Annotated in this window: 162 protein-coding genes, 1 tRNA gene and 1 pseudogene (1 of these 164 cut by a window edge); 111 read left to right on the top strand and 53 right to left on the bottom strand. The window is 58.9% G+C overall.

The annotated features are described in order from the left end of the window. Positions 1–1187 carry the 5' portion of a helix-turn-helix transcriptional regulator gene (locus MWL89_RS15415; protein WP_244387227.1) on the bottom strand. It extends 283 nt beyond the left edge of the window, so the window shows 1187 of its 1470 coding nt (coding positions 1–1187); its start codon is at positions 1185–1187; its stop codon lies beyond the left edge, outside the window. Between the two features lie 229 nt (positions 1188–1416). Here MWL89_RS15415 and MWL89_RS15410 point away from each other — a divergent pair, with 229 nt between their 5' ends. The 4 genes from MWL89_RS15410 to MWL89_RS15395 all read left to right on the top strand — a co-directional run bounded on the left by MWL89_RS15410 (position 1417) and on the right by MWL89_RS15395 (position 7834). After that, positions 1417–3213, top strand: coding sequence for an FAD-dependent oxidoreductase (locus MWL89_RS15410; protein WP_102380202.1), 1797 nt, complete (start codon positions 1417–1419; stop codon positions 3211–3213). Positions 3214–3301: 88 nt separating this feature from the next. Continuing rightward, positions 3302–3772 carry a hypothetical protein gene (locus MWL89_RS15405; protein ID WP_146040704.1) on the top strand — a complete coding sequence of 157 codons (471 nt, stop codon included), beginning with the start codon at positions 3302–3304 and terminating at the stop codon, positions 3770–3772. Between the two features lie 214 nt (positions 3773–3986). Further along, positions 3987–5366, top strand: a complete 1380-nt coding sequence (locus MWL89_RS15400) for a response regulator transcription factor (RefSeq protein WP_102380200.1) — start codon at positions 3987–3989, stop codon at positions 5364–5366. 218 nt (positions 5367–5584) lie between these two features. Next, positions 5585–7834 (top strand): oxidoreductase, encoded by a 2250-nt coding sequence (locus tag MWL89_RS15395; protein WP_244387225.1) that lies wholly within the window; start codon positions 5585–5587, stop codon positions 7832–7834. A 190-nt stretch (positions 7835–8024) separates the two neighbouring features. Here MWL89_RS15395 and MWL89_RS15390 read toward each other — a convergent pair whose 3' ends face one another. The 3 genes from MWL89_RS15390 to MWL89_RS15380 all read right to left on the bottom strand — a co-directional run bounded on the left by MWL89_RS15390 (position 8025) and on the right by MWL89_RS15380 (position 11285). Next, complete coding sequence (locus MWL89_RS15390; protein WP_244387223.1) at positions 8025–8627, bottom strand: putative ABC transporter permease; 603 nt, start codon at positions 8625–8627, stop codon at positions 8025–8027. A 22-nt stretch (positions 8628–8649) separates the two neighbouring features. Beyond that, positions 8650–9741: a putative ABC transporter permease gene (locus MWL89_RS15385; RefSeq protein WP_244387221.1), complete on the bottom strand. Its 1092-nt coding sequence runs from the start codon at positions 9739–9741 to the stop codon at positions 8650–8652. A 161-nt stretch (positions 9742–9902) separates the two neighbouring features. After that, complete coding sequence (locus MWL89_RS15380; RefSeq protein ID WP_244387219.1) at positions 9903–11285, bottom strand: sodium:proton antiporter; 1383 nt, start codon at positions 11283–11285, stop codon at positions 9903–9905. Between the two features lie 387 nt (positions 11286–11672). Between MWL89_RS15380 and nrdD the strand changes: the two genes are divergently transcribed. Next, a complete protein-coding gene (nrdD, locus tag MWL89_RS15375) occupies positions 11673–12023 on the top strand; it encodes an anaerobic ribonucleoside-triphosphate reductase (RefSeq protein WP_146040703.1) in 351 nt (116 codons plus the stop codon). Between the two features lie 128 nt (positions 12024–12151). Here the strand turns inward: nrdD and MWL89_RS15370 are convergent, their stop codons facing one another. Continuing rightward, entirely contained in the window at positions 12152–14131 is a 1980-nt protein-coding gene (locus MWL89_RS15370; RefSeq protein ID WP_244387217.1) for an FAD-binding protein, read from the bottom strand. A gap of 244 nt (positions 14132–14375) precedes the next feature. On the opposite strand from MWL89_RS15370, the gene MWL89_RS15365 reads away from it, so the two are divergent. Next, positions 14376–15977: a response regulator transcription factor gene (locus tag MWL89_RS15365; RefSeq protein ID WP_244387215.1), complete on the top strand. Its 1602-nt coding sequence runs from the start codon at positions 14376–14378 to the stop codon at positions 15975–15977. A gap of 103 nt (positions 15978–16080) precedes the next feature. Then, positions 16081–17493 carry a Na+/H+ antiporter NhaA gene (gene nhaA / locus MWL89_RS15360; protein WP_244387212.1) on the top strand — a complete coding sequence of 471 codons (1413 nt, stop codon included), beginning with the start codon at positions 16081–16083 and terminating at the stop codon, positions 17491–17493. Positions 17494–18151: 658 nt separating this feature from the next. Here nhaA and mscL read toward each other — a convergent pair. Next, the gene (gene mscL / locus MWL89_RS15355; RefSeq protein ID WP_102380193.1) at positions 18152–18601 is read right to left on the bottom strand and encodes a large conductance mechanosensitive channel protein MscL; all 450 of its coding nucleotides are present in this window, start codon (positions 18599–18601) and stop codon (positions 18152–18154) included. Positions 18602–18751: 150 nt separating this feature from the next. Here mscL and MWL89_RS15350 point away from each other — a divergent pair, with 150 nt between their 5' ends. The 9 genes from MWL89_RS15350 (at position 18752) to MWL89_RS15310 (ending at position 32636) form a co-directional block, all read left to right on the top strand. Next, entirely contained in the window at positions 18752–20014 is a 1263-nt protein-coding gene (locus MWL89_RS15350; protein WP_244387208.1) for an isochorismate synthase, read from the top strand. Further along, positions 20004–21806 (top strand): 2-succinyl-5-enolpyruvyl-6-hydroxy-3-cyclohexene-1-carboxylic-acid synthase, encoded by a 1803-nt coding sequence (gene menD / locus MWL89_RS15345; protein WP_244387206.1) that lies wholly within the window; start codon positions 20004–20006, stop codon positions 21804–21806. Before MWL89_RS15350 ends, menD begins: the two co-directional genes overlap by 11 nt. A gap of 1 nt (position 21807) precedes the next feature. Further along, entirely contained in the window at positions 21808–22653 is an 846-nt protein-coding gene (gene menH, locus MWL89_RS15340) for a 2-succinyl-6-hydroxy-2,4-cyclohexadiene-1-carboxylate synthase (protein WP_244387204.1), read from the top strand. Between the two features lie 50 nt (positions 22654–22703). After that, the gene (menB, locus tag MWL89_RS15335; RefSeq protein ID WP_244387202.1) at positions 22704–23543 is read left to right on the top strand and encodes a 1,4-dihydroxy-2-naphthoyl-CoA synthase; all 840 of its coding nucleotides are present in this window, start codon (positions 22704–22706) and stop codon (positions 23541–23543) included. A gap of 64 nt (positions 23544–23607) precedes the next feature. Beyond that, entirely contained in the window at positions 23608–26505 is a 2898-nt protein-coding gene (gene menC, locus MWL89_RS15330) for an o-succinylbenzoate synthase (protein ID WP_244387200.1), read from the top strand. A 120-nt stretch (positions 26506–26625) separates the two neighbouring features. After that, entirely contained in the window at positions 26626–28119 is a 1494-nt protein-coding gene (locus tag MWL89_RS15325; RefSeq protein ID WP_244387199.1) for a basic amino acid/polyamine antiporter, read from the top strand. Positions 28120–28213: 94 nt separating this feature from the next. Continuing rightward, positions 28214–29641, top strand: coding sequence for a helix-turn-helix domain-containing protein (locus MWL89_RS15320; protein ID WP_244387198.1), 1428 nt, complete (start codon positions 28214–28216; stop codon positions 29639–29641). A 179-nt stretch (positions 29642–29820) separates the two neighbouring features. Continuing rightward, positions 29821–31683, top strand: coding sequence for an FAD-binding protein (locus MWL89_RS15315; protein ID WP_244387197.1), 1863 nt, complete (start codon positions 29821–29823; stop codon positions 31681–31683). Between the two features lie 176 nt (positions 31684–31859). Continuing rightward, positions 31860–32636, top strand: coding sequence for an arginine deiminase family protein (locus MWL89_RS15310; RefSeq protein WP_102380433.1), 777 nt, complete (start codon positions 31860–31862; stop codon positions 32634–32636). A gap of 188 nt (positions 32637–32824) precedes the next feature. Here MWL89_RS15310 and MWL89_RS15305 read toward each other — a convergent pair whose 3' ends face one another. Continuing rightward, positions 32825–34264 (bottom strand): response regulator transcription factor, encoded by a 1440-nt coding sequence (locus MWL89_RS15305; protein ID WP_244387196.1) that lies wholly within the window; start codon positions 34262–34264, stop codon positions 32825–32827. A gap of 267 nt (positions 34265–34531) precedes the next feature. Between MWL89_RS15305 and MWL89_RS15300 the strand changes: the two genes are divergently transcribed. The 3 genes from MWL89_RS15300 (at position 34532) to MWL89_RS15290 (ending at position 38998) form a co-directional block, all read left to right on the top strand. Next, entirely contained in the window at positions 34532–35143 is a 612-nt protein-coding gene (locus tag MWL89_RS15300) for a hypothetical protein (protein ID WP_244387195.1), read from the top strand. A 146-nt stretch (positions 35144–35289) separates the two neighbouring features. Then, entirely contained in the window at positions 35290–36888 is a 1599-nt protein-coding gene (locus tag MWL89_RS15295) for an FAD-dependent oxidoreductase (protein ID WP_180995332.1), read from the top strand. Between the two features lie 781 nt (positions 36889–37669). Continuing rightward, positions 37670–38998, top strand: a complete 1329-nt coding sequence (locus MWL89_RS15290; RefSeq protein ID WP_102380181.1) for a hemolysin family protein — start codon at positions 37670–37672, stop codon at positions 38996–38998. A 76-nt stretch (positions 38999–39074) separates the two neighbouring features. Here MWL89_RS15290 and MWL89_RS15285 read toward each other — a convergent pair whose 3' ends face one another. Continuing rightward, positions 39075–39866: an amidohydrolase family protein gene (locus MWL89_RS15285; RefSeq protein ID WP_102380180.1), complete on the bottom strand. Its 792-nt coding sequence runs from the start codon at positions 39864–39866 to the stop codon at positions 39075–39077. A 288-nt stretch (positions 39867–40154) separates the two neighbouring features. On the opposite strand from MWL89_RS15285, the gene MWL89_RS15280 reads away from it, so the two are divergent. Further along, a tRNA-Met gene (locus tag MWL89_RS15280) sits at positions 40155–40231 on the top strand. Positions 40232–40491: 260 nt separating this feature from the next. Here MWL89_RS15280 and MWL89_RS15275 read toward each other — a convergent pair. Then, entirely contained in the window at positions 40492–40704 is a 213-nt protein-coding gene (locus MWL89_RS15275) for a helix-turn-helix domain-containing protein (RefSeq protein WP_180995299.1), read from the bottom strand. Positions 40705–40879: 175 nt separating this feature from the next. Between MWL89_RS15275 and MWL89_RS15270 the strand changes: the two genes are divergently transcribed. The 9 genes from MWL89_RS15270 (at position 40880) to MWL89_RS15230 (ending at position 55857) form a co-directional block, all read left to right on the top strand. Beyond that, positions 40880–42412 (top strand): helix-turn-helix transcriptional regulator, encoded by a 1533-nt coding sequence (locus tag MWL89_RS15270; protein WP_146040700.1) that lies wholly within the window; start codon positions 40880–40882, stop codon positions 42410–42412. A 273-nt stretch (positions 42413–42685) separates the two neighbouring features. Next, entirely contained in the window at positions 42686–44011 is a 1326-nt protein-coding gene (locus MWL89_RS15265; protein ID WP_180995298.1) for an MFS transporter, read from the top strand. Positions 44012–44115: 104 nt separating this feature from the next. Further along, positions 44116–46332: a molybdopterin-containing oxidoreductase family protein gene (locus tag MWL89_RS15260; RefSeq protein ID WP_244387193.1), complete on the top strand. Its 2217-nt coding sequence runs from the start codon at positions 44116–44118 to the stop codon at positions 46330–46332. Then, positions 46332–46667 (top strand): 4Fe-4S dicluster domain-containing protein, encoded by a 336-nt coding sequence (locus MWL89_RS15255; RefSeq protein ID WP_102380175.1) that lies wholly within the window; start codon positions 46332–46334, stop codon positions 46665–46667. The genes MWL89_RS15260 and MWL89_RS15255 overlap by 1 nt, the downstream gene beginning before the upstream one ends. 148 nt (positions 46668–46815) lie before the next feature. Then, the gene (locus tag MWL89_RS15250; protein WP_244387192.1) at positions 46816–48123 is read left to right on the top strand and encodes an MFS transporter; all 1308 of its coding nucleotides are present in this window, start codon (positions 46816–46818) and stop codon (positions 48121–48123) included. A 969-nt stretch (positions 48124–49092) separates the two neighbouring features. Further along, positions 49093–49650, top strand: coding sequence for a heavy metal-binding domain-containing protein (locus tag MWL89_RS15245; RefSeq protein ID WP_102380172.1), 558 nt, complete (start codon positions 49093–49095; stop codon positions 49648–49650). 12 nt (positions 49651–49662) lie between these two features. Next, positions 49663–50859 carry an SHOCT domain-containing protein gene (locus MWL89_RS15240; protein ID WP_102380171.1) on the top strand — a complete coding sequence of 399 codons (1197 nt, stop codon included), beginning with the start codon at positions 49663–49665 and terminating at the stop codon, positions 50857–50859. Positions 50860–51298: 439 nt separating this feature from the next. Then, positions 51299–54988 (top strand): hypothetical protein, encoded by a 3690-nt coding sequence (locus MWL89_RS15235; RefSeq protein WP_244387191.1) that lies wholly within the window; start codon positions 51299–51301, stop codon positions 54986–54988. A 149-nt stretch (positions 54989–55137) separates the two neighbouring features. Continuing rightward, positions 55138–55857 carry a signal peptidase II gene (locus tag MWL89_RS15230; protein ID WP_244387190.1) on the top strand — a complete coding sequence of 240 codons (720 nt, stop codon included), beginning with the start codon at positions 55138–55140 and terminating at the stop codon, positions 55855–55857. Between the two features lie 31 nt (positions 55858–55888). Here the strand turns inward: MWL89_RS15230 and MWL89_RS15225 are convergent, their stop codons facing one another. After that, positions 55889–57355, bottom strand: coding sequence for an MATE family efflux transporter (locus MWL89_RS15225; protein ID WP_279611934.1), 1467 nt, complete (start codon positions 57353–57355; stop codon positions 55889–55891). A 291-nt stretch (positions 57356–57646) separates the two neighbouring features. On the opposite strand from MWL89_RS15225, the gene MWL89_RS15220 reads away from it, so the two are divergent. The 6 genes from MWL89_RS15220 to MWL89_RS15200 all read left to right on the top strand — a co-directional run bounded on the left by MWL89_RS15220 (position 57647) and on the right by MWL89_RS15200 (position 64649). Further along, on the top strand, positions 57647–58984 hold the full coding sequence (locus MWL89_RS15220; protein ID WP_244387188.1) for a Y-family DNA polymerase: 1338 nt from the start codon (positions 57647–57649) through the stop codon (positions 58982–58984). Continuing rightward, positions 58977–59324, top strand: coding sequence for a YolD-like family protein (locus MWL89_RS15215; protein WP_244387187.1), 348 nt, complete (start codon positions 58977–58979; stop codon positions 59322–59324). Before MWL89_RS15220 ends, MWL89_RS15215 begins: the two co-directional genes overlap by 8 nt. Positions 59325–59466: 142 nt before the next feature. Next, entirely contained in the window at positions 59467–60705 is a 1239-nt protein-coding gene (locus MWL89_RS15210) for an MFS transporter (protein WP_244387185.1), read from the top strand. 137 nt (positions 60706–60842) lie between these two features. Beyond that, positions 60843–63338 (top strand): molybdopterin-dependent oxidoreductase, encoded by a 2496-nt coding sequence (locus tag MWL89_RS15205; RefSeq protein WP_102380164.1) that lies wholly within the window; start codon positions 60843–60845, stop codon positions 63336–63338. Between the two features lie 9 nt (positions 63339–63347). Next, the gene (locus tag MWL89_RS16435) at positions 63348–63914 is read left to right on the top strand and encodes a 4Fe-4S dicluster domain-containing protein (RefSeq protein ID WP_102380163.1); all 567 of its coding nucleotides are present in this window, start codon (positions 63348–63350) and stop codon (positions 63912–63914) included. A gap of 60 nt (positions 63915–63974) precedes the next feature. Then, positions 63975–64649 carry a Crp/Fnr family transcriptional regulator gene (locus MWL89_RS15200; protein WP_180995294.1) on the top strand — a complete coding sequence of 225 codons (675 nt, stop codon included), beginning with the start codon at positions 63975–63977 and terminating at the stop codon, positions 64647–64649. A 77-nt stretch (positions 64650–64726) separates the two neighbouring features. Here MWL89_RS15200 and bfr read toward each other — a convergent pair whose 3' ends face one another. Further along, positions 64727–65191: a bacterioferritin gene (gene bfr / locus MWL89_RS15195; protein ID WP_102380161.1), complete on the bottom strand. Its 465-nt coding sequence runs from the start codon at positions 65189–65191 to the stop codon at positions 64727–64729. Between the two features lie 363 nt (positions 65192–65554). Between bfr and MWL89_RS15190 the strand changes: the two genes are divergently transcribed. Continuing rightward, positions 65555–66967 carry an MFS transporter gene (locus MWL89_RS15190; protein ID WP_244387183.1) on the top strand — a complete coding sequence of 471 codons (1413 nt, stop codon included), beginning with the start codon at positions 65555–65557 and terminating at the stop codon, positions 66965–66967. Between the two features lie 74 nt (positions 66968–67041). Here the strand turns inward: MWL89_RS15190 and MWL89_RS15185 are convergent, their stop codons facing one another. Together MWL89_RS15185 and MWL89_RS15180 are read right to left on the bottom strand one after the other, a co-directional pair. Further along, positions 67042–68154 carry a beta-ketoacyl-ACP synthase 3 gene (locus MWL89_RS15185; RefSeq protein WP_244387180.1) on the bottom strand — a complete coding sequence of 371 codons (1113 nt, stop codon included), beginning with the start codon at positions 68152–68154 and terminating at the stop codon, positions 67042–67044. Positions 68155–68375: 221 nt separating this feature from the next. After that, on the bottom strand, positions 68376–68852 hold the full coding sequence (locus tag MWL89_RS15180) for an NYN domain-containing protein (RefSeq protein WP_244387178.1): 477 nt from the start codon (positions 68850–68852) through the stop codon (positions 68376–68378). A gap of 56 nt (positions 68853–68908) precedes the next feature. Here MWL89_RS15180 and MWL89_RS15175 point away from each other — a divergent pair, with 56 nt between their 5' ends. The 9 genes from MWL89_RS15175 (at position 68909) to MWL89_RS15135 (ending at position 78497) form a co-directional block, all read left to right on the top strand. Beyond that, positions 68909–69391 carry a metallopeptidase family protein gene (locus MWL89_RS15175; protein ID WP_244387176.1) on the top strand — a complete coding sequence of 161 codons (483 nt, stop codon included), beginning with the start codon at positions 68909–68911 and terminating at the stop codon, positions 69389–69391. A gap of 338 nt (positions 69392–69729) precedes the next feature. Further along, complete coding sequence (cas3, locus tag MWL89_RS15170) at positions 69730–71958, top strand: CRISPR-associated helicase Cas3' (RefSeq protein ID WP_244387174.1); 2229 nt, start codon at positions 69730–69732, stop codon at positions 71956–71958. A 212-nt stretch (positions 71959–72170) separates the two neighbouring features. After that, positions 72171–72836, top strand: coding sequence for a type I-C CRISPR-associated protein Cas5c (gene cas5c / locus MWL89_RS15165; protein ID WP_244387172.1), 666 nt, complete (start codon positions 72171–72173; stop codon positions 72834–72836). Then, on the top strand, positions 72833–74584 hold the full coding sequence (gene cas8c / locus MWL89_RS15160) for a type I-C CRISPR-associated protein Cas8c/Csd1 (RefSeq protein WP_244387170.1): 1752 nt from the start codon (positions 72833–72835) through the stop codon (positions 74582–74584). Before cas5c ends, cas8c begins: the two co-directional genes overlap by 4 nt. A 3-nt stretch (positions 74585–74587) precedes the next feature. Beyond that, complete coding sequence (gene cas7c / locus MWL89_RS15155) at positions 74588–75481, top strand: type I-C CRISPR-associated protein Cas7/Csd2 (RefSeq protein ID WP_244387168.1); 894 nt, start codon at positions 74588–74590, stop codon at positions 75479–75481. Between the two features lie 3 nt (positions 75482–75484). Next, positions 75485–76147, top strand: a complete 663-nt coding sequence (gene cas4, locus MWL89_RS15150; protein WP_244387166.1) for a CRISPR-associated protein Cas4 — start codon at positions 75485–75487, stop codon at positions 76145–76147. Continuing rightward, on the top strand, positions 76144–77175 hold the full coding sequence (gene cas1c / locus MWL89_RS15145; RefSeq protein ID WP_244387165.1) for a type I-C CRISPR-associated endonuclease Cas1c: 1032 nt from the start codon (positions 76144–76146) through the stop codon (positions 77173–77175). The genes cas4 and cas1c overlap by 4 nt, the downstream gene beginning before the upstream one ends. Positions 77176–77184: 9 nt before the next feature. Further along, the gene (gene cas2 / locus MWL89_RS15140; RefSeq protein ID WP_244387164.1) at positions 77185–77475 is read left to right on the top strand and encodes a CRISPR-associated endonuclease Cas2; all 291 of its coding nucleotides are present in this window, start codon (positions 77185–77187) and stop codon (positions 77473–77475) included. A gap of 500 nt (positions 77476–77975) precedes the next feature. Then, on the top strand, positions 77976–78497 hold the full coding sequence (locus MWL89_RS15135) for a DUF6933 domain-containing protein (protein ID WP_244387162.1): 522 nt from the start codon (positions 77976–77978) through the stop codon (positions 78495–78497). A 34-nt stretch (positions 78498–78531) separates the two neighbouring features. On the opposite strand, the gene MWL89_RS15130 is transcribed toward MWL89_RS15135, so the two are convergent. Beyond that, positions 78532–78975 (bottom strand): MarR family winged helix-turn-helix transcriptional regulator, encoded by a 444-nt coding sequence (locus MWL89_RS15130; protein ID WP_244387161.1) that lies wholly within the window; start codon positions 78973–78975, stop codon positions 78532–78534. Positions 78976–79213: 238 nt separating this feature from the next. On the opposite strand from MWL89_RS15130, the gene MWL89_RS15125 reads away from it, so the two are divergent. From MWL89_RS15125 to MWL89_RS15105, 5 genes are all read left to right on the top strand, one after another. Continuing rightward, positions 79214–79642 (top strand): universal stress protein, encoded by a 429-nt coding sequence (locus MWL89_RS15125; RefSeq protein WP_244387160.1) that lies wholly within the window; start codon positions 79214–79216, stop codon positions 79640–79642. A 233-nt stretch (positions 79643–79875) separates the two neighbouring features. Further along, on the top strand, positions 79876–80196 hold the full coding sequence (locus MWL89_RS15120) for a DMT family transporter (RefSeq protein ID WP_102380431.1): 321 nt from the start codon (positions 79876–79878) through the stop codon (positions 80194–80196). A gap of 184 nt (positions 80197–80380) precedes the next feature. Next, a complete protein-coding gene (locus MWL89_RS15115; RefSeq protein WP_244387158.1) occupies positions 80381–82042 on the top strand; it encodes a bifunctional metallophosphatase/5'-nucleotidase in 1662 nt (553 codons plus the stop codon). Positions 82043–82148: 106 nt separating this feature from the next. Continuing rightward, entirely contained in the window at positions 82149–83714 is a 1566-nt protein-coding gene (locus MWL89_RS15110; RefSeq protein ID WP_244387157.1) for an MDR family MFS transporter, read from the top strand. 154 nt (positions 83715–83868) lie between these two features. Next, on the top strand, positions 83869–85731 hold the full coding sequence (locus tag MWL89_RS15105) for an FAD-binding protein (RefSeq protein ID WP_244387156.1): 1863 nt from the start codon (positions 83869–83871) through the stop codon (positions 85729–85731). Between the two features lie 34 nt (positions 85732–85765). On the opposite strand, the gene MWL89_RS15100 is transcribed toward MWL89_RS15105, so the two are convergent. Continuing rightward, entirely contained in the window at positions 85766–87223 is a 1458-nt protein-coding gene (locus MWL89_RS15100) for a helix-turn-helix transcriptional regulator (protein WP_244387153.1), read from the bottom strand. Between the two features lie 94 nt (positions 87224–87317). Here MWL89_RS15100 and MWL89_RS15095 point away from each other — a divergent pair, with 94 nt between their 5' ends. After that, positions 87318–88643: a glycoside hydrolase family 30 protein gene (locus MWL89_RS15095; protein WP_244387147.1), complete on the top strand. Its 1326-nt coding sequence runs from the start codon at positions 87318–87320 to the stop codon at positions 88641–88643. 110 nt (positions 88644–88753) lie between these two features. On the opposite strand, the gene MWL89_RS15090 is transcribed toward MWL89_RS15095, so the two are convergent. Next, positions 88754–90802 (bottom strand): DUF2207 domain-containing protein, encoded by a 2049-nt coding sequence (locus tag MWL89_RS15090; RefSeq protein ID WP_244387144.1) that lies wholly within the window; start codon positions 90800–90802, stop codon positions 88754–88756. A 76-nt stretch (positions 90803–90878) separates the two neighbouring features. Between MWL89_RS15090 and MWL89_RS15085 the strand changes: the two genes are divergently transcribed. Then, a complete protein-coding gene (locus tag MWL89_RS15085; RefSeq protein WP_244387141.1) occupies positions 90879–91730 on the top strand; it encodes a TIGR04282 family arsenosugar biosynthesis glycosyltransferase in 852 nt (283 codons plus the stop codon). Here MWL89_RS15085 and MWL89_RS15080 read toward each other — a convergent pair. Together MWL89_RS15080 and MWL89_RS15075 are read right to left on the bottom strand one after the other, a co-directional pair. Beyond that, positions 91727–92368, bottom strand: a complete 642-nt coding sequence (locus tag MWL89_RS15080) for a cysteine hydrolase family protein (protein ID WP_102380148.1) — start codon at positions 92366–92368, stop codon at positions 91727–91729. The genes MWL89_RS15085 and MWL89_RS15080 overlap by 4 nt on opposite strands. 54 nt (positions 92369–92422) lie before the next feature. Further along, positions 92423–93094, bottom strand: a complete 672-nt coding sequence (locus MWL89_RS15075) for a Crp/Fnr family transcriptional regulator (RefSeq protein WP_244387134.1) — start codon at positions 93092–93094, stop codon at positions 92423–92425. Positions 93095–93220: 126 nt separating this feature from the next. On the opposite strand from MWL89_RS15075, the gene hcp reads away from it, so the two are divergent. The 7 genes from hcp (at position 93221) to MWL89_RS15040 (ending at position 102510) form a co-directional block, all read left to right on the top strand. Then, complete coding sequence (gene hcp / locus MWL89_RS15070; protein ID WP_244387132.1) at positions 93221–94801, top strand: hydroxylamine reductase; 1581 nt, start codon at positions 93221–93223, stop codon at positions 94799–94801. 464 nt (positions 94802–95265) lie between these two features. Next, complete coding sequence (locus MWL89_RS15065) at positions 95266–96948, top strand: ATP-binding protein (protein WP_244387129.1); 1683 nt, start codon at positions 95266–95268, stop codon at positions 96946–96948. Further along, complete coding sequence (locus MWL89_RS15060) at positions 96941–97645, top strand: response regulator transcription factor (protein ID WP_102380145.1); 705 nt, start codon at positions 96941–96943, stop codon at positions 97643–97645. Before MWL89_RS15065 ends, MWL89_RS15060 begins: the two co-directional genes overlap by 8 nt. Before the next feature lie 215 nt (positions 97646–97860). After that, the gene (locus tag MWL89_RS15055; RefSeq protein WP_244387125.1) at positions 97861–100338 is read left to right on the top strand and encodes a molybdopterin-dependent oxidoreductase; all 2478 of its coding nucleotides are present in this window, start codon (positions 97861–97863) and stop codon (positions 100336–100338) included. A gap of 15 nt (positions 100339–100353) precedes the next feature. Continuing rightward, entirely contained in the window at positions 100354–101016 is a 663-nt protein-coding gene (locus tag MWL89_RS15050) for a 4Fe-4S dicluster domain-containing protein (RefSeq protein ID WP_102380143.1), read from the top strand. Positions 101017–101100: 84 nt separating this feature from the next. Beyond that, positions 101101–101778 carry a TorD/DmsD family molecular chaperone gene (locus tag MWL89_RS15045; RefSeq protein WP_244387122.1) on the top strand — a complete coding sequence of 226 codons (678 nt, stop codon included), beginning with the start codon at positions 101101–101103 and terminating at the stop codon, positions 101776–101778. 9 nt (positions 101779–101787) lie between these two features. Beyond that, on the top strand, positions 101788–102510 hold the full coding sequence (locus MWL89_RS15040) for a ferric reductase-like transmembrane domain-containing protein (protein ID WP_102380141.1): 723 nt from the start codon (positions 101788–101790) through the stop codon (positions 102508–102510). On the opposite strand, the gene MWL89_RS15035 is transcribed toward MWL89_RS15040, so the two are convergent. Continuing rightward, the gene (locus MWL89_RS15035; protein WP_102380140.1) at positions 102507–103409 is read right to left on the bottom strand and encodes a VIT1/CCC1 transporter family protein; all 903 of its coding nucleotides are present in this window, start codon (positions 103407–103409) and stop codon (positions 102507–102509) included. The two genes, MWL89_RS15040 and MWL89_RS15035, sit on opposite strands and share 4 nt — an antisense overlap. A gap of 471 nt (positions 103410–103880) precedes the next feature. Further along, the gene (locus MWL89_RS15030; RefSeq protein ID WP_244387117.1) at positions 103881–105527 is read right to left on the bottom strand and encodes an FAD-dependent oxidoreductase; all 1647 of its coding nucleotides are present in this window, start codon (positions 105525–105527) and stop codon (positions 103881–103883) included. Between the two features lie 224 nt (positions 105528–105751). Here MWL89_RS15030 and MWL89_RS15025 point away from each other — a divergent pair, with 224 nt between their 5' ends. From MWL89_RS15025 to gad, 16 genes are all read left to right on the top strand, one after another. Beyond that, positions 105752–107224 (top strand): response regulator transcription factor, encoded by a 1473-nt coding sequence (locus MWL89_RS15025; protein ID WP_244387112.1) that lies wholly within the window; start codon positions 105752–105754, stop codon positions 107222–107224. A 59-nt stretch (positions 107225–107283) separates the two neighbouring features. After that, the gene (gene mazG, locus MWL89_RS15020; protein ID WP_244387109.1) at positions 107284–108126 is read left to right on the top strand and encodes a nucleoside triphosphate pyrophosphohydrolase; all 843 of its coding nucleotides are present in this window, start codon (positions 107284–107286) and stop codon (positions 108124–108126) included. Positions 108127–108336: 210 nt separating this feature from the next. Then, positions 108337–112545 carry an EAL domain-containing protein gene (locus MWL89_RS15015; protein WP_244387106.1) on the top strand — a complete coding sequence of 1403 codons (4209 nt, stop codon included), beginning with the start codon at positions 108337–108339 and terminating at the stop codon, positions 112543–112545. A 165-nt stretch (positions 112546–112710) separates the two neighbouring features. After that, a complete protein-coding gene (locus MWL89_RS15010) occupies positions 112711–113448 on the top strand; it encodes a GTP pyrophosphokinase (RefSeq protein ID WP_102380135.1) in 738 nt (245 codons plus the stop codon). Positions 113449–113588: 140 nt separating this feature from the next. Continuing rightward, a complete protein-coding gene (locus tag MWL89_RS15005) occupies positions 113589–114296 on the top strand; it encodes a 4Fe-4S dicluster domain-containing protein (protein WP_244387104.1) in 708 nt (235 codons plus the stop codon). Between the two features lie 173 nt (positions 114297–114469). Then, positions 114470–116824, top strand: coding sequence for an ROK family protein (locus MWL89_RS15000; protein ID WP_244387102.1), 2355 nt, complete (start codon positions 114470–114472; stop codon positions 116822–116824). A gap of 465 nt (positions 116825–117289) precedes the next feature. Continuing rightward, positions 117290–118438, top strand: coding sequence for a serine/threonine protein kinase (locus tag MWL89_RS14995; RefSeq protein ID WP_102380120.1), 1149 nt, complete (start codon positions 117290–117292; stop codon positions 118436–118438). A gap of 260 nt (positions 118439–118698) precedes the next feature. Further along, the gene (locus MWL89_RS14990; RefSeq protein ID WP_244387100.1) at positions 118699–120474 is read left to right on the top strand and encodes a DMT family transporter; all 1776 of its coding nucleotides are present in this window, start codon (positions 118699–118701) and stop codon (positions 120472–120474) included. A 190-nt stretch (positions 120475–120664) separates the two neighbouring features. After that, positions 120665–122014 (top strand): MFS transporter, encoded by a 1350-nt coding sequence (locus MWL89_RS14985; protein ID WP_102380121.1) that lies wholly within the window; start codon positions 120665–120667, stop codon positions 122012–122014. 188 nt (positions 122015–122202) lie between these two features. Continuing rightward, a complete protein-coding gene (locus tag MWL89_RS14980) occupies positions 122203–122796 on the top strand; it encodes a TetR/AcrR family transcriptional regulator (protein WP_102380122.1) in 594 nt (197 codons plus the stop codon). A 172-nt stretch (positions 122797–122968) separates the two neighbouring features. Continuing rightward, positions 122969–123625, top strand: coding sequence for a response regulator transcription factor (locus MWL89_RS14975; RefSeq protein WP_102380123.1), 657 nt, complete (start codon positions 122969–122971; stop codon positions 123623–123625). Between the two features lie 19 nt (positions 123626–123644). Next, entirely contained in the window at positions 123645–125054 is a 1410-nt protein-coding gene (locus MWL89_RS14970; RefSeq protein ID WP_244387098.1) for a sensor histidine kinase, read from the top strand. 4 nt (positions 125055–125058) lie between these two features. Continuing rightward, positions 125059–125934 carry a hypothetical protein gene (locus MWL89_RS14965; protein WP_244387096.1) on the top strand — a complete coding sequence of 292 codons (876 nt, stop codon included), beginning with the start codon at positions 125059–125061 and terminating at the stop codon, positions 125932–125934. An 81-nt stretch (positions 125935–126015) separates the two neighbouring features. Beyond that, positions 126016–126951: a M15 family metallopeptidase gene (locus tag MWL89_RS14960; RefSeq protein ID WP_244387094.1), complete on the top strand. Its 936-nt coding sequence runs from the start codon at positions 126016–126018 to the stop codon at positions 126949–126951. Between the two features lie 276 nt (positions 126952–127227). Then, positions 127228–128763 (top strand): amino acid permease, encoded by a 1536-nt coding sequence (locus MWL89_RS14955; RefSeq protein ID WP_180995289.1) that lies wholly within the window; start codon positions 127228–127230, stop codon positions 128761–128763. Between the two features lie 35 nt (positions 128764–128798). Then, complete coding sequence (gene gad / locus MWL89_RS14950) at positions 128799–130280, top strand: glutamate decarboxylase (RefSeq protein WP_102380128.1); 1482 nt, start codon at positions 128799–128801, stop codon at positions 130278–130280. A 127-nt stretch (positions 130281–130407) separates the two neighbouring features. On the opposite strand, the gene MWL89_RS14945 is transcribed toward gad, so the two are convergent. The 5 genes from MWL89_RS14945 to MWL89_RS14925 form a co-directional block, all read right to left on the bottom strand. Further along, complete coding sequence (locus MWL89_RS14945; protein WP_244387092.1) at positions 130408–131001, bottom strand: helix-turn-helix transcriptional regulator; 594 nt, start codon at positions 130999–131001, stop codon at positions 130408–130410. 336 nt (positions 131002–131337) lie between these two features. Further along, positions 131338–132966 (bottom strand): BCCT family transporter, encoded by a 1629-nt coding sequence (locus MWL89_RS14940; RefSeq protein ID WP_244387090.1) that lies wholly within the window; start codon positions 132964–132966, stop codon positions 131338–131340. Continuing rightward, complete coding sequence (locus MWL89_RS14935) at positions 132953–133726, bottom strand: creatininase (RefSeq protein ID WP_102380131.1); 774 nt, start codon at positions 133724–133726, stop codon at positions 132953–132955. Before MWL89_RS14935 ends, MWL89_RS14940 begins: the two co-directional genes overlap by 14 nt. Before the next feature lie 2 nt (positions 133727–133728). Beyond that, positions 133729–134922, bottom strand: coding sequence for a DMT family transporter (locus MWL89_RS14930; protein ID WP_244387088.1), 1194 nt, complete (start codon positions 134920–134922; stop codon positions 133729–133731). A 215-nt stretch (positions 134923–135137) separates the two neighbouring features. After that, positions 135138–136286 carry a serine/threonine protein kinase gene (locus tag MWL89_RS14925; RefSeq protein ID WP_102380120.1) on the bottom strand — a complete coding sequence of 383 codons (1149 nt, stop codon included), beginning with the start codon at positions 136284–136286 and terminating at the stop codon, positions 135138–135140. A 355-nt stretch (positions 136287–136641) separates the two neighbouring features. Here MWL89_RS14925 and MWL89_RS14920 point away from each other — a divergent pair, with 355 nt between their 5' ends. Further along, positions 136642–137253: a TetR/AcrR family transcriptional regulator gene (locus MWL89_RS14920; protein WP_244387086.1), complete on the top strand. Its 612-nt coding sequence runs from the start codon at positions 136642–136644 to the stop codon at positions 137251–137253. A 110-nt stretch (positions 137254–137363) separates the two neighbouring features. On the opposite strand, the gene MWL89_RS14915 is transcribed toward MWL89_RS14920, so the two are convergent. The 3 genes from MWL89_RS14915 to MWL89_RS14905 form a co-directional block, all read right to left on the bottom strand. Beyond that, positions 137364–137930, bottom strand: coding sequence for a helix-turn-helix domain-containing protein (locus tag MWL89_RS14915; protein ID WP_102380118.1), 567 nt, complete (start codon positions 137928–137930; stop codon positions 137364–137366). Between the two features lie 199 nt (positions 137931–138129). Next, on the bottom strand, positions 138130–138330 hold the full coding sequence (locus MWL89_RS14910) for a DUF6440 family protein (RefSeq protein WP_102380117.1): 201 nt from the start codon (positions 138328–138330) through the stop codon (positions 138130–138132). Between the two features lie 230 nt (positions 138331–138560). Further along, positions 138561–139811 (bottom strand): Nramp family divalent metal transporter, encoded by a 1251-nt coding sequence (locus MWL89_RS14905; RefSeq protein WP_244387084.1) that lies wholly within the window; start codon positions 139809–139811, stop codon positions 138561–138563. Between the two features lie 297 nt (positions 139812–140108). Between MWL89_RS14905 and recQ the strand changes: the two genes are divergently transcribed. After that, complete coding sequence (gene recQ / locus MWL89_RS14900; protein WP_244387082.1) at positions 140109–141998, top strand: DNA helicase RecQ; 1890 nt, start codon at positions 140109–140111, stop codon at positions 141996–141998. Positions 141999–142097: 99 nt separating this feature from the next. Here recQ and MWL89_RS14895 read toward each other — a convergent pair whose 3' ends face one another. From MWL89_RS14895 to MWL89_RS14865, 7 genes are all read right to left on the bottom strand, one after another. Then, positions 142098–142856 carry a LamB/YcsF family protein gene (locus tag MWL89_RS14895; RefSeq protein ID WP_244387080.1) on the bottom strand — a complete coding sequence of 253 codons (759 nt, stop codon included), beginning with the start codon at positions 142854–142856 and terminating at the stop codon, positions 142098–142100. Positions 142857–142927: 71 nt separating this feature from the next. Then, entirely contained in the window at positions 142928–143761 is an 834-nt protein-coding gene (locus MWL89_RS14890; RefSeq protein ID WP_244387078.1) for a putative hydro-lyase, read from the bottom strand. A gap of 59 nt (positions 143762–143820) precedes the next feature. Next, positions 143821–145170 (bottom strand): acetyl-CoA carboxylase biotin carboxylase subunit, encoded by a 1350-nt coding sequence (gene accC / locus MWL89_RS14885; protein ID WP_244387076.1) that lies wholly within the window; start codon positions 145168–145170, stop codon positions 143821–143823. Between the two features lie 22 nt (positions 145171–145192). Then, positions 145193–145666, bottom strand: coding sequence for an acetyl-CoA carboxylase biotin carboxyl carrier protein (gene accB / locus MWL89_RS14880; protein WP_102380112.1), 474 nt, complete (start codon positions 145664–145666; stop codon positions 145193–145195). Between the two features lie 38 nt (positions 145667–145704). Further along, entirely contained in the window at positions 145705–146772 is a 1068-nt protein-coding gene (locus MWL89_RS14875; RefSeq protein ID WP_244387075.1) for a 5-oxoprolinase subunit C family protein, read from the bottom strand. A gap of 1 nt (position 146773) precedes the next feature. Next, on the bottom strand, positions 146774–147502 hold the full coding sequence (gene pxpB / locus MWL89_RS14870) for a 5-oxoprolinase subunit PxpB (RefSeq protein WP_244387074.1): 729 nt from the start codon (positions 147500–147502) through the stop codon (positions 146774–146776). 204 nt (positions 147503–147706) lie between these two features. Further along, entirely contained in the window at positions 147707–149170 is a 1464-nt protein-coding gene (locus MWL89_RS14865; protein ID WP_244387073.1) for a response regulator transcription factor, read from the bottom strand. A 211-nt stretch (positions 149171–149381) separates the two neighbouring features. On the opposite strand from MWL89_RS14865, the gene MWL89_RS14860 reads away from it, so the two are divergent. Next, positions 149382–151055: an FAD-dependent oxidoreductase gene (locus MWL89_RS14860; RefSeq protein ID WP_244387072.1), complete on the top strand. Its 1674-nt coding sequence runs from the start codon at positions 149382–149384 to the stop codon at positions 151053–151055. Positions 151056–151137: 82 nt separating this feature from the next. On the opposite strand, the gene MWL89_RS14855 is transcribed toward MWL89_RS14860, so the two are convergent. After that, on the bottom strand, positions 151138–152553 hold the full coding sequence (locus MWL89_RS14855) for a response regulator transcription factor (RefSeq protein ID WP_180995288.1): 1416 nt from the start codon (positions 152551–152553) through the stop codon (positions 151138–151140). A gap of 268 nt (positions 152554–152821) precedes the next feature. Here MWL89_RS14855 and MWL89_RS14850 point away from each other — a divergent pair, with 268 nt between their 5' ends. Together MWL89_RS14850 and MWL89_RS14845 are read left to right on the top strand one after the other, a co-directional pair. After that, positions 152822–154504 (top strand): FAD-dependent oxidoreductase, encoded by a 1683-nt coding sequence (locus tag MWL89_RS14850; RefSeq protein ID WP_244387071.1) that lies wholly within the window; start codon positions 152822–152824, stop codon positions 154502–154504. 197 nt (positions 154505–154701) lie between these two features. Continuing rightward, positions 154702–155415 carry a sulfite exporter TauE/SafE family protein gene (locus MWL89_RS14845; RefSeq protein ID WP_102380105.1) on the top strand — a complete coding sequence of 238 codons (714 nt, stop codon included), beginning with the start codon at positions 154702–154704 and terminating at the stop codon, positions 155413–155415. Between the two features lie 184 nt (positions 155416–155599). On the opposite strand, the gene MWL89_RS14840 is transcribed toward MWL89_RS14845, so the two are convergent. Next, positions 155600–157051 carry a response regulator transcription factor gene (locus tag MWL89_RS14840; RefSeq protein WP_244387070.1) on the bottom strand — a complete coding sequence of 484 codons (1452 nt, stop codon included), beginning with the start codon at positions 157049–157051 and terminating at the stop codon, positions 155600–155602. Between the two features lie 219 nt (positions 157052–157270). Here MWL89_RS14840 and MWL89_RS14835 point away from each other — a divergent pair, with 219 nt between their 5' ends. Both MWL89_RS14835 and MWL89_RS14830 read left to right on the top strand, forming a co-directional pair. Beyond that, the gene (locus MWL89_RS14835) at positions 157271–159025 is read left to right on the top strand and encodes an FAD-dependent oxidoreductase (protein WP_244387068.1); all 1755 of its coding nucleotides are present in this window, start codon (positions 157271–157273) and stop codon (positions 159023–159025) included. 30 nt (positions 159026–159055) lie between these two features. After that, complete coding sequence (locus MWL89_RS14830) at positions 159056–159577, top strand: cytochrome c3 family protein (RefSeq protein WP_244387066.1); 522 nt, start codon at positions 159056–159058, stop codon at positions 159575–159577. A 193-nt stretch (positions 159578–159770) separates the two neighbouring features. Here the strand turns inward: MWL89_RS14830 and MWL89_RS14825 are convergent, their stop codons facing one another. Further along, complete coding sequence (locus MWL89_RS14825) at positions 159771–161543, bottom strand: FAD-dependent oxidoreductase (protein ID WP_244387064.1); 1773 nt, start codon at positions 161541–161543, stop codon at positions 159771–159773. A 227-nt stretch (positions 161544–161770) separates the two neighbouring features. On the opposite strand from MWL89_RS14825, the gene MWL89_RS14820 reads away from it, so the two are divergent. After that, positions 161771–163318 (top strand): helix-turn-helix transcriptional regulator, encoded by a 1548-nt coding sequence (locus MWL89_RS14820; RefSeq protein ID WP_244387062.1) that lies wholly within the window; start codon positions 161771–161773, stop codon positions 163316–163318. Positions 163319–163457: 139 nt separating this feature from the next. On the opposite strand, the gene MWL89_RS14815 is transcribed toward MWL89_RS14820, so the two are convergent. From MWL89_RS14815 to MWL89_RS14805, 3 genes are all read right to left on the bottom strand, one after another. Then, on the bottom strand, positions 163458–163901 hold the full coding sequence (locus MWL89_RS14815; RefSeq protein ID WP_244387060.1) for a universal stress protein: 444 nt from the start codon (positions 163899–163901) through the stop codon (positions 163458–163460). A 91-nt stretch (positions 163902–163992) separates the two neighbouring features. Then, the gene (locus tag MWL89_RS14810) at positions 163993–165540 is read right to left on the bottom strand and encodes a helix-turn-helix transcriptional regulator (RefSeq protein ID WP_244387058.1); all 1548 of its coding nucleotides are present in this window, start codon (positions 165538–165540) and stop codon (positions 163993–163995) included. Next, positions 165537–167084: a helix-turn-helix transcriptional regulator gene (locus MWL89_RS14805; RefSeq protein WP_244387055.1), complete on the bottom strand. Its 1548-nt coding sequence runs from the start codon at positions 167082–167084 to the stop codon at positions 165537–165539. Before MWL89_RS14805 ends, MWL89_RS14810 begins: the two co-directional genes overlap by 4 nt. A 233-nt stretch (positions 167085–167317) precedes the next feature. Here MWL89_RS14805 and MWL89_RS14800 point away from each other — a divergent pair, with 233 nt between their 5' ends. The 5 genes from MWL89_RS14800 to MWL89_RS14780 all read left to right on the top strand — a co-directional run bounded on the left by MWL89_RS14800 (position 167318) and on the right by MWL89_RS14780 (position 174393). Next, positions 167318–169072 carry an FAD-dependent oxidoreductase gene (locus MWL89_RS14800; RefSeq protein ID WP_244387052.1) on the top strand — a complete coding sequence of 585 codons (1755 nt, stop codon included), beginning with the start codon at positions 167318–167320 and terminating at the stop codon, positions 169070–169072. A gap of 205 nt (positions 169073–169277) precedes the next feature. Further along, the gene (locus tag MWL89_RS14795) at positions 169278–170180 is read left to right on the top strand and encodes an acetamidase/formamidase family protein (protein WP_102380099.1); all 903 of its coding nucleotides are present in this window, start codon (positions 169278–169280) and stop codon (positions 170178–170180) included. A 33-nt stretch (positions 170181–170213) separates the two neighbouring features. Further along, positions 170214–171617: an APC family permease gene (locus tag MWL89_RS14790; RefSeq protein ID WP_102380098.1), complete on the top strand. Its 1404-nt coding sequence runs from the start codon at positions 170214–170216 to the stop codon at positions 171615–171617. A 522-nt stretch (positions 171618–172139) separates the two neighbouring features. Then, a complete protein-coding gene (locus MWL89_RS14785) occupies positions 172140–173159 on the top strand; it encodes an endonuclease domain-containing protein (protein WP_244387049.1) in 1020 nt (339 codons plus the stop codon). Positions 173160–173211: 52 nt separating this feature from the next. Further along, positions 173212–174393, top strand: coding sequence for a pyridoxal phosphate-dependent aminotransferase (locus MWL89_RS14780; RefSeq protein ID WP_244387047.1), 1182 nt, complete (start codon positions 173212–173214; stop codon positions 174391–174393). Positions 174394–174536: 143 nt separating this feature from the next. On the opposite strand, the gene MWL89_RS14775 is transcribed toward MWL89_RS14780, so the two are convergent. Next, a complete protein-coding gene (locus MWL89_RS14775; RefSeq protein ID WP_180995285.1) occupies positions 174537–175424 on the bottom strand; it encodes a LysR family transcriptional regulator in 888 nt (295 codons plus the stop codon). Positions 175425–175672: 248 nt separating this feature from the next. Between MWL89_RS14775 and MWL89_RS14770 the strand changes: the two genes are divergently transcribed. Then, positions 175673–177907, top strand: a complete 2235-nt coding sequence (locus tag MWL89_RS14770) for an oxidoreductase (RefSeq protein WP_244387045.1) — start codon at positions 175673–175675, stop codon at positions 177905–177907. 158 nt (positions 177908–178065) lie between these two features. Here the strand turns inward: MWL89_RS14770 and MWL89_RS14765 are convergent, their stop codons facing one another. The 3 genes and pseudogenes from MWL89_RS14765 to MWL89_RS14755 form a co-directional block, all read right to left on the bottom strand. Next, positions 178066–179091: a threonine aldolase family protein gene (locus MWL89_RS14765; RefSeq protein ID WP_102380093.1), complete on the bottom strand. Its 1026-nt coding sequence runs from the start codon at positions 179089–179091 to the stop codon at positions 178066–178068. Between the two features lie 26 nt (positions 179092–179117). Continuing rightward, positions 179118–179501, bottom strand: a pseudogene (locus MWL89_RS14760) (peptide chain release factor-like protein); the annotation flags it as partial. Between the two features lie 148 nt (positions 179502–179649). Next, complete coding sequence (locus MWL89_RS14755; RefSeq protein ID WP_244387043.1) at positions 179650–181194, bottom strand: helix-turn-helix transcriptional regulator; 1545 nt, start codon at positions 181192–181194, stop codon at positions 179650–179652. 245 nt (positions 181195–181439) lie between these two features. Between MWL89_RS14755 and MWL89_RS14750 the strand changes: the two genes are divergently transcribed. The 3 genes from MWL89_RS14750 (at position 181440) to MWL89_RS14740 (ending at position 184175) form a co-directional block, all read left to right on the top strand. Then, on the top strand, positions 181440–182033 hold the full coding sequence (locus MWL89_RS14750) for an iron-sulfur cluster assembly scaffold protein (protein WP_244387041.1): 594 nt from the start codon (positions 181440–181442) through the stop codon (positions 182031–182033). A 6-nt stretch (positions 182034–182039) separates the two neighbouring features. Next, positions 182040–183116, top strand: coding sequence for a hypothetical protein (locus tag MWL89_RS14745; protein WP_102380090.1), 1077 nt, complete (start codon positions 182040–182042; stop codon positions 183114–183116). 219 nt (positions 183117–183335) lie between these two features. After that, on the top strand, positions 183336–184175 hold the full coding sequence (locus tag MWL89_RS14740) for an ADP-ribosylglycohydrolase family protein (protein ID WP_244387039.1): 840 nt from the start codon (positions 183336–183338) through the stop codon (positions 184173–184175). 391 nt (positions 184176–184566) lie between these two features. On the opposite strand, the gene MWL89_RS14735 is transcribed toward MWL89_RS14740, so the two are convergent. Next, positions 184567–186696 (bottom strand): aldehyde ferredoxin oxidoreductase, encoded by a 2130-nt coding sequence (locus tag MWL89_RS14735; RefSeq protein ID WP_102380088.1) that lies wholly within the window; start codon positions 186694–186696, stop codon positions 184567–184569. Between the two features lie 309 nt (positions 186697–187005). On the opposite strand from MWL89_RS14735, the gene MWL89_RS14730 reads away from it, so the two are divergent. The 6 genes from MWL89_RS14730 to MWL89_RS14705 all read left to right on the top strand — a co-directional run bounded on the left by MWL89_RS14730 (position 187006) and on the right by MWL89_RS14705 (position 194326). Beyond that, on the top strand, positions 187006–187743 hold the full coding sequence (locus MWL89_RS14730; RefSeq protein WP_102380087.1) for a ferredoxin-like protein: 738 nt from the start codon (positions 187006–187008) through the stop codon (positions 187741–187743). Between the two features lie 92 nt (positions 187744–187835). Beyond that, entirely contained in the window at positions 187836–188555 is a 720-nt protein-coding gene (locus MWL89_RS14725) for a molecular chaperone TorD family protein (protein ID WP_102380086.1), read from the top strand. 13 nt (positions 188556–188568) lie between these two features. After that, positions 188569–190770: a molybdopterin-containing oxidoreductase family protein gene (locus MWL89_RS14720; protein ID WP_244387036.1), complete on the top strand. Its 2202-nt coding sequence runs from the start codon at positions 188569–188571 to the stop codon at positions 190768–190770. Then, positions 190770–191312: a 4Fe-4S dicluster domain-containing protein gene (locus MWL89_RS14715; protein WP_244412615.1), complete on the top strand. Its 543-nt coding sequence runs from the start codon at positions 190770–190772 to the stop codon at positions 191310–191312. The genes MWL89_RS14720 and MWL89_RS14715 overlap by 1 nt, the downstream gene beginning before the upstream one ends. 6 nt (positions 191313–191318) lie before the next feature. Continuing rightward, positions 191319–192212, top strand: a complete 894-nt coding sequence (gene nrfD, locus MWL89_RS14710; RefSeq protein WP_102380084.1) for an NrfD/PsrC family molybdoenzyme membrane anchor subunit — start codon at positions 191319–191321, stop codon at positions 192210–192212. A gap of 335 nt (positions 192213–192547) precedes the next feature. Then, positions 192548–194326 carry a bifunctional diguanylate cyclase/phosphodiesterase gene (locus MWL89_RS14705; protein WP_244387035.1) on the top strand — a complete coding sequence of 593 codons (1779 nt, stop codon included), beginning with the start codon at positions 192548–192550 and terminating at the stop codon, positions 194324–194326. Positions 194327–194803: 477 nt separating this feature from the next. On the opposite strand, the gene MWL89_RS14700 is transcribed toward MWL89_RS14705, so the two are convergent. Beyond that, positions 194804–196855 (bottom strand): alkyl/aryl-sulfatase, encoded by a 2052-nt coding sequence (locus MWL89_RS14700; RefSeq protein WP_244387031.1) that lies wholly within the window; start codon positions 196853–196855, stop codon positions 194804–194806. 168 nt (positions 196856–197023) lie between these two features. Continuing rightward, positions 197024–198523: a hypothetical protein gene (locus tag MWL89_RS14695; protein WP_244387029.1), complete on the bottom strand. Its 1500-nt coding sequence runs from the start codon at positions 198521–198523 to the stop codon at positions 197024–197026. A 328-nt stretch (positions 198524–198851) separates the two neighbouring features. Between MWL89_RS14695 and MWL89_RS14690 the strand changes: the two genes are divergently transcribed. Beyond that, a complete protein-coding gene (locus MWL89_RS14690) occupies positions 198852–201446 on the top strand; it encodes a winged helix-turn-helix domain-containing protein (RefSeq protein ID WP_244387027.1) in 2595 nt (864 codons plus the stop codon). Between the two features lie 221 nt (positions 201447–201667). Here MWL89_RS14690 and MWL89_RS14685 read toward each other — a convergent pair whose 3' ends face one another. Together MWL89_RS14685 and MWL89_RS14680 are read right to left on the bottom strand one after the other, a co-directional pair. Next, entirely contained in the window at positions 201668–203164 is a 1497-nt protein-coding gene (locus MWL89_RS14685; protein WP_244387025.1) for an MBG domain-containing protein, read from the bottom strand. Positions 203165–203752: 588 nt separating this feature from the next. Beyond that, positions 203753–208585 (bottom strand): InlB B-repeat-containing protein, encoded by a 4833-nt coding sequence (locus MWL89_RS14680; protein ID WP_244387023.1) that lies wholly within the window; start codon positions 208583–208585, stop codon positions 203753–203755. A 186-nt stretch (positions 208586–208771) separates the two neighbouring features. Here MWL89_RS14680 and MWL89_RS14675 point away from each other — a divergent pair, with 186 nt between their 5' ends. The 3 genes from MWL89_RS14675 (at position 208772) to MWL89_RS14665 (ending at position 212151) form a co-directional block, all read left to right on the top strand. After that, positions 208772–210391, top strand: a complete 1620-nt coding sequence (locus tag MWL89_RS14675; protein WP_244387021.1) for a winged helix-turn-helix domain-containing protein — start codon at positions 208772–208774, stop codon at positions 210389–210391. A gap of 75 nt (positions 210392–210466) precedes the next feature. Beyond that, positions 210467–211363, top strand: a complete 897-nt coding sequence (locus MWL89_RS14670; protein WP_244387019.1) for a helix-turn-helix transcriptional regulator — start codon at positions 210467–210469, stop codon at positions 211361–211363. A 269-nt stretch (positions 211364–211632) separates the two neighbouring features. Next, positions 211633–212151 carry a ferritin gene (locus MWL89_RS14665; RefSeq protein WP_102380077.1) on the top strand — a complete coding sequence of 173 codons (519 nt, stop codon included), beginning with the start codon at positions 211633–211635 and terminating at the stop codon, positions 212149–212151. Positions 212152–212305: 154 nt separating this feature from the next. Here the strand turns inward: MWL89_RS14665 and MWL89_RS14660 are convergent, their stop codons facing one another. Next, entirely contained in the window at positions 212306–213721 is a 1416-nt protein-coding gene (locus MWL89_RS14660) for a helix-turn-helix domain-containing protein (RefSeq protein ID WP_244387016.1), read from the bottom strand. A 205-nt stretch (positions 213722–213926) separates the two neighbouring features. Here MWL89_RS14660 and MWL89_RS14655 point away from each other — a divergent pair, with 205 nt between their 5' ends. Beyond that, the gene (locus tag MWL89_RS14655) at positions 213927–215690 is read left to right on the top strand and encodes an FAD-dependent oxidoreductase (RefSeq protein WP_244387014.1); all 1764 of its coding nucleotides are present in this window, start codon (positions 213927–213929) and stop codon (positions 215688–215690) included. 179 nt (positions 215691–215869) lie between these two features. Here the strand turns inward: MWL89_RS14655 and MWL89_RS14650 are convergent, their stop codons facing one another. Beyond that, complete coding sequence (locus tag MWL89_RS14650) at positions 215870–219016, bottom strand: ABC transporter ATP-binding protein/permease (RefSeq protein WP_244387012.1); 3147 nt, start codon at positions 219014–219016, stop codon at positions 215870–215872. A 622-nt stretch (positions 219017–219638) separates the two neighbouring features. Here MWL89_RS14650 and MWL89_RS14645 point away from each other — a divergent pair. From MWL89_RS14645 to MWL89_RS14630, 4 genes are all read left to right on the top strand, one after another. Next, a complete protein-coding gene (locus tag MWL89_RS14645) occupies positions 219639–220424 on the top strand; it encodes a tyrosine-protein phosphatase (RefSeq protein ID WP_244387010.1) in 786 nt (261 codons plus the stop codon). A gap of 214 nt (positions 220425–220638) precedes the next feature. Further along, on the top strand, positions 220639–221433 hold the full coding sequence (locus tag MWL89_RS14640) for a ZIP family metal transporter (RefSeq protein ID WP_102380071.1): 795 nt from the start codon (positions 220639–220641) through the stop codon (positions 221431–221433). A gap of 34 nt (positions 221434–221467) precedes the next feature. After that, positions 221468–222640, top strand: coding sequence for an iron-containing alcohol dehydrogenase (locus MWL89_RS14635; RefSeq protein ID WP_244387008.1), 1173 nt, complete (start codon positions 221468–221470; stop codon positions 222638–222640). Positions 222641–222649: 9 nt separating this feature from the next. Next, a complete protein-coding gene (locus MWL89_RS14630; protein ID WP_102380069.1) occupies positions 222650–223264 on the top strand; it encodes a DivIVA domain-containing protein in 615 nt (204 codons plus the stop codon). Between the two features lie 156 nt (positions 223265–223420). Here MWL89_RS14630 and MWL89_RS14625 read toward each other — a convergent pair whose 3' ends face one another. Beyond that, on the bottom strand, positions 223421–223795 hold the full coding sequence (locus MWL89_RS14625; protein WP_244387007.1) for a phage holin family protein: 375 nt from the start codon (positions 223793–223795) through the stop codon (positions 223421–223423). Positions 223796–224397: 602 nt separating this feature from the next. Between MWL89_RS14625 and rlmD the strand changes: the two genes are divergently transcribed. From rlmD to tilS, 4 genes are all read left to right on the top strand, one after another. Next, entirely contained in the window at positions 224398–225861 is a 1464-nt protein-coding gene (rlmD, locus tag MWL89_RS14620) for a 23S rRNA (uracil(1939)-C(5))-methyltransferase RlmD (protein WP_244387006.1), read from the top strand. Then, positions 225779–228379: a bifunctional diguanylate cyclase/phosphodiesterase gene (locus MWL89_RS14615; RefSeq protein WP_244387005.1), complete on the top strand. Its 2601-nt coding sequence runs from the start codon at positions 225779–225781 to the stop codon at positions 228377–228379. The genes rlmD and MWL89_RS14615 overlap by 83 nt, the downstream gene beginning before the upstream one ends. Before the next feature lie 58 nt (positions 228380–228437). Next, complete coding sequence (cysK, locus tag MWL89_RS14610; RefSeq protein WP_102380065.1) at positions 228438–229382, top strand: cysteine synthase A; 945 nt, start codon at positions 228438–228440, stop codon at positions 229380–229382. 153 nt (positions 229383–229535) lie between these two features. Then, entirely contained in the window at positions 229536–230654 is a 1119-nt protein-coding gene (tilS, locus tag MWL89_RS14605; RefSeq protein WP_244387004.1) for a tRNA lysidine(34) synthetase TilS, read from the top strand. Positions 230655–230686 lie beyond the last annotated feature (32 nt).

Below are 230686 nucleotides of genomic sequence, written 5' to 3'. Positions count from 1 at the left end.
TCATTCGCAGCCGCTTTCTCGGCTCTCTCTGTTCTTTTGAGCAGGGGGTAGAACTCGGCAACCGTGGCGACAACGAATATGAGCATAAAAACAAACGAGAACGCCATAAAGGAAAACTTATCGAGGGCGAGGTTCTCGAAGAAGAAGAGACCGATCACGTTTCCGATTGCAAGCATGACTAAGGCGATACCTTGGTAGGCCCCCAAGCCGATTGCTCGATCGACGTTCGTTTTTCCGAACGAGCGGCACGAAACATAGAGCATCGATTGGAAGGTGACAAGCCAAATACTCGAAAAACTCCGAATGAGATCAGTAGCCTCGTTCCAAAAAAATGCAGTGAGAATGAGCACTCCCAGAAAAGCAGCGAGGGTTCCAATCGAAAAGGAACGTATAGAAACCTTTCCATCGGTAACGGCCATCACTGCAAGGAAGACGGCAAGCGCGAATATGCACCAAGAGCCAATCTGGGGACTCAGGAGCCAGAGGGATCCTTCGATATTCGCTCCGATCCTGAACCAAACTCCTATCAGGATGAGGAACAGCGCTATCGCTCCAAGAAAAAAGAACGATGGGGAGCTTTCGGAATGCTGTCGAAACCACGCTTTCGATCTTGCGATGAAGTTGTCTGCTCCAACGTGCGTTGACGGTGTCATGCGCGACAAGAAGCCCTTTTGCCGCATCGGGAAGTAGATGATGAGCGGAACAGCAATTCCTGTAAGTGCGTTTACTACCGGCTGGGCATCTGCGGCGACGATAAGCATGCCGTAGGCATACGAGATGATGAAACCGATAGGCACGATGCAGTAGATCGATTTATGCGAAGAGAAGGAGTACAGGCAATATGCCGAGCAGACGATAAGAAATCCCGAGTAAAGGCTATAGGAGATGCTTGCCGCAAGGGGCAACATGACGCCTTGCGATACGATGCCGGTCGTTTTTACCGTGATTGCAAAAACCTGAAGCACGAGCATTGCAATGAAAAGGGGGAGCGGAACCCTTTTCATTTTGTTCAGCACCAGAGCAAAGAGAATGCAGGAAATCCCTCGAGCCAAAACTTCGACAAATGCGGTTAACCGCAGATCGAGCAAAGCATTTGAGAAGCCGACGTAGCTTGTGCCCCAGTACAAACCGAATGCGATGCAGCATGCGATCAGGATAGCGGTGTTCGCTCGTTTTGAAACCGCCATGTCTCCCCCCTGGCTTTGACGTTCGTTCACCGAGGTTGAATTGTACCGCATCTTTGGTTTCAGAAAATATCTATTGCCGTTTTGATGGCATATACCCTTTTTCGGGTGACGAAAAAAACCTCGTGAAACGCGAATGACGAAATACGGGGGACGCATCGATCCTGCTGCGTTTCTATCCTTCACGGTACGTGCAAAAGCATGAACGCAGTATACGTTTCAGGAGGAAAACATGGGAGAAGTAACACGTCGTAACTTCCTTAAGGGAGCATTAGCGGTGGGTGCAGTGGGTATTGCGGGTACGGCGCTTACAGGCTGTTCGAACGCAGAGGCATCTGCGTCGAGCGATATGCCGAAAAGCTGGGACAAAGAAGTCGACGTTCTGATCGTCGGGGCCGGCAGTGGGCTGGCTGCCGGAGTCAAGGCCGCCGAAGCGGGCGCAGACGTGCTGATTGTGGAGAAGTCGGATCATCCGGGCGGCTTCTGGATGGCTTCTGGCGGTGGCTGCACTATGGGCGGTAACAACATCGTTCAGCAACGTGCTGGCGAGACCGATGATAACGAGACGTGGTTTGAGGACGAAATGTTCTCTTGCAGCTATCGTGGCGATGCCGACATCATGCGCACGCTTGTCGAGCGCGGCGCTGAAACCGTCCAGTGGATGGAGGATTTGGGTCTGAAATGGGGGGATCTGTCTCAGGGGTTCCTCCGCGGGAAGACCAAGCGCGGTTTATGGCCGGTCGAGAATCCCGGTGTGTACGTTGGCGGTTGGGGCACGGGTAAAAATGCAGGTATTTGCTGGACGCAGGTTTGGGAGAACCGCTTGAACGAGCTCGGAGTCCCCATTCTCCTTGAGCACAGGATGACGAAGCTTTACCGAGAGGTCGATGGTCCCGTCGTGGGAGCTGAAATCGAAACGAAAGACGGGATCACCAACATCAAAGCGAAAAAAGGCGTTGTTGTGGCTACCGGCTCTTGGACCGACAACGATCACATGGTGAAAATGTACGACCCTCGGGCAGCAGGGGAGTTCTGCTATGGCGATGGCGGCATTCCGGCTGACGGCACCATGTTCAACGAAGAAACCGGCGACGGCCAAATTGCCATTGATGCTATCGGCGGTATTCTTACCGACATGTCCTATGTTTCCTATCTCTGGATTTGGTTCGGTCAAAAATCATTTTGGAGCTGGGGAGAGGAGCCGCTTGACTGGCGCGACAACAAAGGCTGGGAGCGCGGAAAAACTTTGGGAACGGATGCTTTTTTCGAAAACGGCATTGTGGTGCAAAGCGAAGGAAAGCGCTACTTCAATGAGAACCTCGCTAAAAGCGGGGCATGCTTTGCCGGTGGGAGCGAAGAGGGTGCTGAAGCTGCCGTGTTCGATCCCGATGCTGCCGTTGCGGCTATGGAAGCGCTTGCAGGTAAGGGCGATCATTGCGAAAATCCCGAAATATCCGAGTTTACAACGAAGTACCTTGAGCTTCCTCAGCCTCGCAATGTTTGGGCAATTGCGGATGCGTCGATGGCTGAGGCCATCAAATGGCCCATCGAGGAGATGGCGAATCCCAATCCACGCACCGGTTCTCTGCTCGATCCCGATTGCGTTGCCATAGCGGACACTTTGGACGAATTGGCCGAAAAGACGGGTCTGCCGGCCGATGAGCTGAAGAAGACAATCGAAACGTACAATGGGTACGTCGAATCGGGTGTTGACGAGGAGTTCGGTCGAAAGCTGCTACCCGCTAAGATTGAAACAGGTCCGTTCTATGCCGCTCGCGCAAGCCTCATTCGCCATACGGGGCGTAACGGCGCACGGGTGAACAGCAAATCGCAGGTTATCGATGGTACCGCACGGCTGGACTCCAAGGTTGTTTCGTGCAACGACGAGCCCGTTATTCCCCACCTCTACGCCTGCGGCGAATGCGGGAACTCTCTCGGTTATCGCCGTACGCACAACAGCCTCGGTCATTATGCTACGGCTGCCATGATCGCCGGGGAAAACGTTGCCCAGGAGGAGCCTCTGCAATAGCGGATTGGATTATTGGTCTCGGCGGGCGAGTGCCGATGCTTGTTCCTGCTCGCTTTCCCGATTTGTATTATGAATATCGAGGTTGAAAATGAAGAGAAAACTAACCATTGTTCTTGTAGCCTGCGTTCTTGCGTGCGGCGTTATGGGAGGATGCACGCCTTCTGATGCTGATAAGGGTGACGGTGCGGGCCAAGCTGAGAGCGCAGGACAGGCGAACGCAGCGGCTCCTGAAAAGAAGGTAGAGGCAAAAGAAGTTGTTACCGACGAGTGCATCTCGTGCCATTCCCTGGATGAGGTATCCGCTGCGTCGGCTGACTACGTAGCCGAATCGGGAGAAGTGGCAAACCCCCATCGGACCGTCGATGAGGATGCGCCCAATCCGCATGAGGCGACCGGCAACGAAAAAGTCATTGATTGCGGAAAGTGCCATACGGCGCACGAGAGCGATACTCCCTCAGCCGATGACGTGAAGCTTCCTGAAAACGTGAACTATTGCTATACGAAATGCCATCATCAAAGAACATTCGAAGATTGTTCCGATTGCCACAACGACAAGTAGTATCGTACTGAACGCATGGAGCGAGTCGATGGCCGCGTCTGCCGGGCGTCGACTCGCTCACCTTGAAAGCATCGTGGGGCGATCGACGCTGCGTTGACGTGGGCAGAAGGAGGCATACGGAGCGTTTGAGACCATAATCTGGCCAGGGGGATGGTTTTGTAGGATAGAATAACCAGTACTGTGTACGCTTCGCGAGCGTGTGGGAGGAGCCAGGATGGGAGCGAGCACTGGTCGAACATATGCTTGGACCCCGTTTGGCTTCGTGGTTCTCATACTGGTATTCCAGCGGGCGTACAGCTTCTATTCGCCGCTTTCCATGGACTATCAGGTTTTGCTGGGCCTTGCTTCGGTTGCCACGTGGGCAATCGTGTTCTTCGTTACGGCTGCGCAGAAGGATTCGTCGAAGCTCTTCTTTGTCGTTTCGCTTGCTTTGCTCGGGGCTGCGTTTTTCGTGCAGGAAGCGTTTCTCGTTCTTGCGGCGCAAGGGGTTCACGATAGAGGCATCCTTTCCGCCTCATGCGTCCTCTTCGCGTCGGGCTACGCGCTGTATTGCCGTCTTTGGATGCGCGCTTATGAAAAGAAAACGCTGGTAAAAACCCTTATCTGCATTTCTGCCACATCGGGGATATCGACGATTATCGCGTGCCTTCCCCCGTTGGTGGTGGGCTTCGATCTGTTCGGCAACGTGTGCGCGTTCATCGTGCGCATGATTGTGTTGGGAGTCTCGTTTTGGTGCCTTCGGATTGAGCTTGCCCGGCCTTACGAGTGGGTTGCCGAAGAAGAAACCGAATCGTCGCTCGGCGAGGCGTGGGATGCGGTGAAGCTTGTCATCATCGCGGTTTTGGCAGCGCGGTTGGTGCAGGGGCTTCTTTTCATGGACGAGGCGGCATACCGCGAATACGGTGCGCAGGCCCTCCTCGTCGCTTCGCCGCTTATTTCCGGAATCGTTATTCTGCTGGCAAGGAGATTCGGGTCGTACTCGGGATTCGTATCCGCTTTCTACTGGCTTCTCTCCACGTGCGCACTCGTTGTCCTCCTCGTTGCGGCATCGGTCGTCGAGAGCTCGATCGGGTTTCTCTGGGTGTTGCTGTTTGCTGTCTACTCGCAGGTTGACGTTGCGTTTTTCGGCATCCTCACCTCGATGAAGAAAGCACTCGGCTCGTCGTTTTCAAAGCTCGTCTGCATTCTGTTCTGCGCGAAGGATCTCGTATTCGTATGCGGCAGGGTCATGCGATCGCTGGTCGATGTTCAGACGGGCACCTTCGTCTGCGTAGTCGTACTCCTTGTAACGGTGATTGCGGGGATTGTCGTGTACCTGCTTCAATCGGTGAAAAGCGCCCATGGGAAAGACGGATCCCCCTCCATACCGGAAGCGCTCTCTAAGTCGATGGCGAAACGCTACGAACTGACGCCAAGGGAGACCGAGGTACTTCTTGCGCTGTTACAGGGGCGCAGCTATACGAACATCGGATACAAGCTGTTCATTTCGAAATCGACCGTGAAGACCCACGCGAACCATATTTACGCGAAAATCGGCGTAGGATCACGCGACGAGCTGATCGAGCTCCTCAATCCCGACAGCACGCTGCGATAACCGATTCGTTTGGCTTTTCATAGTCGTTTTCCCCGATGAGCGCAGCATCAACCCTTTGAGCGATTCCCCGAAAACCAAAATCGGCCTTTTGAGCAATGGTCTGCACGTTGCTTGCGGCATATCGTTTTCGGCGTTGGGGCTCGGCAGACGAGCATTGCCGGGCCCCTCGAGGAAGCAGGCACTGCGCCTGACGTACGACCAAGGAAGGGGATATGCACATGAGCAATCAGAAAACGGGACTATCGAGGAGGAGCTTCCTCAAGGGGGCGGCGTTTACCGCTGCGGGCGGCGCACTGGTGGGAAGCGGTCTTGTCGGCTGCGCTCCCAAGGCGGATACCGCTCCGGCTGCATCTTCGGCGAGCGCTCCTGCTGCCGACGATGCGACGGCGATTCGGCAGGCACCCTCGAAGCTCAACCCGCAGGATGCGGATCTCGCCAAAGGAGCCTCGGATTTCGCAACGCTGTTCTCGGGTGTGAAAATCGGTTCGCTTGAACTGTCGAATCGCATGGTCAAATCGGCTGCCGGTTCCGATACCCAGAGCAACGAAGATGAAATCGTCGATTACTACACAAGCTTCGCTCGAGGCGGCATCGATCTCGTGTGGATGGAAGACTGCGCCGACAAGTACGAGCACTTCCCGAATGCAAGAGCCCAGGCGATGGACAAGATACCCTTCAAGAGGATTGCCGACGGCATCCACGAAGAGGGGGCCTATGTGGGATACCAGCTTTCTTGCATGGGTATCGTGTTCAGCGGAACCAAGCAAGATGCATCGGGGGCGTTCGCCTCTGCGGTTGCCGGCGATATGACTCCCGAGGAAATCGCCCTGATCCAAGCCGATACCGTTGCAGCGGCTCAAAAGCTCAAAGACTACGGATTCGATGCGGTTGAGATCAATGCGGCGGGCAACAATATCGGGCAGTCGTTCTTCTCCCGCATGCGCAACCATCGCGAAGACGAGTACGGCCCCCAGTCGTTCGAGAACCGCTCGCGTTTCGTGTGCGAGATCATCGAGGGAATCAAGAAGGAATGCGGCGAAGATTTTGTCGTGCAGGTTCTTATCAACGGCATCGAAGAAAACGATCTCAACCTTGGCGATAGCTCGCTCATGACAACCGTCGAGGAGAATCTGGAAATAGCGAAACTGCTCGAGGCGGCGGGCGCCGACAGCCTTCATGTTCGACTGGGACCCCTGGGCATGCACGTATGCCAGTTTGCTTCGGACTTGTACTTTACCGGGTACGGCATAGACGGTACGACTGCGTACGGCACCCAATTCGACTTCACGCGCCATTGGGAAGGAAAGCTGATCAGCGAATACTCCGGATGCGGAATGATGCTCGATGTGGCAAAGGAGTTCAAGGATGCTGTATCGATTCCCGTAGGAACGGTTACCTACATGGACCCCGCGCACGCGCCCGAGTATTTCGAGACGGCGCTGACCGACGGCAAGGTCGACTTCCTGCTTATGAATCGACCCCTTACGGTAGATCCCGAGTACGCCAACAAGCTTAAGGACGGCAAGCTCGACGAGATCGCCCCCTGCACCCGTTGCCTGCATTGCCACTTCGATTACAACGAAGAGGGCAAGGTGTACGAGCACTGCCGCGTAAACGCCTGCACGCAGCGCGCGTACCGCGAACCGATGCCCGAAGGCTTCGATCTTCCTGAAGCCTCTGCGGTGAAAAACGTCATGGTTGTTGGAGCAGGCCCGGCAGGCATGGAGGCGGCCCGCATCGCCGCGCTGCGCGGACACAGCGTTACGATATACGAAAAGAAGGAATCGGTCGGCGGCCTGCTCGATTTCGCGCATGCCGTCAAAGGATCGCACGAGAACCTCGATGCTCTCCGTGCTTATCTCGCGCGGCAGCTGGAAGTGACGGGGGTGTCTGTTGTTACGGGGCAGGAGGTCGACGCCGATTTCGTCAAGGAAAAGAGCCCCGATGTTGTGGTTGTCGCAACGGGCGGTCTCCGCGACACCCTGGGGCTGTCGGAGACGGCGGGAACGAAAATCGTGCCCCTTGCCGACTTCTTGACGGCCGACATCGGAGACAAGGTCGTCATTGCGGGTTCGAACGCCCAGGCGGTCGATACCGCGCTGTACCTGATGGCTCAGGGCAAGCAGGTTACCATGGTGACGCCCGACTCGATGGACGATGTGGACAAGGGCCAATCGAACTGGGTCAAGACCTTCGTCATGCCGACGCTCTATGCTCGGGGCATGAGGGTTTGGCCCCATGCGGAGATAAAGGCAGTGGAAGACGGAAGCGTTGTTGTCAGCGGTGAAACCGGCGTCGACATTACCGTTGCATGCGATACGGTGATCGAGGCCATGGATATGCTTCCCGATTCCAGCATCGCCGATGCCGTGTCGGGAATCGAAACCCATGTGATCGGCGATTGCAAAAAGCCGTGGAACATTGCCGAGGCCATTGCTGCCGGCAACCTTACCGCGCGGGCTTTGTAGGCTATATCGTTAAGCTCCGATGTGCCGAGGGCGGCGTTGCGGCCTTCGGCACACGAGCGGCTCTGCGGATGGTGGTGCGATGATGCCGAGGGCGATCCTTCAGGAGCCCTGGCGTTGCGCTTCGCGAGGTCCGGTGCCAAGCTCCGCAAAGCGAGTCGGGTTCCGACCATCGTTGGGAAAATCGCCGCGATCAGCCGAATTTGACAATGCAGAGCACAATGAATGAGGAGACGACGATCGCTGCCATTACATTCATGGCGATGGGCGGGAGCTTGGCTAGCAGCTTCTCGCATAGCGGATAGATGCCCCAGGTGTACAGCATGGCGAGGGCTCCGAGCGCTATATCGTTTACCAGCCACGCCTGGCTCAGGATGTTGAGCGGAAGCTGCGAGTTGTCCCAGAGGGGGTAAACGCCCGCAGCGTTCGGCTGGTTCAGCATAAACCCCATCGCAAGCTCCATGAGCATGCAGACGATCACCGTGACGATAAAGAACTGCGCACTAGCGGCCGCCATGGTTTTGCGGCGTTCGATAAGCTTCAGCTTAAGCGGCACAAGCGCGATCGTGCAAACGGCCGTGCCAATGCCGTAGACGAGGAACGGATACATCGGATCGTCCCACACGAGCGAATCGGCATCGACGATGCCGAATAAGTTCATAAAGGTGCAATATGCTATCTCGAGCCAATGTCCGATTACGCTGAACGCGCAAAAGTAGACGGCGAGGTTTCTCCAAAACGCCCATGAGTCGGGTGCGTAACCAGCAAGCTCGTCATCTTTGGAAAGCATGGGCATGGTGCATGCTCCGATCGGTTCCCTATGATTGCGTGTCGGCTTCGGGTTCTTGGATCGCTTCTGCGGCGTATTGCTCATCGTCTTCGATAGCCCAATCGGGTACGACAACGTTGACGCAGTAGAAGAAGAACAAGATGCAGAAGCCGATGACGACAACGATGAAGCCGATGTTCATGAGATCCTTCGGAATTTTCCGTATGAGCGATTCCAGCCCTGGATAGATAACCCATGTCATCAAGGTGGCGACGATGCCGAAGGCGATTGCGTTTTGCAGGCAGACCTGCCCCATGAAGTTGCAGAACATGTCGCTGTAATCCCACAGGGGCAGCGTGCCGTCGGGGAGGGGCTGGTTGAGCATCAGACCCATGGCGAGCTCGATGAGCGTGCAAACGAGGGCGTTGATGGCGAAGCTGATGAGAAGCGGAACGATGCGGCTGCCGATCTTCTTCTCAAGGAAGTTTTTGATGGGGAAGAGCAAAAGAACGCACGCGACGGCGCCGAATCCGTACACGCAGAAAGGATAGAGCCAGTCGGACCATATCTGGGAGGCCGGGTCGTAGATTCCGGGGAGCAGCCCGAAGCGGATGAGGGTGCAGTATCCCGCTTCCATCCAGTGGCCTACCACGCTGAACACGCAGAAGTAGATGATGAGGTTGCGCCAGAACGCCCAGGTTTTCGGCTGGTAGTAGTTGATGTGCTTCTCGAGATCGCGCTGCTTGACCTCGGCGGTGAAGGGCTGGGTCAGAACCGCTTTCGCCCTCCGTGACGTGAGGAAGTATGCGAGCAGAACGATATCGGAGGACGAAGCGATCAGCTGCCCGACAACATCGAAACTGCCCGTTGCGACGTTGTAGATGGAGCCGATGACGATGTTGAAGAGGCTAAAGGAGATGATGAACGCCCGCGTGTACTTCTTCCGTTGCCAGATGAGCCAGAAGCTGATTCCGTCGAACAGCAGGTTGACCAGATCGAGGGCATCCGAGAACCCGAGGGTATAGCTGCCTTTGACGTAGAAGACCAGCATCGAGATGGTGAGCACGATGTTGATGGCGAAGAATACCTGAAGCACCCGCATGAAACCGAGTTTGCGGGGATTGCTGAAGTCTTTCGACATGGATGGTTTCCGATCGCCGAGCCGCACACATCACGTTTCTTACCGCCAGAAAAAGCGGTGCTTATCAGCATAAAGGAGAAACCGTAGTCCCTTATATAAATTCCAATCAGCTTAAACGAAAAGTTGTATCAAAAAGCGCCGCATGAAGCCGAGTCTTTGTCCTATAGGAAGAATAGTACTGTATCGAGCAGGAACAGGGGCACGAGTATGGCGCATGACCATCCCATGTAGCCGAAGAAGCTCGGCATCTTCACCCCCGAGCGCTCTGCTATCGATTTCACCATGAAGTTCGGGGCGTTGCCGATGTAGGTGATCGCACCCATGAACACGGCGCCGGCGGATACGGCCAGAAGCAGCGCAGGCGCGATGGCCCCGGCGGTTGTAATCACGGCATCCATGCCGCCGTAGTCGATGGCCCCGGCGGCGGTGAGGAACACCACGTAGGTCGGCGAGTTGTCGAGGAAGCTCGAGAGCAGGCCTGTCGACCAGAACAGCTGGATCGGCGTATCGAGGCCGAGGCTCGCGCCGTTGGCGCGCAGGATCGCCAGAGCGGGGATCATCGTGATGAATATGCCGATGAACAGCTTGGCCACTTCGGCTATCGGAGCCCATTCGAAGTCGTTGCTTTCGCGGATCGCCTTCTTCGTGGTGCGCATCGAGAGGAATGCGGCCAGCAGGATGAGGATGATCTGGAGGAAGTAGTTGAATCCCAGATGGATGTGCTCGTGGATGCTGATTCCGAACACGAGGCCCGTGGCGGGATCGAGGAACGCGTCTGTCTGGGGAATCGCGCCGTTGAGGATGACCGCGACGATGATCATTGCCAAGAAGACGAGGTTATGGGCGCCTTCGATGCGGATCGGAACGCGCTCCGTCGCTTCCTCCTCGAGATCGAGCGCCTCCTTTCCCTCTTTGCCCTCTTTCTTGACGAAGTGGCGATCGATGAGAGCGAATACGACCAGTAGGACGGCGGTGTTCAATAAAAGAATCGGCCAGATGTGCTGGAGCGTCCAGAAGAACGGTACGCCGCGCAGATAGCCAAGGAACAGCGGGGGATCGCCGATGGGGGTCAAGCAGCCGCCGATGTTCGCTACGAGGAAAATGAAGAACACGACGATGTGGGTCTTGTTGCGTCGCCAGGAATTCGCGCGCAGGACGGGACGGATGAGCAGCATCGCCGCGCCCGTCGTGCCGACCCAGCTTGCGAGGAACGTGCCGATGGCGAGCAGGATGACGTTGTTCCTCGTCGTGCCGGCTATCGTGCCTTTGATGTGGATGCCTCCCGCGACGACGAACAGTCCGAAAAGCAAGATGATGAACGGGACGTAATCGAGGACGATGATCTCGAGGAACTGGTAGGTGGCTTCGCCGATGCCGTAGAATATCGTGAAGGGCACGAGGAAGATCACCGACCAGAACAGGGCGACATGCAGCTGGTGCTTCTCCCACCACTCGCCTTTTACCAGCGGAAATATTGCAATTGAAAGCAGCATGCCGGCGAACGGTATGATGCTCCAAAGCGGAAGCGTGTTCCCGATATCCATGACAACCCCCTGTGCGCAGCCGGCGGGTTATTGTGCCCGATCGGCGGTAAGTCTCTCCCAAGACCTTTGATTCCCCAGTTCCCCAAAGAATGTACTGTCCATGGTAGCGCACGATGCCGCGCCTGGTTTTAAGCTGGTGATATCAATATCAGATGGCCCATCGGGTTTTTCGATTTCAGGGGATGAATGGCTGACGGGCAGTCTTGGGCGAACGAAGAGCGTATGCGGCGACGAGGGTCGTTTTGGTTCAAGCAACGCGAGCGTATCTACCAGATCTGGCTTCGTTTGCCGGATTGTTAACAAAATCTGGTGGATCGGAGCACGGTGCTGTGATAGGATTGCTCCAGTCAAAAATTGTTACTATAAACATAGCAAAAGGAGCTCGCCATGACGCAGACGGTAAAGCAGCAGGTATCCGGCATCGATGTGACCATCGAATACGCGAATGAGGGAGATGCCCCTGTTTCCGAGAAGGAGATCGGCGCCTATATCTCACGTGCTCGCGAGCTGTACCCTACCGACACGCTCGAGTGGCTCAAGCTTGAAGTGGACGGCGAGGACGTCGGCATCAGCTACGGCTTAGCTCCCGTGCCGTTCGATCGCATTCGTCGCATCACCGGGTATTTGGTGGGAACGATGGATCGCTGGAACAATGCGAAGAGCTCCGAAGAGCATGATCGCGTGAAGCACGGAACCAATCGTCCCGAAGCAGCGTTCGCCTGCTCGAACGGGTGTTAACGGCACGCGCGGCGCATGCAGCGAGGTAAAAAGAGGTCGCGTTCGATGACGCGACCTCTTTTGTCGTATTGGCATCCGATGACGGGATGAGCTCGGATGCCTGCTTTGGCCGCGAGGGCTGCAGTCTGCTACGAAGCCGCTTGCTCGCAGCATTTCTGTACGGCGGTGCGGAACGCGTCGGAGGTGCGCGTCGCTCCAGCCACCGTATCGACGGCGGGAGTCTGCTTTTCGAGAACCTCGGGAATGAGCGTGTTCTCCATGGCCGCTACGCCGACGTAGGTTGTCTCAAGCTCGTTTTCCTGCACGATATCGGTAATCTTGCCACCCGATACGATCACGGTTACGGTGATGTCGCTGAACATGCCGAACTCGGTATCGGAGTACGTGCCGTCCTTCAACGTTCCTTCGGGCATTGCCCAAGAGGTGTCGGGAACCGATTCGCTCGTGTCGCCTTCGGATGAGACCGAGCCGGCTTTGTTCGATCCGATGTACTCTGCGGCGAATTTGGAGGCGAACCTGCCGGAGTTGATGTTGTTCGCGTTGGTGCCGCCCGGTACGTTGATGGTGTAGATGTTCGGCCAGAGATCCGCTGAGTCCACGCCCGCCGAGTAGAGTCCGGGAACCGGCTTGCCGTTCTTGTCGACGACCTCCATCTTGCGATTCGTTCGGATGCCACCGAACGTGACCATGCAGGATTGGGGCATGTAGCAGAAGTAGAAAGGCGGGTTGTCGAGCTTCTGCATGTACTCGCCCGGTTTGCCGAAGTACGCATCGTGGCCGGCGTCGCACATCTCGTTGTAGGTATTGATGGAGTCGATCACGGTATCGTAATCGAGTTCGAGCGCATCGCAGGCCTTCTTGGCGAGTTCTTCGAGCGTATCGGCGCTGAAGAAATCGCCGTATGGGTTCTCGGTGATGCGTTCTTCGAGTTCGGCCTGTGTTGCTTCCCAATCGATGCGGGGAGCGATCATCCCGTCATAGGCATCTTTGAATGTCTTGGAATCGTAGATCGAGTAGAGCTTCTGATGGACGAGCGAAGGGATCATGTCGGCCATCCAGTTTTCGATGCCGGCAGACTCCGCGCAGAAGCGCTCGCCGTCTTCGTTGATCCACAGAGAGCACGCGTTATGACCTGCAACGACCAGGCCGTCTCCGCGGCCGAACGTGCCGTACTCGCCACCGGGGGCACCCGATACCGTCAGCTGCATAAGGCCTGACATCCGGGGTATGTTGCTTGCGCCGCCCGCCTCGATCGCCATGCGCACACCGTCCCCATCGTAACCGTACAGAAAACGCTTTACATTCGAGGTGTCGGAGAAGCCGCCTTCTTGCAGGTACTCGTCGTTGTTGGCGAAGCCGCCGGTGCTCAATACGACGGCCTTCGCATTCACCTGTACGTAATCGCCATTGAGCTTGCGCCCGTACACGCCGGTAACCGTGCCGTCGGAGTCTTGAATCAGATCGGTGGCGGGACAGTTCATGAGGAATTGCACACCGAGGTCTTTTGCCGTAGCGGTCATGGCGGGAGAGAAATCGTCATGAGCGCGATTTTCGCCGAACCAATGGAACGTTTCGAACTTGCCGCCATGGTAATCGTCGACGACCCCGGTGAAGTTGACGCCGCACTCCTTGAGCCAGCTGATGTTGTCTCCTGATGCTTCGATGAGGTCAAGCCATTTTAGCCCGTTTGCGCGATTGTGCGAGTATTCCATCTCGGTGGAGATCACTTCAGCAGGTTCGATGGTTATCCCCGCTTCTTGCTGCATCTTCGAGTTGACGGCGAATACGCCTTCGGTGCCGATGCCGCCACCGCCGGTCCCCCCGTGCTTTTCGAGAACGACAACGCCGAGCCCCTGCTGGGCAGCTTCTACAGCAGCCGAAAGACCGGAGTTGCCAGCGCCGCATATGCAGACGTCGCAGGTATAGGTTGCTACGGCATTGCGGGTTGCACCGCTGCTTTTCTTGTCTTCGTCTGAGGCTCCGTCGGTTTTGCTCTGCGACGCCCCGTCGTTTGCGGGGGCTGTCGCGCATCCCGCCAATCCAGCGCCCGCCGCCGCGATTCCCGCCATACCGGCGATTCCGAGAAAACTCCTTCTGGTGAGTTCCATCCTGTCTCCTTTGTTCGAACCCTTCCCTTGAGCCGTTCAAGCGGCTTCCTCTACCGATTCTGCAACCGCTTCACACCGGGCACAATTACCCGCAGAAGGTAGAATTCTTCGCAGGGTCTGTCGTAATTACCCGTTACGGGTAAGGGTGCGAGAAGAAAAAGGGAGTATCATCGACAAATCGACTTTTGCATTTCGGGGAATGCTGGCGAAGCCGATGCGTTTGTCGGGTGGGATGGTGACGCACATGGGAAGACAAAGAGGCCGGGCGGTCGAAGGCAAAAAGCGGGCATCGTCGGTTTCTCTTTCAGGCGATAGCGCCGGGGTGGACGATACGACGATATACAGCACAGAGCGTGCTGCGGGTATTTTGCTCGTACTGACGGGTATGGCTCTTCAATGGGCATCGCTCCATTCGATAACGTTTTTCGATACAGTGGTTCGCGTGGGTTCTGCTTCGGGGTCGAGCAGCGCATGGGTGGTCAATTCGACCTGTACGTTCGCGGTCTTTCTGGTGCTGTTTTTCGTATCGCGACGAATGCCCTCGCTCTTGGAAAAGAAGTATTCGATTCCCTTTATGTCGATATGCCTGATCGTGGGCATGGCGTGCCTTGCCCTGGGGAGCTTTGTCGTTTCGTCCGTCGTCATGATCTACGCGGGAAACGCGCTTATCGCCTGCGGTACAACGCCGCTCATCATCGTGTGGGGTGAGATGTACAAGTACCTCAACCCAAAGGGCGAGCAGCTGTTCGTTACGCTTGTCGCCATCGTGCTATCGGTTGCCGTGTATCTGGTTGAAATTCATCTGCCGCAGGCTATCGCGGTCTTGGTTTTTGCGGTATTGCCTTTCGGTTCGCTCGTTGCGCTCGTGAAGGCGCGCACGCTGCTCGAGGGCACGTCGGGGACATGGGGTGCCAAGTCGAAGTCAGCCATGGAGAAATCGCCGGCGCTCTTCTTCGTGTGCATCGTCGTGTTCTCGATTCCGTACAACTATCTGCGTGGGGGAGACGAGATGCAGGCAGTCTTGGCGAACGCGGCCGATTGGTCGAACGTTTTGGCCATTGCGATCGTTGTGATGATCGCCGCCGCCTTGGCTGAATACGCGGCCGAACGCAACGGGCTCTTGCTCGTGCCGAGTTTCGTTCTGTTCCTCTTGAGCGCCGCTATGGTCGTGCATCTTTTCTTTAGGGATGTGTCGATACTCACGGTACCGAGCTTTCTGTACGCGGGATACTACCTTTTCTTAGCGATGGTGTATTTGGCGCTCGGACCTCTCGTCGCCACAACCGATGCGAATCCGACGAGGCTGTTCTCAAGCGCCATGCTCGCCAACGTCGGAGGCCTGCTGCTTGGCTCGCTGCTCGGCAGCATCGAGTTGTGGGTAGGGGAACAAGCGGCGGCCATGGCCGTTATGGTGATAACGTATGTGATCTTTTTTGCGGGCTGCATGCTGCTCTACAACCGCTCGTACAGTATTTTTCGAGTGAATTTCTACGACGAGAGCAAGTACTCCTTCGAGTATCTCGTTCCGATTGCTCCCATTGAGTTGCTTTCGAAGGGCGGCGGGGGCGAGGCGGTTGCCGACGAAGCGACGAAATCTTTGCTCGACGCCATCACGGCGCAGTGCGATGCCGCGCGGGAGCTCTATGGTCTGAGCGCCCGCGAGCACGAGGTTCTCATCGCTTTGGTGCGGGGGCGGACGATCGCCTCGATAGCCGAAGAGCTGTTTGTGTCAGAGAACACTGCCAAGGCCCATACGAAGGCAATCTATCGCAAACTCGAGGTGCATACGCGCGAGGAGCTCCTGAATCGCGTGCAGGATGTGCCGCGGAGCGAAAGGGGCTTGTAGGCAAAGCGTCGGTGTTGGGACATGGGCTTCAGCGGTCGTGTTGTTCTCAAGGCGTTACCTGGTTGAGTCCGTAGCCCCATGTCGGTCGCCTATAATCTCCGTCATGGAAAAAGAAAATAAGAACGTACATACCACCGAGTCGATCTTCGAACCCGAGGTGCGCAAACACCATCGTCGCAAGAAGAAGCTTCTCGAATTCACGCATTCTTCCACCCGTGCGACGATGATCATGCTGGGCGCGGCGGTGCTTGCGCTCATCATCGAGAACACGCCGCTGCTCCCCACCTTCGGGGAGTTTTGGAACTCGTTTTATTTGGGGATCTCCATCGGATCGTTCGAGCCCCATATCTCAATCGGGCACTTTATCAACGATTTTCTCATGGCGCTGTTCTTCCTTGTGGTCGGCCTCGAAATCAAGTACGAGTTTACCGCCGGCGAGCTCACCAATCCGCGCAAGGCGCTTCTGCCGATCATCGCGGCGGTCGGCGGTGCCGTGCTGCCTGCGCTCGTCTACCTGGCTTTCAACATGGGGAGCGGCTTCGAGCACGGCTGGGGCGTGCCCATGGCGAACGACATCGCGTTCTGCCTCGGCATCCTCGCGTTGCTTGGCAGCAGGGTGCCGGCGGGATTGCGCGCGTTTCTCTCGACGCTCACTATCGTCGACGACATGATCGCCATTCTCGTAATCGCCGTATTCTACACGGCGAACCTCAACGTTATATGGCTTGCGGCGGGTCTTGCCCTGTTCGCCGTGCTCATCGTGCTCAATCGTATGCACGTGTACGGGCTCGCCCCCTATCTGCTCATCGGCCTTGCTCTATGGGTCTGCATTCTTTTGTCGGGCGTCCATGCAACGGTTGCCGGCGTGCTCGTTGCGCTGACCATCCCCGCACAGTCGCAGGTGAAGCTCGGCCGTGTGAACACGTGGTTCGAGGCCAAGGCGCAAAACGCCGACGAGCGTTACGATCCGGGCCAGCCCGATATCGCGCAGAAGGAGTACCTTGAAGAGGTCGCTCAGATCGGCCGCGTATCGCGCATGACCATCCCGCCGATCACGCAGCTCGACTACTTTCTTCATACGCCGGTGTACTTCGTCATCCTGCCCCTGTTCGCCTTTGCGAACGCGGGCGTGCTTCTGGCGGGTACCGATATACTGGCCCTTATCATGAGCCCCGTTACCATCGGCGTGTTCTTCGGCCTGCTCGTCGGTAAACCGATCGGCATCTTTGTGGCCACGTGGTTGACGGTGAAGCTCAAGATCAGCGAACTGCCCGACGGCGTATGCTGGGGCCATATCCTCGGCGTATCGATTCTGGGCGGTGTGGGATTCACGATGGCCATCTTCGTGACCAATCTTGCGTTCACCGATCCGACCACCATCGCTTCGGCGAAGATAGCCATCTTGGCGGCGTCGCTCGTAGCGGGTCTCATCGGCTTCTTCATCCTCAGGCGCGAAGCGCTCTGTGCCGATTGCGCAGATGACGAACCGGAGCAGCTCGAAGCTGTTGCCGACTAGGGCAAGTCGCGCGGTACCGAGAAGGCTGCGGTGTGCGTCGATCGCGAAGTGCTTCGGGCGCCATGGTGCGAGCCGGGGCTCCGCGGGCTCGCGTGCACGCATTCCCGCGAATCATGCCGTGCGCAGCTCTCGAGTTGTTCGGCTGACGTTTCTGGCGGTAGGCCGCCGACCGTGTGCCGAGGCCGGAGCAACGCCGATGGCGGCAGAACGGTGGAACCGCCCGAAAAATGCACGATGCTGCGGATCGTGTTGCACCTGAGGGGTTTGCGGGACTGTTTTTACGGGTTTTTGCCGATTGTGTTGCGTTCGGAGCTCGCCTGCAAGCCGGTTGATTTCTTGCTCGCAGCATATTGCCTGGTCGCAGTGCTGTCCCGGTTTGACCTCTTTCAAGGCTCTCCCCAAGGGGGTCGAAAGCCGCCACCAAAGGGTCTTGAACGCAACATAATCGGCAAAAACCCGTAAACAAGGGCGATCCGGCCTGTAAGCCGCAACCTCAAAAGCTCGGACCCGGGTTGCGCGGTGCAGGAAAGTCGCGCGGTGCAAAAAGGCCTTGCCTTACAGCCTGCCAGCCCGAGGTGCCCTTTCTCGCAACACCCGTCCGCAACCGAGACTGCACAGAGCGGCAGCTCTTTTACGAGGAGACGCAGCGTACGGTTGCTTAGTGCTTGACGGTCGCCTTTGCGGGTGCGGGAAGCTCGGCGGTGCAGTGCGGGCAGCGGGTTGCGCCTTCGGCTACCTCTTCGAGGCAGTAGGGGCACTTCGGCGCTTCCTTCTCTTCGGCTTTCTTGCCCTTGGAGGTCATATCCTTCGCCTTGTTGAGCGCCTTCACGATGAGGAACACGACGAATGCGATGATGAGGAACTGGATGACCGCGTTGATGAAGTTGCCGTAGGTAATGGCTGATTGGCCAGCTCCTACGGGGATGGTCCATTTCATATCGGCGAAGTCGATGCCGCCGGTTACCACTCCGACGATGGGCATGATGAGATCGGAGACAACCGAATTGACGATGGCCGTGAACGCAGCACCGATGACGACGGCGACCGCGAGATCCATCACGTTGCCTCGGTTGATGAACTCCTTGAACTCTTCGAAAAACTTCTTCATTGCTGCCCTTTCTGCGTCTTATCTGCGGTGTCGGCCGCAGGCGGCTGACGGGCCACAGTATAGGATATGCAATGGTAGAATGGTAAAACGTTTAGCGAACCGATACTTTTGCTTGAAACAGACCGATATCCGAGTGAGTGCGGTGATCCAGTGACCAAAATCTATACCTATACGCAGCCGGTCGATGCCGATATCGTCGATGCGTTCTGCGTGCTGCAGAAGGGCTTTACCGATCAGTTCGTGTTCTACGACAAGTCGCGCAAGGCGCGCTTTATGGGCTTGGGGCGCTGCATCGCGCTGCCGAGCCTTCGCGAGGTCGAGTACGTCGTGCAGGGCGAAACCGAGCAGCCGCCGATCCTCTTTTCGTTCAACCGCTTCGACGCCGAGAACCCCAAGCCCGCAGACGAGCTGCTCGCCTCGTTCCCTCGGCTGCACCTCATGCTTCCCGAAGTGGTGCTGATCGAGAACGAACAGGGAAGGTTTCTGCAGGTTAACAGCCTGGGTCCCGTGTATGCGGGCCGCGTCGCGCGGTTTTCGCGGCACATCGCCGAGGCCAAGCCTCGCACGCGCATAACGATTCCCTTTGAGCTTGAGAGGGATTCGCGCGAAGCGTGGGGCGAAGCGGTCGGGGCGGGGCTTGCCGCCATATCCGAGGGCCGCGTCGACAAGGTGGTGCTGTCGCGCAGGCAGAAGCTTACGGCGGCCCATCCGTTCTCGTCGAAGGACCTGCTCGTGAACCTCATCGACGGGCCGGCTCGTGGCACCGTGCTTTTGTATCGCTACGGCGATGTGTTCTTCTGCGGCTGCACGCCCGAGCTGCTTGTGCGCAAAGACGGCGCATCGGTTGAGAGCATGTGCCTGGCGGGAACCACTGCCGCCGGTGCCGACGAAGCCGAACGCGAGCAGTTGGCCTCAGAGCTTTTGCGCGACGGGAAGAACCTGCAGGAGCATGCCTACGTAGTCGATTTCATCAGGGAGGTGTTTCGGCGCAACTGCCATGACGTGGCGATTCCCGATCATCCGGGCATCCTTGCGCTCCAGCACGTGCAGCACCTGTACACGCCCGCGTCGGCGCAGGTGCTCGAGGGGAAAACGCTCATGGGACTCATGGGCGAACTGCATCCCACGCCCGCGCTCTCGGGCGCGCCGGTAGGCGAGGCGCTCATGCTCATCCGCCAGATCGAGGCATACAACCGCGGCTTCTTCGGCGGGGCGGCCGGCTACATCGACGGCGACGGCAACGGCGAGTTCACCGTTGCTTTGCGCACGGGCGTATTCGATGGCGAAATCGGCTGGGTGTACGCCGGGTGCGGCATCGTCGAGGGTAGCGTGGCGGACGACGAATACGACGAGATCGATATGAAGCTCAAGACGATCCTCTCCGCGTTCGACGGGGGCGAAGATGGCCGCTAGCATCGAAGCGCCCCAGGCATCGGCGCTCTTCCTCTCGGCGTTCTTCGACGAGCTTATCGCGTGCGGGGTGCGCGATGTGGTGGTGAGCCCCGGCTCTCGCTCGACGCCCCTTGCGATGGTGGCGCATGCGAGCAGCCTGAACCTGTACGTCGATATCGACGAGCGCGGGGCGGCGTTCTTCGCGCTGGGGTTGGCGAAGGCATCGGGCAGGCCGGTGTGCATGATCTGCACCTCGGGAACCGCGGTGGCGAACTACTATCCGGCGGTGCTCGAAGCTGAAACCTCGCGCGTGCCGCTTATCGTGTTGACGGGCGACCGCCCCCCGCGCTTGCAGAACCTCGGTGCGCCGCAGACGTGCGATCAGCTCAAGGCGTACGGCGATCACGTACGCCATTTCCAGCAGATGCCGCTTGCTGCTGCGGAAGAGCGCGACATCGCGTTTGCGCGCCAGATGGGAAAGACCGCGTTTGCCAAGGCGGTTGGCTCGCCTCCGGCGTTCGGCGATCGGGGCGAACCGTTTTACGGCTGCGCGGGAGATGCGGGCCCCGTTCATTTCAACTTCCCCCTCGACGAGCCGCTCAAACCCGACTTGTCGGTTGAGGGCTTGTTCCGAGCCGGCCGAAGCGAAACCGGGTTCGAGGAACCTTTCGTCGCGGCGGCGTCTTCGCTGGACGCGCGGCAGGTGCAGCCCATTCTGGCAGCGCTTTGCAACAAGCGCACCGTCGCCCTCGTGGGCGAGGGAACATGCTTCAGCTTCGCCGAACGTACGGCGCTCATCGAATGGGCGCACCGCTTCTCGATCCCTCTTCTTGCCGATCCTTTGAGCGGCCTGCGCTCGTCGGACGACGAGCTGGTGATCGATGCCTACGACAGCATATTCGCACGGGGCGAGCAGCCCCCTGTCGAGTGCGTTGTCCGATTCGGACGCTACCCTGTTTCGAAAAGCTGCTTTACCTCGATCTGCGCGTGCGGCGCCGTGGGCGAGGGTGCTCGGCCGGTCCAGATCGTCGTGGATGCAGTGGATACGCGCGATTTCAACGCGGCAACCGACCTGTTCGTACGCTGCGAGCCCCGCGCCTTCGTGGAAGCGCTGCTTGCGGCTGCGGACGGTGCGTGCGACGGGGCAAGCCGGGCGAGTGCGGCCGAGTGGATGGCGGCGAACGAGGCGGCGCATGCGCGCATCGAGCGGATCGGCGAGGCTGCCGACGACGTAGAGGCCTCCTATGTAGCCAAGGCGCTCGAGCTCGCCCCCGACGGATCGCTCGTGTTCGTGGCCAACTCTATGTCGATTCGCCTGATCGACGCCATGTACCTTAAATCGGAAAAGCAGCTTTCCGTGCTGTGCAACCGAGGCCTCAACGGTATAGACGGCACGGTGTCTTCGGCGCTTGGGGCTGCGCAGGCGTATCGCCAAACCACGTTCGTCACCGGCGATTTGACGATGCTGCACGACCTCAATGCGCTCGCGCTTCAGCGCGAGCTGCTCGAGCATCACGGCGGCAGCGAGGCGGCGAGCATTGTGATCGTGCTCCTCAACAACTGCGGGGGCGGCATATTCGAAACGCTTCCCCAAAAGTCGGACGATGCGTATTTCGAGCGGCTGTTCCTCACGCCCCAGCGCGTCGATTTCGGGCAGGCAGCGCGCGCGTTCGGCGTACCGCATACGGCGGTCGAAGGTGTCGACGGCTTTGCCCGTGCCTACGAGAAGGCCCTCGGCGTACCGGGCATCAGTATGATCGAGGTTCCCCTTGCCCTCGATGGGGTGGGCGAGCGGTTCGGGCGGTATCGGTAGCATGGCACCTGCGCGGGAAAGCTGGTTTGAGCATCACGGCATCCGCTATCGTGTGTGCGAATGGGGGGATGTCGGCAATCTGCCGGTCGTGCTTCTGCATGGTTTCGCGCAGAGCGCAGAATCGTGGTGCGACGTCGCGCCGTCTCTCGCGAAAAACCGCTTTGTGGTTGCGTTCGATTTCATCGGTCACGGGAAAAGCGATAGGCCCGATGATCCCCTCTCGTACGAAATGAGCGCGGTGCTCGATGCGCTTTCGGCATTTTTGGCCGAGCGCTTCAGCCGTAAGATCGCGCTTGTCGGCTATTCCATGGGAGGTCGCATCGCGCTCGCCTTCGCGTGCGGCGAGCCGAACAGGGTCTCGGCGCTTGTGCTCGAGAGTGCAGGCCTCGGGCCCAAGACCGGCCAGCAGCATGCCGCCATGCGGCACCGCGATGCGGATATGATCGAGCGGCTCTTGTCGGTGGACATCGAGACGTTCATGGACGAGTGGGAGCAGCTGCCGATCTTCGAGACGCAGAAGCGCTTGCCAAGCGAGCTGCGCGATCGCGTGCGGCGGGAGCGCATTGCGAACGATCCGCGGGCGCTTGCCTACACCGTTCGGGGAACCGGGCAGCACAGCATGATCGATTACTCCTTGCATATCAAGCATCTGCCCATGCCGATTTTGTACATTGCGGGGATTCTTGATAGAAAGTATCTCAAAATAGCGGAAAATCTAGCACACGAAGAAAATGTCTCTTGCGTGCTGCTCAATACGGGGCACAACACCCATCTTGAAGATCCGGAAGCGTTCGCCAGGCAGGTAGGCGGGTTTCTGGACAAGCAGGCGAAGCGTGCCGGCCGATGAGGGCGGAACGCGGATTGCCGGAGGCAGGCGCGATACAGGGAAGGACGGCTATGGGCGACATCGCGTGGAAGAGGGGCAAATCCTACAAGGAGATCATCTACGAGACGTGCGACGGGATCGCCAAGATCTCGATCAACAGGCCGGAACGCCGCAATGCGTTCACGCCGTTGACGGTGAACGAGCTCTACGATGCCTTCACTGAAGCGCGCGAAGATGCCGCGATCGGCGTCATCATCCTCACGGGAGCGAATCATGGCGGACGCCATGAGGACGAGGCGTTCTGCTCGGGCGGCGATCAGAAGGTACGCGGCAACGGCGGCTACGTGGGCGATGATAACATCCCGCGCCTGAACGTACTCGACCTGCAGCGCCTTATTCGCGTGGTGCCCAAACCGGTCATCGCCATGGTGAACGGCTACGCCATCGGCGGTGGACACGTGCTCCACATCCTGTGCGATCTTTCAATTGCAGCTGAGACGGCTAAGTTCGGGCAGACCGGCCCTAAGGTCGGCAGTTTCGATGCCGGATACGGTGCGGGCTATCTCGCCGCCATCGTCGGGCAGAAGAAGGCGCGCGAGATATGGTATCTGTGCCGCCAGTACACGGCAGCGGAGGCGCTCGAGATGGGCTTGGTGAACAAGGTCGTTCCCTTCGAAGAGCTCGAGGAAGAAACCGTTAGCTGGGCGCGCGAGATGATGCAGTTCTCTCCGACGGCCTTAAGATTTCTTAAGGCTTCTTTCAATGCTGCAACCGATGGTTTAGCCGGCTTGCAGCAATTCGCAGGAGATGCCACTCTTCTGTACTATACGACTGATGAAGCGAAAGAGGGACGCGACGCTTTCAAAGAGAAGCGCCAGCCCGATTTCGACCAATTCCCGAAGTTCCCCTAGGTTCGGCGAGCGGTACCGAATCTGCGGAAGCGCGTATCCATGAAACGAGGTTGGGGACGGACGCGTGATACAGCGGTTCGAACAGACGATGCGGAGGCGGCCGCACGACGTATTCTTCCAATACGTCGACGGTGCGGGTAATCGACGCGCCTTTACCTACGAGGAAACGAAATTCTCGGCTGCTGGCTTGGCGATGCGTCTGCGCGATCTCGGCATTTCGCGCGGTACCGGCGTTGCGGTCGATATGCCCAACTGCCCTGCGTTCGTATTCATGGCGCTTGCCGCGGCATACGGGGGCTTTACGCTTGTAGCCCTCAACCATCGCCTGACCGACGAGGAGAAGGCTTCGCGCCTTGCCGATTTGCGCATGTCGAGCGGCATCGAGGTGCCGAGAACGCTTACCGAACGCGATGTTGCCAGGCTTCTCGACGGAGTTCCCGGCGGCTATGACGTTGCCTACCGTATCGAGCATGCGATGGGGACGTCTGCCGGAGCGCAAGCCGTTGCCGACGCCATGGCGCGCGACGAGATTCAGCACGGCGCGCGCGGACGTGCAGCGGACAACCATAAGCCGGCTTTGCTCTCCCGGCTGTTCGGGAAAGACGACACCGGGCGCGAACAGGCGGCGCGGTCGCGCCGGCAGGACGGGACGGCTGCGGCTGGACGAGGGGGCGAAATCGATTCGCGGGCCATCGTGAACTTCGCAGAGCGCGCCCGCGCCGGGTTCGACCACGGGGTTTGCGCGCTCGTCATGTTTACGAGCGGAACGACGGGCAGGCCGAAAGCCGTTGCCCTCACCTGGGATAATCTTATGGGCTCGGCGGAATCATCGAATGCGGTGCTCAACCGCCATGGCGAGGGCCTCTGGCAGTCGGCGCTTCCGATGTTTCATATCGGCGGTTTTCAGATACTCGTGAGAAGCGTTCTCAACGAAACGCCGTTCATTCTGTACCGCCGCGCCGATGCGCAGCGGATACTTGCCGACGCCCGCGAATACGGAGCGACGCATATCTCGGTGGTCGATAAGATGCTCCAGGATCTGCTTGCGGCAAACGACGACGATACGCTTTCGCACTACCGGTGCCTGCTGCTGGGCGGCGCTGCCCCGAATCCGGCTACCCTCAGCCGCGCCGTTGCGGCCGAGGCGCGCGTCTATGCGAGCTACGGCATGACCGAAACGGCAAGCCAGATCGCCTCGGCTCGGGTGACCTCGTCCTCGGCTGGTCCGCTGACGCTTTTGCCCGGCTACGAGGCTCGCGTGGTGAATCCCGACGAGAGCGGTGCAGGCCAGCTTGCCGTGCGCGGACCGGGCGTGTTTCCGGGCTACCTCAACGCGCGGACCCCCTCCACGGCCGACGGGTTTTTCCTCACGGGCGATACGGCGACATGCGAGAGGGGCAAGCTCACCGTATTCGAGCGGACGGGCGATATGTTCGTTTCGGGTGGCGAGAACGTGTACCCAGCCGAAATCGAGCGCAAGATCATGCGCGTGCCCCAGGTGAGCGATGCCTACGTGTTCGGTGCCGAAGATGCTACTTGGGGGCGCAGACCCATCGCCTTCGTGGAGCGTGAGGTTTCCTCGCCATCGGCCGGCGTTGCTGCCCCGCGGGCGTTCGCCGAAACCGTTCGCACGAGCTTGCAGCGACGTGTATCGAAGCTCTATCAGCCTAAACAGATTTTCGTGCTCGACGATTTCCCCCGTACCGGTGTCGGCAAGACCGATCGGGTCGCGCTGCGGCAGGCTTACGACGAGCGGATAGAGATCAAGCGCGTGACGCTCTACCGGATCGACCAGGGGCTCGTAACGCCGTTCGCCACGGCGAAGACCACCATGAACTCGCGCGAGTCGATCATCGTCGAAATAGAGGACCATGCGGGGAGAACGGGTATCGGCGAGTGCGTGGCGTTTGCGACCGATTGGTATCTGCCCGAAACGCTTGGTGACGACCTGATCGTTCTCGAGCACCATCTGATTCCCTTGGTTCTCTCCCAGGTGTACCTGCATCCGGGTGAAGCTTCAGCTGCATTCGCCGAATGCGATGCAGCGAGAGCGTACCCGCTCGCCCGTGGAGCGCTCGAGCCTGCTCTGTGGGACCTGTACGGCAAGATCGTCGGCAGGCCTCTGTGGCAGCTTATCGGCGGCGCACGCGCCAAGCGCGACACCGAGGCGGGCGCAACTGTTCCCTCGTTGCAGACGCTTGCGACGGCCGAGGTCCGCGCCGGCGTGGTGCTCGGCATGATGCCGGTTGATAAAACGCTCTCCGAGGTAAAACGCTATGTCGAGGCGGGCTACGCTCGCGTGAAACTCAAGATCAAACCCGGGGACGATTATTCTCGCGTTCGCGCCGTGCGGGTGGCGTATCCTCACCTCACCATCATGCTCGATGCGAACCAGAGCTATACCGAACGCGATCTCCCAGCACTCAAATCGCTCGACACCCTGGGAATCCGTTGCATCGAGGAGCCGCTCGATCCGAAGCGCGCGCCTTCGGTCGGTCCGACCGATCTGTTCGCCCGGCTCGCCCGATTGCAGCGCGATCTTACGATGCGCGTCTGCCTCGACGAATCGGTGGTAACCGAAGGCGATTTGTCGCGGGCGCTCGAATATCCTGAGCTGACGTGCTATGCCGTGAAGATCGGCAAATTCGGCGGCGTGCAGCCGACGCTTGATTTCTATCGCGAGGCTCGAAAACGCGGCATCGAACTGTGGATGGCGGGCATGTACGAAACAGGGGTGTCGAAACGCCTTCATGCGGCCTTCGAGACGCTGCTCGGCGTGAACATCCCCGGCGATATCAGCGAAACGTCGCGTTATTTCGAGCAGGACATCACCGATCCGCCGTTTACGGTGCAGCAGGGCGTTGTCGTGCTCAATCAGAAGGGGCACGAGGCGGGACTCGGATGCGAGCTCGACTATCAAGCGCTCGATACCGTACTCATGGAGCGGCGCGATTACCGGTAGCCGCATGTGCGCACCGAGCGTCGCATATCCGAATTATTACAACGCGGTGTAAGCTGGTCAGTTTTTCAGGAGTATCGAGTATTATGTATCCGTCCATCATACAAGACGGGGTGATACAACATGAGCGAACCATCAGCGTCACCGGCCGTGCAAACGGAAAGCGCGTCCGGCATCGCCAAACCCGAAGGCGGACTTGGCATTTTTCGTTTGGTCACCACGGTCATCACGCTTATCGTGGGCGGCGGCGTGTTCACGCTGGCGGGCGATCAGGCGGCGGGGGGCGCAAGCGGCGCCGCCGTGCTGACCGCATGGGGCATCTCGGCGGTCGGCGTGCTGTGCCTCGTCATGACGTTCTTCGCTCTTTCTCGCGTGAAGCCCAAGCTCAAGGGCGGCATCTACAGCTACGCGAACGCGGGGTTCGGCGATTTCCTCGGGTTCAACAGCGCATGGGGCTACTGGATCAGCGCGCTTCTGTGCACGGTGAGCTTTTCAGCGCTTCTGTTCGGGGCTCTCTCGTACTTCTTCCCGATATTCGGCGGTGGCACGAACCTGCCGTCGATCATCGGTGCGAGCATTCTCATCTGGTTCTACGTGTTCCTTGTCTCGCGCGGCATCAAAGAGGCGACGGGTGTGAACGCCGTCATCACCATCTCGAAGTTCGTTCCCATCTTCGTGGCCATCACGGCTATCGTCTTCCTGCAGAAGTTCGATCCCGCCATCTTCATGGAGAACTTCACGACGGGTGCGGTGCCCGGTATGCCGTTCTTCGATCAGGTGAGCAGCACCATGATGGTGACCATCTGGGTGTTCGTCGGTATCGAGGGCGCGGTGGCCATTTCGGGCCGTGCGAAGAAGGAGCGCGATGTGGGCAAGGCCACCATCATCGCGTTCGTGTGCGTACTTTCGATCTATCTGATGGTGAGCGTGCTTTCCATGGGCGTTATGCCGATGTCCGAACTGGCCCAGCTTGAGAATCCCGCGCTTGCGGGCGTCATGGAGCACGCAGTGGGGCAGTGGGGCGCCATCCTCATTAACGGCGGCGTAGTGCTTTCACTTGTGGGCGCGATGCTCGGCTATACGGTGCTTTCGAGCGAATCGCCGTACGAAGCGGCCGAGCAGGGCGTGTTCATCAAGGCGTTCGCCAAGACGAACAAAAAGGGCGCACCCATCGTTACGCTTGTGGTCACGAACATCATCGTCGAGGCCTTCTACGTCATCATGCTGTTCTCCGACAGCACCTACCAGTTCTTCTACACGCTTTCGGCGGGCATGATTCTTTTGCCGTATTTGCTTTCCGCCGCGTACTTCGCCAAGATCACGTTCACCGAACCGGGAGCGTTCAAGGGCAAACTCGGCGGCAGCATCGTTTTGTGGCGCATCTTCGGTATCTTCGGCGTACTCTACAGCTTCTTTCTCGCGTGGGCGTCGGGCGCGGTGGGGCTTACCCTCATGTCGCTCTTGTACGCGCCGGGTATTCTCATGTACATCAAGGGGAAGAAGGAACGCGGGGAGCCCTACCTCAAGAGCACGGTCGACCGTGTGGTGGTGGCGATCATTCTTCTGGCGGCCGTCATCTCGATCGTTCTGTTGGTGACCGGCCAGGTGGTTTTGTAACTCGCGCCGTTTGGGGCAAAAAGATACAATAGACATGTTCGCAAGAAACCGCTTCGAGCGGTTTCTTGGCTATACCCGACGATAGGTTGGACTTATGGGCTCATCGGGCGAGGCGCGTTCATATTCCAAAGAAAACGAGAAGCGGCCGAGGCTGAGTTTGCTTACCGTCGGCTTGGCGGCGCTGTTTTCCACGCTCTTGATTTTTTCAGGTGCCATGACTTCGTTTCTTGCTCATGAGGGGGTAAGCGATTTCATCAGCCTATACGCTCGTTCAGCTTTGGTTTCGGTGCTGGTTGTTGCCGCATCGGTTGCCGGGTTCTCCTTGGCGGGGAAAAGCATCCCCCTCAAAGCGATTTCCGGGGTGGGCGGCGTCGTCCATCTCGTAGCGAGCGCGTTTTTCTGCTATCTGGTTTTGGCGGGCGACCAAGGTGCGTCGCTAACATGCTTCGGCGGTGCTGCAAGCGGCGTGGGCTGCGGGCTTTTGTGCTTGGTTTGGGGCAAGCTGTTCAGCCGATTTCCTTTGAGCGGCGCCCTGCTCAATGTAGCTGCGGCGAGCTGCGTTGCGGCGATAGTCTATGCATGCATCATGCTCGCTCCCACGCTTGCAGGCGTTGGCGTGTTCATGGTTTGCGCTGCGGTTTGCGCGGTTACGCCGTCCCTGTTCGATCATCGCGCGTTGTTGGAGCATGAGAGTACGAAGGGCCGAGGTTCGGAAAAGGCCTCTTCGCTTCCCTCGTTTTTCGGGGTGGTTGCCGAGCCTGCGCTGGGACTGCTGGTCTTCGCCTTCATCATGGGGATTACCTGTTATACCTATACGGAGTGGTATTCCGATTATCTGCTCGCCTCGTTCGTGGCATCCGCCATCTTGGTGGTTCTGGCGTTTCTGAGGCTTAAGAAGCCAATCGTGCAGCCGTTGTATCGAAACATCATTCCGCTGCTTGCCATTATCATGCTGGCCGTATCGAGCATGAGCACGGCTCTGTCCGGCGAATCGGCAACCGAAATGTTCTGCATGTTTTTGCTCTGCTCGTTCGCGGCAACGCTGACGGTGGCAACCCTGTGCGCCATAGCGCACGCATCCGAATTCAGCTCGGATTTCATCTATTCGATCGCTTTGGTGCTGTTTGCGGCCGCTTCTTTGGTTGGATTGAGCTGCTCGGAGATTCTCTCCGAAGAAACCATCAGCGTGGTGGTTACCGCCGTGACAACGCTGTACGCTGCCGTCATGCTCGTTGCTCGAAGCGTACGGCAAAGCGGTGATGCGCTTATCGACGAGGATGGGCTCGGGGAGGACGGCTCGCAAACGCTGGGCGAGCGGTGCGCCGATCTCGCCCGTGCGTATTCCCTCACCGACCGGGAACACGAGATCCTCGAGCTTTTGGCGCGCGGATATGCGAGTGCCGAGCTCTCGGAGACACTGTTCATTTCTCCCAATACGGTAAGGACTCATATTCACAACATGTACCGCAAGCTCGGGGTGGCTTCGCGCGAAGATCTATCCCAGCTTGTTCGAGATCGCTGAGTTTTCTCAATTGGGATAATTAAGACTCTGAACGGGTATGATAAAAACTAGAATCCATCCGTTGACCTTGTTTCGCAAGAATTCAACGCCCCTACGTATTGTCTAAACGCTTCTCGCCTTCGGAAAATGCAAGCGCTTCAACGTGAAGCGGCATGCAAACAGATACAAGGAGGGAATGCATGAGCGTATCAAGACGCAGTTTTCTGAAGGGCATGGCAGGGGCCGGTCTTGTGGGAGCCACTGCGGGGCTGATCGGCTGCTCGCCGCAAAAGGAAACGCAGGGCGCAGCGACTCCCGAAACGGGTGCGGCCAGCGAGCCGATTACCGTGCCGAAGGGCTATATTTGCAGCGAAGACTGGCTCGGCGAGGCTCCGGCTGTCGGCGAAAGCGATATCGCCGAGACACGGAGCTTCGATGTGGTCGTTGTGGGCGGCGGGCATGCGGGAACGCAGGCGGCGCTTGCGGCCGCTCAGCTTGGCGCATCGGTTGCGGTTATCGAGAAGCACAAGGACGGCGAGATCGTGTACCGCGGCGACGACATCTGCTCGTACAATTCCAAGTTGCTTGAAGGCTGGGGTTTTGGTCCGTACAACCTCGAGGACATTACGAACGAATACATCCGCCGTGCTGCGGGCAGGTGCAACAGCGAGGCGATCAGGACATTCGTGTACAACTCCGGCGAGATGATGGACAACCTGGTTTCACTTGTTCCGGAAACCTCGACAGTGTTCGATTACGAGGGCAAGCAGTGTACGGTGCAGATTGCCTTCGAGAAGCCCAACGGGTCCGATTATCCGATCCTCAACGGCGGCTTGCATCAGTGGGCTTCGACGCTGCAGACGCTGAACTCGATGAACGAAGCGCCGATCGGCCGCAATGGACTTACGGGCATTACACGCCTGGCCGAGCTCGAAGTGTACTCTCGAGAAGCTGCGGAGGATCTCGGCGCGACGTGGTACTGCAACGAGAGCGCGGTTGTCTGCACGAAGGCCGACGACGGAGCTGTCACGGGCGTCATCACCCAGGACGGAGAAAGGAAGTACATCAAGTACGAGGCCGCCAAAGGCGTTATCCTCGCAACAGGAGACTTCGGCGCGAATACCGACATGGTGTATCAGCTGTGCGACGAATGCGGCGAGTACGCCGAGCGTCATGGCGTGGATCGCGAAATGCTCACCGGCATGACCGACTGCGACGGCTCCGGTCACAAGATCGGCTGCTGGGCGGGCGGCGCTATCGAGGGGCATCCGCGTCCTGTTGCAGGCAGCGCCCCTGTCATCGGTTTCGGACCGTGGGGTTCGACGCCGTGCTTGTGGATGAACTGCCAGGGCAGGCGCTTCATGAACGAGGAGTGCAGCGCCCTCTTGCTCGCGCAATCGATTCGCCAGCCCATTTCGCAAGAAGGCACGATGGGCAACTTCGCTGTCATGGATAAGAAGTACATGCAGTACGTGCAGAAGTGCGGCCTCGATCACGGTTCGCCGAACTGGGGATTCGAGCAGGGCATGGAGGCGTTCGACAAGGCGATGCAGGCGACGCCCGAGAACGGCAGCATCAAAGTGACGACCATCGTTATTGCAAGCTACAGCGAAGAGCAGAACAAGATGCTGACCTACGACGTGTTCGTGGGCGATACGATGGAGGAGGCCATGAAGAACGCCGGTCTTTCGGGCGATGCCCTGGCAACCGCGCTCGAGACGGTCGAGCAGTACAACGAGCTTTGCGCATCGGGAACCGATACGCAGTTCGGCAAGAGCTCGGACATCATGATTCCCATAAACGAGGCTCCGTTCTATGTTGCAATTCAGGCGACTTCGGCGCTGTACGGCCCTGGGTTGAACACGCTTGCGGGACTGTGCGTAAACGGTAATTACCAGGTGTTGACCATGGACAAAACATCGGTCATTCCCGGTTTGTACGCAGTCGGCAATACGATGGGCGAGCGGTACGGGAATTCGTACAGCTGTCCGTCGGCCGGCAACAACATGGGCAATGCGCTCACGAGCGGGCGTGTTGCCGGAAAGCATGCGGCCTCGGCGTAGCGGCAGCTGAAAAACGCGAAGGCGGTAGCGGGCGGGTCCGACAGGGCTCGCCCGTTTTGCTCGATGACAGCTTGAAAACCCTTTCGGCGATCGCTTCCAATTTCACCAAGTTGGTGGATAATCGATTCAGCAACAGTTCGCTTAATCCATCGCGCAAGGCGGTGGCCGAAGGAGGAATCGCAATGTTTACGAACGTGATCGTCAGGCGTCCGAGCAAATCGCTGGTAGACGGCATCACCTCTGCCCCTGAGCTGGGAAAGCCCGATTACGAGCTGGCGCTCAAGCAGCATGACGACTACATCGCCGCGCTCAAGGAATGCGGCGTCGAGGTGACGGTTCTGCCGGCGCTCGAAGAGTTTCCCGATTCCTGTTTCGTAGAGGATACCGCCGTCATTACGCGCAAGGGTGCCATCATCGACAATCCGGGTGCCGGTACGCGCAATGGCGAGGCGAAGGCGATGGAGCCGACGATTCGCGAGTTCTTCGATGACGACCGCATCGCCTACATCGAGGCACCCGGAACGCTCGAGGGCGGCGATGTCATGATGGTGGGCGACCACTTCTTCGTGGGACGCTCTGCTCGTACCAACGAGGAGGGCATCCGCCAATTCATCGAGATCCTCGAGGGCTGGGGCCTAACGGGTTCCGAGGTTCCGCTCGAGTACGTGCTGCACCTCAAGACCGGTGTGAACTACATCGAGGATAACAACATGCTCGTATCGGGCGAGTTCATCGAGAAGTCCGATTTCGCCGAATACAACAAGATCGTGATCCCCGAGGACGAGGCGTACGCCGCCAACTGCATCTGGGTCAACGGCACCGTGATCGTGCCCGAGGGATACCCCACCGTACTCGAGAAAATCCAAGAGGCGGGCTACAAGACCATCACGGTCGATACGTCCGAGTACCGCAAGCTCGACGGGGGCTTGAGCTGCCTGAGCCTGAGGTTCTAGAATCCGCGTATCCCAAGGGGTACAATGCAGCGGTACGCAACTTGGCGAATGTGCATGGCGAGCGCTCCTCCGGGGGCGCTCGTTTGCTGTTTGGGAGCGATGCGGACGGCGCGCCCGACCCCCGTCGACGGCGGGACGGATTGGCTGGCGCTGCGCGTTCGACGGCCCCGGTTCGCATCGGACCGCGTTCAGCTCTGCCCACCCGCTTCCTCCGGTGCGGTGTCTTCGAGTAAGTCGAGCAGTTCTTGGCGCGAATGCACTTTGAGCTTTTGATAGATATGGCTCGTGTGGGTGTTGACGGTGTTCATCGAGAGGTGAAGTTCTTCCTGAATGCGCGGAGCCGACCGGCCCTTCGCTATGAGCCTCAGCACGTCGGATTCGCGACGCGAGAGCTTTCCTATGCGAACCAGTCGATCACAGCGGTCTTCGAGCGGAGCCCCTGCTTCCGTTTGGGCCTCGACTTTGACGAAGATGGGAATGCTGTAGCGGTCGGTGAACACGAACGAATACGTTGCCACGACGAGGATGCCCAGTACCACCGATACGACGCCGAGCAGATCGGGAATCACGGGTTCGAAATGGCTGTAGGCGTGGAACATGCCGAAACCGAGCAGCAGATCGAGCGAGAAGGCGATACGCGTAAGCGAGAACACGAGTGTCGGGGAGGTGCGGTAGCGCTGGCAGAAGTTGAAGGCGATGATCATGATCATGATCTTGAACAGGAACGCGCCGAAATTCGTAACCCCGTACATGAACTCGAAGCTGTGCTGCGCATAGGGCATGAACAGAACAGCCGTCATTGTGAGCAGAAACGAGATGCGGTAGACAAGAGACATGCGGTAGACAAGAGACATGCGGTGGCTGTGGTCGGCGATGATGACGACGAGCATGATGGAGCAGGCCACCTTGACGATGAACAGAATAAGGTTGAGTCCGCCCGAGTAAAACAACAGGTCGGATCCTTGCAGGTAAAAGTTGCGCATGAATTCATCGATGAAGCTGATGACGAAGATGCTACAACAGAGCAGAAGCAAAGCCTTGCGCTGCCCGGTGCGTTTGGGCGGCAGAATCGGTTCGCTGACGAAGGTGTCGTTGCGGGGGTTTCGCACCAAGAGAAACGCCGAGACGAACGGCATGGCCGACGCGATGCAGACGACGATCCACGGGCTCAGCTCCGGCAGGTAGGCTACGGCGGTGAGTACGTACATGAACAGGCTGTTCACCAAAACGCTGAGTACGAAGCCTATCAGGTCGTCGGCTTTGCAGAACGCCTGGTACCACGCAACGAAGAACCAGCCCGAGGCGATGCCCGTAAGCACTCCTGCGACAATCTGCAAGACGACGTCTATCGCGGTATCGCCCGAGGAGAACGGGATGATGAACGTGCCGATGCCCGCGCAAGCCGCTAGTGCGAAGATGACGACTCGGTTTTCGAACAGCTCCTCGAATCGTTTGGTGAGAACGAGCGCGGGAACAAGCGAGACCGCGCACACTCCGAGCGATATCTCGTATACACTCACCGACGAGTTCTCGGGAAACAGCTGCGGTGCAAAGAAGCACAGCGTAAGCCAGAGCTGACAGAGCGCAAATCCGATCGTCATCGGGATGTTGGCGCGGTTCAGCTCCATTGCAAACTTCGAACGAATGGATTCTTTGGCGTTTCTTTCCTTCTTTTGTTTCCGATCAGTGCTCATAAGCCCCTCGCAAACCTCACTAGAAACTGGTGAATTTCTCCCCTGAAATGCAAAACACCACGTCAAAAGCGCAGATTGTATTGCATTTTTCCCCTTAAAAACTATTTCACATCTTTCCTTCGATGGCAAGCAAGCATCGGTTTTCTACCATTGCCCTATCAACCCGCCCGAAACAGCGGGCGGTCGGGAGAAAGGGAGGCGATGGGGAAAGCCAAGCCGATTCACAAAGCGCTGATCGCGTTCGCCGCTGCGGCGATCGCCATTGCGGTAGCGGGATGCTCGCCGCAAGAGCCTGCGGCAGAAAAGCCTGCCGAGCAAGGTGGCGGCTCGGATAGCGCCGTGCAGGTTGCGTGGTCGCCCGACATGGATTGCGCGACATGCCATGCGACGGAGGGCGCGACGATGGAGGACGGCTCGATGGGGGCATGCATTCACGTGCAGGAGGCGCAGACGACGTGCATCAGCTGCCATGCAGACGAAGCGGCACTCGCCGACGTTCACAAGGAGGCGACGGCGACCGACACGATGCCGAAGAAGCTCAAGGCAACGGTGGTCGATGCTGCCAGCTGCCAAGCGGCGGGATGCCACGATCTGAGTGCAGACGAGATGCTTGCATGTACTGCGACCATTACCGATCTGACGGATTCGCAGGGAACGCAGGTCAATCCCCATGAGGTCATGGGTTTGACCGACGGGCACGCCGACATCCTATGCTCGGATTGCCACAATATGCACAAAGCCGAAGTCAATGCGGCAGACACGTGCGTCAGTTGCCATCATGCCGGTGTGTACGAGTGCAACACGTGCCACTAGGTCGATCGGCTGCTTGCGGGTTCGCTGCGTGCAGCAGCCGATGGTTTGCGGCTGGCGATAACCGCCGCATGTCGCGACTGGCAACCGAGTCAAGGAGTACCGCGTATCCGAGGGTGCGCGTCACACGACAAGGGAGAGGATTCAACATGGAGCAAACACGGAGGGATTTCATCAAGGGAGCCGGACTGGTCGCGGCAGGTGCTGCGGCGTTCACGGGAGTGACGGCGCTCGCGGGTTGCAGTTCGCAGCCTGCCGAAAAGACAGCCTTCGAGACCAAGCACGAATGCGACGTCGTGGTTGCCGGCGCCGGCATCGGCGGCTTGGCGGCAGCGGTGAGCGCGGCTGAGAAGGGTGCGAACGTCATACTGGTCGAGGCTTCGCAGCATGTCGGGGGAACGAGCCGCTTCGCCGCAGGTGCGTTCGGGCCGCGGTTCGGCGCCGAATGGGAGGCCGCTTACGCCAAGGCTCCTATGTCCGACCCGGAGCTCGGCAAGCTTGTCTGCGACAATTGGGGGTCGTATGTCGAGTGGATCGACGGCCTCGGGCTCACGACCGAGGAGCTCGCCCCGGGCAGCCCGTACGTATGGATGGGCGGCAAGCGCCCCGCCGAGGAGGGATCGAAGAGCTACACCGACGAATACCTGCAGCAGTTCGGCGATATCTTCGTTGAGAAGGGCGGCACGACGCTGCTCGGCACTCGTGCGATCAAGCTGCTGACCGACGACGCCGGTGCCGTAACCGGACTCGTTGCCGAAGATGCGGAAGGCCCCTTTGCCATCACGGCAAAAGCCGTCATCCTCGCAACGGGCGGTTGGCAGTGCGACAAGGAGATGTGCACCAAGTACATCGGTCGTCACGCCGATCTCGGACAGGCGCAGTGCGTGCCGTACCTCGACGGATCGGGAATCAAGATGGGCGTCGAGGTGGGTGCCCAGCTTTCGCGCAGCTTCGGCTCGTACTACGGGCATCCTCAGCCGTGGCCGATGACGTACTTGAACGGCGTCGATACGCCTGAGGGATACGAAGCTGTCGAGAACGTCGACGATGTGCACATCCTCTACTACGGCACCACGGAGCACTCGATACAGAGCATGGGCATCTACGTAAATACCGAAGGCAAGCGCTTCGTCAACGAGGGGCTCGGATCTTCGCTGGTGAACCAGGAGGTCATGCAGCAGCACATGGCGCGTGCTTACCTGATTCTCGACGAGGGCGTGCGCGATATCATCCGCCAGACTCCGTTCTGCAACGCCGCGGTTATCGGCGGCGACCGCATCGACCACATGATCGAGAAGGGCATGACCGTGGTGCAGGCCGATAGCATCGAGGAGCTCGGTGCGAAGATCGTTGCCGAGACGGCCGACGGAGTGAGTTTCAACGCGGCCAACATGGCGGCGACGGTAGCTGCGTACAACGAGGCCGCTGCCGCTGGAACCGCCGAAGCGCTCGAGGTTCCGCATCTCGGAACCGTGCCCGCAACGCCGCTTTCGACGCCCCCGTTCTACGCGATCCCCGTCGTCGGCGGCATCATGGCCACGTTCGGCGGATTGAAGATCAACACCGACACGCAGGTTATCGGCACTGACGCGCAGCCGATCGCGGGCCTGTATGCGGTTCCCGGCGCGGCGGGCGGCATCATGAACGGCGACTACTGGTGTGTGATGAGCGGTTATTCGGTGCTCGGCCGCCTTTCGGGCGAGGTGTCGACCGCGTACGCCCAGAGCGCGGGAAGCGCCGAGAAGTAGCTGGTGCCGCATGGGCGGCGCGCGGCTAGCTGCATAGTGAACTGCGTGGGAGCTGCGTGTTGAACCGCATTGCAAGACGCACCGTGGGCTTCGCGGCGAACTGAGCGAAAACTGCGCAGTGAGCCGCACAGCGAGACTGTACTGAGATTTCGGATGCCGCATCGGCTGATGCGGCATCCGCGGTGTGGTGGCTGAAAACGAGCGGTTTTCGGGTTCCCTGCGGTCATGTGCGGGCAGCCGTTCGCCCGATGCGTCCTGTCAGGTGTTGGTGCGGGCGCGTCGATTCCGATCAGACGGCGGAAAGGCGAATTCGTGGCAGGAAAGCGGAGCTATTCGTCGTCGTTAGACTCCTCTTTTGCAGATGGTTTAACAGTTGTATCTCTGATCAGGTACGATGAGGCAGCCCTGCGAGGTGACCGCGCCCTTCGGCGTTCAAAAGGGGTTCGGGCGACGAATATCTTCGTTTTCCTGCCACGAACTTATTGGCCGAAGTCGAGTCTTTCTCGGCGACGCTTGCGGGCGTTTCGTTTTGGGTTGGTGTATTGTTGCGGCAGTACGGTACGGGAATACGCGGCGCTAAAGGGTCGTATCGGTACGTGCTGTCGGCTATGCAGCCGCTCAATCGCTGTAACTCTTCTGGATATTGCACGATGATCCTGCGCGGCATGCCAGAACCTGATACAACAGATAAGGACAATCAAAAACGCTGCTATTGCATAGGGACGGTGTTGAGGAACCGCCCACGGCAGTCTTGACAACCGACGTAAGGAGACCCGCTTTAATGCCCGTTGCGCTAAGCCTTTTTCTTGTCCTGTTCTTTCTCTTGATGAACGCTTTCTTCGTTGTTTCGGAATTCGCGCTTGTCCGCGTGAGAAAATCCCAAGTCGACATCGCCATCGAGGAGGGGAGAGCCGGTGCGAAGTACACCAAGCTCGTCGCCGACAACGTTAACGCTTATCTTTCTGCTTGCCAGCTCGGCATCACGCTCGCTTCCCTTGCACTCGGCTGGTTGGGCGAGCCCGCAGTTTCCGAACTCATCCATCCGCTGCTTGCCGCCATCGGCTTGCCCGATGCCGCCATCTCGGCCATTGCGGTCGCCATCGGCTTCATCATCATCACAGCGCTCCACATCGTGGTAGGCGAGCTCATTCCCAAATCGCTCGCCATCTTCAGCACGATGAAATACGCGCTTCTGACCGCGGCGCCCCTCGTATGGTTCTACCGCATCACGTATCCCATCATGTGGCTGTTCAATACGATTACGAACGGCGTCATGAAGCTTGCGGGCCACGATGTGGCCAACGAGCACGAGGTGTACACCGGCGAGGAAATCAAGCTGCTCATCGACGAGAGCACCGAAAGCGGCCTTATCGATGCCGACCAGAACACGTACGTGGACAACATCTTCGACTTGGGCGACAAGGACGCCGAGGCCATCATGACCCCGCGTACCGAGCTCATCTGCATCGATCTCGAGGACACCCTCGAGGAGAACGTCAAGACGATGCAGCAGTACAAATACACGCGTTATCCGGTTATTCGGGGCAACAAAGACGATGTTGTCGGGTTCGTGCACATCAAGGACCTGTACAGCCTGCCTGCGGGCTCCACGATGGAAGACCTCAAGATCCGCACGATCCATGCGGTGCCCGAGAGCATTCCGATCGCGAAGCTGTTGCAGACCCTGCAGGAGAAACGCACGAAGATCGCCGTGGTGGTTGACGAGCACGGCGGTACTTCGGGTATCGTGACCATGAGCGATATCATGGGTCAGATCGTCGGCAAGCTCGATGACGAGTACATGCACGACGATACCGACGAGGTGAAGAAGCTTGCCGACGACCACTATCTTGTGGACGGATCGCTTCCGATCGACGAGCTGTCCGAGCTCATGGGCTTCGAGCCCGAAGAGGCTGGCGATTGCGAAACGGCGGGAGGCTTGCTGTTCGATCTGTTCGGGCAGATTCCCGAGGTTGGCGACAAGGTGTCTGCTGAAGAGGGCGATACGAAGGTCGATTTCACCGTCAAGAAGATGGACGTGCGCCGCATCGATAAGATCGACATGGTGATCGAGCGCGCCGAAGACGAAGAGAAAAAAGACGGGGAATAGGGACGACGGCGTATAGGCCGAACGTTTGAACGGCAGTTTCGACGGCGCCCATCGGGCGCCGTTTTGCATGGAGATGCTAGTTGATTTTCTCGCCGAGGAACCGCTCGGCATTGTGCCAGAGCATGTTTTCAAGCTCTTCGTCGGTGAAATCGATGTTCGTGAACGTGTTGTACTCGTCGACGGGATTCCACATGGGGAAATCGGAACCGAACAGCACGCGCTCGGTGCCGTACAGACGGCAGAGTTCCTTGGTGCGGCGCTTGCCGAGCCAGAACATCGAGCTCGACATGTCGACGAAGCAGTTTTCGCTGCCGAGGTAGTCGAGTGCTACTTCAGGCATCGACCAGCCGCCGAAGTGGGCAGCATCGACCACGAGCCTTGGGAAAGTGTTCAAGACGTTCTTGAGGCGGCGGGGGTGCGAGTAATCGTGGCGGTAATCGCCCATGTGGATGATGATCGGCAGGCGACCCTCGATGATTTCGTACACGCTCATGAGCCGTGGGTCGTCGAGGTTGACTTCTTGGGTGTCGGGGTGGATTTTCATGCCTTTGAGGCCGAGGCTTACGGCTCGCTCGATCTCTTTTTCCGGCTCGGGGTAGTCCTGATGCATGGCCATGAAGCCCGTGAATTCGGGATGCGCTTCGCATTCGCGGGCGATGAAGTTATTGATCGATTCCACCGCTTCGGGTTTGGTTGCGACCGAATGCACGATGAAGTTGGTGATGGGGGCTTCGTTCATGGACGAGAGCAAATGGGCGGACGTGCCCTCGCCGTACATGCCGATGTCGTAGAACTCGCCGATTGCGTCGACCGCTTTTGCGGCGATTTTCTCAGGGTAGATGTGTGCATGGGCGTCGATGACGGTCATTTTTCGGTACCTCGGATTCGGTTGTGCAGGCATCTGCGTTGTTCGACTTGATTGTAATACAGCAACCGCGTGGATGGCTGAAACGAAAAGCGAATGCCTCACAATACAGGCGAATCGTCACAACGAACGGGCTCTTTGAGGCTCTATGCGGCCGAAACCGGGCCTTAAATACGAATGTTTTATGGAGGCGAAATCATTTCTTGCGCAGATGCTATCGGCAGAGTATTATATCTTCTTGCCGCTTTTCCTGTTCTTGATATATCGAATGGATGCAAGTTGGCACCATAGTGCGGGGTGGAGCAGTCTGGTAGCTCGCCGGGCTCATAACCCGGAGGTCATAGGTTCAAATCCTGTCCCCGCGACCAGAAATTTACAAGGCCAGCTGTTTTGCTGGTCTTGTTTCTTTTCCGGATAGGCGAATGGGATATCTTTCCGTAGCCCGAAAAACGAAAAGCGTCCATGGTTGGTTGTGGTGGCATTCCTGATGGTATGCTGCTGAGGTGAGCAGGCTTGTTTCTTCAGCAGCTTGGGCGACGGCAGATTGTTCATAACCTTTGGGTGTAACTATGGTTCAACTATGAGAAACGAGCGAGTTCGGGCAACGAAATCAGTTTTCGGTTTGAGCCTACAACCCCTTAGTCAGATCGCTTACTTTGACCCCGAGGCCATCGGCGATCTTGCAGAGGTTTTCGATGCCAATGTTTCGACGTCCGCTTTCGACATCAACTAAGTAGGAGTGGCTAAATCCGACCATTAGTGCGAAACGACGCAGCGAAATATCTTGCTCCTGACGCCTGGAGCGAATTGTTTGACCTAGTTTTGCTTTGCGCTCATTCATGTCCATGATAAATTAGAGTATGTGGTATCATAATTGGATTGGTATTAAATATAGGACCGTATAGACAGAAGGTGATGCCTGGAAAAGCGATCGGGGTTTTGTTCGCTCGGGCAGGGGGAAATGGCTTGCGGCCAGCATGCAGCCTATCGTAAACATATCTGATCAGTGAAGTTGATTGGGGGCGGCAGATATCGACGGGTTGAGGACAAAGAGGGTAGGGCAAGATGGAGCTGCGCTAAACGTACTGGTTGATAGGGGGGCGGTTGCTGAAAGTGGCAAGTCTATTCCTGACGGACGGTTGATTCTGGCTGCAATTGGCTTCGGGTGCTTTCTGACGGTTCAGACATACTGTGGTTTGAGCATTGCACTTCCCCTCGCTTTTGGGTATGGCGAATCATTCGCGGTTACCCTTCGCATCGCTGCCATTTTGGCGATGTTGGGGGTGTTTGTGCTTGGATATGCACAGGCAGACTGGCTCGTTATGCACCACGCTTCTGTTCTTATGCCGGCTGTAGCCGTTGGCGTTGTCCCGTTCCTTGCCGAGGCTGTTGTGCTTTGTTTTGGGGCCACACTGGGGTTTGTCGCTATCTTCACCTGGGTTTTGCTTGGCATAAGTTTTGCTGCTTCTGGTTTGCTCTGGTGTCTCATATTGAGCCATAACTCCATGAGGCAGAATATCCTTACGGTTGCGACGAGCGCATTCTTCAGCGTACTGCTATACGTTTCGGCCTGTGCCGCGCAGCCTCTGCAGCTGGGTTTGATCGGGATGGCGATCATCATTGCTGCAGAGGTGGCGATCTGCCGGCTGCTCATGAAGAACGTCGATTGGGGCAACTATCTCCGCGAAGAAGACGAGAGTGTTTTTCGGGAATCGAGCAAGAAGGCGTTTTGGCTTGCATGCCATAGCGCGGCGTACGGGGTCGTTCTGATTGTAACGGTTTCGCTGGGGTTGGGACCGGCCCTCATCGTAGGGGCTTGCGGGGTTATTGGCGCCGCCTTATCGATCATGGCCAAACACTGGTCGCTCAACAGAGTGCTGAAAAGCCAGCAGGTCCAACAGCTGTCGCTGCCATTTATCGTCGCCATTCTCTTTCTGATTCCCTACTGTAACGAAGCGGCGTTGATCGTGTGCGCCGGCCTGAACGTGGCCTTTAATGCGTTTGCCATGGTTCTTTCTTGGTGCGAACGCAGCGAGCTCAACCAGGAATTCAGGATTCACTCCATTCGAAGGTATTCGAAGGCAAGCATTCCCAACTGGATCGGGCTTCTCATCGGTACGGTTGTCGGCTGGTATGCGTTCATGCGAAACGAACCGATAGAGCAGAGCGCTCACTTCATCCTCATCGGCCTGGCCTTTCTGCTGCTGCTCTCCTTCGTGCTCTTGATCTCTGAAGAGAGCAGGAAAGCCGAAGCCATAAGCAGGCTCGGCGAAGTCAAGCTCGACGAGAGGGATGAGACGTCAGACCATGATGGCCGATTCATCCGCGCATGCAAGAAGGTCGCCCAGAACCACGGACTGTCGCCTCGAGAAACCGAAGTGTTTCTTCTGCTGGCGAAAGGCCGCAACGTGGAGCGAATCGAAGAGAAGCTCGTCATCAGCAACTCGACAGCGAGAACCCATGTCTACAACATATACAAGAAGCTTGGGGTTGGCTCGCATCAAGCCCTGATCGATATGGTCGAGGCCGAAAAGACCGACATGCTCTAAGGGCCATCCCAGCAACTGCCGAATGCCCGGGCATTCTTCGGAATAATGCCTGATCGAGCTAATAATTCATGCAGCTTGCATGAGGCGCTTTCGGGCTGTTTCGCAGCGCCGAGCCGATGCATTCCCCCTAAAACACGTATCTTCGGGCCTATGGCGCATGAGACGCGCAGATGCCCGGAAGCGAAGCTCCATCCTAGCACCAAAGCCTTCCTGGCTCTGCCGTACATGAAGCCGAATGTCTGGTTTCGAACGACAGAAAAGAAGGAGGAAGCTATGGATGAGCATGAGGGCAAGTCGGGCACAGCTCAGTCTGCGCCGAAGAAGGGGAAGGGGGGATTCTTCTATGGCTGGGTGATCACAGCAGCTTGCGGATTGGTGTATCTGCTTCTCGGATCGGTATCGCTCAACGCTGGCCAGATTGCCATACCTGTTATGGTGACGCAGCCCGACATCATGATGGATCGTACGCTGGTAGGCCTCGGCTTTACTGTATTCATCTTGTTCCAGGGCCTGCTGGCACCCATCATCGGAAGCTTGGTATCGAAAAAGGGCGCTCGCCTGACGATGATCCTGTCGGCTATCCTGATCATCATCGGCAGCATCGTTTTCGCTCAGTTCGGTGGCTCGAGCACAATCGCCTACTTCCTGATCTTCGGTGTGTGGCTGAGCTTCAGCAGCGCCATGGGATCTCAGGTGCCGTGCCAGACCACCATCAGCATGTGGTTTGTCAAGAAGCGCGGCATGGCCATGGCCATCATGATGGCGGTAATGGGCGCCGTAGCGTTTCTCGTGCCGCCCGCAATTAACGCCATCATCCAGTCGACCGGCTCGTGGAGATCCGCGTTCTATGCGGTCGCTGCGGCTGCTGTTGTCGGCCTTGTGATCGTGGTGCTGTTCATTCGAAACAAGCCAGAGGATAAGGGGCTTGTTCCCGACGGTTCTGTTGACGAGGGGCCTGAAGAGGCCGTCGAGAGCAAAGTCGATTCGTCGAAGGTGTATAAGACGAAAGAGAGCAAGACGCTCGCTCAGGCTCTGAAAACACCCGCGTTCTGGCTTTTCGTATGCGCAGCCCTTCCGCTGTACTTCGGCTTCAACATCAACGTATCTGCCGGCGTGCTGCACTTCTCGGGCATGGGCTTCGATCCCGGTATCGTTGCGCTCGGCTTGTCCATCCAGGGCATCGTCGCCTTGATCGTCCGTTTCCTGATCGCACCCCTTATCGACCGTATCGAGCCGGTGCGCGTGCTTGCATTCGGCGGGATTGCCATGGCCCTCGCCATGTTCATTGCGAGCTTCAGCAGCGCAAACGACAGCGTGCTCATGTTCGTGTACTTCATCTGCATCGGTGCTGGTTGGGGCATCAATCTTGTGTGCGGCCCCACCTGTTTTGCAAACTATTTCGGCAATGGGAACTTCTCGAAGATCATCGGCGTCGCGCTTCCCATCTTCAGCATCGTCGCCGGCATGATCCCGGTCATTTCCGGCGCTGTATTCAGCTCTGCAGGCAGCTACAACCCCGCGTACATCGGAATCGGCGTGTGCTGCGTGATCGGCGTGGTGTGCTCTCTTCTGGTGCGCTTTCCCAAAAAGGCCGAATAGTCATTTCGGAGAGGGATTGAACGTGATGCGTTTGAAAAGAGGTGAGGCAACGTAGGCGGAACTCGAACGGAACTGCGAAAACCAGTAAGAGCGAAGGAGAAGAAATGGCACTGAAAAAGACCAGAACGCAATGCACAACCTGCCATGCGCGCTGTGGCGTCATCGTCTACTCAGATGAGAACAACCAGATCGTTAAAATCGAGGGCAACCCCGACAACGTGAAGTCTCATGGCGTGATCTGCGGATCGGGAATGTCGGAGCGTGAGATTCACAACAACCTCGAAGGTCGTCTGCTCTATCCCATGAAGCGCGTGGACTGGGATCCCCAAGGGGAGCGACATCCCGAGAACCGCGGCAAAAGCGAGTTCGAGCGCATTTCCTGGGACGAGGCACTCGATATCATCGCAGCCGAGTGCATGCGCATCAAAGAGCAATACGGGCCCGAGGCCATCATTACCGGTCAGGGGACGGGGCGTGTCGCAAACCATTGGCATTGCCGCTTGAATTCGTCGCTTGGACTGGAGGGCTGGAGCCTTGTGCCTACGCATGTATGCCTCATGCCCCACATCCTTCCGAACGCATTTACGCTCGGCATCTTCAGCTCCGGAAAGGGCGATTCACGCCATGCTGGCTGCGTGGTTGCGTGGGGCGAGAATCCTGCAATGCAGACAACCTGGGCCAAGGAGGTTTACGCGAATCAGCGTGCAGGCAAGACGAAACTCGTGGTGATCGACACCCGCTTCCAGGATATGTCCAAGCATGCTGATGTTGCCATCCAGCCTCGCCCCGGCACCGATGCGGCGCTGGCGCTTGCCCTCATTCACGAAGTCATCGAGAACGGATGGTACGATGCCGAGTTCGTGGACAAGTGGACCTATGGTTTCGATGAGCTCGCCGAGCGGGTGAAGGATTGGACTCCCGAGCGCGCTGCTGAAGTCTGCTGGATCACTCCCGAGGAAATCCGCGAGGCCGCTCGCATCATGGGTACGTGCGGCCCGGTTGCCATGAACATCGGCCTAGGGCCAGGGTGCATGCATACCAACGCCATCCAGAACGGCCGCGCGCTCGCCTGTCTCCATGGATTACTCGGGCACATCGACGTTGTGGGCGGCACTCCGGTGAGCCTCTCGTTCTCAGTCATGCTCGACGACAAGATCACGCTGTGGGACGGAACGAAGGATCCGGGCCGTTCTGACCTGTTCACGTTCGGCGGCGAGGAGCATCCGCTGTACAAGTCATTCGGCCGCTCGAACGATCCGCACGCCGTGTTCGAGGCCATGATCACCGGCGAGCCCCGGCCTGTGAAGGCGTTCATCGCCATCGCGAACGACCCGCTGCTGTGCTACGAGAACACGAACCTCACCTACGAGGCCATGACGTCTCCGAACCTCGATTTCGTCGCCGTCAAGGACTTCTATATGTCGCCGACGGCGAAGCTCGCCGACCTGCTGCTTCCTTCGGCGGACTGGGCCGAGCGGTGCTCCTACGACGAGGAGATCGACGGCAACCTGCTGCTCACGTTCGATCAAGCGGTCGAGGCCCCGGGCGAGTGCTGGGATGACTGGGAGTTCTTCTTGCACTGGGGCAAGCGCATCGATCCGGAGCATTGGCCCTGGAACAACACCAAGGAAATGGTGCTCTGGCGTTTGAAGGAGTTCTACGATCTCGATCTTACCTGGGATGAATTCCAATCGAAGGACTGGCGCTCAACCGAGCCCGGCGGTGAAAAGGGCGACTATATCGAGAAGAAGTACGAGAAGGGCATCATGCGGCCCGATGGGCAGCCGGGCTTCGCAACGCCTACGGGGCGCATCGAGTTCTGGTGCCAGGCCTTGGCGGACTTCGGGTATGATCCGCTGCCCGATTACGTTGAGCCGATGGAGAGCCCCATCTCCCAGCCTGAGCTCGCCGAAGAATATCCGCTCATCGCCGTCACCGGCCATCGCGTCTACTCGTTCTTCCATTCTGCGTGGACGAACATTCCGGCACAGCGAAAGCTCTATCCCGATCCGTTCGCGCTCGTGCATCCTGACGACGCGCGCGCCTACGGTATCACGGACGGCGAATGGATCACCATCACCTCGCCTCGTGGCCACATCATCTCGAAGGCTGCGGTGACGCGCGAGATCAAGAAGGGGGTTGTGGCGGTGCCTCGCCCGGGCTGGCGTGATGAATGTCCCGAACTGGGATTGCCCGGCTACGGTTGGGACAAATGCAACGGCAACATCCTCGTGCCCTCTACACCTGCAGAGCCCGGCTATGGCGCCACCGCCATGCGCTCATCACTGTGCAAGATCGAAGCTGGAAGGGGTGATCTGTAATGAGCAGAGTCGACGGAAAAGGTATTGCGCTTTTGCTTGACCTGGATGACTGCAACGGCTGCTTCAGCTGCGAGGCTGCCTGCCGCGAGACTCACCGCTATCCCTACGATGAGGATTGGATGCGCTGCGAGCGGCGCGAGCCGTTTTTGGTCGACGGCGTATTGCGCCAGTACCATCTTGTGGCACCGGTTCTCGACAAATGCGCGGCATGCTACGCGGACAATCCGAACCCCCTTTGCGTGAGCGGTTGTCCGACACGCGCGCTGAAGATCGGTTCGCTTGCCGACATGGTGAAGGAAGCGGAAGGGCGTCACTGCTCCATCTTCACGGCGTAGCCATATGACTTGAGGTTGCTGCCCGCTGCATTGACGGCGGGCAGCAACGGGGCAGGAATCTGCCTTGGGAATGCCGGTCTCGCCGCTATCAAAATGAACACGTTTTATCTCGGCGAAACCTGCATACGAGCAAGCAAGGAGGTTTAGCATGGATGAGGTAAAGAAAAGCAGTCCGTTTTTTGCAAAAGGGTGGTTTATGGTGCTCATCGCCTTTATCGTGGGCGTTGTCACGCAGGGATTCGGACTCTATTCTTTCAGTATGTTCAAAGTGCCCATGACTGAGATGCTCGGCGCCGATCCGACGCAGGTAGCGCTTGGCTTCTCGATATTTGCCCTGGTTGTCGGCTTTTTCAGCCTCATCGTGGGCGATATCGTTGAAAAGATAAAGGTCCGTGGTGCTTTGATTCTCTCGGCCTTTCTCTTTTCGGGGGGATTCTTCATTCTCGGGTTCATGACCGAGCTGTGGATGGTGTATGCGGCCTATGTTGTCATGGGGCTTGGCAGCGCGCTTGGCGGCATGATCATTCTTTCGGGTATTCCGTCGAACTGGTTTGTCAAACGCCGCGGCATCGCTATCGGCATCACGTGGTGCGCGACGTTGCCAGGCTCCTACATCACCACGAGCATCATCTCTTCCGCGACCGCGGGTGGCGATTGGCAGCAGGCGGCAATCACGTTGGGAATAATCGCGTTCGTCGTTCTGTTCCTCGCCGCATTCATCCTGCGGTGGAGGCCACAGGATATCGGGCTTCTTCCCGACGGAGTGACCGAAGCAGAAGCGGCGCAGGAAGCGGTGCAGGCCGGTGCTGCCAAACTCGTCGGCCTTGATCGCAAGTCGGCTTTGAAAACCGCAACGTTCTGGCTGATAGCGCTGTCCTTTGCCCTTATCGGCATCGGCGAGCAGGGTCCGTTGCAGAACTTCCCGACGTTTCTCGTCGGAAACGGCGTCGATCTCGGCACCGCCGGCATGTTCATGACGTTCCTCGCGTTTGCCGGCTGCTGCGGAAAGATCGCCGCAGGCCTCATTGTGGATAAGGTCGGGCCGCGCTGGGCGTACTCCTCGATCAACTATGCTGCGGCGGTAGCGCTTATCGTGATCATGCTGTGGGGCACCAACCTGGTCGTACTCTTCGTTGCCGGATTCTTCTTCGGCGCGGCTTTGAGCTCTTCTGCCGTATGCTTCTCTTCGGCGACCACCATGTACCTTGGACCGAAGAACTTCGCGCAGATCTACGGCCTCGTGTTTCTCGGCAAGCCCATCTTCGATGCCATCGGCGTTCCTCTGCTGGCGGCTATTTCGGGCAGCGCTCTTGGATGGAACGGCGCGTTTATCATCGCTGCGATATTCGTAGTCGCCTCTGCAACCTGCATGCTGTTTGCCAAGAAGAACAAGCAGCTGGCGGCTATGGAAGAAGAGGCCGCCAAAGAGCTTGCAGCGAAGAGCGAAGCGGAGTAGGAAATGAGGGACGTGCATTGCGCGCCGTGGGTGGTTGAGCGGGCGCATGCTGAGACTTGATGGCTGGGGCTTGGGGCATTCGCGTCTGAATACCCCAAGCTCTCATTTTGGTCTTTCTTGCCAAGGTGCAAACCATAACAATGCGCTGATCTGAAATTACGAGCCACGGCTAGCGATCTGTGTAGCTATTGAGAATGCGAGTGCGTGGTTCCCAAGGTATCGATTCAAATCTACTTCTTTCAGCCAAGTTGTTGCGGATTGGAGGACGGGTCCTCGATCCCTTTCGCGCATTAAAGTAGCCTCCTTATTTCGGTATACCCCTTAACTCTCTCTTAGGTGGAGCGATGCTGCTGCGGGTTAATTTTGCTCAATCCAGCGATGAACTTTCTTGGCGATTTAATTCCTCTGCGAACAGAGGCTGTTATGGCTGGGGCAAACTGGACCCACAATGAGATGAAGACTGCCTTGCCGATGGCTACGCCTCCCATCCTCGCTTTATCGAATACCCCAACGACATTGTTTTTAGAAGTGCTCGAGGGCGTATGACGACCGCTCAAGCTGCGGTATGCGCAGCAGCGCCATCGCCCATCGAAGCGATCAACCTTCAGCCGCTGGTGTGCTAAAGTGTCTTCATTCGAAATCATCGGTCGGCCGCGCATGATGCCGGTTCGTGGTAGTCAAAGGGACAACGCGCATGAAAATGGTGGTATGCGAGAATTGCGGTAGTACCGAAATCGTCGACATGGGCGGTTTCAGGATGTGCAGCTATTGCCGAACGAGGTACCTGCTTCAGCAATCGGATGCGGTGCCGCGCGCTTCGCATATGGCGCTGAACGACGATATCGCGCGTTTGCTTCAAAAGTGCAGGGAGAATCCGAGGGAAGCAAGCCGCTACGCCAACCTCATACTCGATATCGATCCAAACAATGCAGAGGCACGTAGGTACTTGTAAGCAAAGGACGGGCAGCCATGTATACCGATGATCTTGCGAAAATGTACGGGTTCGACAAAGAGCAGGTCGAGACGTTTATCAGCAATGCTGGCTTTGAGATCAAATCGAGCTTTACCAAAAAGGTAGTCCAGGACTCCGACGTGGGGCCGATCGTGAACGGTTTTCACCGGTATCTCGAAGAAGAGGCTAAAAAACAGAAGGTCATGTCGTCGATAATGATCACGTCCGGCTTCGGTTTCGAGGGCTATAGGATCAAGAAGTACTCGGGTTACATCTCGGGTGACGATGCCGTGCAGGTTGATCGTGGGAAGAGCGGACTGTTCAGCCAGACTACGAACGTGGGCCAGGCGTTGATGAAATCGATCGTGGAAATTCGCCGAAACGCCCTCATGGAACTCAAGGTGGCGGCTTACGATTTAGGGTGCAACGCGGTAATCGGAGTCGATTTCGACTACATCACGCTCGATCCGGAAACGGCGAACGCAAACGGCGGCACGTTGTACCTTCCCTATGTGTTCGGCGTTACCGCCAACGGGAATGCCGTGGTCATTGAAAAAGACTCACCGGGCAACTAGGCAGGGGGCATCATGGGCTTCTTCAAAGCATTCAGCGGAGCGCTTGGCGGGGCGATGGCGGATCAATGGCGGGACTTCTATACGGTTCCTTCGGGGCTGTCGGGAACCGTCGGCGTTTGCTCGGCCGTTCGGAGCGGCGCCAACGCTCAGCGATCCTCGAACGACAGCGGAAGCGATTTCATCATCACCAACGGATCGCTCATCCTCGTGCCCGAGGGGTTCGCCCTCATCACGATGGAGAACGGTGCAGTGACGGGATTCGTGTCCGATCCTGGAGGCTATCAGTGGACCTCCGACAACATCAACGCCCGCTCGTTTTTCGCCGATTCGGGTTTCGTTGATGCGGTGGTAAAGCAGTCGTGGGACCGTTTCAAGTACGGTGGGCCACCGGCGGCTGCGCAGGTCGCTCTTTTCGTAAACCTAAAGGAGATCCCCAACAACAAATTCGGCACGCAAAGCGAAATCTATTGGGACGATGCGTTCCTCAATACGCAGGTCGGCGCAAGGGCCCATGGAACGTATACGCTGAAAATCGTTGACCCGATCTTGTTTTTGAAGAGCTTTGTGCCGGTTCAGTACTATGCGCCCGGCGGGTTCCCCTTTTATTTCTCCGATCTCAACAACGCTGCAGCAAATCAGCTGTTTTCCGAGGTGGTCGGATCGCTCGCAAGCGCCTTCAGCGTCTATGCGAATGCGGGCGATAAACAAAACAGGATCACCAACATTCAAGGCGACGCCGTGGGGTTCGCCCAATCGTTGTCCCAGGCTGTTGAGCAGTCCTACCACTGGAGATACGATAGGGGATTGCAGATCGTCAAAGCGGCGATCATGGCCATCGACTACGACGAGACCACCAAAGCGCTGCTTGCGAAGGTTCAGCAGGCCGATGCGCTCATGGGTGCGCGGGGGAATGCGAACCTGCAGGCTTCGTTCGCCGATGGCTTGCGTGCTGCCGGAGAGAACCCCGATGGCGGTGCTTTGGGCATGGGCTTCATGGGCATGGGTATGCAGGGTGCCGCAGGAGCCGTCGGTGCGATGCAGCAACCGAACCAAGCACCAGGGTATTCGGTGTCGCAACCACAGCAAGCGGATGCGGCAGCTGCAGAAGACCCATACGAGCGTCTCGCCAAGCTGAAGAACCTCTTCGACCAAGGGGTGATATCGCAAGAGGAGTTCGAAGCTGCGAAAGCGAAGGTACTCGGTATTTAATCGCTCTGTGAAGTGAAATAGCTTTTTCGGGGTATTTGGCCTCGCGGGTAAACGTCCTTGCAACCCAGTGGTTTCAAGGACGTTTCTGTATTCGGGCAAGGGTGCTTCCTTGCTTTGCCGAACGTTTTAGAACGGCCGCTATGCGAGTCGGCGTTCATGGCAAAGCACGTTTTCGATGCGAGCAGGATTTCGATTGGTCGATGTGGATGACGGCAGAGCTTTCGCTGGCCGGCGGTTGTCCGCTGCCGAGAATTCTTTAAAGAAACCCAAGCAAATCGGTTTTATCCCATTTATGGATATTTCGCAAAAATACGACGGTAGAGCAGGGGAGATATGTTGACATCCATCAAGCGCCGTACTAAAAGTTGAGTTAAATACTGAGTTAAATCTCATATTTCAAACTGATTTAGTTATAATTTATGGAAAAGGAGGAGAGCACATGGCGCGCAGCAGCAAGCTGAACCGCACACTGTCGATTGCGCTCTCGCTTGTTCTGGCAACGACTTTCGGTTTGCCGGTAGCGGCGTGGGCGTCGGGGGGGGGCGAAGATTCCTCTGCGGGTCTTGCCTTATCTCAGGTTGCCGATGGCGAGGGCGTGGATTCGCCCTCGGTTGACGACGAAAGCGATTCTTCAGGCGGTGCGCTTCGCGAATCGGAAGGTCAAGGCGCGAAAGGAGCTGCCGAGAGCGAAGGCGACAGCAGTGCTGCCATTGCTCCACTGTCAACGGGCGTTGCCGAGGTGAATGGCCAAGAGTATTCATCGCTCAAAGAGGCGTTCGCCGCTGTGCCCGCTGACGGTACCGAGACGACCGTCACCATGCTCGATAATGCCGAGCTTACATCTGAGGGCATTGTAACGGTGGAGGACGGCCAGAACGTCATTCTCGATATGGCTGGGAACAACATCACCGCTGCAGCGAGCGGCTTCAAGGGTCGTCCGATCGTCAATCGTGGAACGCTGACCGTGAAGGGCAACGGAACGATCGACGTCGGTGGAGCTGGAGCGAATGGCTGGGGCGCTATCGAAAACTACGGAACGCTGACGGTGGTGGACGGAACGTTTCGCGGGACGCTCGAGAGCAATTCGGTAAACATTTGGAACCGCGCTGGCGGTCAGGCGATCTTCAAAGGTGGAACCTACGACACGAACGGAACCGCCTTGCGTACCGCCGAAGGCTCGACGACGGTGATCGAGGGCGGCTATTGGGAGAGTCCGTGGTATCCTTCCGTGGAGAACGGCGGAACGATGACCATTTCGGGCGGCGAGTTCAAGAACACGTCGTGCAGCGCATGCGATAACGCTCACTATGGATATACGGTTCGAAGCGGTCTTGACGCCGATGGGGCGTATCTTGCGTTCGAAAACGGTACCGTTACCGGTGTGCAGGGAGGTCTTGCGATCGTCGGAGGCTCAGCCGACGTCTACGACGGCACGTTCTCGACAGGTAACTGCGTGAAGAACCCCTCGCATACGGCCACGTTCTACGCGCTCTACGTTGCGGGCGAGTCGTATAAGACTTCCGCGACGGTGCACGGCGGAGAGTTCTCTTCCTCGCAGCGCGAAGCGGTCCACGTTGGAAACAACAATGCTGGGGGCGACGGAGGCAACCGGCAGGAGGCTACGGTCGTCATCAAAGGCGGCACCTTCGCGGGCGGCGGTGGATCCAAGACCGCTATTGTTGCGGATAACGCGCTTGGAGCTGCGGCTATTTCCGGCGGCTCGTTCTCGTCGAAGCCCGCTGACGATATGTTTGCGGAGGGCTACGAGCCTGTTTCGGACGGTGAGGGCAATTGGGTCGTCGATGTGCCCAATCCCGTAGCATCGATCGACGGAACGAAGTATCCTTCGGTGCAAGCCGCGATTGACGATGCGGCCGAAGGGCAGACCGTTGCCCTTCTTTCCCCTGCTGCCGAAAACATCGCGGTGCCTGCCGACAAAAGCATCGTACTCGATCTTTCGGGGCACACGCTGTCGGTCGATGAGCCGGTGAAGGTTACGGGAAACCTTACCGTTGAGGACAGCAGCGTTTCCGGCAAGCCGATCGTGAGCGACGATTATGAAACCGTAACGTACGCATCGGGAAAGATCGTCAATACGCTCGGTTCGAGGGACGCCAACGCCGTCACCGTTATGGTAACGGATGGCGGGGTATTCACCTTGAAAAGCGGCACGATCGAGTCGATCAAGAACTATACCGTTGGAGTATATGGATCGACGACCCCCGGCGCGGATCCGATCGAGTCGAAAGTGTTCATAGAAGGTGGCTACCAAATTGGCCCCGAGGGGGGTCCTGGCGTTTTCGGTAACGGCGCCTACCTCAAGGTGTCGGACGGTGTGATTGTCGGCACCGACAACGCTGCCGTTGCCGGCAACGGCACCAACGATGCTTCGACGACGTACGGCGGAACTGCGATCGATATCGCAGGCGGCACGATCATCGGCCATATCGTGTCGAGCGGGTACATCGCGTGCGGCATCTACCATCCCCAAGCCGGCGCGCTCAACATCTCGGGCGGTACGATCTACGCCGATGGGGGAGTCGGTGTCCTGATGCGCGGCGGTACGCTCGACATGACGGGCGGCACGGTGATCGCTTCGGGCAGCTCCCAGGGCAAGGTCGGCGACAGCACGGTTATCCAGGACTGCTATGGCATACAGATAGACGGAAGCAGCAAGTATTACGACAGCCCGAATAGCGTTGCCGTTATTCAGGGAGGATCCGTGAGCGCGTCCGAGGGAGTTCCTGCGCTCAATGTGACTGCCGAAAGCGGCGGCTCAACCGAAAACAAGATGATGGTATCGGGCGGCGAGTTCAGCTCCGAGGTTCCAGACGAGTACTGTGCGGAGGGATTCAGCCCCACTCGGAATCCCGACGGCAGCTACGGCGTTGTTGAAACCGAGACGGTTGCCGTCTCTGCGTACTCCCTCATCGCCTACGAGGGTGGTCTTGGCGAAAACGCGCTTCCTAATCCGAAGTGGGCGTTCGACATTGCGGATATCACGGTTGACGATCAGCCCCTTACCGATGCGGATCCCCTGCCCCTTGAATGGGAATGGGTTGATGAGGCCGGCAATCCCGTTGACGATGTGGCAGGTGAGGGCGTCTACGAATTGAAGGCGTGGAAAAGCGCGGATGCGGCCGATGCGACCGTGAAGGTCGGCGACGCCGTACTCGAATTCGCCGATGATGGTACGGTTGCTGCAGTTGGATCCGCCGGATCTGTTGCAACCGTCGAGGTGCGTGCGGTGGCGAACGCAGATGCTGCTGTCGCACTCGACCCTTCGGTGCTGCGCCCGGTCTACAACTCGGAGAGCCCTTTGGTTGGCTTGAAAGACGCGGGAGCGGCTGCTCGCGTGCTGGACGCAAGCGAAGGCGCCTCCGACGATGGGTTCTGCGATCTCGGTACGGTCGAGGGAGGCTGCGACGACTCCGTCGACCCCCATGCCCATGTGGCGAAAGGAACGCGCTTCCTCACGAACGGGAATCCCGATTTGCCTGTGGGCGAGGGCTCGAAAATCGGTCTTCTGTGGGACGATCTTCTTCCCGAGGTCCTTGGAAGCGAGAACCGCGTCGCCGTGCTCAACGAAAAGGGCGTTGCCGCTGCGAAAAGCACGATCGATCCGTCTCGGACGATCGGCTCCGAATTCAAGTACATCGATCTTGTCGATATGGCAAACGGCAACGCATGGGTGAGCACCGATGGCGAAAACGTGACCGTGTTCTGGCCGTATCCCGAAGGAGTAACCAAGGACGATGCGGTTGCCGTAGCGTATTTCGAAGGCCTTACGCGTGACTACACGCTCGATATGGCATCCGCCGATCTCGATGCGGAGATAGCCAAATCGCAGGCTCATGCGCTTGGCGTAACGAAAACCGATTCGGGGGTTCTGTTCTCCGTTCCCGCACAGCAGTTCGGGCCTTTCGAGCTCATCTGGCAGGCTGCGGGTAGCGGCAACGGCTCGACGGTAACCGATCCGTCCGGTGGGCAGGATGATGCGAACAAGGTCTTCCCGCTCGCCCAAACGGGAGATGCGGTGCCGCCCTTCCAGGCAGTGGGCCTCGTTGCCGTTGCTGCGGGAGCAGTTGCCTGCGGGGCGGCTGTGCGCAAGCGGAGCCATCAGCAGTAAGCGAGATTCTGTTTGGGAAAAGGTTTTAGCGAACCGAAACCGGAAAGACGGAGTGCAGCGAACGGTTCGCTGCACTCCGTTTCATATCGGGCGAACCCGTATGGTACACTTCTGAGCTTAATCGAAGTCAGCCGACGACGGGTGCGAAGTTGGGTTCAAGACGTCAAGACATAGGATACTCGCTCGTGTTCGCTGCGGCTTGGGCGGCCTATTGCCTCGCGGCGATACTACCCGACGAGTCGCTGTACACGCCGCGCTCTTTTCTGGGGCTTGCCGTGGGTGCGGTGTTCTTATGGGCGACGGGTTTTCTCGTTCTCGTTTTCGCCCGGAGGCGGGCTGCATCCACCCGAACGCTCGTTATCGTTGCCGCCGCGCTTGTCGCGTCCGACGTGATCGCGAAAATCCTCGTGTCGGTTTTTGTCTTCGGGGGATCGGGCATCCAGCTTGTGGGGGATTTTCTCAGCATCAGGTTCGTTCCCAACCATAGCAACAACGTGCTGCTGTCGCTTCTCGATATCACGATTGATTCGCGGGCCTTTCACGCTCTCTCCAAAGTGCTTCTGTGCGGTGCGGCCGCTGCATTGGGAGTAAGGTATCTGAAAAGGGAAGGCTTCGATTTCTCGAACAACGGGTTCAGGTGGGCAGTTGCGCTCATTGCGGCGGGCGCCGTCTCGTCGGTTCTCGATAGCGTCTTTCGCGGCTACGTTCTCGACTTCATCTCGTTTGCAGGTATCGTCTCGTTCGACATCAAAGATCTCTGCATCACCTACGGGGTGGGATTACTGCTCGTCATTCTCCTTCAATGGACCAAAGGAAGCAGACACAGCGAAGGACGAGCATCCCAAACAAGCGATGATGCTCTCGCATAGCCCTTCGCCCTCGCCCTCGTGCTCGCGCGCGCTACGCCTCGCTTTCGGCAATCTTTCCTTGTATCACGAAACGCTCGCGGAAGAGAAAGGCTGCGGTGATCGCCACTGCGGCAAGGCCGCCGCCGATCGAACCGAGAAACAGCGATTGCAGATGGTCGAATTGGGTGAATACCGGCAACAGGAACGGGAATGCGATGAACTTCACGAGAATGTAGGACCCTTGCTGTAGCACGATGAGCGCGTTTGCTATCCCCGCTTGCCCCGAGGCTTGAAAATAGCTCGTTCCCACGATGCGCACCATCGATATAGGAACGGTAAGCGCTGAGGCTCGAAGAACCCAGCAGGCAAACGGGACGTCGGCTGCATCGATCCCGAACATGCCGACGAAGAGTTCCGGTGCAAGTTCAACCGCGGCCCAGAGGGGGAGGAGCGCTGCGAATCCGCATATGAACGTCCACCGTGCAAATTGATACGTGCGCCGCGGAAGGTCGGCTCCGCTGCAGTACCCGATGAACGGTCGCGCTGCGGTGGCGATTCCGATGCCGGGTACGAGGAGAAAGGCGGTTACGGCGTTTTCGATGCCCGATGCGGCAAGCGCTCCCCCGGTTGTCGTGCCGTGCGGAAGGGCTGAAATCGCGAAGGCTGTCACGAGGAAGTTCGTCGCGAAAATGCAGAACGCATCGGTTATCCTCAGCGCGCTCGAGGGGAAGCCGAGCGCCGCCGTTTTGAAGAGCATGCGAAAATCGGGGACCAGATCGCGCGCGCGAAGTTTGAAGGGCATATCCCGCTTCAGGAGAAACGCTATGGTCGCGATCATGGCGGCTGCTTGGCCTATGGCGGTAGCGCATGCGGCGCCGGCAGTCCCTGTGTCCATGACGATAACGAGCAGATAGCCGAGCGCTATATTGCACAGGATGCTGATGGTTTGGATGGCGAACACGCGATTCGGATACCCGGCGGTTCTCACGAAAGATGAGATGCCTGAGCTGAACGCGGTGAACAGGCTGCTCCAAGCTATGATTTGAAGAAACGGTCGCGCGTGGGGAAGCAGCGTTTCGCTCGCGCCCGCGAAGCGTAGAAGGGGGTCGGCAAACAAGGTTGCCGTCAGCGCGAAGGCAAGCGAGAGGACGGCTGCTGCGGCGATTCCCGTACCGGCTGCCCGAGCGGCTTTGCGGGTGTCGTGGGCGCCCATGCTCAAGGCTATGACGAACGATCCGCCATCCCCAACCAGAACCGCCAAAGCGGTGATGAGCAAAACAAACGGATCGCAGATGGTGATGGCGGCGACGCCGACGGTGCTGATGGCCTGTCCGACCAAAACGTGATCGACGGCGGTGTTTATGCGCATGAGAAGCAGCCCTGCAATGACGGGCAGGGCGAATCTGACCAAAGTGTGCGGGACGCTTCGACCGAGTGCTAAGCTTTCGAGCTTGTTCAAGGAAAACCTCTCAGTGCGGCATAGACGTTTCGTTTGGACCGTTCGGGCCGAACGGTCCATTAAGCCGTTCAACGCGGGCAAGGCGGTATCGAACGTCGCGGTTTCCGCTCAGTGTGCGGGTCATAGTATAAGTCATCGTGCGGATCTGCACCCAGACGGTGGGACCGAAAAGCGCGCCGCGAAACCACGGATTGGAGCTTTTCCGGAAGCGCCCTGCTGTACGCAGCGGTTCGGTTTGCGCGAAGATTGTCCAAAGCGCGGATGACGACGACCCGAAAACGCATTCTGCGGTATTATGAACGAACAAATGTTTTAGTATCCGATGCGGCCGTATACGAAAGGAGCGAAGGCGTGTCCGAAGATCGCAGCTACATCTGCATCGATCTCAAGTGCTTCTATGCAAGCGTCGAATGCGTCGAGCGCGGGCTCGATCCGTTCACGACGAACCTCGTCGTCGCCGATCCCGGCCGCACCGAAAAAACAATCTGCCTCGCCATTACGCCGGCCATGAAAGACCTTGGAATCTCGAACCGCTGCCGCGTGTTCGAGATTCCCTCGCACGTCAAGTACATCATGGCGAAACCCCAGATGACCCACTACATGAAGATTTCCGCCGACATCTACTCGATCTACCTGCGCTACGTATCGCCCGACGACATCCATGCCTATTCGATCGACGAGTGCTTCATCGACGCAACGCCGTACCTTTCGCTCTACCATATGACCGCCAAAGAGTTCGCCGCCATGCTCATGGATGTAGTGCTTGCCGAAACGGGTATCTGCGCTACGGCGGGTGTGGGCACGAATCTCTTTCTCGCAAAGGTTGCACTCGACATCACCGCAAAGCACGTCGAGGACAACATCGGGTACCTCGATCAAGCGGAATTCGAGCGCACGATACAAACGCATACCCCGATAACCGATATCCGGAACATCGGACCCGGCATCGCCAAGCGCCTTGCGAAGTTCGGCGTTTACGATCTTCGCGGCGTGTGCCGCATGGAAGAAGATGCGCTGTATCGGGAGTTCGGAGTGAACGCCGAATACCTCATCGACCATGCGCATGGCATCGAGCCGTGCACCATTGCCGAAATCCACGAATACGAGCCGAGCGCCCATTCCATGATGAGCGGACAGGTGCTGTCGTGCGATTACAGCTACGACGATGCGCTCGTGGTGCTGAAGGAAATGGTCGATGCTCTTGTACTCGATCTCGTTGAGAAGAACCTGGTGGCGGAAACGATATCGCTTTACGTGGGCTATGCGAGAGAGCGGGAAGATCGGGAGAATCGCAGCGATGGGGAGTTTTTCGATGGAGGCCACGGAAAGCGCCCGCTGCACGGCAGACGCAGCGTTCCCCATACCGGCGGAACCCGCAAGCAATTCGGGCGCACGAACCTCTATTCGAAGATCATGCCGCGTTTCATCGATCTCTTCGAGGAAACGACGCGCCGCGACAAGCCGATCCGTCGCATCAACGTGGGCTTCGGGGGCGTTGTTCCCGAGGAGTTCGCGACGGTCGATCTGTTCACCGACGAACAGGCGGAAGCCGAGGAGAAGAGCTTGCAGGAGGCGGTGCTTGCCGTGAAGGGCAAGTTTGGGAAGAACGCGCTTCTGCGCGGTATGAGCCTCGCAGAGAAGGCAACGGCTCGGGAGCGCAACGAGCAGGTCGGGGGGCATCATGCCTAGTGATCGCGCGCCGCGCGCCGGCAGGGCGCAGCAGTTCATGCCCTTTGCCGCGCTCAGGGGATACTACGATCTCATTCGCGAACGGGAGCGCATCGTGCAGCCGAAGCACGAGCTGACCGAAGAAGAAGCGCTCGTGCTTTCGAAGAAGCTCGCTCAAGTGAAGCGCCGAACGATGGTCCGCATCACCCATTACGATACGGATGCGTACATAACGACGCACGGCATGGTGAGCGATATCGACTATGCGTTTCGCACGATCACCGTGGTGCGCACCCGCATCCGCTTTGACGATATCGCCGACATGTGCGGCGAAGGCATTGCGGAAGAGGGAGATTACTGATAGGGAACTATCTTCCTTACGGGCTCTCGGTTCATATGCGCCTGCTTCACACAATCTTGTGCGGAACGTGGCGCGCGGTAATCCTATACTGAAGCAAAAGTGCCAGGGGGGATGGCGCTTGCTAGGCAGGACGGGGAAGGGAATGCCGAATACTGCACTGCGATCGGTAGTCGCGCTGTTTTTTGCAGGGTTTATCGCGTATGCATATAACAATGCTTTCATGGTTCTCTCGCCGCTTTATGTGATCGAGATCGGTGGAACTGTGGTTGATGTTGGTGTGCAGGGGTCGGTGTTCATGGCTGCTGCTATCGTTTTGCGTTTCTTTTCCGGCCCCTTGGCTGATAGATGCGGCACTCAACTCGTTATGGTTTTGGGGCTATCCGCGTTTGCCGTGTCGGGTTTTCTCATGGCTTATTGCGGCCAGGTTTGGCAGTTTATTGCACTGAGATGCATTCAGGCTGCTGGTCTTGCGGCATATTTTCCCTGTGCAACGGCTGCGGTAGCGGCTTTGGCCCCAGGGGATAAGACGGGATTTTATCTCGGGCTCTATCGGCTGGTTTCGTCCGCATCGCTTTTGTTCGGTCCGACTTTGGCTTTAGCGCTCGTTGAGGCAAGTGGCTACCGATCAAGTTTCATCTGCATGGGTCTTTGTGCCGGGCTTGCTGGGTGCGCGGTTTTAAGCATTTCTTCAAAGCGTTCGCGGTTGTATGCAGAAATCGACGCCGGGAGACAGGGGAAAAATGCGTTGCAGGGCAAGGACGAGCAACGACAAAGCGATAGAAATCTCGTACCGCGTATTCTGAAAAAAGCCATTATGCAATCGCCGCTCCTGATAGGAGAAGTTTTGGGCGCAACGTTCATTGCGGCTTTAGGGTATGGACTTCTCTTCGGATTCGCGGCTCCCTATATCGGAAGCGTGCAGCCAGATATCAATTCGGGTCTCTACTTCACGCTCATAGGCGTTGGAGGCCTTGTGGCAAATCCTCTTGCGGGATGGTTGAGCGATAGAACGTCTCGGACAAGAATACTTGCCATTTTGTTTGTCTGCATGGGTGCGGGAATTGCTTCTTTGGGGTTTATGTCGTACGGACGGGTGGTTCTGTTCGTTTCGGGTCTCCTGATGGGCTTCGGGTATTTCGGCTCCATGACAACTGTGCTAGCAATTGTTGCGGCGAGGGTTGCCGACGAGGCGCGTACTTCGGTTTTGTCGCTGCAGCAAAACAGCATTGACCTTGGAATTGCGTGTGCAAGCGGCGGCTTCGGGCTTGCTATTGCCGCCGTAGGCGATGTTACTGCGATATTTATGTTCCAGGGTGTGATAGCCGTGCTGCTGGGACTGGCGACGCTGCTCTTGCCGCACGCTCGGCATGGCGTTATGTAGCGAGAGCTTCGCGTGGCTCACCCAAAACTGTGTGGAACCACAAGAAGCTTCACCCCTAAGATGCGCTTATCGCGCGAGTGGAAGTTAGGAAGGCGGAGCCACAGCGGTTTCGCAATCGATTTTGTAGGGGGAATTATATGTTTAAACGAGAACGAAGTGCTTTTTCATCTAATGCGGCGAGCGTCTCGCCTTTTGAAAGTCTGGATCGCAATCCGGTTGAGTTCGTTGAAGACGGCAAGCTGACCCGTCGTACCTTTATTAAAGGCGTCGGTTGGATTACGGTGGTTTCTGCGCTTGGTGGTGCGGTTGCCGGTTGTGCGCCGAAGGCCGATGAAGAATTAGAGCCGAGCGAGAGCGCCCAAGCTGCATCCGATGCCACTGAGTATTCGTATGCATGCTGCAGCTACAATTGTACTTCGCGATGCTTACTGAAGGGGCACGTGCGCGATGGAAAGCTTGTGGCTGTTGAGCCGGGCGAGATGCCGGGCCGACCTGATTATGCAAATGCCTGTTTGCGCGCCATGTCGTATATCGAGCGCATTCAAAACGAAGACCTACGCGTTATGTACCCCATGAAACGAATCGGAGAGCGTGGCAGTGGCGAGTTCGAGCGTATCAGCTGGGATCAGGCTATAGACGAGATTGCGGAACGCATGGAAGAGTCGAAGAGCAAGTATGGCTCAACGGCATGCTCGTTTTATTCGTTTACCGGCAACCAATCGAAGCTTGCCATGCAGTCGGCTACTCGCTTTGCGGCATGCTACGGTGGTACGACATGGGATATCGAAGGCATCATGGGCGATCACGGTGCATCGATGGGCATGAAGATGGTCTATGGCGTTATTCGTGGCGCGCACGATACTCGCGACTACGAAGAAAACTCCAATATGATTGTCATCTGGGGTCGCAATCTTGCCGATACGCATACTTCGGAGCTGCGCTATATCGTTCGCGCCCGCGAGCGGGGTGCAAAAATCGTCTATATCGATCCGCGCTTCAGCTCTACGGCTACCATCGCCGATCAGTGGATCCCCATTAAGCCGGGTGGTGATTCGGCATTGGCGTTGGGCATGATAAACTGGATTATCCAAAACGATCTGCATGACAAGGAGTTCTTGAGCAAGCACAGCTGTGGCTCGTTGCTGGTGCGCGACGACGATGGGACGTACCTGCGTGGCGAAGGCGATGCTTACATGGTGTGGGATGTCGTGCAGGGCAAGGCGATGCCCGCCGATACCGAAGGTGTCGAAGCTCCTATCGAGGGATCGTTTGAGGTTGATGGCGTGGCGTGCAAGCCGGCCTTTGTCCATTTGAGGGAGGCGGCTGCCGAGTATACACTCGAAAGAACCTCGGAACTCACTGGCGTTCCCGTCGGCGTCATCGAGACTTTTGCGCAAGAGTATATCGAGGCAAAGCCTGCGGGTATTCGTATGGGCCAAGGTATGCAGCGCACGTTCAACTCCTATCAATCGTTTCGCACCGTGGCTACGCTTGCTGCAGTGGCGGGATATGTAGGTGTGCGTGGCGGAGGCGCATCCCATGCCGGCGGCACAAAAGCCAACAAGCCTGTTCCGGGCGAAACGGCACCTGAATTCAACTACGATGAATGGGCTGAAACGGGGCAAAAGGCCAACATGGTCAAAAGCTCGCTTATTTACCAGTGCGCCGTGAACCATGATCCGGTTCCCATAGATTTCATCTGGTTCAATGTATCGAACTTTCTCAACCAAAGTCCTGATGCCCATCGCATCATCGATGAGGTGTTTCCCAATATTTCGACGATTGTGGTAGCGGATCCGTGGTGGACGTGGACGGCGAAGTATGCCGACTACGTGCTACCTGCAACCTCGCTTTGGGAATACTGGGATCTTTACGACAGAGCTCCGTGGGTGTTTCTCGTGAAACCCGCTATCGATCCGCTGGGGGAAAGCAAGTCCGATTGCGAGATGATGACCATGCTAGCTGAGCGCGTCGGCCTTGAGGAGTATTGGCCGAAAACGCCCGAAGAGTGGGTTCGCAGCTGGCCAAACCCCGAAAGCTCAGCATTCGAAGGTTTCGACTTCGACGAAGCGGTAAAGGTGGGTATGTGGGGCATGCCAACGGGCATCTACGACGAGCCGCTCATCGTCTTCGAGGACCAGGTGTATCAAACGCCTACAGGCCGTTTCGAATTCTATACCGAAAGCATGGTTGAATTTGATGAGCAAGTGCCAAAACACACCCCGGCTCTTGAGGCGTCTGATTCAGAGCTTGCCGCAAAGTATCCGTTGATGCACCTTACCTATCATGACCGTATGAATGTCCACACGCAGCATTGCGACAATCCGTCGCTTGATGTTGTGCAGACCGAACCCTTGTTCCACATCAATCCGATTGATGCCGAGCCTCGGGGGATCAAGCACGGCGATACTATTCGAATTTTTAATGACCGGGGAGAAGTCAAGATGAAGGCGTTTGTGACTGAGGGCATCATGCCGGGGGTGACGGCGGCTCAGGCGGGATGGACTCCTGAGCATACTGTCGAAGGAAATCATCAGTTCTTAAGCCATCTTACCCTGAGTCCTGCTGAGGAACACTACTCGCAAACAAATAGCGCTTTCAACGACATCATGGTTGAAGTAGAGAAGGCATAGGGGGATATCATGGCGGAAAAACAATACGGTATGCTCATCGATACGACCCGGTGTGTTGGCTGCCAAACATGTGTAGTGGGATGCAAAATATTGCACGAGTGTCCCGACGGTACATATCTCGGATACCTTGAAACCATCGGTTCCGATGAGAATTACCTCGTGAGCGGGACGTATCCAAATGTCAGCATCACGTTTCGGCCGCATATGTGCAATCATTGCGAGAACCCGTTGTGCGTTGCAAATTGCCCGACGGGCGCTATGCACAAACGCGATGAAGACGGAATCGTCGAATCTGATTCGGAGATTTGCATCGGATGCGGCACCTGCGTGCAGGCGTGTCCCTACGGAGCTCCTGTTCTCGATGAAAATGCTAAGCGTGCGATAAAGTGCGATTTGTGCAGGCCTCGCATCGAACGAGGGGAAGAACCCCTTTGTGTATGCAGCTGTCCAGCTGAGGCCCGCATGTACGGCGATATCAGCGATTCTACGACCGACATCGCTAAGGCAATCGCTGGAAAGAACGCCAAAGTATTGCTGCCCGAAGAGGGAACGGAACCCTCAGTGTATTATTGCTAGAAAGTTTGTGGGCGCGAAGCCATGCCTTCGCGCCCATGGCCTCAGGGAGGAGATAAGGGGATGTACGGAATGGTGCTGCCTCAGTTTATCGATGCCGATAGGTTCTCGGCTGTGTTTACAACCGAAGAACTGCTTGCGCAGGCCGAAATACCGATTGTCGTTAAGAAGGTTGAGAAGGGCGAATGCTTGTTTCTTGCAGAAGAGAGGCATCGCTTTACATATCATGTGGTAAGCGGTGTAGTGCGCTTGTATCTCACTTCTCGCGAAGGTGTTGAAAAAACGTTGTTTTATCATACGGCTGATACGCAGTTTGGGTTCCAGGGTTTTAAACGGAATCGCCTCACTCGATCGACTGCGGTAGCGGCGACGGATTGTGAATTGCTTGCGATGGATTCAGATGACCTGCTTTTATTCTGCAATAGGCATACCGACTACTACCTTGCTTATATCGAATATCTCTTCCAGATTATGAATTCCCAGACTGAAGAGATCGCAAACCTTTCGTTCGAAAACGGCGTCAGAAGGCTTGCCGGATTGTTGTACTCTCTTGCAGTGAGTGATGGATGTGCGATTTTATACACCATCGATGAGCTTGCAAGTATAATCGGTACTCACCGCAATACGGTAACGAATTCTCTTTCTCATCTGCGATCAAAAGGGTATGTAGCCAAGCAGCTGAGGCCGATTGTGGTTGAGGATCTTGCGGGCCTACGCCGGTATCTTGATGAAGAATAGCTGCGCCCAAAAGGAAAAGCCGCACGTCGAATGAACTGCGGCTTTCCCTTTTGAGTTTTGGGAATGGTGCTTGTGCATTAATTCTGCGTCGACAGGAAGATCTGCAGCGACATCTGATCGATTTGATCCTGAAGCTCTTCGAGCTCGTCGACATGCTGGTCTTCGTCATTGAGGATCTCCATGAGGATGTCGCGGGTGGCGTAGTCGAGGACCTCCCCTGCGAGAACGATGGCCTCATTGTAGTCTTTGACGGTATCGACTTCGAGGGAATGGTCGTTCTTGACCTGCTCGGGAACTTCTTTGCCGATGTTGATGTCGCTGAGGTTCGACACGATGGGGGTGCCCTCCAGGAACAGAATGCGCTCGATAAGCTTTTCAGCGTGTTTCATCTCGGTGATCGCGCGCGTCTTGAAGCTTCCGCTCAGCTTGCCGTAACCCCAGTCCTCGCACATTTCCGCATGCACGATGTACTGGTTGATTGCGGTCAATTCACCTTCGAGCAGAGAATTCAAGGTGTCGATAAGTTTCTGATTACCCTTCATGGAAAGGCTCCTTCCGTTTGCACTGTGCCTGATTGGCCGATCTGATTCCGATCAGCGGTCGCTGTTCCCTATTCTTGCAGATGGGCATTCGAGGCGGTGTCGACTATCGTGTTTCGTGGCCTTCGCGTCATGCGAATGTAACCGTTCCGTCTTTCATGTTTGGGAAGGTTAACTTTCGCTTTACGCGGAGCTGGGCGCGCGTTTCTTCGGCTCTGGGCAGAGCTGCGCTTTCGGCAACCGATTCATGGCATGTCCGCAACGATCCGCTTCGTTTTCTCGAAGGCGACTAAATCGGTAGTACCTTTCATAATAGTCCGTTTCGATGCGGGCGGCTGGAAAACGACGAACGAGAAAGATGATCGGATGAGGAACCGAGTGAAAGCGACGGCGGGTGGAAGCGGCGGCCGCAGCATGCTGCCCGTACTGCTTGGATGCTCGTTTGCCGCTTCGTTTTCGCAGAGCATGATGAACATCGCGCTGCCCGAACTGGCCCATGAATTCTCGGTTACCCTTTCGATGGCGAATTGGCTGGTGGTGGGTTATCAGGTGGTTGCTGCCACAGCGGTAACGCTCGCGGCGTTTTTGCTCAAGCGGTTCGGGCTGCGCACGGTCTTTTTCGTGGGGGTGTTTGCGTTGGCGGCGGGAAGCGGATTGGCCGTATTCGCTCCCAGCTTCCCGATTCTGTTCTGCTGCCGGTTGGTGCAGGCGATTTGCTCGGGGCTCTTTTATCCTGTCGTTACGAGCGCCATCATGACGGTTTCTCCGAAAGGGCGCCTCGGGACGAATCTTGCCATGAACAGCGGCGTTATTGCGCTTGGATTGGCGGTGAGCCCTGTCGTATCGGGGCTTGTGCTCACCTACTTCGGGCGGCACGCCATGTTCGTTGTGCCGCTTGGCCTGGCAATCGCCTTATTTGCGATCGGATGCGCGCTCCTTCGCAATATAGGCGCTCGCGAACAGGTTTCTGCCGACCCTCTCAGCGTTGCCCTCAGTCTTGTCGGCTTGGGAGCGCTGATGTACGGGCTGAGCGAATTCACTCACGATCTCGTTTTCTCGATCGCCGCGTTGGCGGGCGGAATCACCGTTCTGGCGGTTTTCGTGCGACGCCAATTTACAGCTAAGGCACCGCTTCTCAACCTTCGGCCCCTTGGGCATCCGCGGTTTGCTTTGGGTCTTACGCTCGTCATGGTGGGTACGATGATCTCGTTTTCCTTGAGCGTTCTGCTTCCCTTGTACTTCGAGGGAGCGGTGGCCTATTCGGCCTTCTTCGCGGGTCTGCTCATGCTCGGTCCCGTTGTGGCGAATGCCGTCTGCTCGGTTGCGGGAGGCAAGCTGTTCGACAGGCGGGGGATCTGGCCTATGCTTCCACTCGGATTCGCCGTGGTTCTTGCCGGTCTGCTGGGAGTGTTCTTCTTTTCGAAGGATTTGCTGGTTGTTGCGGTCGTCGCCCTGTGCGCGGTAGCGTACGTCGGACTCGGTTTTGTGGTTTCCCCCTCGAAAACCACGGCGCTCGACCAGCTGCCGGCCGATCTCTATCCGTACGGCGCGTCGATCAACTCTACGTTTACGCAGATTGCTTCGGCGATCGGACCTTCGCTCTTCGTCGGCGTTCTCTCTTCGGACGTGCTGCGCGATACGGCGGCCGGTCTTGCGAAAGCGGACGCGTACGCAGCCGCTTTTTCGCATGCACTGACACTCGCCATCGGCATCGCTCTGGCTGGGTTGGTGCTGGCGTTTTTGTATGCCCGTTCGTTGCGGGGAAAGGATAAGCGATAACGCTTTATGCCCGTGGTGGCGCTGGACGGCCTAGGCGCTTGGTACGAGACCGGGATCTTGCGATCTGCAGATGCTCATGCTTCGAACACGAGTGCTCCCGATGTGAAGCCTCCGCCGAATGCGGTGAGGATTACCTTATCTCCCCGCTTGATACGGCCTTCTGCATATGCGTCGGCAAGTGCCATCGGAACACTGGCGGCGGACGTGTTCCCCGTTTGCGCGATGGACATCTGGAAGAAGTCAAGGGGAAGGTCGAGTTTCTTTGCGGCGTACTTGATGATGCGCTCGTTTGCCTGATGGGGGACGATGCAGGCGATGTCGTCAAGCGTAAGCCCGGTTCGGCTCAAAACCTGCCGCACAGCTTCGGTCATGGCCTCAGCAGCGAACTTGAACACGTGCGGACCGTTCATGCGCAGCACTTGCTGCGGCTCTCCTGCATCGACCGCCTCGCGAACGGCAAGCTCCTCGTCGACGCGGGATGTCGAGGGGTCTTCTTGGCGAGACGCTTCGGTCGAAACGCCCCGACTGTCGAAGGGCGGGACGACGTCGTAGGAGAGGGGGCAGGAGAGAGCATTCGCTTCATCGTCGGCATTGACGATGAAGCTGCCGAGGATGCCGGAACGGGATTCGTCCCATTCGAGCACGGCGGCTCCCGCGCCGTCACCGAATAAAACGCACGTGTTTCGATCGGCCCAATTCGTAAGTCTCGTGAGGCGTTCGGTGCCCACGACGAGCGCGCGGCGGATGGGGTTTCTGCCCGATGCGCCCGCAGCGTTGGGCGCCGAAGCCGCCATCATCGCCTCGGCTACGGTCGCGCTGTATACGAATCCGGTGCAAGCGGCGTTGACATCGAATGCGATGGCATTGCTCAGGCCGAGCCGACGGCGGAGCAAACCGGCTGTCGAGGGCGTGATGCAGTCGGGAGTGATCGTTGCGCAGACGATCAAGTCGATGTCTTCGGGGATAAGGGGGCGCTCGCTGTATCCGCCAGCCGTCCAGCCAAGGGCTTGCCGTGCTGCTGCTTCGCCGAGATCAGCCGATGTTTCTTCGATTGCGATGCATCGGGTTTTGATTCCCGTGCGGGAGGCGATCCATTCATCGCTGGTATCGACAAGCGCTTCGAGCGCAGTGTTACCGATTTTCAGTGCGGGCATCGCCTTCCCGCATCCGACTAACGTAGAACCCATTACCGCCTCCTGCTTTCGAAAGCCATCTCGCGATTGCCTTCGTGCTTCCTAATACTTTGATAATCAAAGTATTAGGAATTGTACTCCATGTACGCGTGCTGCGCTGAGAAATGCAGGAATCTTCATGTTTTGAAGATGCCGCTTGCAGGCGCAGCGTAAGGCGTTGTGTTCGGTCGGCTGACGAGTCGGGCGGGCTTTAGGGTTTGGCTCCATCTATCTGCTCAGTCGTCGATGCCCCAGATTTCTTTGAGCTCGCGGTTTATCTCGTGTGCATTGGCGGGTATGCCGATATCGCGGCGCATGGGAGTATTCTTGCTGCGCTTCTTCGGCGGTTTCGCGTCCGCGAACAGGCGCTCAGCGGGCAGGACGTCCACTCCGTGCAGGGCGGCCGATCGGCAGCGGCCGGCCAGCTCGTTATCTGAGGTGACCACGCCGATACGCTCGGTTGCGCGACGGACCTTTTCGACGATGGCATCATCGGCGGTGGGCATCCGCGTGTACTCCGACCGGTCGGTCGGATGCACGATTCCCGCGCCGCCGGCCGCATCCCAGACAATCGAATAGGTCGCCTTGCCGGGCAGCATCGTTTTGCCGATGCGCAGGCGTTTTTCAAGTTCAGCGCGTTGGTTTTCGAGCGGAAGATCTTTGGTGCTCGGATCGCGCCGTGTAACGTTGTAGCCATCTATAAGGTAGTGCATGCGAAATCCGATCGAACTCGTGGCATGTTGCTTGCTTGTGCGGAGCAATCCATGGTATGACTGTCTTCGGGTACAATACTATCACGCAACAGGAGGCTTGGGCGCTTGGCGCCGAGCGGCACGATGTGACGGGAGACGACCCGATGTACCTGATGAGCGATGAAGAATTCGAAAGCGTTATCGAAGAGGCCCTCGAAACGATCCCCGAGAAGTTCCTCGAGGCCTTGGAGAACGTGGCCATCGTTATGGAAGACGAACCCGACGACTATCACTTCGAAACGCTCGACGAGCCCGAATCATTGGGTGGCTCCCTTTACGAGGACGAGCTTTTAGGCCTCTACGACGGCATTCCGCTAACCGAGCGGGATGGGTACTACGACGGCGATATCCCCGATGTGATCACGATATTCAAGGGCCCTCACGAACGCAGCTTCGGCTCGCGCGAGGAAGTTGTCGAGGAGATCGGCAAAACCGTCATTCACGAGATCGGCCACTATTTCGGCATCGACGACGAACGCCTTCATGAGATGGGGTATTGAGGGGTTGGGATAGGGTTCGAAGCTAGATCCGAGCTTCTTTCATCAAGAGGCTTTTGTTTGGACGGGGTATCGCTGGCATATATGGAAAGCTTCCTCGCCCCTTGTTAGCGCGTTTGCCGAAATAAGGGTGATATCGAGCCGCTTCGAGATATCGGTGGGTAGTGCTTTCTGGAGTTATCTTAGAGGGAAACAACGGCTAGCGTTAAGGCAGAGCTAAAGACAACGTCTTTCGGGTTCAAGGATCTTTGTCGCATTTTTATCATATATCGTTAACGTATGGGATGATGAGCTGGCTTACAATTAGTACAGCGTGACTTTTCTGATATCAGGAGGTCGGGATGTACTATTCTCACGTTCGGGAAACCGATGGGCAAAAGGAGCCCGTCATAGACCATCTTCGCGAAGTGGCGGAAATGTCCGCTGATTTCGCTCGGCCATTTGGGGCTGAAGGGTGGGCGTGGGTAATGGGGTTTGCGCACGATATCGGAAAGTACTCTGCTGGATTTCAGCGGCGCCTTCTCGAAAACGGCTCGCGTGTCGATCATTCGACGGCGGGAGCGTTCGTTCTCGATCGGTCGAATCTGCCTCTTTTGTCATACTGCGTGGCGGGACATCACCGCGGGCTTCCTGATGGCGGCACCAAGGGCGACCCTGAAGACGCTGCGACGCTGTGCAGTCGCTTGCGGAAGGCGAGCGAGGGCGGACTGCCTCCGTTCGACGAGTATCGAAACGATGTTGTTCTCGAAGAACCCCAGAAACCCGCGCTGCTATGCAAGGACATTCCTCCGAAAGAGCAATGCTATGCTCTCTCGTTTCTGACGAGGATGCTGTTTTCCTGTCTTGTCGATGCCGATTTTCTCTGTACTGAGCGCTTTATGAACAACGAGGAACGGGTGCGATCGTCTATCGATGGGCTCGATGCGCTACGAGATGCGCTTGAGGAGAAAATAGCATCATTCTATCCTTCGCAGTCTGACATCAACGCCCTTCGCTGCTCGGTCTTAGATGCTTGCTTGCAGGTTTCGCGCGGGCCGAAGGGCGTTTATTCCCTCACCGTCCCGACGGGCGGCGGCAAGACCTACGCATCGCTGCGCTTTGCACTCAATCATGCATCCTGTATCGGCAACGACATGCAACGAGTCATCTACTGTATCCCATACACATCGATTATCGACCAGAACGCTGCGGTGTTTCGCGATGTCCTCGGTGGCAGAAACGTTCTAGAGCATCACGCCAATTTCGATTTCGACGACGAAACCGAAGAGGGAAGGGCGTTGCGCTTGGCAACGGAGAATTGGGATGCCCCGGTCATCGTGACGACCAACGTGCAGTTCTTCGAGTCGCTTTACGGAAGCAGAACATCGCGCTGTCGAAAGCTCCACAGCATTGCAGGAAGCGTTATCGTGCTCGATGAAGCTCAAATGCTTCCGACCAAGCAATTGGTTCCCTGTGTAAAAGCGCTTGCCGAACTTGTCAAACATTACGGTTGCACGGTGGTACTCTGCACCGCGACGCAGCCGTCGTTGAACGATTTTTTCTTAGAGTGCGGGTGCGAAGTCCATGAGATAGTGCCCGATGCAGTTGAGCTTGCGGAGAAACTCCGCCGTGTGACATACCGCTACCTCGAGAAGTTGGGCGACGAGGAGCTTGCGGATCGACTTTGCGAGGAGCCGCAAGTGCTGTGCATCGTCAACAGCCGCAAACAGGCGAGAGCCGTGTACGAGCGGATATCCGGTGAAGGTTCGTTTCATCTCTCGACGCTTATGCATCCCGCTCATCGAGGGCGTGTACTGCAGGAGATACGAAGGCGGCTGTCTGCGGGGGAGCCATGCCGGGTTATATCGACGAGCTTGATCGAGGCTGGCGTCGATGTTGACTTTCCTGTTGTGTATCGCTCCCTTGCGGGCATCGATAGCATGATCCAAGCGGCGGGCAGAGCTAATCGCAACGCTCGGAAGTCTGCGGAAGAAAGCTTCGTTTACCTCTTCGAACCCGCTGAGTCCTATGCCGTTCCTCCCGATATTCATCAAAAGGCAGCGGTTTCGAGGGGCATTATGCGTGATCTGGCCAAACGGGCAGCATGCGACACTGGAACTGAAGAAGAAAAAGAAGGAGGGCGATGCGAGGGAGTTGCGTGCGATATCGGATCGCTCGATGTCATGACAAGGTACTTCGATGATCTGTACGGGTTGAGAAAAGAGAACCTCGACGCGTCGGAAGTGTATGCGTGTCTTTCGAAATACCCGAACCCTCGCTCTATTCCGTTCGAGACTGCTGCCCAGAGATTTCAGATGATCGAAGACGGATCGTTGCCGGTTGTCGTGCCCGACGATGCCGTGGCAGACGATATCGATGCCGTGCGATATGGAAAGCCGTCTCGCGGTACGTTTCGTCGCCTTGGCCGCTACTCGGTCGGAGTCTACAAGCAAGACCTCGAAAGCCTGATGCGGGCTGGTGCTGTCGAATCGATTGGAAAGGACATGTATATTCTCGTCGACCAGTCGCGCTATTCGGAAGAGGCCGGATTGAGCTGTGCGGTCGAGGGGGGAGCCGGTTTGTTTTACTAGTGCACAGTACCGTAGGCGTTGTTACGGACACACCCATTTTGCATTGCCTTTGTGATGCGGGATTTGTTTAGCCGAGCACCTTGAGAATCGAATATTTATATACAGGTCAGGATATTTTGCGGGCCTGTTCGGTAATCGGAGTGTGCGGTGAAGAATGTTCGATGATGTTGTATCCAGAACTATAAGAAACGAAACAGAAAGGAGGTGTCCTTATGGCTTATGGAGTACAGATCGAGGTTTGGGGAGATCGGGCGCTGTTCACGCGACCAGAGCTTTCGGTTGAACGCGTGTCGTACGACGTGATAACGCCCAGTGCAGCTCGTGGTTTGATAGAGAGCATCTATTGGCATCCCGGGCTTCGGTATTCGATCGAGAAGATCCACGTATTGAACCCTATTCGGTTTACCAATGTCAGGCGTAACGAGGTGAAGTCGAAAGCGCTTGCGAGCTCGATGAAGAGCGCAATAGTGAACGGCGGTCAGCTGCCCTGCATAAACACGAAGGAAGACATACAGCAACGCGCCTCGTTGATCCTTACCGACGTTCACTACGTAATCGAGGCGCATTTCGATCTCACCGACAAGGCGTCACCCGAAGATAATCCCGGCAAGTTCAAGGACATTATCCGCAGAAGGCTCGAAAGGGGACAGTGCTACTCCGCTCCCTACTTCGGGACAAGGGAATTTCCCGCTCATTTCAAAGCTTACGAAGATCCTCTTCCCTCTAAAGGCTTCTATTCGGATGTCGATGAACGGGATTTCGGCCTCATGCTATACGACATGGACTACTCCGATCCGAAGAATATCACGCCTATGTTCTTCCGCGCCATCATGCGCAACGGAGTGATCGACGTGGCGGGAAGCGAGGTATTCCGATGATCCTGCAATCGCTTGTCAGCTACTATGAGCAGCTCTTGAGGAACGAGGATACCGATATAGCGCGCCCTGGCTGGTGCCCTCGAAGCATTGCATACATGCTCGATCTCTCGCTCGATGGCGAACTGATAAACATCATTCCCGCAGAGGAAAAACGCGGATGGCAGAGGATGGTTCCCGAGCAGGTGAAACGATCATCAGGAGTAGATCCGAACCTCCTTTGTGACAACGCGAGCTATTTTCTTGGACTGGATTCTAAGGGAAAGCCCGAAAGGGCGCTGCGCTGCTTTGAGGCAGCAAAGCAAAGGCACCTTGCCTTTCTGCCTGATGTGGGTTCAGACGTTGCTTCCGCAATCGAGCGATTCTTCGAATCGTGGGATCCTGATCAAGCCTTAAGCCATGCGCAGGTTGCACTGCATGGGGAGGGTTTGATGGCGGGAGGAAGCCTCGTATTCCGCGTAAACGGTCGCGAGGCTCTCGAAGATCCAGCTGTTCGGGATGCGTGGGCTCGCGCATACGCTCAGCCGTCGCCCGAAGAAGCCATCATGACCTGTCTCGTAACTGGCGAAAAAGCGCCGATTGCGCGGCTGCATCCCTCGATTAAGGGGGTGGTCGGCGCTCAAGCTATGGGGGCGTCGCTCATTGGGTTCAACTCGCGAGCCTTCGAGTCGTACGGCAGAGATGAAGAGCAGGGGCTTAATGCACCGGTTAGCGAGTATGCAACCTTTGCCTACACAACGGCTCTCAATTATCTTCTGGCCGATCGCAAACATCATATCAGGCTTGGTGACACGACGATCGTGTACTGGGCCGAGCGCAACGATGAAGCATGTACGACGATGTTCTCTCAGGTTATTAACCCAACTGCTTTTGACAAAGAAGAAGCCGACCCCGATGAAACACTCGACGCCATCATGAAGGCGCTGGCAAGCGGGAAGGTGGCAGGGGAAGTCGATCTCGATGAAACCTTTTATGTGCTTGGCCTTGCACCGAATGCCGCGCGGATATCGGTGCGGTTCTTCCTTCGCGATACGTTCGGAGCTATGCTCGACAACGTTCGCAAACACTACGATCGCCTTGAAATCGCTCGTGCGCCCTTTGAGAAGAAGTATCTTTCGCCGTATCGGCTCTTAACTGAAACGGCGAATCCGAACGCGAAGGATCCGGCAGCGACGTCGGTTCTTGGGGGCGCACTGATGCGCTCAATCCTCGAGGGCTTGCCATATCCAGAAGCTCTCTACGCTAACACGATCCTGCGAGTTCAGGCCTCGCAGGACAACGATGAGCGGCATACCCGCAAAGTGACGCGGGGGCGAGCGGCGATCATAAAGGCTTATCTCATCAGGAATGCCCGACAGGGCGAGGAGGTTGTAACAGCAATGTTGAACGAAGAGCGTAAAGACGCACCATACGTGCTCGGAAGGCTTTTCGCGGTACTGGAAAACGTGCAGGAATCCGCGAACCCGGGGATCAACACGACCATCAAGAACAAGTACTTCAATTCGGCTGCGGCTACGCCGGCAAGCATATTCCCGCTGATCATGCATCTTGGCGAGAGCCATCTTAAGAAGCTTTCGCGAGACAGCAAAGGCCTTGCCGGGTATTACTCGCAGCAGATTGGAAAGCTCTGCGACGACATCCCCGATTTCCCCCGCCGTCTGTCGCTCGTGGAGCAGGGTACGTTCATCCTGGGATATTACCAGCAGATGCAGGATCGCTATACGAAAAAAGAAACCACCGAGGAGGCATAGGCCATGAGTGAGCCAATCAAAAACCGCTATGAGTTCGTCGTGTACTTCGATGTTGAGAACGGCAACCCCAACGGAGACCCCGATGCGGGCAACATGCCGCGCGTCGATCCCGAATCGGGCTATGGTATCGTGACCGATGTGTGCCTGAAAAGAAAGATCCGCAACTACGTGGAAACCGTAAAGGAGGACGAGCCCGGCTTCGAAATCTACATCAAGGACGGCGTGCCGCTCAACACCAGTGACAACAGAGCACTCGATGCCGTCGGGGCAGATGTGAAGGACATCAAAAAGCTTAAGAAAGACGACCCTGCGATCGATGGCAAAATCCGCGATTTCATGTGCAGCACCTTCTATGATGTTCGTACATTTGGCGCTGTCATGACCACGTTTGTGAAGGGTGCCCTCAATTGCGGACAGGTTCGTGGCCCAGTGCAATTGACGTTCGCACGAAGCGTCGATCCGATTATTCCCGAAGAGATAACCATTACACGCGTAGCGATTACCACCGAAGCTGACGCAGAGAAAAAGGGCACCGAAATGGGCCGCAAGTACGTGATTCCCTACGCGCTGTATCGCGGTGAGGGGTACGTTTCTGCGAATCTTGCACGGAAGACAACGGGTTTTTCCGACGAGGATCTTCAGCTGCTCTGGGATGCGATTATCAATATGTTCGAGCACGATCATTCGGCTGCTCGCGGAAAGATGGCGGTTCGGGAGCTTATCGTATTCAAGCACGAGAACGAGCTGGGCAATGCCCCGTCGTACAAGCTTTTCGATGCGGTAAGCGTGCAGAAGAACGAGGGAGTCGACGTTCCCCATTCCTTTACCGACTACGGACCTATCGCTGTGGACGAAGCAGCCATCCCCGAGGGAGTTACGTTTACCAGGCTGGTGTAAGCGATGGATTCCGAAGACGAGTTTCTCGCTCTTTCGGGCATTCAGCATTTTGCGTTCTGCAAGCGACAATGGGCGTTGATACATATCGAGCAAACCTGGCAGGAGAACCTCCTGACTGTGCAAGGTGATCTCATGCATGACCGGGCACATGATGAGTCTTTGCGCGAGCGTCGCGGAGATACGCTCATCATTCGCGGCTTGGCAGTACGCTCTGCTTCGCTTGGTTTGATGGGGAAGTGCGATATCGTCGAGTTTCATCAAGATGAGAAAGGCCATTCTCTTTACAGGGAGGATGGCCTTTGGCGCGATGTTCCCGTTGAATACAAACGCGGCAGAAGCAAAGCGAGCGATGCTGACAGGATGCAGTTGTGCGCCCAGGCGATGTGCCTTGAGGAAATGTTCGGCAGCGATATTCCGGTCGGGTATCTCTTCTATGGTGAAACGAGATCGCGGGAGATGGTGGAGCTGGGTGCGAGTTTGAGAGACCGGGTTCAGGAGGCTGCAGCCGAGATGCACCGACTCTACGCTCGCCGCCATACGCCAAACGTCAAGCGTCATCCGGCCTGCCGATCGTGCTCGCTTGTCGACCTGTGCTTACCGGGCAAAATTGGCCAAGCGTCTGCGGTAGCTTACATCGCAGCCCGCCTGGGGGAGGAGTCACTGTGAGGCATTTACTCAATACCCTGTATGTATTTACGGAAGATGCTTACCTGGCGCTTGATGGCGAGAACGTTGTTGTCCGTCGTGGTGACGGGGAGTTGGGCCGCGTGCCGCTGCATACGCTCGAAAGCGTGCTGAGCTTTTCGTATCGGGGAGCTAGCCCTAGCTTGATGGGCGCTTGCGCCGAGCGCGGCGTTGCATTGTCGTTCTACGATCGCAAAGGCCGCTATCTTGCCGGCGTTCACGGTGAGCAGCGCGGTAACGTGGTACTTCGAAAGACTCAGTATTTACGCTCTGAGGATGAAGACCAAAGCCTGCCTATTGCCAAAAGTTTTATCATTGGAAAGCTTTTCAACGCTCGGTGGGTGCTCGAGCGTGCTGCGCGCGATCACTCAATGCGCATCGATGCAGAAGCGGTAAAGGCTGCGTCGAGGTCAATCGGTTATTCACTCCGTGCGATTGAGACATGTCCTTCGCTCGATTCTTTGCGAGGGATCGAAGGCGAAGCGGCTTCCGTGTACTTTGGGGTGTTCAACGAGCTTATTCTTCGGGGCAAAGAGAGCTTCTTCTTTGACAGGCGAGTTCGTCGTCCTCCAACCGATGCGGTGAACGCAATGCTTTCGCTTTTTTACACGGTTCTCGCCTCCGATTGCGCATCGGCTTTAGAAGGCGTTGGGCTTGACCCTTATGTCGGCTTTCTTCACGTTGATAGACCGGGACGTCGTTCTCTTGCCCTTGATCTCATGGAAGAACTAAGGGCGGCGATAGTTGATCGGTTTGTTCTTACCTCCATCAATAATAAGGTTGTCGATTCGTCGTGTTTCGAGCAGCGTGAAACCGGTGAAGTAAGGCTTACGAGCGATGGGCGGCGTACGCTGTTCGAAGCATGGCAAGATAAAAAGAAGGAACAGATAACGCATCCGTTCCTGAAGGAGAAGATCCCTCGGGGCCTGATTCCTCATGTGCAGGCGTTGCTGTTGTCGCGGTATTTGAGGGGGGATCTTGATGGATATCCTCCCTTTATGTGGAAGTGAGGCCTCGTTGTGCTTATCTTGATAACCTACGACGTGAATACCGAAGATCCCGAAGGTCGGCGTCGGTTAAGGCGTGTTGCTCGTCATTGTGTGAATTACGGCCAACGCGTGCAGAATTCGGTTTTTGAATGCGTTGCTGATGCTGCAACGATGGAGCGCATTAAACGTGAGCTGATTGAGCTGATCGATCCAGAAAAGGATAGTCTGAGGTTTTATCGTCTTGGCGCGAAGTACCAAACCAAAATCGAACACGTAGGCGCGAAGCCAACGTATGATGCCGAAGGTTTTCTTGCGTTGTGAATGCAAGTGCGAACCTGAGGCGATCATGCCTGCGCGAATGAGGTTCGCACCTGTTTCTGCGGCATTTGGGTGGTTCTGGATGGTAATGGGGCAGCAAGTTTGGCTAGGTATTGACAACATGTAGGCGTACGAGAATGGATGCGACTATATGTTGCGGTCACTCCCCGCATGGGGAGTGTGGGTTGAAATTGACCGTCACGTTTCATGGCGGTTACGAGTACCGTGTCACTCCCCGCATGGGGAGTGTGGGTTGAAATTTTGTGACCGGTGCGGTCGCGCTCAGTCCGGTGAAGGTCACTCCCCGCATGGGGAGTGTGGGTTGATGCCGTCGTGCGATCTTGGCTAGCCTTGCCGTTGGTCACCCCACACGGGGTACAGGTTGCACGATAGATGGATCCTAATATATGTTAAACGCTTTCCGTCGCTCTCGGCATAGGGGCGTAGAGTAAAACCGTTATAGTAGCAATGCCGCTGTTTTTCGTCTAGAAGGGCTGATCCCCATGGAGTTCGGCATCACTATACCGCTGCAGAACTACCTCCATGCGAGGAAGCCGCCCTACGGGAACATGACCGATCCGCTGTTCTGTTGGGAGGTCCATCGCTTCACGTTCGCGGGGAAGGATGCGCTCATCGCGGCCAATGCAAGCAATCGATTCTGCGTTCTGGCTGCAGGGTTGTCGCAGCAGGACTGGGCGGATTGGCAGACGGTATGCGTGGATTCGTTAGCCGCAGTGCTGCGCAGTGAAGGTTTGAGCGCCGAATTGGTCGAAGCCTACCTCGATATCTCTGGTCCGTCTGAAACCACCAAGACGCACGGCCGCAGATCGGTTGCGGGGCTTAACCTCGCAGTTGACTATCTGCAACGACACGAGTTTGCGATCGATACAGCGGAGCTCGTACAGCTCGACGCCTGCTCTGCCGCCAACCGGGAGCTGTGCAAGGCGGCAGGGTTCGCACAGCGAGGGCGGCCGGTCGATTTCCTACGGCACGATCTTAGCCGCTTGGGGCTGCTTGGCGGCTAAGCTTTCCGTTGCACGCGCAAGGAGCTATCGCCGCTTACAGTAATTCTTTGAGTCCCTCACGAAGCTTCTCGACTACGGCGACACAGGTGGCGGCATCCTTTTCCGAAATGTCCTCGAAGAGATGGTTGATGACTTCGTCGATCTTCTCGTTGTAAAGTACGGCGAGATTTCGACCCATGTCGGTCGGTTCGACGAGCAGGGCGCGGTTATCGTGCTCGTCGGGACGAATGGTTACATAACCGGCCTTTTCAAGCTTGAGCAGTATCTGCTTGATGTTTTGATGCGAGGCGCCGTTCGCTTCCGAGAGCTCGCCGAGCGAGGGGGGTTCGTCGAACGAGCAGAGCGAAGCGAGCAGCAGGACCTGTCGGCCCGAAAGGCCGAAAAAGCTTTTGCGCTCAACGTATTTGAGTCTCACGCTGAAGTATGAAAGGCTTCGCAGCAGTTGCCGCTGGGTAGAATCGGTAGGAACGTACTGCATGGGATTCCTCTCGTTGGATATGCGAATAGGAGCATTATTAGAGAATAGCTTACCAAAAAACTAATGCAACCCCATGGATGAAACAAGGAGAGAATCGTAGGCTGCCTGTAATAAACCAGCGCCGCCCAAACGCGATATACTTAAGGCATTGTTGGATCCGACGATCCGATCGAATGCAAGGCCGTCCGACGGGTCATACCAAGGCGGCCTCCGTCCGATCGTGAAAGGAAGGGATACCATGGCCCTCAAGAAAATCCTTGTCGCATACGATGGCTCCGATCTGGCCGATAAAGCGCTCGGCCTTGCGTTCGACATCGCGCTGCCCAACCCTGATACGAAAGTCGATGTAGTCAACGTCGTACCGATTCCCCTGCTGAACGAAACGCAAGCGATCGGCCTCAAAGACATTACCGACATGATGATCGAGGATGGCAAAGAAACGCTGTATGCGGCCCATGACAAGATCGAAGCGCTTGGTGATCGGGCAGGCACGCTGCTCCTTACCGGCACGGCTCCCGCTACCGAGCTTCTCAAGTTGGCGAACGGCGGCGAGTACGATCTCATCATTCTGGGGAACCGCGGTTTATCGGGGCTTAAGGAATACATGGGAAGCGTAAGTTACAAGGTGTTCCACGGAGCCGAGATTCCCGTTTTGATCGCAAAGTAGCTCCAGGCGGCGCAAAACCGGCGTTCGGGGAGGTTTGGGATGCATACTGCTTGAATGAGCAGCGGCTATGCAGTTTTGGCGAATACCCTAGTATGATGTTACCTAAGAGGGTAGAATAAACGGACAATTGAAGCATCTGCCGCCGGGTAGACCAAGAACAAAGCATGTGCGCCCCTATCGTTAGGCCATAGAAGATAGGGGAAAGCGCATGCTTTTTTATTGGAGTGAGCATCATGAACTGGGTAATTCTGATCATCGCCGGACTGTTCGAGACGTTTTGGGCCTACCAGCTCAAGCTGTCGGATGGGTTCAGCAAGCTCATGCCGAGCATTCTTACCATCGTCGGTATGATAATCAGCTTCGGCCTTCTGGCGCACGCGCTGAAGACGCTGCCGCTGAGCGTCGGCTATGCGGTGTGGACGGGTATCGGCATCGTCGGTGCGGCGATTCTCGGCATTGTGTTTCTGAAAGAACCTGCGAGCGCCATCAAGATCCTTTGCATTTTACTGATCGGTGCAGGGATCATCGGGCTCAACCTGACGACGCACGAATAGGCATGGTCTGCGCCGCGATCCTGTAAAGGAAGTCGACTTCGCTACCGCGAGGGCGGGTTGCGAACGCTTCCGCCGAGCGCTGCTTCCGCATGCTGATGCGTCGAGCATGCGTCGGGCGCGTCATGGGATAATACTTTCGGGAGACGGGAAGCAAATGGGGCTTCCTGTGGCGAAGGGAGCTTCTATGAGGCGTACGGGTCGAAAGCTAGGCATCCTATTCCTGACCGTTGTAGTCGCGGCGTGCGGGTTGCCCTTATTCGGGTGCTCGTGTTCGGGCGGGGGACAACAGGGGCAACCGCAAGCCGCCGAGCCGAAGCTCGCCATCATCCACACCAACGACACGCATGGCTACGACATGCCCGCCGAGCCGACCGATTCCGCACCCGGGGTCATCGGGATGGCGGCGGTCGCCCAGATCAAGAAAGACTACGAGGAGCAGGGCTACGAAGTGCTGCTCCTCGACGACGGCGACGCCATCCAGGACAACGTGCTCGTGAACCTTTCGCGGGGCGAAGCCGCCATCGATTTCATGAATGCGGCAGGATACGATGCCATGTCGATCGGCAACCACGAATTCGATTGGGGAGCCGACAACCTCGAAGCGCTCATCGCGAAGGCGAACTTCCCCGTGCTCGCCGCGAACATCACCGTCGATGCGACGGGTGAGCCGTTCGCGCAAGCAAACACGGTGTTCGAGCTGGGCGACGGCACGAAGGTGGGCGTGTTCGGTCTCGCAACGCCCGAAACGCAGACGAAGTCCAGTCCGAAGAACGTCGCCGGTCTCACGTTCGCTGCGGGCGAGGACATGTACCGATGCGCGCAAGAGCAGGTCGACGAGCTCAAGGCTCAGGGCTGCACGGTGATCGTGTGCCTGGGACATTTGGGTAGCCTCGGCGGCGCGGCGCCGAACCGATCGATCGATGTGCTCGAAAACACCGAAGGCATCGACGTGTTCATCGACGGGCACGATCACGAGGTTGTCAACGAGGAGGTCAACGGCTCGTTGCTCGTGAGTACGGGGTGCCATATCGAGAACATCGGCGTCCTGCTCTACGAGGACGGCGCCTTTACCGAGCAGATGGTCGAATACGGAACCTACGACGGCAAAGACGAGGCGACCGACAAGCTCATTTCGCAAACGAACGACGAAGTGAAGAGCCAGCTTTCCGAAACCATCGGCACAACCGACGTTGCCCTCGACGGCGAGCGCGATCCGGGCGTGCGCACCCAGGAGACCAACCTCGGCGATTTTGCAGCCGATGCGATGCTGTGGCAGGCGCGGCAGGCGAGCGGCCAGACGATCGACGGAGCCATCGTGAACGGCGGCAACATCCGTGCGTCCATCGGCGTGGGCGAGATCAGCATGGAAACGCTTATGACGGTGTTTCCCTATAACAACAGCCTCAACGCGGTAACGCTTACGGGCGCGGAGCTGCTCGAAGTGCTCGAGGCGGCAACGTTCTGCCTACCCGAGGCGTCGGGTGGGTTTCCGCAAGTGGCGGGGATCACGTACCTGGTCGATACGACCGTTCCCTACGAGAACGGCGAACAATATCCCGACTCGACCTACTACGCTCCCGCGAACCCCGGCGCACGCGTGACGATCACCGATGTCGGCGGCAAGGGTTTCTCGCTCGATGCGGACTACACGATTGCGGCGTCGAGCTTCATCACGGCGGGCGGCGATACGTACTATGCGGTGGCCGAAGCCTACCAGGCAACCGGCTACACGACAGGTTATTCCGACACCGAGGCGCTCATCAACTATCTGCAAACGGAATTGGGCGGCGTGATCGATGCGACGTACGGGCAAGCGGGTGAGCGCATTCTCATAGCGGTCGAATAGGAAGGTCGTCAATCAACGTTTACGGTTCGGCATCCCTCGGCAACAAACAGGTTGAGCGCGCGCCTGCGGGCGGATACTCCAAGGCAACGATCAAGGAGTATCATTTGTGGATGCAGCACGGAAACATAAACGCGATATAGCGGCCATCTTCGCGGGCCTTCTGCTCGCTATGTTCGTGAGCTCGCTTTCCGAAACCGTCACGGCAACGGCTCTGCCCACCATCGTCGGCGACCTCGGGGGCGTCGATCATATGGAGTGGGTCACGACGGCCTACATACTCGCCGCGACCATCATGATGCCCATCTACGGCAAGCTCGGCGATCTCATCGGCAGGAAGTATCTGCTCATTTCAGCGCTCGGCATATTCGTTGTCGGCTCAGTGACCTGCGGGTTCGTAACGTCGATGGACGGTCTCATCGTCGGGCGCGCCATCGAGGGCCTCGGTGGCGGCGGCCTCATCATCCTCTCGCAGGCGACGATCGCCGACGTTATCCCCCCGCGCGAGCGCGGTAAGTACATGGGCGTCATGGGATCGGTATTCGCCCTGTCGACGGTGCTCGGTCCCTTGCTCGGCGGCTGGTTCGTCCAGGTGACGGGCTGGAGGTGGCTGTTCGGCTTCAACGTACCCCTGGCGCTGCTCGCCATTGCTGCGGCGGCGAAGTTTTTGCCCAAACCGAATCGCGTCGACGAACGGCCCTCGATCGATATTGCGGGGATGGTGTTCATGATCGTTTCGGTATCGTCGCTCGTTCTGCTCACCTCGTGGGGTGGCTCGCTCTATGCATGGGATTCTTCGGTTATCGTCGGGCTTGCCATCGTGTGCGTTGTGGCCGCCGTCATCTTCGTGTTCGCCGAACGATTCGCGCGCGAACCCATCATCCCGCTGTACCTGTTCAAGAACCGAAACTTCGTGCTGTGCACCGTGACGGGACTGCTCATCATGCTCGGCATGATGGGGGCGACCACCTACCTTCCCACGTATTTCCAGATCGTCGACGGGCTTCTGCCCGAACAGGCCGGGCTCATGACCGTTCCGATGATGGGCGGCGCCATGCTCATGGCCGTGACGACCGGCTTTCTCGCTTCGAAGACGGGCAAGTACAAGTGGATGCCCATTGCGGGATGCTTCGTCATGGCGGGCGGATTCTTCCTCCTATCTCAGATTTCGATGGGCACCTCGCTGGTGATGACGGGGCTTTCGTTGTTCGTGCTCGGGTTCGGCATCGGACTCGGTCAGCAAATCCTCGTGCTCGTGGTGCAAAACGAGTTTCCGAGCGAAATCGTCGGTACGGCTACGGCGGCCAACAACTTCTTCAGGCAGATCGGTTCGACGCTCGGAGCATCGCTCGTCGGCGCGGCGTTCACGTCGCGCTTGGCAACCGAACTGGCGAAGAACATCCCCGCCTCGCAGCACATCGACGTCGATGCGATCACGCCCGAGTTCGTCCACAGCCTGTCGGCGACGCTGCAAGAGGGTATCAAGGCTTCGTACAACGATGCGCTCATCCCCATCTTCGTCTATCTGATCCCGCTTCTTCTGGTTGGTGCGATCATCATGATGTTCCTCAAGCAGCATCCTCTTGCCACGAAAGTAGATCATGCGGGACACGGAATGACTGCTGACGCGGGTGCTGCGCAAAGGAGCAAAAACAACAAGCAAACAAACTTATGATCTTTGAGCAGGTAAAACAAGAAATACCCACTTTTGGCTATACCGAGAAAACCGTTCGTTTCCTAGTGTTTTCGTCGAGGGGACGCCGCAGACGAAAAAAGATCGATCTCTTAGGAGCGTAGCGGCGTCTGAAGAGACTATCGAAGGAGCGAATATGGGTTTGTTGGAAAACGCGGGTGCCGGCATGGATCGGCGCAGTTTTCTCAAGGGCGTCGGAATCACCGGCGTCGCAGCAATGGCGGGGGGAGCGCTTGCTGGTTGCGCCTCGGGGGCCGATACGAAGGCCGACGCGGCAGATGCCGATGCGACCGCCGCTGCGGGATCGACTGGGCCGATCGGGTACATGGACGATGGATACGATTGGCTCGGTGAGCCGCCGACGATTTCGGATGACGAGATCGTCGATACCGTCGAAGTCGATATCGTTGTATGCGGGGGCGGCCATGCGGGAAGCGGTTGCGCGATGATGGCGAACAAGTGCGGGGCGACGGTTGCCGTCATCGAGAAAGCCGCTTCGATGGATGCACACAAGTACATCGGCGGTGAGTTCGGAAACTTCAATTCGAAGTTTCTCGAAAGCCGAGGTTTCGGTGGCTATGATCTCGGCGCGATCACAAGGGAATTCTGCGTACGCGGCGCCGGTCGCGTCAATCCCTCTCTGTTGGCCAAGTACGTCGAGAATTCGGGCCCTGCGCTCGACCTCATGCTCGAGTCCATTCCCGAAGACGATGAGATTCTTGCAGAAGAGCAGATGCCCGTGCATGTGGCTTACGGCCATCCGACGGGCGCGGATTATCCGATCTACTCGGGCGGCTACTATACGTGGGCGGGCGATACGCAGTTCTGGGGTCCATACAACGATCAGCCCGTCGACGGGGTCGCCTCGTTTTCCACGATTACGAAAGCATGGAACTATACAATCGAGAAGATCACCAAAGAAAACGCTACGTGGTATTGGGGCCATGAAGCTCTAGTCCTCACACAGGATGGCGACGGTTCGGTGACGGGTGTCATAGCGAAAAACGTCGATGGCGACTACGTAAAGTTCGTAGCCAAGAAGGGTGTAGTCCTGACAACGGGCGGTTTCGAGGCGAATCGCGAAATGTGTTGGGATCTCATCACCGAGTTGGCCGAATGGAACGAGCGTAGCGGAATTACGAAATCCGATTACGTCGACGGCGATGCGTTCTCGATGACAACGAATGATGGAGCGGGCCACAAGATGGGCTGCTGGGCGGGCGGATTCATCGAAGCCGATCCGCGTTCGACCATGGACATGGGCGGCGGCGGTGGCGGTCCTTGGGGCCATTCCCCCTTCCTGCTGCTTAATGCTGATGGAAAACGGTTTATGAACGAGGCTTCGGCGGTTCAGATGTCGCCGGTAAGCCGTCGCCAGCCGATTGGCATTATTTGCACGGTAACGGACTCTAAGTGGTTGCAGACCGTTCAGCACGCTTCGGTCGACCACGGATGCCCGAACTATACGAGGCCTCAGTATTACGATGACCTTGTCACCGACATGGCGGCCGTAGTGGATGCGGGTGCCGAAGGCGCGGGCGTGCGTAGCGCTTGCATTACCGAGCGCAACCTTGCAACGGTGTACGGTGCGCAAGATCTTGAAACGGCACTCAGGTACGCGGGATATTCCGACGATGTCATTCCCACGTGCATCGAGGAAATCAACAAGTACAACGAGCTATGCTATGCGCAGAAGGACACTCAGTTCGGAAAAGATGCCGATTGTATGATCCCGATCGACGAGCCTCCGTACTACACGTCGCCTTCGATGAATTCGGCAACGCAGACATCCGTCATGGTTACGCTCTGCGGGCTCGATACCGATGAGAACATGAACGTTTTGGGTCAGAACAGGACCCCCATCAAAGGGCTCTACGCGGCTGGCAACTGCCTCGGCGGGCGTTGGGGCAACAACTATTCCACGCCTACCGGCGGTGCTTCCATCGGCATGGCCATTACGCATGGTTACGTTGTCGGACAGTATCTGGCGGAACTATAGGACGCTGCGTCTTAATCATTGGCGCGGGGTGTATTTACGATTCGCTCTTGTTGTCGGGGTCGCTATCGGCCCCGACATCGCTTTCGTCGATCAAATTGATGAGCTCCTCGCGCGAGTGAACATCGAGTTTTTCATGGATGTGTTTCGTATGCGTCTTTACCGTGTGCACCGATATGAACAGCTCCTCGCTGATGTAGGTCGATCCGCGTCCCCGGCCAAGATAGGCAAGGATCTCGGTCTCGCGCGGCGAGAGTCCGTACCGATCGGCCAGGACGTTGCAGCGTTTCCGTATCGAAACTGCCTCCTTCTCCTGGCGCTCGCCGAGCGGTTTGTTTCCGTAGCGGACCGTCGACACCACGATTGCGGCGATATAGCAGGCCAAGACGAGGGCGCACAGGGTTTTGAGCGTGCTTTGAGGAACAAGGAACTGTGCGAGCAAGCCGGCGAGCATCGCTCCCGATCCGATCGCACGCTGGATGCCGAACAAAGGGCCCGATGGAATGGCAAGCACATACGAGGCGATCGCAAGGGCGCTCAGCACCGCAATGTCGAGCAATGCGAATCCACATCCGTTGGCTATCTGTACTGCAGCCGAGAATAGGCTTCCCGCAGGTGCATCAAGAAAGGGGATGACAAGCAATACGATCGCGGCGATCGGAAGAAACAGCTGGAAGAATGCGACGAGGTTGAACGGACGTTTTGGTAGGTAGACGAATACGATGAGCGCGAAGCAGACGGCGAGGTTGCTGACGATGACAAGGGATCCGTCGCCCAACGAATCGAGATCGGCGCTCCAGGTGAGTCCCGTGATGAAGGAGCATGCCATGCTTGCTACGACGGGCTTCCATAAAAACCCCGCTGCTTCGTGGTAGCGGATTGCCAATTCGGAATGGTTTACGGGTTGTTCGGGAGCTGTTGCAGAAAGCTCCCTGTTCAACAATGCGAAACTGACGAATCCCAAGAGCGCTCCGCAGGTTAGTGCAGCCACGATAGCGAGCAGCATCGACAGCATCGTTCCAGCGGCCCCGCCAACTCCTACTGAAACCGCAAGGTGAATAAGCGCCTTTTTGGGTGGGAGATTCGAAAGGGCTCGACCCCAGAGCAGAAACAGCACGGTATCGCTTATTCCGAGAAAACTGCCAGCAGCGACGTGAAGCCATATCGGGGATTCTGGGATCGCGCAGTGCAGGGCAGTGCAGGCCATGCTGAGGATGTAGATGCTGCTTGCAACAATCAAGCTTCGAGAAGGAAGCGCCCGCCCCTCTTTAAGCGCGACCGTCAAGACGATCGCTGTGGCGCATCCGCATCCGAGAAAGGCTGCCATGCCAGGATCGGGCAGGATCGAAGCGCCTGCATCCCTTTGAAACAGATCAAGTGCCTTGAAGAAAACGGTGTTGGCAGCAAGGAGAAACCCGAGCCCGAAAAGCGAGAAGCGAAAGCGCGGTATCGCGTCTTCGGGATTCTCGGGTTCGAGTCTTTGTTCGATGCTCATGGTTCCCTCCTGTACAATGCGTAGTATACGCGATTTCGACCTGTGCCGATTGTCCGTTCGAGGATGAGTGCCCAGTAGGGAAAGGGATGCGACCATGATCGAGTGCTATACCACCGACGCTCACGAGCCTATGCGCAGAACCGAGCTTGCGTTTTCGCGGAACAAGCGCGCCGAGATGAACCTCGTGAAGGTGTATCCGCATAAAACATTCCAGCGCGTCGCAGGTTTCGGGGCGGCGCTCACCGAATCGGCGGCTTATACGTTCGCGCTCATGCCGCCCGAAGTGCAGGATCGGTTCTTGGGGCTGTGCTTCGGGCCTGGGGGCAATGCGTACACGCTATGCAGGACGCATATCCAGAGCTGCGACTTCTCGCTGGGCAGCTACGCGTACCTTACCGATAAGCGCGACAAGGGGCTATCCCTCTTCACCATCGAACACGATCGGCAACTGCTCATTCCGTTTATCCAATGCGCCCTTGCAGTCGATCCGTCCATCGAGATCATCGCATCGCCCTGGAGTCCGCCGGCGTTCATGAAAACGTCGCGTACGATGATTCTCGGGGAAAGCCTGCGCAAGAAGTACTACGGCATGTGGGCTTCCATGGTGGCGCGCTACGTTGCCGAATACGCGCGCGAGGGTATATCCGTTTCGCGCGTGACGGTGCAAAACGAGCCCATGGCGCGGCAAATGTGGGAGTCGTGCCTGTTCACATCTCAAGAAGAAGCCGAGTTCGCAGCGCGCCATCTGCGCCCCGCGCTCGATGACGCCGGGCTCTGCAACGTGGAGATTCTCGTATGGGATCACAACAAGGATCGCATCATCGAGCGCGTCGACGAAACGCTCGCCGAGCCCGAAGCCGATAAGGCGGTCGGGGGCGTGGCCTTCCATTGGTATTCGGGCGATCATTTCGAAGCGCTGGCAGAAACGGTCAGGACGCATCCCGATAAGGAGTTCATCTTCACGGAGGGGTGCGTCGAGTACTCGCGCGACCGCGAAGCGAGCCAAGGGAGAAAGGCCGAGCAGTACGCCCACGACATGATCGGCAACCTCAATGCGGGGGCGAACGGGTTCGTGGACTGGAACGTGCTGCTCGACGAGCAAGGCGGCCCGAACCACGTCGGCAACTTCTGCGAGGCGCCGCTCATGTACGATCGCGAACAAGGCGAGCTCATCATCAATCGTTCGTACTACTACATCGGCCACTTCTCGCGGTTCGTCGAACGCGGTGCGCACCGATGCCTCGTATCGCGGTTTACCGATGCCGTCGAATGCGCAGGGTTCGTCAACCCCGACGGTGCACGGGTGCTCGTCGTGCTCAATAAATCCGATGGGGAGCAATCTTTCACCTTATGCGAAGACGGCAACGTCGCCGAAGTCTCACTTGGCGCCCATAGCATCATGACTGCTTGCTGGAGCTAGGCGCAAACGAAACCTGGCGCCGATTGCGCTCAACGCCAGGTGCGGTTTTCTGAGGGATGGGGTTTTGACGGCCGAACCGCTCGGGAAGGGGTGCGGGCTGAACCCTGGTTTTACCGGGCTCCACCGCCTCCGCCACCGCCTCCTCCTCCGCCTCCGCCGGAGAATCCGCCCCCGCCTCCGCCTCCGCTGCTGCTCGAGGTGGAGAACGATGACGATACGGTGCTTTTGAAAGCATCGAACGCCGAGCTTGCACCCAGGCTCGAAAGCGACGATCCGACGTTGTGCGTATCGATGACCCAGAGGCCCCAGTTCGATCCGCCGATGTCTGTTGATGCGCTGCCGGTTGCCTGCTTGTACACCTCGGGAAGGGTTACGCGCAGCTCGTTCATAACCTTGTCGGCAATGCCGAACAGCGTTGCGTACACCATGAAATCGCCCCATGTTCTCACATCGAGGGGCAACCGCTCGTTCAGTAGCGTGAAATCGTTGAGCCAGTGCTCCAACGCGCTCGCCTTTGCGTGCAGCTCTGCACCTGCGCGACTTCGACGGGGCATGAACCGAATTACGAGAATGTTGGCCGCCACCGCTACGGCGGTGCCGATGTAGAAGAAGGCGTTCATCGAGCCGAGAAACAGGCCGATGAGTCCGATAACCCACGAGATTACCTTGAGTACGGTTCCCAGCGCTTTGCCCGGCTTTTCGATGAACCGCCCAGCCTCGGCTTGCTTCTTTACCACGTCGGTCCAGTGCTTGAAGCCGTCGACCGCGAGTTCTTTGTTGCGCTCTGCGTACAGATCGATGGAGTCGAACCAAATGGAGTCAGCGCCGTTTCCGATCTGCCCGAACAGAAGACCGAGTGCGGCAAGGTCGATGGGATTGGTGAGTTCGTTCGCCTTGGGCAGCCGTGCAAGGTAGTAATCGTCCACGGCGACGAGGCCTCCCTGGGCGATCCTCTGCTGCATGGCTTGGTTTCCGAACAGCATCGCTCCAATGGTTTTGAACGTGTCGGGAATGTCGTTTGCCGGCTTGGAATAGGTGCCTGTCCCCAGATAGATGGCTCCCGTTGCTGTGAGATGCATGAGCTCGGTTGCAAAATCGTTCGTTGAGACCGTTCCCCAGCTTTCGACGTATTTCACTACGAGGGGGTGCACGTTCTTATCGGGAACGTCGCGCCAGTACTCCTCCTTGAAAGCTGTCGAATGCTCGCGTCCGAACCTGAAGAAGGCTATGAGGCAGAGTACGAGAAAGACGGCGCACGCACCGAAGTACCCGATATACAGGGCGTTTGCGGCAGATCGTTGGCGGTTGGCGTCGTCGGCCCACTTCGTCTCCTCTTTGACTATGTAATTGAGGGCCGGGTAATCCCATGATTCTACCGTGGCGTTTTGAGCCAGCCATTCGGTGGGAAACACGACGCGCGCTTCGCCATAGGTTCCCGGATCGATGCGCGGTACGGTGAACGTGACCACCCCGTCGCTTCCGATTGCGACATCCCCGTCCAGCGGGCCGTGGCCCCAGGCCCGCACATTCTCGCCCGCGATGGAGGTAGCGCCGGTCGGTTGGGGCAAGTGGAGCGTCATCGTTACGTTGCGAGACGGCTCGGCCCATTCCGAGCCGACGAACTGCCAGTACAGCTCGCCGATATCGGAATACTTCGTCACCATGCCTTCGACTCGGTAGTGGAGCGTGACCGATACCGTTTCGTCCGCTGCCTGGAAGAACACGTACACGCTGTCGAACAGGGTATCGACCGAGTACGCGAATCCTCCTGGGCCTCCTTCGCTTCGCCAGCTCGATACGAACTCCACTTCGCGTAGATCGCGCGACGAAGCGTCTTGTTCGAATTGAACGGATTCGACGGTCATTTCGGCGTTTGATCCGAACAGGTCGAACTCCCACCAGACGCATGTGAAATCGCCGTTGAACTTGAATGTGCGCGTTTCCGTTACAGCAAGCGATCCGTCGTCGGACAGCACCGCGTCGATGGTGGTTTGAGGCATGTCGTAGCTTTTCGCCCAAGCAGACGGGGCGGCTACAGCAGCGTACGCGATCGTGAGCAGGCAGGCGAGCGCGCATGCTCGGGCGAAGGATGCGAGGATTCGTCGAGCACGGGAGGGCGTTGACGCTTTGGCAGGATTGATTTGATCGGCGGTGCTCATGAATCTCCCTTCGTATCGCTGCAATCCAGTATAATCGATGCATTACGGCATTGCCCATTATCGAGGAGAGAAGCCCGTGCGCATACGTAAGAACGCCCTGTTGCTGTTCAGCAAACCACCCATAGCAGGATTGGTAAAGACCCGTCTGACCGTCTTGAAGGACGGCATCTTCGAGCCGGAGGTCGCTTCGGGTCTCTACCACTGCATGCTGTTCGACGTTGCCGAAATATGCTGCGATGCGCTTGCTCAGCTCGAATCACGCCAAGCTGCGTCCGAAGGCATCGTCGACGAATACGAGCTCATCATCTCGACCACGCCGCAGAAAAACGTCGAGGTCATGCAGCGCATCTTCGACGAATCGGGGCAGTGGCCGCGCAATATCAGCATTATCTGCGACGAGGGGGCTTCGTTCGACGAGCATTATAACCATGCGTTCGAGCAGGTGTTCGCAATGGGCTTCGATACGATCCTCTCGATGGGAGCCGATATGCCGGCGCTCCCGCGGGCGGTTGTCGTCGAGGGTTTCGAGAAGCTCCGCGCCCTCTGCGATGTGCCGGGTGGCGGTATCGTGATATCACCTGATCAGGAGATGGGCGTATCGATTATCGGGTGGACCAGGGAAACCGCCATGAGCCACGACGGCGTGTTCTACAACAAGGACGGCAAAACTGTGCTGCCCGCCTACATCGACAAGGCGGCAGAGCTCGGACTTCCGGCCCTGTACCTGCCGGCGGTCGTCGACGTCGATACGATGGGCGATTTGTTCCACAACATCACGCTCGTGCAGGCGATCGAGTACTGCGCGAAGTTCGACGACCTCTCGGTTCCGTGGCGCACAGCGCAGGCGCTGCGCGACATGGGCTACTCCGACGTACGCGTGCCTCCGAACGATCTGCACGATCCGCGCGAGGAGATCGATACGGCCTAACAGCCCTGTGCGATGCGCGCCCGATGCTCGCCGACGATGTCACGTATGGATTCGAGCCCCTCGCTGCAAAACGTTTCAACGTTGATGATCTGGGCTCCGATGTGCGCCATATCCTCGATGTTGGCCTCCTGCACCTCGGGTGTGCGCGAAGACGTGCAATCCTCGATGATCACGACGTTGTAGTCGAGCGAGAGGGCGTCGTAGCACGAGGTACGGATGCAATTCGGGGTGGTCGTGCCTATGAGCACGACGGTCGATACGCCCTCGTTTCGCAGCGTCTCGTCCATGTCGGTTCCGAAAAACGCCGAGAATCGCGGCTTTACGACGATACGGTCGTTCCCCTGCGGCGCGACGGGGGCGGGAAAATCGAGCGAATTGCAGACAGCGCATGCCTTCGAGATGGGCTTGCCGCCCGAAAGCCATGTTTCGAAGCGCGTCGATTCGACATCGGAGCCGTCGGCCGCGTATTCGCGGCATACGTGGAACACCGGTATTCCGAGTTCGCGCGCACGGGCGAGAGCCTTCTCGCACGCCGGCAGAGTCGCCTCGGCTCCGGCGATGCATAGCGACGACTCCGCATCGATGAATCCGTTTTGCATGTCGATGATGATCAAGGCGGCGTTTCTCGAATCGATCATAGCGTCTTTCCTTTCGGCTGTTCGGCTGTTCGGCGGTTATGCGACGTGTGGGTCCTATTCGGCAAAGTTGCAGATGGTGAAGCGATTCTTATCGAAATCGACGAGTCCCTCTTTGCGCATCTTCGAAAGCTCCGCCGACATGGCGCTTCGATCGACTGAGAGGTAATCGGCGAGTTCTTGGCGGTTGAACGGGATGGCGAAGGTGCTCGAACGGGCGCTTTCCGCTTGGTCGGAGAGGTATGAGAGCAGTTTGTCGCGCGTGGAGCGCTTTGACGTGTGTTCGATCTTGCGGGTGAGGGTGTAGGCGCGCTTAGCCACCGAGGCGAGGAGGTTGCGGACGAGTCGCGTATGGAACTCGCAGGCAGAGGTGCACATCGTGGTCACCCGGCGCACGTCGAGGAACAGCACGACGGAATCTTTCGCGGCTATCGCGTTGAGGTCGAAGGGCAGTTCGGGCTCGCACGCGTAGACCTCGGCGAAAAGCTGGCCGGGCCCGATCGAGGCGAGGATGGTTCGGTTTCCCCAGTAGTCCTCCTTTTCGAGCCTGATCGATCCTTCGAGTACCAATCCCATGGTTGTGGTCGTCTCGCCGACGCGGAACAGGTAGGCACCTTTCTCAAACGAGCGCGTTTGCGCGTTGAGGCATTTCAACATGGTGTTGATCTCGTCGCCGAGCATTCCCTTGAAAAGGGGGGAGCGGCTGATTATGGGAAGATATCGTTCCATCGGTACCTTTCGTTGTAAAAACAACTGATTGGTTGGAAACAGTATCCTATGGTTCTCCTCACCAAGCAAGTGGTACATCGATGGCCGGCGGCCTTTGCGTGCCGGTCGAAAGTGAGAGGAAGCGTTATGGGCGAGATGTTTTGTTTCCAATGCGAGCAGACTGTGGGGTGCAGCGGCTGTACGGGGCGCGCTGGCGTTTGCGGCAAAGAGGCTGAAACCGCACTTCTGCAAGATGAGCTGACCGGCGCACTTGTAGCGTTGGCCGAGATGGTGCGGCAGAAGCCGGGCGTTCGCACCGATGCCGTCGACGACTTGGCAATGGAGTCGCTGTTCGCAACGCTGACAAACGTTGATTTCGACGATGCCGAGATCAAGCGATTGACTGAATGCGTGCACGCCGAGAAGAGCCGCATCGCGGAAACGTCTGGCGTGGTGAACGCCCCCGATTTCCTCATGCGTAATCTATGGGATGCGCAGGAGGATATCCGTTCGCTGAAATCGCTGATCCTGTTCGGGCTGCGCGGAGTTGCGGCCTACGCGTATCACGCCGCCGTCCTCGAATATCGCGACGAGGCGGTTTCGGCCTTCATCTACGAGGGATTGGCGGCTATCGCCTCCGATATGGGCCAAGACGAGCTTCTGCCTCTCGTGCTCAAGGTCGGCGAGGTGAACCTAGCGTGTATGGAAATGCTCGACAAGGCGAACACCGAGACGTTCGGCACGCCGAGTCCGACGGAGGTTACGATGAGCGTTGAACCCGGGCCGTTCATCGTTGTAACCGGCCACGATCTTCACGACCTTAAGCTGCTGCTCGAGCAGACGCAGGGCTCAGGCGTGAACGTGTACACCCACGGCGAGATACTGCCTGCTCACGCGTACCCTGAACTCAAGAAGTACGAAAACCTCAAAGGCAACTTCGGTACTGCGTGGCAGAATCAGCGCAAGGAGTTCGACAGCCTGCCTGCGCCGATCCTCTTCACGACGAACTGTCTCATGCCGCCTGCGCCTTCGTATTCCGATCGCGTGTACACCACCGGCGTGGTTGCGTATCCCGAGATGGCCCATATCGGCGCTGACAAAGATTTCTCAGCGCTCATCGAGCAGGCGAAGGAGCTCGGCGGCTACGCCGAAGAGCAGACGTTTGCGGGTGTCAACGGAGGTACGACCCTGATGACCGGGTTCGGCCACGGCGCGGTGCTTTCGGTTGCCGACACGGTGGTCGATGCGGTCAAGCAGGGTGCGATCAGCCATTTCTTCCTCGTCGGCGGATGCGATGGTGCGAAGCCGGGCCGCAACTACTACACCGACTTCGTGAAGCAGGCACCCGAAGACTCCATTATCCTCACGCTTGCGTGCGGCAAGTACCGCTTCAACGACCTCGACCTGGGCACCATCGGCGGACTGCCGCGCATCATGGACATGGGGCAGTGCAACGATGCGTACAGCGCCATCCGCGTTGCGGTCGCGCTCGCCGAAGCGTTCGAGTGCGGCGTGAACGACCTGCCGCTCACCCTCGTGCTCTCCTGGTACGAGCAAAAGGCGGTCTGCATTCTCTTGACGCTGCTGCACTTGGGCATCAAGGATATCTACCTCGGGCCCACGCTTCCCGCGTTCGTCTCGCCCGGCGTTTTGAGCGTGCTGGTCGACGCCTTCGGCATCAGGCCCATCAGCACGCCCGAAGAGGATCTGGCTGCGATCTGCGGATAGCGTTTCGCGGGTCTCCGTTCGGGGGTGGCCGGAAGACCGACCGCCCCCGGGTTCTCCCGAAGCGGGAGCTCCTCAGGAGCCTTCTTTCGGAGTCTTTTGCTAATGCACGCTTTTGACAAGTAAAACCATGCAACTGGGGCATATTTGCTTGACAAAAGCGTGCATTAGCAAGGCTAGCCATAAACGCCACGCGAAAACTGCGGCACAATCGGGCAGTTGAAGCTATTTAATCGAATTCAGAAGGGCGATCATCTTGCAAGGGCGAGTCCCATCGCATCCCGCGTGCAGCCGACGTCGGCTGCATCCCGTTCGCATCTGATGCCGCCCGCAGCCGATCTTGATCGGCCCCCCCCCTGAGCATTCCGGCCGGTTTTGCCTTGCGAAAAAACAGTTGGAATTCTTCCGCATTTCCGTTACCGTAGAGTGTCCGAAGCTCTTTTAGCGAGCGGGTGGGGGTGCGCACGATGCTGAAATTCCTGAAGAATATAAGCCTGAAGACGATATATCTGAGTGCTCTGACGGTTGCGTTCGCGATCACATTTCTCATGTTTGCCATTTTCGACGTGCACTCTCAGCAGCAGCAAACCGAGGCGGCCCTGCTCGAAGAGGCGCGAACCTTCGCGCGAGAGATGGACGCGGTATGGCAGTTCATGGACAATTCCCAGAGGAAGATCAACTACACCTCCGATGGCATCTACGAATTCAAAGGTCTTCACTGCGCCGTTGTAGGAAAAAGCGTCGGCACGATCTTTTCGAAGAACAACAACTACACGATCCGCTATACGAATTTCAACCCGCGCAACTACCAGGGAGAACCCGATCCTTACGAATCGGAGGCGCTCACGGAGTTTGACGAAAACTCCCAGGTCACCGAATACTATGGTATCGCTGATTTCGAGGGAGTGGAGCGGTTTCGCTACGTTCAGGCGCTCGAAGTCGACGAGAGCTGCCTTGAATGCCATGGCGATCCGGTTGGGGAAATCGATATCACGGGTCATGAAAAGGAAGGTTGGACGCTTGATTCCGTCGGCGGCGCCATTAGCATCGTCATTCCGCTCGATCAGCAGCAAGAGATTATGCGCAGCAACGTGATCAGGGATATCGCATATTTCGCACTGCTTACAACGGTAATCGGCATCATGGTGTACGCCATCACGATGATTTTCGTTACAAGACCCCTCAACCGTATGAAGTCGGCGTTCGGCGAGATGCAGGGCGGCTCTCTTGCCGTTGCCCTTGACGAGCGGCGGTCGGCAAAAGAGATCAGCCGCCTCACCGTGCAGTTCAACGACATGGCGGAAGAGCTGCGGAATATCTATTCGAACCTCGAAGAACAGGTTGCAGACCGCACGCATGATTTACGTGAAGCAAACGATGCTCTTGAGCGGCAGCGGAGCAATCTCGAGCACCTTAATGAGAAGCTCGAAAAGGAAATGCAGTTCAAATCCGATCTGCTTTCGATGGTCAACCACGAGCTTCGTACGCCGCTCACGTCAATCATCACGTTTGCCCAGATTGCGCGAGAGCGAAGCCAATCGGGGGATGAGGCCGAACGGCAATCGTGGGAGGAGATCGAGAAGAACAGCCAGATCCTGCTCGGCATGATCAACAACATGCTTGATATCGCACGCTCCGATGCTGGCAGTGTGAGGGCGACATGCGAACCGATGGATCTGGGAGATGTGGTTGCTTCGGTGAGAAGCACCATCGCTCCGCTTGCAAGAAAATACGAGGTCGGGTTCGGGACGAGCGTTGCTCCCGATGTTCCGCTCGTGAACGGCGACTACGAGAAAGTACTGCGTATACTTGAAAATCTTGGAAGCAATGCGGTAAAGTTCACGCCCGATGGCGGTGAGATCCACCTCATGGTCGAATGCGATCGCGAAACCGGGGGAGTTCTCATCGTGATGAAGGACGCGGGCATCGGAATCGCCGAAGAAGATCAGGAACGCATATTCGAGCGATTCTTCCAGGTAGATAGCACGTCGACGAGGAAGTACAACGGCAGCGGCCTCGGACTCGCCCTCGTGCGCGAGTACGCGGCTCTGCAAGGATTCTTGGTTTCGGTTGTAAGCGAGCTCGGGAAGGGCAGTTCGTTCATCATCCGAATCCCCCGCAAGGCGATCGTAGGAGAAGACGATGTATAAGGTGATGTTGATCGATGACGAGGCGAACCTCCACACGGCTATAGGGGAGCTGCTCGTTTCGAACGGGTATGAGTACTGCGGAGCGATGAACGGCGAGGAGGGTCTTGAGGCGCTCACCGATGAAAAGCCGGACCTTCTGCTGCTCGATGTCATGCTTCCGGGCATCAACGGCTTTGATCTGTGCCGCAAGATCCGCGACGAGGGAAGGCGCATACCGATCATTTTCGTGTCGGCAAAAAACGATATCGTCGATAAGAGCATCGGATTCAAAGCAGGCGGCGACGACTACGTAACCAAGCCGTTCAACTCGACCGAGCTCCTGCTGCGCATCGAGGCGAACATTCGCAGGCATAAGGATACGATCGAATTCGCCCACTGCTGCAATCGCGAAGGCGTGGCCAAGATCGGCGATCTCGAGGTGCATTTCGACGAGTACCAGGTGTTCGTGAGAGGCAACCCGGTGCAGCTTACCACTAAGGAATTCGAGATCGTGGCCTTTCTCGCTACGAACCCGGGCAAGGTGTTTACGCGGAGCCAGATCCAGGAGTACATCTGGGGGGACGCCGATGCCAAGGATACGAACAGCATCACGGTGTTCGTGCGCAAGATCCGCGAGAAGATCGAGGAGAACCCTTCGGAGCCGAAGTACCTGCTCACTGTGCAGAGGGTGGGCTACAAGATGGCCGATGCCCTGTAACGTGCTGCATTCCCGTTAATATCAGGTTAATAACTTCTTAATCGAAAACTTATTTTCGATTAATCGCAATAAGCCTTGCTTCTCGATAAAGTTTAAATATGGGAAAACTAGGGGAAAGGTTTTCCTCGGCTGACCGCCGAAGTCGCCTAGCTCATAGGACGACAGAAGCGATACGGCTGAAGTCGATCTAACGACTTGAGATAGGAGGAGAGAGCATGCAGGACGAAAAGACGCATGGTTTTACCCGAAGGAGCTTTATCAAAGGTGCGGCTGTATTGACGGCTGCGGGTGCTTTGGTCGGGTGCAGTCCAAAGGCAGAGAACCTGGAAGAGGTGAAAGAGCCCGAGTCGATTCCCGCTGATGAGATTTATGCAGGCGTATGCCGCGGGAATTGCGGTGGCGGGTGCTTCCTGAACGTTCACGTGCGCGATGGCCAGGTGGTGCGTACAACGGCTCGCGATATGCCCGATACGCAATACAATCGCATTTGCACGAAGGGCTTGACGCATGTTGGGCGTATTTACGGTGCGGATAGAGTACTCTACCCCATGAAGCGTGTTGGCGAGCGCGGATCGAACGATTTCGAGCGCATTAGCTGGGACGAAGCGCTCGATACTATCGCCGAGAAATGGAACGGCTATCGGGAGCAATTTGGGCCGACCTCGATCATGTTTTTCCTTGGCTCTGGCAATTACGCTGCATTGAGCGGCTCATGCAACGGCGCTGGGGCATACCAGCGTTTCGTCAATGCGCTTGGGTGCTCGTATTGCAGTCTCGACGTGGATGCAGCGGTCGGATTCGGCAGCAAGCGCGCAACCGGCGGGATCGATCTTGCGAATGAGCTCACTGATCGAAAGAACGCAAAAACTCAAGTTATCTGGGGAAACAATCCCACGATATCGCTTATGCATACGATGCATTTCTTTATGGAAGCCAAAGAAAACGGGACCCGATTCGTTGTGATCGATCCCGTCTACAACGCAACTGCTTCGAAAGCCGATTGGTGGGTGCCCGTCAAAGGGGGTACCGATGGGGCTTTAGCTCTCGGCGTTCTCAATGTGTTGTTTGAGAACGGTTGGATTGACGAAGACATGCTGCGCAACAAAACCAATTGCGGACTCCTTATCAAGGAGGACGGTAAGTTCTTGCGAATGAGCGATCTTGGCGTTGAGCCGACCGAAGGGGAGCTTGATCCGGCAACGGGTGAGCCAACTGTGATCGACCCCCCTGCCGTTTGGGACGAGGCATCGGGGACGGCTGTCGCTTTCAGCGAGACGACAAGCCCTGTGCTTGAGGGCATTACTGAGGTTGAAGGTATCAAGGTTCAGACGGTTTACGAAAACGCCATGGGCTACATTTCGCAGTATCCGCCGGCAACGGCATCGGGTATCTGCGGTGTTGCAGAAGACGATATTCGCGAACTTGCTCGAATCTACCACGAAGACGGACCGGTTACCACTGAGATCATGATGGGCATGAACCATTACCGTAACGGACACTACTCGGCGTGGCCCGTCTACCTCGTCTCTCTGCTAACGGGTAATGCTGGTGCTCCCGGTGCGGCCATCGGCCAGTCGGAGGAGTACTTACCGCAACTCATGTACTCGAATATCGCGGAAGCATGCTATCCTAGCGATTCTTCCGGCAACCCATGCCCCGGTCAAGCAAACTTGTTGCATACGGTGCAGGTTTCTGATGTTCTCGAGACCGGTAAATTCCTGGGCGAAGATCTTACGATTAAGAGCGCTTACATTCATTGCTCGAACCCGATTGTGACCATGTGCGACCATGAGTACACGCAGAATTGGTTCGACAAGCTGGAGTTTGTCGTCGTGGCCGATATGTGCATGACGGAAACATGCAAACACGCCGATATCGTACTGCCGTCTGCGCATTGGTTCGAGCAGGTTGATCTCGGATTCCTGTTCTCGTCTCATCCGTATTTGCTGTGGCAAGATAAATGCATCGAACCCGTTGGCGAAGCGAAGCCCGACTTCCAGATTTTCGGTCTCTTACTCGATAAGCTTGGTCTCGGCGAATTCTGGAACATCAGCGAAGAAGAATACCTTGAAACGCTGCTCGATTCCGATTACTGGCGCAGTGTCGGCTGCACGGTGGAAAAGCTCAAGACCGATAAGGCTGCTCGAATATATCCCGAGGGGGATAAAATTGCGCAGGCTGAAGTCTTTGGAACTGAAACGGGCCGCATCGGCCTGTATCAAGAGACTGTAACGCCTGCTTACGTATCCGGTAAAGAGATAGACGAATCGATCGAACGCGGTCTTCATTGGGAGACTCCGACGTTTGCCGGCGCCGACCGTGAGTACCGTCAAGCCCATCCGTATCATTTGCTGTCAGAACATATGCGCACCCATACCCATACGCAGTGGTGGGATTGCGAATACGTCAAGGAATACGAACCGGAGCCTATTGTTCGTCTTAATCCTGACGATGCAGCAGAGCTCGGCTTATCCGAAGGCGATACCGCGAAGCTTTTTAACGATCAGGGCTTTGTTGTTATGAAAGTCGCCATCAATGCGGGCTTACCGCGTGGAATGATCAGCTCTGCCCGAAGCTGGCAGAAAGACGATTTTATCGACGGACACTTTGCAAGCCTTCCTTCAAGGGAATATAACCAAGTGTGCGCTAACCAGGCTTTCAATGACGTGGCTGTATCGATTGAGAAGATGTAGGGAGCGTGAGTGACTATGACGCGTTACGGAATGGCGATAGATCTGAATCGCTGCTTTGGATGCCAAGCGTGCGCCGCGGCATGCAAGGTCGCGAACAATCTTCCGAAAGACCTGGTGTACAACGTTGTTTATACCAAAACCGATAAAGACTACTCTACGTTTGGGCAAGCGGTAGTGAAAGGAGCCATCACAAATGATGTTGCTGGCGGGACGTATCCTGATTGCACGCTAGGTTTCCTGCCCGTTCAGTGCCAGCATTGCCAGAATCCCGCCTGCCTCGATGTGTGTCCGACCGGCGCTACGCAAAAGCGAGAAGACGGTATCGTATGGGTCGACGACGAGCTGTGCATCGGGTGCGAATCGTGCATCCAGGCATGTCCCTATGATGAGGTGCGTACGCTTATCGGCGGCGATCCGGAGTATTATCTCGATATCGTCGTAGGCGAGGCGGATGCGCCGACGCATCGAGGCGGTACAGTCGAGAAGTGCACATTCTGCCATAACCTCATCGATCGTGGGGAGGTTCCCGCATGTATGCAGTGTTGCCCGGGCCGCGCTCGTTATTGGGGAGACCTTGACGATCCGGAGTCTGAGATCTCGAAAGCCATTGAGGGTAGAGAAACGATGTTTTTGCGTGAGGACGCAGGAACCGCACCGAATGTTTACTACCTCGTGTAACTGCCTGTTTTTATAGCTGCGTCCGGGGCTTGTCCTCGGACGCATTTTCCGGGTGGCGCGTATCCATGGTGAGGGGCAAGCTAAATGGACAACGAATTGCGTTTACTGAACATTGTGGGAAGAGCCGATATGTGCGAGTTGCTCTCGCACGCGTTTTCGTTTCCCGATGAAGAGCTGGTGTCTGCATTGGTTGACGGATCGTTTGGCGATGATTGCGCCTCGTGTTTGGCTGATGCGGGATGCGAGGATGTTGATGCTTCGATTGCCGGCATTCGGATGGCAACCGAAGCGGAGTCGAGCTTGTACGAGCGTATGCGCAGAGAGTACTCGCTGATCTTTCTTAATCCTGCTAAAGTTTTCGTATACCCATACGAGGGCCCATTCCTCCATGTGGAGCACCAAAGGGGTGGAACGCCTTCGCTGTTTCGTTCCTCTATTACGCTTGACGTTGAAGCGCAGATGCGCGAAGCTGGAGTCGTGGCGAAAGACGGCCGCACCGAGCCGTGTGATAGCATCTTTCGCGAATTCGAATTCATGTCGTTTCTCTACGGAAGCCTTGCATCGGCAATTCAGCAGGAAGATATCGAAGCCGAGACTCTCTGGGGCGATAGGGTCACCCGGTTTCTCGAACAGCATGCCTTGCGCTGGATGCCATCGTTCATGAAGCGCACCACCGAACATTCCCATGGGGGCGTATATGGCGCCATAGCGCAGCCTGCAGCTATCTTTCTTACTAGCCTAACGGAAGAGTCTAATCGATAGGAATATGAGATGAATTTTCTCGTAGTATTGCTGTGCACGGTTATCGCGGTTCTTGTTTTGAAGAAGCCGATGAAAAAGTATCCGATTTTGTTCTACGCTCTCGCCGTTGCTCTCGATGTCCTGTTCGTATGCGGTTACTATATTGAGTTTCCGAGGGCGATAACGGGGGCTCTGACGTTACTCGTCCACAAATGCACCCTGTCGCTCGCCCTTTTCACCGTCGTGATGTACATCGGGGTGTTCGCCCAGGGGTCGAAGGCGAAAACGTACCTTCTGCCCATCCGGGCGGAGCTCTCCATCGTCGCATGGATCCTGTCGCTCGGGCACATGGCGGTCTACCTGATGTCGTACGTGCCGCAGCTCTCGCACGGCGCCGAGCACATGAACGGCGTCGTGCTCGGTTCGCTCGCGGTGGCGCTCGTGCTGTTCGCGCTGCTGCTCGTGCTCGGGGTGACGTCGTTCGCCATCGTCAAACGGAGCATGAAGCTCCATACGTGGAAGCGCGTCCAGACGCTCGCGTACCCGTTCTTCATCCTCGTGTACGTTCATCTGCTGCTCATGCTGCTCCCCGCAGCGCTCAGGGGCGGGGCTGCGGCGCAGGCGAGCGTCGCGGTGTACTCGGTTGTCTTCGTCGGCTACATCGCGCTGCGGCTGTATCGGGCTGCGAAGGACAGGAGCATGCGCGTTCAGGGCGTCGACGGTTCGACGGTTGCGGATCCCGAAGCGGACTAGATGTCCACGCCCAAAAACTGCTTCACGATGATGCCGATCACGAACGAGAGCGCGGCAACGCCGAGGCTGATGCCGGCCATTTGCCCGAAGCGCTTCTTGAATGGCAATCCCTGCGCCACCGAGAGGTAGTAGTTGAATGCGACGAGGATCAGGAGCACGATTACGATCATCGTGCCGAGCGCCCAAAGATAATGCGCCTCGTCGAACAGGAGGTAGGGAAGGATCAGGAGCGCAACGGTTATCAGGTAGGCTACGCCCGTGTAGCTCGCCGATTTGAGCGCGTCGGGCCTACCCTCGCTTTTCGTCGAGAGGTATTCGCTCGAAGCCATCGAGAGGGTGGCGGCGATGCCGGTGATCAAGCCCGAAAGCGCGATGAGGCGCGTGTTCTGCATGGCGAGGGTGAGGCCCGCGAGCGTGCCGGTCATCTCGACCATAGCGTCGTTCATGCCGAGCACCATTGAGCCTACGTACGAGAGCCGCTCTTCGTCGAGCATTTCGAGCAGCGCCTCCTCATGTTCGATCTCGTCGGCGCGAATCTCCATCGCCTCGGGCACTTCGACGGCGAGCTGCTCGTACTTGTCCTGGGCGTTTCCTTCGCCGTTCTCCATGAGCTTTACCGCGAACGTGAATCCGAGAACCCGTGCCATGATGGTGTGGAGCATAACCTTGCCCCGCTCCGGCTTCATGTCCTCGCCGGTATAACGCCGCCATCGTTCGGCGTGGAACGCCTCTTCCTGGGCAATGCGCAAAAGCGCCGCTTTGTTCTTCTCGTCTTTTGTACGGGCGGCTATGCGGCGGTATATCTCCGCCTCGGTTACTTCCCCTTGCTGGAATATCTTGATCTGTGCGAGCGATTCGGGCGAGATCGCGGGTACGGTATCGTTGGTGTTGTCGGGCATAGTTTGCTCCTTGCGCGTAGTGTTCTGCAACACCTTAGCACAGTGAGAAACATAGGAGTTGAAAAGGATGGATGGGTTCGCGGACGAGGGGCTCGTTGCGAAACGGAATCGGTGCGCAACGGATCGAAACTGCACCCGACGTCGTATTGCCGTTTTGCTCGAAACGGTCGGCTGTGGCAGGAAAAGCGAGTTTTTCGTCGCTTCGGCGGTACTCGTGCGACCGAGTGGACGGCAGCTGCAGGTAGTCTGTTCGTTTTCCCAGATCAATTGTTTGATCGGTAGATCGGCTACAAGAGGAGGGCTGGGGCGATGACGAATACCATGCGTTTTCTGCCAAAAAGCGAAGACCTTGCCGCGTTGCCGCGCAAAGGCGGCTCCCGACAGGGGCCTGCGGCGTTCCGGTGGCGAACGCCGCAGGATGCGGGCACCGAGATGCTCGGCGCCGGATATCCCGACGCCGGCAGGTGCGATCTATTCGATTCCGAGTGCGTTATGGGCTGCGATGTAGGCCATGGTGCCGCCGGGGCACAGCGTGGCGCCGCCGCCGAGGTAGGCACCGCCGGCGATGGAGGCCGTGCAGTTGCCGCAGGCGTACAGGCCGCCGATGACCTCGCCGTCGTTGTTGACGACCTGCGCGTTCTCGTTGATCTTCACGCCGCCGCAGGTGCCGGTCATTGCGGGTAGGTACACGGCACCGTAGAACGGGGCCTTCTCGATCGGGCCGATCATCTGGTTCGCCAGATCGGGGCGGTCGATGTTCTTGAGCCACGCGCTCTTGCTCGACTCCTTCTCGCCGCGGTGGTAGTCCTCGTCGACTCCCGTTTGGGCGTATCCGTTGAACGTGGCGACTTCGGCCGCAAGGCCGGCGGCGTCGATGCCGAGCTTCTCGGCCAGCTCTTCGATGGTGTCGGCGGAGACGAACCACGAGTTGTCGCCTTCGTCCATGCTGGGAAGGTTGTAGGTTTCGGTGTAGGTCGAATCGCAGATGAAGTAGGCGGGGATGTTCTCGTAGGTGAGCGTATCCGAGCTGAAGTTCTGCATGCTCATGTTGTAGACGGGATACGTTGCCGATTCATCGCCAAAGCGGTGGCCGCGGCTGTTCACGATCATGCAGTTGGGGTAGCCGCGGTACCGGTTGAAGTCGTTGCCTTTGATGTCGAACTGGACTGAGGCCGAGGGGTCGAACGCGTCGGGCTTGCCGGGGAAGAAGTTGGGCATGGCCCAGATGAAGCTCATCAAACCGAGTTTCGCGTTGATGCGGCCTGCGGCGCGATGCCCGTCTCCGGTGTTGGTTTGAGCGGCGTTGGAGTAGTAGATGGGCGCGGGAAGGTTTTCGGTTACCATCGTGGGATCGTGGTCGAACCCGCCGGTGCCCAGCAGTACGGCACCTGCCTTGATGTCCACTTCCTTGGTGCCCTGGGTTGCCTTGACGCCGATGACGGAACCGTTTTCATCGGTATAGAACTCGCTCAAAGCGGTTCCCATGAGGATCTCGCAGCCGCGCTCCTGGAGCTTCGCCTGCAGGGCGTTCCAGATATCGCCCGCTTTGCCGCTCTTCACCTTGGAGTTGCGCCCGTAGTTGAGGAAGCCCTCGACGTTGTCGTAGTAGTCGTGCGCTCCTCCCACAGCGAACTCGACGCCGGTGGTATCGCTCAGCCACGACATCATCACGTGTGCGGTGTCGACGAACGCCTCGACGGTCGCCTTGTCGGTGCGCCCGCCGCCGCATCCCTCGATGTAGGCGATCGCGGCTTCGCGGCTGTCCGTCACGTCGACGTCGGCTTGCCACCGGTTCATGGGCGTCCAGAAGCCGCCGCCCGAGGTGGTGGAGGTGCCGCCGAAGAGCGCATCCGACTTCTCGATGAGCATGACCGATTTTCCTTCGGCATCGGTTGCCGCCAAGGCGCCGATGGCTGCCGTTCCCGATCCGACGACGAGGAAGTCGACTTCGTGGTCCCAGCTTGCAGGCGCCGACCCGCCGCCTTCCGCCTTCGCTTCGCCCGATGCAGCCGGCGAACATGCCGCCAACCCCAATCCGGCGCAAGCCATGCCCGCGCCGACGACGAATGCCCTGCGGCTCATGCCGTTCGTTTGCTGTGCTTGTTTGTTGATACGCATCCCTGTAGCTCCTTCGTAATCGCTTACCTGGTTGACGGAACGGTGCCGAATGCAATACGATCGATGCTTGCAAAAGCAACCTGAGAAACTGCTTTCTTGACCGAGCACTCGACAACCGATCCGCCGCTCAGTCAGCGTGTCATAGCGCCATGCGGTTCGGCATCGCACGCATCATGCGAAACATCGGCAATGTGCGCGTCATCCATTTCGAGTGAGGGGCTTTCATGTGGGGTTTTCTGAAGAAAGGAACGGTCTCCTTCAGGGGAGCGGCTCTGCTGGTCATCGTCGGCGCCATCTCGTTCGCGCTCACGCGCGTATGGATGACGCTCGCTATCAACCTGCATATCAGCATCGGGCCGTCGGTTGATGCAGTGGCTTCGATTCAAGCGCTCGTATCCATCATCATCGTTGCCCGCTTTCTCACCGATGCCGTGTTCGTTGCGGTCGGGCGCCGTATCCCGTCGCTCGCTGCGCACCCGACGGTGGTTGCAGGGGTGCCTATCGCTCTTTCGTTCGGAACGCTTTTCGTCACCTGTGCGGCAAACGGGTGGATCGACAGCTTCGCGCTGCTTGCGCTCGGGGCGGTGTGCTGCGGTATCGGCATCGAGACGTTCTGGCTTTTGTGGAGCGAGCTGTTCGTCTCCATCGATTTCGACAAGGTGAAAACGATTATCCTCGCAAAGATCGGCATCGATGCGGTCTGCGCGCTGGTTTTCGGATCGCTGCCCTACGAGGCGGCCTTCGTGCTTCTTGTCGTGCTGCCGCTTGTGTGCCTCGTCGGATTTCGATGGGCATGGTCGTTGCGGGCATCCGAGGAACCGGCGACCGCGGCGAAACCGTGGCGGAACATATCGCTCAAGCAGTTCGCGCCGATCGGTATCGGCGTCGTGATGCTCTGCTTCGGATTCAACTTCTCGCAATCGGGCTTTCAGGATGTGCTCTCGGGCATCGACAACTCGTATACGCTCGGCAACTGGGTGTCGATCATCGGGCGGTTCGTCACGTTCGCCGTGATGTTCGTGGCTTTGAAGCTCATGAAGGATTGCCATTTCGAAGTGCTGTTCCGCGCCTCCATCGTAACGGCGACCATCGGGTTTCTCTCGCTCATCCTTCCGTTCGACGGCAGGTTCGCGTGCTTCAGCATCGCGGTCATCGTTGCATCGTTCATTGCGGAAAACGCCATTACGCTTTTGACGGTCTATGCGGCAAAGCATGCGACGAACTCGCCGGTGCAGATTCTCGCATGGGGCCAGCTGGCCTTGCGGGCGGGTGGTTTGTTCGGCGTTATCGCGGGCAATGCGATCGCGCATTCCGTTTCGACGGACATGCACGAGGAAGTGCTGCCCTATCTGGTATCCCTCGAAGTGCTGCTGCTCACGTTCGCCGCGATCTACTTTGTGAGGGAGCAGAACATCAGCAGATTCCTGTGGGAGGTTGTACCCGGGGCGGTGGAGACATCGGAGAGCGACGGCGCGCCCTACAAGACGGCGTTGCTCGCCGATGCATACGGGCTGACTCAGCGCGAACAGGAGGTGCTCGGGCTCTTGCTGCGAGGGCGGAGCATCCCCTACATCAAAGAGACGCTCTACATCAGTACGAACACCGCAAAGACCCACGTGAGGCACATTTACCAGAAGATGGGAATCCACGAGCGCCAAGAACTCCTCACACTGGCGAATACGTTTCGGGGGAAGTAAGGACGGCCGCGCACGATGAGCGTTATACTCGTATGCGAGACGCGAAGCGAGGAGTACCTATGACTGAACACGAAGAATTCGACGAGTTCGTCGATACGATAGCGGCGCTTCGGGCGCCTGGCGGATGCCCGTGGGATCGCGAGCAGACGCACGAGAGCATTGCCAAGAACATGATCGAAGAAGCCTACGAGGCGGTCGATGCCATCGAGGCGGGCGATACCGTCCATCTGCGCGAGGAGCTCGGCGACGTGCTGTTGCAGGTGGTGCTGCAGAGCCAGATCGCCGCCGATGCGGGCGAGTTCACGATCGACGACGTTTGCCGCGATGTGAACGAGAAGATGATTCGCCGCCATCCGCATGTGTTCGGGAGCGCGAAAGCGCAGAGTGCAGGCGACGTGCTCGAGTTGTGGGACAGCGTCAAGCTTGCCGAAAAGGATGCCGTCGACGGTCGGGCCGTCGACGGGGGCAAAGATCGCGAAGGGCTTCTCGACGGCATACCGACCGGGTTTCCCGCTCTCATGCAAGCTCAGAAGATCTCGCGCAAGGCCGTGTCGGTGGGGTTCGAGTGGGATACGCTCGAAGACGTATGGGGAAAGGTCGACGAAGAAATTGCCGAGCTGCGCGATGCGTTTGCCTCAGCGCCGAAAACCGATAAAGGCAAGGTTACCGAAGGCGCGAAGGCCGAGGTGGAACTCGAATTCGGCGATGTGCTGTTCACGCTCGTGAACGTGGCACGTAAAATGGGCGTCGACGCTGAAAGCGCCTTGCGCGCGAGCAGCGCGAAGTTCCGTCGTCGCTGGGCGTTCATCGAGGGTGCCGCATGGGCGCAAAACCGCAAGGTCGAAGAGCTTTCGATGGACGAGATGCAGGCGCTGTGGGATGAGGCGAAAGAGAGAGAATAAGGCGTCGTTTACCACGCTGTTTCAGGATCCTGGACTTGCGGGGCGAAAGGGAGGAGCCTGGGGGCGGAAGCATGCGGGCCGCGCGGTTTCGTACGCTGCGCTCTCGAGACAACAGAAAATAATTCATATAGCTATGCTTTGCGTTGAGCGCTATTATATGTGAACCTAATTAGTTAGGATTAAGCGCGAACCGAGGAGGCCCGTATTCCGGTGGGTACTGCACATGCGCACGGAACGAGGCAACCCAAAAAGCCTTATCCGAGTGAATCCCCGTCTGCGATCGAACGCGATGCGCTTACGGGATTGTTGAATGCCGACGGCTTCTATCGTCGCGTGCGGATGCTCCTTGACGAGAACCCCGACAGGACGTTCATTCTCGTTTACGGCGATCTCGACCGCTTCAAGGTGTTCAACGATCTTTACGGAGCCGAAGCGGGCGATAGGCTGCTCGCCTCCGTGGGCTCCATGATCGTCGATATTCTGCCGCAGGGATCGGCGGCCGCTCGATTGCGGGCCGATCATTTCATATCGTGCGTACCCGCAGATGCATTCGATGCGGATCGGTTCTTGGCCGCGCTCAATCAATGGTTCTGCGCCTATCCGGTTGATTTTACGTTCTTCGTTCGCCTGGGGATCTACGTAATCGACGATCCAAGCCTCGATGCCGTGAGGATGAGCGACCGGGCTCTCATTGCGTTGCGCGAAGCGAAGAAATCGGTTGGTGCAAGCGCATGCGTGTATTACAACGATCAGCTGCGGGATCTTCTTCTCAAGGAGCAAGAGATGGCGGGCGAAATGGCCCCGGCTCTCGAGCGAGGCGAATTCGTTGCGTTCTTCCAACCGCAGTTCAGCTATTCCACCGGTGCCATTACGGGCGCCGAGGTGCTCGTTCGTTGGCAGCATCCGACGAAGGGCCTCATAAGTCCTGCTGAATTCATTCCCGTCTTCGAGCGTACGGGTTTGATCGCGCAGTTGGACTACTACCTGTGGGAAGAAACGTGCAGGGTGCTTCGCCAGTGGCTCGACGATGAGGGGATGAAAACGGTACCGAGGCTTTCGGTCAACCTCTCGCGCGTTGACATATATCGCGATGACCTCTGCTCCTACCTGGGCTCCTTGGTGGAAAAATACCGTATCCCTGCGGGTTTGCTGCATCTTGAGATTACGGAAAGCGCCTACATGGAGGCGCCGAGGCAGCTTATCGGCGTGGTCGATGCGTTGCGAAGCGCTGGCTTTGTCGTGGCTATGGACGATTTCGGCAGCGGATACTCTTCGCTCAATACGCTCAACGATGTCCCCGTCGATATTCTCAAGCTCGATCTGGGATTTCTCGATGCAAGCAATGAAACGCGGGGCGGCATTATTCTCGCGTCTATCGTGCGCATGTCGCGCTGGCTCGATCTTCCCGTTATCGCGGAGGGGGTTGAAACGCGGCAGCAGGCGGAATATCTTGCGAGCATCGGCTGCGACATCATGCAGGGCTATCTGTTCGCGCGGCCGATCGACCGTTCATCGTTCGAGGAAATGTTGCGCATGCGGGCTTCCGAGGCCGGTGACGAGACGCCGCATTCCGATGAGGGGGTCGGGACTGAAGACATCTGGGATGCGGGTTCTCACTTCGCACTTCTTTTCAATCGTTTCGTCGGACCGGCGGTTCTTGCCGAATACATCCCTGCCGACAAATCGATTGAAGTGATTCGCGGCAACGAAGACTTTCAGCGTTGGTTCGGCAACCGCCTCGGCGGCAGCGCGAAAGACGTTGCGGGGTTCTTCGGCATGCTTTCTCCTTCGGATGCGCTATCGGTTAAAGCGCTGTTCGCTCGGCTGGTTGCCGAGGGAGGTACGGGTGAGTACGAGGCGAGAATGCAGGGCTATGACGGTGAGGTGCTTTGGGTGGGCATTCGCATGAAGCCGCTTGCCTGCGCATCCGGTGTGCATTCGTTTTTCGTACAGTTCGAAGAGACGACCGAGCAGCAGGTGCTCCGTGATCGACTTCGTGCGACGATAGACAGCGTTCCAGGTGGAATCCTGTTCATGGAGATCGACGAAGGTTCCGCACGTCTGCTCGATTTCAGCGATGCTGCAGCCGAGTTGTCGGATTGCGCGCGCGAGCAATACGTCGAACTCGCGAAGCCCGACGTGAGGGGCCTTGTCGTCAAGAAAGATCGACGGCTTATCCAGGCGTGCGTCGAAAGCTTGTTCGGCGGTAACGAGCGGTTTTCGATCACGGTGCGCATCATCAGCCGATTGGGCGGCTTTCGCTGGGTGCACGTGTCATCGTCGGTCATGCACCGCAGCGGCGCCGCCATGTGCATCGTCGCTGTTCTGACCGATGTGACCAAAGATCAGGAAGCGCAGCGCAAGTTCAGGCAACAGGCAGCGATGCAGATGCGTCTGTACGATGCGATGCCCTGCGGCATCATTCGCTACACTGTGGAAGACAAGCTCGAACTGGTATCGATCAACCGGACGGGGTGCGACATCTTCGGCTGTGCGAACAGCGAAGAATTCTTCGATATGGTAGGCGATGATATTTTCGGTCCGCTTTTCCCCGAGAGCAGGCAGGCCCAGTTTGCGGCGATCGAGAGCCTGAGAAACGGAACGGCGATTGTGCCGTTCACCTGCCAAGCGACCCGCCGCGATGGATCGACTATCTGGATCGAGGGGAACTCCTCGTTTACCGAGGGAGAAGACGGCGAAAGGATCGTGCAGGCGGCGTTCAACGACGTATCCCACCGTCGCGTCGAGCAGCACGAGCGCGATATGCAGCGCTATGCCAGCGTGCTGTGCTCGGTGTACGACGAGGTCATCGAATACGATTGCGAGAAAGGGCTGTGCCGCCTCATCTATTCGGCGCACAGACCCTCGACCGATTCGAGGTCGATTCCCGTGGAGGAGTCCCTTGGGCGATGGAGCAAGCATATCCCCGATCGGACCGAGCGCGAGCAGCTGCGCGCGGCAGTCGAAGCATGTGCGAACATGGATGCCGAGGATCCGATCACCCTCTCGTACCGGTTGCAATCGGACGATCGTATCCTCTGGTGTCAGACGACGTTTTTGCGGATGTCCGACGGCTACGTTTTGTGGTGCAACAAAGATGTGAGCGAGCGCGTATCGGCCGAAGACCGGAGAACCGACGAACGTATTGCAGACATCGTCGGCAAGCTGCCGGTAGGCGTCGGCGTTTACCGATGCACCGCTCATGGGGTGTTTCCGCAGTATCTGAGCGATCGCATGCATGCGATGTTCGGCAGCGTCCGCGATGATTTGGGAGGGATGATCCTTTCCCATCAACCTGCTTCGCTGCAGCATGCGGTCGGCGAGGGAGGGGAGAAACTCGGGATCGAATCGCTGATCGCCGATGGTATAGACATCGAGTTCGAGGTCGAGCAGGGCGACGGATCTTCCGCGACGATACATTTGCAGGGCAGGGCGCTTCGCGAGGGCGTCGGAAACTCGGACGAAGAGGGTGTCGTGCTCTACGTGGTCGCAACCGACGTAACCGACGGGGTGCGCGAGCGGCGCTCTGCCTCGTGGCTCAACGAGCGGTACCGTATCCTGAGCGAGCTGACTCACGCCATCAGCTTCGATTACGATTTCGAATCCGATACGGTGCTCCTCTACATCGATCGCAGCGGAACCGGCATGGAGGCGCAGGTCATTCCGCGCTACTACGAGACGCTTGTCGACGAGCGTCTCGGTGTCGTGCATCCCGATAGCATCGAAACCGTGCGCACCATGTTCGAGCGGGCGCGCGAGGGCGCTGACAGCGGCGCGATCGAATACCAAGCCGACTACTATGGCAAGGGGTACGCCTGGTATCGGACCAATCTGTTCGTCGTCAGCGACGATTACGGATCGTGGCATCTCGTGGGTTTGATCGAGGATATTCAAAACGAGTTCGATCTGCGTAAGCGGGCGGAGCTCGACGAAACGACGGGCCTCACCAACCATGCAACGGCAAAAGACCTCGTCAACCTCGCTCTAGCCGATCCTCTGCTGCGCGGGCGCAGCGTATGCGCCGTGCTCGACCTAGACGATTTCAAGGCGGTGAACGATACGTGCGGCCACATCGAAGGCGATGCCCTTCTGCACGAAGTCGGCACCGTGCTGCGGTCGAGCTTCCGAGAAACCGACGTGATCGGTCGCGTGGGCGGCGACGAGTTCGTGCTGCTGCTCAAGAACATCGATCTCGACGTTGCGCTCTGCAAGATCGAGGGCGTCGTGAGGCGCATTTCCGAATACCGGTTGCCGGGCCTTGGGAGCGCTCCCTCTTTGAGCGTGGGCGTGCACGTTGTCGGAGAGGACGACCTGACCTATCGCGATGCGTTCGTCAAGGCCGACGATGCCCTGTACCGCGCAAAGCGGACGGGGAAGAACAAGGTCGTGGTGTATCAAGTGGGCTGTCTGCCCGAGTGACCGGTGCGGTTTGGCGGCTACTCGTAATCCCGACAATCCTAAAGATTTGCTGACAATTGGCTGCAAACCGACCGTGAACGGTCGGACTTCGGTATCCTAGTGGTTGCTGACGCATATTCGCGCACGGACGCGTTCCGCGCAACGTATACATGATAGGCGGGTCACATGGGACAAGCGGCAACTGTCGAACCGAAGCTCGATCTTTCGGTGGCCGAAGGCAGCGAGATTCTGAAAACGCGCAATCTGACGATCGACGACATCGGACGACTTCGCAGCCTCGAGAGCGCAACGCGCGGCATCATGCAGAAGTACCATGCGGCCATGCGCCAGATGGAAGTACGGTTCGAGATTCTCGACCAAGACCTCAACGCCAAGCAGAACCGCAACCCCATCCACCATATCGAATCGCGTCTCAAAAAACCGGCGAGCATTTTCGAGAAGCTGCAGCGCTACGGCAAGCAGACGACCATAGAGGACATGGAATCCTACATCATGGACATCGCGGGGATTCGCGTCATCTGCTCCTATATCAGCGATGTGTACAACCTGCTCGATCTCGTGAAGCGACAGGACGATCTTACCGTGCTCACCGTAAAGGATTACATCGCCGAGCCGAAGCCCAACGGCTATCGCAGCCTCCACATCATCGTGCAGGTGCCGGTGTATTTCCTCGACAAGAAGGAAATCGTGCCGGTCGAAGTTCAATTCCGCACCATCGCGATGGATTTCTGGGCGAGCTTGGAGCATGATCTTAAATACAAGGCTGTGCGCACGATCGAGGGAATCGATTCGTACGACGAGCTCAAGGATTGCAGCCGTATCATCGAAGACGTCGAAGCGCGTATGCAGATTCTCGCCAAAGCGCTCGAGACGGAGGAGAAAGCGAACGCCGAGCTCGCATAATGCGCACCCGCACCCGCATCCGTATCCGATGCGGTGCGTCGATGGCGTGCCAAGCACATCGTTGGAAAAACAACAGACGCTGCGACGCCCCGATGGTACGGTGCTTCCAGACAAACCACCTGAGAACGTCGGGAGTTCATATGACTGAAGAAATGCGAACGATCATCACGATCGACCAAGAGCGATGCAACGGGTGCGGATTGTGCGTAGACGCCTGCCACGAGGGGGCGATAGCCTTGGTCGACGGCAAGGCAAGGCTTATGTTCGAGCACCACTGCGACGGGTTGGGTGACTGCTTGCCCGCCTGCCCGACTGGAGCGATTGCGTTCGAGGAGCGCATGGCCGCGCCCTACGACGAAGCTGCCGTTGCGGCGGCCCAGCGCGAGAAGGAGGCCGTGCGCCATGGGTGCCCGGGCAGCGCTGCGCGTTCGTTCGGGTCGCGCGAAACCGCGGCTGCAGTGGGGCGGCGGCAATCCGAAAACGTAAGCGAGCTTCGCCAATGGCCGGTGCAAATCAAACTCGTATCTCCGGCGGCACCGTATTTCGCCGGTGCCGATCTGCTCGTCGCAGCGGATTGCACGGCGTTCGCCTACGGGGCGTTTCACCGGGATTTCATGGCCGGAAGGGTGACGCTTGTCGGTTGCCCGAAGCTCGATGCGGTCGATTACACCGAAAAGCTGACAGAAATCGTATCGGCGAACGATATCGCATCGGTCACGGTCGCCCGCATGAGCGTGCCGTGCTGCGGCGGCATCGAGCGTGCGGTACGCGATGCCGTAGCGGCGAGCGGCAAGGCGGTTCCGGTTGTCGTGCGCACCATCGGCACCGATGGAGCGTTGCTCGAGTAGCGCTCGTCCGCTGAAGTTCACCGCTTGCCGCGTCTGCTGCAAGCAGCAGTTGAAGCAGCGCCTTTCTTCTCCCGCGAAAGCGGTAAACGGTATCATGGCATCGAATGATAACGTTACTGCTTTGCATAAGGGGGAACGGGAGCACCGTTCGTATTGCTCCGTTAACGGTCGGAATGAGAAAACGCATATATGAAATCGTGCAGCGCGCGCAGCCAGGCGACGCCCTCAGTCGCGCATACGATATCTTCATCGTCATCGTTGCCCTCGCAAGTTTGGTTCCGCTTATGTTCAAGGAGCAGGACGGCGTGCTCACCATGCTCGATGTGGTGACGGTGTACATTCTGTTCTTCGACTACGTTCTCAGGTGGATGACCAACGATTTCAAAACGGGGCAGCGGGGGTGGAAGGCGTTCGCGAAGTATCCGTTCACGCCGCTCGCCATCATCGATCTGCTCGCCATCCTTCCGTCGCTCGGCATTCTTCCGCAGACGTTTCGGTTCCTTCGCGTGTTGCGGGTTGCCAAGATATTCCGTTATTCCAAAAACCTCATGATCGTGGGAAACGTGTTTAAGGCCGAGCGTAAAACGCTGCTTTCGGTGCTCATGGTGGCGGTTGCATACATTTTCGTTTCGGGCCTTATCATGTTCGTGAACGAACCCGATACGTTCGACCATTTCTTTGAGGCGCTCTACTGGGCAACTACGGCGTTGACCACGGTCGGATACGGGGACGTATCGCCCCTCACCGATCTCGGCAGGGGTATTTCGATGGTGTCCTCGCTGTTCGGCATTGCCGTGATCGCGCTTCCTGCCGGCATCATCACGGGCGGCTACCTCGAAGAGGTGCGCAAGAGCCAAGCCGACCATGTGGCTTACTTCCATACGGCGCTGCCGGGGCGCTACAAGGGCAAATCGCCCGGCTCGTATGAAAGCGTACGGGCCTACGCGAGGGCCCATCCCAAGGTCGTCTACTACGCGGCGGTCATGGCGCTCGGCGTCGTGCTCGATATCGTGCTGTACGACCTCGTCCGTTGGCTCGGGCTGCCGGTATGGCTCGATACGGCTGGAACCGCGCTCGTTGCCGTCATCCTCGAGCCGGCAGCGGCCCTCATCGTCGGGTTTGCAGACAATCTGTATCTGGCGATCGTGTTTCAGAACGCGGGCAATCTGCTGTACTTCGCCCTGTCGGCTATCGTTGCGCTGGTCTATGGTATTCTCTTCGCCAAGGGAAGGGCCATTACCCTGCGCTCGATCGGAATTGCCCTGGTGTTCCTCGTTGTTGTAAGCGCGGCTCTGTCGACGTGCTTGAGCTATGCGTTCGATGGCGGCGTGCCCACGCTTGCGGGTACCGTCGGCTATTGGGAAGCTCTTGTGGGCTGGGCGGTGCCTGCTCCGCTTGCCTGCTTCCTTGCGATAGCGTTTAACAAGCTCATTGATTCGATAGGTGTGTTTGCGATCGTGATGGGCGCTTCGCGCCTGTTCAAGCAGCGGACGTTTGCGGTGAATGGGGACATCGGCCTTTCGGGTGCCGATGCGAAAGACGGTGCGGATGTGGTGAGCCATACGGTTGGGGAAGCGGTCGAAACCGACGACGACCTTGTGCTTGGGATCGATGTCGGGGGAACGTCGACGAAGGTAGGCGTGTTCACCGAGGGCGGTGTGCTTTTGTCGCGCCATGCGTTCGCCTCGGTGCCCGTGCGCGCCGACGGATCGTACGCAAAGCTCTCCGAGGGATACGGTGCCATGCTGTCGCGGGTCGGAATCGATGCGAACAGGATCGTATCGATCGGGTTGGCGGTGCCGGGAACGGTTGCAGCGGAAGACTCTCTCAGGCTCTGCCCCAACATCGATCTCGATCTCAGAGCGTATAAGTCGTTTCTCCACGCCGAGTTCGGCCGTGCAACGGTATGCGTTTTGAACGACGCTGACGCGGCGGTGCTTGGCGATATGTGGAGGGGGAGTGCCGGCGAACGTGGCGTTAAGACGTTCGCGCTGCTCACGTTGGGTACAGGTGTTGGTGCGGGCATCGTGGTGAACGGCAAGCTCGTTTCGGGCAACAACGGGGCCGTGGGTGAGATAGGCCATTTGTGCGTCGATCCGGGAAGCGATCTCGTCTGCGGCTGCGGGAGAGCGGGATGCCTCGAGCAGTTCGCTTCGGCGGGCGCGCTCGTGCGCATGGCGGGCGAATACTCAAGCGATGGACAGGGCGGCTACGCCGATGCGAAAGAAGTGTTCGTGGCGGCCGATGCGGGGGATAAAGCAGCCAAGGCGGCGATCGAGCGTTTTGCCGATCGGCTGGCGTTCGGGCTTTCCCAAATTGCCTGCCTGCTCGACCCCGAGCTGTTCGTGATCGGGGGAGGCTTGTCGGTCTCGGCGGATTCGTTCATCGATATCGTGCGCGAACGCTACAAGCGCTATGCGCTCGACGTATGCCGTTCGACGCCGATCGTGGCTTCCGCCCTCGGAAACGACTGCGGCATGTACGGCGCTGCGTACCGCGCGATCAAGAAGCTCGGTCCGGCGGGGTAAAAAACACAATTTCGGTGCGTAGCCGACAGGTTCGCTGCTTGTGCAAAAAACAGCGTGCGCGGCGGATGCCGCGCAACATCCGCCATTGCGCATGTTCGCGTCCGTTTTCTCGTAGAACATGAGAAGGCTTCGTAAGATTTTGCCGCTCTATCCAATAATTAAGGCCGAAATGCATAAAATGATGATATCGCTGCTTATCAAAAAATTGTGCATTTGAACAAAAATCAAACCCAAAGTGTACAAATTCATTCGTAAAAAAATGTTGCACTTGAACAAAAATGGTGGTATACCTTGTTCAAGGGCAAAACTGACATGGAAATGTCACGGAGGAATCGGGGCAGTCATCATGACGAAGCTTCACCCCATACAGCGTTCCTGCAGCCGCGACACTCATGTCGGGAAGCTGCATCAAGTAGTGCGCCACTTTTAACTTGGAAGGCGCCGCCTTCCAGAAAGGAGACTGTCATGGCGAAGATAGTCAACTCTTGGAACGACTGGGATCCGTTGAAGCGCGTCATCGTCGGCCGCTGCGACAACTCGATGATCCCGCCCGAGGAGCCCGCGACCTCCGAGAAGGTGCCCGTCGACTCCGAGATGCGCGGCATGTGGGGCCTGCGCCCGCTCGCGACCGTCGAGCGCGGCAACGAGTGCCTCGAGAACCTCGTGAAGATCCTCGAGTCCCGCGGCGTCCAGGTCGACCGCCCGACGCCTTTGCAGTGGAACCAGGCCATCGGAACGCCGGACTTCCGCAACGACTCCATGATGACCTGCATGCCCCCGCGCGACATCCTGCTCACCGTCGGCAACGAGATCATGGCCTCGGCCAACTCCTTCCGCTGCCGCTACTTCGAGTACCTGGCCTACTGGCCGCTCATGAAGCAGTACTTCGACGAGGACCCCGAGTTCAAGTGGACCCAGGCCCCCCGCCCGCGCCTCACCGACGCCTCCTACAAGCACAACTACTACGACGAGAAGATCTCGCTCGAGGAGCGCCTCGTCCGCACGGCCAACAAGGACTTCGTCACCACCGAGGTCGAGCCGATGTGGGACGCCGCCGACGTGATGCGCATGGGCAGGGACCTGTTCATCCAGCACGGCCTCACCACCAACCGCACCGCCATGGAGTGGTTCCAGCGCTACTACCCCGAGCTGCGCGTGCACGCCGTGAACTTCCCCGGCGACCCCTACCCGATCCACATCGACGCGACCTTCGTGCCGCTGCGCCCGGGCCTGATCATCAACAACCCGGTCCGCCAGCTCCCCGAGGAGCAGCGCGCGATCTTCGAGGCCAACGACTGGCAGATCGTCGACGCGGCCCAGCCCGCCCACGACGAGCCGCCGGCGCTGTGCTACAGCTCGGTGTGGCTGTCCATGAACTGCCTCGTGCTCGACCCCAAGACCGTGATCGTGGAGGCCTCCGAGGTCTACCAGCAGGAGCAGATGGACAAGCTCGGCATGAACGTCATCCCCTGCGACCTGCGCGACGCCTACCCGTTCGGCGGCGGCCTGCACTGCTCCACGGCCGACGTCTACCGCGAGGGCGGCTGCGAGGACTACTTCCCGAACCGCGTCAAGGACGCGACGCTCATCCATCCGGAGATGTGGAACGACTAGGCAATAAGAATCACTCGTCTTACTACTACAAGGTTCAAGACTAGGTGCTTAAGAAAGGGGGTTTGGTTCGCTCGAAACCAAGCCCCCCTTTGTTCGAGGCCTTACGGCTTCTCGGTCGTCGTATGCCCTTATGCCTTCGCAGGCCGAAGGCGAGCTGAAGCGGCATATCTTCCAGCTCGATTTCGCTCTGCGATCGCGCGCGGCGCATGCTCGCAGGATTCGACGGTCGCATTTCCCTGCTACTGGTTTAAGGAGGACCAATGGCGGACAACACTGATCTCAAACCTACAGGGACTGAAACGGTAAACGGAAACGGTAAGGACGGTTCGGGCGGATACAAGATGAGGGTGGGCTTCGGCACCATCGCCATGTTGATATCCGCAACGGGTATGGGGCTCGTGCCCCTGTTCAGCCGTTGGGCTACGCGTACCGATATGTTCGACGGCGCGGCGGGCTTCAACGCCGGCGATAGCATCGGGGCGCTCATGGCGGTCGGCCGCATGGGGATGGGCGTGATCTTCTTCGTCATCCTGCTTCTGGCCACCCATAAAGTCCACGTGTTCAAGAAGCTCAAGCTCACGCCCGCTATCGCGCTCGGCGGCCTCATGATCGGCCTGTCGCTTGCATGCTATGTGACGTCCACGCTTCTGACTACGGTATCCAACGCGGTGCTCTTCATCTACATAGGACCTGTTATCTGCGTACTTTTAGCGAGGATATTCCGTAAGGAGCCGATGTCGAAACTGCAGTGGATCTGCCTGCTCGCGGTGTTTATCGGCATGTTGTTCGGCAACAACCTCATCGGCTTCAACGAAAGCGGATTTTTCGTCGACTTCAACCTGCAGACCTCGACACCCGAATTTCCCATGAAGGGCGTCGGCGATGCGTTCGGCCTCGCTTCGGGCGTGTTCTACGGTGCATCCATGTTCTTCAACGGCTATCGCAAAGACGCCGACACTACGGCGCGCGGCGTATGGAACTTCATCTTCGCGGTCGTGGGCGCTGGAGCCGTTACCATCATCCTGAACTCGCTCGGTTCGACCCCCGATATGGCCAACTGGGCGCTCAACGTGCACTTCACGCCGTTCAACTGGGCGGGCGCGATCCTCCTGTGGATTATCTGCGGGCCTATAGCCCTTGGGTTCTTGCTGGTTGCCGGCCGCAACCTTCCTGCGGCCGACTACGGTACCATCGCGTATTGGGAGGTGCCCGTCGCCATCTTCGTCGGGCTTGTCGTGTTCGGCGAGGCGCTCACCATCAACACGATCATCGGCGGTGTACTCATCATCGGCGGCGGTGCGGTGCCTTCGATCAAGGGCATGATCACCGGGCGCAAGCTCAAACAGCAAGACGAGATAGGCGAGAAGCTCGCCGGCCATTTGGACGAGAAGAGCCAACAGGGTGCGCTCGGCGATTCGGCGGCGGCGCTTCTGGATACAGGGCGCGGTGCCGAGCTGGGAATGATGGCGAACGATACGAAGATCACGTCCAATCTGACCCATATCGCCACCGAGACGCATTTCGAAGCGGCACTGAGCGAAGAAGAGTTGAAGGCGGCGTTTGCAAAGCACGGATTGCCCGGGTTCCCCGCGAAGCTCGACATTCCCGAGCGTACCGAAGACCACGTGCAGATGATGGCGCTCGACGGACTCCTCGAGTTTGCGAAAGCCAACGATGCGGGCGCGGTCGCCTACGATGTCACCTACTTCCCCCATGCCGATGAAGCGGAGGTCGATTACCAGCTGCAGCAGCTCGGCCGCGATCTTGAGATAGATGCAGCCGTCATTCGCGACGTGTGCGCCGATGAGATCAAGGAGTACCTGGCTCTCGACGCCAAGCGCAACCCCGATCTTCCCGTGCACAGCATCGTGGAGGCCTATGTCGGCGGTACCGCGTTCGCCTGGTACGGCATGAACGAGTACCCGCGCTTGAAGAGGGTCATCCTCAACGCTCTTTCGCAAGGCGGCCAGAAGGCGAAGCGATCCTTCATCGAACGGGCGAGCAAGGCGCAGGTCGAGCTGCTCGAAGATTACTGATCGGTTACAAAACCGCTCATCGATACGGTTGGATTGTTACATGATGGCGAGAATCTTCACTTTCGAGGTATCATGCTTGAAAGGCAAGGTATGCATTCCCGTCTTGAAAGGGGGCTTCGCATGAAGCGAGCGCTCGAAGGGCGACATCATATCCGTCGAAATGAAGTCGCACATTTCTTAGGGGACTATCATGAATGCTGAAAACAATACGATCGATGCCGCTTCGGCGCGGCAGTTTTCCGAAGAAGAGAAGCATAGAACGCTCAAGAAAGTGACGTTCTCATCGTTTCTCGGAAACTTCATCGAATGGTTCGATTACGCGAGTTACTCCTATCTGGCAACGGTCATCGCCCTGGTTTTCTTCCCGGGCGAAGACCGGTTCGTTTCGGTCATGCTCACGTTCGGGCTATTCGCCTTATCGTTCCTCGTGCGTCCGATCGGCGCGATCTTCTGGGGGAACATGGGCGATAAGAAGGGGCGCAAATGGGCCTTGTCCATCTCGATCCTCATGATGAGCGGGGCCACGTTTCTTATCGGCTGCTTGCCGGGCTATGCGATCCTCGGCGTGGGCGCTCCGTTGCTTCTGCTGATCCTGCGCATGGTGCAGAGCTTCTCGGCTGCCGGTGAGTATGCAGGTGCGGCCACGTTCATTGCGGAGTACGCACCGAAGAACCATCGCGGATTCTACTGCTCGATGGTGCCCGCTTCGACGGCCACGGGGTTGTTGGTGGGCTCGCTGTTCGCTACGTTCATGTTCAACGTATGGGGCGCCGAATCGTCGTTTGTGGTCGACTGGGGCTGGCGCATTCCGTTTTTGCTGGCGCTGCCGCTCGGATACATCACCCACTACATCCGAACGCACCTTGAGGATTCCCCGGTGTACGAGGAGATGCAGCGCAATCTCAAGCGGCACGGCGAGAGCGTGAAGAAGCCCATCCGCACGCTGCTCACCAAGCATCGGCGCGTGCTCATCGTCTCGTTCGGCGCCTGCGTGCTCAACGCGGTCGGGTTCTACGCGGTGCTCACGTACCTGCCGAACTACCTCGAAACGACTTTGAACTACGATCCGAGTTTGGCTTCGATCATCACGACCATCGTGCTCGTGTTCTACATCGGCTTCATCTTCCTTTCGGGGCGCATATCCGATCGCTTCGGACGCAAGAAGATGCTGATCATCGCATGCGTTGGATTTATCGTGCTCACGATTCCCGCGTTCCTGCTGTTGGGTACGAAGAGCTTCGTCGTGATCCTGATCGTGGAGCTGGTGATGTGCTTGCTGCTGACGATCAACGACGGTACGTTGTCGAGCTATCTGACCGAGACGTTCCCCACCGATGTGCGTTATTCGGGCTTCGCCTTGAGCTTCAATATGGCGAACGCCATATTCGGCGGTTCGGCTTCAGCTATCTCGTTTTGGTTGATCGATGTAACGGGCAACGATATAGCCCCGGCGTTCTACATGGTGTTCATCGCCGCGCTCGCCTTGGTGGCTATGGTCATGTCACACGAGCACACGGGCAAAGATTTGTCCGAGGTGTAGGTTTTGTCCACCGGCCGCTTATGCGGTGGATCCGGGTGGCCGCGTCGGTTCGGCCATCGGCGCGGCCGCCCGGAATATCGCTTCGCAGGCCTTCGGGCTAGCGGAGCGATTCGTTGCCCTATAATGCTGGTTGGGAGTATGCGCCGATGATGCGGCGCATCGATTGTGCGGTATTGCGGGAGGAACCTATGGGCGAGTCGTCTCAAACGCCGAAATCTCTGAAAGCTCAGATTACGAGGGCTTCGCTGGTGCTGGCTGCCGCTGCGCTTCTGCGGGAGGAGGGTCCGGGCGCCGTTACGTACCGCCGAGTAGCCAAATGGGCGAACGCCGCCTCCTCATCGGTCGGGTACTACTTCGATTCGGTGACGGAGCTTTTGCAGGAGGCCGGTCAGCACAACATCCAGATGTGGGCCCAACGCGCGGAGCGCGCCGCCGATGCCGCCGAAAAGCTCACGCCCGAAGAGTGCCGAGAAAACTGCGTCGATCTGCTCATCAAGGCGTGCTTGCCCGAGGATTCCACCGTGCCGGCGGCTCATTATGCGCAGCTGATCGCCGCCGCCGAATCGCCGGTGGTCACGCAGGCTTACCAAAAGGGCCGTCGCGCGCTCGATGCCGCCGTAGAGCGCATTCTGCAGCGGGCGGATGTACCGATGTCGTCGCGACTCGTGTACGCCATCGTCGACGGCGCAGCCGTCGCCGCTATCTCCGAGGGATACGACGTGCACGATACCGCAGCAAACCTGCTTGCGGAGGTTGTGGCGGACTATACGGGCCGTTCGTAGCCCGATCCGCTGCGGAAGCTCGCGTTGCGGCAGCCTGTTTGCTCTGTGTGGGCTTGCTTCCGTATGCCGTTTCGATGCCGGGATGATGAATAATGGCACATGGGCCGAACCGTCGGACGCTGCGATGCGCGCCGCGTTGCGGCACCGAGCATCGAACGGGAAAGGATCGCCTGTGCCCAGAATACTCATCGTCGAGGACGAGCCGCCCATTTCGAACCTCATCAGGCTGAGCCTCACCAAGGCGGGCCATAGGTGCGATTGCGCGTTCGACGGCGCGCGGGCCGCCGACATGGCCGTTGAGACGCCATACGATCTGATCCTGCTCGATGTCATGATTCCCGAGATCGACGGGTTCGAGCTGATGGAGTATCTCAAGCCTTTCGGGGTGCCCGTCATCTTCCTGACGGCGGCTGCCGCTCTCGATAACCGCGTCAAGGGGTTGCGCATGGGCGCCGAAGACTACATCGTCAAGCCCTTCGAAATAGACGAGCTGCTTGCGCGGGTCGATGTTGTGCTCAGGCGCTACGGAAAGGCCGACGGCGTCATCGAGGTTTGCGGTCTTATGATCGATACGCGTGCCATGCGGGTAATGCGCGGCCAGGAGGAGCTCGCCCTCACGCGCAAGGAGTACGACCTGTTCGTCCTGTTTGCGCAAAACCCCAATGTGGCGTTGTACCGCGATGTTATCTACGAACGGGTATGGGGCGGCGATCTGGGTGCAGGCAGCAAAACCGTCGATCTGCACGTACAGCGCCTCCGTAAGAAAACAGGGCTCGATGCATGCTTGCAGGCGGTCAGCAAGGTCGGGTACCGATTGGTTCTTCCATGACGGGTAGGCGGGCGGCTGCATGAGGTTCAGACTGAAGATGATGCTCGGCATGCTGTGCTTGCTGGCGGTTTTGTTCGGTGTCGGTGGGAGCCTGCTCATAGCGCTGTCGTTCGAAAGCTCGCTCGAACGCGAAGAAGAATCGGCGCGTGAATCGTACCGAATGCTGCTCGACACCCTCACGGTGGTCGGCTCTATGGATGCCTGGTCGCAAAGCGGGGATATCCCGCACATGCTCGAACAGCTCTACGACCGCAGCGGGTCCTCCTGGTCGGCTCTGCGCTTCTCGACCCCGGGCGAGGTTCTCTACGAAAGCGGTTCGACGGCGATCGGCTTCGAGAACGATCGCGCAGGCGTCGACGCCGATCACGGTGCCGTGCTCATGCGCTCCGACGGCGAGGGCAGATGGTATCTGCAGCTTTCGGGAGAATGCGCCATCGACGGCGAGCCCCATTATCTCGATGCGCTCTACGATATATCTCCGCTTTATCAAACGCGCTCCCATCAGCAGGCGGCGTTCCGTGCGGTCTTCGCCGTGCTCATCGTGCTGTGCGCGCTGCTTGCCTATGGCTTGTCTTGGCTGCTGACACGACCGCTTTCCAAGCTGACCCGCGCAACGCGCGAGATCGCTTCGGGGAACCTCTCGTTCAGGTCGAATGTGCGCAACGACGACGAGATCGGCGAGCTTTCGACGAGCTTCGATGTTATGGCGCAGCGCGTAGAGGGCGGTGTCGCCGAAATGAAACGGTCGCTCGAACGGCAAGAGCGCTTCATGGGGGGCTTTGCGCACGAGGTGAAAACTCCCATGACGGCGATCATCGGCTATGCGGATCTGATTCGCAGCCAAGCGCTTGACCCGCACGAGCAGATCGAAGCCGCAGGCTATATCTTTTCCGAAGGCAAACGTCTCGAGAACCTCTCGCTCAAGCTTCTCGACATTTTCGTGCTCGGTAAAAACGAGGTGCAGCTGGTTGCGTCGGCACCCGCCGATCTCGTCGCCGATACGGTCGGGTCGCTGAAGCTTGCGGTCGCGGGCCGGGGCAGGGCAATCCTCATCGAGGAGGATTGCGAAAAGGGAACGTGTCTTCTCGAACCCGACCTCGTGCAATCGCTCCTGCTCAACCTTATAGACAATGCGTGCAAGGCCGTGGGGGACCGCGGTGCAGTCAAGGTGACCTGCACGATGCTTCCCGACGGTTGCCGCCTGAGCGTGGCAGACGACGGCGCCGGCATTCCCGCCGAGGCGCTCGATCACGTCTCGGAGGCGTTCTACCGGGTCGACGCCTCGCGTTCGCGCGCGCAGGGCGGATCAGGGCTCGGCTTGTCTCTGTGCGCGAAAATCGCCGAGCTTCATCAGGGCTCGCTATCGGTGAGAAGCGAGATCGGCATCGGCACGTGCGTGACGGTCGATCTGCGCGCGGGAAGGGGGTGAGGCTATGAGGGCGGCAAAGGGCTTCGTTTTGGCGGCGGGTACCGCCTCGATCGTTGCGCTGGGTCTGTTTTTGCCCGATATGGTTTCCGCCGTGCAGGATCGGTCCAACGACGGCGCCGTCTCCCTGTTCGAGACAAGCCAGGTTCAGCTCGATACCGGGGATTCGGGCGATGTCGCGTATGCGCTCGGCTTGCTCGCGCAAAGCAGCACGGTGTTCGATGTGAGCGCCGATACGCAGATGACCGCCGACCAGGCGCATGCGGCGGTGCTCGACGCATGCGCTTTCTTCGAAGAGCGTGGTCTTTGCTCCTGGCCGTATCTTGCCGATGCGACATACGAGACGGATACGGTGCTTGCGCTTTCCGAAACCGAAGGCCGGGCGGCGATACTGTGGGAGTGCTCGATATACTACGGCGAGAACGAGGAGGCAATTCTGACAGCGCGCGTCGACGATGCAACGGGTAAGCTCGTGTCGTTCGCGATCATGGCGCCGCAGGACGGTGTTGACGCAGGCGAGGGGAGCCTTCGCGGCAATGCGGCCGCATGGGCGCAGACGGCTGCCGATTATCTGGGGTTCGGAGGCACGATTCTCGAAGAGGGCGAAGGCGGCATGGACGCCGCAGAAGCGGTTGACGTTGACGGCGAAGGCTCTACCGTTTCGTCCGTGCGGAGCGTCGGGGGCGATACGGTGCTTGAGGACCGCGCGCTGATCAAGCTCGAAGGTACGGAGGTGATCCTCTCCGTGTCGTACACGACGTTCACGGAAAGCGCGGGCTACGGTGCGCGATCGGAGGAATACTGGCAATCGGATGAGGGGGGCACGCGGGTGTCGAGGCCGTGGTTCACCTGCGCGATGCGCCCGGTCTCCTCCGATCGGTGATGGCGTTTCGATGCCGGGAAGCTGCCGTATGGTGGAAGCGTCTTGATACTCTGGGCAAAGTCCCCGGTAGAAAGGCAGTTCATGACCATCGATCGTTCCAAGGCGCAGCCAACGAGGCGAAGCGGCGCCCAGCGGCGCATGCAGACGCGCGAAACCTGCCGTCCTCGCACAAGCGCAGAGCCGAAGCCTTCCGCCGCCCTCTCGCGCCGCAGCTTCGTGTTCGGCGTCGCAGCGATCTTCGGAGCCGGTCTCTGCGGTGTGGCATGGATGACGGGAGCCGCATCGCAGGCTGACGGCGCGGGAGGCGTCGGCCGAACGTCCGCGGGCGAAGGATCCGCCCCATTCGGATCCGGGGGCGCAGCGTTGGGGGAGGGCGGCCGGGGGCAGGAGCCGAACCAGAGCCAAACGGGCGGCCAGGCGGAAAACCAGCCCCCCGTCTACCAAAGCGGCCTATCGCCGGACGACTGGCGTTTGACGCTCGTGAACCCCGAACATGCCATCGATTCGAGCTACGCGGTTCCGCTCGCCACAACAAGCGACGGGCGTTTGGTCGACGAACGCTGCCTTGCCGATACCGAGCGCCTCTTGGGCGCGTGTCGCGCGGCGGGGTTCGCTCCGTTCGTCTGCTCGGCATACCGCACGAAGGAAACGCAGGAAGGCTTGTTCGAGAACCATGTGCGCTCTCTGATCCAGCAGGGCTATTCGGAGGCGGATGCTCGCGTCGAGACGGCCACGGTAGTGGCGCGACCTGGAACGAGCGAGCACCAGCTGGGCCTTGCGCTCGACATCGTCGACGAGGCCATGCCCGATCTGACCGAGGCGCAGGAAACCACGCCGACGCAGCGGTGGCTCATGGAGCATTGCTGGGAGTTCGGATACATCCTGCGCTATCCCACCGACAAGAGCGCGATTACCGGCATCGTCTACGAGCCGTGGCATTATCGCTATGTGGGCGAAGCGGTGGCACGGGAAATTCGGGAACTCGGCATCTGCCTTGAGGAGTATCTCGGCATATAGCACCCGATCGGTGCGGGGATACGACGGCAAGCGGTCGTTTATGCTATATAAACGGTATCAAAAGAGCGGTAAACGGTAGAAAGCTGTAAGTGGGAGGCTCAACGATTACAGCGAAGTTTCACGGCGTTTGCGAGACGTCCACGGGTCGGCCACGTAAGGGTTAACGATGGCCGCTGCCTCTTGTGCATCATCTTTCAGATGGTAGAACGGGGAAGAACATAAATTCCAAGCGCGCCGAAGGCGGCGCGCGCCCGTTCAAGAAAGGAGATGATGAGCATGAGCAAACCCAACGGACCATCCACGGCTTCGTCTTCGGGCGACGCTGCCATCGGTTCGGTGAGCAGGCCGAGCTTCAAACGCACTTTGAGCTTCTTCGGCTTCTTCGCCATTACCGCCTCGATGGTTATGACGGTCTACGAATACCCGTCGTTCGCTTCGTCGGGATTCCAGTTGGTGTTCTTTCTGATCATCGGCGGTCTGCTCTGGTTCCTGCCGGTTGCCTTATGCGCTGCCGAAATGGCGACGGTCAAGGGGTGGGAGTCGGGAGGCATCTTCGCCTGGGTCGGCAATACGCTCGGAAAGCGCTGGGGCTTCGCAGCTTTGTTCTTCCAGTGGTTCCAGATCACCGTCGGGTTCGTAACGATGTCGTTCTTCGTGCTGGCGGCGTTGGCCTACGTGTTCAAGTGGGATGCTCTCTACAAGAACCCGCTCGTCATGTTCGTCGGCGTTGCGATCATCGTGTGGGCGCTCACGTTCACGCAGCTCGGCGGTACGAAGTTTACCGCCCGTATCTCGAAGGTCGGTCTGGTGGGGGGCATTCTGCTTCCAGCCGCCATTCTATTCGTCGGCTTGGCTGCGTATTTCATCACCGGTGGCGCTTCTCAGATAACGATGGACTTTCACACGCTTATCCCCGATTTCAGCAAGGTGGATACGCTCGTGATCTTCGCATCGTTCATTCTGGCCTACATGGGTGTCGAGGCGAGCGCCTCGCATATCAACGAGTTGAAGAACCCGACCCGCAATTACCCGCTTGCCATGATCGTGCTTGTAGTGCTTACCATAGCGCTCGATGCGCTTGGCGGATTGGCTGTGGCTACCACGCTTCCCGCCGAAACGCTCGATTCCAATCTGTCGTTCGGCGTCATCGAGGCGTTCAAGGCGATCTTCGTCTCGCAGCTCGGTGCCGAATGGGGTTGGCTCGTGTACGTGGTAGCCGTGCTGCTCGCGCTCGGCGTGCTTGCCGAGATATCCGCATGGATCGTCGGACCATCGCGCGCCTTGCTCGACACGGCGCACGAGGGCATTCTTCCTCCGACGTTCAAGAAAGTCAACAAGCACGGCGTTTCCGTCAAAACGGTTGTCATCCAGGCGATCATCGTGACCATCTGGGATGCGGTGCTTTGTGGATCGATTGCCCTTTCGGGTGGCTCGAGCTCATCGGTCGGCTACCTGACCGCCATCGGGCTTACCGTAGTCATCTACCTTGTGGGCTACGTACTGTTCTTCCTCGGCTACTTCGTCCTGATCTTCAAGAAGAAGGATCTGCCGCGTCAGTTCCAGCTGCCCGGAGGTACGCCGTTCAAGGCGATTTTCGCAGGCGTCGGCATGCTCGTAACCGTGGCGACGCTCGTCATATCGTTCTTCCCGTCATCGGAGCTGACGGCTCAAGCGAACACGGTGTACCAAACCACGCTGTTCGTCTGCTTCGCAATTTCAGTTGCGCTGCCGTTCATCATCTACGGTCTTCGCCATCGCTGGGCGCAGCCGCCCGCACCGTCCCTTGAGAGCGAACAACCATCAACCAGGTAACTACACGACGTGTTACAGATACAGGAGGCAAGAAAATGGAAACCGAAAGCAAGATCTTGAAGAGCATGGATGAGAAGACCAAGTACCTCACCCCGATCTTCGGGTCCGAGGCGAGCGATACGCAGATGCCGCTCGACAAGATGAACGAGGAGCCTGTCGAGCCGCGCCTCGCCTACGAGATGATCAAAGAGTATCTCTCGATCGAGGGCAACGCCACGCAGAACCTCACGACGTTCTGCCAGACCTACATGGAGCCCATGGCCACCAAGATCATGGCCGAGACCATGGAGAAGAACGCCATCGACAAGGACGAGTACCCGATGACGGCCGACCTCGAGAACCGCTGCGTCGCCATGATCGGCAATCTGTGGAATGCCGACCCGTCAGAGGAGCCCATGGGAACCTCGACCGTCGGTTCGTCTGAGGCCTGCATGCTCGGCGGCTTGGGCATGCTGTTCCGCTGGAAGAAGCTTGCGAAGGCCGCTGGCATCAACATCTACTCCGAGCGCCGCCCGAACCTCGTGATCTCCTCGGGCTATCAGGTGTGCTGGGAGAAGTTCTGCCGCTATTGGGATATCGAGATGCGCCTCGTGCCGCTTGAGAAGGACCATCTGTCGCTCAACATGGATACCGTCATGGACTACGTGGACGAGTACACCATCGGCATCACGGCCATCCTCGGCATCACCTACACCGGCAAGTTCGATGACGTCGAGAAGCTCGACGAGCTTGTTGAGGCGTACAACCAAAAGCACACCGATCTGCCGATTCGCATTCACGTCGACGGTGCGTCGGGCGCTATGGTTGCCCCGTTTGTGGATCCCGATCTCAAGTGGGACTTCCGCTTGAAGAACGTCTGGTCCATCAACACCTCCGGCCACAAGTACGGCCTCGTGTATCCCGGCATCGGCTGGGTCATTTGGCGCAGCAAGGAAGCGCTGCCCGAGGATCTGATCTTCTGGGTGAGCTACCTCGGCGGCGAGGAAGCCACCATGGCCATCAACTTCTCGCGCTCCGCTTCGCAGATCGTCGGCCAGTACTACGTGCTGATGCGCAACGGCTTCAACGGATACAAGGAAATCCAGCAGCGCACGCTCGACGTCGCGCGCTACCTTGCCGCTGAGATCAAGGACATGGGCATCTTCGAGATCTACGAAGACGCTTCGAACATTCCGATTGTATGCTGGGGCCTCAAGGACGACGCCGATGTATCCTGGTCGCTGTACGATCTGTCCGACCGTCTGCGCATGAGCGGCTGGCTTGTGCCCGCCTACCCGATGCCGAAGGACATGGAGGACACTACGGTGCAGCGTGTGGTAGCCCGCCAGGACTTCTCGATGCAGCTTGCCATCAAGCTCGTGGAGGACATGAAGAAGGAGATCAACACCTTGAAGAACGCCAAATTCGTAACCGGCAACACTCAGGGCGTCATCAACACCGGCTTCAACCATGGCGGACGTGCCGCAGTCGACAAGGCCGCCGACGTCCAGTCGAGCCAGACGAAGGAAGCGAAGTAGAAACCACTCTGTGGGCGGTCGGTGGCATGTGCTGATCGTGCGATAACCCGGCAAGACCGGTTGGCGAAGATGACGAGGCCGCGTCCGTATGATACGGACGCGGCCTTCGCCTGTCTGCGGTGGCGTCTTACGCTATGGTGAAAACATGAGGGGCCATAGCGAAGCCGAGGCCGAGGCCGAGCGCTATGGTGAGTGCGAAGGTGAGTGCGATGAGAACCCAGCGGCGCGCACGGGTGCGATCGCGTTTCGCACGTAGTTCGCCGAGCGGGGCGCCGTTTACGAAGGCAAGCGTTTCTGCGAGGGTCATCACATCGTTTCTCTTCGCGATGCGCGTGCATGCTACGCAGCACGCTATCGCCAGCACGTACAGAGCGGCGATGACCGCGATCACGGGTCCCGTGATTCCGAACACCCATATACCGCCTACGAGGGCGAGCACCGCCGCCGCGCTGCTCGCCAAGAACGCCCCCGTCCAAATCTTCAGTTTCGCCGTGTCGTTTGCGATCGTCTTTTCCATGGCTTCCACGTCTCCTTTGATCAGCTCATCGATGGTCGTATCGAAGAGAGAGCTGAGGAGCAGCAGGTTTTCCACATCAGGATAGGTGTTGTCGGTTTCCCAATTCGAGATGGTTTGCCTCGAGACGTATATCTTTTCGGCAAGGCCTTCCTGGGACAGGCCGAGCGCTACCCGATGCCGCTTGATCTGCTTGCTGAGCTCCACGTGCGTCCCTTCGCCTTCGAGGCTGCCATGCTGCGGGCAAGTGTACCACCAAAATGCTTGGGCACCTGGCCGCGCGGGATGCCGGGCATCGCCAAAGTTCTTTGGCAAACGATGATGATCAGGCGATTTGATCAGAGGTTTTTGCCGTATTCGAACCACGTCCTGGGTTTTGCACCTGTTCGAGCAGAAATGAGGCGTCTTCGGGTTCGGGCGCGCAAGCGGTACGGGTTGAAACGGGGCTTCTTCCGAGCGCAATGCTGTGCGGGCCGAAGAAGTATCTTTCGGCCCGCGTTAAGGTTGGATGTGGCGCGTTCTTCAGGCGGGGAAAAGCGAAACCTACTCGATGGACGCTTCCCGGCCCACGGAATCCGCTTCGCCGCCATCCGCTTGAGGGGCGGTGCTGCAGATTTGCGGGTCTTTCCGCACGCTGCGTATGAAATTCGCGACCATGATGACGACGATGGCCGTAAAGGGAAGCGCGCCGACGATGGTTCCCGTCTGGATAGTGTCGAGGACGCCGTCGCCGCCGAGGAGCAGCAGCACGAGCGTTACGACGGCAATCAGAACGACGAGGACAGCTTTGAACGGCGCACTGGGTTTTGCTGCGGTCGAGACGAATCCCGAGAGTGCATGGACGCCCGAATCGATCGATGTGATGAAATACGTACCGACGAGTATCGTGGATATCGCTACGACGAGCGCGCCGATATAGGGTATTGCCTGCCCCATCGCAAACAGGCCTGACGAGGTGTCCTGCATGACCGCGGCCGTTATGGCTCCACTGAGGGCATCGTCGAACCGCAGCGCGGTTCCGCCTATGATGCCGATCCAAACAATCACGACGATCGAGGGAATACCGATGATGCCCAGGACGAACTCGCGCAGCGTCCGGCCTCGAGAGATCGAGGCGATGAATGAGGCGACGAACGGGGAGAACGCGAAACACCAGCAGAAAATGAATACCGACCATGCTCCGTTCCAGCTATCGGCCCAGGTTGATAAGCTTCCCACCGATGATGCGTCCATGAACGTGCTCATCGGAACGAACGTTTGAAGGTAGGTTCCGATGCTTTCGGGGATGAGGTGCAGCAGGAACAGCGTCGGCCCGAATGCAAAAACGAGTACGAGCAACGCAATCGACAGAACCGAGTTAGCCTTGCTGATGCGCTGCATTCCCTTTTGCACGCCGACGAACACCGAAATGGCGGTGATGAGCCCGATGACCACGATGACGCCGATCTTCAGCAGCAGGCTCGATTCGATCCCGAAAAGCGAACTGACGCCTGAGCTGAACTGCATCGAAGCGAACCCAAACGAAGTTGCGAGGCCGAGGATCGTCGTGATGATGGCAAGCCACTCGATAACGAGACCGCCCCCGCGTCGTATCTGCTTCGGGAGGATGTCCTGGCACGAGCCGCGAAACGAGCCGCTTTGTCCGCGATTGAATCGCGCGTAGGCCATGCAAACCGCTACGATTCCGTAGATGGCCCATGCGGTAATCGCCCAATGGAAGTACGACCACGCCATGGCACCGTTGTCGGCGCCGACCGGAAAGGTGTCGAGCAGGGGATTGTCGGCGCGCACGAGGATGGGCTCGGCTACCGACCAGAAGATGAGGCCGATGCCCTGCCCGCAGGCGAACAGCATGGAATACCAGGCAAATCGGCTATACTCGGGCTTTGCGTCGGATCCGCCCAATCGAATCGAACGGTATTTGCCGAACGCGATCCACAGGCACAGTATCAGGGCAAGCAGGGCTGCGAGGATAATCCACCAGCCGAAGTACTCCGTGATGAACGTACGGAGGCTCTGAATGATATCGTAAGCCGCCTGAGGATTCGCTACTGCGGCTCCCACGATGATCGCAACAACGGCGGCTGTTGCGATCCGAATGACGGTATCGTCACGCTGCGTTTTCGCCGCCGCGCTCGCGGCATCTGCGGGATCACCTTTATTCGAACTCATCAAGAACAGCTCCCACCATATGCTCGGTTGCAACGTCTCGCAGGATCCGGCCTTTTTCGGCCGATGCCGCCGCAGCGCAGGACAAGCACCCCGATGCGGGCGTGTAATCGGGATTGATTGGTAAGATATCATATTTTGGCATGGTGGCAGGAGGCTCTATCACCACCTTGTCCATGTTCACTAAATCGGGGTAAAACAAAAGCATGAGGGATGTTTCCATGACGCCTGCATGTTCGAGATCCCATCCGGTGAACCCCTCGGGATACAAGCGGTCAATGGTCTCGTCGTCGACGAAGTCCCAGTACGACATCAGCATGATCTTGACGTCGTCGGTGCCCGAAAGCTTGAGGTCGTGCAGCGCGAGGTCGACGCCCTCGAAGACGAACTGGTAGTTCTCGTAGTGCCCGTTCATGAACACGATGCGCCGCGCTCCGTCCTCGGCGAGGTTGAGGACGATTTCCTTCACGATGCCGATGAGCGTTGCCGCACTGAGGCTCGTGGTGCCCGAAAGGTGGAATCCTCCGCCCGAGCGTTGTTGCGATTTGTATCCGTAGATTATGGGGGCGGCTACGATGCCGTTGACGCGCTCGGCGACTGCTGCGGCCATCTGCTTGGTGAGCGCAGCGTCCACGCACATGGCCATGTGCGGTCCGTGCTGTTCGAATGCGCCGACCGGTACGAATACGATCGGGTTCCGATCGAGGATGCTTCGGTACGTGAACGCATCCATCTCTTCCATGAAAACGGTGTTCGCGGGCATGGCTAGTCCTCCTTTGCGGCAGCGCTCGGCGCGGTGGCTTCGCCGGCGCGAGCGGGTTTGCGGTCTGCGTCGAGCAGCGGTCCTTGTTCGGTGGTGCTTACGGCATCGGGCATCGAGGAGCGATCCGTGCTGGCAAACAAGGGGTCGCCGTCGACGGGTCCCGCTCCGATCGCACCGGCTGCCTGGACTTCGAGCTGTGCCGGCTGTTTGTTGGCGGCGTTCGTCGAGAAGAATATCTGCGATACGCCGCCCAGGATGATGAGCCCGCCGCCGATGAGCTGGAAGGTGGTGAGCACTTCCCCGAACAAGAGCAGTCCGAGCAGCGATGCCATGATCGTCTCTTGATAGGATATTGCCGCAAGCTCGCCGGCTTTCAGCATTTTCGTTGCGTAGGCAAGGAGATGAAACGCGATGAACCCGGTTACGAGGGCGGCGATGACCCAAACGATCCACGAAGTGGGATCCATGGTGAAAATGTTCCAGTCCGCCGTCATGATCTGGCCGGATGCATCGACCTGTTGAACGCCGTCAACCTTCACCGTGTATTTCAGGCCTCCCGAAAGCAGGCTGTCGACCGCCATGAGCCCGAGTATGGTGATGAACGCGAACAGGAAGTTCCACCATGAGCGCACGTTCGAGTTGCAGTCTTCCCGGTATCTTCCGACGAACAGGTACAGACCGTACGCTACACCGGAGAGCAGGCCGATCATGTTGCCGAACATCCACTTCGGATCGAGATCGAGCGTCAAGCCCTCGGGGGTTATGATGCCGACGATGAACAGCATGCCGACAACGACGGCGACAATGCAGAGGATGCCTTTGATCTCGAGCTTCTCTTTGAGAAAGATAGCTGCGAGGATAGTCGAGTAGATGGGGCCGGTGTAGATGAGAAACGATGCGTTGGCGAGCGTCGTGTACTGCGTCGAGATGACGTAGAGACCCGAGAGCAACCCGAGGAATATGCCTGAGAGCAGCATCGAGGGCGAAAAGCGCGTCTCCTTGATCTTTTTGAAGCTGCCGCTGATGAAGAGAAAGGCGATGGTGAGCGTGATAAAGCCGATAAAGTTGCGGCCGAACGATATGAAGTCGCCTGGAGCATTGATGTAGCGGCCGAACGCCCCGATGCCACCCATGGCGGATGACGACAGGAACATGAAGATGAAACCTTTGAGCTTGTACTTGGCTTGCGGGTTCATGGATCCCCCTTAATGGTGACGGTTGGATCCGTTCGCGCGTGTGCCTATGGGTGCAGAAGACCAGGTCCGCACGCGCGAAGGGATCGATCTATGCTGAGGTGGGGTTGTGGTGCTCTGAGGCGGTACCGTGCTGGCCCGGGGTTGGATTGCGGGTAAGGAGTGCCGTGAGGCAACCCGAATCCAAACCCCGGGAATCGAATGGGCTTACCGATTGCCTAGTCGTTCCACATCTCCGGATGGATGAGCGTCGCGTCCTTGACGCGGTTCGGGAAGTAGTCCTCGCAGCCGCCCTCGCGGTAGACGTCGGCCGTGGAGCAGTGCAGGCCGCCGCCGAACGGGTAGGCGTCGCGCAGGTCGCAGGGGATGACGTTCATGCCGAGCTTGTCCATCTGCTCCTGCTGGTAGACCTCGGAGGCCTCCACGATCACGGTCTTGGGGTCGAGCACGAGGCAGTTCATGGACAGCCACACCGAGCTGTAGCACAGCGCCGGCGGCTCGTCGTGGGCGGGCTGGGCCGCGTCGACGATCTGCCAGTCGTTGGCCTCGAAGATCGCGCGCTGCTCCTCGGGGAGCTGGCGGACCGGGTTGTTGATGATCAGGCCCGGGCGCAGCGGCACGAAGGTCGCGTCGATGTGGATCGGGTAGGGGTCGCCGGGGAAGTTCACGGCGTGCACGCGCAGCTCGGGGTAGTAGCGCTGGAACCACTCCATGGCGGTGCGGTTGGTGGTGAGGCCGTGCTGGATGAACAGGTCCCTGCCCATGCGCATCACGTCGGCGGCGTCCCACATCGGCTCGACCTCGGTGGTGACGAAGTCCTTGTTGGCCGTGCGGACGAGGCGCTCCTCGAGCGAGATCTTCTCGTCGTAGTAGTTGTGCTTGTAGGAGGCGTCGGTGAGGCGCGGGCGGGGGGCCTGGGTCCACTTGAACTCGGGGTCCTCGTCGAAGTACTGCTTCATGAGCGGCCAGTAGGCCAGGTACTCGAAGTAGCGGCAGCGGAAGGAGTTGGCCGAGGCCATGATCTCGTTGCCGACGGTGAGCAGGATGTCGCGCGGGGGCATGCAGGTCATCATGGAGTCGTTGCGGAAGTCCGGCGTTCCGATGGCCTGGTTCCACTGCAAAGGCGTCGGGCGGTCGACCTGGACGCCGCGGGACTCGAGGATCTTCACGAGGTTCTCGAGGCACTCGTTGCCGCGCTCGACGGTCGCGAGCGGGCGCAGGCCCCACATGCCGCGCATCTCGGAGTCGACGGGCACCTTCTCGGAGGTCGCGGGCTCCTCGGGCGGGATCATCGAGTTGTCGCAGCGGCCGACGATGACGCGCTTCAACGGATCCCAGTCGTTCCAAGAGTTGACTATCTTCGCCATGACAGTCTCCTTTCTGGAAGGCGGCGCCTTCCAAAGTGCGGGTGTTTGCGTTTCCGTACGTTCATTCTCTGAATTTCGTACGCGCTCGCCAAGAGGCGCGCAGGCGATTTTGTTCTGTCTTGCCATCCAGGGGGATTGTCTCGTGTTGCACAGCCGTGACAGTGCGGCAAGACCGTCCGAAGCGGGTGACAGATTATACGGTTTTGTCACACACAAGGGGAATACGAGATGGTAATGTAGCACTCTTATGACAAATGGAAAGCATCGTTCGTCTGCCGATTCGAATGTCGACAAAACGTATGTGGTATGGTTTTGGCGTCGCAGTGGCTCAAAGGCCTCGCAGCGAACGGGAACGGTGGGTGATTGCATGTTGATGGATCTTGCTCATGGAAACGATATATTCGAATCCCCCGACATCAGAACGAAGATGAAGATACTTCATGGCGTTAATAAGTCGCTCGACCAGATCACGATTTCCGAGATATGCGCCAATGCGGGCGTTTCCCGACAGACGTTCTACCGGCATTTCGAAAGCAAGTACGACATCCCCTGGTGGCACTCTATCTTCTGCCGTCAGTTCTACCTTAACGAAATCGGGCGAACTATCGATTGGGAAACGGGATACTACCACCACTTGCGCCTTATCGATCAAGAACGGGATTTTTACCGGAAGTCGATTCAGTACAGCATCAACACTCCGTTTGGCCAAACCGTCATGCCCGAGAATCGCAAAACCGTTCTGCTCGAGACGCTTGAAAGGTATCGCCGCGTTTCGGTCGACCACAATATGATGTTTCTTGTAGAGATATTCTCGAAGCTCGAATGCGAGGTGCTTAACGACTGGTTTCGATCGGACCAGCCTACGAACTTGGCACAGTGGACCGACGATCTGGTGAGTCTTGTGCCCGATCGGCTGTTTCGCGCGTTGCAGATCGAGGTTCCCAGTAAGGTGCGTCGAAGCGTGTAGGACGCAGAGAAGCCAGTGATTGAGATGGCGTTGCGACAATGCAGAAAAGCCCGCCGGCGGGCGGGCTTTCGAAGCCAGGGGGACTTGAGTGGGGTGCTTCGGCGCGAAACTTACGCGAACAGCATCATGCTGACATACGTGATGATTCCGGCTACCGCTCCGACCCCGATGACGAGGAGCGTCTTGCGTAGCAGATGATGCTTGCGCTCGTTGGCTGCCTTCTCGCGGTCGACGGGCTCGTTCTCCATGAATGCGAGGATCTCGGAATACGTTTTTATATCGTGCTGTTTCTTCATCCGGTCGACAATGATCGAGCTCACCATTGCGACCGCCCAGATCGCAAGAGGAATGAGGAGCCCCGTCCACCCCCATAGCTTAAAGCACGGGCCGACTAACACCACGCTCAGGACCATGCCCGCCAGCATGACGTAACTGAGCTTCTTCATCTTGTTCGCATCGACGGCTTCTTTCATCATTTCGACATCTCCTTTGACCAGTTCGTCTATCGTTACGTCGAAAAGAGCGCTCAGCAGAAGCAGGCTTTGCACGTCCGGGTAGGTGCGGTCGGTTTCCCAGTTGGATATCGTCTGCCGCGAGACGTATATCCTCTCTGCGAGATCCTCTTGCGATAACCCGCGGGCCGTACGGTGGTTCCTAATCTGATTGCCGAGTTCCACTGCGTTCCTTTCGCGTTTCGGAGCATGCCATGATGGAAACCACGATACCACCAAACGGCTTTGACACTTGCACTTTGGTGTTGTCGAAAGTGTTTGACAATCGTTTGAACTGGGTATTTGGATGCTCAAGGTCGTATGGTCTTCTCAAGAAATGCAAAGGCGGCCGGATGAGCACCCGACCGCCTCCGATGAACTGCGGTTATTGGTAGATGGATACGATGGCATCTTCGGGGGTGATGACCGGCTTTCCGTTTTCGTCTACCAGGACTGCCAATCCGCAACCGCTTGTCATGTTCGATGACATCAGAAGATAATTGACGCCCGTTTCGCTGTCGACGATTATCTTTCGTACGTTGGTCACCCCTTGCGAATAGGTTTCTACAAAACGATCGTTAGCCATGGTTTGGTGCTCCTTTGCTTGGTTGCCGGACTTGCGTAATTGCGGTTATCGCTTGCCGCCGAGCGCGGCTGCGAGAACAATGTAAACGATATGATGACCAAAGCTCTTCGACAACGGCGTTTTAGTGCTGTCAAAAGTCTTTGACATGCGTTTGAACTGGGAAAATAGAGTATAAAAGAAGCGCACCCTCGGGTGCGCTCCAAAAATCAGACGGCTTTCAGCGTGCTTGACTATCCGCCGATGAGGGCGGTGAGCGAGCTGATGAAGCTCGACATGTTGCGCCAGCACATGAACAGCGTGATTACGATGATTACCACGCCGGCGATATTGGCGAACAGGTGGTTCCTCCATTTGCCGAGGTCCTTGCCGTTTGCGCAGTACAGAACGAAGAACGCGATGAACGGCAGCAGAATGGCGTTTGCTGCCTGAGCAACCAGGATAAGCTCGGTCGGGCTGTGCCCCAGCACGCAAGCCATGATGCAGCCCGCCAGAAGCACGATCATCCAGATGACCTTGAACTTGATGTCTTTGAGCGTTTTCTTCCAGCCGAGCACGCCGTTGACGGCATAGGCGGCGGAAAGCGACGCGGTGATGGCCGAAGAGAAACCGGCGGCCAGAAGGCCGAGGCCGATCATCCACGTTGCCCACGAGCCGAGCAGCGGTTGCAGTGCAAGCGCCATATCCTTGCCGTTGGTCACGGTGACGCCCGTGCCGTAAATATTGGCTGCGGCGCAGATGAGAATGGCCATCGAGATGATGCCGCCGAGGCCGATGGAGATCACGGCGTCGAGGCGCGCATCGGAAACCTTCTCGGGATCCTTCCAGCGCTCGCCGGCACCGGAAGCGTGCAAGAACAGGTTGTAAGGCACAATGGTCGTGCCGATGAGGCCGACGGCAGTCAGGATGCCGGCAGATCCCTCGGCTGGCAATGCGGGTACAAACAGGCCGTGGGCGACCGCGCCCCAGTCGGGATTCGACGCGAATGCCGTGACGGCGAATACAACGCCCATGAACACGACGATGGCAGTAAGGATGACCTCGACGACCTTATAGCTGCCGATCCACATGGCGGCAAATGCGGCAATGCCGAGCACGATAACGATGGGAATCATCGGGATGTCGGGCGCGAACGCCTGAATGCCCAGAATGCCGCCTGTGATGTTGCCCGTTTCGTAGGCGATGTTGCCAACGAAGATGGCGATGAGAACAACCACTATAGCAATCCACATCAACGCTTTGTTGGGAATGCGATCGCGGATGTTTTCACCGAGGCCCTTTTGGCTGACGATGCCGATGCGTGCCGCCATCTCCTGGAAGATGATGGTCGCGACCGTTGCGAACAGCAGCGCCCACAGCATTGTGTAGCCGTAGTTAGCGCCGGATACGGTGCAGGTTGTGACGGTGCCGGGTCCGATGAAGCCGGCGGCCACGAGCGCGCCGGGGCCGATGCTCTTCAGGCGCTGAACCAATGATGAGCTCATGTAACCTCCTTTTCGAGTGATGCGTTTGGTAGATCCCCTATGCATTGTCTCCATGCCAAGCGCTTCGATGTCCGCTCTTTTCGAGAATTAACCAAGGCGAAACGCATGGGCAACGCGTTACGAATTGATTTTACCCGAAAATGCAAGATAGTATGTTCACGTAACGGACGAGGGGAGAGACGGGTTCGGATAAACGTTGGTTTTGGGCTAAAAAGGTTCTTCCGAATGCATTACTGCGTGTCGTTTCGGATCATGCCATAATGAAATCGATCGATACGGGGCCCGAGGGCCAGACGGATGACGGAAAGCTGCGACTCTATGCTCGAACAGGCGACCAAGGCACTCAAAGACTATTTCGGCCATGCGGATTTCAGGGCGAATCAACGCGAGCTTATCGAGCAGGTGCTCGACGACCGCGACGTTTTGGCCGTTATGCCGACGGGTGCCGGCAAATCGCTCGTATACCAGGTGCCGGCGATTGTTTCCGAGGGGCTCGCCATCGTCGTGTCCCCGCTCATTTCGCTCATGAAAGATCAGGTGAACGCTCTGACCCAAGCGGGGGTTCGGGCGGCGTTCCTCAATAGCTCGATCTCTCCGGCCGAACAGGCGGAGGTGCTCGAATACGCCGCTTCGGGATCGTGCAAGCTTCTCTATGTGGCACCCGAGCGTCTCGACGCCCCGCGGTTTCTCTCGTTGTGCAAAACGACGAAAATATCGCTGGTGGCGGTAGACGAGGCCCATTGCGTATCGCAGTGGGGGCAGGATTTCCGGCCGAGCTATTTGGGGATAGCCGCGTTCATCGGGAGCTTGCCGAACCGCCCGCCCGTCTGCGCGCTCACGGCAACGGCGACGCCCGAGGTGCAGAAGGATATCGCCCACGCGCTCGGGCTCATCGACCCCTTCTCGCTCGTTTCGGGCTTCGATCGCCCGAACCTCTACTTCGGAGTCGAACGCCCCGATCCGAAAGCAAAGCGCGCGTGCTTGCTGCGCCTTGTGCGCGAGCGCTCGGGGCAGGCGGGTATCGTGTACTGCTCGACGAGGCAGGCGGTCGAAGATGTCTGCGATCTGTTGTGCGAGGGCGGATTCGAGGCGACGCGCTACCATGCGGGGCTCTCCGCCGCAGAGAGGCATGCGAACCAAGAGGATTTCCTGTTCGATCGCAAACCCCTCATGGTGGCCACCAACGCGTTCGGTATGGGCATCGACAAATCGAACGTGAGCTTCGTCATCCACTACAACATGCCGTCCGACGTGGAGAGCTATTATCAGGAGGCGGGCCGCGCGGGCCGTGACGGAAGCCCTGCCGATTGCATCCTCATCTATAACAAGAAAGACGTGCAGACCTGCCAGTTCCTTATCGACAAGGGATACGAGCAGCGCCAAAGCGAAGGCGACGAGGAACGGTCGCACACCCTGTACGAACGAGATTGCGAGCGCCTGCGCCAGATGGTGTTCTACAGCACATCGACCGACTGCCTTCGCTCGTTCATCCTGCGCTATTTCGGGCAGACCGAAGCACCGTTTCGCTGCGAGCACTGTTCGAACTGCTCAACCGATTATGCTGTCGAGGACGTGACGGTTGAGGCGCAGAAGATCCTCTCATGCGTGCTTCGCCTGGGGCAACGCAATCGCCAAGCGGGCAAAGCGCTCATCGTCGACATCCTGCGCGGTTCGAAAGCCGAAAAGATCTTCGCACAGGGCTACGATAGCCTGACCACGTACGGCATCATGGACGAGGTTCCCTCGAAGCGCATCCGCTACGTGCTCGATGCGCTTGTGGCCGAGGGGCTGCTCGCTCAAACAGACGGCAGCTATCCGGTTATCGAGGCAACCGAGCGGGGTGCGGCGTTTTTGCGGGATCGCAAAGCGCTCGAGATCAAGGTGCCGAAGCGGCTACCGAAGGAGGAACTCCCCGATACGGGCGCACGCTCAAGGCGCCGTTCGCCGGGTTCTGGCTCGGCCGATTCGGAGCTTTTCGAAAAACTCAAAACCGTGCGGTTCGAACTTGCGTCGGAGGCGGGCGTTCCCGCATACATCGTGTTCTCGAACGCAACGCTCTCCGATATGTGCGAGAAGATGCCCGCGAGCATCGAGGAGCTGCTTGCCGTTTCCGGTGTCGGCCAGGTGAAGGCCGAGCGCTACGGAAGCGCGTTTCTGGATGCCATTCGAGCGCATCGGGCGGGGTAGGGCGGCGAAGTACGCTTGAGCGTACCGCGCTTTTCGAGCGAAGCGGCCGCAGCGCACGTATGGCGATCCGTCCGCTTCGTCGCCGCTCGGCGAGCTTTCTTACGCTATCGGCTCGACGGCGATCCCCTCGGCAACGAGTGCGGTTCTGATGCGCCGCACGAACTCGAGGGCGTGGGAGTTGTCGCCGTGCACGCAGATGGTGTCTGCTTGGATTTCGATGGTTTTGCCGCTTACGCTTTCGATCGTACCCTCTTTCACCACGCGCACGACGCGCGTAACGGCGAATTCCTCGTCGGTGATGAGCGCGTCGGGCCGCGTGCGCGAGGCGAGCAGGCCCTCGTCGGTGTAGTTGCGATCGGTGAAGAACTCCTGCGCAACAGCGAGGCCGGCTTGTCCGCCGGCGGCGATAAGCTCGCTGTTTGCGAGGCCGACGAGCACGAGTTCGGGATCGACATCGCGCACTGCGCGGGCGATCGCCGCCGCAAGCTCGGGATCGACGGCTGCTCGGTTGTACAGCTGGCCGTGGGGCTTCACGTGGTTGAGTTCGACGTTGCGGGCGGCGCAGAACCCCGCGAGCGCGCCGATCTGGTAGACCGTGAAGGCGTATGCCTCCTCGGGCGAGAGATTGAGGTCGCGCCGCCCGAAGCCCTGTAGGTCGGGGTATCCCGGATGCGCGCCGATAGCGACGCCCGCTTCTGCTGCCAGCGCGACGGTTTTTTCCATCACAGCCGGATCGCCTGCATGCATGCCGCATGCAATATTACAGCTCGAGACGAGCGGAATGACCTCCGCATCGAGGCCGAGCGTGTATCGGCCGAAGCTTTCTCCCAGATCGCAGTTGAGATCGACGGTGTTCATCCTGGTTCCTCTCGGTGGTTCGTCGGTCGAATAGGCGGCTCATGCATACGCTGAGCCGCACGCCGTGGCCGCTATTCCTTCAGATCGATGTTCTTCGTGTCGGTGATGAGCATGCAGCCCGGTGCGTGGGTGATGGCGAATTCGGGCTTCGAGTTCATGACGATCGATTGCGGCGTGACGCCGCACGCCCAGAACACGGGCACTTCGCCCTCGCGGATGTCGACGGGATCGCCGAACTCGGGATGCGCGATGTCCTTCACGCCGATGGCCGCGGGATCGCCGATGTGCAGGGGCGCGCCGTGCACCTTGGGGATCGCACCGGAGAGTTGGACGGCCTTCACGATTTGATCGTGGGGGATGGGGCGCATCGACATGACCATCTTGCCGCTCATGGAGCCGGCCGGTACGCAGTCGACGCCGGTGAGGTACATCGAAACGTTGCGGCCCATCGTGTTGTGCCGCATTTCGATGCCCGCTTCGACCAGCTCCGATTCGAACGAGAACGAACAGCCGATCACGAACGAGACGAGGTCGTCGCGCCAGTAGGCGGAAACGTCTGCAACCTCTTCGACCAGCTCGCCGTGGCGGTAGATGCGGTATTTCGGGAAGTCGGTTGCGATGTCGCAGTCGGTCGCGCAGATCGTGGCTTCGCGTGCGCCCACCTCGGTTACCTCGAGCAGCGGGCACGGCTTGGGGTTGCGCTGGGCGAATAGGAGAAAGTCGTACGCTTGCTCTTTGGGCAGGATGATGAGGTTCGCTTGAGCGTATCCGGGGCAAAGTCCGCTTGTCGGAGCGTCGTAGGCGCCCGAGCGGATGAGGCGGCGCGCTTCGACGGGCGTTGCGGAAAGCATGCGCTCCCATACGTCGGCGCTCACGCCTTCTGGTTTGGCTAAAGCAGTGCTCATGAATGACTCCTTCGTTGCATGTTCGGATCCTGCGCTGTGCGCGGTTGCGGGCTTCGCGTTTACACTTCGCCTTTCAGAAACCGTTCAATGAAACTCGTATCGGCGTTGCCTGCGGCGAACGTTTCGTTCTCCATGATGGCGTACTGGAAATCGAGGTTGGTCTTCACGCCGACCACCACCATCTCCTCAAGCGCGGTGCGCATCTTCGCGATTGCCTCGGTGCGGTTGCGTCCGTGCACGATGATCTTGGCAATCATCGAGTCGTAATACGGGGTGATTTGGAACCCGTCGTACGCTGCCGTGTCGACGCGCACCCCGTTGCCGCCGGGCAGATGCATCTGCGAGATGGTGCCGGGCGAGGGAAGGAAGCCTCGAGCGGGCTCTTCGGCGTTGACCCGGCACTCGATGGCGTGCCCCCTCGGATCGATGTCGTCCTGCGTAAAGCTCAAGGGCTCGCCTGCAGCGACGGCTATCATCTCTTCGATGAGGTCGGTTCGCGTGACCATTTCGGTTACGGGGTGCTCCACCTGAATGCGCGTATTCATTTCCATGAAGTAGAAGTTGCGATCCCCGTCGAGCAGGAATTCGACCGTTCCGGCAGACGTATAGCCGACCGCCTGAGCCGCACGTGCGGCCGCTTCGTTCATGGCGGCGCGAAGCTCGTCATCGACGAACGGCGACGGGCTCTCCTCGACCATTTTCTGGTGGTTGCGCTGCACCGAGCAATCGCGCTCGCCAAGTGAAACGATGTTGCCGAACGTGTCGCCGATGATCTGCACTTCGACGTGACGCGGGTTTATAATGCATCGCTCAAGGTACATGCTGTTGTCGCCGAACGCGTTCATGCTTTCGCGCTGCGCGATGCTGAACATTTCGATGAAATCGTCTTCGCAGGTGCTCACGCGCATGCCTTTGCCGCCGCCTCCCGCGCTTGCCTTGATCATGATGGGCCAACCGATATCCCGACCGAGCCGCAGGCCGTCTTCGGGGGAATGGATGGGATTGCGCGTGCCCGGCACGACGGGGATGCCCGCGTCCATCATGGTCTTGCGGGCCTGGCTCTTGTTGCCCATGCGGTCGATGACCTCAGGCGATGGCCCGATAAACACGATGCCGTTGTCGCGGCAGAGTTTGGCGAAGGTCGAGTTCTCGGAAAGAAAACCGTAGCCGGGATGGATCGCTTCGGCGTGGGTGCCCTTGGCGGCCGCGATAATCGAAGCGATGTTGAGATAGCTGTCGCGGGCAAGCGGCGGCCCGATGCAGATGCTCTCGTCGGCAAGATAGGTGTGCAGCGCATGGTTGTCGGCAGTCGAGTACACCGCAACGGTTTTGATGCCCATGGCGCGGCAGGCGCGGATGATGCGAACGGCTATCTCGCCGCGGTTCGCTATGAGGATCTTCTCGAACATGTGCCCTCGCAATCCGACGCGTCTACTGCGCCATGTCGCTGGTGGCGATGCGGAACAGCGGTTGGTCGTATTCGACTTGGGCTCCGTTGCCCGCGAGCACCTCGATCACGATGCCCGGAACGGGTGCGGTGATCTCGTTCATCATCTTCATTGCCTCCACGACGGCAAGCGTCTGGCCCGAAAGCACCTCTTGACCTGTTTTGACGAACGGGTCCTCGTCGGGACTCGGGGCAACGTAGAACATGCCGACGGTGGGGCTGCGTACGAGAACCGACGAATCGTCTTCGGTTTGGTCTGCGGCCGCGGCGTCGTTGCTCTCGTCCTTGCCCGCCAAAAGCGCGCTGACCCGCTCGGCCATGAGGGGAAGCGCGGTCGGAGAAAACGAGCTGTGGCTGCGCTCGAGTTCGATTTTCGTTTCGCCGTCGTCGACGCGCAGAGCGGTGAGCTCGGCTTTGTCCATAATGGCGATCAATTCTTCGATGGTTTTGGTATCCACGCTGGTCTCCTTATGTAGTGCTTCTCGTCCTGCGGTTGCTAAGAGCGATCTATCCAAAGCTTTTCAGCCTGATTGCGGCGCGCCTGCTCTTCGAGGATGGGTCTGAGCCTGCGCGCGGTGCGCCGTGGCGAGATGCCGTCGGCGCAGGGTCTTCTCACGATTTTCGCGAGTCCCTTGAAATACTGGTACTCCTCGCGGTACAGGGTTTGCGCCTCCTGCACCGTGATGGGCGTAAAGCGTATTCTGCTTCCTGGGCGACACTGCACGAGTTTGGGGATGTCGACCGAGGCGATGGTGCCGATTTTGGCATAGCCTCCCGTAGTTTGGCGATCGGCGAGCATGATGATGGGTCGTCCGTGCGAGGGAACCTGAATCGCACCGAATGCAATGCCGTCGGATATGATATCCGAGCCGTGTTTCGTCTCTATTTCAGGCCCGTCGAGCCGGTATCCCATCCGGTCGCACTTCGCGGTAGCCTCGTACACCTGGTTGTAAAACGTTTCGATGCCCCGTTCGGTGAACATGTTCTCTTGCGGCCCCGGAACCACGCGTACGACGGTTTCTTCGCTGCCGAAACCGTAGGTTGTATCGTATTCGATACGGTGCGATCCGAGATTGGGAAGGAAGTCGAGGTTCTTGGTCATGAACGGCAGGTAGTCGCCGAGTTGGAGGCTGCGACCGCGCCATCCGCCGATGCCGAGCTTGAGGCTCGTTGACCTGCTGCCCATCACTTCGGGAACGCGCACCGACCCGCCTGCGACGGCCACGTAGCCGTAAGCCCCGGTGCGCGGGGCGCCGAAGCGCAGAATCGATCCGCGCTTGACCATGAGGGCGGAATACATCGGCACGGGCTTGCCGTCGAGCGTAGGCGAAAAATCACCCCCGGTGATGGCGATGAACGTGCTCGTGGTGAAGCGCAACGTAGGGCCGGCGAGCGCAAACTCGATGGCGCAGGTGTTGGGATCGTTTTCGACGAGCAGATTCGCGATGATGAACGCGCGACGGTCCATGACGCCGCTCGGTGCGAAACCGCTTCCCATGTATCCGATACGGCCTGCATCCTGAATGGTCGTGAGGACGCCCGGTTTTTTAACGACGATGCCCATCCTACATCCCCTCAAGTATGATCTGGTATTCGTAGGCGTTCGCCGAAAGCTGCGTTTCTGTGGCGCTGTACTCGTCGGGCGTGATCGGCACGAAGCGAAGGTACTCGCCTGCGGCATAGAGGATCGGCTCCTCGCGATCGGGATCGTACGGACGGATCGGCGTGCGGCCGATGATCTGCCAGCCGCCCGGGGAGGGCAGGGGGTAGATGCCCGTTTGCGCACCGCCGATGCCGACCGATCCCGCTTCGATGAGCGTGCGCGGAGTGGCGAGGCGCGGGGTATGGATGCGCTTGTCGAGCCCGCCCAGATAGGCGAATCCCGGCAGGAACCCGAGCATGTCGATGAGGTAGTCCTTCGAGGAATGAATGTCGATGACCTCCTCGACGCTCAGATGCGCATGGTCGGCCACCGTTTTGATGTCGGGGCCGTACTCGCCGCCGTAGCATACCGGTATCTGCACGATCTTCTTCACGAATACATCGGCCGAATCGAGTCCGCGCAGCTTCCCGCGCAGCCGATACGACAGTTCGTCGAACGTGATTACGAGCGGATTGTAGTACACCATGAGCGAGCAGAACGTCGGCACCAGCTCGATGATCCCCTCGATGGGGTCTTCGGTAAGGCTCTGGGCTGCGATACGGATCATAGTGCTGGTTTCGGGCGTGATGGTATCGGCGAACTCGAGATTGAGCGCCGAATCTCCTGCTATGGTTATGCTGAAACCAGCCATGTATGTGCTCCCAGTAAGTCTCCTTGCATGAAAAACGGTTGTTTTCCCAGAAAAACCGCATACCAGAAATACTGTACCACCGTCTCGCTGCCGAAACGAGGTCCGTACTATAATGGTAACCTTCATGCGTCGAACGGTCGAGATGCGCCGATGCGGCGTCCGATTCCGAATGGTTCCGTGAGGGGATTTTATCATATACGTTTTCTACAGAGGTTGTTCCTTGGCCCGAGCGGCTTCGACGATGTCTATCAGCTCCTGTTTCGAATGGATATCCAGTTTCGAATAAATTCGCTTAAGGTGCCCTTTGACCGTGTTGCGCGACAGATAGAGGTTTTCGCACATGTAGTTGATGTCGCGCCCCTTGGAGTAAAGGCCCAGTATTTCGGTTTCCCGTCGGGTAAGGCCGTATTGCTGAGCGATCGAAAAGAGCGCCTCGGATTTGTCGGCGGGCGATCCCTTCGCTTCGCCGCCCGTATTTTCCGCTGCAATGTCGGCATCGGGTATGTCGGTGGACGCAGATTGGTCCACCTTCCGATCTCTCCAGGTCAGAATAAGGGCAACAGCGAACACCAGGTAGATCAGAAACATAAGAAGAGAAGTCGATTCGAAGTATCTGCTATACGAAGGAACGCCGAACATCCCGGGAACGTACAAACCGACGAGGAAGAGCATCCGCATGCATGCGTAGCCGAGCGATACGAGCACCATGGCCACCCGTCGTTGGCTTAACAGTTCGTCGAGGAGCAGCGAGCAGAGCAGGAGAAGACTCAGCTGAAACCCAGCGCTTAGCACCAAGACGATGGTGTCGAACGCGGGAATCCAGAATACGGTGAGCAGAATTAGGAATATGGACTTGATGGTCAGCCCGTAGTTTCTGCTTTTGCTCGCGTAGGTCCATACGAGGAACACCGCCGAGCCGATGGGCGCTCCAAGGTAGGAGACGACCTCCCCGTAAGGGGAACCGTCGTGGCCCATGGCAATCGCTTCGGCTATCCCGTATATGAACACTATGAGACAGAATCCGACGGCGGGACCGAAGAGAACGCGGGAGAGCACTTTCCGATGGCGCAGCACCTCGATACCCGAGTGAAACGAGGCGAGCGTCACGTTTGCATTCGATTGCGAAGGCGCTGCGCGGAGAGCCAGGTAAAGCACTGCCGAAACGAGGCACAGGGCCAAGGCGGCTTCATTGGTGAATGCCTTGTTCAGAAGGGCGACGATTGCGAAAACTGATGATCCGAGGAAGGCCTGCCATCCGAAGATCAGCGCGCCCTTTCTTTCTTGAAAGCTGCTTATCGTTTCGAACCACGATACGAGCGAAAGGGAGAGGCCGGCTCCGCATCCGATACCTGCGCATATCGTAAGCGGCTCGGCGTGCGTTCCCAGCTGCATCCCCGTTGCGGCCAATCCCGCAGATAAAGCCGCGTAGCCAAACAGGGCGATTCCCGAAGTCGTCCTTTCGCTGCATCGTGCCGCGGCGCCCGCGTAGGCGAAGGCGGCGATTGCCGACGATAGGTACAGTGCTTGATTGAAGAGACGGTAGGTCGACTGATCGGCGTCGGGCATGAGGGTGAGGGGGAAGAAACACGCAACGAATATGACGTACAGGCATCCGAATCCGATGACGGAGCAAGCAGATGCGTATGTTCGAGATCGAACGATGTCCATGGTCCCTCTTGTGTGCGCCTGATCGTGCAAGGTTTTTTCACCATAGCACACAAGACAACGGCAATGAAATGGCAAAACCGCAATACCACCCTTCGTGGGTCTATCCGAAAACCAGCATGTTTTGAACAATGGGCTCAAGCGGCGCCGTCGAATCGACGCTGCTAAGGGATGCGTGCGGAAACGGATCGCATGCAGGAAGAGAGGATGAGCTATGAAAAACGGAAGGATATCCCGTCGTGCGTTTCTCGCAGGATCCGCAACGATGGGAGCTGCAACGGTTTTGGGCTTGAGCGGCTGCGCTGCGCAAGGCACCTCTGCTGGGAAAGCCGAACCGGAAAGCGAGGGCGTGCAGGATTGGGCCCGGTCCCTCAACGTCGACATTGCTTCGACGCTGCCGGGCAACACGTCTGAAGACATTGCAGTCGAAGAGACGAAGGAGTGCGACATCCTCGTAATCGGAGGTGGATGTTCGGGTGCCAATACCGCGATCAGGGCGGGCGAGCTCGGCAAGCGCGTCATTCTGGTCGAAAAGACGCAGACGATCGGCGGCGCAAGCAACAAATCGTCGGGGCCGGTTGCCTACAACAGCAAGTACGCCAAGGAGGCTGGCGTCGAAACCGACATCCTTCCCATCGTCAACGAGTGGGTGAAGGATTCTCATTGGCGTGTCGACGCGGCTTCGATTCAGCAACTCTTGGGTACGGTAGGCGAAGCCATCGACTGGATGAGCGGCAACGGCTGGGAGTTCCAGCCGTGGATGGGGCCGACTATGGTGAAGCTTCCCGACTACGATGCTCGCGAGGGCCTGTTCCTTGCGGCGCTTGAGAAGTTCGTGGCGCCGAGCGGAGAGGTTTTGACCGAGGCGACTGGCAAGCAGCTCGTCGTTGACGAGAACGGAGCCGTCACCGGCGCCATCGTCGTAGACAAGGATGGCAAGGGCATCCAGATCAATGCTGGATCCGTCGTAATCGCCACGGGCGGATACGCGGGCAATCGGGAGATGGTGAAGACGGTCTTTCGTTTCGACGGCGTGCTCGGGGGGCTTCCCCAAAATATCGGCGAGGGGCTCGAAATGGCCTGGAAGGCGGGTGCCCAGAAACCGCAGAACTTCGGCGGCCAGATGCTGCACCAAACGCTCGCCCGCGCAACGGACGAGATCAAAGACGATTTCGATGACTTCCCTGCGAAGTACCCCATGATTCTCTGCTATGTTGCACAGGTGCTTAACGTTGGGGCGACGGGCGCACGGTTTCGCAACGAGGAACTGGTTTTGAGCGCCTGCGACTCGGCAAACTCGAGCGCATACCAAGGGTCTTTCCATTATGTGGTCGTTTCGAAGTCAATCATGGACACCCTCGAGAGCCAGGGTCTTGCGGGGCTTGGTGTGGAAAAGAGCCCTGGACTTCCTCCGGCGTACAAGCCCAAGTTCGAGCTCGACACCCCCTGGGAGGGCATCGCCGATGTGCTGGACAAGATGGTTGAGAAGGGAGCCGGCTACAAGGGCGACACTCCGCAAGAGTTGGCCGAGGCCGCTGGCATGGACCCCGATATCTTCCTGGATCAGATGGCCCGCTACGATGAGTACTGCGAAACCGGCATCGATTCGCAGTTTGGAAAATCGGCTGCGAACCTCATCGCTTACGGGGAGGGTCCGTACTACATCATCATTTCGGAAGAGAACAGCCTTGGTTCGTGGGGAGGCTTGCTGACCAACACCGACTATCAGGTGCTGGACTACGATCGCTTGCCCGTGAAGGGTCTGTACGCCGTCGGAAACGAAGCGGGTTCTTGCCTGTACAACGACACGTACGTCGGATCGGGCGTTGCCATGGCCAATACGATCACCTCTGGCTATATCTGCGGCACGAAGCTCGGAGAAGATTAAACATCCATTGCGGATGGGCCGCTGCGATCCTTTGCCGGTTCGCAGCGGCCGAAATTCGCATACGCACGTTTTGGCAGAGCCTTCACGAGAGAGATTCCACAAGGTCGATGAGCTCTTGATGGGTGTGCACATCGAGTTTTGTATAAATATGTTTGACATGGGCTTTGATGGTGTTGTAAGAAACGCACAGTTCTGATTGTATGAAAACACCCGTTCGTCCGCGCGCCAGCAGTTTGAGAACCTCCTCTTCCCGCTTTGTAAGCGAGTATTCACGAGCTAGCGTTTCGCATCGTTCGTAGATGGTGCTTTCGGTGACGCTGTCGGCTTCAAGCGTTGTTTTCGGTGCAACGTTTTCGTGTACTTCAGAAATTGCCTTGTCAAAGCTAAAATCTCTGAGTACAACGATAACGTAGGCAACGAGTGCAAACGTTATTACGGCAACGACGATAATGACGATTTGGGAATCGTTGTGCCAATACTGGTTCGTGAATCTCCCCGCATTGGCTCCGATAATCACGCCAATGGCATTAAGTGCGAAACCCCAAGCGAATACCGATACCGCTCCGTGGGTGTTTCGCCGGGCGAGGGAGCAAAGGACTATCCAGTTAAAAACTTCGAACACCGCTATGCCGGAACTGATGAGGCCATTGGGTACCGAGAAGCGGACGAGCTGCGAGGCGGGAACCAGGAGAAACCCTGCGATGGAAAGCAGCAGAGCGATGCGGAAGAGGCGATCGGCGGTAATCCATCCCGCCTTTCCCACGATAAACGCGAAGGCTACGGCGAATATGACAAGGCTCCACAGCGAGTTCGCGGGTATGCCGCCTATTTCGCCGAATGTGAGCATGAAGCCGTATACGATCCTAAAGAGAAGAAAGCACATGAATATCTGGTGATTGAACGGCACGTACGAAGATGGTTGCGTAATAGCCTCGTCATGCGGGGATGGCTTCTCTCCGAGCTTGACGAGTACGTGCTGGGCAGCGGGATACGAAAGACCCATGATGGCGATAAGGCATGCCACGTGCATCACGAGCATGATCGTGGAATAACCCGTAGGAAAAACTAGACTCGCCGCCGTGGCTCCGAGTTCCGCTAAAACGATGCACGCGAGGGCTCTTTTGTCGTTCAGCTTGCAGAGCAGCAGCCCGACGAAGATCGTGCAGATGCCTCTTGCGATAGACGTGGCGCATGCCCCGGCGGTCAAAACGGGCAGCGATCCGAGCATGTTTCCGGCATAGATCGCTATCGGCCCGAGCGTCGATCCTGCTATAGCCGCAAACAGGAAAAAGCGGGCCTTCAGTATGCGGGGCCGCCATACCGAGGTGATGGCGATGAAAACAAGCGCGATGCCATTTACCGAGGTGCATAACTCCCGAATCGACGAGAGATGGACATCGTAGAGGGGGAAGAGGTGGTTGTTGAGCGACCAGTTGCTGAACACGAGCAGGCCGAGGGCGCAGAAGCATTGAGCAAAAGTCCGCGTCTCTTCGGTCAAGTCTCTCTTAAGGGCGTGTGCTATGTTCGACGGTAGTTTCCCCATAGCAACAGTGTACTTGATTACTTGGTGACGCAAAAGGACGGCAGTCTCGCACGATATTGGCATTGAGCTGGTGGTTTCTAAAAATTACCCACTGAGGGTGATGAAGGCGATCCGTTTCATCCGTAGTATCCGCTGCGTTCGGCACCTGCATCGAGCCTGGTTTCGGGCCTGCGATGGCTGGTTGCCGTTTTGGATGGAGCCATAGCAGAGGAAGGGATGGGATATGGAATCATTGGGTAAAACGCCGTTCTCGCGGCGAGGGTTTTTAGCAGGCGTTGCGCTTGCCGGCGTTGGGGGAGCGCTGGGGTTGTCCGGGTGCGCCCCGCAGGAGCAGACGGGCCAAGGCGAGACGGCTTCGACTGAATCAGCGGCGAGCTCGGCGAGCGATTGGCTTGGGTCAGAACCCGAAATCCAAGAAGCCGACGTTGTCGAGACGCTTGATGCAGAGATTCTCATCATCGGAGCGGGGACAGGTGGCTTGTTCGCTGCTTGTGCGGCTGGCGAGCTTGGTGCCGATACTGTTGTTTTAGAAAAATTCGAGGGGGGAGTTGTTCGCGACGATGTCGGGGGAGTCAATTCTCGCTTACAGCAGGAAAACGGGTACAGCATCGATAAGCAGGCGTTCATGCGGGACATGTATCGATATGCGGCGGGCCAGTGCGATCTCTCGCTGTTCGACATCTGGTTCGAGAATTCGGGAAGCGTTGTCGATTGGTATGAAGAGGTTCTCGGCCAATATGGCGTGACGCTATGGCACGAGATGGCCGAAGAGAAGAACATCCCCAATTACCCTCATTGGGCAACGGGACATTCCCCCGCATGGCCGCAGGATGGGTCGCTCAGCGGTTTTTCCGTGCTGAGCGATTATGCCGAGAAAACCGGTCACGTTGCGTTTCGGTATAACACCCCCATGGTCAAGCTGATCGTGGAGGATGGCAAGGTTGTCGGCGCCTACGGCAAAGGCGAGCAAGGGTACGTGCGCGTCAACGCTTCGAAGGGAACGCTGGTGTGCACGGGCGGATACGGGTCGAACGTCGCAATGCAGAAGGTATTGCAGCCCCACACCACCACCATCTACGGAAGAAACACCTCGCAGCCCGGATGCGACGGCGACGGAATCAAGGCATGTCTTTGGGCTGGGGCGAAGATGGACGAGACGCACACGAGCATGCTGTTCGATCGAACGGTGGTCCCCGTTGGGGTGCAAGGCGGCTGCGACTGCACCGAGGGAACGCTGTTCTGGATGGGAAGCCAGCCATGGCTCAAGGTCAACCTGAACGGCGAGCGGTTCTGCAACGAGTCGGGAACGTACGACTACATCTTGCATGCGGACGCGTACCAGCCTTCCCACATGCACGTGACCTTGTGGGATTCCGATTGCGAGCGCTATGCGGAGCAGTTCGATATGCATGGCTGCTCTCGCCTGTTTCCCTTCGACAACGGAGCGGCTCCCAATATTCCGCTCAAAGTCGTTCAGGGGATGAATGCCGATTTGCTCGAGAAGGGCTATATCCAGCAGGCGGATACGATCGAAGAGCTTGCCGAGAAACTCAAGCTTCCCGTAGACACGCTGGTGGCGACCGTCGAGCGGAACAACGAGAACTACGATAACCAATCGGACCCCGACTTCGGCAAAGAGCCGTTCAGACTCTCCGCGCTCCGGAATCCCCCGTTCTACGGGGTCTACAACACGGGTACGTTGCTCTGCACCCTCGATGGCATCGTCATCAACTCCGAAGGACAGGCGTTGCGCGACGATGGAAGCGCCATCGAGGGGCTCTATGTTGCAGGAAATGATTCGGGTGGCTTTTATTCCATGACGTATCCCAACCTTACAACGGGGAATGCCTGCGGGCGGACGGTGACATTTGCGCGCATGATCGCGCAAAAGCTTGCCTCATCGTAAAGGCGTCTCAGTTTTCATACTGCCTTCAGAGGTTGGACGTCGAGATGGTTTGGACGTCCAACCTCTTTTCGTTAGGCGCTAAAAGAAAGGGATTTTGTCTTGGGCGAACCCTATCTGCTCGCCTACCGAGAGAACGTAAAACAAGGTGGTCTCGATGGTACACTGGATAAATTCGATTTCAGTGGAACATGGAGACAATGGAAAAAGCCCTCTTTATAGCTGCGTTCTTTTTCGCATATACCGTGCAGGCGATCACCGGATTCGCCGGCAACGTTTTTGCTATGCCCGTCGGCACGCAGCTGTTGGGGCTTTCGAGCTCGGTCGCCATTCTCAACGCGATGGGCTTTTTCGCCTGCGGCCTCCTGACCATTATGAACTTCAAAAGCGTCAACTGGCGAGAACTGGCAAAAATCGTCCTCACGATGCTTCCGTTCGTGCTCATTGGCATCTGGCTCGATACGGTGCTGCCCCTCCATATCCTGCTGCGCATCTACGGGGTGATCATCGTTGCGATCGGCTTGAAGAACCTGCTGCAGAAAAGGCAGAAGTTCCTTCCTGAATGGGCCTTGTGGGTTATTCTCGCTTTGGCGGGGCTTGTCCAGGGGATGTTCGTGTCGGGGGGCGCGTTGCTCGTGATCTATACCGTACAGAAGCTCCAGGATAAGCAGCAGTTTCGCATGACGCTTTCGGCTACGTGGGCGATCCTCAATCTCATCTACGCCGTTATCGCGTATCAGCAGGGCAGCTTTACGGGCGATGTCATCCAGATCGTGCTCATGTGCATTCCCGTGGCCGTAATCGCCACGTGGCTCGGCAATCGTCTGCAGAAGAAAATTAGCCAGGAGAAGTTTCTCAAGCTGACATATGTGCTGCTGTTATTCGTGGGCGTGATGCTGCTCGTGAGCGCATAGAACCTGGTTGCCAAGGCAGTAGAGCTCCCGTCTTGCCTGTTCGTTGTCTATGCGGGTCGTTGTGGCATCCACTGCGCTGTCGGCGAGGATGCAAAGGTCGTTCGGGTTCGCTTCATCGAAGGTCAACGGCGAGACCCTATGAACCGGTCCGACTTCTGGGGCTTTGCCGCGCATCGGCTTCTGCCTAGCCGCTCTGCGGCGTCTCGAATCCTGGATCGATGTCACGCATGAGCTCGAATAGCTCGTCGCGGTCGTGTACGTCGAGCTTGCGGTAGATGTGACGTATGTGCGCCTTTGCTGTGCCGCGGGCGATGAACATGCTGTCAGCTACCTCGCTTGCCGTTTTTCCCTCGAGCAGCAGCGAGAGCGCTTCCCGCTCGCGCGCCCCCAAGCTCTGTTCCGTTGCGTACGAGGTGATGAACGACGAGGAGCCGATAGACTTCTCGCTCGGCTTGCCCTGCTGCTTGAAGCGGTATTTCGAGTACAGCTGGATGGTTCTGTTGTTCATGCTTACGAGGGTGCAGGCGATAATACCGACGATCAGGCATATCGACAGCAGCGTCTTCAGCGTGCCGCTTTGGTCGAGCGCATCTACTGCCAATGCGACGGGGCGTCCGAGCAGGCATCCGCCGAATATAGTGACGAGCAGCAAGGCCGCAAGCTTGTGCGGGTTGAACGCGAAGCGGGTGCCGAGGCTGCAAAGCAAGATGATGAGGTACGAGATATTCACGGCGCAGCCCATGGTGGCCAGAGAGAAAATGAACGACTCGTCGATGTGGAGAAACGAGGCGAAAAGCATACCGGCGACTACCAGCGTCAGGGCGATGTAGAGAAGCGAGGCGATATTCACGCGCTTGGAGAACAGCGAGACGATGCCCAATACGAGCGCCGCAGGCCACAGCATGCTCCACCCCACATCGGAATGCCATGACTCCAATCCTACGAACGATACCGAAAGCATAAACGCAAAACTGAAGAGGAATGCGGTGAGAAGCGGGCCGGCGAGAAACGCGAAGGACGGTTTCTCGTCGGACATCCTTTTTTCCGAAAGATTCGGCCGTTTATCAAGGGTATGGGACAGCGTCCAGCCTGAAAGCAGTATGACGGCGGTGTATCCGACGACGAGCCTATCCCAGAACATGCCGAGGAGAAACCACGAAATCAGGCAGCCGATCGCGATCGAAACGAGGAGCGAAAACGCCACGGTTTCCACCGCTTGGCCTACAAAGAGCCCGAACCAGAAAATAGCTACCGTACCGATGAGAAGCCCTACGGAGACGGCGGAAACGATAAGAGCAGCATCGTACAGTTCGGGAAGTGCGACTGTTGCTGTTCTCAAGAATACGAATCCGAGGGCGGCAACCAGAGAGGATGTCAGAAGGATCGGTTTGCGCAGCCTGTCGAGCGCATGCGAATCGACACCTGCCAAGGCGAGCGTTGCCACTGCAATGCTGGTTACGCAGATGATGTCGGCATAGGAGAGCCCGATAGCGGTCGCCCGGTAGCCGTTAGCGTAGTGGGTAAGCGTCACAATCGCAACGAGCAGCGACGATCCGAAATAGTACCATTTTGTTTCCGCTGCGCACGACTTCAGCGCCTCTTTTGCGGTCGACCACGCTTGGCCGATTCTGTCCATACGGCTTCCCCCAATGCTTCGCATTGTTCCCTTGCTGCATTGTCCCATAGGTTTCCGGTTCGCAACAGGCGCGATTGAGTAACCCGGGGGGTTAGCGGGCGGGGGTTAGCGGCTCTTGCAAGATCGACGCCGCTTAAGCCTGGGATAACCGGGCGGGGTATCCGCACTATGTTCTGCGGGAGCACGAGGGGTGCTTCCCAGTCAAGGAGGGAGAATCGCATGATGAAGAAAAGCGAGAACAGCACGGCCTTATCGAGGCGCAGTTTTCTCACGGGCGCCGCGGTGCTTGGCGCCGGTGCGGCCATGGCGGGTCTTGCGGGCTGCTCGTCGGGCGGGGATGCCGCAAAGCCGACATCCGACGATGCGGCGGCGAAAGAGCCGACGGCCGAAGCGGCAGGCGATGGCTCGGCATCATCTGGATTGCAGCCATGGGAAGTGGCACCCGAACCTATTTCGGACGACCAGATCGTCGAGACCATCGACTGCGACATCGCGGTTTGCGGCGCGGGTATCGCGGGACTGCCGGGCGTTGCGCTTGCGGCCGAACAGGGTGCCAACGTGCACGTGCTCGAGAAAGCCGGCACGTACAGCACGGCGCGCCTGTGCACGTGCGGCTTCAATGCCAAATGCCAAACGGACAACGGCATAACCTACGATCGCGACAAGTTCATCACCGACGTATGGAAGATCACGAACGGCAGCCAGGGCCGCATGTCCTCGTACGGCAAATGGTTTGACAACAGCGCCCCCTACATCGACTGGCTTCAGGGCGTATGCCAGTCGGTGGGATGCGATATCGTTCCGCAGCAGGTGACGGGCTTCAAGGTTACCAATGATGGCGTCGGCCAGGTAGGCGCGAACGAGTTCTGGGCAACGTACGCCGCCATGATCTACTTCGTCGATAAAGACGGCAAGACGCTCGCCGACGGCGTGAACGTCGATTGGACGGGAATCCTCGCCGACTATGCCACCGACAAGGGCGTGACTATACACTACAACACCCCCGCCGTGCAGCTCGTGCGCGACGAGAGCGGCCGGGTAACCTCGGTTATCGGCGAAAACGAGGTGGGCGAATACATCAAGATCAACGCGTCGAAGGGCATCTTGCTCGCGTGCGGCGACATGGGCGGCAACCGGGAGATGATGGGCTATTACAACACCTCGCTTCTGAAAACCCGCAGCGTTGCCGAAACCAAGAACACGGGCGACGGCCAAATGATGGGTATGTGGATCGGGGCCGATATGGACGACTTTGCGGCGGGCGATCTCTTTCCGTTCGTCGCCGTCGATGCGAACGGCGAGCGGCCGACGTCTCCCGACAGCAAATCCTACGCCGCCGTTGCGAACCTGCCGGTTTTCATGGTGGACAACACCGGTAGGCGCCTTATGCCCGAGGACCTGCCGTTCCAGGCATGCTCGGTTCCCAAGATCACGGCAACGTCCGATGGATCCGCATGGAGCGTATGGGACAGTGCATGGCAGGAGAAGTTCCCCGAGGGATACCCCGAGGGCGATTATCTTTCGGAGAACTCACCCGAGCAGATCGAGATCGACGTGAAGAACGGCGTGACCGTTCGGGCCGATACCATTGAAGAGCTCGCCGAGAAGATGGGTGTAGATCCCGAGATATTTACAGAGCAGCTTGATCGCTACCACGGATTCTGCGAGTCGGGCAAAGACCTCGACTTCTACAAGAACCCGCTGTGGCTCACCACCATCGATACGCCGCCGTTCTACGCGTCGCGCCACGTCGTGAGCATCACGAGTACGCGCGGTGGCCTGCGCAACGACGAGCGCTGCCGCGTCCTCGACAAAGAGGGCATGCCCATCCCCGGGCTGTACGTGGCGGGCAATACGGCGGGCTCGTTCTACGGCAACGTATATCCGCCCAACGTGATGGGCTCGGGCATCGGACACGGCCAGTGTTTCGCATGGCTTGCGGTCAAAGACATGCTCGGCATGGAATACATCTAGCCGCATCGAATGGACGGCGAGGAACGTATTATGGATAAGAGAAGACGCGTATCGCGTGCGATACAGCTCGGTTTGGCCGCTGTGCTCATGTGCGCCCTGTTTGCCCTGTGCGCGTGCGGCGGCTCGGGTGGCGGGGAAGGCGGCGGATCCTCCCAAGGCGGTTCGTCCGGCGGTGAGTCGGCAACGGCGAGCGCCGAAGCACAGCCCGGCAGCATGATGGCGGTGCATACTCCCGACCAGATCAAGCTCATCGACGGCGACTGGTCGAAGAAGAACTGTCTCGGTTGCCATCCGCGCGATACCATTACGGCGGTGACCGAAGACTACGGCGGGGCGGAGGGCTACAATCCCCACGCTGCCCACACCGAGGCATACGATTGCGGCATGTGCCACTCGATCGAGGGTACGTCGGTGCTCGTATGCAATACGGCATGCCATGGCGGATACCATGGCGGCGGCAACGGGTGGCCTCTGCCGGAGGTCGGGTGGCAGGATCCGACTGCCGAGATGCCGAGTGCCGACGGAACGCCGGTGGATACCTCGAAGGCGTAGGAGCAGGAAGCGCATACAAACCAAAGGGGCCCCGCAGCTGCGCGGGGCCCCTTAACACGTGCGGCCCCGACTCAAAAAGTCGGGGCCGCTTTAGCCGTGTCGGCATACGCAGCCCAGAGGGAGGGAGGAGTGAGCTGCGCGGGGTTGGTTGTGTGCGGCCCTCGCCTGCGAAGGCCGCACGTTCTGATCGAGCTTACAATCCCGCGAGCACGCGGCCGACGAGCATGCCGTGGGTGATCGCCATGCCGTGGCTAATGCCGGGGGCGGGCAGGGGGTAGTCCACGAGGAAACGGCCGCCCTGCGCGTTGCCAACAGCGTAGAGGCCCTCGATCGGTTCGTCCTCGGTGTCGAGCACGTTGAAGTCGACGTCGGTCTCGAGGCCGCCCATGTTCACGAGAATCACGGTGTCGGTCAGGGGGAAGGCGTAGAACGGGCCTTCTTCGATGGGGAACAGGCGGTCGGCGCGTTTGCCGAAATCATCGTCATGACCCTTGGCAGCCAGTTCGTTGTAGCGATCGATGGTCGCCTGCAGCGCGGTCGCATCGACACCCATCTGCTCGGCGAGCTCGGCAATGCTGTCGGCGGTTTTACCGAGTGCGTTCGGGCCTTCGAAGTAGCTGGTGAAGCCAGGGGTATTGCCGTCTTCGTTGCCTTCGAGCGAGATGTAGGCGTTCTTGCCGTACGAGCCGTTGGGCACGTCCGATCCGCTTTCGACAAACCAGTTCACGTTGCCGTGGCCGGTGTCCATGTAACCGATCTGCTCGGTCCATTTCGAGTCGAAGATCTGCCACAGCTGCTTTTTGGGTGCGCGCGAGATCTGGTTCTGAAGCGGCTGGCCGCCCACATCTTCGTTCATGATGCGGTTGCCGTAGATGTCGGTGAGCAGAAACGCGTCCACGCCGAGGGGCCCGCCCAGATGGTGGGTCATCGGCGCGTGCGGGCCGTCTTCCATCTTGGCGCCGACCCACATGCCCATCTGCTGGCCGTCGCCGGTGTTGGTCTTCTCGCCTTTGGCGTCGGTGTTGGGGAAGATGCTCATGAACCGCGATGACCACGGCACGTAGTGCTCCATCATCTCGGCGTTCGAGGCGTAATCGCCCGTTGCGAGGAGCACCGCCTTCGACGCATTGATCTGCTTGTAGGTACCATCCATATCCTCGACGATAACGCCTTCGACGCGGCCCGCGTTGTCCGGGCGAACGAGCTGGCGCGCGAAGGTGGAGTACATAAACGTAACGCCTGCGTCTTCGCAGATCTTGACCATCGCTTCGATGTAGGGGCCGTTATCGGGCAGGCAGATCTGGCAATCGTCGAAGATCGGGTAGTAGTCGGCGGCGATGTTGGCGGTATCGGGGTGCGGCCAATGCATCTTGCGAACGCTCATGCTCTCGCCGTCGTACGGATCGGATTCTGCTTCGACGACGTACTTTCCCTCGCTAGGGGCGAGGAACCAGTCGAATGCCTCGCCGGAATTCTCGGCCCAGAGGTTTAGGATGCGCTGGTTCGGACGGTAGCCGCATTCTTTCATGAGCTGGGCGACAACGGCGTTCTTGTCGATTTCGATACCGAGGTCTTCCTGGATCTTGCCGCCGATGCAGCCGACTTGATTCGAGCGGTACTGCCACGTCGTGCCTTTCTCGACCACCACGATATCCTTCGCACCGTTCTCGACGGCGGAGCGTACGGCGCTGATGCCCGAAATGCCTGCGCCGATAACGACGATCTCGGCGTCAATGGTTTCGGCGATATCGCTATCGGCTATTGCGTCGGGGGCAACGAGGAAGCTTGCGGTCGACGTACTTGCTGCGGCGCTGCCAGAAGAGGCGCTACCCGCCTCCCCGCTCGCTTCCTTGGTTGCGGGCGAGCAGCCCGCAAGGCCTGCGCCGGCGATCACTGCGGCCGTGGCGCCGAGGCCGAGAAACGAGCGACGGCTCAAACCGTGCTTGTTCAGATGGGTTTCTTTCATTGGTCTCCTCTTTCTCTTGAACTTCCCTCACAAAGACGAGTACACGGTACGCGGGCAATGCGTGCGCCCGCACCGACTAAAAGGGTTGATTCGCTCGCCTGCCGGTAACATCAACTGAAAGGGTTGATGCTCGATCTGGGAAAACGCAGCCGCCTGTTGCAAAGAGGTTTCCGGAAAGCGTTGCGAAATCCAGTACAATAAGCCAATCGGCGCTGAAAGGGAGATAGGTGCACAGCTTCTTCGAAACAAGTCGCACGTTTACGATGCGGTATGCGGGCTTGAGCTTTTACTGGGCGTGGGTGTTTCTATCCTTCAACTCGTCCGATTTGACGGCGCCGGGCGGGGCGCACGAAATCCTTTCCGTCGTGCACATCGTCTCGTCGGCGGCCGCTATGGTGACGTTCGCTCTGGCGATTGTGTTTCACCGCAGGGTCATGGCGTGCGGCTCGCGGCGCGTGGGCATCGCTCTTTTCGTCGGTTCTCTGGTGGCGTGCGCGGGCACGCTGCTCTATACGTTTCCGGGGTTGGTGGGCAACAACACGTTTTCGGTTGTCGGTGCTGCCGTATCGGGCCTCACCTGCTCGGCGATCGTGCTCGCTTGGGGTGTCGTGTGCCGGGATCTGGCTGCGCGGGAAGCTGTTCTGTTCACCTCGATGACGTTCTTCGGTGCTGCGGTGCTCTACCTGATCGTATCGTATCTCGGTGCTGTGGCTTCGTCGATCGTCGTCTCGCTGTTCCCCGTGCTGGCTGCAGCGCTTGCGGCATACAGTCTCGGCGACCGCGCAAACGGGCGGACTCCCGCGCCCTCGCCGAGCGCTTCCGCTGCATGGACGGTCGAGCTTGGACAGCTGTTGCGCACGGGGCTTTCGTGGCGAATCATCGTCGGGCTGCTTGCCGCGCTGTTCGTCTGCGGCGGCATGCGCGTGTATTTCGGAGATATAGCCCCGGTGGTGTACCGCGATCCGATTCTTATGACGTTGCCGCTTGCGTTCGGAGCGGTCGTGTTCTTCATCTACGGCATTTTCGTATCGCGCACGAGCCTCAATCTCGGCATTCTGTACCGGGTGGCCATGCCGCTGTTTGCTTTGGCGCTCGTGCTGATCGCTTTGTTCGGCGGCGACAATGCGGCGTTGGCTTTCTTCATGATGTCGACCGCTTCGGTGCTGTTCGAGGTTCTCACCTGGGCGCTGCTCGTCGAAATAACGCGAACCACGCACTACCCGCCGTTGCTCATCTTCGCGGTCGGTCGCCTTGCGGTGCATGTGGGCATTGTGGCGGGCGAGCTTGTGGCGTTCGCGATGATCGGAAACCTCATGGTGTTCGCGATCCTTGCCATCGGCATTCTCTTCGTGTCGGCGGGATTCACGTTCACCGACCGCGATACGACGTTTCTCTTCGAACCCCCGACGCCCGAAGAACTCGAGCGCCTCGGTGCCGTGGGCGATGGGCGGGCTATCGAGGCTTCGGCGATGCGCGGAGCGGGGGCGGCAGGTTCGGCTGACGGCGCACAGCCCGAGAGCGTCGTTGACGAAGACCTGCTCATCCGCAGCAACCTGTGGGGGCGCATCGACGCGATGGCGAAGGAGTACGGCTTCTCGCCGCGTGAGAAAGAGGTGTTCGCGCTCTGGGTTACCGGACGCGGTTCGAAGTACATCCAGGAGACGTTCGTCATTTCCGAGGCGACCGTCAAAACGCATGTGCGCCACATCTACGAGAAGTGCGACGTGCACAACCGCGCCGAGCTTATGAATAAGCTTGAAGAAATTACCTGCTGAGGGCTCGCGACAACGGGATTTTGCGAAAAACCGCTTTGGAATTTCTCCGCAAGCATTGCGCGCCGATTACGCGCTGCGCACGGCGTCTTCGCGGCGGCGGATCTGATTGTGCTGATTGTGCAATCGGGCGAACCGATCGTCAGTTCTGTTTCACCACGAGTACGTCGCAGCGGACGTTTCTGATGAGGAACGTCGAGATGCTCCCCACGAATGCGTACTTGATGTTCGAGAGGCCGCGCTCACCGCAAACGACGAGGTCGGGACCGAACGGCTCGATCATCTGCTCGGCTAGCGTATCGGTGATGCGCCCCGCCCGCACGATGAGTTCGAACGAGGGGATATCGGGGTTGTTGCGCGCTTCGGCGAGAATGTCGGCGATGTCGCGTTCGATGCGTTCGGCAACGTCTTCGCAAAGCGCCTTGAAATCGGTGCCCGACGCTTCGTAGGGGACCGAATCGATTACGTGTCCGAACGCAAGATGGGCGTGGTTGTCGGCGGCGAGCGCGATGGCTCGTGCGGTTACGGCTTCCTGGGTTGATCCGCCGTCGAGTGCTGCGAAGATGCGCGTGTAATGTTGAGCCATGGGTCATCCTTCCTCGGGCGTTCGTACGTGTCGTGCGTTTCGCTTCGCATCGATCCGGTGCCGATAAGAAACGGTCGAGCTTATTGTACCGCTAGCTTTTGCGCGCCTCCATCTCGCGGCACATTTCGATGATATCCTGTTTCGAATGGACGCCGAGCTTGCGGTACACGTTCTTGATATGGGTCTTTGCCGTGTTCTCGGAAACGCCGAGTTCGGAGGAGATGTCGGCGACCGATTGCCCTCGCGACAGCTTGACGAGCACGTCGAACTCGCGTTCGGTCAGATCGTGCTTTGCGGCGAGCGCTTTGCACGTGGCAGAGCGATTGGGGGCCGTTGCAGGAGCGTGTGCGGCTGCGTCCTCGAGCGGTGCCGCATTGTCGCTGCGCGCTGCGGGGGCGATGTCGGCGGTCGTGCGCGAGGCGGTTGGTTCGTCGTTTTGCCGGAAGCCGGCAGCGGCATCGTTTTCCGGTTTCGGGTACTCGGCTTGGGCACGCGTGGCTTTCGGCGCGGGTTCGGCTTTCTTTCTGAACAGGAATAGGGCGAGCATCGAAAGCAGATAGAGCGATACGAGCGAGATCGCCGTGATGGAAAGATCGCCTTCGGTGAGCGTTCTGCCCCCGAAATATCCGAACGCCTTGCCGAGTGCTCCGGCAAGCGAGGTCGTGCCGAGCGCAAGCCCGAAGCTTGTGGTCGCGCTGAGATCGTGGCGGCGCGAGCTATCGGCGGCAAGGCACCACAGCACGATTCCCGCAGCGTAGGAACCTGCCCCAACGAACGCGTTCACTACGCCGCCGAAGCCGTTCCATATGATGGGCAACAGCAAAAACCCTGTTGCCACGATGGGCAGAATCAGCTTGTAGATATTCTCGATCCGCATGTTCTGTTTGAGCATCGCGACGGGCGCGGCGAGCAGTAGGAGTACGGCGGCGCTGCTTGCAAGCGAGAGCAGTCGCATGGTTTCGACCGAGCCGTCGTATTGCCCCGAAATCCACGGCATGAGGCCGGTGAGAAACGCGAACACCGACGTACCGAAGATCGGACGCCACAGCTCGCCGAAAACGGCGCGCAGCCGCGGGCTGTCGAACGCAACCGACGATTGGTCGGGCAGTTTGATGAGGATTGCGGCAACGATGAGGATCGCGACGATGGCCGAGGCGACGATCGCTACATCGGGCACGAAAAACGTTGCAGCATATACGACGAGCGCGGCGGTTTGGCTGCCGAGTACGAACAGGTACGCCTTGCGCAGCGGGAGCGCGGCGCAGAGCCTTCCCCATGAAACGCTGATGAGCGCGTCGCCGACGCCGAGCATGGTTCCCGCGAAAACGAGCTCTATCAAGGAGGCGAACGACAGCTCGGAGAACGTTGTGGCGGTGCCGAGACCGGGCATGGCAAGGATGCCCGCTATGAACAAAACGGCGCCGACTCGGCCGAACTGCCGCTGCTTCGAGGCGCTCACCAACGAGAAGAAGAAGCAGCCGAAGTATCCGAAACCTTTGCTGAGCAGGCTTGTCGTCATGACGGCAACGGCGATTTCCTGTGACGCGCCAAGCAGTCCGGGGAACAGGATGGTGCCATGGAAGCAGATGAGCTCTGCGAACAGGAAAAGCGAGAAACCGATCAACCTCAATCCCGTCATGCGTTCTCGGCACCTCTCTTATTCTCCACGGCAGCCACGAGCTCTGATCGTGAATGGACATCGAATCGACGGTAGATTTTCTGGGTATGGTACTTCACCGTGCTTGCCGACAGGTACAGATCTTGGGCAATGCGCGGAATCGTGCGGCCTTCGATAAGCTGCAGAAAGATTTGGCGCTCCTGATCGGTAAAGCCGAGCTCGTCGGCAATGTCGTCGAGCGTGAGCGGTTCTCTTTCGGCAGCGTTCCCATCAAGCGGATTTGTCTTCGGATCGAACGGGCCGAAATCCACCTGGTCGAGCGATTCGGCGTCGCGGTTCGCCCGCTGCCGCCCGAGAACCGATGAAGCGGCGATGGCGATAAGGTACAGGCTTCCAAGCCCGATGAGAGCGACGCCCGCGCCTGCTTCGGAAAGACGGGTGGCAAACGCCGAGCCGATGCCCATACCCGCGAACAGGCAGGTGAGCGTGATGGTGTCGCTTCCTGCGAACAGGGATGCCGAAGGCACGTCGGCCGCGCGGGCGATTTCGGCTATCGTGCACGAAAGGATGATGCCGGTGAGCATGTAGCCGGTCGTTGCGAGCACTCCGGCGACGGGGGTCGGAATGGCGGTAACGAGACCAGGCAGAATAAGAAAGCCGAGAGCCGACAGGGGGAGCGCCACCTTGTAGCCGTTCTCAAGCTTTAAGGGCTGATGGAAGGCGAGCGCGGGAATGAGCATGATGACGATGACTGCGGCGGATATGCCGAGCACGAAAAACTGCATGCCCACCGGGTCGAGCGGATCGGATGCGTGGTTGGCTGCTGCGGTGACGAAGCCGCTCAAGAACGCGAACACGCCCACGGCAAGCACGCCCTTCCAGAGAAACGGCGTGATGCCCCTGATCTGCGAACGTGCCGTATGCGTGTGCTCTCGAACCGGCGGCAGGAGGGCGGCGCAAACGTTGCCGGCGATCATGCAGATGACGAGTGCGGGCATGAGCAGCCAAGGGGGAAGCAGCAGTACGACGGCGCACAGGACGGTAGCCGTAGCATGGCTTGCGAGCAGATACAGATAACTCACCCTGTACGAGAGCGAAGGTAGCATGGTAAGCCAGATCAGCCCCATGACGCCCTGCGCTCCACCGAACAGGACGCCGCCGAAAGCGGTTGCAGCCGAGAATCCCGCGCTTCCCGTGCCAACTACAAGTGCCAGCCCTGCGCAGGCGACCGCCGTTGCGACGGCGGGCACAAGTCGTCGGGGCAGGGGTTCGCGCAGCTTGCCCGACGCGACGAGGGAGATGGCGAGAAACACCGCAACGCGCGCAGCGATCGAAGCGTAAGCGAACAGTTCCGCGGAGGATTCGCTCAGCGCGCCGCTTCCGATCAAGGCCGTGCTCGAGTGGAACGCCAGAATATCGGCGAACAGGTAAAGCGAAAAGCCCGCGTATGGAACCGTGATGGTTTGCTTCATGATGCTGTTCGATGGCTGCGTTTCCTCGCGCAGCGCGCTCTTCCTCCCGTGGATGATCTTCCCATAATACAGGGAAGCCGTTTTTTTCGCCATAAACCGCTTTTCACCAGAGCAGAGAAGATGAAATTTAGCCGTTTCGGGTGAGGTGCGCGACAACGATTATAGGCTTTGGACTCTTCGGGTGATGACGGGAGTCGGCGTCGGCCCGTAAGCTTTGGTCGTCGTCGGACAGGCAGACGGAAGGGCTGCGGATTGCAGGCAAGCTACTCGGCAGGCGATCGAGGCGTCCGGCAAAGTAAACCGATCATCGAAAGGGGATCGTTAGTATGGAAGAAAAGAATCTATCACGTCGAGCGTTTCTTGGCCTTGGAGCCACGGCGGCCGTTGTGGCCGGCGCGGGGATCGCGGGCTGCTCGCCGGCTCCGAAAGCCGATTCGGGCGCTGCGGCTGGTTCGGGCGATGCGGCGGCTCCCGCTGCGGGCGGCGGCAACCCCACCGAGTTCGTTCCTTCGTTCATGAACGCACCCGAGCCGATCGACGAGTCGAAGGTCACCGAAACCATCGATGTCGACGTCTGCGTCGTGGGCCTCGGTTTGGCCGGCGTGTGCGCACTGCGCGAGGCGGCCGACAGCGGCGCCAAGGTCATCGGCATTGAGAAGGGGCCCGATGTGGGCTATCGTTCCGGCGAATTCGGTACCTTCGGCAGCGAAATTCACAAGCAGCTCGGCATCGAGCAGCCTGAGACGCAGGAGGTCGTCAACGAGCTCATGAAGGTTATGGGCAACCGTCCGAACGCTCAGCTTTTGAACTACTGGATCGGCAACTCGGGCGCCGACCTCGATTGGTACATCGGTACCGCCGAGCATGAGCTTCTGACGAGCGATTCGGACACGCCGACCGATCCCGAGAAGCCCTACGTGTTCCCCGAGCGCTGCCCGGTGAACGAGAACTACAACTGGCGCGAAGAGAACTACCCGTGCTTCCCCGGCATGGTGCATCTGCTCCCCGACCATGGCTGGGCCATGCACGGAACGCTCGAGGCGGCTAAAGGCGCTGGCGCCGAAGCTCGCTTCAACACGAAAGCCGAGCAGCTCATCAAAGAGGGCGACAAGGTTGTGGGCGTGTACGTATCCGATGAGGATGGCAACATCATCCGCGTCAACGCAGCCAAAGGCGTTGTGCTCTCCACGGGCGACATCTCGAGCGATACCGAAATGCTCACCTACTATGCGCCGCAGGCTACCAAGTACGCTGTGTTCTTCAGCTCTATGGATAAGAACGGCAAGCCCGTCAATACCGGCGACGGCCACAAGATGGCCATGTGGGCTGGTGCCGTCATGGAAGACGGCCCGTATGCACCGATGACTCACAGCCTCGGCACCAACTCCATCGGCATCAATCCGTATCTTATGGTGAACAAGCTCGGTCAGCGCTTCGCGAACGAAGATGTGGGAGCTCAGGAGCTTCAGAATCAGATCAAGCGCCAGAAGGATGGCACGACCTACCAGATCTTCGACAGCAAGTGGCCTGAGCAGCTGCAGTACATGCCCCAGTGCTTCGGCGGCGTGACGCACTACGTTCCGCCGGAGGAAGAGGAGCAGTACGCGCACGCCATCAACCACTTCGCGGCGGGCTATGCGTCCGACAGCTACTTCCAGGGCGAAATCGAAGCCGGCTCGATCATTCCGGCCGATTCGATCGAAGAGCTCGCAGGCAAGATCGAGGTTCCTGCCGATGCGCTCAAAGCGACGGTCGATCGTTACAACGAGCTTGCCCATAAGGGCGTCGACGAGGACTTCTCGAAGGTTTCAAGCCGCCTGTTCCCCATCGAGGAAGGCCCGTTCTACGCGGTTCCCTTCGGGGATTCGGGTATGCTCGTGCTCATCGGCGGCATCGATTGCGATCCCGATCTGCATGCGCTCGATGCCGAGAAGAACCCGGTCCCCGGTCTCTACGTTGCCGGCAACACCATGGGCGGCCGCTTCCTCGTGGACTACCCCGTTACGGTGGCCGGCGCCAGCCACTCGATGGCCATGTCGTTCGGCCGTCTTGCCGGTCGCAACGCGGCTGCGGGCAAGTAAGCGGTACGTACCCGAACGTCCCGCCTGCTTCCCCCGGTAAGCGGGATGCCGATATCCCTCCTGACGAATGCCGTCTGCCTTTGTGGCAGGCGGCATTTCCTTATGGGGCATTTTCCGTCGTGGTCGGGCAATATGGGAGTAGAATAGACGCCGTATGGTCACATTACCGTTCCGATCATATATAAAGACAAGGAGGTGAGGTGTGATGAAGACGATCGTAAGCCAGGTGTACACGTTCTCGAAGGACAACGAACCATGCGAGACGATACAGCCGGGCGAGGTGCTGAAGTTCATGACGATGGATTGCTTCTCCAACAAGATAACCGGGGAAGACGTAACCATGAACGATTTGGACTACGGCTACGATGTTGCAAACCCAGCCGCCGGCCCCGTGTTCGTCGAGGGTGCCGAGGCGGGTGACGTGCTCGTCGTGGACATCTACGACATCCAGGTGGCCGACGAGGGTACGATTGCAACTGACGATCACTGCGGCCCGTTGTTCGAAACGACGGACTACCGTACCAAGAAGATCAGGATCTCGGATGGTATGGCGGATTTCAACGGAGTGAAATTCCCCATAGATCCGATGATCGGGGTTATCGGTACGGCACCCGACGGCGAGGATATCATCGACGGGTACGTGGGCAGTCATGGCGGCAACATGGACAACAAGCGTATCACGAAGGGCGCGCGCCTGTATTTTCCCGTACGGGTTCCCGGCGCGCTTTTGCAGATGGGCGACGTGCATGCTGCGATGGGCGATGCAGAGCTGTGCGGTACGGGCATCGAGATTCCGGCGGAGATCACCGTCAAGGTGTCGCTCGTCAAGGGCTTCGAGCTCAATTGGCCCGTGCTCGAAACGCACGAGAAGTGGTATGTGAACGCTTGTGCCCAGGAGTACAACGAAGCGCTCGTCAATGCGAGCAAGGAACTGCAGCGGCTTTTGATGGGCGTCACGGGTTGGGATGCCGTCGAGGCGTACATGTACATGTCGGTGCAGAGCGATGTGGAGATCAACCAGGGGTGCAAACCGTGCGAAGTGCAGCTGAGTCTGCGCATCGGCACGCCGAAGCTGCCCCAGTTCCCACCGCTGATCCCGCAGCCGTAAAGACCGCCCCGATCAACGAAAGAAGAATCAATTATGGAAGAAAAACAATCGCCGGCAAAAGAGGCCTCGCCATCTCGCGGTGAGAACATCGAGCAGTTTGGCTACAAACAGGAACTTCGCCGCGGCATGGGGCTGAAGGACGTCGTCTTGTACGGTGTACTGTTCATGGTCATCATCGCGCCGCAATCGATCTACGGCGAGATCCAGATCGCTTCGGGCGGTATGACGCCGCTCGTTTACATCGTGGGCTTCGTGGCCATCAGCTTCACGGCCATGAGCTACATGCGCATGAGCAAGCGGTTCCCGATCGCCGGTTCGGTGTACTCGTACGTGCAGCGCGGCATCAACCCGCATGTGGGCTTTATGGCGGGATGGCTCATCCTGCTCGACTACGTGTTCGTGCCATCGCTTTTGCTGGTCATGGTGGCCAACTGGGGCGTTGCGCTCGTGCCGGGCAGCCCGTGGTATCTGTGGGTTGTCGTGTTCGTAGTGTTCAACACGTTTGTGAACATCCGCGGCATTTCGATGACCAAGGGCGTCGACTGGGTGATCTTCGTCGTCGAGATCCTTGCGGTCATCGCGTTCATCGCTATCGGCACGACGTTCGTGCTTGGTGGTGGCGGCGCAGGCGAGCTTACGCTCGATCCGATATATCAGCCTGGTAAAGTCGACCTGCACTTCATTGCAACGGCGGTGTCCATCGCTTGTTTGTCGTTCCTCGGCTTCGACGGCATGAGCACCCTCGCCGAGGAAACGGTGAAGCCCGAGAAGACTATCGGCAAGGGTATCATCATTGCGCTTTGCATCATGGTGGTCGTGTTCGTTGCCCAGACCTATGTGGCTGCGCTCATTCAGCCTGACGTATCGCAGGTCGATGCCGAGATGGGCTTCTTCGATGCCGCTCTGCTCGCCGGCGGACCGGTGCTCCAAAAAGTGCTCTTGGTGGTCAACATCGTTGCAGTGGGTATAGCGAACATCATGAACGCGCAGCTCGCATCGTCCCGCCTTCTGTACTCCATGGGCCGCGACGGCGTGATTCCGCGCATCTTCGGTAAGGTGCATCCGAAGTTCCGCACGCCGTGGATCGCGTCCATCGCACTCGGCTGCGTATCGCTCATCCTCCCGATCTTCCTCGACATGACAACGCTCGTGGCGTTCGTGAACTTCGGAGCGCTGTCGTCGTTCATCTTGCTGAACTTCGCGGTGTTCCTGTTCTTCTTCGTACGGGAGAAGAAGCGGGGATCGTTCGGCGATGTCGTCAAATACTTGATTTGCCCCTGGCTCGGCATAGGCATCCTCCTCTACGTATTTACCGGGTTCGATCTGCAGACCTACGCCGTCGGCATCAGCTGGTTGGTGATAGGCCTCATTATCGGCGCGGTGAAGTCGAAGGGGTACAAGGAAGTCCCCGAAGCTTTCAAGAACCTCGAAGTGTAGGGGATTGGAAGCGAAGAAGAGCAAAACGTGTGAAAACGTGTGAAAACGCGTGCGGTTGCTCTGCTTGGGCGCGCATGCGTATCCGTGCAAAGGGCTTCTAAACGCGAGAGCTCGCCGACGTGACATTGAGGCATTCTCTAAACGGGCCGTCCGCTTTTGCGGGCGGCCCGTTGTATGCAATTCGCCTTGGTGATCCGTTTCGATGTTGAGCAGGTGGGATGGTTTTGCCCATTGCCCACGGTTTTGCCGAGTCGGGTTTTTGTCGCCTGCCGGATCGGGGCGACGCGCTTTCCGCGCTACTCCCGACGGTAGTCTGGCATTTTGGTGCCGCGAACGGATTTGCCGAACCCGGACTGGCTTCAGGGGCTCACGTCAAACGACGGGTGGACCGTATTTTGCATGAGATTTACGATTGTGAACCCGAAAGAGCCCGCTTTCCCATCGACGTCGCGCATACGAGCCGCATATTCCCAGGTCATATATGTTATATCTTATCTGTAGCGTGTCACAATCGTAAATCTCATGCAACGGGAGGGCTTTTCCGACGAAAAGGTGTACCATGCGATTACGATGATGGTGCTCAGTCACATATCCGCACTCGAGTACTGGCTCTCGGTTCGCATCGGGTCGCGAAGCTTCGTCAAAGTGCCGCAAGCGCCAGCGCTTATCTCCAAGCCGCCAAGTGCCGAGCCGACAGAGGGGCTTGGCCCTTGGTGGCTTGCTCGTCCGCTCCACGTGCTCGTGGCCCGCGACTCGCTGCGTCGACGTGGCGCGCTCGTCTGCCATGTTTGGAAGGGGGCTTTGCCAAAGGGCTCTGTACTCGATACGCAAAACGGATTCTGCGTGTGCTCGCCAGAGGTATGCTTTTTGCAGATGGCCTCCATCTTGTCGCTGGTCGAGCTCATCCAGCTCGGCTTTGAGCTCTGCGGAACCTACGATCTTTCCTCCGATGATGTTCGCGAATGCCCTTCCCTGACGAGCGTTTCGAAACTGACCGCCTGCATAGAAAAAATCCCTAATGTCAACGGCAGGAAAAAAGCGCTCAGGGCTTTGCGCTACATTGCGGAAAACTCCGCTTCACCGATGGAGACTTCTCTGGTTATGCTCCAATGCTTGCCCTATAGATTCGGAGGCTATGGGATGGAGATGCCGTTGCTCAACTTCAGAATCGATGTGACCGGCCAAGCGAGAAGGTTTACATCGCGCAGCTACTTCAAGGCGGATCTGTACTGGCCGGCCTTCAAGCTGATTGCCGAGTACGATAGCGATAAATACCACAAAGAGGCTCGTAGGAAAGCGAGCGATTCGGAGCGGCGCAATGCGCTCGAAGCTATGGGATACACCGTAGTGAGCATAACGCTCGATCTCGTCGACAACAGGGCTTCGATGGCTCGGGTTGCGAACGTGCTCGCAAAGCACACCGGACGGCGTCTCACCTACGTTGAGCCCGAATTTACCGTTGCCTGCATCAAACTCAGAAGCGTTTTATTCAGCGGCGAACGGTATGGCCTGAACGCCGAGCGCGCTCACCAGCGGCAATAACGACGACTTGATGTATCCTGTTCGATGGACGAAATAGTGGAGGAGTGATGGCATGGTGAACGAGAAGATGTACGAGTTGGGAAGCGAACCGTCGGCGATCCGCGAGCTGTTCGCGTACGGGCTCGCCCGCAAAGCCGAGATCGGCGAAGACAAGGTGTTCGATTTCAGCTTGGGCAATCCGAGCATCCCTGCGCCTGCCGCCGTCAAGGAGGCGATCATCGAGCTTTTGGACGAGCCGCCCGTGGCGCTGCACGGCTACACGCCCGCCCAAGGTACGCCCGGCGTGCGCACGGCGATCGCCGATTCGATCAACCGGCGCTTCGGTATGAACGCTGCGGCAGCGAACATCTACATGACGGCCGGTGCGGCCGCATCGCTCGACATCTCCATCAACGCCGTCGCCAACGAGGGCGACGAGTTCATCGTGATCGCGCCGTACTTTCCCGAATACCGTATTTGGATCGAAGCAGCGGGATGCACGTGCATCGAGGTCATGGCGCGCGAGATTGACTTCCAGCTCGATCTTGCTGCCATTGAGGCGGCCGTTACGCCGAAGACCAAGGGCATCATCATCAACTCGCCCAACAATCCTGTCGGCTCGGTGTATTCCGAAGAGAATCTGCGCGGCCTTGCCGATGTGCTGTGCTCAAAGCGGGAGGAGCTTGGAAGCGTCATCTACGTGATCTGCGACGAGCCGTACCGCGAGATCGTGTACGAGGGCGTCGAGGTGCCCTACATTCCCGCGATCTACGACAACACGATCGTCTGCTATTCGTATTCCAAATCGCTCAGCCTGCCCGGCGAGCGCATCGGCTACCTGTACGTGCCCGAGCGCATGCCCGATTGGCAGCGCGTGTACGCAGCGATATGCGGCGCAGGCCGCGCGCTTGGGTTCGTGTGCGCACCTTCGCTGTTCCAAGGCGTGATCGAGAAATGCGTCGATGCTCCCACCGACGTTGCCGCCTACGCCGAAAACCGCGCGCTTCTGTGCCGGGGGCTTTCCGAGCTCGGCTACGAGTACGTGGAGCCCCGGGGCGCGTTCTACCTGTGGGTGAAAGCGCTCGAGCCCGACGAGCAGGCGTTTGCTGATCGCGCGAAGGCCCACGAGCTCTTGCTCGTTCCCTCGACGAGCTTCGGATGCTCGGGGTACGTGCGCATCGGCTACTGCGTTGACAAAGCCACCATCGAGCAGTCGATACCCGCGTTTGCGGCGCTCATGGCGGAGTATCGTTAAGCGGCAGGTTGGCCGTGCAGAACCGGGGCTGAATGGCGCGAGTTTCCCAACGGCTAACTGGAAGGTGGTCGGCTGCGAGAAAGCGAAGCCGAGCGGATCGGATTCGCAAAGAGCTGCGGTGTCGTACGGCCTTCCGGACTTTTTTAGTCTAAACGGGTTAACCGTGCGGCAAACCAATCGAACACGGTTTGGGCGCTTCGCGACAGCGGGAGCGCGCTTTGCGTCATGGCGGCGATTTCCCACGTGAATTCGGGGCCTTCGAGTGGAATAGCCACGACGCCGTCTTGGCAGAATCTGCCGATGCGGTGTTCGGGTACGACGCATGCCCCCTTGCGTCGCATTACCTGATCGAGGATGAGATGGTAATCGTGCCAATCGAAAGACATCTTCAGATCGAGATTGTGTTCCTCGGACAGCCTGATGAGCGCGGAATCGAGGGGAAAATCCTTCGATAGTCCGAACCAGGTGAGGCCCTGGAGGCTCTGGATCGAGCGGGTTTCTCCCTGGGCGAGGAGCGACTCGTGAACGGCGGCGAACAGCGCGACTCGTGCAAGGCAGGTGCAGACGGTCTGCGGGCTCGTTATCGGTCCGACGATGAGCGCTATGTCCTCTTTTCCTTCGGCGACGCATTGTTCGGCCAACGACGGCTCGATTGCGTCGATTTCAAGCTGGATGAGCGGATGCTCCTCGTAAAATTCCTCTACGAGTTCGTCGAACGGTATGGAGACGAGGACGCCGTACGCGACGCAGAGCCGTACCGTCTCCTTCGCTCTTGCCCCCGCATTGCAGAGCGCCTGAATATCTTCGTAGGTATTGAGCAGCTCAACCGCTTTGGGGTAGATCGTGTCGGCAAGTTCGGTCGGTTCGAGTCCCTGCGGGTTGCGAACGAACAGATCCTGCTTAAGCTCCGCCTCCAAACCCCTCAGTATTTGGCTGAGGCCTTGTCTGGTGAGATAAGCGCGCTTTGCCGCTTTGCCCACGGTCTTCGTTTCGTATGCCAGCCGGAAACACTGAAGGCTGCGTATGTCCATCGGGTCCCCTCGAATCGTCGTGCGCCGCATTTCCCCCCTGATGCATGACTCATTATAGCAAGCAAGCCAGCGTTGAGCGATGGCTTGCGTATTGGGCGAAAGCAAGCATTGCGGGGTTGCCAAGGATCGTTTCTTTTCCAGGGTTCCGCGCAGTGGTTCCATAGTTGATGATCGCGCGGAAGCAGATGGGAGGCACCGCGAGGGTCGATCGAGGGAATCCGTGGGGACACGGTATCGAAAGGGAAGCCATGGTAAAGAAGACAGGGATATCTCGAAGGAATTTCTTGCAGGGGTTGGCCGTTGGCGCGGTCGGCGCCGGAACGCTTGCGCTAGGGGGATGCGGAGGAACGCCCCAGGCGAGCACGCCGTCGGAAAAAGGCACCGGCGCCGCAGCGGATACAGGATCGTCCGCCGCCACCGTTTCGGAGCTCAATCCGCAAGACTACGGCTACACCACCAATTCCATTGACGATTTCAGTAAAACGACGTTGTTCTCCGATTGGCAGCTCGGTCCGATTACGTTGCACCACCGCATGGTGAAATCGGCGGCATTCCAGCTGGCGTTCATGAAGAACAATCCGGATGAGTACATCAACTACTACGCCCGTATGGCCGAGGGCGGCGTAGAGATGATCTGGATTGAGGACTTCGCTAACATCTGGGATTTCACGGCCAGCCCGCTCAAGCAGGATTACGCTCTTTACGACGTGAAAGGGCTTCTTGATACGCTTCATGCAGCGGGTGCTTACGTGGGCTACCAGTTTGACACGATGGGGTCGCCCATCGGGCCGCTTGACTTTACCGAGAACTTTATCGGGCAGTATTCGATTGAGGAAGTTCGCGAGTGGGTACAGGTTATTATTGGGATTGCAGAGCAGCTGCACGGCGATGGGTTCGATGCGTTCGAATTGAATTTTGCGGCGAACAACGTCGGCCAGTCGTTCTTGTCGCGTGCCCGCAACGATCGCACCGATGAGTACGGAGCCCAGTCTCTCGAAAACCGTACGCGCTTTGCCGTTGAGGTGATCCAAGGGATCAAAGAAGCATGCGGTAAAGATTTCATCGTGCAGGTGTTGATCAACGGCATCGAGGCGAACGATAAATCCCTTGGAGCCGATTCGCTGTACACATCGCTCGAAGAGACGAAGGCAATCGCTCAGATCCTCGAAAAGGCCGGAGCCGACAGCCTCCATGTTCGTCTCGGACCCTGCGGACAGCACATTGCGCAGTTTGCCAGCGAGCTGTACTTCGCCGTTCGAGGCCAAGAGGGGTCGAACGGATTCGGCAATCGCTTCGACTTTTCGCGTCATTTCCAGGGAAAGCTTCGAGCGAACCATTCGGGATGCGGCATCATGATCGACGTTGCCAACGAGATCAAGAGTGCCGTGTCGATTCCCGTGGGTGCAGCAACCTATATGGATCCAGCACAGGCTCCTGACTATTTTGAAGAAGCTCTTTCTGAAGGCAAGCTCGATTTTCTCGTGATGAACCGACCCCTCTGTGTCGACCCCGAATATGTGAACAAGCTGCGCGAGGGACGCATTGACGAAATCGCCCCGTGCACACGCTGCTTGCATTGCTTCTATGATCCCGACAAGGACGGGAAGCTTCTTGAGCATTGCCGTGTGAACGCGGCGAACTGGCGCGCCTATGGCGAGGATATGCCTGAGGGATACGAGCCGGTACCCGTCGAGGGAAGCAAAAACGTTATGGTTGTCGGCGGCGGTCCCGCCGGCATGGAAGCGGCTCGCATAGCGGCGAAACGCGGATGCTCGGTGACGCTTTACGAGAAGAACGGCGCATTGGGAGGTCTGCTCTCGTCGGCCGAGGCCATCAAAGGGCCGCACGAGAACCTCGGTCGGCTGAGTACGTACCTTTCCCGATCGCAGGAAGTCGACGGCGTGACCGTGGTGACGGGCCAGGAGGTCGATCGTGCATTCATCGAATCAGAAAAACCCGATGCCGTTATCCTTGCGGTCGGCGGTTTGCGGCAAGAGCCAGAGTTTTCATCGACAGGTGGTACGCAGGTGCTTACGTTCGGGGATGTCGTCGGTGCCGATATGGGGGATCGCGTGACCGTGCTGGGCAGCAATTGCCAGTCCGTCGACGTGGCGATCTATCTGCTTTCGCTCGGCAAGGACGTGACGATCGTTACGCCGGATCCGCTCGATGTTTTCGAGAAGGGGCATTCCGTCAATATGCGTCACTTCGTTGAGACTGCGGTCAACGCACGCGGTACGCGTATCTGGCCCGCAGCCGAAGTCAAGGAAGTTGGGGATGGCGAGCTGACGTTGGTGAGTGAGGCGGGCGTCGACGTGGTTGTTCCGTGCGATGCCGTTGTCGATATGCGCGATATGCAGCCGAATACCGCCCTGATCGACGGTCTCTCGGGCATTGAGGCGATCGCAGTGGGCGATTGCGCCGATCCGTATAACATTGCAGAGGCGATTTCGTCGGCGAACTTGGCGGCCCGAAGCCTCTAGCTTCTATCAAGGAGGCGGAAGGTTCCAAGCGGTAAGGGAGCAAAGCAATCCGTCGAGACCGCTTGGCTTCATGATGGTTCAACCCTAAACTGCCGGACCCTCGCGTTTCGTCGCGAGGGTCCGGCGTGCTCGATTGCCGTCAATCGGGCTTTTGTGTCCTACAAGAGCCCGATCAGCTCGTCGATCGCCTCTTCACGAGTGTCCCAGCTGGTGGCGAAGCGAACGACGGTGCGACCGTCGTCGAGCGCTTCCCAGAAGCCGAATGTTGCGTGTTCGCTCAAGCGCGCTTTCGTCTGGTCGTCGAGCACGACGAACTGCTGGTTGGTGGGCGAATCGATGGCCAGCTCGTAGCCTTTTTCGATAAACGCCGCCTTGAGCTTCATGGCCAGGTTGACGGCATGGTGCGCTATATCGAGGTACAGGCCGTTTTCGAGCAGCGTCTCGAACTGGATGCCGAGGAGCCTTCCCTTGGCAAGCAGCGCACCATGTTGCTTCATGAGCGTGAAGAACCGGTTCGCCAGATCAGGCTTGGTGAATACGACCGCCTCCCCGAACAGAGCGCCCACCTTGGTGCCCCCGATGTAGAACACGTCGCACAACCGCGCGATGTCGGGCAGCGTCAGATCGGCGCCTTCGGCGGCAAGCCCGTATCCCATGCGCGCACCGTCGATGAACAGCGGCAGGTGGTACTCGCGGCATACCGAGGCGATCGCCCCGAGTTCGTCTTTGGTGTAGATCGTGCCGTATTCGGTAGGATACGAGAGGTATACCACGCCCGGCTCCACCATATGCTCGTGGTTCGCATCGCCGAAGAACCATGCGCAATAGGACCGTACTCCCTCGGCATCGATCTTGCCGAGCGTATGGGGGATGGCGAGCACCTTGTGGCCGCCCGCTTCGATCGCTCCGGCCTCGTGCGTTGCGATGTGGCCCGTGTCGGCGGAAATCGCTCCTTGGGTGCGGTGCAGCAGCGCATCGATGATGGTGGCGTTGGTCTGGGTTCCGCCCACCAGGAAGAACACTTCGGCCTCGGGGCATTCGCATACGCTGCGCACCAGCTCGCGTGCGCGTTCGCAATGGGCATCGGTGCCGTAGCCCGGCGTCTGCTCGAAATTGGTCTCGGCAAGTTTCTCGAGGATGGCGGGATGCGCGCCCGCCATGTAGTCGCTATCGAAATGCAGCATGGCTTCCTTCTTCTCGCTCGGTCGGTTTACTGGCTGGATTCTCGGTCGGTTGATGTCCTGGTTCCTTGGCTGATCGGTCTATCCGTCGGCTCTGCAGCGGTACGCGTGGCTCGGTCGATTCTCCTGCGGGCGGTTTTCTTTTCGGACTGCATTCGCTTGTCCTGGAGCCGTTTCTCTTTGGCGCGACGGGGGACCTGCGTTTTTCGGCGCACTTTGGGCGGCCGTGCTTTGCGCGCAAAAACGAGGCGAAGCTTTTCCAGGCAGGCAAGCCGGTTGCGGTACTGGCTGCGCGAATCGCGTGCGGTAACGACGATGCCCGTCGGCACGTGTTTCATGCGCACCGCCGAATCGGTTGTGTTGACGCCCTGGCCGCCGGGCCCGGTGGCGCGAAAAACCGACACGTCGCAATCGCGCGCGATCTCATCGGGCGTCTGCGAAGCGAAGCGGGCAAAGTCGCGGTATGTCAGATCGTTTTGGGGCATACCGCTATGGTAGCAGTTTGGGCGGCCATCGGGCTACCGGATGCCCGGCGCGATGCCCGCCGGTCGGTTACGGTGCTTACGACGTGTACTGTTTCATGTAGTCGAGTATTTCTTGGCGGGAGTGGAGCCCCGTTTTCGCATAGATTCGCTTGATGTGCGCGTGAGCGGTTCCTTGGCTGATGTAGAGCTCTTCAGCCACGCGCTTCTGCGTAAAGCCGAGCGCATAGAGCGCGAGCACTTCGACCTCTCGATCCGAAAGCAAAAACTGCTTGCCCATCTCCTCGGCGTTGTGCTGCATGGTTGCTTGGCGCATGCCGGAAAGGCTTTCGTTGCTGTCGAGCCCCATGAGCTTCACAAGTGCGCTTTGCCGTGAGGTGATCTTGTCGTGCTCATCCTCGTTCTCTCGTTTAGCAATGTAAATGAACTGGACAAATACCGATTGGGCTGAGACGAGCAGCAGTGCGGCCATGATCATGCCGGTGAGCAGATCGTTGGTCGTGAGCGGATACGCCTCCAAGAGCACGATGCGGGCGATAGCTCGGCTGCCGAGCCAGACGAGCCAGCATGCGATAGCGTAGTAGTAAGGGTCGCGCCAGCCATAGCTCACGAAAGCGACGACGGCGTACCAGGTGAACCCAACCATCATGGCGTTGAGGGTCGTGGTGAACAGCGCTCCGATATCGAGGCTTTCGGGAAACGCTGCATAGGCGACCAGTGCCAAGCAGGCAAGCGACTGCATGATGATCCAGATGCCTACCGTCATCACTTGGCCTTTGCCGCGAACGACAAGTGCGATGATCGCTGCGGAAAGAGCCATCGTCAGAAGCATGTAGGCGATGCGGGTAGTCATGGTGAACGCGATCGGCTCGCCATCGGGGTATCCGCGCAGCAATCCGATGACGATGGACAGAAGCGCGATGCCGATTGCGGTAACCACGAGGAACTGCTTGTTCGATACCAGCGATTTCGCAAAGCCGAAATAGTCGCGCGCCTCGGTATCGGGGGGAGCGAGCAGAAGCCTGCTGCGCGTACGCGAGGCTGCGATGCAGGGGTATTGCGCGATGACGAGCAGTGCGCCGACAACGTAGGCGACGACGTGGGGAAGAAGCGCGCATGCGTAGATGATGATCTCGCTTACGAACAGCGCGCCGAACGCGAACACCACGGTGACGGTGGTTGTCGAACCGCGGGCGCGTCGCAGCCAATAGTAAATTGCAAGCGATCCGAACAGCGTGCATCCGGCGCAGAAAGCGAGCTTGACGCCGTTGTTCTGGATAGCGAGCACTTCCATGACGGTCAAGCCTACGAGCATAGCCGCTTCGAGCGCCGTGCTCGCGTTCATGAGCCGACTGACTTGTCGTTTGGAGTACCGCGTTTTGCGGATGGTCGCGACAAGCCAATACAGGCCGAGGATAGCGAGCGCGATAAGCATGCCGCCGTCGGTGAACACGCCCTCGTCGGTCTGCGTGTAGCTTCCGTAACTTGCCACGATGAGACCCGAGCGGGCAAACGCCAAGCCGAGCACGAAGGGCCAAAGCGGCAGGTACGCCTTGAAGACGGCAACGAGCCCGCTCTGGGTCGGCACCCGATGGATGGATTCTCCCTGCACGTGCTCCGACAAAGTGCTCTCCCTTGCTTCGCCCTGCGCTGCAAACGCCTTTGCGCCCCGATGGGTAGCAAATCCCCATTGTAATGCTTGTAGCAGATCAAGTAGGCATTCAAGCCTCTTTGTGTCCGAACTGTTTATACAGGTACCTGCCTACCAAGTAAACAGGCGGAGGCGAAAATATCCTCAAAGAGGGGATGCTGATTCTGTCCGTTTTGCCATGATGAGATCATCGAAACGAGCGAGGAAACGAGGAGCACGTGTCGGAGCGAAACGTCTACATCGAACCGGAAGAGCGCGCCGTTATCCGAACGGCCGATGTCTACCAAACCGAAAGTGAAATCGGCACGACGGGATATTCGGACACGTTGCTGTCGGTAGTTGCCACCTTCGATAACAGCGGTGCCCCCGAGGGGTTCAACGCCCGCTGCATGGTGGGTAAGTCGAAACGCGGCGAGGTCGCGATGCGTCTGTTCGCCATCGTCGATCCGGTCGAACGACGCTTTGTGCGCGTGGGATTCAAATCGCGCGGATGCCTGGCTATGACGGCGTGCTCGAGCACCGTGTGCGCCATGCTCGAAGGAAAGACGTTCGACGAAGCGCTTGCCATCACCGGTGACGATATCAAAACCGCACTCGACGGTGTGCCGTGGGACCGCATCCATACCGTGTACTTCGCCATCGAGGGCATCCGTGCCTTGATCGGCGATTTTCTTATTCGCCAAGGAGCGGGCATCGAGGAACTCGATCGCGTTGCGCCGTGCGACACCTGCAGCGTCGGTTGCATCATGACCGAGCATTGCTCGCTTCGCGACGGACGCATCGAGCTTCGGTTCGGCAAGGTAGCGGGGTAGAGCGCTATGGAAGATGAAGCTGCAAAAGAAGCGGGTCTGGCCACCGAGGCCGAGCAAGCCGATGCGGAAGCATGCGAGTTTTCGCCCGAAGAGATAGCGGCCTTCGAGGCCGCAGACGAGCAGGATGCGCTAGCAGCCTTGTTCGACTACGTGCGCACCTGCTCGACCGACGGGCGCCTTTCGGTTCCTTCTGAATGGGAGGAGGCGGGCATCGCACCCGATCATATGGGTGCCGAGGGCTTCGAGATGTTCGTATACGACTATCTCGAAGAGCGCCGCATGCAGCGTGAGGCCGAACAGGCGCCGCAGCTCGAAGCGCCCGCGTACCGTACGGCAACCCGCGCCGTCGGCGTGCCGCGTCCCTTCGGCGCTTCGGCGGCCGATGTTGCCGCCGAAGGAAATCGGGGGGAGCTTGAAGCCGTTTTAAACGGCGAGGAGTTTGGTGAATCTGCCATACCGAAGGGCGGAACCGGATTGCGGGCAGGCGGCCAGGACGATGCTCCGTGCGGTGAGATCGGCGGGTTTGCAGCCGAAGAGGTCTTGGATTCGGGTATCGGAGCGGATGAGCCCATCGCCGGATCCGGACAGGGCGACGATTTCACGGGATTCGATGTTCCCGATGGATTTGAACTCGTTGAGCTCGAAGGCGAGATGACGCTCGTTCCGATCGAGCTGGATGACGATGCGGAAGAAATCGCATGCGACGATATCGTTGTTCTCATGGGCAAGCGAAGCTACTATCTGTATTCCAAAGACGTTATGACCGATCGGTACGCTCACTGGGCGTTTCTTGCATGCGAGGATGATCGCATTGTGACGTTCGCAGAATGCGTGCGCGACGAATCGCGCACGTACCCACGGCCCATGGCGGCCGATAGCCTGTTCAACGAACCGTTCAACATGACTGAGGACGAAGTTGCCGAAACGTGGGCCGCCATCAGCGAATCGGGGGAGTACCCCGACATCCAGACAACGACGGCTTCGAACGGCGACGTGTACTTCTATTCAACGGAGTACCTGAGTCCTGCCTATGCCGCCTCGCTTGCGGAATGGCATGCGGTCGAGCGGGGGATGTATCTGTAGGCGGCTTGGGCGCGGTTGCGACTCGGCATCGTTGCCTCGTGCGGATCGGGCCTTCTTGCCGCTTCGCACAGCTTAGGCCACCGCTGCCTCACCCGGCTCAGGTTCCGTCTCTTCGCGCAGCTTGCCCCCTGCCGCTTCGCTTGCCGGGCGACAATAGGGTACTATGGCTTTCAGCCGGCTGCGGCGAACGAATTGGCAATGCCGAACAGGAGGAAGCCCATGTCCCGATTGAGGCGAACGGTGAAAGACGCGGTATACGGCGTTGCCGTCGGCGATGCGCTCGGCGTACCCGTCGAATTCAGGGCGCGCGACACCTATCGCATCGACGGCATGACGGGCGGCGGCACCCACGATAAGCCCGCCGGCACGTTCTCCGATGATACGAGCATGACGCTGGCGACGGCGAACAGCATCCGGATCTGCGGGGGAATCGACCTCGACGACATGCGGGAGCGCTACCGCGCATGGTTGTTCGATGGCGCTTATGTGCCCGACGGCGACGTGTTCGACGTGGGAAACACGACGGCCGTTGCGCTCAGAAGCGGGAAGGGCCAGGATGGCGAACGCGACAACGGCAACGGCTCGCTCATGCGCATCGTGCCGCTCGCCTTCGTCGAGGATGTGACCGACGAGCAGATCGAGGCGGTTTCCGCCATCACGCACTCCCACGAGATAGCGAAGCGCGCCTGCGTGATCTACGTGCGTTTCGCCCAAGCGCTGCTCGATGGCGCTTCGATCGCGGAGGCGATTAGCGCGCTCGGTGATCTCGCTGCCGCCGCGCCGTTCGATCGCGTGGCGCGCATTGCCGATCTGGCACGCGACGATATCGGATCGACCGGATATGTGGTCGATACGCTTGAGGCGGCGCTCTGGTGTCTCGCCACGACCGGTTCGTTCGAGAGCGCCGTGCTCGCGGCGGTCAACCTGGGCGACGATACCGATACCGTCGGCGCCGTTACGGGCGGGCTTGCGGGTATCGCGTACGGCTACAAAGCCATTCCGCCTGCCTGGATCCGCGCGTTGCGCGGACGCGGCATCTTGGAGGCAAGCCTGTTTTAGCGGGCTGCGTCTGAACCTTTGGTGGGAGTGCGACATGTCCGGATTCCGAAACAAGCCCGCTGCTCTGAGCAGCGGGCTGCGACGTAATCGTTTCGGCCTTATGGAGCCGATCGATTTTGATGTGCAGCCCGAAGGCCCACTCGTGGCAGGAAAAGGGAGTTATTCGTCGCCGTTCGGCACCCTTCTTTACGGCTTGTTTTTGGTAGCCTCCCTGAGCAGGGACGATGCAGCCGCTATGCTCGACTGCTTTCGATCCTGCGTGCCGACGGCGGTCCAGACGACGAATTGAGCCCTTTTTCTGCCACAAACTCGCGATTTGCCGGAGTCGTCGTCGCTGGACACGGGAAACCGACGGCCCGGTAGGGAGCCGTCGGTTTCGGAAAGCATCGTCTTACGGGAGCAGTCCGAGCGAGTCGAGCTCCTCTTTGACGTCTTGCATGCCGTAGCCGTCGAGGCATTCGGCCGTGGGGCAACCGAGCGTTTCATCCCATCCGAACTTGCCGTACACCATGCCGAGCGCGGTCTGGAAATCGTCGCGGTCGAGCTTGATGGTGCCTTCGGTGAAGGGTTCGAAATCGGGGTCGTGGTCGAACACCCAGTCGGTGATGCGGTCGTGGTCGTTGCGCAGGTCGTTGTTGCCGAGCGCTCCGCTTTCGGTGGTCATGCCGCGCACGGTGTTGGCGCGCTGCAGCGTCATGATGCGGGCGCCCGCCTGGTACAGATCGTCGGTTGTGACGTCCTCGCCGGTGACCGCCTTGAAGAACTTGGCTTCGAGGTCGAGGTCGCCGCGGTAATCGCGCTGCTTGGTCGGGCTCATGGTCATCGGCCAGACCCAGTTGCACAGCGTGAGCGAATCGTGCAGCACGTCGGTGACGATGGACCACCAGCAGAAGTTCGCCTTGTGATCGTTCATGGGCGTGTAGTTCTTGTCAGGGTCGATCGCATCGGCTCCGCCCCAGACCTCTTCGGCGATCTGCTGCTTGAGTTCGAACGGGAGGCCGCAACCCTGGAAGTTCACGGCGGAATGGATCATGTCGTCGCGGTTGAACATCATGTTGTACACGCCTCCCACCTGGCCGAAGCATTCGGTTGCGTGGTGAACGGGCCAACCGCGGTAGTTGATGAGCGCGCTGGGCTTCTGGTTGTACCAATCGGCATCGTCCCAACGCTCGGTCCATACGTGGGGGCCGTGAGCCAGATACGCGATCTCCGAGTCGTTTTGCGCCATCTTGTTGAGTACTTCAACCATGATCGTGGGATCGTCCTCGTAGATGCGGTTCCAATCGAAGAGCGCCTTTTCCTCTTCGGGCAGCACGCGATCGAAAACACCCGCCTTGATGCAGTGGGCGAAGTCGCGCCAGAGCTGCGCGTAGTTGCACCAGAGGCCGAGCTCGTCGATCGTGGTGCCGATGAGGGTATTCCAGAGGATGCCCGACTCGGTGTCTTCCTTGATCTCGGTCTGCAGGATGCCGTTCATGTACTTGAAGGGGAAGTTCGCGGCGCAGGTGTTGCCTGCGGTTGCCTTGCCGCCCAGCTCGGCGGTGCGATCGATGCGCAGATCCGAGTAGCAGTGGATCGGACAGCTGTGGCAGCCGTTCATCTTGACCGTGTACTTTTCGGCAACCTCGCCGAGATCGTAGACCGATTTCATGCAGCGGTAGCCCACGGTGTTGAGCTCGCCGGGCTTCGGCTCGCCGACATCGATGGCGCCGCCTTCGGCGATACCCCAGGTAAGCCCTTTACGGGCAGACCAGCGCGATCCCTTGTCGTAGTATTCAGCCCATTCCTGCTGGGTTTGCGGCACAACGTGGTTGTTGTTCGAACCGATGACCTCGCGCAGCATGTAATCGGACAGGTCGGCGACCGCTTGCGGGTCGGCCACGTTCACCGATCCATCGCCTTCGACGACGAGCGCCTTGCACATCTTAGAGCCCATAACGGCTCCCACGCCCGCGCCGCCCGAGTGGTTGCGCGAGTTGATGATCACCGAATAGGGCAGCAGGTTCTCGCCTGCGGGGCCGATAGTGGCCACGCAGGCCTTCGTGCTCTCCTTGCGGCAGAGCGCTTCGGTCGCCTCGCGGGTGCCCATGCCCCAGAACGGGGTCGCATCTTTGATCTCCACCTTCTCGTTCACGATGTTGAGGTACACCGGATGATCCGCTGCGCCTTCGACTACGATGGCGTCGTAACCGGCGAGCTTGATCTTCGCGCCGATCATGCCGCCGCAGTGCGCGTCGACGATCAGGTGGTCCTTGGTGAAGGTTGAAAGCGAGCAGATGGTGGTGCGCCCTGCCAAGGGAACGCCCGAAGCGGTCAGCGGCCCGACAGCGAACACGATCTTGTTTTCCGGCGACAGCGGATCGGTGCCTGCAGGAACCTCGTCGAACATGATCTTGTTCGCGAGTCCCATGCCGCCGATGTAGTGCTTGTAGGGATCGGTGGGCTCGGTCGTGATGGCCCCCGTGCTCAGGTTGACGCGCAGGATCTTCCCGGCCCATCCGTACGATTTCTGGTCAGCCATGTTGTCATCTCCAAATCTCTTGGGTCCTGTGTTGTGCAAGGCTCTTCGAGATATGGGCAGCATGGACGAAATTCGTCTTCCGACAGTGTGCGTTTCGCCGAAAATCGAGCATACCCTCTTTGAGGGTAATCTTCGCGATCTGCGCTTTTACTCCCAAAGAGGGTAATGGCCGAAAGGCGAAGATCCCATACTCGCACCTGTTGTGCAAGGGAGAGCTTCGAGTTCTAAGGGAGGATGGGAGTCCGGTTTGCGGGCTCCGACACGTATAAACGACACTCACAGACGAGTACGTGAGGGGAGTAGAAAACTATGACCGATATCAATCTGCAGGATCAGGATCCCCGGCAGCAAGAGTCCAAGACGGATGCTGCTGTAGGAACCGAGCACGCGGAAGCCGCGGAAGCGAAACCACGCAAGACGATCACCCGTCGCCAAGTTCTCGCTATGGCGGGATGCGGTGTCGCCGGTTTGGTTATCGGAGGCGTCCTGGGAACCTGGGGCGTCACGTCCGAATCGATCGCTTCGGGACGCATAACCATTCGCACCACGCCTACCAAGATGATCGTGACCGATCGCGCCCGCTGCTCGGGCTGCCAACGCTGCGAGATGATGTGCACGCTCAAGAACGACGGCCGCGTCTGCCAGAGCATCGCGCGCGTTCGCGTGTGGCCGAACTACCAGTTCGGTGCCAGCCCCGACACGGTGGACGGCATCTACGACAACTGCCAATTCACCATTGAGAGCTGCAAGCAGTGCGAAGATCCGCAGTGCATGAACTACTGTCCGGTTCACGCGATTCGCAGCGACGAGGAGTCGGGCGCCCGCGTGGTCGACACCGAGACGTGCATCGGCTGCGGCATGTGCCATGCGGCCTGCCCGTGGAATATGCCCGTCGTCGATTCCGAAACGGGCAAATCGACCAAGTGCATCTCGTGCGGCCGCTGTGCCGAGCAGTGCCCCAACGGTGCCATCAAGTTCATCGACTGGAAGGACATCGCCGATCAGGTGATCGCGCAGGGCGTGGTCTCGACGGCGACCATCGTGTAGGCGGCCGAAAGCCGCATGGCGGAATGCGGGTTGGCGACGATGCGGCCTTCGGGGCGCATGGACGAAGCCCGAGATACGGAAGAAGGAAGACGATGCAAGACGAAGCGGTGTTCTCGATACTGTCGAAATGCTTTGCACCGGTCGAAAAAGCAGAGTGGGATGCCATTTCGAAGCCGGCGCAGTGGGCCGATTTTCTCAACGGCGCCCGCCGTGCGTTGCAAGACGAGAAAACGTTCGGCTATCAGACGAGTGCGGTCGAGCGACTGGGGAGGAAATGCCCGTTGCAGGAATTTCTCGAAGCCGGTGAGGTTCGCGCGCTGTTCGCGCCGCCAACGTATAGCGAGAAGCAGACGTTTGCTGCGCGCCATTTCGTCGGGGGGCTGCCCCAATCGGCGGTTCCGGTCGAGTCGCTGTATCGCAGATGGTCGTCGAATCCTCGCAACGAGGCGCCGTTCTCCCACAAGACGGGACTGTACGGCAGCGATTCAGCGCTCTACATGGCCGAGGTTGCCGAACGGTTGGGACTCAGCGTTCCCGATCGGTTCGCGGCTTGCCCCGACCATTTGGCGCTCGAGCTCGATCTTGTTTCGGTGCTCATCCGTTCCGGCATGCACGTCGAAGCGCGGAGGTATCTGGCCGAGCGCTTCGAATGGCTGACGGCGTTCAGGCTTCGCCTCCTCGGCTTGGGAGACGATGCCGCCTTCTACATCGGACTCGTTGATGTGGTCTTAGGCATAAGGGCACAGCAGGGTCTGGGCGACGAAGAGAATGCACGGTCCGACCGCGCGATGGCAAGCGGCGCGGTCTCATAGAAGGGATACTATCATGTCAGAAAATGCGATAACCAGGCGAAGCTTCCTGGCCGGCAGCGCGGGTGCGGTCGCACTTGCGGGATGCGCCGGTGTTCTAAGCTTCGATGCCTGGTCGCAGGCGCATGCCGAGGAGTCGGATGCCGGGGGTCAAACCTATACGGCGCATTCGCTGTGCAACGCCTGCTCGACAAAATGCGGTTTTACGGGCTACGTGGTCGATGGCAGACTCGCGAAGCTTTTGGGCGATGCCGACCATCCGTATGCGAAAGGCAAGCTGTGCGCTCGCGGGTACGGCTATTCCCAGATCGCCTATTCGGCCGATCGGCTTACCGATCCGCTGAAAAAGAACGAGGACGGAGAGTTCCAGGCGATCAGCTGGGACGAGGCGTACGCCGAAATCGCCGAAAAGGTGAAGGCGATCATCGGTTCGGACGGCCCCGAAGCGCTCGCCGTCGTGCACGATCCGCGCCCCTCGGGCAAGTACTACGCCAAGCGGTTCATGAATGCGCTCGGCTCGGCGAACGTGTACACGCACGGTGCTGCCTGCAACCTTTCGAAGGAGAGCGGTTTCACCCAGGTGATCGGTTCGGGCAACTACGAATCCGATGTGGCCAACTCGAAGATGACCATGTTCATCGGGCGCAGCTACGCCGACGCGATCCGCCCGAGCTCGGTTATGGCGCTGCAGGAGGCGCACGAGCGCGGCGCCCATATCGTGCTCGTCGATCCGCGCTGCTCGAACAGCAAGGTCTTCGCCGACGAATGGGTACCCATCAATCCCGGTACCGATTTGGCGCTCGTGCTCGCGATGGCCCAGGTGCTCATTCGCGAGGGACGTTACGACAAGGCGTATGTGGCCGAGCACTCGGTCGGGTTCGACGAGTGGGCGGCTTCGATCGCCGATCACACCCCCGAATGGGCCGAGAAGATCACCGGCATCCCGGCGACGACGATCGCGCGCCTTGCGTTCGAGTTCGCTGAAGCCGCCCCCGCGGCTTCCATTGAGCCGAGCTGGCGCGGCGCGTTCGGCTGCTCGTATCAGAATTCGGGGGAGACGGCGCGCGCCATCGCGTGCTTCAACACGCTGCTCGGCTGCTGGAACCAGGAAGGCGGGGCGCTGTTCACCTCGAGCGTTTCTGCGGGAGAGCTCGACGAAGCGAAGTTTCCCGCCGTGCCCAAGCCAGCTGGTAAGCAGCTCGGCGCTGCCGAGTATCCGCTCGCGCTTTCGAGCATGGGATCGAACCTCTATGCGGCCCGCATGGCCAAGGAAGGCGCGCTCAAGGGCATGTTCTTCTACAACTCGAACATGGCTGCAGGCTACTCCAACACGGCGTACCTTGCCGAGGCGCTCGGCAGCCTCGACCTGTGCGTGGTCATCGACGTGCAGATGTCGGAAACGGCCCAGCTGGCCGATTACGTGCTGCCCGACACGAGCTATCTGGAACGCCTCGAGCTGCCCGAGTTCATCGGCGGCACGGTGCCCTGCGTGGCGCTGCGCGATCAGGTGATCGAGAAGGTGCATCCCAACACGAAGCCCGTCGACGAGATATTCACCGAGCTCGCCGAAGCATGCGGCGTTGGTGAGTACTTCCCGTTCACGGTCGAGGATTTGGCCGATGCCCAGCTGCAAAGCGTCGGGCTTTCGCTCGATGCGCTCAAGACGACGGGCGTGGCGTACTTTCCCGATAAGGCCTTCACCTACGGGAAGGTTCCCAAGTGGAAGACGCCGACCGAGAAGATTCAGTTCACGAGCGAAGCTGCGGAAGCGGCGGGGTTGCCGGCCGGCCCGGTGTGGATGGAGCCTGCGGTGATGCCCGCCGGCACCCAGCTGAGGCTCATAGGCGGCAAGCAGGCCGTACACAGCCATACGATGACGGCCAACATCGAGGATCTCATGCAGATCACGAAGGACTACGACCTCACGCGGGTGTGGATCAACGCCGATGTGGCCGCTCAGCTCGGTATCGCCGACGGAGACGAGGTCGAGGTGTCGAACAGCGAGCATACGGGCACCTGTCGTGCGAAGGTGACCCAGCGCATCAATCCGACGGCGCTTTTCATGCCAAGCCATTACGGCTGCTCGTCTCCTGAGCAGCATACGGCTTACGATGTGGGCCTTCGCCAAATGGACTTCGTGCCCTTCCACCTCGAACCCGTATACGGGGCGGCGATGACCCAAGAGGCGATCGTCTCGGTGAAGAAAGTAGGTGCATGATGGCCCGTTACGGAATGCTGATCAATACCAAGAAGTGCATCGGCTGCTATGCGTGCCGCGTGGCGTGCCAGCGCCAGAACAAGCTGCTTTCTGACGAGGCGTTCATCCGCTACGAGGAGAAGGAGACGGGCACCTATCCCGAGGTGGGCGTTGAGACGGTGCCTTTGCAGTGCATGCACTGCGAGGACGCGCCGTGCGTTTCTGTGTGCCCGACCGGTGCAGCCTACAAGGGCGCCGACGGCATCGTGGGCGTCGATCACGGACGCTGCATCGGCTGCAAGTACTGCATGGCCGCATGCCCCTACCAGGTTCGCGTGCACAACCATGAAACCGGCACCGTCGACAAGTGCCGCTTCTGCACGGTGAGCGCGGCCGAGACGGGCACGAAGATGTCGACGTGCGTCGAGGCGTGTCTGACCGGAGCCCGGCTGTTCGGCGATCTCGACGATCCCGACAGCGATATATCCAAGGCAATCGTGAGCGACAACGCCCAGCCTATCGCGGGCAGCCTCACGAAGGCCAAGATCTTCTATGTGAGGTGATGAGCGATGTCTTTCGAACCTATCTGGGGTGCCATCATCGCGTGGTATCTGTTCCTGGCGGGTCTCGGCGGCGGGGCGTTCGCCACCTCGGCCTTCCTGGGGTGGAAGCACCCCGAAGCGGTCAATATGCGCAGGATTGCGCACATCATCGCGCCCGTCGTGGTGATCATCGGCTTGCTGCTGCTCATGGTAGACGCCGAAGGCGGCTTGCATAACCCGCTGCGCTTTGCGCTTTTGCTCACCAACTTCGGTTCCGTCATGACGTGGGGCGTCGTGTTCCTCGCGGGATTCGTCGTCATAGCGCTCGTCGCCGTGCTGCTCGACTTCCTCAAGCGGTCGATTCCCGTGTGGCTCGACATCGTGGGGACGGTGTTCGCGGTGTGCGTGGCCATCTATACCGGTGTGCTCCTGGGCGTGTGCAAGACGTTCCCGCTGTGGAACAACGCGCTTCTGCCCATCCTGTTCCTCGTGTCGGCCATGTCGGCGGGCGCTGCGGCCGTGCTGCTTGTTTCGGTGTTCCGCCATGCCGACGAGTTCAACATGGTGGGTGTGCTCAAGAAGTTCCACTTCTGCTTCCCGATCATCGAGATCGTGCTTCTGGCCTCGCTCATGTTCATCACGTCGTTCAATTCGGATGCGGGTTGGAACTCGGTTATGAGCCTGCTCGTGGGCGAGCACGCGCCGCTGTTCTGGATCGGGCTCGTGGCGGTCGGCCTCGTGATCCCGACCGTGCTCGAGACGTGGCTTCTGTTCTTCAGCCCGAAGGAATTCGAGGAGAGCCGCAAGGCCCACTACCTGTCGGCTGCTTCCGACGTGGGCGTGCTCGTCGGCGGCTTCCTGCTGCGCTACCTGATCGTGATCGCCGCATTGCCGGTGACGATCGTGGTGCCGATGCTGTAGGTGAGCCGCGTTCGATACGAGCTTGCGGATCGCGAAGCGTTGCGGGGTTCGGCGGAGCTTGACGCGAGGCATCCGGCTTGAGCTGAACCTGCGGATCGCAGAGCGTTGCGGGGGCCTGCACCATGCGGGCTCCCGCGCTTTTCGGGGCCGTTTCGATCGGGCTTACGCGGCGATTGGCGCCGCTGCCGGCCGCAAGCCCGCCGATGCAACCAACGGTTTGGCCAACCATGCTGGCTTGCGATGATCAAATGACGTAGAATTACCCGTTGCCATACAGCCAAGCGGAGACTGCATGCGGAATCGTTTAGAGCAGGTACCTCACAAGGGAGATGATCATGGCAGCCGACGAGCAGCTGCATAATGCAGCATCGAAAGGCGACGACGACTTTCGGATAGTCACCGATCTACTCAACCTCAGCGTGAGCAAGCACAAAATAGACGAGCATTTCACGCTTGTTTGGGCAAACCCCTACTTCTACAAGTTCATCGGCTTCCCGAAAGACGAGTACGAGGCGCTGTTCCACAACCTTCCCGACCTGTATTATGCGAGCAATCCTGAAGACCTGGCGGTCATAACCGAGCATGTTCTCTATGCCCTTGAACATGATACGGGCGGATACGAGTGCGTGACGCGGTTGGCCCATAAGAGCGGCAAGCTCATGTGGGTCAAGTTCTCGGCAACGTTTCTCGATGAGTACGTCGATGGATACCAGCTGTCCTATACCGTCATGACGGATGTGACCGAGCTCATGGAAGCCCAGGTGGAGCTCGAAGCGCAGAAGCTCGCTTTGGAGGAGGCCAACGCTGATCTCGAGCGGCTCGCCTTCGTGGATTCCGTGACCGAGGGGTACAGCCAAACGCGGTTCAATATCGAGGCGGCACGCCGTATCGCGTGCGCGGGAGCGGGCGCCTTCCAGCTCGTTTCGCTCGACATGAAGAAGTTCAAGCTGCTCAACGATATTCAGGGCATCGAGATGGGCAACGAGGTGCTGCGGCACGTTCATGCCATGCTGAAAAAGCACTTGAGGGCAGGGGAGCTGCTCGCGAGGATCTCGGCGGATACGTTCAACCTGCTGCTCGAGGCGGCGGACGAGGCGGAAACCATCGAGCGGCTGACCGGGATGGTCGCCGACATCAACCGATTCAACGAGGGGCGCACCCATCCGTACTACCTCACCATGTCGATGGGCATCTACCGCATCGACGATCCGGCGTTGCCCATCACGAGCATCCGGGACCGCTCGAACGTCGCCCGCAACGCGAGCAAGGCCATCGCCACGGCGCAGCATTTCACCTACGTGTTCTACAACGAGATCGACCGCCAGAAGCTGCTGCGCGAGAAGGATATGGAAAACCGCATGCATCTGGCGTTAGGGGATGACGAATTCGTGATCTACCTGCAGCCGAAACAGCGGTTGGAGGATGGCGAGATTGGGGGAGCCGAAGCGCTCGTGCGCTGGATCGATCCCGTGAGGGGGCTAGTGCCGCCCGACGAGTTCGTGCCGTTTTTCGAGCGCAACGGGTTCATCATCGAAGTCGACCTGTACGTGTTCGATCGGGTGTGCGCCATGCTGCGTCGCTGGCTCGACGAGGGAAGGCCGGTCGTTCCCATCTCGGTGAACATGTCGTGGGCGCATTTGCGCAACAACGATTTCCTCGAGCCGTACGACCGGATTCGGGCGCAGTACGACGTTCCCGCTGAACTGCTCGAAATCGAGTTGACCGAAACCATGGTGTTCGCAAACCCCGAGCTGCTCATCGGCGTTATCGACGACATCCATCGCCACGGGTATCGGTGCTCCCTCGATGATTTCGGGAGCGGGTATTCCTCGCTCAACGCGCTGAAGGATATCGATGTTGACGTCCTCAAGCTCGACCGCGCGTTCTTTTCCGACGAAGACGCCGACAACGAACGCGAATGGAACGTCATCTCGTCGGTCATCGACCTTGCGAAAAAGCTCGAACTCGAAACGGTGGCGGAGGGCATCGAATCCATCAAGCAGTCGGCCATGCTCAAAGAGATAGCGTGCGACATGCTGCAGGGCTACGTGTTCTCGCGTCCCATTCCCATCGAGGAGTTCGAAGCGCTGCTCAGCAGCGGGAAAGAGGAATAGATCCGCGAGCGGCCTCATGGCGATTGCAAGGTGTGCGCCAAGCAGGTTTCCGGGCGGATTTGGGGTTGGCGCCGTGCAGACTGTCGGACGGGTTCGGGGTCGGCGACGCGCAGGTTGTGGGGCGGGTTCGATGTCGGCGCCCGCAGCCTGCTTGCCCGCGTCGACCATGCCGGTTTGGTGGCGTTGGCAACGGACTGGGCTTTTGCGGGTTTTTGCGCATTGTGTTGCATCGAAGGCGGAACCGTCCGAACCGCCCGGGGCTTCCACCTGCGCATACGCAAAAGATGTCTGTTCGGCTCCGGCCCGGCCGTCTGAAAACGCCTCCGAAATGGCCCCAAACGCAACATAAAGCGTAAAAACCTGCAAATCGAGACAGGTCGGCCGTGCGCGCGGCGGGGGAAAGCGGGCTGGAGTTCGATCTGCGCGGCGATGCGGTGCGGTGCGGGCGAACCGCATCGCCGTGTGGCTGAGGCCGGCTTACGGTTCGACGATGTTGAAGAAGAACTCGAAGGCCGCCATGTGCTCGGTCAGCTTGGCGATGACGTTTGGGTCTCCTTCGACGCGGATCGCTTTCTGGGCCTCCTCGTCGCGGTTGAGGATGGCGAACATGCCGAGGCGCTCCATGGTGAGCGTCGCATCGGCGCTTTCGTCCTGCACGCCCCTCTCGTAGAGCACCACGCCCGAGCGCACGACGAGCAGGTACGTTTCCTCGTCGGTGAAGGCGAGGTTGATGCGCAGATCGAGGTCCTGCGCCGCGTTCGCGTCGATGAGGATGCCCAGGTAGTCGAGCATCATGGCCGGTTCCATCGCGCGTTGGATGTCGGCCGAGCCGGTCGTGCGGTACTTCGGGTCGTCGTCGACGCCGAACCGCAGCTCCTTCGCGCCGGTGAGGTAGGCATTTCTCCAGGTGCCGGATTCCGCCGCGTAGCCCAGCTGCTCGAGCGCGTCGGCGCACAGGAGGCGCGCCGCCTCGTTTGCGGGATCGGCGAACACGATGAGGTTCGTCACCTGGGCGACCCACTGGTATTCGCCTGCCTCGAAATCCTGTGTTGCACGGGCGAGCACGGCGTCCGTATCGCCGAAGTACTCGACGAACTTCTTCGCGGTGTCCGCAGGTGCAAGCGGGTGCAGGTTCACGGGGTTCGCGTCGTACCAGCCCATGTACTTCTGGTAGACGGCCTTCGCGTTGTGGCGCACCGTACCGTAGTACTGGCGCGTATACCAGTTCTTCTCGAGTGCGGAGGGAAGCTCGATCATGTTCGCGATCTCGGTAGACGTGTAGCCGAGGTTCACGTACATGAGGGTCTGGTCGGTGATGAACTTGTACATGGCGGCCGTGCTCTCGAGGTACTCGTTCACGACATCGTTGCCCCAATGCGGCCAGTTGTGCGCCTGGAAGGTCACCTGCGCCTCGGCTCCGTAGCGGGCCTTGGTCTCCATGAGGTAGTTCGCCCACGCGTTGCCGTCGCGCACCTCGGCGCCGCGCAGAGTGTAGAGGTTGTGCAGGGTGCCCGTACAGTTCTCGGCCACCCAGAGCGCCTTGAGATCGGGGAACCACGTGTTCATCTCGGCGGGAGCCTCGGTGCCGGGCGTCATCTGGAACTCCATGGTCACGCCGTCGATCGTGCGCACGTCGCCGGTTGCGACGATCGTATCGGTGGGGGCGATGTAGGAAATGCTGCCCTTCGACTGGCCCATCCCGATGCCGATGCTCAGGCTTCCCTGCGGCCCCGGATCGAGCATCACCCCGTACTGGTAGCTTGCGCGCCTGCCCATCGCGTTGCCGGCGTAGACGTTCTCGGCCACCGCATGCTCGGCGAATCCCGCAGGCACGATGATGGGGATCGAGCGCTCGGCCACTTCCTCCTCGCTGACGATGCCCTTGATGCCGCCGTAGTGATCGACATGGGGATGGCTCATCACGATGCCCGTGACGGGGCGACTCCCGAGGTTTTCGGTGACGAGCTCGAATGCGGCGCGGGAGCATTCGACGCTCATGAGCGGATCGAACACGATCCAGCCGGTATCGCCTGCCACGAACGTGATGTTGGTCATGTCGTAGCCGCGCACCTGGTAGATGCCTTCGACCACTTCGAAGAGGCCGTACAGGTGGTTGAGCTGCGCGTTGCGCCACAGGCTCGGGTTGGCGGTAGCGGGCGCTTCGGCGGGCGAGCCGTCGGCTCCGTCGAGAAACGCGTAGGCCTTCTGGCTCCAGACCACCTTGCCGCTCTCGTCGGTCAGTTCGAGCGTTTCGGGCGCTGCGATGAGGTTTCGGCTGGCGAAATCGCGTTCGCGCTCGTCGGAAAAGTCGAGGAGGGCGTACACGGCCTCGTTGGCGTCGGCGGTCATGGCAGAGGCATTCTTCTGCGTGTCGTCGGGCGGGTGGGAAAGCGAAGCGGCTCCCTGCGAGCCGTCGGTGCTGGTTGGGGCGGAGCAGCCGCAGGCGGCGGCTCCGGCTGCAACGAGCGCTCCAGTTGCGAAGGTTCCTGTGACGAACGTGCGGCGGTCGAGCGAGTTGTTCCGGTTCATAGGCAAACCCCCTTTATGTCTATTCTCGCATACTGCCGTGCGGTATTAAAGAGAAATGTATTACCTAATAGTGTCAATCCCCGGGAGCGCGGTTGGTGCGCTCGCCCGACCTCGGGCCGATCACCGGGCGCACCTCCTATCGAGCGCGAATGGCGAGGCGCTGCCTTTCTAGCTGCGGCGCTTGGCGATCAGGCGGATCCCCGCGATGAGGGCAGCGAGGATCGCGGCTCCGGCCACGGTGGCGAACAGTCCGGGCAAGAGGCCGTCTCCCGTGGCGGCAAGGTTTCCTCCCGTGGCGGCAAGGCTGCTGCCTTTCGTGGGGTCGGGGCCTCCGGAAGCACCCTTTCCGATGGAGAAATCGAGCGCGAGCGAACCGGTGAAGGAGGCCGCCTCCGGCGCCGAGAACTCTACCCGATAGGTTCCGGGGGCGGTGGGCGCCTGGGTAGTGGGGCCGAAGGCGCTACCGTCGGAAGCAGTACCGGTGTAGGTGATGACAAAGGGGCCGTTGTAGGTCTCGGACTGATTGCTCAAGGGGGACAGATAGGTCGCCTGCGGCGAACCGGTGTAGCTCTGCTGCGGTTCGCCGTTGTAGACGAGGTCCGTCGCAGCCTTGACGCCGGCGATCGTGGCGCTGGGCTTCGTCACGTAGCTTACCGCCACCTGGACCGCGCAATCTTCGTAGTTGCCCATGTCGGTGATCGCTACGGTCACGGTGTCCTGCACCGATCGGCTCGCCCTGTCGTTTGCGGTGAGCGTCAGCTTCCCAATTGCGGGATCGACGGCAGCGCTTGCCAGTCCGGTTTCTGTGAAGCCGGTTATCGCATACGAAGGTCCGCCGTTGAGGTCGCTTGGCAGGCCGATCATGCTTGCGAGGTCGAACTCCATAACGCTGCCCGGTGCGTCGAACAGGGTCACGGAAGGCTGCGAAAGCGCGGGTGCGGGTGCCTTTGCGATCGAGAACTCGAAGCTGCTGGGATTGAGGGTGAACGACTGGCTTTCAGGAACCGTGAAGATCACCTGGTAGGTGCCGGCGTTGATGGGGGCGTAGGTGTTGATTTGTTGATATCCTGCGGCTTGGACCGGGGGGGAGTTGTACATCGTGCCGTTGATGCCTTTGTACTCGACGTAAAGGGGTGCGTGGTAGTCCATCTCGTCAACACCGTTGTCGGCGAGGATCCTGACCACGGGAACTCCGCCGTAGCCTTGCTGGCGCGTGCCGTTGTAGACGAGACCCGTATCGGCGCGTTTGGGAAGGGAGAGATTGTAGCTTGGCTTGCCCTCCGCCATCTGGGCGGCACCCCCCAGGGCGTCGTTCACGCTGGCCGTTGTCTCGGCGGCGTCCGCTGGTACAGCCGATGCGCCCTCCACCATCTGGGCGGCTCCCTCGGGGGCGTCTTTCGCATCTTGATCGGGCGTTTCGTCTCGAGCGTCCGCCTTGAGAAAGGCCAGCGGCGGCTCCCCGATGATGCCCTCTGGCACCGCGACTGCGGTGGCGTCGAGGTCGGACGCGTCCTCTGCATCCTGCGCAAGCGCCCCGTGGGTGTTGAGCAGGATAAACGTGGCGAAGGCGAGGGCCGCCATGCAGGTGAACAGCGCGGCCTGCGCGCGAAGGCGCGCGCGTCGGCGCGCGGGGTGCTTGTCAAGCGATCGGTCGCTGCTACGTATCATAGGGTGCTCCTTCGATGGATCTGTACAGGGTGCGTTTGGCACGGGGTGGCTTTCATGGTCGTCTCATCTGTCCGTTGCCTCGGTGCCGTCGAAAAGACCGCTTCTTGCTTCCCGATACGGGTGCGGCCGTTCTGGCTGCCCGGGGCATGCGGATTGCGGCTCCCGTCCCCAAAGCCTGCATGTTTGGTCGTATTTGGACTATACTGAGAATGAGCGAATGAGACTATCATCCAGGATGAGGTTTTCACAGGATCATGCCGGAACGCATGCGGCTGTGCGACGAGCCGCATACAGGCGCGTTCGCGACGAGGTACGATAGGGGGATTGCATGGCAGACGACTCGTGCGACGCCGAAGCCGAAAGCACCGCCGGCGGGGGGCATCGCGCCGATCTCATCCTCAGCGAGAAGTTCTCTCCCGCGGTTCTTCCCGACGTGTGCGCTCCGCGCCTGCGCGTCGTCGACGCCATGAACCGCGCGCTTCGAACGCAGCGGTTTCTCTACATCGGCGCTCCTGCGGGCAGCGGCAAGACGGTTTCTGCGTTGCTCTGGCTGCAAAGCGCGAAGCGGGAAACGGTTTGGATCGGGCTCGACCGCTACGACGATGTTCCGTCGATATTCTACAAGCAGCTGGCAACGGGCCTCTATTCCATTCAAGCGGACAATGCGGCTATGCGCGCGGTGCTCGAATCGCCTTCGTTTTCCGCATCGCCCGTCGAGCACGTGATAGCGCTGATCGCCGAGATGGCACCGCCCGAACGGCGCTACGTCCTGGTCCTCGACGACCTTCACCTCATTGCCAACCAAGAGATCGTCAAATCGCTGCCTTCGGTGCTCAATCGGCTTCCCGGTGCATGCAGCGTCGTAATGCTCTCGCGCGCCGACCTGCCCGACGAATGGGCGGAACTCGGAGGCGGCCCGGCAGTGTTTTGTGCCGACGATGTGCGCTTCACGGCCGATGAGGTTCGTGCGTACTTCGATTCGGTCGGCTTGTTTCTGACGCCCGACGAGACGCGCCTTGTGTACGCGGCCACCGAGGGATGGGCGATCGGCGTGGCGGCTCTGGCCAAATCGGGACCGTCGCCTCGGGCGAGCAGCCACTACCTGTTCGCAAGCTACTTCGAAGAGCAGGTGTGGAGCACGTGGGACGAGAATCTGCGGGCGTTCTGCTTGGCGACGAGCGTGGCCGATTCGTTCGACCCCGATCTTGCAGCGCTTCTTTCGGGCCGTGACGATGCCCGCGAGGTTATGGATAGCCTCGCTCGCTCGAACACGTTCCTCTCGCGGCTTTACGGCGACACCTACCGCTACCACCACCTGTTCCAAGATTTCCTGCGCGACAAGGCCCTTGCCGACGGCATCGACCGCGCCGCGCTCTGCAAGCGCGCAGCCGAGCACTTCCGCACGCACGGCGATTACACCCGTGCGCTGCGCTTCTGGCTCGAAAGCGGCGAGTTTCACGGCATGGATACGTATCTGCTGCTGTTTTTGTTCGAGAACAACCGCGGTTCGGTGGCGGACTACGCCGACTTTCTGCGGACGCTCGAAATCGAGTCGCTTGCCGACGACGCGTACCGGGCGTGCCCCCCGCTTCGGGTGCTCGCCGCCTGGTACACGTATCTGACCAGCCAACGCGAAGCCTACGAGCACCACATGGACGAACTGTACCGCACGCTGCCCCTCATCGCCGTCTCCGATTCGCGCTTCGTCGAGTTCGTCATCCTCGCCTACAGCGTCGACCATCGGACGACTATCGTCGAGAAGGCGAAGAAGTTCTCGATGTTCAGCCGCTTCGTCAAGCGGTTCACGCCCGAGGGGCTGGCTACGGCCATCGCCTCGTTCACACACAACCTTCCGTACCCGCACCGCAGCAACCTCGATTATTCGGCGATCGCGCTCGAAGAGGGCGGCATGGATCTGCTCGGGCGCACGTTCGCGCAGCTGCTCGGCGCCGAATGGAGCTACATCTACCCGCTCATGCCGGCGTGTTTCGCCTACGAGCGCAACCGCCTTGACGAAGCGCTCGACGGGTTTGACGAAGCGTGGCGGGCTCTTGTGCCCGAAAACAAGGAGGACGGGCGCATCTGCATCCTTCTCATGCGCCATGCGGCGCTCTGGCAGATGGCCGACGACGGGGCGCAAGCCGCGCTCGAAGAGCTTTCGTCCTTCGTAGAGCAAAAAGCGCCCTATTTCCTTCCGAACCTCAAGGCGTACCGCACGAAGCTCAGGCTGTCCGATGCCGACAAGCGCGCTGCGGGAACCTGGATGGACGAGTACTTCGTAACCGATGCCGAGCGCATCGAACTCGTACGCGTATTCCAGCATTTCATAACGGCGCGCTCCCTGATCGTGCTCGGACGTACCGGCGAGGCCGAATGCCTGCTCGGCCGCTTGCTCGCGTTCGGTCGGGAATTCCGACGCCCGCTCGACGTCGGCGAGGCCGGAACCCTGCTGGCCGCCCTGCTGTGGGCGCGCGGTAAGAAGAAAGAGGCCGTCGATGCGCTCGAAGAGGCGCTCGAGGCGCTTGCGCCTTACGGGTACGTGCGGGTGGTGGCCGACGAAGGCGCGGCGATCGAGCCGGTGCTCAAAAGCCTCGCGAGCCGCGTTGCGCGATCCGACTATGCCGGACCGCTCGCCCGCGCGTTCGTGCAGGAAGCGTTTCTCGCGGCGCACGATCGCTCGCGGCGCTTTCGCGGCGTGTGCGCGAACCTCGCACGCAGCGATAAGCCGGTGAAGCTGTCCAAACAGCAGAAGCGCATTCTCGAACTGCTTGCGCACGGATACCGCAACGCCGAGATCGCCGAGCAGGCGGGGCTTTCGGTGCCGACCGTCAAGAGCCACATCCAAGCGGCTTACCGCAAGCTTGACGCGCACAGTGCTCCCGACGCTGTTCTGAAGGCGCGGGAATTAGGGTTGATCGGGTAAAACCCCGGTCCTGCAAAGGCCGTGGAGAAAAGGGCGGGCGCACACGCGTGCGATCGTCGGCGCGTGCGCCGAGAGGCGGGGCCGCGCAAACCCCCGCAAATGCAAATCCCGAGAATACAAGCAGCGCATCCATCGCGTGTTGCAGGTTCGGTGCGAACAACGCGATGGATGGCGTGCTGAAAGTCTGCGAGCGGAGATCGCTCGATTGTGCTCGATGGCTTTTACATGGTGCGGTGGCGCGACAGCCTGATTGCACCGAATGCAACGATCGAGATCAGCGCGATCAGGGATGTTGCGGTGGCAAACCCGTCACCGGTCGAGGCGAGCTTCGCCGCTTCGGTGCCCTTCGCCGACGTGGTGGACGTTGCTCCCCCGGTGCCGTTTGCGTCCGGCGTTTCCCCGGAGCCGTTTGTCCCCGGCGGAGTGGGCAGCTCTTCCGGTGCGGCGGCTTGCACGATAAGGGTACCGGGCTGGTAGGCTATGGTGTAGTTCGCGCTCTTACCGGCTTCGATGGCACCGCCTTCGATGGCTATGGGATAGGATCCCGGTGTATCGAGAGCAGCTGCAACCGACAGCTTCGGTTCTTGCGCAATCGTATCTCCGGCGGCCAATCCTTCGACCGTGTAGCTTAAGCGGGGAAGCGCCTCGCCGGCCTTCATGGTGATGTTATCGGCACGGAAGACCAAGGGGGCTTTCGTGATGGTTACCCAGCCCTCTACCCTGGTTGGATCCATCGTGTATTTGTCGGCGTCTTTGCCGCTAAGACGTGCTGCGGTGCCGGTGAATCTCTTCTCCGAACCTACGGCGGCATCCTCGGCTTTCAGATCGAGAACTGCAAAAACCTCGTCGCCCTCGACTACTCCGTACAGCTCTTGGGGCGACACGTCGACAAACGAGTTCGTTCCGTCGTACACCTTCTCGGCTTCGATCAAAGCCGTAACGTCGCCGCGTCCTATCTCGAAGTCAAAGGAAAACGATCCTGCGCAAGGAACGTCAAGGGCATTCGGGTCGTCGATGTTGGTGAACAGGTTCGGTATGGTGAAGACTGCCGTGTGCTGCCCCGGAAGTACGGGCTTGGAAGCGGAGGTGGTGGTTCCATCGCTGTAGGATACGGAGAACGGATAGGCTGCACTAGACCATTGTCGAGTGCCGTCATCGTACGAGGCTGCAAGCGCGTCGCCGGCAATCGTGTAGCCTTGTTGGGGGGTGCCGTCGTACAGGGCGTAGCGGTCTCTTTCGACGTTGAAGGAATCGACCTTGTGTACGACGCGAACAGTGAACTGGTAGATGTAGTAGTGCTGCGTGCTCTCCGTGGTGCTTTTAATCGATAGCTCCATGGAGCATGTGCCTCCCACGGTTGCCGTCGACGGGATCGAAAGCGTAAGGAGTCCCGAGGGATCCACGTTGGCTGAAAGCGGAGCTTCGGCGGTTGTTACGGAAAAGCTGAACCCTTCGTCGTCGGCAGGGGGAAGGTCTCCTCCTTTGGGCAGGTAATCGATGAGGTTGATGGTCGTTGCTTGCCCGGGGTGGATGTTTACCACGTAGCCGGGGTTGTTTTTGCCATCCGCGGCGGCGAAGGCCTGTTGCGTGCCGATCGGCGAGAGCACGAGGATGGATACGGCGGCAAGGACGCATGCAATCAGGGCGAGGCTGACGAAGCGTCGGGGGGGGGTGCGTGTTTCTAAGCGGTGTTTGCCTGGTGATATCGAGTCGGTCATCGGAGGTTCCTTTCTGTGTGCACAACGTAAAGATGGTTCGAGTTCCTATGTATGCTGCTGCGGTATCGTTGGCAACGTATCGCCAACTTTCTTCTTAACCATTCCTGCTCCTTGTCCTGGTCATACGGCTGTCTTTAAAACATGATGAAAACAATCATATAAACTATACGTTTGGCCGCAAAGGCGAACCATCATACGGTATGAGGTTTTGGATACTTTTTTATGGAATTCAGTCGGATTACCTGCTCATACCCCTGTTACGGCGTCGAGATGCGCAGCCCTTCGTCCGGTGAAGGCGCCGCCAGGGCCGAAGCGCGTACCCAAGCAGCGCGCTCGCGGCGCACGCACTATCGAAATCGCGGCGGAATGCGGCCCCGTGTTTCCGTAAACCGCTTTGGTTTCGAGCGCGCTTATCGTTTTCCCCGTTGCCTCCCAGGCAAGATGGAGTTGTGTGTGACTTGCCGCTGTATGCCGTGGGGGATTTCGCGGTTTAGGAGAGAAGGCGCGTGGGCTTCGTTGGCGGTGCAAAATGCAAAGCGCCCGGCCCGCTTCCGAGAGTCGGGCCAGGCGCTTTGCTTGGAACGCCGTTTAGCGGTCGGTCGGCTTGTTCTTGCACCGACGGTACTCCTGCACGGCGGCGACGCCCATCGTGCAGCCGAACGCGAAGAGACCGAACACGGCGAGCTGCGCGAGTCCCGCAAGGCCGTCGCCGGTCTTTGCGAGAACGGGGGACCCCGGTCCGGTTCCTGATCCGCCGGATTCTCCACCGTAGGCGTAGAACACCTTGTCGCCGGTGCTTCCCGCCGGTATGACGGTCGCTGCCTTCTGCGTGAAGAACGGGTCGGCGTACCAGGTGCCGGTATTCGGTGTCGCGGTTTCGAACGTGGGCGGCGCGATGGCCAGATCGTCGTCGAGCACCGTGTAGGAGTGCGGGTTGCTCGCGGGGTTCGTGCCGATGCCTGCGGCGTAGAACAGGGGATACTCGATGAGGCGCCACTTGGCCGAAAGGCTCTGGTCGCTGGTGGCTCCGCGCGGGAGGATCGTGACGGGCTGCGAGAACGAGTTGTCGGCATACCAGCCCTCGAACGCGTAGCCCTCCTTCGAGGGGTCGCGCAGCGTGACCGTCGTGGTGTCGTTGGTGAGCGTATCGGGGTTGTCCGAGCTGTTCGTCCCGCCGTCCAAATCGTAGGAGATGGCGTACTCGTCCTGCGACCACGCGCTGTACAGCGTCGTCTGCCCGGGGCCGGGCGCGAACGGGGGCTCGAACGGGTCTGCCAGGTCGGCGTCGGTGAACCAGCCCTCGAACTGCGCGCTCACCATCGAGGGGGCGATGTCGGGCAGGGGCATGTGCTTCGTGAGGGCGTAGGTTGATCCGCTGGGCAGAAGGCCCTCGGTGTTGCAGGTGAGCAGATGGGCGGCACGCTCAGGCACCACCGTGCCGTAGTTGACGATGAAGTACTCGTTGATGGGCAGTACCGTATCGACCGTGGGGCTGTCCAACCCAAGACGAGCCTCGACTTCAAACACCCGCGCGCCATCGTCCCCCGAAGGCGTGGGGGGCCAGTAGAGCACATCGGAGAACGGCCGCTCGTGTTCAAGCGTATGCAGTCCGTCTGTGAGGGCAAGATCCTTGCTCGTTCCGACATTGCGGCTGCCGTTCTCGTAGGTGTACCTGGAGAGGGTGATTTTGCCGAGGCACGGGTTGCCCTCAGCGTCCTTCACGGTGAAGGTCATGTTGAATTCGCAGCCATAGGGGACGAAGAATTCGTTGTGATGCTGGACGATGGTGCTGCCGTCAGTGGGCGTCAGTTCGAGCGAGACGGTCGGCACCGATCTGAGCGTCGCCGCAGCAGCGTCGGGGTCTGCGATTGCGTTCGTTTGCTCGACGCCCAGCCGCGCCGGTTGCGAGCGCACCGTCGGCACCACGCCGCTTGCGTTGATCGTCCGGTCCATCACGTCCACGCAAAAGAGCGTTCCGTTCCACAGGGTGTCGGCCGCGTCGATGACGTAGTCGGGTCCCGTTTCGCCTACGATGGGTTTCCATTCCGCATAGGCGTCGTTGTTGCTTATGTCGAGGTAGAACCACTGGTAGCTCAGGGTTTCGCCGCGTTGGGAGTGCGCGCGTACGGAAAGCGTGACGGGGTCTCCCCCGAATACGCTCGTGGTTTTCGGCTGCTCGTCGATGACGGGGGCATCGCCGCCGATCGTAGTGCCGACGATCGCGGGGCCCAAGGCGCTCGGGTTGTGCTGGTCCATGTCGTTGTAGGCCTGGAACCGCACCTGCCGGGTGTCGCCCGCCGTAAGGCCGGTTTGGCACCAGAACCTGGTCGTCTTGGCGTCCAGCACGTTTCCTTGCGTCGTCCAGCCGCCGGTGCTCGTGGGCAGCGCCACGCCGTACGCTCCGGCGGGGCGGGTGGTGTCGTTGCTCCAGGCCCAGATGATGCTGGTTTCGTTCGCGCTGTACGCAATGGGGTAGCGCGGAAGGCTCTTCGGCGCGGCGCCCGACCCGGTTCCCCCCACCACGTAGCCGATGACCAGCGGGTACTTTTTCACAGCTTCGGTTTGCCATACGGTCAGACGCACGTCGTAGGAGTATTCGTTTCCTTTGTGCTCCAGATAGTCAAGGGGGTGCAGCGAGGGGAGCGTAGTGGAGAACTGTGCGCCTTTCGTTTGCGAGGATACCCAGCTGGCGCCGCCCGACACTTCGGCTTTCCACCCCGCGTGCCCGGTAAACGACATGGCAAAGAAGATCGTCTCTTCGGCCTGCACGCCCAAGGACATGCCTCCGCCTACGGTTATGTCGAACCCGTTGGTGAACTGCGTCGTATCGGTTACGGTTACGCCCACCGACGTTTCCGTGCCCACATCGGCGGTAATCGGCACGGCGTTGGCGCTTGAGATCATGGCGCCGTTGTGCACGTTTGCGATCGTGCTCGTTTGGGTGGGATAGGTGGTGGGGTCGCCCTGCGTGTGCGGGAACACCTGGTCCATGTCGATGACCGGTATGTCTTCGGTTCCCGCGTTCGCCGCCGCTTTGTTGTAATCGTCGAGCGTCATGAGCCCGAGGGTCGCATCGTAGGTGTTGGTCACCTTATAGGCTACGTGGGTGTTTCCCGCTTTGGTGCCCACCTTTTCCTGCCCCCATTGTTTGTTGGGCTCTGCGTGCTTGTTGTACTCGTCGAGGTATTGCTGCGTGATCGTGAACTCGGGCACGTATACGTCGTACTCGTAGACGACGACCGGCACCGCCGATGTGACGACCATGTTCCTGCCCGCGTATTCCCCGTACGACAGCGAGCGCTCGACGTTGCGTTCGCGGTAGTAGCTGCCCGCGTAGTTGAACATCGCCTCGAAATCGAAGCCGCCGCCCAGCATCGCTTCGTTTCCGAAGAACCCGGCACCCAAGAGCAGCTCGGCGGACATGTTGAAGCCGCCGCCTAAGCTCCACCTGCCCTCGGTGCCTGCCGATTCGGATGACGAGATGCCGAAGGTCGTGGTTCCGATGCTCGTCTTCTCGTCGCCGAGCCTCTCGTCGCTAAGCTCGCTCCAATACGGTACGCTGGTTAAGACGGCAAGGGGCTGCGGTGCGCTCCAGCCGAACGATTTTGATTTCAGCGCGAACTTGAAGGCGTTGTTCTTGTTGATATCGCAGGCAGCGATGGTCAGAAACGTGCCGTTGTCATCGGTTTTCGCGTTGCTGATGAAGCTGGGGTCGGTGTCCTGGGTTGTGAGCTTGCCGTTTTGGTCCAGCACCCAGCGCACGTCGTAGGTGACCGTGTAATTGCTCGACCCCACAGCGCCGCTCTGCACGATGAGCTGTTCGGTGCCGATGTTCGTTTTGGCGAAGTTGCCGGATACCGCTTTGGTGATGAAGTGGTTTCGGTAGCCCGTCAGATCCATATGGTACAGCGAGGTGAAGCTGCTGTCCTTGAAGTGCGCCGCCTCCGAATCGCCCTTTTTGTTGGTGGATGAGAGCGAGAACACGTAGCCCTCCAAGAAGAGCAGATCGTTGGCCTCGGAGCGCAGGAACTTGCCCGTGGCGAGCGCTGCGGGCTCGCACATTTCGTACTGCACGTAGATATCGCTTAATGCAGATACGACGTGCGGGGTATCCCAGACGTGATGGTACCCGTTCGTCGTCGTGTCGAACGTGAACATCTGCACCAGGTTCTTATCCGATTCCATCCAGCCCACTCTGTCGCCGCTGTTGTAGGAGTTGTAGTGGCCGGCCATGATGAGCTCGGGTATGCCGTTGCCGTTGAGGTCGGTCTGCAGCGTCGAAGCGAACCGCATGCGATACGACCCGAAGTCGGGGATGTAGTAGTATACCTTCTCGAGCTGGGACCACGATCCCCCGGTCTTTCTCGAATAGATGGCCATGTATGAAGGCGTGCTGCGGAACCCGAGGCTGTTATGGTAGGTGAGCGGCAGGCTCATGGTGACGACGAGGTCGTCGTAGCTGCCGTGCGAGAACGTGGCCAGGTGGACGACGGGCATGAACCAGTCGCTGAATTCGCCGCCGAAGCTGGAATGGATGTCGCCGAGGTAGAGCGTCTGCTCTTTGACGAGTGCTCCCCTCGAGGAATCGAAGCGGTAGATGACGATGTGGGGACCTGCGGGGTAGGGGTTGTAGACGGCGAGCTCCTGGTTGCCGTCGCCGTCGAAATCGCCGCCGACCATGGCCAAGAGTCCGAGCGAACCCTCCTGTTGGATGTGCTCCATGATGAGCGGATCGTTTTTCGCGGTCAGGCCGTGGCGGGTTCTGGCCAGCGTTTGAACCCGCCCGTTCGCGAAGCGCTGCAGCTGGATGTCCTGCCCGCTTTCGCGATCGTTGCTATGGCTTGACTGATAGGTGCCCGTGTAGATGGTGTTCGAGACGATGAGCTGCTCTCCGCTATGTTCGAGCGTGCACGCGTTGTTCGCGTGGTACTGGTAATCCTTCCAGTTGGTGTCGAGGGATGTTGCTCCGAGGGTTTTGCGCGCCATGCTGTCGAGCTTCATCGAGGGTGCGGAGAGAGCCTCGAGGCTGTCTGCCACGTAGGCGCTTCCCCCGTCGTAGTCGGTTCGGTTCACGTAGCCTACGTAGAGGTTCTGCGGGTCGAGCGTCGTGAAGCCTGCGAGGGGGTCGTTTGACGTGTCGCCGTTGAAGTCGGCGGGCACGTTTTGCACGTCGAGCTTGAAGTCCTTGTAGGAAGCCGGATCGGAAAAGTAGTTCTGCGGACTGGCCTGCGATTGCGCGGTTATCGAGTCGTCGGCCGACGCGGTTTCGGCTGTATCTTGCTCCGGCTCGTCGGCGTAGGCGCTCGGGATCGTCGGGTCGAAACCCAAGGAGGCAAGCGAGCAGGAAAGCGCCAAAACACCTGTTCCCGCTACGAAAGTACGCCTTGACAGCTCCATGCTGCCGTCATGTTTCTCGGGCATATGCCCTCCTTGCCATATGAGGTGAATTTCATATCAGTACAGTCGAATATACGTGTTCTTAGGCGGTAGCACCATCATACGGTATGAGGTTTTGGGCTATACTTTCGTTTGTCAGCACGAAAAGCAGGGCGAGAGGACGGTGCGTCGGTCATGGGTCGGAACGGTCGCGATGGAAGGGGCGCGCACGTGCCAATCGGGAGCAGGGATCCTGCCGTTGGGCCTGCGAGCCCGCAGGCCGATCTCATCCTGAGCGACAAGTTCGAACCGGCTGCATTGCCGGACGTCTGCGCACCGCGCTTGCGCGTCGTCGATGCCCTCGACCGCGCCGCGCGCAAACGCTACGTCTACATCGGCGCTCCAGCGGGCAGCGGAAAGACGGTATCGACGCTTTTGTGGTTGCAGAAGACGAAGCTGCCGGCGGTTTGGATAGGCCTCGACCGCTACGACGACGTTCCCTCGATGTTCTACAAGCAGCTTGCAACCGGGCTGTATTCCGTCCAGCCTGAAAACGCGGCCATGCGCGAGGTGCTGACCAGCCCGTCGTTCTCGCTTTCTCCCGTGGAGCACACCATCCGCCTCATAGCCGAGATGCAGCCGCTCGATCACCGCTGCGCGCTCGTTTTCGACGACCTTCACTTCATCGAGAACCGCGAGATCGTCAAATCGCTTTCCGTTGTTTTGAAGCGCCTTCCCAAGGCGTTCGTCTTGTTTTTCCTGTCTCGGCGAGAACCTCCCGACGAGTGGACGGCGCTCGGCATCGACCGGGGTCCCGCTGTGTTGGATGCAGGCGATCTGCGGTTTGCCGCCGATGAGATCAGAGCCTACTTCAAATCGCTCGGGCGCTCCCTGTCCGTCGACGAAAGCCGCATCGTGCTTGCCGCAACCGAGGGATGGGCTATCGGTGTGGCGGCGTTGGCCAAGTCGGGCCAGGTGACAAAAGGAGATAGTCGGTCTTTGTTCGGCGATTTCTTCGACGAGCAGGTGTGGAGCACGTGGGATGAGGATCTTCGGAGCTTCTGCCTTGCCACGAGCGTGGCCGGCGAGTTCGACGCCGAGCTTGCCGAGATACTATCGGGTCGCAGCGACGCGGCCGAAATCATGGACGAGCTCGCGCGCTCGAACACGTTTCTCATGCGGCTTTCCGGCAACTCGTATCGCTACCACCACCTCTTCCGCGATTTTTTGCAGGATAAGGCGCGCGAGAACGGTACCGATCGGACGGCGCTCTGCAAGCGCGCAGCCGAGTATTCGCGCGCACGCTTCGACTATACGCAAGCGTTGCGGTTCTGGCTGGAAAGCGGCGATTTTTCCGGCATGGACACGTACCTGCTGCTCTACCTCTACGAGAGCAGATCGGGCTCGGTGGCCGATTGCGCCGATTTCATGCGCACGCTCGCGCTGGACGAGCTTCCCGATCATGCGTACCGTGATTGCCCCCCGCTGCACATCCTCGCGCTGTGGTACGACTACCTTACCGGACAGCGGGAGCGCTTCGAGCATCATCTCGACGAACTGTACCGCGCGCTGCCGCGCATCGCCGCGTTCGATTCGCGCTTCGTGGAATCGGCGACGCTTTCCTACAGCATCGACCACCGCACCACCATCATCGACAAGGCGAAGCGGTTCTCGAAGTTCGGCCGTCTGATCAAGCGCTTTACCCCGAACGGCCTCGCCACTACGCTGGTGTCGTTCACGCAGAACCTTCCGTACCCGCACCGCAGCAATGTGGACTACTCCGCCATTGCGCTTGAGGAACGGGGCATGGAGCTGCTGGGCGCGACGTTCGGTCCGCTTCTGGGAACCTAGTGGGGCTATATCCAAGCGCTTATTCCGGCGAGCTTCGCGTATGAGCGCAACCATCTCGGCGAAGCGCTCGACGGCGTGCTCGATGCCGAGAGCGCGCTCATCCCCGAAAACAAAGCGGACGGGCGTATCTGCATCGGCATCATGCGCCACGCGACGCTCTGGCAGATGGGGCGGAAGGACGAAGCGGCTGGAGCCATGGCTTGCCTTGAAGCGTATGTGGAAAGCGACGCCCCGCACTTCCAGCACAACCTGCTGGCGTACCAGGCGAAGCTGGCGCTGTTCGACGCCGACGCGCGCGTTGCCCGCGAATGGCTCGACGGGTATTTCGTCGACGTTGTCGACCGCATCGATCTGGTTCGCGTGTTCCAGCATTTCACCACGGCGCGGGCGCTCGCCGTGCTCGGCCGCGTGGAGGAATCCGAGCATCTGCTGAAGGCCCTGCTGGAGTTCGGGCGCGGTTTCTGCCGCCCGCTCGACATCGGCGAGGCAGGCGCGCTGCTCGCATCGCTTCTGTGGGCATGCGGGAGGAGGGAGGAAGCGCTCGAGGCTCTTGCCGATGCGCTCGAGGTGCTCCAGCCCTACGGGTTCTTCCGCGTTGTCGCCGACGAGGGGGCGTCGATCGAGCCGGTGCTCAAGAGCCTGGCATCGCATATCGCGCGGCCCGATTACGGCGGACCGCTCGCTCGCGTCTTCGTGCAGGAGACGCTTTTGGCCTCCCACGATCGGGCAAAGCGCTTCCGCGGGGTCACGGCAAACCTCACCGCGAACGACAAGCCCGTCAGGCTCTCGCGCCAGCAGGCGCGCATGCTGGAGCTTCTGGCCAGCGGGATGAGCAACGCCGAGATCGCCGAGGAAACGGGGCTCTCCATTCCCACGATCAAGAGCCATACGGCAGCCGCCTATCGCAAGCTCGACGTGCACACCGCCATGGACGCCGTGCTGAAAGCGCGGGAACTGGGCTTGATCGGGTAGCCTTTCGCGCGAGGATCCGGGTGGAGATCAGAGTGGGGATCAAAGGGAGGATCCGGGCGCGGACCAGGGCGGGCATCGGCTCTGGCTCTAGCGGCCCACGGCGCGTTTCGCCGCACTGTGAACGATGATCCGCATACTTGGTGCTCCTGTGTGCATTGCCCGAAACCTCTTGGCCTGCTATTGAAAACAGTTATCATTAGTAACAATACAGCAGATTATCTATGCGAGGTGGCTGTAGGGCGCCTCGCACCGAAAGGAAGGGATGGGCAATGGACCAAAAAGTCTATGAGCTTCTGAACGATCAGATCAACAAGGAACTGTACTCGGCGTACCTCTACCTGTCGTTTGCGGATTACTACGAGGACGAGGGCCTTACCGGGTTCGCGAACTGGTATATGATCCAAGCTGCCGAAGAGCGCGATCATGCGTTGATCTTCCGCAACTACCTGCTCGACAACAGCTGCAAGGTCCAGCTCAAGGCCATCGACCAGCCCGATAAGACCTTCTCTGCCTACATCGAGCCCCTCGAGGCTGCGCTTGAGCATGAGAAGTACGTTACCTCGCTCATCAACGACATCTACAGCGCCGCCCATGACGTGAAGGATTACCGCACCTGTAAATTCCTCGACTGGTTCATCGACGAGCAGCTTGAGGAAGAGGCGACCGCCGACGACATGATCACCCGCATGAAGCTGTTCGGCCAGGATGCGAAGGCCCTCTACGAGCTCGATCAGGAGTACGCGGCTCGCACCTACACCACCCCGAGCCCGCTTGCGAACGCGGAATAAGCTTCTTTGCGGTGCTTGCACCGGTTGTGTGAAACGAAAGGCCCACGGCAGCGCTTGAACTGCCGTGGGCCTTTTTCGTCTCGGACGAGAAGCCGGGGTGCCGCATATTTCGGACGGTGCACGGGGCCGCTGCCCTCGTGAAAAAACGGCTCCACTATTGGCGGGGAGCGTTGACGAGTTCGATGATTTCCTGCTTGCTGTGAACGTCGAGTGCCGCGTACAGCTTTTTGGTATGGGTTCGCACGGTGTTCTCGGAGAGGTAGAGTTTTTTCGCTATGGTCGGGATGTCGAATCCGTGGGCTAGCAGCAAGAGCACTTCGCCTTGTCTTTCTGAAAAGCCCTTTTCCTTGATGAGGGCTTGGCAGGCGATGTCGACGGTGTCGATTTTCGCAGGCGTCGCGCTTGGCGGCACGTTTTCCTCCGCGCCGCCGCGCCCGCTCTTCCTCGTGATAAAGAACATGACGATCGAGCAGCCGTACAGGAGCACGAACAGAACCGCCATGATCGAGGTTTCCTCGAAGAGGAAATCGTCTCCCAAACCGCTGGCGACGATGGTTCCTATCTGGTTGGCGCAATAGAGGAGTCCCGCATACAGCCCATACATGACGGTGAGGTTCACGTTCCGTTCGGTGCTTACCGAAATGCTCTCTATGGTGAGCACAACCGAAAAGACTACGAAGGCCACGCCTCCGACATAGGGAACGATAATGCGGGCGTTTTCTCCGATGAAAGGAAAGACCAGCAGTACCGTAGTGAGGATGGGGAAGAGAATCGTGAAGGCTTTGATGGAGCTGACGTTTCGCCTGAGGCCGAGCCAGGCGATGCCGAGAATGATTGCGGCGCAGATATTTTCCGAATGAACCATAAGCGTCTGCTGCACGAACTCCATCGCGTCGAGCGGCTGATGCGAGAGCGTTGCCACGATGGGCGCCATGAATCCGATCATGGCGATGCACAGCAGCGATTTCCACGAGGAGCCGACAATGCGCCCGAACGGCTCAGCAGCGGTCGGTACCGTTCTTTTTGGTTTCTCCATGCGTCCGTGGGCGAATAGAGCAATGAGGTTCAAGAAGGCGAGAACGCTGAGGGTAAACACGATCGCTGAAGGATCGAGGGTGAGGAATGCGAGGAACGGCACCGCCGAAAGCACCGAACCGAGAACGATCTCCGTTTTCGCAGCATCGACTCCGTCGGCAAAAAAGGTGCGAGCCCAGCAAAAAAAGCTACAGGTAGTACCGATGCCCATGCAGGTGCCAGCGGCGATGAGCATGGGGGATGATTCGAGCACCATAAACCCGTTGAGCAGAATCGAAGCAAGGGCGAGTAGCACCGTGGCTGCCGTGAGCGGGTTGCGGTTGAAGAGGCAGGGAAGCTTATACGCGCCAACGACGAAAACGAGAAACGACAGCGCGTTTCCGTACGAAAGGGGCGCGCTCCACAGCGAGAAGGAATCGGGTCCAAGCGTAGTTTGCGGAAGCAGCGTGAAGCCCCAGAGGGAAAACGAGTTCATGGCAAGGAAGCAGGCAAAACCTGCACTAGCGAGTAGCGTTTTCGCTTGATTGCCCTGCATCGTGTACCTCCCTCGCGCATATGGTACCCGAAACCGCCGTCAAGCGGATGTGTTTCGAGGCCCAAATTCCGGCGCGAAGCCTAAATCACCCAATCCATGTGAACCCTGAATCGAAGGATACCTCTGTTCAAGTGAACGTCGTTTCGCCTTCCGTTTGCTAGCCTCGAAGCTGCTCGAAAGCACTGAACGAACAAGGAGGAGCACTATGGAACTGAATCGTCGGGATTTTCTTAAGGGAGCGAGTGCGGTTGGCGCGCTTGGCGCGTTGGGCGCGATGGGAACGCTTGCCGGTTGCGCTCCGGCTGCACCAGGTGAAGGCAGCTCGAGCGCGGGCGCCGAAAGCGCCGGTTCGCCGTCTGCTTTGAACGCTGAAACCGTTGCGGGCAAGCAGTGGAGTTTCGAAATTCCGCCGGAGCCCATTGCGGACGGCGATATCGCCGAGACGTTCTCCGCCGAGGTCATTGTTGTCGGAGCCGGCATGGCGGGCATGTGCTGCGCTACGTCTGCCGCCGAGCAGGGCGTTAACGTCATCGTGGTCGATGCGGGGACGAAGCCGATCTCGCGCGGCGGTTCGAACCAGGCAATCGGAACGAAGTACCAACGCGAAATGGGCGTCGACTATACGCCGAAGGACGCTCTCGAGCATGTGAAAATCGAACAGCTCGCAGGCTTTTACACGATGGACAAAATGAAGTGGTCGCGTTGGCTGCAGCACAGCGGCGAATCGATGGATTGGATGATCGACAAGATGACGTCGCGCGGCTTGAAGGTTAATCTCGAGCCGCCCTATGCCGATCCTGACGGCACGCTCGCAGCCCCGCCTTCGGTGCATAATTTCTGGAACGACGAGAACCCCATCGGCGTATTTCAGGGCGCTCCCCTGTGCGCTCAGGCATATGCCGACATTTTCACGGGCGAATATGGGCAGGAGATACACTTCAAGTCCAAGGCCGTTCAGCTTGTGCGCGAAGACGACAATACGGGTCGGGTAAGCGCGGTCATCGCGGAGCGCGAAGACGGGACTTACGCGAAGTACGAAGGGACGAAGGCGATCGTTCTTGCCACCGGTGACTTCTCGAAAGACGAAGACATGATGGCCAAGTACGCACCGTGGGCATACGAGATGTTCAAGGACAAGCTTATCTTCGGAGAAGATACCGTCGATTACGATGCAGGGATGAATTATTCGGGCCTCATGCCTGGAGCCGGCCAGAAAATGGGCCTCTGGATCGGTGCGGCGTGGCAACGCGTCTTTCCGAATCCCTGTGCAATCAACGGCGGCGTACCGGGGCCGACCCATGCCGTAATCGATAACTTCTGGGGCTTGAATCTCAACATCAACGGTAAACGTTTCCAAAACGAGAATACCAACTTTGCATTCGGCGCCATGTCTCTGCTCCATCAGCCGCAAACGACCGGTTTCGGCATTTGGGATAGCGCGTATGCCCGTACGCAAGAAGAATGGGAAACGCTCGGCTGCTCGTACGGCAACGTGACGCCCACAAAGCCTCTTACGCCCGAAGAGCTCATCGCTTCGTGGGATGCCAACGTGGAGGCCGGATCGTACTTCAAGGCCGACACCATCGAAGAGCTTCTCGACCAGCTCGAGGGGATCAACAAGGAGAATGCGCTGGCCTCCATCGAGCGCTACAACAGATTCGCCGAGCAGGGATACGACGAGGAGTACCAGGTGAACCCCGATATCCTGTTCCCTATCGGTACGCCGCCGTTCTACGGTTCGAAAACGACGGGATCGACTTTCCTGTGCGTTATGGGCGGCCTTCGCACCAACGAGAATCTGCAGATCTGCGAAGAGGACGATACGCCGATCGAGGGACTGTATTGCGTCGGTACGATGATCGGCGATTTCTTCGCTGGAACGTATAACTTCGGCTTACCGGGACAGAATCTCGGCGCATGCTGCTGCACGCTGCCCTATCTGCTTGGACGCGATCTTGCGGAGCTGTAAAGGGCGACGTTTTCCACGAACACCGTGAGCACGCATGCGCAAAACCTGTACAAGAACTGGGCATTCGCTCGCGGCAAGATTTGTTCGATCTGATCGAGCGAGAGTAGCATGCGTTGAAAAAAATCAGCCGTCCGAATCGTCGGGCGGCTGATTTGCCATGCAGGATGGGCGCTGTGCACCTATTCGCTTCTCAGCGCTTCCACGGGATCTTTTCGGCTTGCGGCCCGTGAGGGGATGAGGCCTGCCAAGAACGTGAGCAGCATACTGATCGCTACGAGGATGAGTGCCGCCTGCCATGGCAGCGACGCCACATCCTTCACATCGAAGAGCGAGTAAACGATCGCGTTTGCGGGAATGCAGGCCAGCGCCGTTACGCCGATGCCGATGGCACCTGCCACGAAGCCGACGATGAGCGTCTCGGCGTTGAACACGCGGCTGATATCGCCCTTGCTTGCGCCGATGGAGCGCAGAATGCCGATCTCCTTCTTGCGTTCGAGCACGCTGATGTAGGTGATGACGCCGATCATGATGGACGACACTACAAGCGAGATGGCAACGAAGGCTACCAGTACGTAGCTGATCATGTTGATGATGTCGGTCACCGAGCTCATGAGCGCGCCTACGAAGTCGGTGTAGGTGATCACCTTGTCCTCTTCGCCGTCGGCCTTCATCTTGTCGTTGTAGCCGTCGAGAATATCGATGATCTTCGCCTTGCTCTCGAAATCGACGGGGTAGATGTCGATGCCGGAAGGCTTGTCGAAGCTCGCGTACCCGAGCTTTTTCAGGTTGTTGTCATAGGAGTGCTCCTCGACCCTCATGAGCGACATCATGAGCTCGGTGAGTTCGGTTTCGTCCATGTTCATCTGGAAGGCGTTCTTGAACGCTTCCTCGTCGATGTGCATGGCGTTTGCCATGTTGGTAGCCATCTGGTTCATCGATTGCTGGAGAGCCGAGGTCACCTGCGACTGCAGCGATTGCGCCATAAGGTTCATATAGGTGGTCATGGTCGTTTGCACGTAGCTTTGCAGCGCGGTGGCAACTTGAGATTCGAGCTGGTCGGTGTCCACCATACCCTGGAGACCCGCCGCGATCTGTCCCTGCACAGCCGGTTGGGCGAGGTACTCCTGCGCAGTCATCGGCTTGGCGTTGGGGTCGTAGTTCGGGTTGGGCGAGCCGTCTTCGAGTACGGGGGAGTTGTTCTTGTAGAACTCCTGCACGTAGTCGGCATAGCCCTGCATGATCTGCGACATCAGCGCTGCTACTTGATCGGTGGGGATGTCGATGTCGAGCGAACCGGCGATTTCGTCCATGTTCGGCTGCGGTGCGTCGGGCAGATTGGCCGCGGCGCTCGAGAGGTCCAGCGAGTTCGACATGTCTACGGCAAGCGCGCTCTCGTCGATGACGAATGCCGATTGCAGCGCGTCGCCGTCGATGGTGAAGAGCGAGTTCATGTCGAAGCTGTTGTCCGCCTCCTCGTCTTCCTCGGTAAACGATTTGCCCGAGAACACGTCGATCGTCGGATCAGCCAGCTGGTCTTTGACGATCTTGGTGTCGGCGGCCTGCTCGATTACGTGGTCGGTCAGATCGGACGTGTAGTAGATGCCGGTCGAAAGCGCAGTGATGGTGGCGTCGGGCTTCGGCATGACGATGCCGCTGATTTTAAGGTCCTCGCCGTTGGCGACGATGTCCTTCATGTAGGCCGTGTCGTCGGTCTTGTCTTTCCAGACGCCGTACTCTTCGTCATATTGGTAGTACTCGGTAGAATTGACCAGCTTGAACGACACATCGAGAATGTCGTCGTAGGAAACCGCCATGCGGTCTTCGGGCACTTCCACATCCTCTTCCGCGGCGAATTGCTTCACCATTTCGTTCAGCTCGCCGGGATCGCGTAACCCGAGCGTGTAGAGCAGAAAGTCGCTCACGTTCCCGTTGCCGGTGAGCACGACGACCAGCTCGTCGTAATCTGCCGGCCACGAGCCCGCGACCACGTCGTACTGCTCTTCGATCAGACGCCGATCGTCGGCCATCTCGTAGAACGTATCGGTGCTCATCGACATCGACATGAGGCTGTTGGAGCTTGAATCCGACCCGAGTCCGAGTGCTGAGAACGACTTATCGGGATTCACCTGGCGCACTCCGTCTTCGGTATCGGAGCTGAATATCTGGGGCGTTACGTCGTAGGAATACTGGATGGAGTTCACGTACTGATCGATATCGCTCTGGCCGCTGTCGAGGTATTCCTTGAGCGAGGCGAGATCGTTGCTGCCGATGCTCGAGAACATGCGCGTGATCATCTTGGTCTCGCGCACTTGGCCTTCGGCTTCGCTCGAATCGTCGTCCTCGGTAACGCTTGCGGCCGAGCCCATCATCATGGAGGTCAGATCGAGCCCGGTGCTTTGTATCTGCAGCGGATACTGCGAAAGCGTATCCTCCTCGACGCTCTTGATGTAGTTGTTGACGCCGTTGGCGAGCGCGAGGATGGCGGCGATGCCGATAATGCCGATGGAGCCCGCGAACGCCGTCATGAGCGTGCGGCCCTTTTTGGTCATGAGGTTATTGAACGAAAGCGAGAGCGCCGTCAAAAACGACATCGAGGTTTTGCGCGGAGCCTTTTCGCTTTGGTGCTCGGCGATCTCTTCGAGCGTGGGGTCGTACGGGTCGCTGTCGGAGGTGATCACGCCGTCGGCAAGGTTGACGATGCGGGTTGCGTACTCTTCGGCGAGCTCGGGGTTGTGCGTGACCATGATGACCAAGCGGTCGTTGGCGATTTCGGTCAACAGCGCCATGATCTGCACGCTTGTCTTGGAGTCGAGCGCGCCCGTGGGCTCGTCGGCGAGCAGGATCTCCGGATCGTTGATGAGCGCACGTGCGATGGCAACGCGCTGCATCTGGCCGCCCGAAAGCTGGCTCGGCTTCTTGTCCATGTGATCGCCGAGGCCGACCTTCTTCAGGGCTTCGGCTGCCCGCTCGCGCCGCTCGGCGCGCGAGACGCCCGAAAGCGTGAGGGCGAGCTCGACGTTGGCGAGTACGGTTTGGTGGGGTATCAGGTTGTAGCTTTGGAACACGAAGCCGATGCGGTTGTTGCGGTAGGTGTCCCAGTCGCGGTCTTTGTACTGCTCGGTGGAGATCCCGTCGATGATGAGGTTGCCCGAGTCGTAGTGGTCGAGCCCGCCGACTATGTTGAGCATCGTGGTCTTGCCCGAACCCGACGGTCCGAGAACGGCAACGAACTCGTTGTCGCGAAACGAGATCGAGATATCGTCGAGGGCGACCTGCGAGAAGCTGGCCGTGGTATACGACTTGCGGATATCAATGAGTTGGAGCATATGGGGCCCTTCCGGCTCAGTGCAATCGTGTATGGTCAACCGGCACGGGCCGGATTCGTTTTCTGGGAACCCGCTTCGCGGTGTCGGGTTTGCGCTTTCAGCCGTGCGGCATCGGGTTCGCTCTTCCTAATTCCTCAAGAACTTGGGTTTATCCTAAACCGAACAGTTTAGTAGCTAAACTACTTTCGGCCGTGTGTGGCAAAACTACACAGATTTGTCGCTCGTTTGTAACCAAACCGAGGGATTTCTCGTCTGCTCGGTCGGCTGGCGGGCCGACGCACGGGCGGGCGGCCGTACAATTCGGCGTGGAGTCCGACCGTCAACGGTTTGGTGGTTCGAAGTAACAAAATGCTCGTTGTCTATTCAGGTTCACACGGAAACGGTCTATAATCGGCGTGTCCGACAGTGTTTCAAATAACGCAGTTTTATAAACTAAGACTATCTTCGCCAAGTTAGTGTCTGAAGCTTATATCCTGCAAACGCCCGTCGCTTCGGCGGGGGCTGGTAGGCTAAGAGCAAGCTTTAAGCGTACTGTCGGTATTCCTTTCGGCAAGGCCGGGCTTCGTGCCCGGCCTTGTTGCGCAAGACGATGATGGACGATTGCTGCGGGGGTAGCGAGACGATGAGCAGAGCAGTGGGCGACGATAGGGTGTCGCCAGGGGGGAAGAAGGCGATGGATGCCGCTTCGCCGGATGCACGGCGAATGGCGCCGGGGGGCGATGTCCCCGAGGCGCTTCGCGAAAAATTCGGGCTGCGACGGTGCGCGGGCGGCGGTTTGGTTTCGCTGTACCGTTCGCGCGAGCTGACCGAATCGACGGCGGAGGACGTCGTCGAGCTGCAAAGGCTCGGCATCGAGACGGTCTACGATCTTCGCAAGAAGGCGGAGCGCGATTTGGCGCCCGAACCCGGCATCATCGAGGAGGCGTTCGAGGTCCGCGTGTGCTCGGTCGATCTTCAAGACGATGAAAACCGAACGCGCGCGACGATGGCTTCCAACGTGAAGGCCGCATACGGCAAGCCGGGCCAGCGCATGATCGATCTGTACGGGATCATGGCTGCTCACGGCGATGCAGTGCGCACGATCGTCGGCGCAATAGCGGATTTGGAGGCACCCGTGCTCGTGCATTGCGCGAACGGGAAGGACCGTGCGGGCATCGTATGCGCGAGCGTTCAGCGCCTCGGCGGAGTACCCTACGAGACGATCGTGGAAGACTATCTGGCTACCAACGCAATGAACGAGGAGATCAACCGTCGCGATCTGCGGCGGTATGCGGGCATCATGCAGCCCGAGGACGTGGAGGTGCTTGCCGCCATGTTCGAAGCGCGTGCCGAATACCTCGAAACGTTCTTCGAGGCGATCGACGCGCGGTACGGATCGTTCGCGGCGTGGATGCGGGTCGGGGCGTAGCTCCTTGTTGCATCGGTTGTGGGGCAAACGGACGCTACCCGTCTGCCGTCTTGCTCGCGGGGCGTTGCGCCTCTCGCGCATACCCCGATTTCCCGCCGTGCCGCCGTGCAAACCGCAGACGGTAAAACAGGTAACACGAGGGTAAACGCTCGCGCATTCCCGTTTCCGAAGGCGTACACTGACGTGCAGAATCGAAACGACAGGAGGTACGGCGTTGCAGGAAGCGCTTACATGGGCCGCGGCGGGAACGGGATTTACCTTTCTCATGACGACGCTCGGGGCGGCGGCGGTGTTTTTGTTCCGCAAGCGGGACAGCGTCACCATGCAGCGGCTGTTCCTCGGGTTTGCCGCCGGCGTCATGATCGCCGCCTCGGTGTGGTCGTTGCTCATACCCGCCATCGAAGCCGCCGAAGAGGCGGGCCAGATCGGATGGATTCCCGCGGCAGGCGGCTTCGCGCTCGGGGTCGCGTTTCTCATGGGTCTGCATGCGCTTTTGCCCCACCTCCATCCCGGTGAGAAGGATCCCGAGGGGCTTCCCTCGAAGTGGAATCGGCCGACCTTGCTGTTTACCGCCGTTACGCTGCACAACATTCCCGAGGGTATGAGCGTCGGCCTTTTGTTCGCGATGGCGGCGCAATCGGGCGGAGATCCCGGCATGTTCGGTATGGCTGCCGCGCTCGCTCTCGGCATCGGCATTCAGAACGTCCCCGAAGGAGCTGCCGTGGCCCTGCCGTTGCAGCAGGAGGGTATGAGCGCGCCGAAAGCGTTCGCCATGGGCAGCCTGTCGGGGCTTGCCGAGCCGGTGTTCGGTATCCTCGTCGTGCTGTTTGCAGCGGCGATTTCGCCCTATATGCCGTGGATGCTCGCGTTTTCCGCCGGAGCCATGATGTACGTGGTGGTCGAGGAGCTGATTCCCGAAGCCCATCTCGGCGATCGGTCGAACGTCGGCACCCTGGGCGTTATGATCGGTTTTCTTGTAATGATGATCCTCGATGTTGCATTGGGGTAGAATGCCCAGAAAGCTTGTGCGGGAAAGGAAGCTCATGGAAGATTTCGAATTCGTATCGCCCACTCACTTCGTATTCGGACACGACGCCGAACTGAAGGCGGGCGCTATGCTCGCCGAGCGCGGTGCACGCAAGGTCCTTATTCACTACGGTGGCGGAAGCGCCGTCGAAAGCGGGCTCATCGATCGGATGAAATCAACGCTTGATAACGCGGGCGTCGAGCACGTTCTGCTCGGGGGAGTGCGCCCCAACCCCGAAGTGGGGCTCGTGCGCGAGGGCGTGGCCCTGTGCAAGGAGCACGGCATCGACTGGATCCTCGCCGTTGGCGGCGGATCGGTCATCGATTCGGCCAAGGCGATCGCCGTGGGCGCGCACTACGACGGCGACGTATGGGATTTCTTCGAGACGAAACGCCAGACGAACGACGTTCTGCCGATCGCCGTCGTGCTCACCATTCCCGCTGCGGGCAGCGAGGCATCGAAGAACACGGTCGTTTCGAACGATGAGCTGGGATTGAAATCGGGGTACCCGAACAATGCGCAGCGCCCGAAGCTCGCGTTCATGAACCCCGAGCTCACCTTCACCCTGCCCCCGTACCAGACGGCCGCCGGTCTCACCGATATGTTCTGCCACCTGCTCGAACGTTTCTTCGACGACGTCGGGCCGGTGCCCGTGACCGACAATCTCAACCTCTCGCTCATGAAGACCGTGCGCGCCGAGGCGCCGCGCGTTCTTGTGGATCCCGATAACTACGATGCGCGCGCGAACGTCATGTGGGCGGGCATGCTCTGCCACCAGGGCCTTGCGGGCGTCGGCCGCCACGAGGATTGGGCAACGCACGGGCTCGAGCACGAGCTCTCGGCGCTCGATCCGTCCATCACGCATGGGGCGGGCCTGGCTGTCATGTTCCCCGCTTGGATGGAATACGTGTACGGCGAAAACCCCGCCCGCTTCGCTTACTACGGACGCGAGGTGTTCGGGCTTGCCCCGACGGGGGATGTCGAGGACGATGCGCTGTCGGCCATCGACGAGACGAGGAGCTTCTTCGCATCGCTCGGCATGCCGGTCACGCTTGCCGAACTGGGCATCGGCGAAGACGATATCGAGAGCATGATTCCCACGCTCAAGGAGAACAAAGGCGAGCCGTTCGGAAGCTTCATGAAGCTGAGCATGGACGACGCGCGAGAAATATACCGGCTGGCGTTGTAGGAGGAAACCATGGATCAGCCCGGAACCGTCGAGTCTTACTTGCAGACTCTTGAATTCAAAAAGAAGAACTTCGGGGGGTGTGACGAGGAAGACGCCCTTGCAAAGGTCCACGAACTCGCTGCGCTCTATCAGACCGAGCTTGAACGGCTCGACAGACGGGCGAAGGCCGCCGAGGAGCGCGCGGCCGACTACGAGCGGCGCCAAAGCGAGGTCCGTCAGCTCATGACGGCGGCTCAGAACATGAAGGATACGATGCTCGAAAAAGCCGAAGAGGATTCGCGGCAAGCCGTCGCAAAGGCCGAGCGCGAAGCCCAGAAGCTGATCGACAACGCGGCGTCCGACGCTGAAGACATCCTGGCTAAGGCCACGGCCGACGCCATCGTGATCGTATCGGAGGCGCGGGACGAGGCCGAGGCCATGCGCTCGCAGGCCGCACGCGACGCCGAGGACGCCAGGCGGGAGCTGCAGGAAACCACAGCGGCTCTTCTCGAGGCGCAGATGCAGATCAAGTCGGATGTGAAGCGTCATACCGACACCGCCTACGCGAAGGCGAAAGTCGCAAACGACAACCTGGGCAAGATCGTGGAGATGCTCGCGGAGTTGCGCGACAGCGTTTCTTCGTAGGGTGTGTTTTCCTGTGGCGAACGGGCGCGGCGGCCCCGCTCGGAGGTCGATAGGACGGCGTCGTCACGGGCTGGATCGCAGCAACGAAGAAGCGCTGCGGCTCGCGGCTGCAGCACGGTCGCATCGGGCCTTGTTGCTACGGTGCGACGGGTTGAGCTAGTCCTTGTTGTTTCCGAGCACGGCGTTCACGATGCCCGAGACGATGCTGATAACGATGCTCGCTACGAATGCGCTGCCGAACGTGGCTATTTCGACGCCCGATTGGAATATGCCGTTGGCGAGCCATGCCGCAATGTAGAGCATAAGCGTGTTGACCACCAGGTAGAAGATGCCGAGCGTCAGTACCGATATGGGCAGACTCAAAAGCTGCATGAGTGGTTTGATGCTGATGTTGATGAGCGAGAGGATCAAGCCGAAAATGGCGATGGAGACCCATGCTTCGTTGCCGCCGACCGTATCGATGCCGGGAACGAGCCACACGGCCACGCCGACGGCGATAGCGGTGACGAGCCAGCGAATGATGAATCTCATGAATGCCTCCTATCGATGATAGCAAAGGATTATGGCACGCGGGGTTTCCGGTGTTCCGTTTGGTTTTCTACCTGTTACTTCGCGCGCCGATCATCCTGCTGCGAGGCCGCGCATGCGTTTCGCGGCCATCCTCGGCTGTTGCGTTCGGCTCGCTCGCTTGCCGCCGCCGGCATTGTTCGGGCTCTCGTATCGGCCAGCCCGCAACGCACCGGGCAGCCCGCAAGCGTGCGTTCGCGCGAAAAAAGTGCGACTTGGGTGCAAGTTTTTTCTGTCATTTTTTGCACCCGAGTCGGGTTCTTTTTAGCGCGAACTTGTTTTGAGTGTTTCAAACGGAATAAAGCGGCTTTGCGACCATCGCGTAGTTCGGCGGATTCTTTTGTGCCACAATAGCCGACATGAATACGAACAAATCAAAACAACACGGTAAGCCGAAAAGCGGCAAGGCGCACGCGAAAGCGGCGCCTCACGCAAATATCTCCCGCCCGAAGGCGGCACCCAAAGCGAAGGCAGCATCCAGCCCGAAGGCGGCGCCCAGATCGAAGAAAGCCTCGCCGCATCCGAGGGAGCGGTCTCGTCGGGAGTCGCCGCGGTCGGGCCAGCAGATGCAGGCCGTCGAACAGCAGCGATGCGCCGACGGTCAGTGGTGTCCGGTCGAGGATCGCTGCGGAGCGTGTCAGCTTTTGAGCATCCCCTACGCGCGGCAGCTTGCCGACAAGCAGGCGGCGATGGCCGAGCTCTTCGGCGGCCTGGCCGGCGATTCGGTCGTCATGCATCCCATTGCGGGTATGGACGAGCCGTTCTACTACCGCAACAAGGTTGCCTCCCCGTATGCGCCCGGCAGGCGCATCAAGCCGAAGGCTTTGGGGGGCGGCAAGGGCACCAAGGGCGGCAAGGAAGCGAAGGGCGAGAAACGCGCGGCGATGACGCGCGCGGAAAAGCACGCCCTCACGCACGAGATCCTCTGCGGCATGTACGCGGCGGGCACGCATCGCATCGTGCCGACGGACTCCTGCCTGATCGAGAACCGGATCGCGAAGAGGATCATCCTCGCAATCCGCGATCTTATGCCCGCCTATCGCATCGAACCGTATCGCGAAGACGCGAACACGGGCTTTCTCCGCCATGCGGTCGTACGGGTGGGGCATACGAGCGGCGAGGTGCTTGTGACGCTTGTGACCAACGGGCGGCAGTTCCCCGGATCGAAATCGCTGGTGCGCGATCTGGTGAAGCGGTGCCCCGAGATCACATCGATCGTGCAGAACATCAATACGCGCCAGACCAACGTGATTCTCGGCACCGACGAGATTCGGCTGTACGGCCCCGGCTTCATTCTCGACGAGCTGTGCGGGTTGAGCTTCCGCATATCTTCTCAATCGTTTTACCAGGTGAATTCTTCGCAAACCGAGGTCTTGTACCGACGTGCGATCGAGCTTGCCCAACTGACGGGAAGCGAGACGGTGATCGATGCGTATTGCGGAACGGGCACGATCGGCCTTGTCGCCGCGCGGGGCATCGGGGGTACGGGCCATGCAGCGCGGGTGATCGGCGTCGACGAGACGGCTGCGGCCATCCGCGATGCTCGCGCCAACGCGAAACACAACGGCATCGACAACGCCGAGTTCATCGCCGACGATGCGGGTGCGTTCATGCGGAGCCTCGCCGCCGTCGAAGCGGGAAGAGATTGCCCCGCCGAATCGGGGAGCTCGATCGATGTGGTGCTCATGGACCCGCCTCGTTCAGGCGCAACCGACGATTTCCTCGGGGCGCTCGTGGAGCTTGCCCCCAAGCGCGTGGTGTACATTTCGTGCAATCCTGCCACGCAGGCGCGCGATGTCGCTTATCTCGTTGATCGAGGCTATGCAATCGAGGCCATTCAGCCTGTGGACATGTTCCCGCATACGGAGCATGTTGAGAATATCGTGGTATGCATGCAACCATGCGTAGAATACTCATATATACATGAGCTTTGCGAAAGGCGCAGCAATGGAAGAAGGCAACAGCGGGGCGTGCGCTCGGCATGGCGAAGAACCGATTTCGTCGGGCGATCTCGGCGATCAGACGGTTGAGGGTTTCGTCCTCAATGCCGTTATGGACGGCATGCACTCCAACGTGTACATAACCGATCCGGCAAACGATCGGATCCTGTTCATGAACAGGACGATGAAGGAAGACTTCGGGATCGAGCATCCCGAAGGCGAAGTGTGCTGGAAGGTTTTGCAGAAGGGGCTGCACGAGCGGTGTTCGTTCTGCCCGGTTGGCGAGCTCCTGAAAGAGAATGCGGCTCCCGTCATGCACTGGGAAGAGGACAACGCGCTCACCGGTCGTACGTACAGCAACTACGATAGCCTCATCACCTGGCTCGACGGCTCCACCGTCCACCTCCAGCAATCCGTCGACATGACCGAATGGAAGACCGCCAACATCGACGAGCTGACCGAGATGATGACGCGCCGTGCAGGCAAAGAGGCGCTGCGGGCTTCGCTCGAAGCGGCAACGGGCGGCAATCGGGTGATTTCGGTATGCCTCTATGACATCAACCACCTCAAGGACGTAAACGATCGGTTCGGCCACGCCGAGGGGGATCGCTTGATCCGCGTAATCACGCGGGCGGTTTCCAAATCGTTCGACAGAGGCGATTTCGGGTTCAGGCTCAGCGGCGACGAGTTCGTCTGCGTTATGAACACCGGTGCGGCCCAGGCGCGCAAGCGCATCGAGGGCGTGCTCGGAGAACTCGAAGGCTTGTCGAGAACGCAGGCGTACCCGTATCGGATCGGGTTTTGCTTCGGCATCGTGGAGGTGCTGCCCGGAAGCGATTTGACCCTGGTCGAAACCATCGCGCGGGCGGATCAGCGCATGTACGATCAGAAGCGGCGCTTCCATATCGAGGAGAACGAGCGCAAGGCCCAATCCGAGAAGCCGAGCGTGTCGGAGATCGAACAGTTCGACTACAGCAAAGATTACCTGCTCGATGCCCTTCGGAAGAGCACCGACGACTATATCTACGTGTGCAACATGAAGACGGGCATCTTCTGCTATCCCAAAGCCATGGTCGAAGAATTCGACCTTCCGGGCCAGGTTATCGAGAATGCGGCGGCCATATGGGGCGCGAAAGTGCACGAGAACGACAAGCGCGTCTTTCTCGAATCGAACCAGGAGATCGTCGACGGGAGGACCACGTCGCACTGCGTCGAGTACCGCGCGATCAACCGCCGCGGCGAATGGGTGTGGCTCAGGTGCCGCGGAAACCTGGTTCTCGATGCGCGGGGCGAGCCGGACCTGTTTGCGGGCATCATCACCAACCTCGGCAAGAAAGAGAAGATCGACCACCTGACCGGGTTGCTGTCGAAGTACGAATACGAGGAGGCGATCAGCCGGCGGATCGAAGATCGGCCCGACGAGCAGTTCGGGATCATGGAACTTGGAATCGATGACCTGCGCCACATCAACGATTTGCACGATCGCACGTTCGGCGACGACGTCATCCGCATTACGGCTCAGAAGATACAATCGCTTTTGCCGCAGGGCGCAGCGGTGTACCGCCTTGATGGCGACGAGTTCGGCGTTATTCTCGACGGTGCCGACAAAGAGGCGCTCCATCGGTTCTACGGCGTGCTCGACGAAAGCTGCCAGAGCTTGCAGGAGTTCGAGGGGAAGCGCTATTATTGTGCGCTCTCGGCGGGGTGCGCCTGTTATCCCGATGATGCCGAAACCTATCTCGAACTGGCAAAATACTCAGGATACTCACTTGAGTACGCCAAGGCCCACGGCAAGCGGCGCTGCGTATGCTTCTCTCAGGAAATCCTGGGCGAGCGCTCCCGCGAACTCAAGCTGGTCGAGCTTTTGCGGGGGAGTATCGAAAACGGATTCGAGGGATTCAGCCTCAGCTATCAACCCCAGATCGATACGCATACGGGCACGGTAACCGGGGCCGAGGCGCTCGCGCGCTACCAATGCGATGAGTTCGGAGCGGTTTCGCCGGTCGAGTTCATTCCCCTTCTCGAAAAAACGGGCCTGATCATACCTATGGGCATGTGGGTGCTTCGGACGGCTGCCGCCCAATGCAAAAGCTGGACCGACATCGTTTCGGATTTCGTGATGAGCGTGAATCTTTCGTATCGTCAGATCGACGGCGATTCCCTGGTTCCGTTCATCGAAGATACGCTGCAGGAGTCGGGGCTTTCCCCGAGCAATCTCGTCATCGAGATGACCGAGAGTTACTTCGCCTCGGAAGATGCGCCCGTGCGCGCGGTATTCGACCAGGTGAGGCAGCTCGGCGTGCGCGTTGCGATGGACGATTTCGGAACGGGCTATTCGGCGCTCGGCATACTCAAGAAGTCGCCCGCCGACATCGTGAAGATCGACCGCATGTTCGTGAGCGATATTCAATCGAGCAGCTTCGACGCAACGTTCATCAAATTCGTCGTCGAGCTGTGCCATGACGTGGGCATCGAGGTATGTCTCGAGGGCGTCGAGACCGATGGCGAGTATGCGGCGGTAAGCGCGATGGGCCTCGACTACATTCAAGGTTTCCTGTTCGGCCGCCCGTATCCGCCCGACGAGTTTCGCCGCCGGTTCCTGCCGTAGCCAACGTCGGCGGCTGTAGAGTACAATAGGGGCTTCGAATAAGACAGGAGCCCCTTTTATGGACGAACTATCGCGTGCAATAGGCGAAACGCACCTGATCAAGCTAGAGAAGCTTTCTGCCGAACTCGACGCATCGGTCTACGTGAAATACGAGGCGGCCAATCCCGGAGCTTCGATCAAAGATCGAGCGGCGCTCTCGATGATCGATCATGCCGAGAGGCGCGGGGAAATAGCTCCGGGCAAGACGGTGCTTGTGGAACCGACGAGCGGCAACACCGGCATAGCCATCGCCATGATCGGGGCGGCGCGCGGCTACGATGTCGTGCTGACCATGCCCGAGTCGATGAGCCGCGAGCGGAGGGCTCTGCTTGCGGCATACGGAGCCGAGCTCGTGCTGACGCCCGCCGCAGAAGGCATGGCCGGTGCCCTCGCGCGTGCCGATGCGATCGTGGCCGAGCAAGCGGACGCTTGGGTGGTCGGGCAGTTCACGAACCCCGACAATCCTCGTGCGCATGAAGAGCATACCGCACCTGAGATCGAGCGCGATCTCGGTGCTGCTCCCGATTTCATCGTTGCGGGGGCGGGCACCGGCGGCACGGTCTCGGGTCTTGCGCACTACTTTCTCTCGCACGGGGCTCGAACGCGTTGCTACGCGGTGGAGCCGGCCGAAAGCCCCATCATTTCGCAGAGCTTGCGCGGCGAGGCCATCGCGCCTGCGCCCCACGGTATCCAGGGGATCGGGGCGAACTTCATTCCGAGGACGCTCGATCTGGCCGCCCTCGACGGCGCCCTTGCGATTCCCACCGCCGAGGCGATCGGGCAGGCGCGGTGGCTCGCTACCGAAGAGGGCCTGCTCGTGGGCATCTCGTCGGGTGCGAACATCGCCGGCGTGCGCAAGCTCGTGAGCGAGCAACCCGAAGCTCGCGGCGCGACCATCGTAACGATCGCGGTCGATACCGGCGAGCGCTACATCTCCACGCCGCTGTTCGACGGAGTGGGCTAGGGCGTGCCGGGACGTTGCGGCATTTCGGGCGTCAGGGCGGCGTCCGGTCGCATGAGGTTGGGGTGTAGCGAAGCGACGTGAGGCGGCAGAGCAGCCGCATGGCGCGGAGATTTGCGCGGGCAGCGCGAAGCGATGATCGGAAAGGAACGGCGCATGGGACATACCGAGGATATCTTCGATCGGGCGAAGCGGACGATTGCCGAGCGAGGGCTTGCGTCGGCTGAGACGCCGGTGCTGCTCATGGTTTCGGGAGGCTCCGATTCCACCGCTTTGGCCTATGTTGCACGCGACCTGCACGATGCGGGCATCGTCGGACCGATCGCGATGCTCCACGTCAACCACCGGCTTCGCGGCAAGGATGCGGAGGGGGATCAGGCGTTTGTCGAAAAACTCGCCCAGCTGCTCGACATCCCCTTGTTCTCGTGCGAGATCGACATAGCGGGCGAGGCGGCGCGGACCGGCGAAAACGTCGAAGCGGTAGCCCGCCACGAGCGCTACCTCGCGGCGAACGAGGCGCTCGAGAGTTTGTGCCTGCATACGGCCGCCCCCTTGTCCGAAGGGCGCATCTTCACGGCCCACACGCAAGACGATCGCGTCGAGAACTTCTACATGCGCTCGATCGTCGGTACGGGGCCGGGGGGATTTCGCTCCATGCTGTACCGCAACGGCCCGGTCGTCAGGCCCCTCATGGATACGAGTCGCGAAAGCCTGCGCGCCTACGTCGAGGAGCGGGCCGAGAAGGGCGGCATCGTGCAGCGCGACGAAAGCGGGAATCTGTGGCGCGAAGACGCGACGAATGCCCATACCGACCGGTTCCGTGCGTACGTGCGCCACGAGATCGTAGCGCGAGCGAAAGAGCGCAATCCCCAACTGCTCGATACGCTCTGCCGAACCATGAACCTGATAGCCGACGAGGACGATATGCTCGAATCCCAGGCGGCGAAAGCGGTCGAGCGGTTCGCGGCGTGGATCGAGGCCGACGATGCACTCGGCATCGACTACGGGGCAGGCTGCGTGCTCGCTCCCGATTACGCCTCAGAGCCTTTGCCCGTGCAGCGCCGTGCCTGCATGCAGGTACTGCAGCTCATCCTCGGTGCCGATGCGCGGGTCGAAACCGCTTCGATCGAGCGCGTGCTTGCGGGGTTTGCCGACGGCGAGCCTGTCGGCGGCTACACGAACAACATCCAGGGCGATCTTGCCGTGAGCGCCAACAAGCGCGGTGTCCGCATCGAGCCGATGGCCGCCTACCGCGCCCGCCGCAAGAAGGCGTGAAGCAGCAGGCCTTCTTGCGTTACAATACCGAT

Source organism: Raoultibacter timonensis (assembly GCF_022845715.1).
Taxonomy (GTDB): Bacteria; Actinomycetota; Coriobacteriia; order Coriobacteriales; family Eggerthellaceae; genus Raoultibacter; species Raoultibacter timonensis.
This window is presented reverse-complemented; position numbering and strand designations above follow the sequence as displayed.

Bases quoted from the DNA above. Each gene is read 5' to 3' on its own strand.
- MWL89_RS14615 (WP_244387005.1), top strand. From the start codon at position 225,779: ATGGAAGAAGGCAACAGCGGGGCGTGCGCTCGGCATGGCGAAGAACCG.
- MWL89_RS15410 (WP_102380202.1), top strand. From the start codon at position 1,417: ATGGGAGAAGTAACACGTCGTAACTTCCTTAAGGGAGCATTAGCGGTG.
- MWL89_RS15265 (WP_180995298.1), top strand. From the start codon at position 42,686: ATGGATGAGCATGAGGGCAAGTCGGGCACAGCTCAGTCTGCGCCGAAG.
- nrfD (WP_102380084.1), top strand. From the start codon at position 191,319: ATGTCTTTCGAACCTATCTGGGGTGCCATCATCGCGTGGTATCTGTTC.
- MWL89_RS15090 (WP_244387144.1), bottom strand. From the start codon at position 90,802: ATGAGCACCGCCGATCAAATCAATCCTGCCAAAGCGTCAACGCCCTCC.
- MWL89_RS15380 (WP_244387219.1), bottom strand. From the start codon at position 11,285: ATGGATATCGGGAACACGCTTCCGCTTTGGAGCATCATACCGTTCGCC.
- MWL89_RS15390 (WP_244387223.1), bottom strand. From the start codon at position 8,627: ATGCCCATGCTTTCCAAAGATGACGAGCTTGCTGGTTACGCACCCGAC.
- cas3 (WP_244387174.1), top strand. From the start codon at position 69,730: ATGTACTATTCTCACGTTCGGGAAACCGATGGGCAAAAGGAGCCCGTC.
- MWL89_RS15210 (WP_244387185.1), top strand. From the start codon at position 59,467: ATGCCGAATACTGCACTGCGATCGGTAGTCGCGCTGTTTTTTGCAGGG.
- MWL89_RS15065 (WP_244387129.1), top strand. From the start codon at position 95,266: ATGCTGAAATTCCTGAAGAATATAAGCCTGAAGACGATATATCTGAGT.
- MWL89_RS14785 (WP_244387049.1), top strand. From the start codon at position 172,140: ATGCAACGGGAGGGCTTTTCCGACGAAAAGGTGTACCATGCGATTACG.
- MWL89_RS14890 (WP_244387078.1), bottom strand. From the start codon at position 143,761: ATGAGCACTGCTTTAGCCAAACCAGAAGGCGTGAGCGCCGACGTATGG.
- MWL89_RS15055 (WP_244387125.1), top strand. From the start codon at position 97,861: ATGCAGGACGAAAAGACGCATGGTTTTACCCGAAGGAGCTTTATCAAA.
- MWL89_RS15125 (WP_244387160.1), top strand. From the start codon at position 79,214: ATGGCCCTCAAGAAAATCCTTGTCGCATACGATGGCTCCGATCTGGCC.
- MWL89_RS14965 (WP_244387096.1), top strand. From the start codon at position 125,059: ATGAGGGCGGCAAAGGGCTTCGTTTTGGCGGCGGGTACCGCCTCGATC.
- MWL89_RS15025 (WP_244387112.1), top strand. From the start codon at position 105,752: ATGTGGGGTTTTCTGAAGAAAGGAACGGTCTCCTTCAGGGGAGCGGCT.
- recQ (WP_244387082.1), top strand. From the start codon at position 140,109: ATGACGGAAAGCTGCGACTCTATGCTCGAACAGGCGACCAAGGCACTC.
- MWL89_RS15120 (WP_102380431.1), top strand. From the start codon at position 79,876: ATGAACTGGGTAATTCTGATCATCGCCGGACTGTTCGAGACGTTTTGG.
- MWL89_RS15215 (WP_244387187.1), top strand. From the start codon at position 58,977: ATGCCTAGTGATCGCGCGCCGCGCGCCGGCAGGGCGCAGCAGTTCATG.
- MWL89_RS15315 (WP_244387197.1), top strand. From the start codon at position 29,821: ATGAGCGTATCAAGACGCAGTTTTCTGAAGGGCATGGCAGGGGCCGGT.
- MWL89_RS15245 (WP_102380172.1), top strand. From the start codon at position 49,093: ATGTATACCGATGATCTTGCGAAAATGTACGGGTTCGACAAAGAGCAG.
- MWL89_RS14730 (WP_102380087.1), top strand. From the start codon at position 187,006: ATGACCGATATCAATCTGCAGGATCAGGATCCCCGGCAGCAAGAGTCC.
- MWL89_RS15035 (WP_102380140.1), bottom strand. From the start codon at position 103,409: ATGCCCGACAACACCAACGATACCGTACCCGCGATCTCGCCCGAATCG.
- rlmD (WP_244387006.1), top strand. From the start codon at position 224,398: ATGCAGGCCGTCGAACAGCAGCGATGCGCCGACGGTCAGTGGTGTCCG.
- MWL89_RS14665 (WP_102380077.1), top strand. From the start codon at position 211,633: ATGGACCAAAAAGTCTATGAGCTTCTGAACGATCAGATCAACAAGGAA.
- MWL89_RS15255 (WP_102380175.1), top strand. From the start codon at position 46,332: ATGAGCAGAGTCGACGGAAAAGGTATTGCGCTTTTGCTTGACCTGGAT.
- MWL89_RS14970 (WP_244387098.1), top strand. From the start codon at position 123,645: ATGAGGTTCAGACTGAAGATGATGCTCGGCATGCTGTGCTTGCTGGCG.
- MWL89_RS15235 (WP_244387191.1), top strand. From the start codon at position 51,299: ATGGCGCGCAGCAGCAAGCTGAACCGCACACTGTCGATTGCGCTCTCG.
- hcp (WP_244387132.1), top strand. From the start codon at position 93,221: ATGGGCGAGATGTTTTGTTTCCAATGCGAGCAGACTGTGGGGTGCAGC.
- MWL89_RS15030 (WP_244387117.1), bottom strand. From the start codon at position 105,527: ATGCGTATCAACAAACAAGCACAGCAAACGAACGGCATGAGCCGCAGG.
- MWL89_RS15285 (WP_102380180.1), bottom strand. From the start codon at position 39,866: ATGACCGTCATCGACGCCCATGCACACATCTACCCTGAGAAAATCGCC.
- MWL89_RS15005 (WP_244387104.1), top strand. From the start codon at position 113,589: ATGACTGAAGAAATGCGAACGATCATCACGATCGACCAAGAGCGATGC.
- MWL89_RS15300 (WP_244387195.1), top strand. From the start codon at position 34,532: ATGGGGAAAGCCAAGCCGATTCACAAAGCGCTGATCGCGTTCGCCGCT.
- MWL89_RS15225 (WP_279611934.1), bottom strand. From the start codon at position 57,355: ATGGACCGTTCGGCCCGAACGGTCCAAACGAAACGTCTATGCCGCACT.
- cas4 (WP_244387166.1), top strand. From the start codon at position 75,485: ATGGATTCCGAAGACGAGTTTCTCGCTCTTTCGGGCATTCAGCATTTT.
- MWL89_RS15010 (WP_102380135.1), top strand. From the start codon at position 112,711: ATGGGACAAGCGGCAACTGTCGAACCGAAGCTCGATCTTTCGGTGGCC.
- MWL89_RS15040 (WP_102380141.1), top strand. From the start codon at position 101,788: ATGAATTTTCTCGTAGTATTGCTGTGCACGGTTATCGCGGTTCTTGTT.
- MWL89_RS14720 (WP_244387036.1), top strand. From the start codon at position 188,569: ATGTCAGAAAATGCGATAACCAGGCGAAGCTTCCTGGCCGGCAGCGCG.
- MWL89_RS15205 (WP_102380164.1), top strand. From the start codon at position 60,843: ATGTTTAAACGAGAACGAAGTGCTTTTTCATCTAATGCGGCGAGCGTC.
- MWL89_RS15100 (WP_244387153.1), bottom strand. From the start codon at position 87,223: ATGAGCATCGAACAAAGACTCGAACCCGAGAATCCCGAAGACGCGATA.
- MWL89_RS14740 (WP_244387039.1), top strand. From the start codon at position 183,336: ATGTCCCGATTGAGGCGAACGGTGAAAGACGCGGTATACGGCGTTGCC.
- MWL89_RS14960 (WP_244387094.1), top strand. From the start codon at position 126,016: ATGACCATCGATCGTTCCAAGGCGCAGCCAACGAGGCGAAGCGGCGCC.
- MWL89_RS14705 (WP_244387035.1), top strand. From the start codon at position 192,548: ATGGCAGCCGACGAGCAGCTGCATAATGCAGCATCGAAAGGCGACGAC.
- MWL89_RS14910 (WP_102380117.1), bottom strand. From the start codon at position 138,330: ATGGCTAACGATCGTTTTGTAGAAACCTATTCGCAAGGGGTGACCAAC.
- MWL89_RS15200 (WP_180995294.1), top strand. From the start codon at position 63,975: ATGTACGGAATGGTGCTGCCTCAGTTTATCGATGCCGATAGGTTCTCG.
- MWL89_RS14800 (WP_244387052.1), top strand. From the start codon at position 167,318: ATGGAAGAAAAGAATCTATCACGTCGAGCGTTTCTTGGCCTTGGAGCC.
- MWL89_RS14625 (WP_244387007.1), bottom strand. From the start codon at position 223,795: ATGAGATTCATCATTCGCTGGCTCGTCACCGCTATCGCCGTCGGCGTG.
- MWL89_RS15405 (WP_146040704.1), top strand. From the start codon at position 3,302: ATGAAGAGAAAACTAACCATTGTTCTTGTAGCCTGCGTTCTTGCGTGC.
- nhaA (WP_244387212.1), top strand. From the start codon at position 16,081: ATGGAAAAAGAAAATAAGAACGTACATACCACCGAGTCGATCTTCGAA.
- MWL89_RS14990 (WP_244387100.1), top strand. From the start codon at position 118,699: ATGGCGGACAACACTGATCTCAAACCTACAGGGACTGAAACGGTAAAC.
- MWL89_RS15395 (WP_244387225.1), top strand. From the start codon at position 5,585: ATGAGCAATCAGAAAACGGGACTATCGAGGAGGAGCTTCCTCAAGGGG.
- menB (WP_244387202.1), top strand. From the start codon at position 22,704: ATGGGCGACATCGCGTGGAAGAGGGGCAAATCCTACAAGGAGATCATC.
- accC (WP_244387076.1), bottom strand. From the start codon at position 145,170: ATGTTCGAGAAGATCCTCATAGCGAACCGCGGCGAGATAGCCGTTCGC.
- MWL89_RS14695 (WP_244387029.1), bottom strand. From the start codon at position 198,523: ATGATACGTAGCAGCGACCGATCGCTTGACAAGCACCCCGCGCGCCGA.
- MWL89_RS14680 (WP_244387023.1), bottom strand. From the start codon at position 208,585: ATGCCCGAGAAACATGACGGCAGCATGGAGCTGTCAAGGCGTACTTTC.
- MWL89_RS14825 (WP_244387064.1), bottom strand. From the start codon at position 161,543: ATGAAAGAAACCCATCTGAACAAGCACGGTTTGAGCCGTCGCTCGTTT.
- MWL89_RS15275 (WP_180995299.1), bottom strand. From the start codon at position 40,704: ATGAATGAGCGCAAAGCAAAACTAGGTCAAACAATTCGCTCCAGGCGT.
- cas8c (WP_244387170.1), top strand. From the start codon at position 72,833: ATGATCCTGCAATCGCTTGTCAGCTACTATGAGCAGCTCTTGAGGAAC.
- MWL89_RS15400 (WP_102380200.1), top strand. From the start codon at position 3,987: ATGGGAGCGAGCACTGGTCGAACATATGCTTGGACCCCGTTTGGCTTC.
- MWL89_RS14700 (WP_244387031.1), bottom strand. From the start codon at position 196,855: ATGAACCGGAACAACTCGCTCGACCGCCGCACGTTCGTCACAGGAACC.
- MWL89_RS14645 (WP_244387010.1), top strand. From the start codon at position 219,639: ATGAGCAGAGCAGTGGGCGACGATAGGGTGTCGCCAGGGGGGAAGAAG.
- MWL89_RS14985 (WP_102380121.1), top strand. From the start codon at position 120,665: ATGAATGCTGAAAACAATACGATCGATGCCGCTTCGGCGCGGCAGTTT.
- MWL89_RS14815 (WP_244387060.1), bottom strand. From the start codon at position 163,901: ATGGCTCAACATTACACGCGCATCTTCGCAGCACTCGACGGCGGATCA.
- MWL89_RS14995 (WP_102380120.1), top strand. From the start codon at position 117,290: ATGGCGAAGATAGTCAACTCTTGGAACGACTGGGATCCGTTGAAGCGC.
- MWL89_RS15115 (WP_244387158.1), top strand. From the start codon at position 80,381: ATGAGGCGTACGGGTCGAAAGCTAGGCATCCTATTCCTGACCGTTGTA.
- MWL89_RS14655 (WP_244387014.1), top strand. From the start codon at position 213,927: ATGGAACTGAATCGTCGGGATTTTCTTAAGGGAGCGAGTGCGGTTGGC.
- mscL (WP_102380193.1), bottom strand. From the start codon at position 18,601: ATGAAGAAGTTTTTCGAAGAGTTCAAGGAGTTCATCAACCGAGGCAAC.
- MWL89_RS14650 (WP_244387012.1), bottom strand. From the start codon at position 219,016: ATGCTCCAACTCATTGATATCCGCAAGTCGTATACCACGGCCAGCTTC.
- menH (WP_244387204.1), top strand. From the start codon at position 21,808: ATGGCACCTGCGCGGGAAAGCTGGTTTGAGCATCACGGCATCCGCTAT.
- MWL89_RS14935 (WP_102380131.1), bottom strand. From the start codon at position 133,726: ATGCCCGCGAACACCGTTTTCATGGAAGAGATGGATGCGTTCACGTAC.
- MWL89_RS15130 (WP_244387161.1), bottom strand. From the start codon at position 78,975: ATGCAGTACGTTCCTACCGATTCTACCCAGCGGCAACTGCTGCGAAGC.
- MWL89_RS15185 (WP_244387180.1), bottom strand. From the start codon at position 68,154: ATGGGTTCTACGTTAGTCGGATGCGGGAAGGCGATGCCCGCACTGAAA.
- MWL89_RS15260 (WP_244387193.1), top strand. From the start codon at position 44,116: ATGGCACTGAAAAAGACCAGAACGCAATGCACAACCTGCCATGCGCGC.
- MWL89_RS14745 (WP_102380090.1), top strand. From the start codon at position 182,040: ATGGAAGATGAAGCTGCAAAAGAAGCGGGTCTGGCCACCGAGGCCGAG.
- MWL89_RS15365 (WP_244387215.1), top strand. From the start codon at position 14,376: ATGGGAAGACAAAGAGGCCGGGCGGTCGAAGGCAAAAAGCGGGCATCG.
- MWL89_RS14780 (WP_244387047.1), top strand. From the start codon at position 173,212: ATGGTGAACGAGAAGATGTACGAGTTGGGAAGCGAACCGTCGGCGATC.
- pxpB (WP_244387074.1), bottom strand. From the start codon at position 147,502: ATGGCTGGTTTCAGCATAACCATAGCAGGAGATTCGGCGCTCAATCTC.
- MWL89_RS15305 (WP_244387196.1), bottom strand. From the start codon at position 34,264: ATGGAGCTGAACCGCGCCAACATCCCGATGACGATCGGATTTGCGCTC.
- MWL89_RS15180 (WP_244387178.1), bottom strand. From the start codon at position 68,852: ATGCACTACCTTATAGATGGCTACAACGTTACACGGCGCGATCCGAGC.
- MWL89_RS14725 (WP_102380086.1), top strand. From the start codon at position 187,836: ATGCAAGACGAAGCGGTGTTCTCGATACTGTCGAAATGCTTTGCACCG.
- MWL89_RS14955 (WP_180995289.1), top strand. From the start codon at position 127,228: ATGAGCAAACCCAACGGACCATCCACGGCTTCGTCTTCGGGCGACGCT.
- MWL89_RS14905 (WP_244387084.1), bottom strand. From the start codon at position 139,811: ATGAGCTCATCATTGGTTCAGCGCCTGAAGAGCATCGGCCCCGGCGCG.
- MWL89_RS15190 (WP_244387183.1), top strand. From the start codon at position 65,555: ATGAGGAACCGAGTGAAAGCGACGGCGGGTGGAAGCGGCGGCCGCAGC.
- MWL89_RS15075 (WP_244387134.1), bottom strand. From the start codon at position 93,094: ATGGAACGATATCTTCCCATAATCAGCCGCTCCCCCCTTTTCAAGGGA.
- MWL89_RS14875 (WP_244387075.1), bottom strand. From the start codon at position 146,772: ATGGGCATCGTCGTTAAAAAACCGGGCGTCCTCACGACCATTCAGGAT.
- cysK (WP_102380065.1), top strand. From the start codon at position 228,438: ATGGACGAACTATCGCGTGCAATAGGCGAAACGCACCTGATCAAGCTA.
- bfr (WP_102380161.1), bottom strand. From the start codon at position 65,191: ATGAAGGGTAATCAGAAACTTATCGACACCTTGAATTCTCTGCTCGAA.
- MWL89_RS14770 (WP_244387045.1), top strand. From the start codon at position 175,673: ATGGTAAAGAAGACAGGGATATCTCGAAGGAATTTCTTGCAGGGGTTG.
- MWL89_RS15105 (WP_244387156.1), top strand. From the start codon at position 83,869: ATGGGTTTGTTGGAAAACGCGGGTGCCGGCATGGATCGGCGCAGTTTT.
- MWL89_RS14835 (WP_244387068.1), top strand. From the start codon at position 157,271: ATGATGAAGAAAAGCGAGAACAGCACGGCCTTATCGAGGCGCAGTTTT.
- MWL89_RS15045 (WP_244387122.1), top strand. From the start codon at position 101,101: ATGGACAACGAATTGCGTTTACTGAACATTGTGGGAAGAGCCGATATG.
- MWL89_RS15240 (WP_102380171.1), top strand. From the start codon at position 49,663: ATGGGCTTCTTCAAAGCATTCAGCGGAGCGCTTGGCGGGGCGATGGCG.
- MWL89_RS15385 (WP_244387221.1), bottom strand. From the start codon at position 9,741: ATGTCGAAAGACTTCAGCAATCCCCGCAAACTCGGTTTCATGCGGGTG.
- MWL89_RS16435 (WP_102380163.1), top strand. From the start codon at position 63,348: ATGGCGGAAAAACAATACGGTATGCTCATCGATACGACCCGGTGTGTT.
- MWL89_RS14735 (WP_102380088.1), bottom strand. From the start codon at position 186,696: ATGGCTGACCAGAAATCGTACGGATGGGCCGGGAAGATCCTGCGCGTC.
- gad (WP_102380128.1), top strand. From the start codon at position 128,799: ATGGAAACCGAAAGCAAGATCTTGAAGAGCATGGATGAGAAGACCAAG.
- MWL89_RS14805 (WP_244387055.1), bottom strand. From the start codon at position 167,084: ATGGCGAAAAAAACGGCTTCCCTGTATTATGGGAAGATCATCCACGGG.
- MWL89_RS14865 (WP_244387073.1), bottom strand. From the start codon at position 149,170: ATGGACATCGTTCGATCTCGAACATACGCATCTGCTTGCTCCGTCATC.
- MWL89_RS14775 (WP_180995285.1), bottom strand. From the start codon at position 175,424: ATGGACATACGCAGCCTTCAGTGTTTCCGGCTGGCATACGAAACGAAG.
- nrdD (WP_146040703.1), top strand. From the start codon at position 11,673: ATGACGCAGACGGTAAAGCAGCAGGTATCCGGCATCGATGTGACCATC.
- menD (WP_244387206.1), top strand. From the start codon at position 20,004: ATGGCCGCTAGCATCGAAGCGCCCCAGGCATCGGCGCTCTTCCTCTCG.
- MWL89_RS14765 (WP_102380093.1), bottom strand. From the start codon at position 179,091: ATGCTGCATTTCGATAGCGACTACATGGCGGGCGCGCATCCCGCCATC.
- MWL89_RS15080 (WP_102380148.1), bottom strand. From the start codon at position 92,368: ATGATCGATTCGAGAAACGCCGCCTTGATCATCATCGACATGCAAAAC.
- MWL89_RS15370 (WP_244387217.1), bottom strand. From the start codon at position 14,131: ATGGAACTCACCAGAAGGAGTTTTCTCGGAATCGCCGGTATGGCGGGA.
- MWL89_RS14925 (WP_102380120.1), bottom strand. From the start codon at position 136,286: ATGGCGAAGATAGTCAACTCTTGGAACGACTGGGATCCGTTGAAGCGC.
- MWL89_RS15320 (WP_244387198.1), top strand. From the start codon at position 28,214: ATGGGCTCATCGGGCGAGGCGCGTTCATATTCCAAAGAAAACGAGAAG.
- MWL89_RS15325 (WP_244387199.1), top strand. From the start codon at position 26,626: ATGAGCGAACCATCAGCGTCACCGGCCGTGCAAACGGAAAGCGCGTCC.
- tilS (WP_244387004.1), top strand. From the start codon at position 229,536: ATGGGACATACCGAGGATATCTTCGATCGGGCGAAGCGGACGATTGCC.
- MWL89_RS15290 (WP_102380181.1), top strand. From the start codon at position 37,670: ATGCCCGTTGCGCTAAGCCTTTTTCTTGTCCTGTTCTTTCTCTTGATG.
- cas5c (WP_244387172.1), top strand. From the start codon at position 72,171: ATGGCTTATGGAGTACAGATCGAGGTTTGGGGAGATCGGGCGCTGTTC.
- MWL89_RS14940 (WP_244387090.1), bottom strand. From the start codon at position 132,966: ATGAGTTCGAATAAAGGTGATCCCGCAGATGCCGCGAGCGCGGCGGCG.
- MWL89_RS15250 (WP_244387192.1), top strand. From the start codon at position 46,816: ATGGATGAGGTAAAGAAAAGCAGTCCGTTTTTTGCAAAAGGGTGGTTT.
- MWL89_RS14895 (WP_244387080.1), bottom strand. From the start codon at position 142,856: ATGAACACCGTCGATCTCAACTGCGATCTGGGAGAAAGCTTCGGCCGA.
- MWL89_RS14845 (WP_102380105.1), top strand. From the start codon at position 154,702: ATGGAAAAAGCCCTCTTTATAGCTGCGTTCTTTTTCGCATATACCGTG.
- MWL89_RS15050 (WP_102380143.1), top strand. From the start codon at position 100,354: ATGACGCGTTACGGAATGGCGATAGATCTGAATCGCTGCTTTGGATGC.
- MWL89_RS15095 (WP_244387147.1), top strand. From the start codon at position 87,318: ATGATCGAGTGCTATACCACCGACGCTCACGAGCCTATGCGCAGAACC.
- MWL89_RS14850 (WP_244387071.1), top strand. From the start codon at position 152,822: ATGGAATCATTGGGTAAAACGCCGTTCTCGCGGCGAGGGTTTTTAGCA.
- MWL89_RS15060 (WP_102380145.1), top strand. From the start codon at position 96,941: ATGTATAAGGTGATGTTGATCGATGACGAGGCGAACCTCCACACGGCT.
- MWL89_RS14980 (WP_102380122.1), top strand. From the start codon at position 122,203: ATGGGCGAGTCGTCTCAAACGCCGAAATCTCTGAAAGCTCAGATTACG.
- MWL89_RS14635 (WP_244387008.1), top strand. From the start codon at position 221,468: ATGGAAGATTTCGAATTCGTATCGCCCACTCACTTCGTATTCGGACAC.
- MWL89_RS14790 (WP_102380098.1), top strand. From the start codon at position 170,214: ATGGAAGAAAAACAATCGCCGGCAAAAGAGGCCTCGCCATCTCGCGGT.
- MWL89_RS15295 (WP_180995332.1), top strand. From the start codon at position 35,290: ATGGAGCAAACACGGAGGGATTTCATCAAGGGAGCCGGACTGGTCGCG.
- MWL89_RS15175 (WP_244387176.1), top strand. From the start codon at position 68,909: ATGACTGTCTTCGGGTACAATACTATCACGCAACAGGAGGCTTGGGCG.
- MWL89_RS14860 (WP_244387072.1), top strand. From the start codon at position 149,382: ATGAAAAACGGAAGGATATCCCGTCGTGCGTTTCTCGCAGGATCCGCA.
- MWL89_RS14715 (WP_244412615.1), top strand. From the start codon at position 190,770: ATGGCCCGTTACGGAATGCTGATCAATACCAAGAAGTGCATCGGCTGC.
- MWL89_RS14840 (WP_244387070.1), bottom strand. From the start codon at position 157,051: ATGGACAGAATCGGCCAAGCGTGGTCGACCGCAAAAGAGGCGCTGAAG.
- MWL89_RS14660 (WP_244387016.1), bottom strand. From the start codon at position 213,721: ATGCAGGGCAATCAAGCGAAAACGCTACTCGCTAGTGCAGGTTTTGCC.
- MWL89_RS14810 (WP_244387058.1), bottom strand. From the start codon at position 165,540: ATGACGGGATTGAGGTTGATCGGTTTCTCGCTTTTCCTGTTCGCAGAG.
- MWL89_RS14795 (WP_102380099.1), top strand. From the start codon at position 169,278: ATGAAGACGATCGTAAGCCAGGTGTACACGTTCTCGAAGGACAACGAA.
- cas7c (WP_244387168.1), top strand. From the start codon at position 74,588: ATGAGTGAGCCAATCAAAAACCGCTATGAGTTCGTCGTGTACTTCGAT.
- MWL89_RS15135 (WP_244387162.1), top strand. From the start codon at position 77,976: ATGGAGTTCGGCATCACTATACCGCTGCAGAACTACCTCCATGCGAGG.
- mazG (WP_244387109.1), top strand. From the start codon at position 107,284: ATGACTGAACACGAAGAATTCGACGAGTTCGTCGATACGATAGCGGCG.
- MWL89_RS14930 (WP_244387088.1), bottom strand. From the start codon at position 134,922: ATGAACCCGCAAGCCAAGTACAAGCTCAAAGGTTTCATCTTCATGTTC.
- MWL89_RS14630 (WP_102380069.1), top strand. From the start codon at position 222,650: ATGGATCAGCCCGGAACCGTCGAGTCTTACTTGCAGACTCTTGAATTC.
- MWL89_RS15000 (WP_244387102.1), top strand. From the start codon at position 114,470: ATGAGAAAACGCATATATGAAATCGTGCAGCGCGCGCAGCCAGGCGAC.
- MWL89_RS14830 (WP_244387066.1), top strand. From the start codon at position 159,056: ATGGATAAGAGAAGACGCGTATCGCGTGCGATACAGCTCGGTTTGGCC.
- MWL89_RS14685 (WP_244387025.1), bottom strand. From the start codon at position 203,164: ATGACCGACTCGATATCACCAGGCAAACACCGCTTAGAAACACGCACC.
- MWL89_RS14690 (WP_244387027.1), top strand. From the start codon at position 198,852: ATGGCAGACGACTCGTGCGACGCCGAAGCCGAAAGCACCGCCGGCGGG.